The 230686-nt window shown below is 40.7% G+C and carries 210 protein-coding genes, 2 pseudogenes, 3 riboswitches and 2 other annotated features (1 of these 217 cut by a window edge); of the genes and pseudogenes, 160 read left to right on the forward strand and 52 right to left on the reverse strand.

Annotation, left to right across the window (positions count from 1 at the left end):
- Positions 1-151: 151 nt before the first annotated feature.
- Entirely contained in the window at positions 152-1093 is a 942-nt protein-coding gene (cyoE, locus tag A8F95_RS18190) for a heme o synthase (RefSeq protein WP_065411841.1), read from the reverse strand.
- A 428-nt stretch (positions 1094-1521) separates the two neighbouring features.
- On the opposite strand from cyoE, the gene A8F95_RS18195 reads away from it, so the two are divergent.
- The gene (locus tag A8F95_RS18195) at positions 1522-2964 is read left to right on the forward strand and encodes an ATP-binding protein (RefSeq protein WP_065411842.1); all 1443 of its coding nucleotides are present in this window, start codon (positions 1522-1524) and stop codon (positions 2962-2964) included.
- A gap of 77 nt (positions 2965-3041) precedes the next feature.
- On the opposite strand, the gene A8F95_RS22675 is transcribed toward A8F95_RS18195, so the two are convergent.
- Positions 3042-3188, reverse strand: coding sequence for a hypothetical protein (locus A8F95_RS22675; protein ID WP_176713750.1), 147 nt, complete (start codon positions 3186-3188; stop codon positions 3042-3044).
- 93 nt (positions 3189-3281) lie between these two features.
- Positions 3282-4343, reverse strand: a complete 1062-nt coding sequence (locus tag A8F95_RS18200) for a glycosyltransferase family 4 protein (protein ID WP_049661947.1) — start codon at positions 4341-4343, stop codon at positions 3282-3284.
- 295 nt (positions 4344-4638) lie between these two features.
- Here A8F95_RS18200 and A8F95_RS18205 point away from each other — a divergent pair, with 295 nt between their 5' ends.
- The 17 genes from A8F95_RS18205 (at position 4639) to A8F95_RS18285 (ending at position 25224) form a co-directional block, all read left to right on the forward strand.
- Positions 4639-5964 carry an FAD-dependent oxidoreductase gene (locus tag A8F95_RS18205; RefSeq protein ID WP_065411843.1) on the forward strand — a complete coding sequence of 442 codons (1326 nt, stop codon included), beginning with the start codon at positions 4639-4641 and terminating at the stop codon, positions 5962-5964.
- Positions 5965-6127: 163 nt separating this feature from the next.
- Positions 6128-6739, forward strand: coding sequence for a phosphatase PAP2 family protein (locus A8F95_RS18210; protein ID WP_065411844.1), 612 nt, complete (start codon positions 6128-6130; stop codon positions 6737-6739).
- Between the two features lie 72 nt (positions 6740-6811).
- The gene (locus A8F95_RS18215; RefSeq protein ID WP_065411845.1) at positions 6812-7459 is read left to right on the forward strand and encodes a hypothetical protein; all 648 of its coding nucleotides are present in this window, start codon (positions 6812-6814) and stop codon (positions 7457-7459) included.
- 292 nt (positions 7460-7751) lie between these two features.
- Positions 7752-8195 (forward strand): chemotaxis protein CheW, encoded by a 444-nt coding sequence (locus A8F95_RS18220; RefSeq protein ID WP_065411846.1) that lies wholly within the window; start codon positions 7752-7754, stop codon positions 8193-8195.
- 8 nt (positions 8196-8203) lie between these two features.
- A complete protein-coding gene (locus A8F95_RS18225) occupies positions 8204-10807 on the forward strand; it encodes a chemotaxis protein CheW (protein WP_245671438.1) in 2604 nt (867 codons plus the stop codon).
- A gap of 24 nt (positions 10808-10831) precedes the next feature.
- Positions 10832-14554: a methyl-accepting chemotaxis protein gene (locus A8F95_RS22850; protein WP_065411848.1), complete on the forward strand. Its 3723-nt coding sequence runs from the start codon at positions 10832-10834 to the stop codon at positions 14552-14554.
- Between the two features lie 101 nt (positions 14555-14655).
- On the forward strand, positions 14656-15498 hold the full coding sequence (locus A8F95_RS18235) for a CheR family methyltransferase (RefSeq protein WP_065411849.1): 843 nt from the start codon (positions 14656-14658) through the stop codon (positions 15496-15498).
- Complete coding sequence (locus A8F95_RS18240; RefSeq protein WP_065411850.1) at positions 15467-16516, forward strand: protein-glutamate methylesterase/protein-glutamine glutaminase; 1050 nt, start codon at positions 15467-15469, stop codon at positions 16514-16516. Before A8F95_RS18235 ends, A8F95_RS18240 begins: the two co-directional genes overlap by 32 nt.
- A 24-nt stretch (positions 16517-16540) precedes the next feature.
- A complete protein-coding gene (locus A8F95_RS18245; RefSeq protein WP_176713751.1) occupies positions 16541-16933 on the forward strand; it encodes an ATP-binding protein in 393 nt (130 codons plus the stop codon).
- 2 nt (positions 16934-16935) lie between these two features.
- Positions 16936-17271 (forward strand): STAS domain-containing protein, encoded by a 336-nt coding sequence (locus A8F95_RS18250; RefSeq protein ID WP_065411852.1) that lies wholly within the window; start codon positions 16936-16938, stop codon positions 17269-17271.
- Between the two features lie 84 nt (positions 17272-17355).
- Complete coding sequence (locus tag A8F95_RS18255; RefSeq protein ID WP_065411853.1) at positions 17356-18498, forward strand: SpoIIE family protein phosphatase; 1143 nt, start codon at positions 17356-17358, stop codon at positions 18496-18498.
- A gap of 37 nt (positions 18499-18535) precedes the next feature.
- Complete coding sequence (locus A8F95_RS18260; protein ID WP_065411854.1) at positions 18536-19219, forward strand: hypothetical protein; 684 nt, start codon at positions 18536-18538, stop codon at positions 19217-19219.
- Positions 19220-19382: 163 nt separating this feature from the next.
- The gene (locus tag A8F95_RS18265) at positions 19383-20777 is read left to right on the forward strand and encodes a putative bifunctional diguanylate cyclase/phosphodiesterase (protein ID WP_065411855.1); all 1395 of its coding nucleotides are present in this window, start codon (positions 19383-19385) and stop codon (positions 20775-20777) included.
- A gap of 108 nt (positions 20778-20885) precedes the next feature.
- On the forward strand, positions 20886-22952 hold the full coding sequence (locus A8F95_RS22855; protein ID WP_065411856.1) for a response regulator transcription factor: 2067 nt from the start codon (positions 20886-20888) through the stop codon (positions 22950-22952).
- 661 nt (positions 22953-23613) lie between these two features.
- Positions 23614-23988 (forward strand): hypothetical protein, encoded by a 375-nt coding sequence (locus A8F95_RS18275; protein WP_065411857.1) that lies wholly within the window; start codon positions 23614-23616, stop codon positions 23986-23988.
- A gap of 40 nt (positions 23989-24028) precedes the next feature.
- Positions 24029-24214 (forward strand): hypothetical protein, encoded by a 186-nt coding sequence (locus A8F95_RS18280; protein ID WP_065411858.1) that lies wholly within the window; start codon positions 24029-24031, stop codon positions 24212-24214.
- A 221-nt stretch (positions 24215-24435) separates the two neighbouring features.
- The gene (locus A8F95_RS18285) at positions 24436-25224 is read left to right on the forward strand and encodes a DUF4240 domain-containing protein (RefSeq protein ID WP_065411859.1); all 789 of its coding nucleotides are present in this window, start codon (positions 24436-24438) and stop codon (positions 25222-25224) included.
- A 121-nt stretch (positions 25225-25345) separates the two neighbouring features.
- Here A8F95_RS18285 and A8F95_RS18290 read toward each other — a convergent pair whose 3' ends face one another.
- Positions 25346-26527 carry a DUF5050 domain-containing protein gene (locus tag A8F95_RS18290; RefSeq protein ID WP_065411860.1) on the reverse strand — a complete coding sequence of 394 codons (1182 nt, stop codon included), beginning with the start codon at positions 26525-26527 and terminating at the stop codon, positions 25346-25348.
- A gap of 337 nt (positions 26528-26864) precedes the next feature.
- Here A8F95_RS18290 and A8F95_RS18295 point away from each other — a divergent pair, with 337 nt between their 5' ends.
- The 5 genes from A8F95_RS18295 (at position 26865) to panF (ending at position 32368) form a co-directional block, all read left to right on the forward strand.
- Entirely contained in the window at positions 26865-28169 is a 1305-nt protein-coding gene (locus A8F95_RS18295) for a homoserine dehydrogenase (RefSeq protein WP_065411861.1), read from the forward strand.
- The gene (thrC, locus tag A8F95_RS18300; protein WP_049661967.1) at positions 28166-29227 is read left to right on the forward strand and encodes a threonine synthase; all 1062 of its coding nucleotides are present in this window, start codon (positions 28166-28168) and stop codon (positions 29225-29227) included. The genes A8F95_RS18295 and thrC overlap by 4 nt, the downstream gene beginning before the upstream one ends.
- On the forward strand, positions 29224-30114 hold the full coding sequence (gene thrB, locus A8F95_RS18305) for a homoserine kinase (RefSeq protein ID WP_065411862.1): 891 nt from the start codon (positions 29224-29226) through the stop codon (positions 30112-30114). The genes thrC and thrB overlap by 4 nt, the downstream gene beginning before the upstream one ends.
- Positions 30115-30656: 542 nt before the next feature.
- On the forward strand, positions 30657-30935 hold the full coding sequence (locus tag A8F95_RS18310; RefSeq protein WP_049661969.1) for a YhdT family protein: 279 nt from the start codon (positions 30657-30659) through the stop codon (positions 30933-30935).
- Complete coding sequence (panF, locus tag A8F95_RS18315) at positions 30932-32368, forward strand: sodium/pantothenate symporter (RefSeq protein WP_065411863.1); 1437 nt, start codon at positions 30932-30934, stop codon at positions 32366-32368. Before A8F95_RS18310 ends, panF begins: the two co-directional genes overlap by 4 nt.
- A 2-nt stretch (positions 32369-32370) precedes the next feature.
- Here panF and A8F95_RS18320 read toward each other — a convergent pair whose 3' ends face one another.
- Positions 32371-33600 (reverse strand): EAL and HDOD domain-containing protein, encoded by a 1230-nt coding sequence (locus tag A8F95_RS18320; RefSeq protein ID WP_065411864.1) that lies wholly within the window; start codon positions 33598-33600, stop codon positions 32371-32373.
- Between the two features lie 322 nt (positions 33601-33922).
- On the opposite strand from A8F95_RS18320, the gene A8F95_RS18325 reads away from it, so the two are divergent.
- From A8F95_RS18325 to trpA, 8 genes are all read left to right on the forward strand, one after another.
- Positions 33923-34780 carry a carbon-nitrogen hydrolase family protein gene (locus tag A8F95_RS18325; protein ID WP_065411865.1) on the forward strand — a complete coding sequence of 286 codons (858 nt, stop codon included), beginning with the start codon at positions 33923-33925 and terminating at the stop codon, positions 34778-34780.
- Between the two features lie 9 nt (positions 34781-34789).
- Positions 34790-35470 carry a GNAT family N-acetyltransferase gene (locus A8F95_RS18330; RefSeq protein WP_065411866.1) on the forward strand — a complete coding sequence of 227 codons (681 nt, stop codon included), beginning with the start codon at positions 34790-34792 and terminating at the stop codon, positions 35468-35470.
- A gap of 54 nt (positions 35471-35524) precedes the next feature.
- Positions 35525-35774, forward strand: a binding site (T-box leader).
- A 34-nt stretch (positions 35775-35808) separates the two neighbouring features.
- Positions 35809-36037, forward strand: a binding site (T-box leader).
- A 70-nt stretch (positions 36038-36107) separates the two neighbouring features.
- Positions 36108-37502 carry an anthranilate synthase component I gene (gene trpE / locus A8F95_RS18335; protein WP_065412050.1) on the forward strand — a complete coding sequence of 465 codons (1395 nt, stop codon included), beginning with the start codon at positions 36108-36110 and terminating at the stop codon, positions 37500-37502.
- Positions 37502-39115, forward strand: a complete 1614-nt coding sequence (locus A8F95_RS21795) for a bifunctional anthranilate synthase component II/anthranilate phosphoribosyltransferase (protein WP_077247435.1) — start codon at positions 37502-37504, stop codon at positions 39113-39115. The genes trpE and A8F95_RS21795 overlap by 1 nt, the downstream gene beginning before the upstream one ends.
- The gene (trpC, locus tag A8F95_RS18345) at positions 39112-39891 is read left to right on the forward strand and encodes an indole-3-glycerol phosphate synthase TrpC (protein ID WP_065411867.1); all 780 of its coding nucleotides are present in this window, start codon (positions 39112-39114) and stop codon (positions 39889-39891) included. Before A8F95_RS21795 ends, trpC begins: the two co-directional genes overlap by 4 nt.
- A 10-nt stretch (positions 39892-39901) precedes the next feature.
- On the forward strand, positions 39902-40537 hold the full coding sequence (locus tag A8F95_RS18350; protein ID WP_065411868.1) for a phosphoribosylanthranilate isomerase: 636 nt from the start codon (positions 39902-39904) through the stop codon (positions 40535-40537).
- Positions 40512-41717, forward strand: coding sequence for a tryptophan synthase subunit beta (gene trpB, locus A8F95_RS18355; RefSeq protein ID WP_065411869.1), 1206 nt, complete (start codon positions 40512-40514; stop codon positions 41715-41717). The genes A8F95_RS18350 and trpB overlap by 26 nt, the downstream gene beginning before the upstream one ends.
- Positions 41710-42495 carry a tryptophan synthase subunit alpha gene (gene trpA / locus A8F95_RS18360; protein ID WP_065411870.1) on the forward strand — a complete coding sequence of 262 codons (786 nt, stop codon included), beginning with the start codon at positions 41710-41712 and terminating at the stop codon, positions 42493-42495. The genes trpB and trpA overlap by 8 nt, the downstream gene beginning before the upstream one ends.
- 223 nt (positions 42496-42718) lie before the next feature.
- Here trpA and A8F95_RS18365 read toward each other — a convergent pair whose 3' ends face one another.
- Positions 42719-42937 carry a hypothetical protein gene (locus A8F95_RS18365; RefSeq protein WP_065411871.1) on the reverse strand — a complete coding sequence of 73 codons (219 nt, stop codon included), beginning with the start codon at positions 42935-42937 and terminating at the stop codon, positions 42719-42721.
- Positions 42938-43406: 469 nt separating this feature from the next.
- Positions 43407-43492, forward strand: a riboswitch (cyclic di-GMP riboswitch).
- A 19-nt stretch (positions 43493-43511) separates the two neighbouring features.
- Between A8F95_RS18365 and A8F95_RS22680 the strand changes: the two genes are divergently transcribed.
- Positions 43512-43661 carry a hypothetical protein gene (locus A8F95_RS22680; protein WP_176713752.1) on the forward strand — a complete coding sequence of 50 codons (150 nt, stop codon included), beginning with the start codon at positions 43512-43514 and terminating at the stop codon, positions 43659-43661.
- A 52-nt stretch (positions 43662-43713) separates the two neighbouring features.
- Here the strand turns inward: A8F95_RS22680 and A8F95_RS23255 are convergent, their stop codons facing one another.
- Positions 43714-43839 carry a hypothetical protein gene (locus A8F95_RS23255; RefSeq protein WP_281181794.1) on the reverse strand — a complete coding sequence of 42 codons (126 nt, stop codon included), beginning with the start codon at positions 43837-43839 and terminating at the stop codon, positions 43714-43716.
- On the opposite strand from A8F95_RS23255, the gene A8F95_RS22170 reads away from it, so the two are divergent.
- The gene (locus A8F95_RS22170) at positions 43829-44071 is read left to right on the forward strand and encodes a hypothetical protein (RefSeq protein WP_141676297.1); all 243 of its coding nucleotides are present in this window, start codon (positions 43829-43831) and stop codon (positions 44069-44071) included. The two genes, A8F95_RS23255 and A8F95_RS22170, sit on opposite strands and share 11 nt — an antisense overlap.
- 281 nt (positions 44072-44352) lie before the next feature.
- On the opposite strand, the gene A8F95_RS18375 is transcribed toward A8F95_RS22170, so the two are convergent.
- Positions 44353-45141 (reverse strand): PAS domain S-box protein, encoded by a 789-nt coding sequence (locus tag A8F95_RS18375; RefSeq protein WP_065411873.1) that lies wholly within the window; start codon positions 45139-45141, stop codon positions 44353-44355.
- A 380-nt stretch (positions 45142-45521) separates the two neighbouring features.
- On the opposite strand from A8F95_RS18375, the gene A8F95_RS18380 reads away from it, so the two are divergent.
- Positions 45522-46601 (forward strand): DsrE/DsrF/DrsH-like family protein, encoded by a 1080-nt coding sequence (locus A8F95_RS18380; RefSeq protein WP_065411874.1) that lies wholly within the window; start codon positions 45522-45524, stop codon positions 46599-46601.
- 39 nt (positions 46602-46640) lie between these two features.
- Here the strand turns inward: A8F95_RS18380 and A8F95_RS18385 are convergent, their stop codons facing one another.
- Positions 46641-47237 (reverse strand): class I SAM-dependent methyltransferase, encoded by a 597-nt coding sequence (locus A8F95_RS18385; protein ID WP_065411875.1) that lies wholly within the window; start codon positions 47235-47237, stop codon positions 46641-46643.
- A gap of 679 nt (positions 47238-47916) precedes the next feature.
- Between A8F95_RS18385 and A8F95_RS18390 the strand changes: the two genes are divergently transcribed.
- Positions 47917-50742, forward strand: coding sequence for a 2-oxoglutarate dehydrogenase E1 component (locus A8F95_RS18390; protein ID WP_065411876.1), 2826 nt, complete (start codon positions 47917-47919; stop codon positions 50740-50742).
- 107 nt (positions 50743-50849) lie between these two features.
- The gene (odhB, locus tag A8F95_RS18395) at positions 50850-52106 is read left to right on the forward strand and encodes a 2-oxoglutarate dehydrogenase complex dihydrolipoyllysine-residue succinyltransferase (protein WP_065411877.1); all 1257 of its coding nucleotides are present in this window, start codon (positions 50850-50852) and stop codon (positions 52104-52106) included.
- A gap of 177 nt (positions 52107-52283) precedes the next feature.
- Here odhB and sda read toward each other — a convergent pair whose 3' ends face one another.
- Positions 52284-52415: a sporulation histidine kinase inhibitor Sda gene (gene sda / locus A8F95_RS18400; RefSeq protein ID WP_049661984.1), complete on the reverse strand. Its 132-nt coding sequence runs from the start codon at positions 52413-52415 to the stop codon at positions 52284-52286.
- A 330-nt stretch (positions 52416-52745) separates the two neighbouring features.
- Between sda and A8F95_RS18405 the strand changes: the two genes are divergently transcribed.
- The 4 genes from A8F95_RS18405 (at position 52746) to A8F95_RS18420 (ending at position 56459) form a co-directional block, all read left to right on the forward strand.
- Positions 52746-52946, forward strand: a complete 201-nt coding sequence (locus A8F95_RS18405) for a DUF6501 family protein (protein WP_049661985.1) — start codon at positions 52746-52748, stop codon at positions 52944-52946.
- Between the two features lie 175 nt (positions 52947-53121).
- Entirely contained in the window at positions 53122-53553 is a 432-nt protein-coding gene (locus A8F95_RS18410) for a Rok-like winged helix domain-containing protein (protein WP_053104098.1), read from the forward strand.
- A 143-nt stretch (positions 53554-53696) separates the two neighbouring features.
- Positions 53697-54536, forward strand: a complete 840-nt coding sequence (locus A8F95_RS18415; protein WP_425415031.1) for an ATP-binding protein — start codon at positions 53697-53699, stop codon at positions 54534-54536.
- A 9-nt stretch (positions 54537-54545) separates the two neighbouring features.
- Positions 54546-56459: a vWA domain-containing protein gene (locus tag A8F95_RS18420; protein ID WP_065411879.1), complete on the forward strand. Its 1914-nt coding sequence runs from the start codon at positions 54546-54548 to the stop codon at positions 56457-56459.
- Positions 56460-56743: 284 nt separating this feature from the next.
- On the opposite strand, the gene A8F95_RS18425 is transcribed toward A8F95_RS18420, so the two are convergent.
- The 3 genes from A8F95_RS18425 to yidC form a co-directional block, all read right to left on the reverse strand.
- Entirely contained in the window at positions 56744-57925 is a 1182-nt protein-coding gene (locus tag A8F95_RS18425) for a toxic anion resistance protein (RefSeq protein WP_065411880.1), read from the reverse strand.
- Positions 57909-58580, reverse strand: a complete 672-nt coding sequence (locus tag A8F95_RS18430; protein ID WP_065411881.1) for a 5-bromo-4-chloroindolyl phosphate hydrolysis family protein — start codon at positions 58578-58580, stop codon at positions 57909-57911. The genes A8F95_RS18425 and A8F95_RS18430 overlap by 17 nt, the downstream gene beginning before the upstream one ends.
- Positions 58581-58762: 182 nt before the next feature.
- Positions 58763-59521: a membrane protein insertase YidC gene (gene yidC / locus A8F95_RS18435; RefSeq protein ID WP_049661990.1), complete on the reverse strand. Its 759-nt coding sequence runs from the start codon at positions 59519-59521 to the stop codon at positions 58763-58765.
- A 234-nt stretch (positions 59522-59755) separates the two neighbouring features.
- On the opposite strand from yidC, the gene bioB reads away from it, so the two are divergent.
- The gene (gene bioB, locus A8F95_RS18440) at positions 59756-60757 is read left to right on the forward strand and encodes a biotin synthase BioB (RefSeq protein ID WP_065411882.1); all 1002 of its coding nucleotides are present in this window, start codon (positions 59756-59758) and stop codon (positions 60755-60757) included.
- A 153-nt stretch (positions 60758-60910) separates the two neighbouring features.
- Here bioB and A8F95_RS23105 read toward each other — a convergent pair whose 3' ends face one another.
- Complete coding sequence (locus A8F95_RS23105) at positions 60911-61228, reverse strand: SF0329 family protein (RefSeq protein WP_245671439.1); 318 nt, start codon at positions 61226-61228, stop codon at positions 60911-60913.
- Entirely contained in the window at positions 61221-61463 is a 243-nt protein-coding gene (locus A8F95_RS23110; protein WP_245671440.1) for a hypothetical protein, read from the reverse strand. Before A8F95_RS23110 ends, A8F95_RS23105 begins: the two co-directional genes overlap by 8 nt.
- Before the next feature lie 187 nt (positions 61464-61650).
- Here A8F95_RS23110 and A8F95_RS18450 point away from each other — a divergent pair, with 187 nt between their 5' ends.
- Complete coding sequence (locus A8F95_RS18450; RefSeq protein WP_065411883.1) at positions 61651-62055, forward strand: CidA/LrgA family protein; 405 nt, start codon at positions 61651-61653, stop codon at positions 62053-62055.
- Positions 62033-62716, forward strand: coding sequence for an LrgB family protein (locus A8F95_RS18455; RefSeq protein ID WP_425415023.1), 684 nt, complete (start codon positions 62033-62035; stop codon positions 62714-62716). Before A8F95_RS18450 ends, A8F95_RS18455 begins: the two co-directional genes overlap by 23 nt.
- 40 nt (positions 62717-62756) lie before the next feature.
- Here the strand turns inward: A8F95_RS18455 and A8F95_RS18460 are convergent, their stop codons facing one another.
- Positions 62757-64112 (reverse strand): TrkH family potassium uptake protein, encoded by a 1356-nt coding sequence (locus A8F95_RS18460; RefSeq protein ID WP_065411885.1) that lies wholly within the window; start codon positions 64110-64112, stop codon positions 62757-62759.
- A 232-nt stretch (positions 64113-64344) separates the two neighbouring features.
- Between A8F95_RS18460 and A8F95_RS18465 the strand changes: the two genes are divergently transcribed.
- Entirely contained in the window at positions 64345-64620 is a 276-nt protein-coding gene (locus A8F95_RS18465; RefSeq protein WP_065411886.1) for a YkvA family protein, read from the forward strand.
- Between the two features lie 41 nt (positions 64621-64661).
- Here A8F95_RS18465 and A8F95_RS18470 read toward each other — a convergent pair whose 3' ends face one another.
- Positions 64662-65834, reverse strand: coding sequence for an LL-diaminopimelate aminotransferase (locus tag A8F95_RS18470; protein ID WP_065411887.1), 1173 nt, complete (start codon positions 65832-65834; stop codon positions 64662-64664).
- A gap of 184 nt (positions 65835-66018) precedes the next feature.
- Between A8F95_RS18470 and A8F95_RS18475 the strand changes: the two genes are divergently transcribed.
- From A8F95_RS18475 to A8F95_RS18505, 7 genes are all read left to right on the forward strand, one after another.
- Positions 66019-67449, forward strand: a complete 1431-nt coding sequence (locus A8F95_RS18475; protein ID WP_065411888.1) for a phospholipase D family protein — start codon at positions 66019-66021, stop codon at positions 67447-67449.
- A gap of 106 nt (positions 67450-67555) precedes the next feature.
- The gene (locus A8F95_RS18480) at positions 67556-67762 is read left to right on the forward strand and encodes a DUF1657 domain-containing protein (RefSeq protein WP_049661999.1); all 207 of its coding nucleotides are present in this window, start codon (positions 67556-67558) and stop codon (positions 67760-67762) included.
- A gap of 56 nt (positions 67763-67818) precedes the next feature.
- A complete protein-coding gene (gene spoVAD / locus A8F95_RS18485; RefSeq protein WP_049662000.1) occupies positions 67819-68823 on the forward strand; it encodes a stage V sporulation protein AD in 1005 nt (334 codons plus the stop codon).
- 12 nt (positions 68824-68835) lie between these two features.
- Positions 68836-69042 carry a DUF1657 domain-containing protein gene (locus A8F95_RS18490; RefSeq protein ID WP_049662001.1) on the forward strand — a complete coding sequence of 69 codons (207 nt, stop codon included), beginning with the start codon at positions 68836-68838 and terminating at the stop codon, positions 69040-69042.
- 14 nt (positions 69043-69056) lie between these two features.
- Positions 69057-69917 carry a DUF421 domain-containing protein gene (locus tag A8F95_RS18495; protein WP_065411889.1) on the forward strand — a complete coding sequence of 287 codons (861 nt, stop codon included), beginning with the start codon at positions 69057-69059 and terminating at the stop codon, positions 69915-69917.
- 154 nt (positions 69918-70071) lie between these two features.
- The gene (locus tag A8F95_RS18500) at positions 70072-70431 is read left to right on the forward strand and encodes a replication termination protein (RefSeq protein WP_049662002.1); all 360 of its coding nucleotides are present in this window, start codon (positions 70072-70074) and stop codon (positions 70429-70431) included.
- 34 nt (positions 70432-70465) lie between these two features.
- Complete coding sequence (locus tag A8F95_RS18505) at positions 70466-70840, forward strand: PH domain-containing protein (RefSeq protein WP_065411891.1); 375 nt, start codon at positions 70466-70468, stop codon at positions 70838-70840.
- Positions 70841-71041: 201 nt separating this feature from the next.
- On the opposite strand, the gene A8F95_RS21800 is transcribed toward A8F95_RS18505, so the two are convergent.
- From A8F95_RS21800 to A8F95_RS23425, 4 genes are all read right to left on the reverse strand, one after another.
- On the reverse strand, positions 71042-71167 hold the full coding sequence (locus A8F95_RS21800) for a YjcZ family sporulation protein (protein WP_077247438.1): 126 nt from the start codon (positions 71165-71167) through the stop codon (positions 71042-71044).
- A gap of 215 nt (positions 71168-71382) precedes the next feature.
- On the reverse strand, positions 71383-71688 hold the full coding sequence (locus A8F95_RS18510; protein ID WP_077247439.1) for a CotD family spore coat protein: 306 nt from the start codon (positions 71686-71688) through the stop codon (positions 71383-71385).
- A 192-nt stretch (positions 71689-71880) separates the two neighbouring features.
- Positions 71881-72261: a hypothetical protein gene (locus tag A8F95_RS18515; protein WP_065411892.1), complete on the reverse strand. Its 381-nt coding sequence runs from the start codon at positions 72259-72261 to the stop codon at positions 71881-71883.
- A 91-nt stretch (positions 72262-72352) separates the two neighbouring features.
- Positions 72353-72637 carry a hypothetical protein gene (locus A8F95_RS23425; protein ID WP_065411893.1) on the reverse strand — a complete coding sequence of 95 codons (285 nt, stop codon included), beginning with the start codon at positions 72635-72637 and terminating at the stop codon, positions 72353-72355.
- Positions 72638-73007: 370 nt separating this feature from the next.
- Between A8F95_RS23425 and A8F95_RS21805 the strand changes: the two genes are divergently transcribed.
- The 4 genes from A8F95_RS21805 to A8F95_RS22685 all read left to right on the forward strand — a co-directional run bounded on the left by A8F95_RS21805 (position 73008) and on the right by A8F95_RS22685 (position 77199).
- Positions 73008-73151: a YrzI family small protein gene (locus tag A8F95_RS21805; RefSeq protein WP_077247440.1), complete on the forward strand. Its 144-nt coding sequence runs from the start codon at positions 73008-73010 to the stop codon at positions 73149-73151.
- Between the two features lie 205 nt (positions 73152-73356).
- Positions 73357-74574 (forward strand): MFS transporter, encoded by a 1218-nt coding sequence (locus A8F95_RS18525; RefSeq protein WP_065411894.1) that lies wholly within the window; start codon positions 73357-73359, stop codon positions 74572-74574.
- A 330-nt stretch (positions 74575-74904) separates the two neighbouring features.
- Positions 74905-75006: riboswitch (glycine riboswitch) on the forward strand.
- Between the two features lie 2 nt (positions 75007-75008).
- A riboswitch (glycine riboswitch) is annotated at positions 75009-75068 on the forward strand.
- Between the two features lie 442 nt (positions 75069-75510).
- Positions 75511-76899 (forward strand): amino acid permease, encoded by a 1389-nt coding sequence (locus tag A8F95_RS18530; RefSeq protein ID WP_065411895.1) that lies wholly within the window; start codon positions 75511-75513, stop codon positions 76897-76899.
- Positions 76900-77061: 162 nt separating this feature from the next.
- Positions 77062-77199, forward strand: a complete 138-nt coding sequence (locus A8F95_RS22685) for a hypothetical protein (protein ID WP_176713753.1) — start codon at positions 77062-77064, stop codon at positions 77197-77199.
- A 58-nt stretch (positions 77200-77257) separates the two neighbouring features.
- On the opposite strand, the gene A8F95_RS18535 is transcribed toward A8F95_RS22685, so the two are convergent.
- Both A8F95_RS18535 and A8F95_RS18540 read right to left on the reverse strand, forming a co-directional pair.
- Positions 77258-77584 (reverse strand): AzlD domain-containing protein, encoded by a 327-nt coding sequence (locus tag A8F95_RS18535; RefSeq protein ID WP_065411896.1) that lies wholly within the window; start codon positions 77582-77584, stop codon positions 77258-77260.
- On the reverse strand, positions 77581-78288 hold the full coding sequence (locus tag A8F95_RS18540) for an AzlC family ABC transporter permease (RefSeq protein ID WP_065411897.1): 708 nt from the start codon (positions 78286-78288) through the stop codon (positions 77581-77583). The genes A8F95_RS18535 and A8F95_RS18540 overlap by 4 nt, the downstream gene beginning before the upstream one ends.
- Before the next feature lie 83 nt (positions 78289-78371).
- Between A8F95_RS18540 and A8F95_RS18545 the strand changes: the two genes are divergently transcribed.
- Complete coding sequence (locus A8F95_RS18545; protein ID WP_065411898.1) at positions 78372-78926, forward strand: helix-turn-helix domain-containing protein; 555 nt, start codon at positions 78372-78374, stop codon at positions 78924-78926.
- Between the two features lie 519 nt (positions 78927-79445).
- Here A8F95_RS18545 and trhA read toward each other — a convergent pair.
- Positions 79446-80090 carry a PAQR family membrane homeostasis protein TrhA gene (gene trhA / locus A8F95_RS18555; RefSeq protein ID WP_065411900.1) on the reverse strand — a complete coding sequence of 215 codons (645 nt, stop codon included), beginning with the start codon at positions 80088-80090 and terminating at the stop codon, positions 79446-79448.
- Positions 80091-80526: 436 nt separating this feature from the next.
- Here trhA and A8F95_RS18560 point away from each other — a divergent pair, with 436 nt between their 5' ends.
- From A8F95_RS18560 to A8F95_RS18570, 3 genes are all read left to right on the forward strand, one after another.
- Positions 80527-82257: a methyl-accepting chemotaxis protein gene (locus tag A8F95_RS18560; RefSeq protein WP_065411901.1), complete on the forward strand. Its 1731-nt coding sequence runs from the start codon at positions 80527-80529 to the stop codon at positions 82255-82257.
- A 33-nt stretch (positions 82258-82290) separates the two neighbouring features.
- A complete protein-coding gene (locus A8F95_RS18565) occupies positions 82291-82563 on the forward strand; it encodes a GNAT family N-acetyltransferase (protein WP_065411902.1) in 273 nt (90 codons plus the stop codon).
- A 276-nt stretch (positions 82564-82839) separates the two neighbouring features.
- Positions 82840-83229, forward strand: coding sequence for a VOC family protein (locus tag A8F95_RS18570; RefSeq protein ID WP_065411903.1), 390 nt, complete (start codon positions 82840-82842; stop codon positions 83227-83229).
- 129 nt (positions 83230-83358) lie between these two features.
- Here the strand turns inward: A8F95_RS18570 and A8F95_RS18575 are convergent, their stop codons facing one another.
- The gene (locus A8F95_RS18575; RefSeq protein WP_065411904.1) at positions 83359-83547 is read right to left on the reverse strand and encodes a YozQ family protein; all 189 of its coding nucleotides are present in this window, start codon (positions 83545-83547) and stop codon (positions 83359-83361) included.
- A gap of 101 nt (positions 83548-83648) precedes the next feature.
- Positions 83649-84476, reverse strand: a complete 828-nt coding sequence (locus A8F95_RS18580; protein WP_065411905.1) for an MBL fold metallo-hydrolase — start codon at positions 84474-84476, stop codon at positions 83649-83651.
- A gap of 129 nt (positions 84477-84605) precedes the next feature.
- Between A8F95_RS18580 and A8F95_RS18585 the strand changes: the two genes are divergently transcribed.
- The gene (locus A8F95_RS18585; RefSeq protein WP_049662017.1) at positions 84606-85028 is read left to right on the forward strand and encodes a DUF2935 domain-containing protein; all 423 of its coding nucleotides are present in this window, start codon (positions 84606-84608) and stop codon (positions 85026-85028) included.
- Between the two features lie 53 nt (positions 85029-85081).
- Here A8F95_RS18585 and A8F95_RS18590 read toward each other — a convergent pair whose 3' ends face one another.
- The gene (locus A8F95_RS18590; protein ID WP_065411906.1) at positions 85082-85561 is read right to left on the reverse strand and encodes a zinc metalloprotease; all 480 of its coding nucleotides are present in this window, start codon (positions 85559-85561) and stop codon (positions 85082-85084) included.
- 211 nt (positions 85562-85772) lie between these two features.
- Here A8F95_RS18590 and A8F95_RS18595 point away from each other — a divergent pair, with 211 nt between their 5' ends.
- From A8F95_RS18595 to tatC, 4 genes are read left to right on the forward strand one after another with little or no spacing between them, the layout of a single operon-like run.
- Positions 85773-86540 carry a gluconate 2-dehydrogenase subunit 3 family protein gene (locus tag A8F95_RS18595; protein WP_049662019.1) on the forward strand — a complete coding sequence of 256 codons (768 nt, stop codon included), beginning with the start codon at positions 85773-85775 and terminating at the stop codon, positions 86538-86540.
- A 14-nt stretch (positions 86541-86554) separates the two neighbouring features.
- Positions 86555-88267 (forward strand): GMC family oxidoreductase, encoded by a 1713-nt coding sequence (locus A8F95_RS18600; RefSeq protein ID WP_065411907.1) that lies wholly within the window; start codon positions 86555-86557, stop codon positions 88265-88267.
- A 14-nt stretch (positions 88268-88281) separates the two neighbouring features.
- Entirely contained in the window at positions 88282-88479 is a 198-nt protein-coding gene (tatA, locus tag A8F95_RS18605) for a twin-arginine translocase TatA/TatE family subunit (RefSeq protein ID WP_065411908.1), read from the forward strand.
- A gap of 15 nt (positions 88480-88494) precedes the next feature.
- Positions 88495-89259, forward strand: coding sequence for a twin-arginine translocase subunit TatC (gene tatC, locus A8F95_RS18610; RefSeq protein ID WP_065411909.1), 765 nt, complete (start codon positions 88495-88497; stop codon positions 89257-89259).
- A gap of 47 nt (positions 89260-89306) precedes the next feature.
- Here tatC and A8F95_RS18615 read toward each other — a convergent pair whose 3' ends face one another.
- The 4 genes from A8F95_RS18615 to A8F95_RS18620 form a co-directional block, all read right to left on the reverse strand.
- Positions 89307-90932 carry an ABC-F family ATP-binding cassette domain-containing protein gene (locus A8F95_RS18615; protein ID WP_065411910.1) on the reverse strand — a complete coding sequence of 542 codons (1626 nt, stop codon included), beginning with the start codon at positions 90930-90932 and terminating at the stop codon, positions 89307-89309.
- 133 nt (positions 90933-91065) lie between these two features.
- Positions 91066-91227 carry a hypothetical protein gene (locus A8F95_RS22690; RefSeq protein ID WP_176713754.1) on the reverse strand — a complete coding sequence of 54 codons (162 nt, stop codon included), beginning with the start codon at positions 91225-91227 and terminating at the stop codon, positions 91066-91068.
- Between the two features lie 15 nt (positions 91228-91242).
- Positions 91243-91419: a hypothetical protein gene (locus A8F95_RS22695; RefSeq protein WP_176713755.1), complete on the reverse strand. Its 177-nt coding sequence runs from the start codon at positions 91417-91419 to the stop codon at positions 91243-91245.
- Between the two features lie 160 nt (positions 91420-91579).
- Positions 91580-91996 carry a pyridoxamine 5'-phosphate oxidase family protein gene (locus tag A8F95_RS18620; RefSeq protein ID WP_065411911.1) on the reverse strand — a complete coding sequence of 139 codons (417 nt, stop codon included), beginning with the start codon at positions 91994-91996 and terminating at the stop codon, positions 91580-91582.
- A 185-nt stretch (positions 91997-92181) separates the two neighbouring features.
- Here A8F95_RS18620 and A8F95_RS18625 point away from each other — a divergent pair, with 185 nt between their 5' ends.
- From A8F95_RS18625 to ltaS, 8 genes are all read left to right on the forward strand, one after another.
- Positions 92182-92889, forward strand: a complete 708-nt coding sequence (locus A8F95_RS18625) for a phosphoadenylyl-sulfate reductase (RefSeq protein ID WP_065411912.1) — start codon at positions 92182-92184, stop codon at positions 92887-92889.
- Positions 92890-92948: 59 nt separating this feature from the next.
- Positions 92949-94097: a sulfate adenylyltransferase gene (sat, locus tag A8F95_RS18630; protein WP_065411913.1), complete on the forward strand. Its 1149-nt coding sequence runs from the start codon at positions 92949-92951 to the stop codon at positions 94095-94097.
- 12 nt (positions 94098-94109) lie between these two features.
- Positions 94110-94703, forward strand: a complete 594-nt coding sequence (gene cysC, locus A8F95_RS18635; protein WP_065411914.1) for an adenylyl-sulfate kinase — start codon at positions 94110-94112, stop codon at positions 94701-94703.
- Between the two features lie 74 nt (positions 94704-94777).
- Positions 94778-95557, forward strand: a complete 780-nt coding sequence (gene cobA, locus A8F95_RS18640) for a uroporphyrinogen-III C-methyltransferase (protein ID WP_065411915.1) — start codon at positions 94778-94780, stop codon at positions 95555-95557.
- Positions 95554-96315 carry a sirohydrochlorin chelatase gene (locus tag A8F95_RS18645; RefSeq protein ID WP_065411916.1) on the forward strand — a complete coding sequence of 254 codons (762 nt, stop codon included), beginning with the start codon at positions 95554-95556 and terminating at the stop codon, positions 96313-96315. The genes cobA and A8F95_RS18645 overlap by 4 nt, the downstream gene beginning before the upstream one ends.
- Positions 96296-96922: an NAD(P)-dependent oxidoreductase gene (locus A8F95_RS18650; protein WP_065411917.1), complete on the forward strand. Its 627-nt coding sequence runs from the start codon at positions 96296-96298 to the stop codon at positions 96920-96922. Before A8F95_RS18645 ends, A8F95_RS18650 begins: the two co-directional genes overlap by 20 nt.
- A gap of 19 nt (positions 96923-96941) precedes the next feature.
- Positions 96942-97847: a sulfite exporter TauE/SafE family protein gene (locus tag A8F95_RS18655; RefSeq protein ID WP_065411918.1), complete on the forward strand. Its 906-nt coding sequence runs from the start codon at positions 96942-96944 to the stop codon at positions 97845-97847.
- 707 nt (positions 97848-98554) lie between these two features.
- Positions 98555-100516: a lipoteichoic acid synthase gene (ltaS, locus tag A8F95_RS18660; RefSeq protein ID WP_095407491.1), complete on the forward strand. Its 1962-nt coding sequence runs from the start codon at positions 98555-98557 to the stop codon at positions 100514-100516.
- 588 nt (positions 100517-101104) lie between these two features.
- On the opposite strand, the gene hxlB is transcribed toward ltaS, so the two are convergent.
- The 3 genes from hxlB to A8F95_RS18675 all read right to left on the reverse strand — a co-directional run bounded on the left by hxlB (position 101105) and on the right by A8F95_RS18675 (position 102916).
- Positions 101105-101662, reverse strand: coding sequence for a 6-phospho-3-hexuloisomerase (gene hxlB, locus A8F95_RS18665; protein ID WP_049662032.1), 558 nt, complete (start codon positions 101660-101662; stop codon positions 101105-101107).
- A 17-nt stretch (positions 101663-101679) separates the two neighbouring features.
- The gene (gene hxlA / locus A8F95_RS18670; RefSeq protein WP_065411919.1) at positions 101680-102321 is read right to left on the reverse strand and encodes a 3-hexulose-6-phosphate synthase; all 642 of its coding nucleotides are present in this window, start codon (positions 102319-102321) and stop codon (positions 101680-101682) included.
- Positions 102322-102547: 226 nt separating this feature from the next.
- On the reverse strand, positions 102548-102916 hold the full coding sequence (locus A8F95_RS18675; RefSeq protein WP_065411920.1) for a winged helix-turn-helix transcriptional regulator: 369 nt from the start codon (positions 102914-102916) through the stop codon (positions 102548-102550).
- 445 nt (positions 102917-103361) lie between these two features.
- Between A8F95_RS18675 and gnd the strand changes: the two genes are divergently transcribed.
- From gnd to A8F95_RS18730, 13 genes and pseudogenes are all read left to right on the forward strand, one after another.
- Complete coding sequence (gene gnd / locus A8F95_RS18680; RefSeq protein WP_065411921.1) at positions 103362-104273, forward strand: phosphogluconate dehydrogenase (NAD(+)-dependent, decarboxylating); 912 nt, start codon at positions 103362-103364, stop codon at positions 104271-104273.
- A gap of 191 nt (positions 104274-104464) precedes the next feature.
- Positions 104465-105016 (forward strand): peroxiredoxin, encoded by a 552-nt coding sequence (locus A8F95_RS18685; RefSeq protein WP_065411922.1) that lies wholly within the window; start codon positions 104465-104467, stop codon positions 105014-105016.
- An 83-nt stretch (positions 105017-105099) separates the two neighbouring features.
- Complete coding sequence (trxA, locus tag A8F95_RS18690) at positions 105100-105417, forward strand: thioredoxin (protein ID WP_049662037.1); 318 nt, start codon at positions 105100-105102, stop codon at positions 105415-105417.
- 47 nt (positions 105418-105464) lie between these two features.
- On the forward strand, positions 105465-106412 hold the full coding sequence (gene trxB / locus A8F95_RS18695) for a thioredoxin-disulfide reductase (RefSeq protein ID WP_065411923.1): 948 nt from the start codon (positions 105465-105467) through the stop codon (positions 106410-106412).
- Between the two features lie 265 nt (positions 106413-106677).
- On the forward strand, positions 106678-107844 hold the full coding sequence (gene solA / locus A8F95_RS18700; RefSeq protein ID WP_049662039.1) for an N-methyl-L-tryptophan oxidase: 1167 nt from the start codon (positions 106678-106680) through the stop codon (positions 107842-107844).
- An 84-nt stretch (positions 107845-107928) separates the two neighbouring features.
- A complete protein-coding gene (locus A8F95_RS18705) occupies positions 107929-109164 on the forward strand; it encodes a M24 family metallopeptidase (RefSeq protein WP_065412052.1) in 1236 nt (411 codons plus the stop codon).
- Positions 109165-109268: 104 nt separating this feature from the next.
- Positions 109269-109682 (forward strand): cupin domain-containing protein, encoded by a 414-nt coding sequence (locus A8F95_RS18710; protein ID WP_065411924.1) that lies wholly within the window; start codon positions 109269-109271, stop codon positions 109680-109682.
- Positions 109683-110144: 462 nt separating this feature from the next.
- A complete protein-coding gene (locus tag A8F95_RS18715; protein ID WP_065411925.1) occupies positions 110145-110663 on the forward strand; it encodes a serine dehydratase beta chain in 519 nt (172 codons plus the stop codon).
- A 63-nt stretch (positions 110664-110726) separates the two neighbouring features.
- Positions 110727-110888 carry a hypothetical protein gene (locus A8F95_RS22700; RefSeq protein WP_218060680.1) on the forward strand — a complete coding sequence of 54 codons (162 nt, stop codon included), beginning with the start codon at positions 110727-110729 and terminating at the stop codon, positions 110886-110888.
- Positions 110889-111117: 229 nt separating this feature from the next.
- Positions 111118-111276, forward strand: coding sequence for an L-serine ammonia-lyase, iron-sulfur-dependent, subunit alpha (locus tag A8F95_RS23430; RefSeq protein WP_141676299.1), 159 nt, complete (start codon positions 111118-111120; stop codon positions 111274-111276).
- Positions 111206-112561, forward strand: a complete 1356-nt coding sequence (gene gcvT, locus A8F95_RS18720; protein ID WP_077247441.1) for a glycine cleavage system aminomethyltransferase GcvT — start codon at positions 111206-111208, stop codon at positions 112559-112561. Before A8F95_RS23430 ends, gcvT begins: the two co-directional genes overlap by 71 nt.
- 50 nt (positions 112562-112611) lie before the next feature.
- Positions 112612-113007 carry a glycine cleavage system protein GcvH gene (gcvH, locus tag A8F95_RS18725; RefSeq protein WP_065411926.1) on the forward strand — a complete coding sequence of 132 codons (396 nt, stop codon included), beginning with the start codon at positions 112612-112614 and terminating at the stop codon, positions 113005-113007.
- Positions 113008-113163: 156 nt separating this feature from the next.
- A pseudogene (locus A8F95_RS18730) lies at positions 113164-113524 on the forward strand (aminomethyl-transferring glycine dehydrogenase subunit GcvPB); the annotation flags it as partial.
- A 185-nt stretch (positions 113525-113709) separates the two neighbouring features.
- On the opposite strand, the gene A8F95_RS18735 reads toward A8F95_RS18730, so the two are convergent.
- Entirely contained in the window at positions 113710-114603 is an 894-nt protein-coding gene (locus A8F95_RS18735; RefSeq protein ID WP_065411928.1) for a LysR family transcriptional regulator, read from the reverse strand.
- 330 nt (positions 114604-114933) lie between these two features.
- Here A8F95_RS18735 and A8F95_RS18740 point away from each other — a divergent pair, with 330 nt between their 5' ends.
- From A8F95_RS18740 to A8F95_RS18760, 5 genes are all read left to right on the forward strand, one after another.
- On the forward strand, positions 114934-116274 hold the full coding sequence (locus A8F95_RS18740; RefSeq protein ID WP_065411929.1) for an ArgE/DapE family deacylase: 1341 nt from the start codon (positions 114934-114936) through the stop codon (positions 116272-116274).
- A gap of 431 nt (positions 116275-116705) precedes the next feature.
- The gene (locus A8F95_RS18745; RefSeq protein WP_065411930.1) at positions 116706-118211 is read left to right on the forward strand and encodes an NCS1 family nucleobase:cation symporter-1; all 1506 of its coding nucleotides are present in this window, start codon (positions 116706-116708) and stop codon (positions 118209-118211) included.
- Positions 118212-118403: 192 nt separating this feature from the next.
- On the forward strand, positions 118404-119801 hold the full coding sequence (locus A8F95_RS18750) for an MFS transporter (RefSeq protein WP_077247442.1): 1398 nt from the start codon (positions 118404-118406) through the stop codon (positions 119799-119801).
- A gap of 313 nt (positions 119802-120114) precedes the next feature.
- Positions 120115-122256, forward strand: a complete 2142-nt coding sequence (locus A8F95_RS18755; protein WP_065411932.1) for a hydantoinase/oxoprolinase family protein — start codon at positions 120115-120117, stop codon at positions 122254-122256.
- A 6-nt stretch (positions 122257-122262) separates the two neighbouring features.
- Positions 122263-124065, forward strand: a complete 1803-nt coding sequence (locus A8F95_RS18760) for a hydantoinase B/oxoprolinase family protein (protein WP_065411933.1) — start codon at positions 122263-122265, stop codon at positions 124063-124065.
- An 86-nt stretch (positions 124066-124151) separates the two neighbouring features.
- Here A8F95_RS18760 and A8F95_RS18765 read toward each other — a convergent pair whose 3' ends face one another.
- Positions 124152-124997 carry a helix-turn-helix transcriptional regulator gene (locus A8F95_RS18765; RefSeq protein WP_065411934.1) on the reverse strand — a complete coding sequence of 282 codons (846 nt, stop codon included), beginning with the start codon at positions 124995-124997 and terminating at the stop codon, positions 124152-124154.
- Positions 124998-125154: 157 nt separating this feature from the next.
- On the opposite strand from A8F95_RS18765, the gene fabF reads away from it, so the two are divergent.
- The gene (fabF, locus tag A8F95_RS18770; RefSeq protein ID WP_065411935.1) at positions 125155-126390 is read left to right on the forward strand and encodes a beta-ketoacyl-ACP synthase II; all 1236 of its coding nucleotides are present in this window, start codon (positions 125155-125157) and stop codon (positions 126388-126390) included.
- Positions 126391-126496: 106 nt separating this feature from the next.
- On the opposite strand, the gene A8F95_RS18775 is transcribed toward fabF, so the two are convergent.
- Complete coding sequence (locus tag A8F95_RS18775) at positions 126497-128206, reverse strand: PucR family transcriptional regulator (protein ID WP_065411936.1); 1710 nt, start codon at positions 128204-128206, stop codon at positions 126497-126499.
- Positions 128207-128694: 488 nt separating this feature from the next.
- Here A8F95_RS18775 and A8F95_RS18780 point away from each other — a divergent pair, with 488 nt between their 5' ends.
- The 4 genes from A8F95_RS18780 to A8F95_RS18795 all read left to right on the forward strand — a co-directional run bounded on the left by A8F95_RS18780 (position 128695) and on the right by A8F95_RS18795 (position 134038).
- Positions 128695-130002 carry an MFS transporter gene (locus tag A8F95_RS18780; protein ID WP_065411937.1) on the forward strand — a complete coding sequence of 436 codons (1308 nt, stop codon included), beginning with the start codon at positions 128695-128697 and terminating at the stop codon, positions 130000-130002.
- Positions 130003-130206: 204 nt separating this feature from the next.
- Complete coding sequence (locus tag A8F95_RS18785; protein ID WP_065411938.1) at positions 130207-131442, forward strand: M24 family metallopeptidase; 1236 nt, start codon at positions 130207-130209, stop codon at positions 131440-131442.
- A gap of 365 nt (positions 131443-131807) precedes the next feature.
- Positions 131808-133220 (forward strand): amino acid permease, encoded by a 1413-nt coding sequence (locus A8F95_RS18790; RefSeq protein WP_065411939.1) that lies wholly within the window; start codon positions 131808-131810, stop codon positions 133218-133220.
- 26 nt (positions 133221-133246) lie between these two features.
- Positions 133247-134038 (forward strand): creatininase, encoded by a 792-nt coding sequence (locus tag A8F95_RS18795; protein ID WP_065411940.1) that lies wholly within the window; start codon positions 133247-133249, stop codon positions 134036-134038.
- Between the two features lie 131 nt (positions 134039-134169).
- Here A8F95_RS18795 and A8F95_RS18800 read toward each other — a convergent pair whose 3' ends face one another.
- Entirely contained in the window at positions 134170-134538 is a 369-nt protein-coding gene (locus A8F95_RS18800; protein ID WP_065411941.1) for a winged helix-turn-helix transcriptional regulator, read from the reverse strand.
- Positions 134539-134740: 202 nt separating this feature from the next.
- Between A8F95_RS18800 and zwf the strand changes: the two genes are divergently transcribed.
- The 26 genes from zwf to A8F95_RS18920 all read left to right on the forward strand — a co-directional run bounded on the left by zwf (position 134741) and on the right by A8F95_RS18920 (position 165770).
- Positions 134741-136198, forward strand: a complete 1458-nt coding sequence (gene zwf, locus A8F95_RS18805; protein WP_065412054.1) for a glucose-6-phosphate dehydrogenase — start codon at positions 134741-134743, stop codon at positions 136196-136198.
- A 75-nt stretch (positions 136199-136273) separates the two neighbouring features.
- A complete protein-coding gene (locus tag A8F95_RS18810; protein ID WP_065411942.1) occupies positions 136274-137614 on the forward strand; it encodes a glucose-6-phosphate isomerase in 1341 nt (446 codons plus the stop codon).
- Positions 137615-137639: 25 nt separating this feature from the next.
- Positions 137640-139073: an NADP-dependent phosphogluconate dehydrogenase gene (gndA, locus tag A8F95_RS18815; RefSeq protein WP_065411943.1), complete on the forward strand. Its 1434-nt coding sequence runs from the start codon at positions 137640-137642 to the stop codon at positions 139071-139073.
- A gap of 86 nt (positions 139074-139159) precedes the next feature.
- The gene (locus A8F95_RS18820; RefSeq protein ID WP_065411944.1) at positions 139160-139780 is read left to right on the forward strand and encodes a cyclase family protein; all 621 of its coding nucleotides are present in this window, start codon (positions 139160-139162) and stop codon (positions 139778-139780) included.
- A gap of 37 nt (positions 139781-139817) precedes the next feature.
- A complete protein-coding gene (locus tag A8F95_RS18825) occupies positions 139818-140633 on the forward strand; it encodes a Cof-type HAD-IIB family hydrolase (RefSeq protein WP_065411945.1) in 816 nt (271 codons plus the stop codon).
- A 741-nt stretch (positions 140634-141374) separates the two neighbouring features.
- The gene (locus A8F95_RS18830; RefSeq protein ID WP_065411946.1) at positions 141375-142397 is read left to right on the forward strand and encodes an NAD(P)/FAD-dependent oxidoreductase; all 1023 of its coding nucleotides are present in this window, start codon (positions 141375-141377) and stop codon (positions 142395-142397) included.
- 90 nt (positions 142398-142487) lie between these two features.
- The gene (locus tag A8F95_RS18835) at positions 142488-142736 is read left to right on the forward strand and encodes a ferredoxin (RefSeq protein ID WP_065411947.1); all 249 of its coding nucleotides are present in this window, start codon (positions 142488-142490) and stop codon (positions 142734-142736) included.
- Positions 142737-142827: 91 nt separating this feature from the next.
- Complete coding sequence (hutU, locus tag A8F95_RS18840; RefSeq protein WP_065411948.1) at positions 142828-144504, forward strand: urocanate hydratase; 1677 nt, start codon at positions 142828-142830, stop codon at positions 144502-144504.
- Positions 144501-145811, forward strand: coding sequence for an imidazolonepropionase (gene hutI / locus A8F95_RS18845; protein WP_065411949.1), 1311 nt, complete (start codon positions 144501-144503; stop codon positions 145809-145811). Before hutU ends, hutI begins: the two co-directional genes overlap by 4 nt.
- 141 nt (positions 145812-145952) lie before the next feature.
- A complete protein-coding gene (locus tag A8F95_RS22705) occupies positions 145953-146105 on the forward strand; it encodes a hypothetical protein (RefSeq protein WP_176713758.1) in 153 nt (50 codons plus the stop codon).
- 338 nt (positions 146106-146443) lie between these two features.
- Positions 146444-146608 (forward strand): hypothetical protein, encoded by a 165-nt coding sequence (locus A8F95_RS22710; RefSeq protein ID WP_176713759.1) that lies wholly within the window; start codon positions 146444-146446, stop codon positions 146606-146608.
- A 272-nt stretch (positions 146609-146880) separates the two neighbouring features.
- Entirely contained in the window at positions 146881-147993 is a 1113-nt protein-coding gene (gene hisC / locus A8F95_RS18850) for a histidinol-phosphate transaminase (protein WP_065411950.1), read from the forward strand.
- A gap of 16 nt (positions 147994-148009) precedes the next feature.
- Complete coding sequence (locus tag A8F95_RS18855; protein ID WP_065411951.1) at positions 148010-149005, forward strand: C-terminal binding protein; 996 nt, start codon at positions 148010-148012, stop codon at positions 149003-149005.
- 95 nt (positions 149006-149100) lie between these two features.
- Positions 149101-150636 carry a histidine ammonia-lyase gene (gene hutH / locus A8F95_RS18860; protein WP_065411952.1) on the forward strand — a complete coding sequence of 512 codons (1536 nt, stop codon included), beginning with the start codon at positions 149101-149103 and terminating at the stop codon, positions 150634-150636.
- Between the two features lie 439 nt (positions 150637-151075).
- Complete coding sequence (locus A8F95_RS18865) at positions 151076-151405, forward strand: hypothetical protein (RefSeq protein ID WP_065411953.1); 330 nt, start codon at positions 151076-151078, stop codon at positions 151403-151405.
- A 173-nt stretch (positions 151406-151578) separates the two neighbouring features.
- The gene (locus A8F95_RS18870) at positions 151579-152580 is read left to right on the forward strand and encodes an ABC transporter substrate-binding protein (protein WP_065411954.1); all 1002 of its coding nucleotides are present in this window, start codon (positions 151579-151581) and stop codon (positions 152578-152580) included.
- A 19-nt stretch (positions 152581-152599) separates the two neighbouring features.
- Entirely contained in the window at positions 152600-153469 is an 870-nt protein-coding gene (locus A8F95_RS18875; RefSeq protein ID WP_077247444.1) for an ABC transporter permease, read from the forward strand.
- Positions 153451-154272, forward strand: coding sequence for an ABC transporter ATP-binding protein (locus tag A8F95_RS18880; RefSeq protein WP_245671444.1), 822 nt, complete (start codon positions 153451-153453; stop codon positions 154270-154272). The genes A8F95_RS18875 and A8F95_RS18880 overlap by 19 nt, the downstream gene beginning before the upstream one ends.
- Positions 154273-154506: 234 nt before the next feature.
- Positions 154507-156156 carry a helix-turn-helix domain-containing protein gene (locus A8F95_RS18885; RefSeq protein WP_065411956.1) on the forward strand — a complete coding sequence of 550 codons (1650 nt, stop codon included), beginning with the start codon at positions 154507-154509 and terminating at the stop codon, positions 156154-156156.
- Positions 156157-156263: 107 nt separating this feature from the next.
- Entirely contained in the window at positions 156264-157232 is a 969-nt protein-coding gene (locus tag A8F95_RS18890; protein WP_065411957.1) for a C-terminal binding protein, read from the forward strand.
- Positions 157233-157583: 351 nt separating this feature from the next.
- Positions 157584-158900, forward strand: a complete 1317-nt coding sequence (locus A8F95_RS18895; RefSeq protein WP_065411958.1) for a Na+/H+ antiporter family protein — start codon at positions 157584-157586, stop codon at positions 158898-158900.
- 106 nt (positions 158901-159006) lie between these two features.
- Positions 159007-159375, forward strand: a complete 369-nt coding sequence (locus A8F95_RS18900) for a winged helix-turn-helix transcriptional regulator (RefSeq protein ID WP_065411959.1) — start codon at positions 159007-159009, stop codon at positions 159373-159375.
- A gap of 442 nt (positions 159376-159817) precedes the next feature.
- Positions 159818-161212, forward strand: coding sequence for a sigma-54 interaction domain-containing protein (locus A8F95_RS18905; protein WP_065411960.1), 1395 nt, complete (start codon positions 159818-159820; stop codon positions 161210-161212).
- 167 nt (positions 161213-161379) lie between these two features.
- Complete coding sequence (gene speB, locus A8F95_RS18910) at positions 161380-162366, forward strand: agmatinase (protein ID WP_065411961.1); 987 nt, start codon at positions 161380-161382, stop codon at positions 162364-162366.
- A 599-nt stretch (positions 162367-162965) separates the two neighbouring features.
- Positions 162966-164387: a sodium:solute symporter family protein gene (locus tag A8F95_RS18915; protein ID WP_065411962.1), complete on the forward strand. Its 1422-nt coding sequence runs from the start codon at positions 162966-162968 to the stop codon at positions 164385-164387.
- A 201-nt stretch (positions 164388-164588) separates the two neighbouring features.
- Positions 164589-165770, forward strand: a complete 1182-nt coding sequence (locus A8F95_RS18920) for an aminotransferase-like domain-containing protein (protein WP_065411963.1) — start codon at positions 164589-164591, stop codon at positions 165768-165770.
- Between the two features lie 312 nt (positions 165771-166082).
- On the opposite strand, the gene A8F95_RS18925 is transcribed toward A8F95_RS18920, so the two are convergent.
- Positions 166083-166973: a LysR family transcriptional regulator gene (locus A8F95_RS18925; RefSeq protein WP_065411964.1), complete on the reverse strand. Its 891-nt coding sequence runs from the start codon at positions 166971-166973 to the stop codon at positions 166083-166085.
- 258 nt (positions 166974-167231) lie between these two features.
- On the opposite strand from A8F95_RS18925, the gene A8F95_RS18930 reads away from it, so the two are divergent.
- The 6 genes from A8F95_RS18930 (at position 167232) to A8F95_RS18960 (ending at position 173855) form a co-directional block, all read left to right on the forward strand.
- Positions 167232-168176, forward strand: a complete 945-nt coding sequence (locus A8F95_RS18930) for a D-2-hydroxyacid dehydrogenase (protein ID WP_065411965.1) — start codon at positions 167232-167234, stop codon at positions 168174-168176.
- Between the two features lie 40 nt (positions 168177-168216).
- Positions 168217-169203, forward strand: coding sequence for an agmatinase (gene speB, locus A8F95_RS18935; protein ID WP_065411966.1), 987 nt, complete (start codon positions 168217-168219; stop codon positions 169201-169203).
- Positions 169172-170458, forward strand: a complete 1287-nt coding sequence (locus A8F95_RS18940; protein ID WP_065411967.1) for an aspartate aminotransferase family protein — start codon at positions 169172-169174, stop codon at positions 170456-170458. The genes speB (A8F95_RS18935) and A8F95_RS18940 overlap by 32 nt, the downstream gene beginning before the upstream one ends.
- A 351-nt stretch (positions 170459-170809) precedes the next feature.
- A complete protein-coding gene (locus tag A8F95_RS18950) occupies positions 170810-172216 on the forward strand; it encodes an FAD-binding oxidoreductase (RefSeq protein WP_065411969.1) in 1407 nt (468 codons plus the stop codon).
- Complete coding sequence (locus A8F95_RS18955; protein ID WP_065411970.1) at positions 172213-173556, forward strand: (Fe-S)-binding protein; 1344 nt, start codon at positions 172213-172215, stop codon at positions 173554-173556. Before A8F95_RS18950 ends, A8F95_RS18955 begins: the two co-directional genes overlap by 4 nt.
- A 50-nt stretch (positions 173557-173606) precedes the next feature.
- The gene (locus A8F95_RS18960) at positions 173607-173855 is read left to right on the forward strand and encodes a biotin/lipoyl attachment domain-containing protein (protein WP_065411971.1); all 249 of its coding nucleotides are present in this window, start codon (positions 173607-173609) and stop codon (positions 173853-173855) included.
- A 401-nt stretch (positions 173856-174256) separates the two neighbouring features.
- Here A8F95_RS18960 and A8F95_RS18965 read toward each other — a convergent pair whose 3' ends face one another.
- The 3 genes from A8F95_RS18965 to A8F95_RS18975 all read right to left on the reverse strand — a co-directional run bounded on the left by A8F95_RS18965 (position 174257) and on the right by A8F95_RS18975 (position 178477).
- Positions 174257-175186 carry a DMT family transporter gene (locus tag A8F95_RS18965; protein WP_065411972.1) on the reverse strand — a complete coding sequence of 310 codons (930 nt, stop codon included), beginning with the start codon at positions 175184-175186 and terminating at the stop codon, positions 174257-174259.
- Between the two features lie 542 nt (positions 175187-175728).
- Positions 175729-177111, reverse strand: coding sequence for a M20 family metallopeptidase (locus tag A8F95_RS18970; RefSeq protein ID WP_065411973.1), 1383 nt, complete (start codon positions 177109-177111; stop codon positions 175729-175731).
- A 127-nt stretch (positions 177112-177238) separates the two neighbouring features.
- Entirely contained in the window at positions 177239-178477 is a 1239-nt protein-coding gene (locus A8F95_RS18975; RefSeq protein ID WP_065411974.1) for an MFS transporter, read from the reverse strand.
- 200 nt (positions 178478-178677) lie between these two features.
- Between A8F95_RS18975 and A8F95_RS18980 the strand changes: the two genes are divergently transcribed.
- Complete coding sequence (locus tag A8F95_RS18980; RefSeq protein ID WP_065411975.1) at positions 178678-180783, forward strand: helix-turn-helix domain-containing protein; 2106 nt, start codon at positions 178678-178680, stop codon at positions 180781-180783.
- 136 nt (positions 180784-180919) lie between these two features.
- Here the strand turns inward: A8F95_RS18980 and speB (A8F95_RS18985) are convergent, their stop codons facing one another.
- Both speB (A8F95_RS18985) and A8F95_RS18990 read right to left on the reverse strand, forming a co-directional pair.
- Positions 180920-181909: an agmatinase gene (gene speB / locus A8F95_RS18985; protein WP_077247446.1), complete on the reverse strand. Its 990-nt coding sequence runs from the start codon at positions 181907-181909 to the stop codon at positions 180920-180922.
- A gap of 102 nt (positions 181910-182011) precedes the next feature.
- Positions 182012-183439 (reverse strand): MFS transporter, encoded by a 1428-nt coding sequence (locus A8F95_RS18990; RefSeq protein WP_065411977.1) that lies wholly within the window; start codon positions 183437-183439, stop codon positions 182012-182014.
- 728 nt (positions 183440-184167) lie between these two features.
- Between A8F95_RS18990 and A8F95_RS22715 the strand changes: the two genes are divergently transcribed.
- The 14 genes from A8F95_RS22715 to A8F95_RS19050 all read left to right on the forward strand — a co-directional run bounded on the left by A8F95_RS22715 (position 184168) and on the right by A8F95_RS19050 (position 200353).
- Positions 184168-184311: a hypothetical protein gene (locus A8F95_RS22715; protein WP_176713761.1), complete on the forward strand. Its 144-nt coding sequence runs from the start codon at positions 184168-184170 to the stop codon at positions 184309-184311.
- 137 nt (positions 184312-184448) lie between these two features.
- On the forward strand, positions 184449-184721 hold the full coding sequence (locus A8F95_RS18995; RefSeq protein ID WP_065411978.1) for a hypothetical protein: 273 nt from the start codon (positions 184449-184451) through the stop codon (positions 184719-184721).
- A gap of 135 nt (positions 184722-184856) precedes the next feature.
- Complete coding sequence (locus A8F95_RS22180) at positions 184857-185903, forward strand: polysaccharide biosynthesis protein (protein ID WP_141676302.1); 1047 nt, start codon at positions 184857-184859, stop codon at positions 185901-185903.
- A gap of 132 nt (positions 185904-186035) precedes the next feature.
- A complete protein-coding gene (locus A8F95_RS19005) occupies positions 186036-186242 on the forward strand; it encodes a hypothetical protein (protein WP_065411980.1) in 207 nt (68 codons plus the stop codon).
- Between the two features lie 357 nt (positions 186243-186599).
- On the forward strand, positions 186600-186752 hold the full coding sequence (locus A8F95_RS22720) for a hypothetical protein (RefSeq protein ID WP_176713762.1): 153 nt from the start codon (positions 186600-186602) through the stop codon (positions 186750-186752).
- Between the two features lie 486 nt (positions 186753-187238).
- A complete protein-coding gene (locus A8F95_RS19010; RefSeq protein WP_065411981.1) occupies positions 187239-188606 on the forward strand; it encodes a sigma-54 interaction domain-containing protein in 1368 nt (455 codons plus the stop codon).
- A 176-nt stretch (positions 188607-188782) separates the two neighbouring features.
- Positions 188783-189883 (forward strand): MBL fold metallo-hydrolase, encoded by a 1101-nt coding sequence (locus A8F95_RS19015; RefSeq protein WP_065411982.1) that lies wholly within the window; start codon positions 188783-188785, stop codon positions 189881-189883.
- Positions 189884-190539: 656 nt separating this feature from the next.
- On the forward strand, positions 190540-191841 hold the full coding sequence (locus A8F95_RS19020; RefSeq protein WP_065411983.1) for a hypothetical protein: 1302 nt from the start codon (positions 190540-190542) through the stop codon (positions 191839-191841).
- Between the two features lie 451 nt (positions 191842-192292).
- A complete protein-coding gene (locus A8F95_RS19025; RefSeq protein WP_065411984.1) occupies positions 192293-193537 on the forward strand; it encodes an MFS transporter in 1245 nt (414 codons plus the stop codon).
- Positions 193538-193585: 48 nt separating this feature from the next.
- Positions 193586-195013, forward strand: coding sequence for a M20 family metallopeptidase (locus A8F95_RS19030; RefSeq protein ID WP_065411985.1), 1428 nt, complete (start codon positions 193586-193588; stop codon positions 195011-195013).
- Positions 195014-195097: 84 nt separating this feature from the next.
- Positions 195098-196108, forward strand: coding sequence for a glutaminase (locus A8F95_RS19035; protein WP_077247447.1), 1011 nt, complete (start codon positions 195098-195100; stop codon positions 196106-196108).
- 271 nt (positions 196109-196379) lie between these two features.
- The gene (gene rocF, locus A8F95_RS19040) at positions 196380-197282 is read left to right on the forward strand and encodes an arginase (protein WP_065411986.1); all 903 of its coding nucleotides are present in this window, start codon (positions 196380-196382) and stop codon (positions 197280-197282) included.
- A gap of 282 nt (positions 197283-197564) precedes the next feature.
- Positions 197565-199004, forward strand: a complete 1440-nt coding sequence (locus tag A8F95_RS19045) for an amino acid permease (RefSeq protein WP_065411987.1) — start codon at positions 197565-197567, stop codon at positions 199002-199004.
- Positions 199005-199741: 737 nt separating this feature from the next.
- The gene (locus A8F95_RS19050) at positions 199742-200353 is read left to right on the forward strand and encodes a DedA family protein (protein WP_065411988.1); all 612 of its coding nucleotides are present in this window, start codon (positions 199742-199744) and stop codon (positions 200351-200353) included.
- Between the two features lie 287 nt (positions 200354-200640).
- Here A8F95_RS19050 and phoU read toward each other — a convergent pair whose 3' ends face one another.
- The 5 genes from phoU to A8F95_RS19075 all read right to left on the reverse strand — a co-directional run bounded on the left by phoU (position 200641) and on the right by A8F95_RS19075 (position 204795).
- Complete coding sequence (gene phoU, locus A8F95_RS19055) at positions 200641-201300, reverse strand: phosphate signaling complex protein PhoU (protein WP_065411989.1); 660 nt, start codon at positions 201298-201300, stop codon at positions 200641-200643.
- Positions 201301-201316: 16 nt separating this feature from the next.
- Positions 201317-202087: a phosphate ABC transporter ATP-binding protein PstB gene (gene pstB, locus A8F95_RS19060; RefSeq protein ID WP_049666421.1), complete on the reverse strand. Its 771-nt coding sequence runs from the start codon at positions 202085-202087 to the stop codon at positions 201317-201319.
- 75 nt (positions 202088-202162) lie between these two features.
- The gene (pstA, locus tag A8F95_RS19065) at positions 202163-202987 is read right to left on the reverse strand and encodes a phosphate ABC transporter permease PstA (protein ID WP_049662094.1); all 825 of its coding nucleotides are present in this window, start codon (positions 202985-202987) and stop codon (positions 202163-202165) included.
- Positions 202987-203901, reverse strand: coding sequence for a phosphate ABC transporter permease subunit PstC (pstC, locus tag A8F95_RS19070; protein ID WP_065411990.1), 915 nt, complete (start codon positions 203899-203901; stop codon positions 202987-202989). The genes pstA and pstC overlap by 1 nt, the downstream gene beginning before the upstream one ends.
- Before the next feature lie 51 nt (positions 203902-203952).
- Entirely contained in the window at positions 203953-204795 is an 843-nt protein-coding gene (locus tag A8F95_RS19075; protein WP_065411991.1) for a phosphate ABC transporter substrate-binding protein, read from the reverse strand.
- An 824-nt stretch (positions 204796-205619) separates the two neighbouring features.
- Here A8F95_RS19075 and A8F95_RS19080 point away from each other — a divergent pair.
- The 13 genes and pseudogenes from A8F95_RS19080 (at position 205620) to A8F95_RS19130 (ending at position 217392) form a co-directional block, all read left to right on the forward strand.
- On the forward strand, positions 205620-207374 hold the full coding sequence (locus A8F95_RS19080) for a sigma-54-dependent Fis family transcriptional regulator (protein ID WP_065411992.1): 1755 nt from the start codon (positions 205620-205622) through the stop codon (positions 207372-207374).
- A 153-nt stretch (positions 207375-207527) separates the two neighbouring features.
- On the forward strand, positions 207528-207680 hold the full coding sequence (locus A8F95_RS22725) for a hypothetical protein (RefSeq protein ID WP_176713763.1): 153 nt from the start codon (positions 207528-207530) through the stop codon (positions 207678-207680).
- A 37-nt stretch (positions 207681-207717) separates the two neighbouring features.
- The gene (locus tag A8F95_RS22185) at positions 207718-207894 is read left to right on the forward strand and encodes a Rid family hydrolase (protein ID WP_176713764.1); all 177 of its coding nucleotides are present in this window, start codon (positions 207718-207720) and stop codon (positions 207892-207894) included.
- Between the two features lie 18 nt (positions 207895-207912).
- Positions 207913-209178 (forward strand): Zn-dependent hydrolase, encoded by a 1266-nt coding sequence (locus A8F95_RS19090; RefSeq protein ID WP_065412057.1) that lies wholly within the window; start codon positions 207913-207915, stop codon positions 209176-209178.
- A 155-nt stretch (positions 209179-209333) separates the two neighbouring features.
- A complete protein-coding gene (dpaL, locus tag A8F95_RS19095) occupies positions 209334-210560 on the forward strand; it encodes a diaminopropionate ammonia-lyase (RefSeq protein ID WP_065411993.1) in 1227 nt (408 codons plus the stop codon).
- Between the two features lie 353 nt (positions 210561-210913).
- Positions 210914-211054 (forward strand): M20/M25/M40 family metallo-hydrolase, encoded by a 141-nt coding sequence (locus tag A8F95_RS23435; RefSeq protein ID WP_425415033.1) that lies wholly within the window; start codon positions 210914-210916, stop codon positions 211052-211054.
- Between the two features lie 130 nt (positions 211055-211184).
- A pseudogene (locus tag A8F95_RS19105) lies at positions 211185-211529 on the forward strand (amino acid permease); the annotation flags it as partial.
- Positions 211530-212200: 671 nt separating this feature from the next.
- The gene (locus tag A8F95_RS19110; protein ID WP_065411996.1) at positions 212201-212629 is read left to right on the forward strand and encodes a hypothetical protein; all 429 of its coding nucleotides are present in this window, start codon (positions 212201-212203) and stop codon (positions 212627-212629) included.
- Between the two features lie 30 nt (positions 212630-212659).
- The gene (locus tag A8F95_RS22195; RefSeq protein ID WP_141676304.1) at positions 212660-212944 is read left to right on the forward strand and encodes a heterodisulfide reductase-related iron-sulfur binding cluster; all 285 of its coding nucleotides are present in this window, start codon (positions 212660-212662) and stop codon (positions 212942-212944) included.
- A 227-nt stretch (positions 212945-213171) separates the two neighbouring features.
- Positions 213172-214326 (forward strand): acyl-CoA dehydrogenase family protein, encoded by a 1155-nt coding sequence (locus A8F95_RS19115; RefSeq protein WP_065411997.1) that lies wholly within the window; start codon positions 213172-213174, stop codon positions 214324-214326.
- Positions 214323-215384: an acyl-CoA dehydrogenase family protein gene (locus A8F95_RS19120; protein ID WP_065411998.1), complete on the forward strand. Its 1062-nt coding sequence runs from the start codon at positions 214323-214325 to the stop codon at positions 215382-215384. The genes A8F95_RS19115 and A8F95_RS19120 overlap by 4 nt, the downstream gene beginning before the upstream one ends.
- Positions 215365-216192: an enoyl-CoA hydratase/isomerase family protein gene (locus A8F95_RS19125; protein ID WP_065411999.1), complete on the forward strand. Its 828-nt coding sequence runs from the start codon at positions 215365-215367 to the stop codon at positions 216190-216192. The genes A8F95_RS19120 and A8F95_RS19125 overlap by 20 nt, the downstream gene beginning before the upstream one ends.
- 15 nt (positions 216193-216207) lie before the next feature.
- Entirely contained in the window at positions 216208-217392 is a 1185-nt protein-coding gene (locus A8F95_RS19130; RefSeq protein WP_065412000.1) for a CaiB/BaiF CoA transferase family protein, read from the forward strand.
- A gap of 636 nt (positions 217393-218028) precedes the next feature.
- Here the strand turns inward: A8F95_RS19130 and A8F95_RS19135 are convergent.
- Positions 218029-218742, reverse strand: coding sequence for a tyrosine-type recombinase/integrase (locus A8F95_RS19135; protein WP_065412001.1), 714 nt, complete (start codon positions 218740-218742; stop codon positions 218029-218031).
- A gap of 790 nt (positions 218743-219532) precedes the next feature.
- Between A8F95_RS19135 and A8F95_RS19140 the strand changes: the two genes are divergently transcribed.
- Positions 219533-225082, forward strand: a complete 5550-nt coding sequence (locus A8F95_RS19140) for an S-layer homology domain-containing protein (protein ID WP_065412002.1) — start codon at positions 219533-219535, stop codon at positions 225080-225082.
- 423 nt (positions 225083-225505) lie between these two features.
- On the opposite strand, the gene A8F95_RS19145 is transcribed toward A8F95_RS19140, so the two are convergent.
- Positions 225506-226378: a LysR family transcriptional regulator gene (locus A8F95_RS19145; RefSeq protein ID WP_065412003.1), complete on the reverse strand. Its 873-nt coding sequence runs from the start codon at positions 226376-226378 to the stop codon at positions 225506-225508.
- A 129-nt stretch (positions 226379-226507) separates the two neighbouring features.
- Here A8F95_RS19145 and A8F95_RS19150 point away from each other — a divergent pair, with 129 nt between their 5' ends.
- The 4 genes from A8F95_RS19150 to A8F95_RS19165 all read left to right on the forward strand — a co-directional run bounded on the left by A8F95_RS19150 (position 226508) and on the right by A8F95_RS19165 (position 230439).
- Complete coding sequence (locus tag A8F95_RS19150) at positions 226508-227209, forward strand: CoA transferase subunit A (RefSeq protein ID WP_065412004.1); 702 nt, start codon at positions 226508-226510, stop codon at positions 227207-227209.
- 25 nt (positions 227210-227234) lie between these two features.
- Positions 227235-227888 (forward strand): 3-oxoacid CoA-transferase subunit B, encoded by a 654-nt coding sequence (locus A8F95_RS19155; protein ID WP_065412005.1) that lies wholly within the window; start codon positions 227235-227237, stop codon positions 227886-227888.
- Positions 227889-227903: 15 nt separating this feature from the next.
- Complete coding sequence (locus A8F95_RS19160) at positions 227904-229094, forward strand: acetyl-CoA C-acetyltransferase (protein WP_065412006.1); 1191 nt, start codon at positions 227904-227906, stop codon at positions 229092-229094.
- Positions 229095-229680: 586 nt separating this feature from the next.
- Positions 229681-230439, forward strand: coding sequence for an IclR family transcriptional regulator (locus A8F95_RS19165; RefSeq protein WP_065412007.1), 759 nt, complete (start codon positions 229681-229683; stop codon positions 230437-230439).
- Between the two features lie 54 nt (positions 230440-230493).
- Here A8F95_RS19165 and accC read toward each other — a convergent pair whose 3' ends face one another.
- Positions 230494-230686, reverse strand: the end of a protein-coding gene (accC, locus tag A8F95_RS19170) for an acetyl-CoA carboxylase biotin carboxylase subunit (RefSeq protein ID WP_065412008.1). Its footprint extends 1166 nt past the window's final position; the window shows 193 of its 1359 coding nt (coding positions 1167-1359); its start codon lies off the right edge, out of view; the stop codon is at positions 230494-230496.

Raw genomic sequence — 230686 nt, forward strand, 5'->3', positions numbered from 1 at the left:
CCCTTGTGAGAGTAGGACGTTGCCAGGCAAATAAAAAAAGAACAGCGCAAATGCGCTGTTCTTTTTTTATTTGTTTAATGGATATATTTTTATAGCCTAGAGAGAGTTACAAGATATAACTCTCTCTAGGCCCAAAGACCAACTTTATAATTTAAGCGAACAGTGTGCCAATGAAGCAATATACAATGATCACCACAAATAAAATGGTTAAGTGGTTGAGCGAGAAAATAAACATAGTGGTTGCCCACTTCTCAGGAGACATTTTTTTATAACCAATGACACTGAGAATAAACCATGCAGAACTCAAGAGAAATGCTAATAAAGCTATACCTATATGCAAACCTGCAAAAAGAAAGCTGCCGGCCATTAAAGCTGCTAAATAGATATTCGTTTGTGCATAGGTCCGCTTAAATCCTTTCACAACAGGAAGCATAGGAACATTCGCTGCCTTATAGTCATTATGCTTGCGGATGGCAATGGCATAAAAGTGTGGCATTTGCCAAAGGACCATAATGATAAAAAGCCCGAGCAGTTCAAGATGCATGAGATCAGAAGTAATAGCAGCCCAGCCTATAAGCGGGGGCATGGCGCCAGAGAGACTTCCAATTTCCGTGTTGTAAACGGTACGGCGTTTTGACCACATCGTATAAGGGACAACGTATAGAAATAATCCCAAAAAGCCAAAGAAAGCTGCGAGTGGTGAGGCTATAGCAAGGAACAATAGTCCAAACAAAGACATGGCACTCCCGAGGAGAAGTGCAAGTTTTGGTTGGATGGCTCCTGTTACAGTTGGCCGCTTTTTGGTCCGATCCATAACCGAATCGATATCTCGATCATATAAGTTGTTAAATGTTCCTGCTGCACCAATAACAAGTGCTGAGCCGGCGATAGTTAATAAAATCTCCGCAAGTTTATCAAATGGGCTCATATTATTTATATATAAGGCTAAGGCCAATCCTGCAAATACGGCAATCAAGTTCGATTTAATGATGCCTGTCTTAATCGTTTCTGCCAAAATCTTGGTTAGATTCTGTTTTGGCATTGCTAGAGAGGCTTTTTGCACACTACTATCCATTTTTACATCACTCCGCATTTTTCCCCCTCTTTTCTATCTAAAAATATCTATCCTTTGTCAGTTTACCATAATTCATACGTCAAAAGTACAGTGAGCTTTGACAACTTTAGAACAAACTGTCCAGAAAGCTTTTTATCGAAAGATAGCCAATAAACTCAAAAAATAGATAGGACTTTCGCTTTTAAAGAGCTAATGTAAGGGTTCAATAGAAGGGAATATAATGTAGAAAAAAACCGGATTCTATCTTATAAAACAACCTAAGAAGGATGACCCATGAAAATATGAATCTGTTGTCTCGAAAACTGCATATCTTATTGAGATAAATGTCATTCTTTAGTAATATCTAGTATAAAAGGGCATATATATTTCTATAGAAAATAGTCAAAAGTTGTATCATCATCACGCTGGTTAAGCGATTTTGCATATAAAAAGGCGGAGGAATAATAGTGATTCAAAATAAGGAAGAAGCAGAATGTATAAATGAATCAATAAAGTGGCTTAATGATCGGATAAAAGAAATGTTGCTAATAGTAGATAAAGAAGGGAAAATCAAGTATCTAAATTTGTCGTTTGAGCAGGCTTTACAATCTTCATTAGCTGAGCTCCTTGACCAATCATTTTTAGAGCTAGTACATCACGAAGATAGACAAAAGGTAGAGAATCAGTTATTTTTTCAGCAAAACAATGTAAATATTCATCCGTTCATCCATCGTTGTAACTGCAAAAATGACACTTTTTTTGCCATTCAATGGGAGACGATAGAAAGAGATGAACAAGGCTGGATTAGAATGATCGGTCATCCTATAAAGGATAAAGAATGGAAGGAGGAAACGGACAGAGGGGAAGGAGAACAGCTTCTTTTAGATGGCATTCAAAATATTAATGAAGTAATTTGTATCTATGATATAGAGAAGAAGCAGTATCTATATGCTTCACCTTCTTTTGAGGAGTTTTGGGGGTTTGATATAGAACAATCTTACAAGGATCCATCGGTTGTAAGTAAAAGAATACGCAATGCTACACCCGAAGAAATCAGTGCTTGTTTCTCTACTCCAACCGATACCCCAAGAGAAATGGAATTTGAATTAAGAGGAGAAGGGGAAGAGCATTCCCGTTGGATTAAAACAAAAATTATTCCGATTGCCAATGGGGAAAAAACAGCCAGCCGGTACATTTGTGTCTCTTGTGATATCACGAAATGGAAGGAGCAAGACAGGCTTGCGCAAAAGTGGGATAAGCTAGGAATGATTGGCCAGTTAGCAGCGGGAATTGCTCATGAGATTAGAAATCCACTAACGGCTGTTAAAGGGTTTGTGCAACTCTTAGGAAAGGAAACAAATAGTCAATATAACGAGATCATCGTATCAGAGCTTGAACGGATTGAGTTTATTATGAATGAATTTTTATTCCTTGCTAAGCCGCAGCAAGACATGAAATTAGAAACAAGGAACATGAATAAATTAATAAAAGAGGTCGTGAATTTTATGAAGCCAGAAGCTTTATTAAATGACGTTACCATTCATGTTCGGTGTGACAGCTCCCTCCCGCTTGTCTGTTGCGAACCTCAGCAAATAAAGCAAGTGATGATCAACCTAATTAAAAACGCCGTAGAGGCGATGCCGAGCGGAGGAAACATATTAATCCAAACAGCGGCAAAATCAGGCGATTATGCTTCTATCAAAGTATGCGATGAAGGAATAGGCATCCCTGAGGATAAATTGCAGAAGTTATTTGAACCTTTTTATACGAGCAAGGAAACGGGGACGGGATTAGGGTTAATGGTTAGCAAAAAAATTATCGAGGATCATAAAGGCAGCCTTACATTTTCGAGTGAGGTAGGAAAAGGAACAGCCGCGTTGATTTTGTTGCCTGGAGTGGATGATGAATGAATAAAAAGGACAGTCGCTATGATGACTGTCCTTTTAGATGGTTAAAATTTATCAGCTTCTATAAGATGTATGACGAATTATGGTGTAATTTGTGAAGCGGGCAGCGTAATGATTTTTCCGCCAATTTGTATGTGAATAGTATCGTTAAAAATTGCTTTGACGATTCCTTTTAAAGAAACAGTTGAATCAACAGCGATCTTCTTTGTCTCAGAATTTGCAGCCATCTATCCCAGCCTCCAATCAGATAATTGAAATCAAGCAGATGTAGAACATAAATTGTAAGTTAATTATCGCACGTACATAGGAAGGGTGTCAATTTAAGATCTTCCCGATAATTTCCTATAAATTTTCGAAAATGTTTTATACCTTTCGCCAACCGCTCCGACTAGTTCAGCAATCATATGAAGAACGGCTAGAAGAAGGACCATAATAGCGAGCGAAGCCCATAGAGTGGCAGATGACAAGAGAATAGCGGCTACGCTAAATAGAATGCCAAAGCCGTAAATAACGAGTACCGTATTTCTATGAGATAGCCCTAAAGCTAAAATCCTGTGGTGAAGATGGGATTTATCCGGCGCTGAAATAGGTTTCTTATTGATAATTCGGCGTATGATCGCGAAAAGAGTATCAAATACAGGAACCCCCAAAATAATAACCGGGATGATGATGCTGAATAGGGTAACACTTTTATACAGGCCGAGAAGAGATAATACGGCAATGACGTAGCCAAGAAATAAGGCTCCGGTATCTCCCATAAAAATCTTAGCTGGGTGGAAGTTGTAGCGTAAAAAGCCAAGCGTACTTCCTAGAACAATTAACGCTAACGTTAAAATTAATACTTTTCCAGAGAGAGCCGCTAAAATAGCGATAGAAGCAATCCCAATGGATGAAATACCTGCCGCTAAGCCATCTAATCCGTCAATTAAGTTGACTGCATTGGTGATCCCTACAATCCAAAAGACGGTAAATGGATAAGCTAACAATCCAAGCTGAATCTTTTCATTAATAAATGGAATGGTAATAAAATCAATCGTTAGGCCAGAACTCACAATAAGCACGGCAATAAGAATTTGGCCAATAAATTTAGTTTTAGCGGAAAGCTCATATAAATCATCGAAAATCCCTAACACTACAATCAATAGCGCTCCGATACTAATCGTAGCAACGCGCTCTTCGTACAAGCCTGCAGCAAAGAAACCAGCCGCCACTCCAATAAAAATGGCGAGCCCTCCTAACCTAGGCATGAGGGTTTGATGCACTTTTCTTTCATTCGGTTTATCAACTGCTCCTATTTTTATCGCTAATTTAATGACAAAAGGCGTAATAACCAAAGCCGTAATGAACGATACTGCAAAAGCTAAAAAAAGTTGTAGGTTCAATTTAATAAAGCTCCTTTATGACTAAGTCCTATTAACATAAGACGGTCTTAAAATTCTATTCTCTCAATTTGATAATAAAAGAAAGTAGCAAATAGCACAATAACTATTACTCGTATTCGCGATAATTCAATCTTTTTGTCGAGAAAAGAAGGGAAAATAGCCTTCATTTGCTTTGAAACTAGAAAATTAACACCCTTCCCCATCAATCGACTGTTTAGCTGAAACTTCTCTATTTGTATGATAACAGAAATGGGCGGGAATATTAACATATTATGTAACGAGAGTGGTGTCATAAATGAAAAAATTTGATGTAATTATTGTCGGTGCTGGATTGGCAGGGCTGTCTTGCGGCCTACAGCTATCGAGTAAGGGGAAAAAACTTCTGTTACTTGAACGAGAGGGCGTAGTTGGTGGAAGAACTTCTTCTTATAATTTAGACGGCATGGATGTAGAATCTGGCTTTCATCGATACATTGGATATTATACTCACTTGCCCAGAGTGCTCCGAAAAGCGGGTGTAGAACTGTCCGAAATCTTCATGTGGGAAGAGAAAATACACGTTAGAGTAAATGATGAGAAGCCGCTAGTGCTCGGCATGGCTCCTTTATTCGGAATGATCAAAACAATCAAGGGCTTGGTTGGGAATAGACGGTATTTGTCGCTAAAAGACAAGCTGTCACTGCTTCCTTTTTTTATGAATGGGTTAAAGGATTATGTTATGTCTCCTCATAAACTCGATCAACATAGTATTAAAGAGTATGCTGCAAAATACAATGTAACAAATAGAGCTTTTCATCATCTCATTGTTCCTCTAAGTTCAGGGGTGTTCTTTTTGCCTCCTGAACGCTACTCTGCTTATGTATTTTTTGGCTTATTGGCCCCGACTATCCCTAAGTTTTATAAAATGAGAGTAGGTGCTTATTTAGGTGGCATGACAGAGGTGATGTGTCAGCCAATTGCTGATCAAATTATAAAGAACGGCGGCAGCGTCCGAACACATTCTAACGTTGAGTCACTCGTGATCGAAGAGGGGAAAGTGAAAGGAATCCGATTAGAGGACGGACAAGTATACAGAGCTCAACATACTGTGCTGGCTGTTACTCTATATACCGCTAAGAAGCTGCTGAAACCGGTGTTTGAAAATCATCCGTGGTTCCAGCCGATGTTTCAGCTTCCGTTAATGCCAGCAGTCAGTTTCCAAATTGAGATGACTAAACCAGCTGTTCCAATTGACGTAACTACATTTGCCCCTTTTACATGCTTATCAAGCTTTGCGGAGCAGTCTCGAACGACATTCCAAGCTTCTAAGGGAAGACTATCCATTATACTCAGCCCTCCTGAAAAGTTCCTTGATTTAGACCCGCAAGAGACCCTACAGTTTATAATAAAGGATGCACGGAAGATCGGCTTAGACTTGGAAAGTAATATATTGGATTATCGCCAGGTCAACCATGAATATGATTTCCATAGTCTCGAACCGGGCTTTCAAGCTCTTCGTCCAACCCAACGAACACCTGTAGAAGGGTTGATTCTAGCCGGTGATTACACAAGACAGCCTTACTTTGCCACAATGGAAGGAGCGACATTGTCAGGATTGAAAGCGGCAAGTTTAATAAAATAGTTCGTGAGTTTATATAGGGAGAGGTCTAACTTTTAGGACGATCCCCAGTTTTTAATAAGAAAAGCATTTTGCCCGAACAACAGAAACATAAAGAGTATCCTAATAAGCAGCATATACAATGAAGAAAGATAAAAAATGTTTATAGGCAGTCGGAGGGGAAAAGATGACGGGGAAAATTTCCATTTGGATTAGTTTACTGCTGTTTGTAATATTATCTTTAACGTATAAACAGCCTTTAGTTGAAAAATATGATACGGAGGTCATTTTATTTTTCGAGAGGATCCGGACAGGATTTTTTAATGATTTATTTTATTTGTTTACCCAAATTGGCTCCATTAAGGTTCTTCTTCCTGTAGCCGTTGTTGTGTCTCTATTAATGGTCGTACAGAAGCAATATCGCCAAGCTTTCTTTGTTATGCTGGCATTTTGGGGAGCGAGATGGACGAATCAATTTCTAAAAGAGATGTTTGAAAGAGAGCGCCCTTCTTTTCATCCTCTCATTGAGGCAGGAAGCTATAGCTTTCCAAGCGGACATACGATGAATTCCACTATTTTTCTGGGCTTTTTATTTTATTTATTCATTTATATTTTGCAAATAGGCAACAGATATTCGTTCATATGGCTGATGGCTACCATTGCAACGGTTACACTGATTGCCATCAGCCGAGTTTATTTAGGTGTGCATTATCTGTCAGATATTATAGCAGGCGCCTGTGCCGGTTTAGTGGTCTTATCTTTCATCATCTATCTATATAATCGTTCAGCAAGATTGTGACCTGGAAAAGTTGAATAAAGACTGAGTTTAAAGACATACTAAAACCGATTACCTGAAAGGAAGGGATGCAGTATGTCATTAGAATGGTTTGACCGGGTTAGTGAAGAGCTTCAAGATCACCTTGAATCGATTTGTGAAAAGTATGATGAAGTGGGCCATATGACGATTGACAGAGCAGCGAAGCATCCCCGGATCGAGTTTTTTGTAGAAACGAGTGAGGATGAGAGCGAATACTTCTGCTCGTTATATTTCGATCCTTACAACGAGGAGTTCTATGTAAAGACACTAGAGTTAGACTTGGAACAAATGTCTAAAACCGTTCTCCCGGATATTGAAGATATCATTGACGAGGTTCATGAAAGCTTCCATGAGTTTATGGAAGGTGGAAGCGGCTGGGATGACGATGACGAATTTGAATTTGAATTCGAAGCAAATGAAGAAGTAGACGAAGTGTTTGATCAAATAGATGTGGAATGGTCTACACCAGAAGTGACGGCTTATGCTCATGAAGATGAAGTGGAAGTGACATATCAATTCGGCGTCATTGAGGAAACAGGCGATGGAGTTCTTCGACGAGTGAATCGAATAAAAACGGTGGATGACGAATTAATAGAAGACGAAACAAATTTCATTTTCAGTAAAGAAGAAGCGAATACGATCATCGCTATGATTGCTAGCCATGCGGACTCTCTTAGCGAATTTAACTTTGACAGGTATTAACACTGCTGTCCAACCATTACTTATTTTAAAAGAACTGTTCTTAAAGTTAGTTTTTTCTAACTTAGTGAACAGTTCTTTTTTTGTTGCTCTCCTTTTTTGAAAAGGAATATAAGAATACAGGCCTATTTAATGGGAATTTAGTCTAGTTTTGTTTCATAGAGACTCCTATTTCCTAGCTCCTGTTTCCTGGTCTGTTGGTTTTGGGAAAATAGGAATAGATGGTAATACAAAAAGGGAGACAAAAGCTTGAAAATAAAGACAGGAAATAAGTTTAAATAAGGGGGCATTTTACTTGACGAATGACCAGCCTATTAACACAGTTCAGTTTGTTGTTTTTTCAGTAAATGGGCAATTGTGCTCGTTATCTATAGAGGAGGTAGTAGAGATCCTTCTAGTGCCGGTGATCACAAGTATTCCAGGAATCCATGAAACGATAGAAGGAGTGATCAATCTTAGAGGAAATATCATTCCTGTTATTAACCTGCATAAGCGTTTTCAGCTTCCTCCAGCGATTAAACATAAAAAAAATCGAATTGTAATTGTACAGGGAGACAATGAAAATATTGGCCTCATTGTAGAGGAAGTAAAAATGGTTACAAAATTTGAAGAGGATAATGTAGAACCTCCTCCAGGAGTACAGCTGGAAAAAGATATTTTTAAAGGCTTTGCAAAATTTGATGGTCAAGTGATTGGGGTTTTAGATTTGAAAAAAGTTCTGTATAGCTTGGGAGCATAAAAAATTTTATGGAAAAGGAGGGGGGCGGAATGGCCGATTTTGATTTGTCCGCTTATCTCGGGGTCTTCCTTGATGAAGTAGATGAACAACTGCAAATATTGGATTCGGAAATTTTAATTTTGGAAGAAAAACCGTCTGATACGCAAACGATCCAAAACATCTTTCGGGCCGCTCACACGTTGAAGGGATCATCTGCTTCGATGGGGTTTGAGAAAATGAAAGAGTTCACTCATCATTTAGAAAATGTGTTTGATCTGATCCGCAATCAGCTTCTGACTGTTACACCTGCTTTAGTAGATGTTATTTTTGAAAGCATCGACTTTATAAAGAGGTTAAAAGAAGCAATTGTTAACGGTAGTCTCGATAAGATGGACATTGTTCCGCATGTAGATAAGCTGCATCAACTAAAGAGAGATGGTGAGCAGCCGCCGAAAAGAGAAGAAGTAACCCTTAAGTCAACAGGCAAGGTGCCAGTTAAATTAGATGACTATCAAAAGAATGTGATTCAAAACGCTTATACATTTGGTCATAATGCCGTAGCTGTATCGGTTAGTCTCATGAAAGATACATTGATGAAAAATGTAAGAGCTTTGCTCGTTCATAACAATTTAAGGGAAGCAGGAGAGATTATTGCTGCTTTTCCTCCTGTTGAAGAAATGGAAAAAGAAACAGATTTCACAGGAGAGATGACCTACATTCTTCTAACCATGCAAACAAAGCAGGAAATCATCGATATTGTAAGTCAAGTATCAGATATTGAATCGGTGGATGTTGTAGAACTGGCAGAAGCAGATAATGACGCCCCTGCAAACGAAGCAGCAGATGCGAATGTAAAGGAAACGAAGGAGCCAGAAATTATTGAAAAGGAAAAACGCAGTTCTATCAAACAGAAAGTCCATCCGACTGTTCGGGTTGATGTAGATAGATTAGAACATCTGATGAACTTAGTGGGAGAACTAGTGATTGATCAAACGAGGTTAGTCGATGTTAGAAGCCGGCTGACAGAAAATGAAACGAGTCGTGAGGATGATATCGATACTTTAGATGAAGTGACTAACCATTTGAGCAGAGTCATTACTGAGCTTCAAGAAGGAATGATGAAGACGAGAATGCTGCCGATTGAACAGTTGTTTAATCGTTTTCCACGAATGGTCCGGGATACTGCACAAAAATCAGAAAAAGAAATTGAGTTTATTATGGAAGGAAAAGAAACCGAATTAGATCGAAGTCTAATAGAAGAAATCAGTGACCCGATTATTCATTTGTTGCGGAATTCTATTGACCACGGGATCGAGGCACCAGAGGAAAGAGAAAAAATAGGCAAACCCCGTAAAGGAAAAATTGTTTTACGAGCAGCCCACGAAGAAAATCATATTGTCATTTCCATAAAGGATGACGGTAAAGGAATTGATCCGCAAAAGGTTAAAGAATCAGCTATAAAGCGAGGGAGCATTTCGGAAGAAGAAGCTAGCAAGCTGACAGATAAGGAGTTAATTTTTCTTATTTTTAAATCTGGTGTATCCACCGCTGAGAAAATTACTGACATATCAGGCCGGGGCGTCGGAATGGATATTGTTCGTGCCCATATAGAAAATTTGAATGGCCTTATTGATATTGAATCTACTGTGGGAGAAGGCACAATTTTCACAGTTAAGCTGCCGCTCACTTTAGCGATTATTAGTTCCCTTCTCGTAAAATTTGGAGCTAAGACATTTGCTATCCCATTAGTTAATGTATTGGAGATTATTAGATTAAATACAGACGATATCCAAATCGTTAACAATAAAGAGGTAGGGCTTGTTAGGGGAAGAGTTCTTCCACTCGTAAGGATGAAGGAGAGACTTCAAATTGAGGATGATGAATCTATCCCTAAGCACAAGCATAGAGAGTTTGTCATAGTTGTAGGAATAGCAGACAAAAGAATTGGCTTAATTGCTGATAAAACATTGGGAAATCAAGAAATTGTCATTAAATCACTTGGCAAGTACGTTGGTTCTCCTCCATATATAGCCGGAGCTACAATCATGGGAGATGGGAGTGTAGCGTTAATATTGGACGTATCTTCTGTTGTTCGAGAAGAAGGAGCACAGCTTTTAGAAAATGTTGAGATCAATAGAAAGAAAGAATTAAAAGAAGAACAGCAATTTGTTACATTTAAGCTGGATACGGAGGAATACGGGCTTGAAATCCAGAGAGCTAAGGATATTGTGTCCGTACCTAATATTACAAAGGTAGTGAATACATCTGACGATTTACTCGGAATTATTAATTTGCGTGGAACGATGCTTCCAGTTGTAGATTTACGAAAAAGGTTTCATTTAGAAGTAAAAGAAATCACGCAAAAATCGAGAATCATTGTAGTCGAAAATGAAGGAGAAGATGTTGGATTCCTTGTAGATGAAGTGACTCAGGTATTAAAGACAAACCATCATCAAATTGAACACCCTCCAGCAGGCAGTCAATATAATCATTCTGATTTAATTAAGGGAATTAGCAAGGATGGAAATCGAGTAGTCATTCTGCTGGACTTTGATAAGATTATTCATTCAACGGATATACAGCCTATCCAACAGCCATTTAACAATGAAGAACCTATTTTAAAAGCCAATTAACAAATATACTAGGAGGGTTTCATAATGAGTTTTTTTAGAAAAACAAACTACCAAATGGAACAAATTTTAATGAATTCTTCAAATTTTGATCACGACTTATTGAATCTTGCTACTGCACTTAGCCAGCTAACGGCCGGCAACCAGCAGCAGTCGGCATCTTTAGAAAAGGCCGAGACTGTGATAGCTAGCCTGTTAAAATCCATCAATGGGGTGATCATTAATGCTGAAAGGCTGCGAGAATCGACGAGCAAGTCATTTGTTACCTTAGAAGGTATTTTAACGGCTATTACAGGGCTTGATCAAAATATACAAAGTAGTTCACTATCTGTAGAAGAAGTGACGGCAGCGATGGAAGAGATGGCTAGCCAAATAAGAGGAGTAGCTCAAAACTCCGATCAATTAACTGTATCTGCAAAAGGAGCAACTGATGCAATTCAGGAAATGGCGGCATCCATCCAACAAGTTTCCGGCAACGCTCACAGTACGACTAAATCAGTAGAGAGCATTTCGACAGCGATGGAACAAATGAGCAAGTCAATTGCTGGAGTAGCAGAAAATGCTAGTAGCTTAACGATTTCTGCAAAAGAAACAAGTGATTCTATTCAAGAGTTAGCAGCATCGATTCAACAGGTTGCTGGCAACACGGAAAGGACAGCAGCATCTGTCGAACAAATTTCTGCTTCGATCGAGCAAATGGCCGTATCCATTAAGGGAGTATCAGTGAACGCTGAAAGTTTAACAGCCTCTGCTCAAGAAACGAACAGTGCGATTCAAGAAATGGCTGCTTCGATCGAGCAAGTGGCTGGCAATGCGCAAAGTGCCTCAAGGTCAGTAGAGGAAGTATCCGCTGCCATTGAAGAAATGGCTGCTTCGATTGAGCAAGTGGCTGGCAACGCCGAAAGTCTAACATTATCAGCAAAAGAGACAAACGATGGGGTCCAAGAAATGGCCGCTTCCATTGAACAAGTTGCCAAGAATGCTCAAAGCACTTCGGGGTCAGTGGAGGAAGTATCTGCTGCTATCGAAGAGATGGGAAGCCAAATTAAAGGTGTTGCCCAAAATGGAGAAGTATTGGCTGTATCGGTAGAATCAACAGGATCAGCTATTCAAGAAATGGCTGCATCGATTCAGCAAGTAGCCGGCAATGCCGAGAGCACGGCTGGATCGGTTGAACAAGTGTCCTCTGCGGTTGAAGAGATCGGTAACTCAATTAAAAATGTAGCGCAAAACGCTGAAAACCTCACGCATTCCGCTGTTGAAGTGAACGGTGCAGTCCAGGAGATGTCCGTTTCTATTGAACAAGTAGCCGGCAATGCCCGCAGCACTTCGATGTCTGTAGAAGAAGTATCCGCGGCCATTGAAGAAATGGGCAGTCAAGTTAAGGGTGTGGCTGACAATGCGGAAAGCTTGAACCATTCGACTAGTGAAGTAGCGGCCGCGATTCAGGAAATGGCGGCATCCATTCAGCAGGTAGCAGGAAATGCCCAAAGCACAGCCAGCTCGGTAGAACAAGTATCCGCATCGATTGAGCAAATAGGTAAATCTGTTAAAGGTGTTTCCACAAATGCCACGAGCTTAACCGCTTCTGCGGAAGAGACAAGTAAAGCCATTCAGGAAATGGCGGCATCGATTGAACAAGTGGCAGGCAATGCAGCAAATGTAAATCAATTGACGATGACAGTTGCTAAAGATGCGGAGGATGGAAAAGAGGCTGTGCTTCAATCTGTCGATGGGATGAAAGAAATTGGAGAAGTCGTGCAGCAGGCTTCCACTGTAATGCAAAGCCTTGGCAAAAGTTCAAATGAGATTGGCAGCATTATTGAGGTTATTGATGATATCGCAGAACAAACGAATTTGCTGGCCTTAAATGCAGCGATCGAGGCAGCACGGGCTGGTGAACATGGAAAAGGATTTAGTGTCGTGGCTGATGAAGTCCGGAAGCTGGCAGAAAGAACTGCTTCAGCTACAAAAGAAATTGCTGGTCTCATTAAAGGTATTCAAGCAGAAACCACTGATGCAATTAAAGCGATTGAAGTTGGTGAGCAAAAAGTAGATCAAGGATACAAGCTTTCTGATAAGGCAAATGAGGCTATCAATAAGATAGTAACAGGCGTAGAAAGCATCACCTCTGAAATTTCTCAAGTAACGACTGCCACAACGCAACAGACTGTACAAGCTAAAGATGTAGTAAAAGCAGTCGAGAATGTTACTCTCCAGGCCGAGCAGGTTGCACAGGCAACAGTTGAGCAGACGGCTGGTATTGAGGAAATTATTAAAGGAGTTATCAGCGCGAGAGAACAGGTACGACAAATCACAGAAGCTACAGCTGAACAATCAGAGCAGTCTCAACTCATCGTAAGCTCCGTAGAAAATATGACAACACAGACTGAGCTAGTAGCACAGGCTGTGAAGGAACAGGCTGCAGGAGTAGAGGAAATTGTAAAAGGTGTGACTAATGCCCGTGAACAAGCGAGACAAATCACAACAGCTACAGGAGAACAAGCAAGACAAGCTGCCGATATTGTCCAATCTGCACTGAATGTCACTAATCAAGCAGAAATGGTAACAAATGCAACGAAAGAGCAAACAGTAGCGGTAGAAGAAGTGATCTTAGGCATTCGAAGTGCTCGAGAGCAAGTGAAGCAAATTACAACGGCTACAGGAGAGCAAGCGAAGCAAGCACAAGGCATAATTAATGAAGTAGTCGGCATGGTGGAACAAACAAGACAAGTGACTGAATCCATGAAAGAGCAAGCGGCTGGTGTGGAAGATATTATAAAGAGTGTAATGAATGCCCGTGAACAGGTAGTCCAAATTACAACTGGCACTCAGGAACAAACAAAGCAAATGAGCTATATCGTTAAAGCAATGGAAAATGTGACGAATCAAGCTGAACAAGTAGATGAGGCTACGGAAGAGCAAAAGGCAAGTGCCCGCGAAATTATTAAAGGTGTTGTCAATGCCCGCGAACAAGTCCGCCAGATTACAGTAGCGGCAGAAGAACAAGCAAAACAAGCACAAGAAGTTGTCCGGGCGGTCGCCGACGTAGCGAATCAATCAAGCCAAGTAACAGAAGCTGTACGTGAGCAAGCTGTTGGTGCAGAGGAAATTATTAAAGGAGTAGCCGATGCCCGCGAACAAGTGCAACAGGTTGCAACCGCCGTCGCAGAACAAGCGAAGCAGGCAAAAGTAATCGTCGAAGCTGTTCAAAATGTGACAAACCAAGCGGAGTTAGTGACAAATGCGACGATCAAGCAAACAGATGGAGCGAAAAATATAGCAGATGAAGCAAGAAACGCAGGAGAACAGTTAACACAAGTAACACAAGCAATAGAAGAACAAGCAAATCAATCCAGCAGCATCATTCAGGCGGCTAGTGAGGTAACGGAGCAGGCTGCTATGGTCACTCAAGCAACGAAAGAGCAATTAGCGGCCGTGGAAGAAGTGGTTATGAGCATGACAAATATAAGAAATCAGATGGCCAATGTAACGAGCGCAACAAAAGGCTTAACTTCTGAAACTGGGGAAGTCGTGAATCTTATCAAATCAGTAAAAACACAGACGGAGGAAGTAAAAACAGCTACATCCATCCAAGCAGATGAGTTGGAAAACATTCAAAATTCGATTAAAGAAACGGCTGGGGTTTTTGGAAGGAACGGTCTGGACCTTGAACGCATTAAAAGTGTTACAGAAAGTCTGAGAGGTCAAAAAGATCAGTTCCAGCGTCTTCTTCAACCAAGCAGATAATAGCATGGAAAGCCGTTGAACAAAGAGGTCAACGGCTTCTTTTTCACAGTGAACGTATACACAACAGTGAGAAAAATATAAGCAACAAGGGGACTGAGAATATGGAAAGTTTTGCACTTAAGCAACTGACGCAAATGGTTTATGAGTATTGCGGTCTTAATTATCAAACGAATAGTGCCTCATTAGAAACAAAAATTGCAGGAAGACTTCAACAGTTACACGTCTCTGTCTGGGAATATATCCGTCTGCTTGAACAATCGACAGCAGAGTGGGACGTTTTAGTAGAGCTGCTCACTATAAATGAAACGTATTTTTATCGGGAGGACAAGCAGCTGGCTGTCTATCAAAACGAAGTGCTTCCAGAATTGATTGCCCAAAACCCCGATCGTACTTTACAGGTTTGGAGTGCGGCCTGTTCATCAGGAGAGGAACCTTATTCCTTGGCGATCACTACTATAGATTCGGGGCTTTGCCCGCCACAAAAGGTTGCTATTAAGGGGACGGATATTAATAAAAAGGTGTTACAGGCAGCTGCAAGCGGTATTTATAATAAACAATCATTGTCTTTTAGAAGAATACCTGATCGCTGGCTGAAACATTATTTTATCGAACAACCAGATGCCTTCCGCGTAATAGAGCCAGTGAAAAGCATGGTAGCTTTTGAGCAGTTAAATTTACTTGACTCATTTAAAATGGGCAATCTTCGGCAGCAATACGATGTTATTTTTTGCCGTAATGTACTAATCTATTTTGATTCAGAAACGATTAAGAAAGTCGCCAGCTATTTTTACCAGGCATTGAAGGGGGGAGGGTACCTGTTTTTAGGACATGCGGAGAATATCTCAACTATGGGGATAGGGTTCCAGACGATGAGCAAAAATGGAACTTTTTATTACAGAAAGGAGTCAGCCGATGGACAAGCGAATTGGTGTAATGATCGTTGATGATTCAGCGTTTATGAGAAAAACAATCAGTGACATGGTTGAAGCCAGCTCAGAATTATATGTAGCTGGCAAAGCAAGAAATGGCTTGGACGCGCTTGAAAAAATAAAACGGTTGAAACCAGATGTTGTCACGCTTGATATCGAGATGCCGAAATTAGACGGACTAGATACGTTGAGAAGAATGATGGAAGAGTGCCCGACGCCTGTTATGATGATAAGCAATGGAGCAGAATCGACACTGGAAGCCTTTGACATAGGGGCCGTAGACTTCGTTGTGAAGGAAGACTTAGTGAAAGAGGTAGAAGGGGGGAAGTTAATCAATTTTCATCAAAGAATCACAGCAGCTGCCAATGCAAAGCTCCCTGTTTCTTCTGTTACGAGTGAAAGTAAAAAAGAGGAGAGGCAAGTGGAGTTGGCAAAGGAGAAGGAAGCATTCAGGCAAAAGCAAAAAATGAGCATGATTGTCATTGGAAGCTCAACAGGAGGTCCTGCTGCTCTTCAAAAAATACTTACCCGTTTCCCTGAAGATTTTCCTCTGCCTATACTCATTATTCAGCACATGCCACCAGGGTTTACAAAACCGTTAGCCGAGCGGTTCAATAGTTTATGCCATATTTGTGTGAAGGAAGCGGAGCATAATGAAAAGATGGAACCCGGCACTGCTTATGTGGCGCCAGCTGGTTTGCAGACGGCCGTACAGGAAATCGAAGGACACTACCAAATTAAATTGAAAATATCCGCTCCAGTTGAAACGTTGTATAAACCGTCAGTAGATGTAGCATTGCTCTCTATTGCACCTATTGTAAAAGACAAATTGCTCGCTGTGATCTTAACCGGCATGGGGGACGATGGGTTAAGAGGGTGCAAGAGAGTCAAGCAAGCAGGAGGCACTGTGTTATCTGAGTCAGAAGAAACGTGCATCGTGTATGGAATGCCAAAGGTAGTGTATGAAGCTGGTCTAGCAGACAAGCAAATTCCTCTGTATGACGTATACGACCAAATGATAGATTATTTATAATCTCCTCAGAAAAGGTGGATGATAGTGAAATTCATTAGTAAACGGATTAAAACGAAAGAAGATATTTTTAGCGCAATGACTGTAACAGAAGAACTAGCGAACGAGCAAGAGTTTTCTATCCATGATGTGATCAAGATGAGGCTGGCAACAGAGGAAGCCTGCACTAATTCGTATGAATATTGTCGAGCGAAAGGCATGTCTTATTTTCTGATTAAATGGAGTGCCACGCCTTCTTTGATCGAAATTACCGTGAGACAAAAAGGCAAAGCATCATTTCCTCTGATTGAACAAGCAGATGTAAATACCGGTTTACGGGGCCGCGGAATTGCCTTAATGGTCCATCTCATGGATAAAGTTGAAATTAGAAGAAGAAAAAATTGTGTTGAATTATATATGAATAAATGGAAAGGTGAATAGTTATGCAGATCTATCAGAGGAGCCGAGTTACTATTTTAGACATAAAGTCTGAAATAACCATTAAAAACAGTGACCTATTTAGAACAACTATGCAGCGTTTGCTTAATCACCCAAGCCTCCATTTAATTTTAAATTTAGAACATGTGACATACTTAAATAGCTCTGCGCTCGGTATTATTGCCGATATAGCAATAAAAGCAAAGGAAGCAGAGAAAGAATTAGTTATTACGGGTATTCAGTCTCCGATGAATGAAATTTTTGAAGTAGTGAAATTTGATACCTTCATGAAAATTTTTTCTACAGCGGAAGAGGCCATAGACTACTTTGAACAACACTAAACGGCCATATTTTAATGATGCTCGCTAATCAAAAAATGACGAAATGGGGAGATGGACGTTACTTTTAAGAAGTTAACGGTAAATATGAAGAGGGATTTGGAGTTTGCGGCAGGCGTTGGCAGAGCTACTTTTAATTCTGAGGAGATGAGCATATCGGCACAGCGCTATAAACTACTTTTTGATTGTTCTCCACATATAGCTTGTATGCTTGATAAGCATGGATTTATTGTTGATTTGAATATAAAAATGGAAGAGTTGGCAAGTTCTAAAATAAAAGGACAGCATTTTAATACTATTTTATATGATGAACAATCTAGTTTGACGGCGGATCTTTTTCGCGAAGCATTAGCAGGAAATACGCTGGAAGGGTATGAAACAATAAAGGACAAACAAGGTGCTCCTGTTTATATAGAATATAGAAGTATTCCTGTTGTAGTAGACAAAGAGCTGGTTGGATTATGTGTGGCAGCCAAAGACATAACAGAGAAGAAAGAGCTTGAATGGCAGAGAGAAAAGGAGCTCCATGTAGCTGCACTTGTTCAGCAAAGTGTTCTTTGTCAAACGTTAATGACAGAATCTTTGGCAATCTCTGGTCACTATGTACCTGCTCATAATATAGGGGGAGACATGTATGTCTGGTATCAGTTAGATGAGAGTCGTTTTGGTATATTGATTCTGGATGTGATGGGCCACGGTGTGTCTGCAGCTTTAATATCCATGTCCATTCGTTCAGTTGTAGAACAATTGATTAAGAGACTTCAAGCCCCAGATTTAATTATGAAAGAACTTAACGAACATGTATATACGTTATTTAATGAACGCAGTGCCTCCCTCCATTTTTTCTCTGCGCTTTACACGGTGGTGGATGTGGAGAATAAAGAAATATACTATATCAATGCTGGACATCCTCCTGGTATTTTAATACAGAAACACCAATGTATACGGCTTGTCTCTTCCAGCCCCCCCTTAGGGTTTTTGCGTAATACAGAGTTTAAGACGTCCATGCTTAGCTATGAGCATCCTGCAAGGATCATCTTGTTTACGGATGGGCTGTCTGCCTGCTCAAATAATAACTCCTCAATGAATCAATCTATAACAGAAATAGAGGAGAGTTTTTTAGCGAATAAACAGCTTGGATGCGAAGAATATGTCCAACAGGTTCTTTTACAAAGAAAGAATCCGGTAGAGCCTGATGATATTTCCCTCGTAAAGGTAGAAATTTTTTAATCTGGACATAGAGAAACTCGGCAGGGAGGCAAAAGCAATGAAAAGAAAAGGTGAGTGTGGAATACCCAAAATAAAAGCCAATCAATACAAGGGACTGGCCCAGGACAATGCTATAAAAGCGAATGATAGGAGAAGAGAAGAGGTGCTTATGTCTCCATCTTTAACATTGTCACTTGATCGATACGGGTTTGTAAAAGAGGTAAAGGCTCATGATGAAAGAATGACACTCAACGCAGCCTCTAACTTACGGAATAAGCATGCAAATGAGCTGATAGCAGACAAAAGCGGATCTTTTTTTAGTCGGTTGAAGAACGATATGAAGGAGCCAGCTTTCTTTTTGCCTGAGTTCAGATTGTATTTAAAAGAAGAAACCTATCGCTGGTTTAGAGGAATAGTCATAAAAAATGGTCAAAACGGCTATGAGCTCATTTGTCATGATATTTCAAAGGAAAAGAATGATATAGAATTTCTGGAGGATCAACAGAAAGTTTGGAGTGCAGTGGCTGATCAGGCTCCTTTATCAGTTATTCTTTCTCAACTAGCAAAAGCCATTGAAAGGCAAATCGATGGAGGGGTTTGTTCCGTTTTTTTGTACGATGAAGTGAAACAACAGTTTCAGCTTGGAGCCAGTCCCCATTTGTCGTATAACTTTAACCGGGTTACTGGTTTCTTGTTGTCTACACACCATTCTGAAGCAATGAAGGCTGTTCAAAAAAAATGAACCGCTAATCATTCCGCGAATTTTAGACTATATACCTGACGACTACCGGGCGTTTCTTCAAGAATTTCAGATCAACGGTTGTCTTCTTTTTCCGCTTGTATCTGTAAGGTTCAGGGAGATACAGGGGATTATCCTAGTTTTTTGTGAAAACGTAAAAGGATTAATGGCAGGCGAGCAACAAAACAGCATGAAGCTCGTTAGGATCGCTTCCTTAGTTATTGATTATTACAACAAAGAAAAAGAGCTAAAACATACGGTCATGTACGATACTTTAACTGGTCTTCCCAACCGCTCTTCCTTAATTACAGCTATTGAAGGGGAGATTGAGCGAGATACAAACCAGCCCCTTGTTTTATTTTGTATTGACTGTGATCGCTTTCAACTGATAAATGATTCTTTCGGATATAATACGGGAGATAGAATTTTACAGCAGCTTGCGGATAAATTAAATGAAAATCCACATAAAGAGAATATGGTTGCCCGTCTAAATGGAGATAAATTCGTTGTATTAAGTAAAAATTGTGAAGATCCAACACTATTTATTCAAAACATTCAAGCTATCTTTGATCAGCCATGGATTATTAATGGAAAAGAAATCTATCTTACTGTAGGGATTGGCATTGCGAAGTATCCAGCGGACGGACGCGATGCTGAAACATTATTAAAGAGAGTAGAAAAAGCGCTCTACACGGCTAAGACAGAGGGGAGAAGCCATGTCTGCTTTTTTCGTAAAGAATCGGAATCTTCCTTTTCAAGTAGACTAAGCTTGGAGCAGGATCTTTATCATGCGCTCGAAAAAGAACAGTTTAGCCTTTATTATCAGCCGCAAGTAAATATGGTGACAGGAGAAATAGTTGGAGCGGAAGCACTCATGAGGTGGAAGCATCCAGTGCATGGGTACATCCCGCCTGTGAAGTTTATTCCATTATTAGAAGACATAGGTCTGATCAAGCCAGTAGGGGAATGGGTGTTAAACACAGCTTGTCATCAGCAAAAATCATGGGCTTCTAAATATTCAGCACCGTTTCATATGTCTGTAAATCTGTCTCCAAAACAATTTGAAGAAGATACGCTCGTAAGTTCGGTAAAAAAAGCTTTAAATCTATCTGGTATGAATGCAGCTCATTTAAAGCTAGAGATTACAGAAAGTATGCTTTTAAACGAGGAAGGTCGTGCTTTAGAAATGTTAAACCGGCTAAATGAAATTGGTGTAGGGGTATCCATTGATGACTTCGGTACAGGATATTCATCTCTTTCCTATCTAAAGCGGTTTCCTATTCAAACAATCAAGATTGATCGTGCTTTTGTAAAAGACATTGAACAGGATAAGAGAGATCAACTGATCATCAAAGCGATTATTGATCTTAGCCGTGCTTTAAACGTTGGCATTATCGCCGAGGGTGCCGAAACTATTAATCAAATTAATTGTTTGAGAGAAGCTGAGTGTCACACCGTCCAAGGATACTTCTTTAGCCAGCCTGTTCCACCCGAAATATTTGAACAGAAACTACCAGAATGGACGAAACTTGCCGAAATAATTAGTAGATCACGCAAATAAAAGCTAGTAGTGAACGCGTTATTAATATTTTTAGGATTATTTTACTAAAAAAATTAACAGAACATAGCCGATACTACTAGTAGAAAAAGATTTGTGGGTGGAGGCTCTATGAACTACTTTAAGATATTGTTTGAAAATATTGTCAACCTGAATTCCTATATGATTAACGCACCGATTGCTGTGTATGAGTTAGAAGGAAAAAAGTTATTTAGTACCGAACTGGATGAGGAGAGACTTCCAGAAGCAGAGGCCATCGCTTTTTTTGAAGACCTTAAACGAGTTGCCGAAAAAATTGAGAAAACAACCATTTTTACTCCTAACAGCGATCAATACTCTTCCTTTTGTTATTTTCTATCTCCGGTTTTTGAAATCGGAGATTATTCTTTATTTCTTCTTGCCGGCCCTTTCCAAAACCCAGAAGTTGTGGAGGAAGCAGAAAGAGATGCCTGGCATTTGCCATTTATTCATGCGAAAGCTCAGGAAAAGAGCTTGTTATACATGGATCGTCTGGTAGAAATGATTGCAGTTTTAGAAAGACAAACACATCTAAAAACCATTAGCCAAAAAATTAATGAAATATTTTATACTGTATATGATGCAGGTGAAAAACATGTGGATCAATACATGGCAAGGATTTCTAGATTATTAATGCAAACAAATGAACTGGACTTCTTCGGCTACGCTAGGAAAAATGAAAATGATGTATATGAAATTGACTTAATCGAAGGAAAGAACACGGAAAGCCTTAAAGGCAAGTTTTTTCATATTGGAGAAGGGGCTTTAGGACATGCGGTCGCTTCTGAACGGGATGTCCATTGGAATCACATAAGACACACGAACAGGGCAAAGATTCTTAACGCCCACGGAATTTTCCCGAACCATCTATACTGTTACCCGATTAAGAAAAATGACACGATAGGGGCGCTCCTATTTATTGGCACAGCGAAGGAGAAAATGGTCGATCAAGAATTGCTGCAGCTTATTTCGTTTCTTGTAAACTATCTGCAAGAAAGAAAACAGACGAAGGAAGGGCTTGTTCAAGCATCAAGAACCTGTTCTCTCTACAGTTCCTTAGTTGATTTTCTAGAAATATGCTTTTATACGAAAGATTTTAAAAATGTTATTTATAAAATTCTAGACTTTTTTCAATCTATTTCTGAAGATCATCCAATTTGTTTTACATTAGAGAGCAAGGAGTACTTTTCAAGGGGATTGCCGAGTGAAAAAGTATATGAACAGCATAAAGAAATAGCCGATGCTGCCCTTAATACAAGCATAAAGGAAGAATTGATAGAATCAGAAGAGCATATCAGCAAGCCTTTTACAGTGCATGGAAAGGTATACGGGCTATTGACGATTGACACTGATGGTATGAGCATCCCTGATTTCATGAAAGATATGCTCAATATTACAGCGGAAGCCGCCAGTCTAATTTACAAAAAGTTTTTAGATGAACAAAGTATCGCAACTCCAGCCTATATTAGCCGTCTTGAGCTTTTGCATGGAAGCATGAAGGAGCTTAATACTCAAAAATACGAGTTAACAATGGCTGCAGTTGACATGACAAAGAAATTAGCACACAGCTTGAAAATAAAGGAAGAAAATATTGGGGTTTTACTAAGAGCGTGCAAAATGATTCCTTACAGCCATGCTTTTCTCATAGATAACTTTCAAGGAACCGACGAACTAGTGATTGTGGAGGAATATCTTAATTATACAACTGCAGAACAAAAGCCAGCTTTGAGACGAGCTGAGTCACAAATTCTTCTGCTTGTCTTCGCGGCGTTACGAAACGAGGATGTAGAAAAAGAATCTGATCACATGAATCCAACGATTGCAAGCCTTTTTTTTCAACTGTATCCAGAATATAAGGGGAAAAAGGGTGAAGGTACGAACAACATCACAAGTCCGAAGAAAGAGTTCGAATCAAAAGCAATCGAAAAAATAAAGGATATCAAGGGAGTTATTATGAGCCTAAATTTAACAGCTCGTGAAAAGGAAATTCTTCATTTAGTGTTAGAGGGTCTTAACAACCACGAAGTGTCCGATTATTTAACTATTAGCGTACACACAGTTAAAAACCATATTACTAATATCTATAGGAAACTAAATGTAACGGACCGGGTGCAGGCAATGGCGAAAATATATAGAATCAAATATGAGGAAGAGGAATGATCGATTTACAGGCTGCCGATCATTTGCTTAGGGGATTAGCTAAGAGAAGAGATAGGCGGTGCATTTCAGATTTGACTATTATAATTATAGGGAGTGAGCTGAAGCTCTTTGCTTCCTATCATTTTGTTTGCATAACAATATGAATAGAAATCAGAAAGAGTTCCAGCTCTTATTGATGTGTAATTAGACTCTTATTTCTTCGTTTGCGAATAGGTCTTTTATAGAAAAGAAAGTTAATTATCTTTATTAATAGACTTGGGCTACAAACAGCCTCCGCTTAGCTCCCTCTTTTTAAAATTCTCTGCTCCCTCATTTAACCGTAAAAACCAATAAAACAATCAAGCATCTCTAAAGAGAAGCGCATGCTGCTCCTCTTCTTTGTTAATGTTCTCTATATGAACGAATTGAAGCCTTGCCTTGTAAAAAGCAAGGTTTTTTATTTAAATAGAAAAGATTATAATGAACGTATGATATATATGTAAAAATATGGATCTTAGATGAGTGATGATATTTCATCTGTCTTAACCGATCAGCTCAATCATAGAAAAAAGGAATATATCCTATTCAATCACATAGGATTGAAACCTTCTAGGAATCTGAGTGCAAATGTTGAAATCGACAACGGGACGACTAAGCAGAAATAAAAAAAGAAGGAGACCCTATGCAAAAACTTCTCTCGGCTTTCATACTGTTTATGTTAACGCTGACTGCAGGCTGTAGTAGTGACATGATTGGTTTTTCTGGGGAAAGCGACAGTTGGAAAGGAGAGTATTCAGCTGTTAAGAGCGACACAAATGAACACGGAGAATATCGATTTACTTACAAACACGCCGCAAGAGACACCTCTTTTAAGAACTTAACGATTATGATTCATAACGGTGAAACGGTAAGACAAGAAGATTTCTTTAAAGGAGCCACCATCGTTATTTCTATTGCCGGTTCAGGCAGCGGCCTGACTCGGGAAAGTGATCCTATTCCGGTGACAATTAAATGGGACGAGGATCAGGAAGAATCTTTTACGATGAAACCGAGATAACCGTTGAAAGGGCTTTACGAGCGGGGGAGGGGGTAGGAGCGTGAATGAGATTTGGCTAGTAATCACTAATTGTTTAATGCTTTCTTTTTTTATCGGATTGGCCTTTTGGCTGCTGAATTTCCTATTTCCTAAAAAACATTATGATATGGTGCTTGGGGTAATCCTCATTTTATCAAGTATTGGAACTATATTTTATAGCCTGAATTACATAAAAGGATGGGGGTAGGGCTAATGGCCGCTCTCGTTTTAGGAGGAACGATTATTGCACTAGGGGTTAGCGTCATTATAAAAGTGCTGTTGCAGAATAAAGGGAAGAAACATTAGCTAGAACTTATACAGACGATTAGTTGTGTGCTTATGAACATTTTATATGCCATTATAGAGGTAGCAGGATAATGTTCTGATTCTATAAAACTCAATCATTTAGCTAGAGGGAGTGGGGGACTATTGAAAACATTACTTACATATAACCAGGGCTCATCCAACAAATTTTGGAAAATTTATGTGGCGGGACATTCATTTACAGTGACTTATGGGAAAGTGGGTACGATCGGCTCAGTGAAAGTAAAAGAGTTTGACTCAGAAGAGGTATGCCAGAAAGAAGCACAAAAGCTTATTCAATCAAAATTAAAGAAAGGTTATGTATGGGCCCAGTCATCCTATCATGTCATAAAAGAAAGCTCGATGACAGAAGAACAGTTTTGGGCGTTATTGGAGAAGTGCAAGGAAAAGGGAGAAGAGGCAGACGAGCAAATGGAGTGGCTGGTCGCACAGTTATCGAAAAAGTCGATAAAAGATATTGTCATGTTTGATTCTATTTTCAATCAGCATTACCACAAGTCCTATACGTCCGATTTGTGGGCGGCTGCTTATATTGTGATGGGAGGATGCTCAGACGATTGCTTTGATTATTTCAGAGCCTGGCTGCTTTATCTTGGAAAGGAGCTGTATGAAGCGGCCATTGAAAATCCTGAAACCCTTCTTCCTTATTTTAAAATCCTAGAAGAGCAAGAAGAAATCCCCCAATTAGAAGAACTGCTGTATGTAGCAAGCCAGGCGTATGAGGAAAAAACAGGGCTCGATGATGAGGCCTATTTCAAGGTATACGATCAATTAGCAAAAGACGATGGCACCGAGCCAGAAATGGAGTTTGACTGGGAGGAAGATGACGTAGAAGGGCTGCGCAGGAAGTTCCCGCTATTATGGAGGGAGTATGGGGAGAATCCGTTAGAGTAACACTAGTATTTGCTTTTTGCAGGGTGTTACATTCTTGAGAAGAATAAAATCCAAGATAGTAAGAAAAACCGCGCTTTAAGATTCTATTTGAGCTTAAAGCGCGGTTTCTGCTGTTACAGAGTTATTGAATGGATAACCGATATAACTGCTGTTGATCACGTATGTCAACACCGTTCCAATAGGTCATGTACAATGCTCCATTTTGATATTCAAAATTACCATTCATTCTTCCTGGCAGCGTAGTCATTTTTTTATGATTTTTCCCGTCAAAGGTCATTTGATAAATACTTTGTTTAGAAGCAAAATTATTCTCGTTATAATAAATATAGAGGGAGCCAATATAGAAATTGGACAAGTTCACGGAAGAGACTTTCTTGATTTCCTTCCCGTTTAAGTTCATTTGATATAAGTTTCTTCCATTAATTTTATCATCCCAATGAATAACACAGTAAATCGTATTATACTTTACCGTAATAGTATCGATATTATTGATTCCTGTTAGTAATAGTTTTTCTGATTTCCCTCCACTTGTTTCTATTTTAGAAAAGAATTCATTTACTTCAAAATCTGCATCCTCTTCATCGCTATTTCCTTCATACACATCATACACAAAATAAATCCAGCCATTGTGGACAGTAAACTCTTGTACCCATCCTGCTGGTTTGTATAAAAACTTTGTTCCCTTTCCGTTTACATTAACACTGAAAAAACCTTTTTCAGTGTAGTAGTAAATGTTGCTGCCATTGATCGTATACTGTGATGTGCTCACCGCTGAATAAGTATATAGCAAGCTTCCTTTTAACGAATATTTTTGAAGCTTAGAAAGGTTTTCGTTAAACACATAGATGGCATCATTTTGTATACGGATATTTGAATAGTTTCCTGCTCGAATGATAGAGGCCTTTTTTAATTTGCTGTCCGTTTTATAAATACCGGGTGTTTTTGTTGAAGAAGAGTCGATTACTACAAAGACAGCTCCTTGTTTTTCAGCAAAATGGCGCTGCGACGAATTATCGGAATCTGGCTCGTTATTGACTTTCAAGAGGGCAGCAGGGACGTAAGCAGACTTTTTATTAAAGGAGATCTCTGCCCAGCCGCCTGGTTTTATACTGAGAATAGAAACAGCTTGCCCTTTTTTTAGTGTGCCGATTGCTTTTGCTTTTGGACTTGGCTTCTCGCGAACGCTCAATGAAGCTGTGTTAACTACAGCCTTTTGGGAAGAACTTGCCGCAGTTGAAGCGGCAGGATGATAAAAACTAAGCATCATTACTGCCAGTGCTAAAATAACTATTAACTTTTTCATATGTATCCTCCATATTATGTATATAATTCCATTATAACATTATTTTAGCGATAAATAATTTATGAGAGTAGAAAGATTTTTTTAATCAATTATTAAAATAGTTGATCCAGTGGTGAGAGAGGAAGATAAAACAAATTAAAAAACAAATAGAGCCGCCCTCATATTGAACGGATTGTTTTTGTTATTGAAAGATGAAGAGATTTTTTATAAAATTTAGAAAAGCGAAAAGAATTTTATTTTGCTAGCATAATAGGTTGTAATAAGAAAGGGAAGCATATATAATGTCTACTATATAAGAACAAATGTACACTAGAAAAGAACACGGGAGTGAGGAATTGTGAGAGACAACATTAAAGTAGGTTTATTAGGGTTAGGCACAGTCGGAACAGGAGTTGTGAAGATGATTCAAAATCATCAGGAACAGCTCGTTCACCAAGTAGGGTGCCCGGTATCAATTAAAAAAGTACTAGTGAAGAATCCGGACAAAGTCCGTGATGTCGAACTCGATAGCAGCATCCTCACTACAGATCCGTATGATGTTATCAATGATTCAGAAATCGATGTAATTGTTGAAGTAATAGGCGGGATCGAGGAAACACGCCAGTACATAATCGATGCCTTGAATCTGAAAAAACAAGTAGTAACGGCTAACAAAGATTTAATCGCTCTTCATGGTTCGGAATTGCAAAAAATCGCTGTAGAAAACGGCTGCGATTTATTCTATGAAGCAAGTGTAGCTGGCGGTATCCCAATCATTAAAGGATTGGCGGATGGCCTGGCTTCTGATAAAATTCAAAAGATGATGGGGATTGTGAACGGCACAACAAATTATATTTTAACGAAGATGACGAAAGAAGGCCTTTCTTATGAAACAGCTTTGAAAGATGCCCAAGATTTAGGCTTTGCAGAAGCCGATCCGACGTCTGACGTAGAAGGTTTGGATGCGGCACGTAAAATGGCCATTCTTGCTCGTCTTGCGTTCTCGATGGATATTGAGCTTGATGATGTGTCAGTGAGCGGTATTTCAAGCGTAACAAAAGACGATTTAAAATATGGCAATATGCTCGGTTACACAATGAAGCTAATTGGCTATGCTGACCAAGAAAATGATCGTGCGGAAGTAAGTGTTCAACCGACATTCTTAGAAAATAATCATCCGCTCGCTTCTGTTAACGATGAATATAACGCTGTTTATGTTTATGGGGAAGCTGTTGGGGAAACGATGTTCTATGGTCCGGGAGCAGGCAGCTTGCCGACAGCTACTTCTATTGTGAGTGATGTGCTCGCTGTTGTGAAAAACATGCGCCTCGGCGTAAATGGCCGCAGTGTATTGGCGCCGCAATTTGATCGTCAATTGAAAGAAGCAAATGAGCGCTTTGCTAAATACTTTATCCGTTTGCACGTTCGTGATGAAGTCGGTGCTTTTTCTGAACTGACAAAATTATTTTCTAACCATTCGATCAGCTTTGAAAAAATTCTTCAGCTGCCGCTTGAAGAAGAGGGGCTAGCAGAGATTGTGATCGTTACTCATAAAGCATCAATGGAAAACTATCAAAATGTATTATCACAAGTAAAAGACCTGGATGTCGTAAAAGGAGTAGAAAGCTTCTACCGGGTTGAAGGAGAGGGAGCAACAAGATGAAATGGGAAGGCTTAATCAAACAATATAGAGAGTTTTTACCGGTAACAGAGAACACTCCGGAGTTATCTTTAATGGAAGGAAACACTCCGCTGATTCCACTCCATAATTTATCTAAAAAGCTTGATATTGATCTTCATGTCAAAACAGAAGGCACAAACCCGACTGGTTCCTTTAAAGACCGTGGTATGGTCATGGCGGTAGCGAAAGCGAAAGAAGAAGGCAGCAACACGGTAATCTGTGCTTCTACCGGCAACACATCAGCTGCAGCGGCTGCTTATGCAGCTCGTGCGGGAATGCGTGCCATCATCGTTATTCCTGAAGGCAAAATCGCAATGGGAAAACTAGCTCAGGCGATGATGTATGGTGCTGAAATCGTTTCAATCGAAGGAAACTTCGATGATGCGCTCAAAATGGTCCGCAATATTAGCGAGCATTCACCGATTACACTCGTTAACTCAGTCAACCCATACCGGATTGAAGGCCAAAAGACAGCTGCTTTTGAAATTTGTGATCAGCTTGGCAAAGCACCGGACGTTTTAGCGATTCCTGTAGGAAATGCCGGTAACATTACGGCTTACTGGAAAGGGTTTAAAGAATATAACGAAAAATTCGGCACAGGCCTTCCAAAAATGCACGGTTTTGAAGCGGAAGGAGCCGCAGCGATCGTGAAAAACATGGTGATCGAGCAGCCGGAAACAGTAGCTACGGCGATCCGTATCGGTAATCCGGCAAGCTGGGATAAAGCAGTTGCCGCAAGAGAAGAGTCTGGCGGTAAAATCGACCTCGTAACAGACGAGGAAATCCTTGCAGCCTTTGAATTGATTACAAAAGAAGAGGGTATTTTTGCAGAGCCGGCTTCCTGTGCATCGATTGCTGGTATTATTAAACATCGCAAATCTGGTGAAATTCCAGCCGGTGTTACTGTTGCGGCTGTCTTAACAGGAAATGGCTTGAAAGATCCGCAAACAGCCATTGACCAAATTGCGAAAAAGCCAGTTGTTCTGCCAAATGAAGAAAAGGCTGTGTTTGATTTTATCCAAGGAGTGGTTCGTGCATGAGTAAGCCGGTAACAATGAAAGTACCGGCCAGCACGGCCAACCTCGGGCCGGGGTTTGATTCCCTCGGCCTTGCTTTAAATTTATATTTAACATTGAAAATCACACCAGCTTCCGAATGGCACTTTGAACACCAGTCCCCCATGCTTGCTGGTTTGCCAAATGATAAAACGCATCTCGTGTATCAGGCGGCTGAGAAAACGGCGAATGCTTACGGTGGCACTTTACCGCCTTTACACATCGTAATGGATAGTGAAATTCCGCTTGCCCGCGGACTTGGCAGCAGTGCAGCAGCCATTGCGGCTGGCATTGAACTGGCAGATCGGTATGCGAATTTGCAGCTGTCTGATCAGGAAAAGCTAAAGATCGGCAATCAAATGGAAGGGCACCCTGATAATATTGGAGCGTCTCTGTTTGGCGGCATGGTCGCAGGTGTTTCGTTCGGTGAAGAAGCTGATATTGTGCAGCTTCCTGTTCCTGATGTAGATGTGGTCGTTCTCATCCCGTCCTATGAGGTCAAGACGAGTGATGCACGAAGCGTTCTGCCAGAAAGCTTCACAAGACAAAAAGCAGTAGAAGCGAGCGCGGTTGCCAATGTCCTGCTTGCAGCGCTATCTGCTGGCCATTATGAGCTTGCTGGAAAGCTCATGGAAAAAGATCAATTCCACGAGCCCTACCGCCTGCAATTGATTAAAGAATTGCCGGAAGCGAGAAAGCTCGCTCATGAAGCAGGCGCGTATGCCACGGTTATTAGCGGGGCAGGCCCAACAATTTTAACGTTTGCACCGAAAGGAACAGCATCTGATATCATATCGGTGTTCCGTGATCAGTTTACGGATTGCGATGTTAAGCAGCTTGATGTTCATACAGGCCGAATCCAGTATACATAAAGCAAGCTCAAGTAATATACTGCAGTCTAATTAAACAATGAATCAACATGCAATAAGCCGAGCGGAAACGCTCGGCTTATTCATTTATTTGGAAAGCTAAAGGGAAGGTTCTGCATCTATCTAACAGGTAGAAGTGCTTTACTCAGGGCTGATTAATGCTTAGAAAAATTTAATGTTAGTTTCATGAGAATAATGGTTACCCTAGTGGCTGAAAACACCTCCTGCATCCTAAAAACGTTTTATTACTTGGGGAAGTAATCGAATAGGAAGAAAGCTACGGCTTAATAGCCGCTTTGCCACTCTATTCAAATAATTAATAAAAAGTGGTTGACAATAAATGTGAATCGGTTATAATTGAAATTGACATTCATTCTCATTACCCCCTCTTTTATGAGATTGAAGCATTGCAGACTTAGAATAGAAGGATGGCGCATACAGGGCGCCATCCTTTTCTTTTTTATAAAACGGGATTGCATCTCATGCTCTCCTATCGTAATGTTAAAAGAGGCTGTAAAGCTCCTGTAAAAGAAAGGAAGGGACATATGAATAAAAAGGTACAGGAGGACCCTCGCTTCAAAATAGCAAAGAAAGAGGCATGGATAGGGATCCTATTGGTTGTGTTTAATTTTATCTGGTGGTATGGCTTTGCCTACGGGCTTGGCAGTGGTCCGCCTGAAAACTATACGTTTATTTTTGGGCTTCCAGCCTGGTTTTTTTATAGTTGTGTAGTGGGCCTGATTGTGATGATTCTTCTCGTATTCCTAACGGTCAAATTCTTTTTTAAAGAAGTGCCGTTCGATGAGGAAGGGGAAGAAAGATGAATATGTCTGTGATTTGGCCGCTTATTGTATTTCTTGTTCTTATTTTTTTTGTGGGGATTTATGCTTCAAAACACGTACAAAGTTCGTCCTCATTCATCCAAGAATATTTTTTAGGAAGCCGGGAACTGGGCGGATTTATTTTGGCGATGACGATGGCCGCTACATATGGAAGTGCCTCCAGCTTTTTAAGCGGTCCCGGTGCTGCTTATCATTATGGGCTTGCCTGGGTATTGCTGGCCATGAGCCAGGTAGCCACCGGATATTTTGTTCTCATGATTCTCGGTAAGAAGTTTGCCATTATGGCAAGGCAGTATAAGGCCGTCACCCTTGTCGACTTTTTATTTGCCCGCTATAAAAATCAGCTCGTCGTCATCCTGGCCGCTCTTAGCATTATCATTTTTTTATTTTCGGCCATGGTAGCCCAGTGGATCGGCGGTGCAAGATTAGTTGAATCCCTCACTGGCCTTTCGTACACAACGGCGTTGATTATCTTTGCGTCCTCTGTCCTAATTTATGTCGTAATCGGCGGCTTCCGTGCTGTTGCTATTACCGATATGGTACAAGGTCTCATTATGGTAGCGGGTACAGTGATTTTGTTCGTTGCGGCTTTAAAGGCTGGCGGGGGCATGGAGAATATTATGATGAAGCTTGGGGAGGAAAACCCTAACCTGTTAAGCCCGTATGGAAATGATCGCAGCCTGACATCGCTTTACGTTTCTTCTTTCTGGATTTTAGTCGGCGTCGGTGTCGTTGGTTTGCCGCAAGTAGCAGTACGGGCGATGAGCTATAAGAATGCTAAGGCGATGCACCGTGCGTTAGTGATCGGCACGATCGTTGTTGGCGTGATTATGCTGGGGATGCACTTGATTGGGGTCATGGCACGGGCCATTATTCCGGGTATTACGATCGGTGACAAGGTAATGCCTGAATTGGCGATGACCATTATGCCAGACTGGCTGGCCGGTATCGTGCTGGCCGCTCCGATGGCGGCGATTATGTCTACGGTAGATTCTTTGCTGCTTCTCGTTTCTAGTGCTGTAGTAAAGGACTTATATTTACACTTTATCAATAAGAAAGCAGAAGAACAGAAAGTAAAAAAACTGAGCTTTATCGTGACAACCATTGTCGGTATCGTTGTTTTTATCGTAGCTCTTCAGCCGCCTGATTTAATTATTTGGCTGAACTTGTTTTCATTTGGGGGGCTGGAGGCTGTATTTATTTGGCCTGTTGTATTAGGCCTTTACTGGCAGCAGGCAAATGGTCCTGGGGCGGCCTCTTCTATGGTGATTGGCATGGTCTCCTATATTCTATTAAACACCTTTTATCCGAATGCTTTTGGTATGCATACTGTTGTTCTGCCCATTTTATTATCGCTCATTACATTCGTTGCCGTTTCTTTGTTAAGCGGACGGCAAAATTGGAAACAGGCCTAGGTTTACTCTAGGCCTGTTTCTGTTTTTATCATCTTATCTGCCCATTCTAGTGCCTCCTGGTAACAGTCCCAGAGGACATGATGTTCGAGCTGCTTTCCGCCGCTCACTCGATCAGCTGCTTTCCAATTTCCTTTTTCTATTTCCTGTATTAAAGAAAGCAGTTCAAAAAGGATGCCTTCCTTGAACAGGAGAGCTTGCTTTATTCTTTCGTCTACCGGCAGCTCCTGGAGAAGAAGATCCATTGGTTTGTTAATCAAAACGTCGATCATCGAAAGCATCCCTAATAAGAAAAATAATGACGGCGGCTCTTCTTTGAAATAAGATAAAGCTAGCAGCTCTAGCGCTCTGGCTCGTGTTAATGAAATGCGGACTACTTCTTCAGGGCATGTCGAACTAGGGAAGCCTATCATGATAAAGAACAGCCATTTTTTCAATTCTTCAAGTCCGATTAGTATAATGGCCTGCTGAATGGTTTTTACTTTTTTTCTTTGAATGAATGCTGTCCGGTTTAATAGCTTCAGCAATTTGTAAGAAAGAGACAAATCTGCTTCAATGTATTTGGCTATTTTAAGGATGTCAGGTTCTGGATTCAATGCCTCACGCAAAATAATAAAGTGCTGATTAGAAAATTGAGGGATTGATTCGCCGCTAACGAGTGTAGGTTTAGCGAAAAAGAATCCTTGAAATAAATCAAACCCTTCATTCAATGCTTCTTCAAAATGCCCTCTCGTTTCTACCTTTTCTGCAAGCCAGACGAGAGGAAATTTCTTCAACTCTCGTTTCATGTTAATTCTTTCAGCTTTTGATGTGCAGAGAAAGTCGACTTTGATAATATCAGCATACTTGATCAGGTCTTTATTGCTGTCTTTTAAAAGAAAGTCATCGAGGGCAATTGTGTAGCCTTTTGCTTTCAGCTTTTGACAGGCAGACTCTATCTCAGTACTCGCTGCGATATCCTCTAGCAGCTCGACAATTATGTTTTCAGCAGGCAGAAACTCTGGGAAGTTTTGAAGGAGGAGATTTTCTGTGAAGTTAATGAATACTTGCTTTCCTCGGGAAAGTTTGTCGAGACCAATATGCAGCAAACTGTTTGCCAGCAATTCGATCGTTGCTTTATCGCCATTCATGTATGTGCCAGGATGTTCGCCTGCTTCATTGCGGTATAGCAGCTCATAGGCAACGGTTTGCTCTTTGCGATTTAATATTGGCTGTCTCGCCACGTGTACAAGCATGATTTCACCCCCTTTAATCCTTTTTTTGATTCGCTTATAGGTAAAAAGATATAATTTTTATTTGGGTTTGTCTACAAATAAATATAAAAAATGGTAAAAATGGTCGCTCTATATCAAATACAATGAAAGATATTTGGAGTTGATTGATAGAGGCCTGAAGAGAGCCAAGGCTTGATCTAGATCCGTTTTTTCTTGTGCAGTTAGACCAGCTCGTGTTAAATGAGCTGTAGAATACTGCCAAAATTTCGGTTTAATAAAAAAAATGCTTGTTATTTTCATAGGATTGCACTACTTTAAAAACAGAATAAAGGAGGAATGTTTGGTGAAAATGCGAGTGTCCGCTGTTCAATACCATTTGCATAGCATTGCATCGTTTGAAGAATTTGCTGCTCAATGCGAACATTATATAAGGGCAGCGATGGAGTTTGATGCCGAATTTGTTTTATTCCCGGAATTTTTTACGACACAGTTAATGTCAATCGGTGATGAAGAGGGGAAGGTCCTCAAAATCACAGATCTGCCGCAGTTTACGGATCGATACAGGGAATTATTTAAAAAGCTCGCTCAAGAGTACAATATTCATATAATTGCCGGTACGCACGTGATCAGCAAAGGCGAACAAATTCAAAATGTGGCTCATTTGTTTTATCCAGATGGCCGCGTTGGCCAACAGGCGAAGATGCATGTAACCCCTGTGGAAGTGGAAGGCTGGAACATGGCACAAGGGGATGAATTCCAAATTTTCGACACAGAAAAAGGAAAGATTGCTATTTTAACATGCTATGATATCGAATTTCCTGAGATTGTGAGAATGGCAAAAGCTAGAGGCGCAGATGTGATCTTCTGTCCGTCTTGTACGGATGACCGCCATGGCTTCTACCGGGTTCGCTACACGAGTCATGCCCGTGCTATCGAAAATCAAGTCTATGTAGTGTTAACGGGTACAGTCGGTTCACTGCCAACGGTGGATTTGATGCGGGCAAACTTTGGGCAGGCGGCCATTATTACACCGAATGACGTGCCGTTTCCTCCTGCGGGGATTTTAGCAGAAGGCGTCATAAATGATGATATGATTATTACAGCTGATCTTGATTTAGAGTTGCTTGAAAAGGTCCGTCAGAAGGGTTCTGTGACCACATGGCGTGATCGCCGTATAGATCTTTATCCTGATTGGAAATGAGGGAGACTTATGTACTATAGCGAGTTTCAACTTTATGATGATCGAGGCCCGGTTCAAACGGTTGTTAGAAATTATACCGAAGCTGATTTTGATGGCTTGATTGAAATTCAAAAAGCGTGTTTTCCACCTCCTTTTCCTGAAGAGCTATGGTGGTCAAAAGAACAATTGAAAAGCCATATTAATCATTTTCCTGAAGGGGCAATTTGTGTAGAGTTGGATGGGGAAATCGTTGGGTCTATGACTTGTCTGATCGTTCATTTTCAAATAGATGATCCTCCTCATACGTGGGAAGAAATCACCGATAACGGGTTTATAAGAAATCATAAGTCTGATGGAAACACGCTTTACGTCGTAGACATTAGTGTGAAGCCGGAGTGTCGTAAGCTGGGGCTCGGTAAATTGATGATGCAGGCGATGTATCAGACTGTTATTCAATTGAAGCTTGATCGCCTGCTTGGCGCTGGCCGCCTGCCTGGTTTTTGCCGTTATGCTGACCAGATGAGCGTGGAGGAGTATGTCGATAAGGTTGCTGTTGGAGAGTTGAGGGATCCGGTCGCCACATTTTTACTCAATTGCGGCCGGGTGCCCGTTCGTTTAGAAAAAGACTATTTGGAGGACGAGGAATCTCTTAACTGGGCAGTGTTAATGGAATGGAAAAATCCTTTTAAAAATATTCAAACAAAGGGTTGACTTTTTACGTAATAGTGGATTATGATTGATTACAACAAAATAAAGAACGACTTATAACAAGCGTTGACGAAGAAGAGTAGCTTTAATGAATGCTTCAGAGAGCTGATGGTTGGTGAGAATCAGTGCAGACATTTTAGTGAATGGCCTTCCGAGCTTCCGTACCGAACTCCTTTGGACAGTAGGCTGCGGCGAACGTCTTATCGTTACAAAAGACAGGCATTCAAGCAGTAAGCTTCGATGCTATTAGAGTGGATTGCACGAACTGCAATCAATAAAGGTGGTACCACGGCTCCCCGTCCTTTGCGATAGGGGGCTTTTTGTGTTTTTCAAATATATATGTAAACTCTATGACGAAGAAGAGTAAGCTTGTGATGCGCGCAACAGAGAGCCGGGAGGGTGAGAGCCGGTGCCGCAAATCAGACTGAATGGACTTCAGAGAGGCAGCAGGAAATGGCTGCCCGGCTTCCACCGTTACCAGGACCCAGACAGGATAAAATTTCCATCTGGACGAAGAGGAAGCTTTAGAGCTTCAATGCGAGGTGGCACCGCGGTCAATCCGTCCTCCGCAGCAGTGATCTATTCACTTGCTGCGGAGGACTTTTTTATTTTTATTAAACGCTCAAGAGGTGAAAGAGAGATGAAAACAACAGAAAAAATGAATTATAAATTGAAGGAAATGGAAGGCGATATGCTGACGCCAATCATGCTTTATCACCAAATGCAGGGAGAAAAGAAATTCCTGCTTGAAAGCTCTTATAAGCATGAACAAAGCGGGCGGTATTCTTTTCTCGGAATGAATCCAGCAGCCGAATATAAAGCGATTGGCCAGGAGACAGAACGACTCAATCACCGCACTGAAGCGAGTGAGTCGTCTTTCGGCCATAGTCTCCACCAATTAAAAGAAGTGCTATATAACAGAGGGACAACTGAACAGCCGTTTCCTTTCTTTGGGGGCGGGATTGGATATATCGGGTACGACGTTATGTTTTTAGATGAGCAGATCGGCGAATCATTAGAAGATGAACTGGAAATGCCAGATGTTCATTTCATGTTTTACGATACGTTTATCATTTATGACCACTTGCTGCAAAAAGTGACGCTTGCCGCTGTTGACCTGTTTGGCGACCGCTCAGAAGCAGAATTGGAAGCAGCGCTTGTAAATTTGGAAAATTGCGTAAACGGGATCCATCAACCGCCGCAAGCTGATTCGCTGGAAACTCTTTTATTTACTGGCAATGTCGATAAGGCACAATTTAGCGAGATGGTGGAAACGGCAAAGCAGCATATTATTCGGGGGGATATTTTCCAAGTTGTTCTTTCTCAGCGATTAAAAGCAGCATTCAATGGCAATCCATTTTCACTGTATCGGCGCTTGCGAACATCCAACCCTTCCCCTTATATGTTCTACATCGATTTTAAAGAATACACCGTTTTAGGCGCCTCGCCTGAAAGTTTAATTAAAATCAATGGCCGGGAAGTCACGACGAACCCGATTGCCGGCACAAGGCCACGGGGGGCGAATGAAAAGGAAGACGCAGCATTAGAGCGGGAACTGTTGAATGATGAGAAGGAAATAGCCGAACATCGAATGCTTGTCGATTTGAGCCGCAATGATCTTGGCCGTGTATGTAACATTGGGACCGTTCATTTATCTAAATATCAGAAGATTGAAAAATATAAGCATGTCATGCATATCGTCTCAGAAGTAACAGGAGAGCTCAAGGAAGAAGTTCATCCGCTTGAAGCGCTGTCTGCTTGTTTGCCGGCCGGGACGGTATCCGGCGCCCCAAAAATTCGGGCGATGCAAATTATTAATGACTTAGAGTCAACAAAGCGCGGCTTATACGCCGGAGCAGTCGGCTATATCTCATCAAATGGCGATCTCGATTTTGCCCTTGCCATCCGGACGATGATCGTGAAAGGCAATCAAGCCTATGTTCAGGCAGGAGCCGGTATCGTGTATGATTCCATTCCAGAAAAAGAATACGAAGAAACAATGCATAAAGCAAAAGCATTGCTGGAGGTAAAATAATGATCTTACTCATTGATAACTATGATTCCTTTACGTATAACTTGTATCAGCAAATTGGGTCTTTAGGAAAAAACGTGCGGGTCATCCGCAACGATGAAATGACACTGGCGGAGATTGAAGCTCTTGAACCAGAAGCTATCGTATTATCACCCGGACCTGGAACACCAGAGGAGGCTGGCATTTGTATCGACGTGGTTCGCAGCTTTTTCCATCGGATTCCAATCCTCGGTATTTGTCTGGGACACCAAGCGATTGCGGCTGCGTTTGGGGCAAAAATCAAGCCTGCAAAAACAATTAAGCACGGAAAAATCTCGCTCATTAAGCATGATGGCAAAGGGATGTTTCAAGCGCTGGCTGGTCCAGTTCCCGTCATGCGATATCATTCGCTTTCTGTTGATCAAGAGTCGCTTCCAGAAAAGCTAGAAGTGCTCGCCACATCTGCGGATGATGAAGAAATTATGGCGATACGCCACCGGGAGTATCCCGTGTACGGTCTGCAATTTCATCCTGAATCCATCGGAACAAAAGCAGGAACGGATATTATTCAGCAATTTTTCCGTCAGTACCGAAAGGAGAGAAACATGAAACAATACTTACTGAAACTTTCCGACCACCAGTCGCTGCAGGAAAGAGAAATGGAAGCGGCCATTGAAGAAATATTGCAGGAAGATGCAACAGACAGTGAAATTGCGGCTTTTCTCGTTGCTTTAAAAGCAAAGGGAGAAACAGTCGAAGAAATTGCTGCACTTGTGAATGTACTGCGACAAAACGCACTCGGCACAGGGAAGCAGCTGTCAGGCGTCATGGACAATTGCGGAACTGGCGGAGATGGCTCGCAAAGCTTTAATATTAGCACGACATCAGCTTTTGTATTGGCGGGTGCGGGAGTGAAAGTAGCAAAGCACGGCAACCGCAGCGTATCAAGCAAAACAGGCAGCGCCGATGTATTAGAGCATCTCGGCATTTCTCTTGATTACTTGGAAGGGGAAACAGATGAGCTTTTAGAAGAGAACGGCATCGCCTTTTTATTCGCGCCACACGTTCATCCGAGACTAAAAAAGATTATGAAGGTCCGTCGTGATTTGAAAATTCCGACTGTGTTTAACTTAATTGGCCCATTAACCAATCCAGTTCATCTTGATACTCAGCTGCTTGGTATTTATCGCCGGGATATGCTGGAGATGATGGCCAATGTGCTGAATCGCCTTGGAAGAAAACGGGCGGTCGTATTGAATGGTGCTGGCTTTATGGATGAAGCTTCTTTAGCGGGAGAGAATCATTTGATTTTGCTTGAATCTGGTGAGACGAAAAAAATGATCGTGACGCCAGAAGAAGTCGGACTTCCTGTGTATGACCTAGAGGCGATTCGCGGCGGCGAAGCAAAAGAAAATGCTGAAATTTTAAAAAGCATTCTAGAAGGCGAAAAAGGAGCTAGACGCGATACCGTTCTCTTAAATGCCGGTATCGGCCTCTTCGCTAACGGCAAAGCCACCACTATTCAAGAAGGCATCGAGCTAGCGAAAGAAAGCATTGATTCAGGCGCTGCCTTATCAAAATTACAGTATTTAATTGACTATTCAAAACAGCGGCAGAAAGTGAGGATCCCAGTATGAGTGCAACCATTTTAGATAAAATTCTCGCCAAGAAGCAGGAAGAAGTCGAACATTTGAAGCAGACTTTCCAAGCGGGTACACCGAGAGAGAAGCAGGCAAAAAGATCTTTATATACCCGTTTTTACGAATCGGAAAAGATGAACATTATTTCTGAAATTAAGCGGGCATCCCCTTCTAAAGGGGATATTCATCCCGGCGTTGACCCTGTTCAGCAGGCAAAAGAATATGAACAAAGCGGCGCTGATGCTATTTCTGTTTTAACAGACGAACCCTTTTTTAAAGGCACGATGAGCGATTTGGAAGCAGTGCGCCAGAACGTGACAGTCCCAGTCTTGTGTAAAGATTTTATGATTGATGCGATCCAGATTGACCGGGCAAAAGCAGCAGGTGCGGATATTATTTTACTGATCGCAGCCGCTCTCCAGCAAGACCAGCTAACTGGCCTCTACTCTTATGCTAAGGAGCAGGAGCTCGATGTATTGCTTGAAGTTCATAATGAAGAAGAGATGGAGCGAGCTCTCCGGATCGATGCGGATGTTATCGGTATTAACAACCGTGATTTGAAAAGCTTCGTGGTCGATTTAGGTGTGACGGAACGGTTACTGCAAGCTTATTGGCACCCTGAGAAGGTGTTTATTGCCGAGAGCGGTATTCGCACAGCTGCTGATGTGGAAAGGGTCAAAGCGGCGGGAGCTAAAGGCATTTTAGTCGGCGAAACCTTCATGAAGAGCGGAAATATCGGCGAAACTTTCCGTGAATTAAAAATCAGCCTGTGAGGTGACGAGCATGAAAGTGAAAATATGCGGCATTCGGGATTTAGAGACCGCTCTGTATGCCAAACAAATCGGAACCGATGCCATTGGCTTTGTGTTTGCCAAAAGCAAGCGGCAGCTGTCAGCTGAACAGGCAGAAGAAATGGCTGCCGGCTTAGGGAAAGATCTGTTAAAAGTTGGGGTCTTTGTGAATGAGGAATTAGAGAAAATAGAATCCATTGCCAGTCAGGCTTCACTCGATGTGATTCAGCTCCATGGGGATGAACCGCCTGAATTCGCAGAGAAGCTGCGATTGCCAGTGATTAAAGCGTTCAGTTTTGAAAAAGGAGCGAAGCTTTCAGACATATTGAGCTATCCGGCAGATTTTATTTTGCTTGATAGTCCGGCTGGTCCTTACCGGGGCGGCAACGGGACGTCTTTTGACTGGAAACTTTTAGAGAAAGAATCATTCGATCGTTCTCGTCTTATTTTAGCAGGAGGATTAAACAAAGAAAATGTAAAAGAAGCGATTCGAACAGTCCGGCCGTTTGCCGTAGATGTCTCAAGCGGAGTGGAAACGGACGGAAAAAAGGATCAGGAAAAAATGAACCAGTTTATTCAAACAGTGAAGGGAGTAACAAAAAATGACTACATATGTACAACCAGATGAGCGGGGACACTTCGGACCGTTTGGCGGCCGTTATGTACCGGAAACATTAATGCAGGCGGTTCTTGAATTAGAGGAAGCCTATAAGGAAGCGATGAATGAACCTGCGTTTTTACAAGAGCTAAATGACTATTTAACAGATTATATCGGCCGAGAAAACCCGCTTTATTTTGCTCGGAATTTAACTGAAAAGCTGGGTGGCGCGAAAATCTATTTAAAACGTGAGGATTTAAATCACACGGGCGCCCACAAAATTAACAATACGATCGGGCAGGCACTGTTAGCGGTACGCATGGGGAAAAAGAAAGTGGTCGCAGAAACGGGAGCCGGTCAGCATGGCGTGGCGACAGCTACAGTAAGTGCGCTCTTGAATCTAGACTGTGTCATCTTTATGGGAGAAGAAGATATTCGCCGCCAAAAGCTGAATGTATTCCGGATGGAGCTGTTAGGGGCGAAAGTGGTCAGTGTGAGCCAGGGAAGCGGCACGTTGAAAGATGCGGTTAATGAAGCATTGCGCTACTGGGTAGCCAATGTGGAGGATACCCACTATGTTATGGGATCGGTACTTGGCCCGCATCCATTTCCGCAGATCGTCCGTGATTTTCAAAGTGTCATCGGCAAGGAAACGAAAGAGCAAATGCTGAAAAAAGAAGGAAAGCTCCCGGATGCAGTCGTGGCTTGTGTTGGCGGCGGCAGCAATGCAATGGGCATGTTCTATCCATTTATTAATGATGAAAGCGTGAAGATGTATGGTGTAGAGGCTGCGGGAAGCGGTGTTGATACAGAAGAGAATGCTGCTTCGCTGACAAAAGGGAAAATCGGTGTCCTGCATGGCAGTAAAATGTATCTGCTCCAGGATGAAGCCGGACAAATCCAGGAAGCTCACTCTATTTCAGCGGGACTGGATTATCCGGGGGTCGGACCGGAACACAGCTTGCTGAAGGAAATCGGCCGGGTCGAATACACTTCGATAACTGATGAGGAAGCATTGGAAGGGTTTAAGCTGTTGACACAAACAGAAGGCATTATTCCGGCACTGGAAAGCTCACATGCGATCGCTTACGCTGCTAAGCTCGCAAAAGAGATGGCGAAAGACGAATGTATCGCGGTTTGTCTATCGGGCAGAGGCGACAAAGATGTGGAAGCCATTCAAGCAAGACTAGGAGGCAAAGAACATGAGTAAATTCAAGCTAGAAAAAGCTTTTCAAACGGCACAAGAGAAAGAGCATAAAGCATTTGTTTCTTATATTATGGCAGGGGACGGCGGACTTGATGCGTTGAAGGACCAGCTGCTTTATTTACAGCAAGCGGGCGTCACTGCAGCGGAAATTGGCATTCCTTTTTCTGATCCGGTCGCCGATGGCCCTGTGATTCAAGAAGCAGGGAAGCGGGCGTTAGCACACGGAGTCACGCTGAAGAATGTTTTAGACTATTTAACTGTTCATCAAGACGCTTTTACAATCCCTATCGTCTTGATGACATATTTGAATCCAGTCTTTCAGTATGGGATTGAAGCATTTGCTGAAGACAGCCGCAAAGCAGGGGTATCCGGTGTGATCATTCCTGATATGCCAATTGAAGAAGAAGGAGAGGTAAGTGAAGCATTGAAGCAGCAGGACCTTGCTTTAATTCGTTTAGTTACCTTGACGAGTCCAGAAGACAGAATCGCTAAAATCGCAGATGGAGCCGAGGGATTTATTTATGCTGTAACAGTAAAAGGAACGACGGGTGTCCGCACAAGCTACCAGGATGATGTCGCGGCCTACTTGCAGCGTATTAAATCAAAAAGTGCTGTTCCGGTACTAGCAGGATTTGGCGTATCGTCAAAAGAACAAGCGGAAGAGCTTGGCCAGCATTGCGATGGCGTCATTGTCGGCAGTAAAATCGTTGAATTGTTTCATGAGGGGAAAAAAGAAGAAGTCAACCAATTGATTCCTCATGCAGCAGTGAGAGCAAATTAATGAAGAAGTAAGCATAGTAAATCGAGTATAAAATGTTAATCATATTATACTCGATTTTTTATATACGCCCGGCTTTGTCCAGTCATTGTAGAAAATAATAGAGTTGTGCCAAATAAGTGGAACAAGACGATTAAAGTATAGGTAACAACGGTAGGGGGTTATGATCAATAATTGTTGTTCTTTTTAGCCGTTCGTGGACACGCAGCAGATTAATATAAAGAAATTAAAGAAAAGCTAGTAAGAGTAAACTAACCCCTAATCCACATTGCCAATAGACTTCTTGTTTATTGGCTGAACCATTGATTGTGCTTAATCCTTTCACTATAAATAATAAGCCTGCAGCTAACATTAACAATGGACTAATTGATAAGTCTCTTGTAAAAGTCCAATAACAAGCTATACCTATAAAACTAATAAAAATAATTGTCTTAAGTAACTTCATATAAGTATTCCCCCTAATGATCTTCTATCATGAACGAAACAGCCAGGCAATAAGCGATAATTGCCATGAAAGACCTGAAATCTTCTGCTAGCAGGGTCCCATAAATGGATCTTTTTTAGACACGCATATTTACACCTGTTCATCATTTTTCCAACAATTGTTTACATTTTATCATAGGTAGCTGGAGAGTTATTTAAAAATTGACTCTATTAAAGATAAATGTTGTTTTTTAATAGTTGATTGGAGGAAAGCATCTGCCCGTAGCAAAAATGAACAACCGAGTATGGTAGAACAGCCAGATGATAAAGCCCTATGCAAGAGACGGGACAGAGGAAATACAGTTATTAAATCCATGCATGAAGCAGGTCATTTGACCATAAAGAATACAATCGATTCGCAACGATACGGTGTGGAAAAATTTACAGTTATGCATGTTTTTTCTTTCATATTCATAGTAAAATGGAGTTGTAAATATTAAAGGCAAACTAATCGAAAGGTTAGGACGCAAAGCCAAGGGTCTAAGGCTTCCGATGCTAAGATAGCCAGGCTGCAGAATTGAGAAGGTACATACAGTATGAGTGACAATAAAGAGCGATCTATCTTTATGAGAGAGCTTACTCGTTTGTATGGCGAGTGGGAACGCTGCAAAGACGTACGGGTTAAAGAAGAAATCACTAAAGACATTGTTCTGTTAAAAAAAGCGATTCAGTTACTATCTCAATAATAGGGCAGCATAAGAGTATGATGTAAATTAAAAGAAAAATAGCGACCTTTATCTAACTTAAAAAGAACCGTGGAGAGTCTAGGTACACATGCGACTCGTTTCCATCTTTAGGATCATTCACTTCATTGCGGCCGATCTTTGTTACTCTAATCGTGGCAGCCTTGTTCATGTTTTTCATTGTTCTGATCCCATCATTAAGAAGAAGGGCTACTCGTTTAGTTGTGCTGAGAGGATCGATCATTTTAGTCATCCTATCCGCTCAATTGCAGTATTATGATGGGGTGATCGTGGATGAGCCCGGTTTAAGGGGAGACGAAATGTCTGCATATATGTTTTTAGTGGTTTTAGTCTTCAGTGTGATGGGTTCAATTATCTTTTATGCTGGGCGTAAACATTCCGAGCGATCATAAATGAATCCCCTGCAATGATTACTTTAATAAAATAAGGATCAAAAAGCTTAGGGGCAGCTCTGAGCTTTTTTACATGGGATGCAATCAGGCATATGGTTGTATACAAAAACAGGCTAAATAAATATAAAGAGGGGGAGAAAAATCCGATATTTGAAAACGGGGATTACGATAAATGAAGGTAAAGTGTTTCTATTATTGAGCTAAAGGAACAGGTTAGTTGGAGAGATAAATTCAAAATAAAAAAGCAATGCTTCGTCACATTGCCTCCTAAATTCTTTGCTTTACTTGTTTTCCGTTTGAATTGATGAATCCTTATTGTACTCTATACCTAATAAATCAAGTGCAGCTTTTACAGTTGAAACAGTGGGTGTGGAATTGAAATTTATACCTAGTTGTACGGCAACTAGAGCTAATTCGGGTCTTAAACCGGTGATGATAGAACGTACACCAAGTAACGATAATACGGTACTAATTTTAAAAATATATTCCGCTACAAGAGAGTCTAAATTATAAATAGCAGAGAAATCTATAATTAGGCACTTTATACGTTGTTTCTGTACGTTTGCTGGGACTCTTTCTAAAAGTTGTCTTGCTCGTTCTTCATCAAAAACACCCAACAAAGGAAGTACCGCAAACTCATCCAATAGTGGAACTAGCGTTGATGATAACTCGTTTATTTGACTTATCATTTCTTTTTGCTTTTTCTCAGCTGCTTTTCTTTCTGTTATATCTCTTACATATGTCTGGATAGCTTTTGTATTCCCCATTAACACAGGATGACAATATAGTTCTACCTCAACCGTTGTACCATCCATGCGATATATGGTTTCTTCAATTACATTTGCTGGCCGTTCATAAGCATTTTGTATTCTTTTGTCTATTGCTGATTTGGATGACTCTTTAAAAATATCTAAAGGGCTTGCTCCGATAATTTCTTCTTTCGAAGCCTTAAAGAATATTTCGGCTGCACGATTAACATAGATAATTTTTAGCTGTGAATGAATAATTAAAGGTTCTAAAGCATACTCAATTACTTGTTTGTAATCAATATCCGAAATGTTTTCACTCATAAAAGTCACTCCTGTTGTATGACGTCGAAAGGTATAAAATCTATTATACATTAACTTTGTGACAGCCTGTAAAGAATTGTACTCATACTAACATGTTCTTTAGTTTGGATGCATGTGTAAAAAAAGACCATTTTTAGTGTTTTTTAATTAAACATCAACAGAGCTTTTTATTAAATGCAGTTATTTACGCTATGCCATAAACCCATATTTGATTGTACCGCTTACTTACAGCCGGACGTCTACAAAGGAATTCTCTTTCTGATATACCTAAAGGGGTATTTGACAATAGAATCATTTTATACTAAAATGCAATTACATGATAAAGAGATCTTTTTTTATCTAAAAATATACCCCCGCATGTATACAAAGGAGGAATAAAAGTGAGTAAAACAGTAGACGTAAAAGAAATTGATCAGCTAGTAAAGGAAGGAGCTTTGCTTATTGATGTGCGTGAGGAAGCGGAAACATTAATGGGCTATATAGAAGGAAGTAAAAATATCCCGCTTGGGGAGTTAGCAAAATACTTGGATGAACTGCCTAAAGATGAGCCTATCTATATCTCTTGCCAATCCGGTAAGCGCGGAGAAACAGCGGTTCAATTATTAATGGATAATGGATTTGATGCTTATAATGTAACCGGCGGCTATCGCGCTTATGCTGAATATCGTCAATCTGCAGATGACACGAAAGAAGAACAGGCAAACATGGCGCAAATCAAACCCGATAGAGAATTAAATTGTTCAGGATTGCAATGCCCGGGGCCGATTAGTCAAGTATTCCAAACTATGAATCAAATGAAAGAAGGGGAAATACTAGAAGTAAAGGTAACCGATCCAGGGTTTATCGCTGATGCTAAAGCGTGGTGTGCAAATACAGGAAACACCTTTATCGGCAGTGAAAGATCAGGGAAAACAACGGTCGCCTATATGCGAAAAGGGACAGCAGGGAAATCGGAAGCTTCTGTGCAGACAGGAGGAGAAAATGCTAATAAAGGAGCGACCCTCGTTGTATTTAACCAGGATTTAGATAAAGCGATTGCTTCTTTTATTATCGCAACAGGCGCAGCTGCTATGGGGAAAAAGGTCACGATGTTTTTCACATTCTGGGGATTGAATATTCTGCGACGTGACGAAGAAATTTCTCAAGATGGAAAAGACTTCATGGAAAAAATGTTTACGAAAATGATGCCAGCTGGTCCTAAGCATTTGCCTATTTCTAATATGAATATGGGCGGCATGGGAGCAAAAATGATTCGTCAAGTAATGGAAAAGAAGAACGTAGACAGTCTAGAAACGCTCATGGAAAATGCGATGAATATGGGAGTTCGGATTGTAGCGTGTGCAATGAGCATGGATGTAATGGGAATTCGCAAAGAGGAATTGATTGATGGGGTGGAAATTGGCGGGGTAGCCACTTATCTCGGTCAGGCAGAAGAGTCGAACGTGAACTTGTTTATCTAATAGATGAATAGACGGCGTCCTAATGGGACGCCGTCTTTGTTATTTGATGGCCGTTACACATACGGTTAAAACTGGTCTGACATCCTTATAATGAATAGCTGTACCGGAAAAACCGGCCTCCTCAAGCTCACCGCTAATGCTCTGAGCTAAATTCTTTGTTTTTTCTTCGTCCGCATCTTCTTCGCGCGGTTGGACGGTAATCGCAATTTTTCCGTCTCGCTTCATCAAGTCATATAAAACAGCAAGTCCTTTTTGGCGATTGGGCCAGAGCGGGTAATTATTAACTGAAAAAACGCGATCATATTGCTTATCAGATGTAAATTCAGCGATATCTTTAACGAATAGGCGCAGTCTTCCATCATTTATTAATGCTTTGTTTCGATTTTCACACGTATGCTTCATCGTTTCTGACGGATCGACGCCGTCTATATAAATAGAAGGAAAGCGTTTTCTTGCTTCTTCGATAGCAAAGCCAGGACCAAATCCGACTTCGAGTACTTGATCTTCTGGTTGAATCGTTAAGAGGGCGAGCGTCCATTTGTTAATGCTTTGGTTTTCTATCGACATGATTTTACCTGCTACTTGTCCAAGCAGGCCTTCTGGTTTTTCAAATTGCTTAGAAAAGAATGAAAACATAATAGTCTCCTCCGTTTTTTCTATAATATATACCTCTTAATCTCTGTTGAAACCATTTATAGCCCCTTTAAGGTAAAAAAGCTTTTTTTATATAGCTCTGTTATACCTAGTTGTTGTTCACTGCAATCGGACGCCTTCCACACTAATCAACTACTCAAAAAACAGCATTCACCTTTAACAGAGCCTTTCATATAAAAATATTATTCTCTTCATAAAAATAGCCATCACGCAAATGGATTAAAGCAGCTATTTTCGTTCATAAAACAGCGAAGTTACTGTCATTTAACAAATTGTATAATAAATGTGACTTTTTAATGAAAAAATGTTGGTTTTTCGGCGCAAGAGTAGTAAGATTGTACATGGAAAAAATGATGCTGCACCTTGGAGAGGTAAAATAGAGGATTTAATCAAACGGGGAAATGCTGCAAAAGTTTTTGTGTACCAGAATAATTTCTATTTGTCAAATTATACTAACGGAAAATACGTTACAGATTTGATGAATTAAGCTTTAATGCTTTCCCTTAGTACCTGGCAGTGGTAAGATGTCCTTGTAGGCAGTATAAATTTTCACACTGAGTGTATCATGGTGGGTAAAGTCATAAGATAATATACCATGTGAGCTCATCAAAATAGGATTTAGCAAAAAATTAATGGGCGAAATAGTTGGAGGTTTTTCAGAATGAAAATGCAGACAGCCCAGGGGAATCCGTGGAGTCAGTTCTCCGGACCAAACCTTGGATATGTAATGGAGTTGTACGAACACTATTTAAACGATCCTGAATCAGTTGATCCAGAGATGAAGCAAATGTTTGAGGAATGGGGAGCACCTGTAGCAAATGCTCCGCAAGAAGAAAGCGGTAAGACAGCTGTACCTGCATCAGGCAATGATTTAAATGTTCTGTTTAACGCAGTAAAACTGGCTGACAGTATCCGTACGTATGGACATCTTGCAGCAGATATTAATCCACTGAGCGACAAAAATAAGGACACATACCGTATTGAGTTGAGCACTTTCAACTTAACAGAAGAAGAACTACGGAAAGTTCCTGTTCAATATTTATGTCCTGATGCGCCAGCGCACGTTAAAGACGGATATGATGCGATCCAACATTTGAAGAAAGTCTATACAGACAAATTAGCTTTTGAATTAGCCCAAGTCCATAATTTAGAAGAAAGACAATGGTTTAGACAGCAAATCGAGTCAACCAATTATTATCCAACATTTTCAAACGAGCAAAAAGTTCAGTTGTTGAGAAGACTGACACAAGTAGAAGGCTTTGAAAAGTTTATTCATAAAACATTCGTTGGTCAAAAACGCTTTTCGATCGAAGGATTGGATGCCATGGTTCCTCTTCTTGATGAACTCGTGAAGCATTCAGCTGAAAAAGGCGCGAACACAGTCAATATCGGTATGGCGCATAGAGGCCGCTTAAATGTCTTAGCCCACATTTTAGGCAAGCCATATGAAATGATTTTTGCAGAGTTCCAACATGCACCAAGCAAAAACCTGTTGCCTGAAGGCTCTATGAAGATGACGACATACGGCTGGACAGGTGATGTTAAGTACCATCTTGGAGCCGATCATAGCTTTAAGGAAGTGGCAGATGGAACTCGTGTTACACTTGCTAATAACCCGAGCCATCTTGAAATCGTAAGCCCGGTTGTAGCAGGCTATACAAGAGCGGCACAAGAAAATCGTGCTAAATCAGGGCTTCCTGAACAAAATACAAATGCTGCGCTAGCTATTTTGATTCATGGAGATGCCGCGTTCCCTGGTCAAGGTGTTGTGAGTGAAACATTTAACATGAGCCGGATTCCTGGCTATCAAACAGGTGGCTCCGTCCATATTATTGCGAATAATATGATCGGATTCACAACAGAAAGCTATGATTCTCGTTCTACTCGTTACGCTTCGGATCTAGCGAAAGGCTTTGAAGTACCGATCGTTCATGTCAATGCGGACGATCCAGAAGCATGTATTGCTGCGGCTGTGATGGCGGTTGATTATCGCAACCGTTTTGGCAAGGACTTTGTTATTGATTTAGTTGGTTACCGCCGTTTCGGTCATAATGAAATGGATGAGCCAATGACGACAAATCCAATGATGTATCAAATGGTTCATCAGCATCCAACAGTCCGTGAACTTTACGCTGAAAAACTAACAAATCGCGGAGTAATCTCTAAAGAAGAAGCGGAAAAACTTTACAGTGAAAACGAACAAAAACTAAAAGATCTGTATGAAACAGTCCCGAAAAAAGACGAAAACCCGGATATCATCATGAATCCGCCGAAATTCGTTGAAAAAGATCTTCCTTCTAGTGATACAGGAGTAGAAGCAGACGTATTAAGCCGCATTAATAGTGAATTGTTAAACTGGCCAAAAGACTTACACGTATTTAAAAAGCTTGAACGTATTTTAAAACGCCGTGAAAATGTATTTGAAAAAGATGGACAGATCGATTGGGGTCACGCAGAAGCATTGGCGTTTGCTTCTATCTTAAAAGGCGGCACACCAATCCGTTTAACAGGTCAAGATGCACAGCGGGGTACTTTTGCCCACCGCAACCTTGTTCTTCATGACGTAGAGACTGGCCAAGAGTACATTCCTCTGAATCATTTAGAGGAAACAAATGCTTCTTTCGTTGTTATTAATAGCCCATTAACAGAATTAGCAGTTGTCGGCTATGAATACGGTTATAATGTATTCTCTCCAGAGACACTCGTTCTTTGGGAAGCTCAATTCGGGGACTTCGCTAACATGGCGCAGCCAATGTTTGACCAATTCGTCTCTTCCGGACGTGCAAAATGGGGTCAAAAATCTGGTCTTGTTATGCTACTGCCACATGGATATGAAGGGCAAGGACCTGAACATTCAAGTGGCCGTCTAGAACGCTTCTTGCAAAACGCAGCAGAGAATAACTGGACAGTAGCCAACCTATCTTCAACGGCTCAATATTTCCATATCTTGCGCCGTCAAGCTTCTATCCTGCAAAAAGAAGAAGTGCGTCCATTAGTGATCATGACACCGAAGAGCCTGCTTCGCCATCCGCTTGCGGCTTCTCAAGCATCAGAATTTGCTTCCGGTTCCTTCAAACCGGTTGTTGAAGAGCCAAGACTTGGAAGCCAGCCTGAACAGGTGGAAAGAGTCGTTCTTTGCAGTGGTAAAGTGTCTGTCGATCTGGCTGAACAAATTAGTAAAGCAGAAGAAGAACTTAACTGGTTGCATGTGTTAAGAGTAGAAGAGTTATATCCATTCCCTAAAGAAGAAATTAGAGAGTTTTTAGCTCGCTTCCCGCAGTTGAAAGAAGTTATTTGGCTGCAAGAAGAACCACAAAACTTCGGTGCTTGGACTTACGTGGATGCACGTCTTCGCGATGTGGCGCCAGAAGAAGCAACGGTTCGCTATGTTGGACGCCGCCGCCGCTCCAGCCCTTCAGAGGGGGATGCAATTGTGCATAAAAAAGAGCAAGCGCGTATCCTAAAAGCAGCAATCACAAGAGATTAATTAGTTAGATAAAGAAGCGAACAGGCTGCTAATTTGGCCTGTTCCGCTTTGAATAAATTATTTATACTTGTTGATAAGATGAATGTACATTAGAGGAGGACACGAAAGTGGCTGAAATTAAAGTTCCAGAGTTAGCAGAATCTATTACAGAAGGTACAATTGCACAATGGTTGAAAAAACCAGGCGATTCAGTTGAAAAAGGCGAATACATCGTTGAGCTTGAAACAGATAAAGTAAACGTAGAAGTTATTTCTGAAGAAGCCGGTGTAATCCAAGAGCTAAAAGCTGAAGAAGGCGATACAGTAGAAGTAGGTCAAGTCATTGCTATTGTAGGAGCAGGAAACGGCGCAGCTGCCTCTGCACCTGCTGAAGCAGCACCTGCACCAGCAGCTCCACAGCAAGAAGAAGCAAAACCAGCTCAAGAGGTAGTAAAAGAAGCTCCTGCAGCTCAAGACGCGAAACAACGTCCAATTGCTTCTCCTGCAGCCCGTAAAATGGCTCGTGAAAAAGGCATTGATTTAAATGAAGTACCAACAGTAGACCCAATGGGCCGCGTACGCAAGCAAGATGTAGAATCTTACTCTGCAAATGGTTCACAACCAGCAGCTCCACAGCAAGCGGCTAAGCCAGCACCAGCAGCTGCACCAAAACAAGATGACAGCAAGCCAGTTGTTCGTGAAAGAATGAGCCGCCGTCGCCAAACAATTGCTAACCGTCTTTTAGAAGTGAAGCAATCAACAGCTATGCTGACTACATTCAATGAAATTGATATGACAGCGGTAATGGAATTGCGTAAACGTAAAAAAGACAAATTCTTCGAAGCTCATGATGTTCGCTTAGGATTTATGTCTTTCTTCACAAAAGCAGTAGTAGCTGCATTGAAAAAGTTCCCATACGTAAACGCTGAAATCGATGGAAATGAAATCGTTTTGAAAAAATTCTATGATATCGGTGTAGCGGTTTCTACTGAAGAAGGCCTTGTTGTGCCAGTCGTTCGTGACTGTGACCGCAAAAACTTTGCTGAAATCGAAGGCGATATTTTAAACCTTGCGTTAAAAGCACGTGATAACAAATTGGCTCTTAGCGATCTTCAAGGCGGTACATTTACGATTACAAACGGTGGTGTGTTCGGCTCCTTGCTTTCTACACCAATCCTTAATGGTACACAAGTAGGTATCCTAGGAATGCATACAATTCAAACACGTCCAGTTGCTATTGATAAAGACCGCATGGAAAATCGTCCAATGATGTATGTAGCTCTTTCTTATGATCACCGAGTGATTGATGGAAAAGAAGCAGTAGGATTCTTAAAAATGGTGAAGGATTTACTTGAAAATCCTGAAGATCTTCTTCTTGAAGGTTAATAACCACAAGCCAGCCGGTTGATCGGCTGGCTTGTTCTTTTTTTTGTATATGCAAAGTGAAAGATGAATGTAGTTTTTTCAATAGTTGAGTGCAGCGAACATCAGCAACTAAGTATAGCAGGGCCTCCATATAAAAAAGGTATGCCGATAGTTGGCATACCTTGCTAATTTTCAGCGTTAATTTTTCGTCACGTTAAGACCACGTTTTTGCGCTTCACTTCGAAGCATTTTAATCCAGTCTGCGTCTTGACCTTTGTTTTTTGCGTCCCGATAGGCTGCTACAAGCATTTCATTACTCATGATTTTCATGAAATTACCTCCTTGAAATAGGTCAGTATAATCCGTGGCTTCCGAAACAACAAATAAAGAATTCTCTTTATTTTCTGTTATTATACAGAATCTATTTCTTTTTTTAAAGGATAATTGTAAAAATCATTCGAAAGTCAGTAATGAAAAGATGAAATAGCTCTTTAGGACGGGTTGCTTGCTTAGAAAAACTATAATATTATTATGTAAACAAATTCTCATTTACGAGTAGTGTTTTATGAAACAGCTTTTCAGTTCAATTTTAAATATGGTATGATAATGTAGAGTATGAAAGAGATCCGTAGATACAAAACGCGATCGAAAGGAGAAAACATGAATCATCTTCAGTGGACAAAAAAAGATACAATTAAAACAGTAAAATGCCTTCATACAGATGCAAAGAAATATATGGTTAAAAATAGACTAACTCCAGGAAAACTGTATGATGTAAAAAATGAAACAGAAGAATTTTATTTCCTTGTTGATGACAAAGGGAAGGTATCTGGTTTTTATAAAGACTATTTTGAAGAATAAAAAATAAAAATAGTGGAAAAAATATTCTGCTCTTTTATAACAAAACATAAGAACAGCTAGTATTTATAGGGATTTTTTGTTAAGATAATGGGCAGGGAAGAAACCGGTAATTTTGGAAAAACGGCCTTCTCCATACATAAATATAAGCGTTTGGTCCATTATAGGGGGAGTACAGGTGTTTAATGAGAGAGTTGCATTGAAAATCAGGCTGGAACAGTTGGCTAATTCAGAAGTAAGAATTATCCAGGAGTTTCAAAAAGAAAGAGAAGCTATTTTTCGAAGATTAAAAGAGCTGGATACAATCGAAGCGGGAAAAACGGAGAGCTCTAAGGAAATCGTGGCCCTAACGAAGATTGGCGGTTTGCCTAAAGAAAGAAAGCGAAGAGGACGACGCAGTGAAAATCTTGAGGAGTTACGTGAGTTAGCCGTCACGATATTAAAAAAGCAAAATACGCCGATTCGCGGAGTTGAGCTTCAGCGCCAGATTGAAGGCGAAACCGGCAAAAAAATCGCTAACATGACAACATTCATGGTTGGCCTTGAGCGCGAGAATCATCGGGTTCGTAAATTGGGAAGAGGATTGTATATATACGAGTATGAAGACTGATTGCCGAGGCAGTCAGTTTTTTTATGTGTTACTTATTTTACGTCTAATTGATGAAAATGTATGATAAGAGAATAATGTAATGGATAGTAGAGAGGAAGATGGACTTGTTTATTCATAAATGGCCGCCTGCTGTAAAGCAGAAGATAGAGGAAAGAAAAGAAAGATTTGAACACAGAGAAGAAACTTGGTTGATTGGGAACGCAGGATATGAGCCAGAGGATGAAGCGGTCTTGTTTGATGCTGTATTAGCTCTTTCTTTAGGTAAAAATGTGCTGCTGAAAGGGCCGACTGGTTCAGGGAAAACAAAATTAGCAGAGACATTATCGTCTATCTTTTCCCAGCCGATGCATAGCATTAACTGTTCGGTAGACTTGGATGCAGAAGCGATGATTGGCTATAAGACGATTGCTGAACGAGAAGGGAAGAATACGATTGAGTTTGTGCCGGGTCCGGTTGTAAAAGCGATGAAGCAAGGGCATCTGCTTTATATCGATGAAATCAATATGGCTAAGCCGGAAACTCTGCCGCTTCTCAATGGAGTGCTGGATTACCGGCGCATGATTACAAATCCTTTCACTGGAGAAGTGATTATCGCTGAACCGTCTTTTGGAGTGATTGCGGCGATCAATGAAGGTTATGTCGGAACGGTTCCTCTAAATGAAGCATTGAAAAATCGTTTTATCGTCATTGATGTCCCCTATATTGGCGGCGAAACGTTAATTCGCGTATTGGAAGCAGAAAGCCAGCTAAAGGATGAAAAGCTGATCCGCCGTTTTGCCGACTTATCACAAGATTTAATTACTCAAGTGAAAAATGGGCAAATTTCCGAAGAAGCAGCTTCAATCCGGGCGTTAATTGATACGTGTGATTTGGCTTTATATATGCCGCCGCTTAGGGCGATTCAACGGGGAATTATTGATAAGCTTGAGGATGAACGTGAACAAGCAGCAGTAAAAAACATTGCTGAAACATTTTTTGAATGAGGAGATTCTATGAAACGTTTTATTCAATTTAATGATGAAACAATCGATTCCTTTTTGTTCATGCAATTAACCGACTTAGCTAAAACGTTAACGAGAGAACCGGAAGCAGAGATTGAATATAGTCCCTATTGCTATGTGAACAAACAGGAGAAAAAAATTTATATCAGCCATTTTTGGAATCATCGGCCTGAGAAGGATAAGTGGCATGGATATAAGTCGGATCTCTTTTTGCGTGCTCTTGGCAGCTGGCAGCATACAGACGAACAGGCTATAAAAGAATTTGTTCAGCGCGTTCAGCATTCCCCGGTCGCTTCATTTGCCAAACAGCTTGTTGTGCTGGCAGAAGATATGCGTCTGGAGGAAATATGTAAGAATGAACGACCAGGTACGAAACAAGCTTTCACGGCTAGAAGAAGAATGTACCGACAGTATTTTAATGCGCAATTAAACGTCAATCTTGTAAAAAGTCTTTTTACCGACGCTTTATTTAATTTGCATTATTTACTGCTGCATGCAGAATCACCGATACAGCCGCCGCGGATGAATGAGAGTATTGACGCGGCCATGCCTTTTATTCAAAGATCGATTATGGACTTTTATGATGCTCGTTCAACGGCTGAAGTGATAAAAGTCAGTCAAGGCATCGTGGAGGTGCTAGAGGAAGTAGTCGAACGGGATATGTTGAACCACTATTTCCATCTGCCGGAGTTTTCTGCAGAACAAGGGTTTACAGGTGACACTTATCATGATTTAAAGAGGAAAGATCCGCTTGCGAATGACGATCAGCTAGAGGAAGAAAAAACGGGCGAGGAAGAAATTATAGATGAAGAGTTTCGGACATGGCATCGTGAAACGAGTGAACTCGGAAGCAGCTTTTTGCAATTTGACTTAGACCAGGGATCGAAAACCAATCTTTTAGGGGAGGGGGGAAGAGAAGGAGAGGCAGGGGATCAGGCCCTTGCGATGGTGCAGGGATCTGCCCAGCAAGCGAGCCGTAAAGACTTTTCTAACCTGCCAGCAGAACAAGCGCAGAAAGAAGCAAAGAGCGGGGGAGAGGCTGTTTTTGGGAAAGAAAACCGCTTTGCCGTACCAGTTTTTAAGAAAGCAGAAGTGCCGACGCGAAAAGATATCGATCACTATAAACTGCAAAAGACACAAATTGCTCCGCTGCAAAAAAAGCTGAAAAATATGATTGAAAAAACATTAGAACATAAAAAAATTCAGCCGCGCAGTGATCTTCATAGAGGAAGGCTAAATAAAAAGCTGCTTCGTTTTTTCACAGAAGATCAGCCCCGGTTGTTTTATAAAAAACAAGAGCCATCAACTGAAATTGATGCGACGTTCACGCTGCTTGTTGACTGCTCTGCTTCCATGGAAGATAAAATGGAACAAACAAAACGAGGAATCATCCTCTTCCATGAATCCTTAAAATCTGTGAAGGTTCCCCACGAGGTCATTGGTTTTTGGGAAGATACAACTGAAGCAACAGATCAGCTGCAGCCTAACTATTTTCATACTGTCATTGATTATCATTCATCTTTGCAGCCTGTAAGCGGTCCTGAAGTCTTGCAGCTGAAACCAGAGGAGGATAACCGTGATGGGTTCGCTATTCGTGTGGTAAAAGAAAGAATCATCAAGCGAAGTGAAAAGCAAAAATTCCTTTTGATTTTTTCCGATGGAGAACCTGCAGCCTATAGTTATGATCGTAACGGTATTATTGATACACATGAAGCGGTCCTTGAAGCTCGAAAGCTAGGGATTGAAGTGATTAACCTTTTTCTTGCCGATGGAGAAATAGGGGAGGCGGAAAAGCAAACTGTACAAAATATATATGGAAAGTACAGCATCTTTGTCACAGATGTGCATGATTTGCCACACGTAGTCTTCCCATTGTTGAAAAAACTATTATACAAAAGTGTTTAAAAGGAGGTAGCTCAAAGTTACCTCCTTTTTTGTTTTTATAGAATAATTTATGCGTAATATTCAAAGGAGTAATTACGATATATTATTTTAAAAAAATAACAAAAAATAAAAGGTTGAATGATATGTATAATGTTTGTATAGGGTGTTAGGAAATGGATCAGGCAAAGCTGCTATATAGGAAAGTTGGAAGTTTTCTTTTTTGCATAACAAAAACCCGCATGACACCATGCGGGTTAATTTTTTGACGAGGAGGTTGCTTTTTAAGTTTAGAGCAGCTTAAAAAACTATTTTAAGTTTAACAATTTTTGCTTCAGTTCATTCTCCATCGAGGACAGTTCTTGCTCTGCTTGCCTGCGTTTAGCGCGGCCTTCCTGCTGGATGCGCAATGTTTCTTCTAGTGTAGAAATTAAATTGGCCTGTGTCTTCTTTAAAGTATCAATATCCACGAGTCCGCGTTCGTTTTCTTTTGCCGTTTCGATCGTATTTGTTTTCAGCATTTCCGCATTTTTTAGCAATAGGTCATTCGTTGTTTGAGAGACCTGCTTTTGTGATTCCATGGCTTTTCTTTGCCGAACAAGCGTAAGAGCAATGGCTACTTGATTCTTCCATAAAGGAATCGCTGTTAAGATGGAAGATTGGATTTTTTCAGCTAACGCCTGGTTCATGTTTTGGATTAGACGAATTTGTGGAGCACTTTGAATCGTAATCTGCCGGCTTAGCTTTAAATCATGCAGTCTTTTTTCCAGACGATCGGCAAATTGCACCATATCGTTTACATCTTGAAAGTCCATTTGATCGCCGGACTGTTCGGCTTTCCGGCGCAGAGCAGGGATTGTTTCCTGCTCCAGCTCCTCAAGCTTTAATTCGCCGGCGGCGATGAAAATATTTAAGGCTTGGAAATATTCTTTGTTCTTCTCATATAATTGCTCGAGCATTTGAATATCTTCCAAAAGAATTTTTTTAGAGTGATCCAATTTCACGCTAATACGGTCAATTTGAGTGCCGACTTTTTGATATTTCGACATGATCTCTTGAATGGAACCGGATACTTTATTAAACAAGCGGCTGAACATATTCTTTTTCTCAGGGCTTAATTCATCCGGGTTGACTTCCTGCAGCTTTTTCATTAAGTCGCTTAAAATATCACCGATCGTTCCGATGTCTTTTTGCTGTACGTGGTCAAGCATAGAGTGAGAAAAGCCTGAAAGCTTCGCCTGAGCAGCCGTACCATAGCTGATAACCGCCTGGTGATTAGCTGGGTCAATTTGTTTGGCTAGTTCCTGAGCTTTCAGCCGATGTTCTTCAGGAAGGACATCAATTAATTTTTTTGGTGCCGCCTGTTCATGAAAAGAAGGAGCAGGGCTTTGCTCCATTAAGCTTTCGCCAAACGGGGAGGAAAGCAGATCATCAAGTCCAGCTGTATCCTCTTTTAATAAAGAAGGGCGTTTATCATTTTCTGTTGTCATAATGGTTTTTATCTCCTTTCTCGAAGACCTCTGGCAGTCCGCGCTTATCCAATGACTGCTTGGCCACATCAAGTTCAAATGTTAGATGTTCAATGTCTTTCGCCAACACTTTGTGCAAATCTTTTTCTAATGTTTTCGTTAAATCATTCAAGGTCTCTTTCGTTTCCAACAACGACTGTTTGACAGAGGCATCTTTTAATTTTTGCGAATTTAACCAAGCGTACTTCTCCGCAAGCTCTACGACAGAGTCGAGGTGAGAGTAAAAAAAGGATTCCGCTTCATAAAACCGTTTCGGCTCTTTTTTGACGATGGAAAAAATTCTACGCACGAGGCGGTTTAGTTCAATCATTTGCTTTAAAGAACTAATGCTGCGTATACGGACAAATACACTTTTTAGCCGGCTTAGCTTTTGCTTCGCCTCTTTCATATTTGTAAGAATAAAATTGTATTCTTTTCTTGTTAGTCCGTATTTTTTATATAAACGCGCGTCTGCATACTTTCCTAACCCGAAATAAATACCAGCTCCAACCGCAACAGCTAGAACAACTGCTGGCAAGGGGGAAAGCCCGAGCTGATTTATAAGGAGCAGCGAGCAAATGATCACTGTGGGAATGGTGACCAATGCGCGAAGGATAAAAAGCAATGGATTTTTCATCGTATTCACTCCAGTTATGATTTTCCCTGTAATACGCATGATCCGTCAAAAAGTTTCAGGATTCTATAAATTTTATCAAAAATATCATGGTTTTAGCTGTACCCTTACTATTAAAAAAAGAGCTGAAAAGTCAATTAAAAAGTAAAAAAACGAAACAGACCGAGGAAAGGTCTGTTTCGTTTTTATTTTCCTTCACTAGGTGTTTTGGAAGGATAGAGCTTTTTACTTAACCACGTTTGTCCGATTAGGAACAGGCCGCTCACTCCCCAGTACAGTGGAAGGGCTGCCGGTGCGGAAAAGGAAAATACAAGAATCATCACTGGTGAAAGCATGCCGACAATTTTCATTTGTTGTTGCTGCTGTTCCGGCATGTTCATGAGTGATACCCGGAATTGGATAAAGTACATAATGCCGGCGATGATTGCCATTCCGATATCTGGGTGGCCGAGTTTGAACCAGAGAAAGCCGGCATGACGAATATCGTCTGATGTTCGGATCGCATAATATAAGCCCATCCAGATTGGCATTTGCAAGAAGATCGGCAGACAGCCCATAGCGAACGGATTAATATTATGCTGTTGATAAAGAGCCATCATTTCCTGTTGGATTTTCCGCTGCTCTTCTGGATTTTTGGCTGCTTTTAACCGTTTTTGGATTTTATCCATTTCCGGTTTGACAACCTCCATCTTCTCTTTCATAGCTTGCTGTTTCTTCATTGTGTTCAGCATTAATGGCATTAAGATCAAGCGGACAGCAAGCGTAATAACAATAATAGCAAAACCATAGCTTCCGAGAAGCTCACCCAGCGAGTGAATCAATTCAACAAAAGGCCGGACGAGATAATCATGAAAGAAGTGTCCTTCCTCTTGGGCGGCCTGGCATCCGCTTAGAAAAAGGCTGGCGCCAAGCAACGAAGATAACAATATGGATGTTTTTTTCAATGGATAGTTCCCCCTATAAGCCATTCAGTGGCAATGAAACTGTTTCTATATAAAAACTAAAATGAGTATACCTTAAATTGCCTATCAGTTCAAATGATGTATATAGGGAGAAGGCTATTATTTTTAATCGCAGGGAATTGATTTTATGTAAACTTTTTATCATAAATAGTTGACTTAAAAAGCGCTTATCTTTTATCCTTAAAGAGGATGAAGATAAAAGAGGGGGAGAGAGCAATGACAAAGTGGCATCAATTAGCAGAGCAAGTGTTGGAGGGGAAAGAGTTAACGGATGAACAGGCGCTGGCCGTCTTGAATAGCCCGGATGAGGAGCTTCTCGATCTATTACAGGCTGCTTATAAAGTGAGAAGCCATTATTATGGCAATAAAGTAAAATTAAATATGATCATTAATACGAAATCGGGATTGTGTCCGGAAAACTGCGGTTATTGTTCCCAATCTATTCGTTCAACGGCGCCGATTGAAAAGTACAAAATGATGGACAAAGAATCTATCTTAGAAGGGGCCAAACGTGCGTATGAATTACAAGCCGGCACCTATTGCATCGTCGCAAGCGGACGCGGTCCAAGTAATAAAGAGGTAGAGCGTGTAACCGAAGCGGTAAAGGAAATTAAAGAGAAATATCAGTTAAAAGTATGTGCTTGCTTAGGACTATTAAAACCAGAACAAGCCGCTAAGCTGAAAGAAGCAGGGGTGGATCGCTATAATCACAACCTTAATACATCAGCTGGCCACCATGAACAAATTACAACAACTCATACATACGATGACAGGGTACAAACGGTGAACACAGTAAAGGAATCTGGTATTTCTCCTTGTTCAGGCGTCATTATTGGCATGAAAGAGCAAAAAGAGGATGTTGTATCCATGGCACGCAGCCTTCGTGTGCTTGATGCGGACTCGATTCCGGTGAACTTTTTGCATGCGATTGATGGTACGCCGCTTGAAGGAACAGATGAGTTAAATCCTCGTTACTGTTTAAAAGTGTTGTGTCTGTTTCGTTTTATTAATCCGGCAAAGGAAATCCGGATATCAGGCGGCCGGGAAGTAAATTTAGGATCACTCCAGCCACTGGGGCTTTATCCTGCGAACTCTATTTTTGTCGGAGATTACTTAACGACTGCTGGACAAGAAACAACAGCTGATCATAAAATGATTGAAGAAATGGGCTTTGAAGTAGAGTTTGCGTCTGCCCAAGAGGAACAGCCAGTTATATAAGATGAAACACCTCTGCTCGTATAGCTAAGCTATTCAGGACCAGGCAGTAACGTATAATGATCGTAATCCAACCGGCTATAAGAATCTAGTATACTGTGAAAAACGTTTGGAAAGTCCATCCAAGCGTTTTTCGCCGTGCATCTAGCTTTTTATTTAATTTAATAAAGAATGAGAAAGGGATAGGCCTTCTGCTTCATATCTGATTCGATAGAACGTTGTCACCAATGGATGAGTGTCCGGATCAAATTTCAAGTGTGTTAACCTTCTTTTACCTAGCCTTTTGTCAATCATCGCTAAAGCTTGGATCACGACATTATCAGAACGGATCGCTTCTTCAATTGAAAAATGAGGATACTGAACGAATGCATCGTACACATGTTCAACGTTAAAAATATTTCGTTGCTCTAAAATAAATATGGAATAATCCATGTCATGCACGTTTCCGGCAAATGCCGGAAAACATTCATACAAGCAGTCGGGAAACGGTTTGTTTGTTTTTTTGTCTTATTTCTTTCCAAAGCTTATCGTGCTCCATTAAAAACTGGGCCGACGAAGTTTGGAATACTTCTTTTTGATTGAAAGTGACCCAAATCCGCCTTTGTTCTCCAAGAACAGCATGATAACTCGTTGTATAGATGTTTAAGCGCTTTTTAAGCTTTTCGCATAATAGATGTTCGAGTAACGCTTTTGTTTTTGTCCAACGCATGTGATTTTTTACTCCTGTTATCTATTCATTTTGATTAGGCATTTCTGAGAGTGCTTCTACATAACCGAATTTCCTGCCAGAAGAAAGTTGTTTTACTTTTCCATCCAGCGTAGAACCGTCGTTTCATTTAATGTTACTATTATATATAAATAAACGATAACGATATAGCGGGGGAAAGGATGAATCTATGAGAAACGGTTGTCTGTTTATTGCGCAATTAGGTTTTTTGTGGCTGATTTACCAACTGGGCCAGCTCCTCTCAGAATCTTTTCATCTGCCGGTACCTGGCAATGTATTAGGGATGATCATTTTATTTTTATTATTATCTTTTAACATTGTAAAAATAAATTGGGTGGAAAAAGGGGCTTTATTTTTGAATAAGCATCTCTCTTTTTTCTTCGTGCCGATTGCTGTCGGGCTCATGACGTATACCTCTCTTTTAAAAGAAAGCGGCTTAGCTCTTGCTGTTATCTTATTTGGCAGCTCTATCATCGGGATGGCGCTCACAGGAGGAGTGTCTCAATTTTTATCAGCTAGACAAATTCAGAGAGAAAAAGGAGAGGATGCCGGTGAGCGTCGTCACTCTATTTAGTATTGTCTTAACTCTCGGAATTTACATGCTTGCCCGCGTCCTTGCCGTCCGTTTTCCATCACCGCTTACAACGCCTGTATTTTTAAGCACCGCCGCCATTATTTTTGTCTTAGTCGGCAGTGGGATCTCTTATGAAGAATATACACCCGCAAAAGAGATGATGACATATTTGCTTGGACCTGCCACAGTAGCACTTGCTGTTCCGCTTTATCGTAACCGGTATGTATTATGGCAAAAGGCTGTGCCCGCTTTCTTGGGGATGATAGCAGGAACTCTGGCCACTATCGCTTCCGCTGTCTGGCTGACGAAGGCGTTTCATTTAACGACAACGACAGCTGCTTCTGCCGCCGTGAAGTCCGTTACAACACCTGTAGCGATTGAAGTAGCTCGTATAATCGGCGGAGATCCAGCGCTCTCGGCTATCTTTGTAATGGTAGCGGGGATGTTTGGAGCGATGTTTGGGCCTTGGCTGTTAACGGCAATGAAAGTGACAGATCCTTTTTCACGCGGATTGTCGATGGGTACGACAGCTCATGGGATCGGAACAGCTCAAATCGTAAATGAAGGGAGTCTGCAAGGGGCTGTATCTGGCGCGGCTATGGGGTTTGCGGCTATTCTTACATCGGTTATCCTTCCATGGTTTTTTCCACTATTAAAGTAAAGAGACGCCGTTTTTAACCCGGCGTCTCTTCGGTGAAGAATTATCCAATTAGAATACGTTCCTTCGGAAAGTTATAACTGTCCTTAATTTCTTTTCCGCGAACAATAAAGAGCAAGGAGAAGACTCCAATTCTTCCGATGAACATTAACGTCATGAGCAATATCTTGGCGGAGGTGCTTAAATCACTTGTAATGCCAAGCGATGAACCGGTCGTTCCGAAAGCGGACGAGACTTCAAAGATGATTTTCACCGTGGGTAATGCCGGTTCTAAAAATGAAAGGAAAATAATTGAACCACCCCAAATGAAGAAACCTGTTGTGATGACCACGAAGGCGCGCTGCACGTCAACGGGGTGAACCTCTCTGTTGAAAATTTTAATCGTATTCTTTCCACGCGCATAAAAATAAACACTTAAAATGGCAATCGCAAAAGTCGTTGTCCTTAACCCGCCTCCCACACTGCTCGGCGAAGCCCCGATAAACATCAGGGTGGAGATAAGCAGCAAGGTAGCAGTTGAAAACTCATTTAAATCGACAGACGTTAACCCGGCACTGCGGGCGGCGATAGACTGAAAGGCAGAGTAGAAGAAAGACTCGTGCCATGTCTTATTTACGAAAAAGTGGTGGCGATCAAGTAAATAGATAAGCACTGTCCCGACTACGGCCAAGATGGCATACACAGTCGTTGTCAATTTTGTAAATAAGGAAAACTGAAATCTAACCGGTCCTCTGTAAGTTAAATAATCTTTAATTTCCACTAACACAGGAAAACCGATTGCCCCAAGCACAATCAAGATCATGTTAATAAATTGGACAAAGTAATCATTAGCAAAAACGATTAATGAGTTTCCGGTAATATCAAATCCACCGTTTGTTGTGGCGCTTATGGAAGCAAACACGCCATGTAAAAAAGCTTCTTGGACGGTTGGATAATATTGAAGAAAGTACGTGCTCAAAATAAGGGCACCGACCGCCTCGATTCCAAGAATTAATAAAAATATTTCAATCATCAGCCTAACAAGCCCCGCTAAATCTGTTCGGTTCTGATCGGCCATGATCAGTTGGCGTTCACGCATCCCAATCCGCTTTCCAAATAAAATCCAGATGATCGAACTCAATGTCATGATGCCTACGCCGCCCACCTGTAAAATACACAAAATAAAAAAATAGCCGACTGTATTGAATGTATCGACAATAGAAACAGGGGATAATCCTGTCACACTTAGCGCGCTGACCGCAACGAATGCAGCGTCTATAACAGAAATATCGATTCCGGGCTTATGAGCGATAGGCAGCAGCAATAAGCCGGTGGAAAACAATGCACCGGTTAAATACAGCATGACGATTAATTGAAAAGTGGATAACTTTAGTGCTTTTATTTTCCCAGGATCTTTCATAACATCTACCTCTCAATTTTCCCGATATAATCTCTATCCGGTTCTAGCTTCATGAAAACATATTCCCTATTATAGTAGAAAAGGACGCTAAATTAAAATCCTTTCGTGAAAAGAAAAAACTTCTTCTAAAATATAAATAATTATCGGGGAAATGATTTATTTTTCGACAAAAAATGAAACTAATGAAAAGAAAAAACGTATAAATAGACAGTCATAGAAAAGGAGGAAAGAGATGAAGAAAATTTGGAAACGGATAAAGTTCGTTTTTACGTTTAGACGGTCGATCCCATTCTTAAAAGATTTCTTTTTAAGCCGGGAAGTAGCGACCTTTAGCAAGGTTCTTTCCATCGGGCTAATCATCGGTTATTTTTTATTGCCGCTTGACTTGATCCCCGATTTCATTGCTGTCTTCGGCTTGATAGATGATCTGGCCATTTTTACGTTTGTTTTGCAGCAGATCGTTAACATGGCACCTGATTCACTAAAAGAGAAACATAAAATGATTTGAAAATAGCCCTATAGCTAAGATGGCAGCTATAGGGCTATTGATTAGGAAATGGTTGAAAACACAGTTTGTAATCTTCTTGCCGCTTTCAGCAATTCTTCTTCGGACTGAACGAGTGCGATGCGTACGTATCCTTCTCCGGAAGCGCCGAACGCTGCTCCAGGCACCATCACAACCCCAGCTTTTTCAATGCAATAAAAAGCAAACTCTTTAGAAGTCCAGCCCACCGGAATTTCAGCCCAAATAAACATGCCGCCTGATGGGCGATCCACATTCCAGCCGATCTGGCTCAATTCATTGACTAGCACGTCTCGGCGCTGCTGGAACACGTTTCGAACATGCTGGCCGATCTCTTCCGCATGATCAAATGCTGCAATAGCCGCCGCTTGAATCGGCGCGAACACCCCATAATCAAGGTTAGACTTTAATTGGGTAATAGCGGCGATGATCTCCTTGTTTCCAGCGATATAAGCAATACGAGCACCGGCAAGACTAAAGCTTTTAGAAAGTGAATTAATTTCGATGCCAACCTCTTTTGCCCCAGGAACGGCCAAAAAGCTGAGTGGCTTCTTATCATCAAAATAAAATTCCGAGTAAGCCGCATCGTGAAGTATAACAATCTCATGCTGCTTCGCAAAAGCAATGGCCTCTTTAAAAAACGCTTCATCTGCTTCACCAGCAACTGGATTACCGGGATAATTTAAAACCATGAGCTTCGCTTTGCTGGCAATTTCGTCTGGAATCGCTGTTAAGTCAGGAAGAAACCGATTTTCTTTCAGTAACGGCATATAAAAAGGTTCTGCTCCTGCTACCGCTAGGCCGGTTTCATAAGCGGTATATCCAGGGTCTGTGACAAGGACAATATCGCCGGGATCAGCGAACACGAGCGGTAAATGAACAAGACCTTCCTGAGAGCCCATAGCATGAACAAGTTCTAACTGTGGATCTAACGAGACACCATATACACGATCATAATAGCGGGCTGCCGCTTCATAAAAAGCTTTTGTGCCTGACAAAGTGTACCCGTATTGGGAAGGCTCTGCCGCATAAGCAGAGAGCTGTTGGCGGATGACCTCAGCCGGAGGAAGATCCGGACTGCCTAAACTTAAGTCGATGAGCTCTTTTCCTTCTGCTTCTTGCTTTGATTTGAACGCTTTTAACTCACTAAAAATGGATGGTCCGAATTTTTCCATCCGTTTTGCAAAATGAAACCCCAAGATGAACTCCCCCCTGTAGTATGAATCTATCTTTAGTTATTATTGTAGCATACGGACTGACAGATTAATTTAAATTTTCCCGCAACAGCAGATGACGGCTTAGCTGATAGAGCTGGGCTTGCTTGCCAGTTTCCTTTCTCCAGAAAGCGGGAATAGACCTCTAGGCAAGAGAGGGAGGAAAGTCATGGACAAAAAAATAACGAAGAAGCGGCTTCTTATCATCATTCTTTTAAGTGTTTATCTTATTACTATGCTGTTTCATGTGTACAAGCCGCTTCCAGAACATATATCATATGAAAGTCCAGTTTATCAAGTCGGAGCAGATCAGGTAGACTTTTACTATAACGTGTCTGGGAAAGTAGGCGAGGAGAAAGTTTTTACTGAACAAATATTTAAAAGAACACAAGAGATTATTGATGAAGCAGATCAATTTATCGTGTTGGATTTTTTCCTCTTTAATTCCTATCATGAAAAAAATAAAGAGTTCCCTAACATAACGGAAAAGATCACAGAAGCTCTTATAAAGAAGAAACAGGCTAATCCGCATATGGACATCATTCTTATTTCTGATGAGGTCAATACGTCCTATAATTCTCACAAGACCCCGGAATTCGAAGAAATGAAGAAGAATGGCATCAAAGTAATTGTAACGGACACTAAGACGCTGCGTGATTCCACGCCGATTTATAGTGCGGTCTGGCGCATGTTCTTTCAGTGGTTTGGAGATAAAGGAACAGGGTGGCTGCCAAATGGGCTTGCAGAAACGGCTCCAGATATGACAGTGCGTTCTTATTTAAAGCTGTTCAATATAAAAGCGAATCACCGAAAAACGATTGCCACAGAGAAAACAACACTCGTTACGTCAAGTAATCCTCATGATGAGAGCGCTTATTTTGCCAATACGGCTTACGAAGTGAAGGGCGCATTAATGAACGATTTGCTCGTCTCGGAAAAAGCGGCTGCTGATACGCGTCGGAACATTCCTTTCCCACAGCCAGTTCATCAGAAGACAGGAAAAGGCGAAATAAAGGTTCAATTATTAACAGAAGGCAAAATTGCTAAAGCAGTAAAGCAGGAAATAACAAAGGCTAAAAAAGGGGAAGAAATCTGGCTGGCGATGTTTTACTTAGCTGATCGTGATATAGTGGATGCCTTGACGGACGCGGCGAACAGAGGAGTGAAGGTGAACATGATTTTAGATACAAACAAAAACTCATTCGGCAAGAAGAAAACAGGATTGCCGAATATTCCGATGAGCGAAGAGTTAAGGGAGGATTCGCACGGAAAGATCCATATCCGCTGGTTTGCTCCAGAACCTGAACAATTCCATACGAAAATGATCTATATAAAGAAAAAGAACAGCGGTACAATTATTAGCGGTTCGGCTAACTACACATCAAGAAATTTAAATAATTTCAATTTAGAAACAGATGTAAAAATAACGGGGCCTCGTTCAGCTAAGGCCATAAAAGAAACAGAGCGTTATTTTGAACGATTATGGCAGAACGAAGGAGCAGAATATACGACGAACTATGAAGAGCATTATGAAAAAACAGCAGGAATCAAAAGAGTGATTTACACCATCCAAAAACTCTTGCATTTAACGACTTATTAAAAAGCATGCCGATCAGCATGCTTTTTTTCTTGAAAAAATTGTTAAAATATTTTTTTTGAAAACAACCATGATAATAAGAGACTTTATTAACAGGGAGGAATATAACATGACAGTTATCAGCGATTTGAAAAAAACAATGGCAGGGTTAAAAAGCGCACAGGCAAGCTTAGAAGGATTTGCTTTAGCGACTCAGAACCAACAGGCTAAACAGTTGTTTCAAACAGCAGCTCAACAAACACAGGCGGTCGTTGATGCGCTTCAGCCGCGTGTAACGGAAGTAGAAAACGAAGAACCGCAATACAAAAATATTTAATAAATAACAAATTGTGCAAAGTTCACAAATAGAATAGAGATACTGGAGGTGAAAGTGTGGAAAAACAACGAACATGGGTTTTTGAAAACAAACCGGTTATTATCTCTACTGGAGTAGTCGGAGGCCCATTTGAAAGCAACGGACAGCTAGCTGATGATTTCGATGTTTTGCATGATGATCTGTGGATAGGACAAGAAACCTATGAAAAAGCCCATAGAAAGCTGATGGAAGAAGCCACTATGCGAGCTGTTGAAAAGGCAAGGTTAAAAAAACAGGACATTGAATATTTCTTCGCTGGGGATTTAATTAATCAAATTACTCCGACAAGCTTTACCGCCCGAACGCTTGCAGTACCGTATCTCGGGTTGTTTGGTGCTTGTTCCACTTCAATGGAAGGGCTAGCGCTTAGTTCGCTTTTAATTGACAGTAAGAAGGCGAATTTCGTTTTAACCGGCGCCTCCAGCCACAATGCTGCTGTTGAAAAGCAATTCCGATATCCGACTGAATATGGAGGACAAAAACCGCCAACGGCTCAATGGACGGTCACAGGTGCCGGGGCAGCGATTGTAGCTCAGCAAGGCGAAGGCCCCTATATTTTATCTGCGACGATTGGAAGAGTGATTGATATGGGGCTGACGGATCCGTTTAATATGGGGGGAGCGATGGCGCCAGCTGCGGTTGATACGATTATTGACCATTTAATTTCCTTAAATCTTGATCCTTCCTATTATGATTTAATTGTCACAGGTGATCTCGGGTCGATTGGCCGAAATATTGCACTCGAGCTTTTAAAGAAAAGGGGTATCGGAATAAGCGATAGTCAGTTTCAAGACTGCGGTTTGATGATTTATAAAGACAGCCAGCCAGTTTTTGCAGGGGCGAGCGGCGCCGGCTGTTCAGCTGTTGTAGGATACGGCCATTTATTAAACCGTCTTAAAAAAGGAGAATTGAAAAGAATCTTGCTAGTGGCGACCGGAGCCTTATTGTCCCCGCTTTCCTTTCAGCAGCAGGAATCTATTCCTTGTATCGCTCATGCTGTGGCGATTGAATCCAATCAGTAAAGGGAGAGAGCTATGACCGTTGCATCGGATGTCAAAACATGTACAGCTGGATTAAAGCAGGCAGAGGCTGTTTTCTCTAGGCTTGCTTTACTATCAAGCGACCCGGAAGCGAAGCGGCTATTTCACGAAAGTATGCTGACGATGCAGGAAATTATCGAACGAATGAACAATAGGATTTTCGAGCTGGAAAATGAAGAACCACAATATAGAGGGTCTTAGTCAGAGGTGATCAAGTGACTCAGTGGCTAGAAGTAACGATTCGGTCTGTGTCCTTTTTGACTATTTTATTTATCATTACGAAAGTCATCGGCAAACGGCAAATTGCTCAATTATCTTTTTTTGAATATATCGCCGGCATTACGATCGGCAGTATTGTCGCTGAAGCTTCTTTAGCGAGGGAGCGTTCCATCGCGGATGCTCTGATAGCCATTGCAGTCTGGGGATTTATCCCTTGGTTAGCTGACTACATTGCGATGAAGAGCAAGTCGGCTCGGAGGACAATAGAAGGACAAAGCACGGTATTTATTAAAGATGGGAAAATTCTTGAGGACAATTTAAAGAAAGAGAAGTATACGACGGATGAACTGCTTGCGCTATTGCGAAAAAAAGGTATTTTTTCCCTTGCTGATGTGGAGTATGCCGTTTTAGAACAAGACGGCAGCTTAAATGCTCTTTTGAAAAAAGATAAACGCCCATTAACTAGAAGCGACTTGCAAATGCTGCCGATAAACGAGAAAGAGCCTTACACGATTATCATGGACGGTCGTTTGTTGGTAGACTCTCTTTCTAAGAGTGGGAAAACAAAAGAATGGTTAAATGGAGAATTAGAAGCAGCAGGAGTCACGATAGAAAATGTGTTTTTAGGGCAGGTCAACTCCTATGGGGAACTGTACCTTGATCTATTTAATGATCAGCTCCAGCCGCCTTTTCCACAGGAACGTCCTTTACTATTGGCAAATTTAAAAAAGTTTGCGGCGGATATGGAGGCTTTTGCTTTAGCGACAGACTGCAAAAAAACGAAAAAAATGTATGAACAAAACGCAGCAGATATTCAAAAATTGATTCAACAGACGAAGCCTTATTTATCGAATTAAAGGTTATTTTTTAGAGCCTGTAATTCGATTTTTTGTTATTTCATTGTGTGCAAAATTCAAAAAATGAATAATTATTGGTTCTTAAAGCATAAGTCTGCTAAAATAAAGGCAATTCAGTAATAAAAGTAAATGAGAAGGCAAAGGAGTGAAGAGATTGCCAAGAGGTGAAGGGAAGTTCCTAATTAAGCAAAGAGCCTTTTTAAAGCTTTTTATGATTCGATTTGTAGAAGAAAATAAGCTATATGGAATGCAGGCAATGGACGAATTGAAAATGACGTTTAAGCAGTTCGGCTATGAACCAAACCATTCAGAGATTTACAGATCTCTTCATGAACTGATTGATGACGGTATTTTAAAAAGACAAAAGAAATTGCAGGAAGGTGCAAAATATAAAGAAGTCGTGATTTATCAATTTGCTGACTATGAAAAAGCGAAGCTCTATAAAAAACAAGTAAAAACCGATCTTGACCGCAGCATGGGGTTGTTAAGGAAAGCATTGGAGGACGTTTATTAACAATCAAGAGCAGCAGAGAGAAAAGAGGGATACCATGGGATTATTTGATGGGTTAATCGGGAATGCGACAGAAGCGGATATTGAGAAAGTTGAAAAAACACTTGAGAAAATTCTTTTTGATGGTGAACAAATTGAAAAGGCTTTTCAAATTTTAAGAGACTTGATTGTGTTTAGCAATAGACGCTTAATTATCATTGACAAACAGGGTGTGACAGGAAAGAGAATCGAATATCATTCTATCCCTTATCGCAGCATTACTCATTTCAGCGTACAGACGGCTGGCACCTTTGATTTGGAAGCAGAGCTGCTCATTTGGATAGCCGGTACAGAAAATCCAATCGCTAAGCAGTTTAGAAAAGATGACAGCATATTTGATGTACAAAAAACGCTTGCTGCTTATGTATTGTAAATCACGGATATATAAGTAAAGAAAAGGGGGAACTTCTTTGGAAAGCTCCCCAGCATATTTTTCATTTCCTATTTATGTTATGTGTATAGCTGCGTAGCAAATACTTGTTTTTATGAATAGGAAAAGAATTGTAGATTTTCATTGTCAAGATATATTGAGGTGCCTAGTTAATGAGAGAGACGGACAAGAAGTGGACGGCCACTAGCAGCCATAACCGCCATAGCCGCCAACAAAGCAAGCACCGATGATAATTAAGAGAATGAACAATACGACAATCAAAGCAAACGTACTACCATATCCGTATCCTCCATAGCATCCATAGCCCATATTATTTTCACCTCCTAATCAAAGGAACAATATATCATATGAAAAGTTTCCAAGAAGGGTTAGATAAATGTACCAGGGGAAAAGCCCAATAAATCGGGATTTTCTTTGAAACATCATCGTTTCCTTATTTTCATGTGAAGAAAGGACTGCCAGGCGCGCATTCCTGGCAAGAGCCATTATATTTCAGAGAGAAATTCTCAAATTATCCAAATGTTTTAAAATCCAAAAGGTCCTGGGGGACAACAAGGGTTAACTGGCATTCCACACATCATATGCTGCTCACAGCACTCATTTACAACAGATTCAGTATGCGGAAAATAATGTTCATGGTTAATCATGTGCTTGTTAACGGTTGTAGTATGAGAAGGATGAATGTGTGGCACGACCGTATTGATTACATTAGTTTTGACAAATTGTTGTGTTGGTGATACCAACGGCGGATCATACTGAGCAGGAAATGCTTGCGGCGGACAAAGATGCGGAGGGCATGCTCCGTAGCCACCCCAACGTCTATTAAACATTTCAGCGACCTCCTTTTGTTATAGTGTATGACACTAATAGTGTATGGCAATCGAACAGTTATGTACGGGTTGTATACCCATTTATTTCAAAAAAAGCTAGATATAAGCCTCTGCGGTTAAATCAAAGCGAAAGAGAGGGCAGATTGTTGCCCTCTCTTCGTTCTGGTGTCTAAATGAAACGTATATCCATAATTAATTTTTATGATGTTTCTTATGGTGCTTTTTATGATGATGTGGCTTATGGTGCATAGGATAAGGCATCATCGGCGGCTGTGTAATAAGGACAGCCTGCTGTTGAGTAACATGCGGATATTCCATGTAATGATGGTAATGATGATGATGGTGGTGATGGTGATGAGGGTAACTTTCCATTCCACCCATTGGCATCATTTGAGTGTATTCAGGATACATCATAGGCATTGTCATAGGCATAGGCATAGGCTCATTGCAATGAGGCATGCAATCTCTCATATCAGGAACCGCATATGGATCTTGCCACATGTTATACTCTTGTTCTATGTGTTCATCTTGTCTTGCACTTTGGTCTTGCCACATATCTTGATCTTGATTCATATCTGCCACCCACTCTTTCGTTTTTTAAACCCCAGCTTTTATATACTGCTAGCGTCTTTTATGCATTTTTCACTTTTTATGCAGAAAAAAACTAATATCCACCATATGGACCGTATCCGCCATATCCGCCATATCCACCATATGGACCGTATCCGCCGTATCCACCAAATCCGCCATATCCTCCATAGCCATACGGATTAAACAGTGCGCTGCCTAATAATCCACCTGCTAAGCCTCCCAAAAATGGACCTCCAAATCCCCCAAACCCGCCATAAAATGGTCGCCTGTATCCACCATAAAACGGCCTGCCAAATCCTCCGTAAAATGGTCTTCTAAACCCACCATAGAAAGGTCTGAATCGCTGATCTGTGTTCATTTTCCCACCTTCTTTCTTAAAAACTACTATCAATTGCATGCTATGTTTATGACCTGGAAAAGGAGCTTGTTTTTTAGCGGAATGGGTGATGGCCCATCATCTATCTAAAAACCAAGGTGTACAAGAAAGCTTCTTAGAGAGGGGTGATTTCAGGTTTCTTTCACTCTTTATGAGAGGAAAGAGGTGCCAAAAAATCAAGGTTCTTTCATAAATTTCAAAAAAATCTTGTTTTTTAACTTTTATTATGGATATAATTAACAACGTAGATTTAATGTGTTTATCAGCCGCGCGTTCATGAACTGGTCAGCTTTCACATTAACTTCCAAGAGGCAGGAGCATAACGATGCTTTTTGAAGGGAGGTGAGACCAGATGACGATCAATTTAATATTTGTCATTATCACCATTAAAAGACGCAAAAAAAGTGTGGAAGATTATTTTCATGACGAGCGTGTTGAACAAATGTATGAACAAATGAAAATGAAACAACAAGAAAATGCGAGAAACCTGTTTTAAAAAAATGACGAATCGGAAGGAGAATGCATGATGATTTTCTTATTGCCAGCTCAAGTTAAATTATTGAATTCACTATTTGTTTTGAAGGACTCTGCCTAGCAAAGCTGACCAGAAATAAAGCAGCGCACTAATCGCTGATTCGCCCCCGCTATGTAATTTTTGCGGGGGTTTTTTACATACTACTTTTTGAATAGGAATGATACAAATGCCGAATACAGCACAGCAAACAAGTATGCCCAAGGCAACCGCTTATAGTATCTTGTTTGCTATTAGCGCAGGACACTTTATTAATGATTCTATCCAATCCGTTGTGCCTGCCATGTTTCCCATTATTAAGAGTTCTCTTGATTTGTCTTATGCACAGCTAGGGTGGATTGCCTTCGTGCTAAATATGACATCTTCTGTTATGCAGCCGGTTTTCGGGGCAGCAGCAGACCGGAAACCACAGCCGTATTTGCTGCCGATCGGAATGCTGTTATCTATGTTAGGGGTAATTGTTTTTGGGCTGTCACCTAACTTCTACTTTTTGTTATTCGCTGTTTTGTTTATTGGTTTAGGGTCTGCTGTCTTTCACCCGGAAGGTTCACGGGTTGCGTTTATGGCAGCCGGAAGCAAACGGGGGCTCGCCCAGTCTATTTATCAAATGGGAGGGAACGGCGGGCAATCCCTGGCCCCGATCTTTACTGCTTTTATCTTCGTGCCGCTTGGCCAAAAAGGCGCATTGCTGTTTGCAGTCATTACAGCAGGTGGAGCGATCTTATTGACAAAGGTGTCTGCCTGGTATAAACGAATGCTAGCCTTTCAATCGGCAAGAAAGAATAGACAGGGTGCGATCAGTCAAAGCAAATTATCTTCTTCTGTAAAATGGGCAATGGTTCTGCTGATCTTTTTTGTTTTTGCCCGTTCTTGGTATGCAGCGGCTATTACAAACTTTTATCAGTTTTATTTAATTCAAGATTACGGTCTATCTGTTAAGCAAGCCCAGTTATACGTATTCGTCTATTTAGCTGCTGGTGTGGCGGGAACGTTTTTCGGTGGTCCGCTTGCTGATCGGTTTGGCCGTAAGAATCTGCTCGTTTTCTCCATGTTAGGGGCGGCACCGCTTGCAGTTATTCTTCCTTACGTGCCGCTCGCTGCCGTTTTGCCGCTCTTTTTATTAATTGGTTTTATCTTGCTGTCAAGCTTTAGTGTAGCCGTTGTATATGCACAGGAGCTGCTTCCAAACAAAATCGGGATGGCTTCCGGCTTAATCGTTGGGTTGGCTTTTGGCATGGGAGCCATTGGTGCGGTTGTTTTTGGGGTTTTGGCAGATAGCTTTAGTATAAAATTTGTGATGATTCTTTCAAGTTTGCTTCCTATTCTCGGCATCAGTGCTCTTTGGCTCCCAGGAGACAAGAAGCTGCAGAAAATGCAGGGAAAATAGGAATGAGCGTGTAGACAGCCTGTATTTTAATATCATTAGCCTAATTTTAAGGACCGTTTTATAGATTGCTTATTACATAGCAGCTATAAGGCGGCTTTTTAATTATAATTATATAGAGACAAATCAAACCGAAAAAATTTTTATCTTCATAGACTCATAGTGTTGCTTGTAGAAGGAAGGTGATAGAGCAGAATTTTTTACATATTATAAATAAGTCATAGAATGTAAAAAACTGTTGAATGGTGGAGTATTTTTATAAATAAATTCTGAATATTCAATTGACATTAACTTTACTATAGATTAGTATGTAAATTAGATTCATAATAGCGGATGAATATTGTGGGAGAGACTAAATGAAATAATTTAGCACCGAAGGAGCAAAACCCAAAAGTTGGGTACTAATCTCTCAGGTAAAAGGACTACAATAGGACGCATCTCTGGAGAGAGCCATAGGCCACCAAAGGAGTTAAACTCTCAGGTACAAAGGACAGAGAAAAATGGGGTTATTTCCTATTTTTCTCTGTCCTTTTTTATTGGGGTAAGATGGAAATAGGAAAGGAGAAAAGAGGAGGGATAAGCACGTAACGATCCTTATGAGAAAGGGATGGGGATGACTCTATTTCCAGATTGATTGAACAACCAAGAATAAATAATACTGCCCTGAAAGAGAGTTAGCAGCCTTGAATGCAATGATGATAGAAATTGGCGCCATTACCGGAACAGGAACATGTTTACTGACAAAAGTTACCACTGAAGAGCGCACATGTCCTGTTATATAATTTATTTTTAAAATGTAAGCGCTTTTTTCTTTCGAATTAACGAATTATATATTAAACTTTTATTGGGATATCAATTTATAAATATCGAATTTAGTGTCGAAATATTTTAAATCAATAAAAAATAGCATATCCCATAAAATGGAAAGAGGGAAAACGTATGCAGGAACAAACTTTGTCTAGAGGCCTGAAAAACCGGCACGTACAACTCATCGCTATTGGTGGGGCAATCGGAACAGGATTATTTCTTGGTGCAGGGAAATCTATTCATCTAGCAGGACCATCGATCTTATTTGCTTATATGATTACGGGCGCCATTTGCTTTTTAATCATGCGCGCACTTGGGGAATTACTTTTAAGTAATTTGAATTACCATTCTTTTGTTGACTTCGTAAGAGACTATTTGGGGAATATGGCAGCATTTATGACTGGCTGGACCTATTGGTTCTGTTGGATTTCTATTGCAATGGCTGACCTCACAGCCGTTGGTCTTTACACTCAATATTGGTTCCCTTCTGTGCCCCAGTGGATGCCGGGATTAATTGCGCTTGTCATTTTACTATTTATGAACCTTGCAACTGTAAAGCTATTTGGTGAAATGGAATTTTGGTTTGCTTTAATTAAAGTTATTGCTATTTTGACTTTAATTGTCGTTGGAATTGTGATGATTATTAAAGGCTTTTCTACACCTTCAGGAGCAGCTAGCTTTACGAATTTATGGAGCCATGGCGGCCTGTTCCCGAACGGAATAAATGGTTTTATCCTTTCATTCCAAATGGTAGTCTTTGCATTCGTTGGTATCGAGCTTGTAGGCCTTACAGCGGGTGAAACAGAAGATCCGGAGAGAGTTATTCCAAAAGCGATTAACAATATTCCTATTCGGATTATCATTTTCTATATTGGCGCTCTTATCGTCATTATGAGCGTTTATCCTTGGAACGACATCGTCCCAACGGAAAGCCCATTCGTGCAAGTATTCGTAGCAGTTGGTATCGCTGCAGCTGCTGGTATTGTCAATTTTGTCGTTCTTACGTCCGCGGCTTCAGCATGTAACAGCGCCATCTTTAGTACAAGCCGGATGGTATATTCATTGGCAAAAGATAAAAATGCACCTGTATCATTAGCCAAACTTGATGCTCGTAAAGTACCTTCTAATGCCTTGTTCTTTTCGACTGTGATCATCTTGGTTTCTGTTGTATTGAACTATGTTATGCCGGAAGGAGTATTTACACTCATTACAAGTGTTTCTACCGTATGTTTCATCTTTATTTGGGGAATTACCATTATTAGTCATTTGAAGTACCGCAAAACAAGACCAGACTTAGTGAAAGCGAACAAGTTTAAAATGCCGCTTTATCCATTTGCTAATTACTTGATCCTTGCTTTCTTAGCGTTTGTCCTTGTTGTACTTGCACTTGCGGAAGACACTCGTGTTGCTTTATTTATCACTCCTGTGTGGTTTATCTTACTAATTGCCATTTATAAAATGAGAAAAATGGATGCAAACCATGCAGATCCAGTAAACCAAGAAAATATCGTAGAAAATTAAAAAGCAACTGATGAAACTTACCAAAAAGGAAGGTTCTGCAAATATGGAAGGAGCCTCTTAGGTAAAAGAGCAGACCAGGATAGAGAATGCTACGCTGCCCTGGTCTGTTCTTTTTTATTTTAAGGATCTATTATGAATGGCCACTCTGCTTTACAGGATTAAATGGCGACGGTTGCAGAAGAAGTGAATGTAATCGTCCAGAAGGTGCAAAGTAACTTGGACCAATTTACAGATCGAACTATTGAAGCGAATGAAGTGATTAAAGGGGCTCATCAAAAAGTAAAAACATTTACATTATAAATAAACTAAAAAAGCAGGCTCATGAAGATCTATTCTTCAATGAATCTGCTTTTTCTAGCTATGTAAAATTTCTTAAGACTGCCATAACGACAATGCCGAAAATGACCGTAATTAATAGGCTTTTCTTCCAAAGAGCGATCAATAGAGTAGGGATTAAGGCAAGCAAAACCTGCCAGTTAATGGTTGGCAGTGTTCCATTCCCGTTATCGATCACACTCCCCGCAACCAAAGCCGTTAAAATACAGACGGGGATGAAAGAGAGCCATTTCATCACAGCCTCCGGCAGCTGTACATTCCGGACAATGAGAAAAGGAGCAACACGGGGAATCCACGTAACGATCGAACAGCCAGCTAAGATAAGAAGAGTGGTTACATTTACACTCATTTTGATGTCACCACCCCGATAGTTGCTACGATGACGGTAGAAAAGATAACCGCTAGATCAACTGAAACGAAAGCAGAAAAGATATACATAGCCGCAACCATTAAGAAAATAAGCAGCAAATAGTGCTTCAGCTTCGAGGCTTTAATGCTTTCAAGCTGCAGAACCAATAGAGCGATAAACATGGCAGTTAAAGCAAAATCCAGCCCGAATTTTTCTGGATCGGCGACCCATTTGCCAAGCAGAGCACCGACAACACATGAAGCAATCCATGTCGTATAAGCGGTTAAATTCAATCCATTCATCCAGCGGTCATTTATCGGTTGACGATTAAAAATTCTTCCGGCCGCAACGCCAAATGATTCATCGGTAACGAGTGTGGCAATCCCTGCATTTTTTAGCATGGAATATTTAGAAAAATGCGGAGCTAATGTAGCGCTTAACAAAAAGTGCCGCAAGTTGACGATGAACGTAGTAAATATAATAGCTGATGCTGGGCTGCCAGCCGCTAGCATGCCGCAAATAATAAATTGGGCGGCACCAGCATAAACAAAAATTGACATAAATGCAATTTCCACAACGGATAACCCAGATGCAACGCCGATCATACCGGCAGCAAATCCGATGCTGATGTACCCTAACAGTGTAGGGACGCAGTCCTTTACTCCATCTTTAAATGATAATCTTTCTTCTTCTATTGCTTCCATCCTGTATCTCCCCTATTATGTTGTTTATGATATTATACATTTGTATGTTATAATGATCAATCACCTATAACAGGAGGGCTAGAATGGATTCTCTCCAGCAATTAATTGGAAAAAACTTATTTGACATTCGCAAAAGTAGAGGGTTAAGCCTGGATAAAACAGCTGAACTGACTGGTGTCAGCAAAGCAATGCTTGGACAAATAGAAAGAGGCAAAACAAATCCAACGGTGACGACCCTTTGGAAAATAGCGAACGGGCTAAACGTCTCTTTTTCTGCTTTTATGAAAGAAGAAGCAACACAAATTACGAAAGTAAAAAAAGAACAATTGAAAGCGCTGGTTGATGATCAAGGAAACTATTTAGTCTATCCGCTGTTTCCTTATCATCCAGAAAAAAAGTTTGAAATCTATTGTGTGGAAATGGAACCAGCTGGAATCCACTTTTCAGATGTTCATCCTAAAAATAGCGAAGAATTTATTTTAATAAGCCAAGGCGAACTGACAATTGACATACAAGGACAACAATTTACGTTAACTGAAGGAGAGGCGTTGAGTTTTCAGGCCCATCAAGAGCACGTATATAAAAATCCAACGGATCAAAAAAATTCCTTTTTTGTTGTTATTTATTATGAGGAGTAGATAAGGAAAAGGGATGGACCGCTAATATCTCTTATGAAATGAATGGCAACGAAAAGGGAGAGGTGGACTGCCGTCCGTATGGTGACTGCTGACTATTTATTTGCGATTCTTTCTAAAGAAGCAAGAGAAGAAATGGACGTTTTCCGAGAAGCCTAACTACCAATCCTTAAAAGCGGAAGCGCCTATTGCCATTTATTTGTGCGTGAAAGGCTCTGTAGGTGCTATAGAACAATATGATAATGACATGTACTCGTTTGTTCAACGAGTCAAAGGAATACCGATAGATAAAAGCGAAGATAGCGGAATTACTTTATTTTTGCAGAAAAATCTAAAAATCCTTATGAAAGTTCACTCGTCCAGGAAATTTATGTTGCCTTTAATCAATTAAATGCTATGCAATCTCGGGAAGATTTAAGAAAGTACACAGAGCTGGGTTTTCTTGAATACTATGACACGATGAAAGAGCGGCTGGAAGAGAAAATAAAAGAAACTTAAAAAATCGCCATAATAGGCGATTTTTTAAGTGGAGGGAAGCAAATAGAATACAGAGAAGAAGTGAGTGATACTACCAGCAAGAACGAACAAATGCCAGATCATATGATGGTATTTAAAGCCTCGCCATACATAAAAAATAGCACCTAGTGTATATAAAATTCCTCCAGTCACTAAGAGGGCCAAGCTGCCAGCTGAAAGGTTCTGAACGAGTGTATCCCATGCAAACACGATCAGCCACCCCATTAATACGTAAAGCAGTGTAGAAGTATTTAAGAATTTTTTTACAAAGAAACATTTAAAAACCGTCCCCACTACAGCAAGTCCCCAGATCACCCCGAACAATGTCCAGCCAAGCGTTCCCTTTACAGCTAGAAATAAAAAGGGTGTATACGTTCCTGCAATAAAAAAATAGATAGAAGAGTGGTCGAAAATTTCGAATAAATTTTTGGCTCTGCCCACTGGAAAGCTGTGCACGAGCGTAGAGGATACATACAGTACAAACATCGTTGCACCAAAAATTGTAAAGCTCACTACATGCCAGACCGTTCCATACAAAGAAGAATAAACAATGAGCAGAACGAGCGCGGCGACACTGAGCAAAGCGCCAATTCCATGGGTGATCGAATTAGCAATTTCCTCTCCTTTTGAGAACGTGTGTGTATTAGCCATAGAAGAACACTCCTTTAAAACAAGATAATGTAAGTGTACCATATAAGTTTACTCTGAATCATTTTTCACCTTATAGTGGCTTTCTGTACATTGAACTAAAGGAGGGGGCGGTAAGTCCTTTTGGTGAAAAGATGCGGGTGATTCATTGATTCATTAGTCCCTGACGTTGGCATATAAATTGCAACTTTTATTACACAGCAGAAGCTGAAAATTCCCGTTATACATAGTTGAATGCCAATAAGACCCAAAAAAGGGTTATGCCGCCGCTTCTATTCAAACTCTGTCATATTGTAAGCTTTAAAAAAGAAATGGTAAATTTATGCAAAAGTGAATAATTAATGCTGAATGGCATAGAAGGGGTTGAGGTTCAGCATGCAGTCTCTTATAGAGACGAAGAGATAACAGAACATGAGGGAAAAAGAAAGGGAGGTCTGGAATGATGACAATAGCAAAGCGATTAACTTTAACGATGCTGGTAATGTTGCTCTTTATATTTGTTGCGACTATGGCGATCGCCTACATAAACACCAGTTCTTCCGTTGAGAAGACGATTGGTACGCAAGGAATTCAATCAGCTGAAAACGCTGCCAAGTTTATAGATTTGGAGCAATACGAGCAATTTTTGCTGAATCCTTCAGAAAGCGGCGACTATTGGGAGATCCGCCGCAAATTAGATCAAGTAAGGAAGCATATAGGTGCCATGTATCTTTATACTTTTACCGTGAAGAATGGCAAGCTAGAAATGTTAATTGATGGGATGCCTAAAGGAGATCAGTATTCTACTGAAATAGGGGAAGAGTTATCAATGCCCATGAAGGATGTAAATCCAGTGCTTCAAGGGAAAAATAGTTACACAGATATTATTCATGATGAACAGTACGGCAAGTATATGTCCATTATGATCCCGATTAAAAATGAAAATGGCGAAATCATCAGTATGTTAGGACTCGATATTTCTGCTAAGCAAATTGATCATATTGAAGGAGAGATTTTAAAGAAAAGCTTTCCGTTGATCATCGGCCTGTTTTCAGTTGTGATCTTGCTTGCCTGTCTGACGGTTTACATGTTTATTAATCGTACGTTGAAACCATTGGCAGGCATGAATAACGGGTTGGATGAACTGGCAGCCGGACGTATCGGACGATCTCTCCAAAGAGTAGAAGCAATCAATACGAACCGAAAAGATGAAATTAAACAATTCACTTTAAACTTCCGATCAGCTGTTTCACAGTTAACGACGATGATTACATCTATCCGCTCATCATCTGATTCACTAACAGCGGCTGCTGAACAGCTAACAAAAGATAATCACTCGGCACAGGAGTCGAGCGAGGGAATCATTAGAAATATCCAAGAGATTGCTCATGGCAGTGAGCGGCAAATGCAAAATAACGGGGAAGCTGTTAAAGCAATAGAAGAAATGGCTGTAGGCATTCAAAAAATTGCGGAGTCCGCTTCATCGATTGCGGAGGCCAGCAGCGGTGTGACAGAATTAACAGAAGAGAGCTATACCCAAACGAATCAAGCTGTTTCTGAAATTGAAGAAGCTGCTAAATCGATTCTTGCGACCAATAAAGAAGTCGTCGAATTAGGCATTATGTTTAAAGAAGTAGAGAAGATTGTAGAAGTGATCACAACGATCACGGATCAGACGAACTTGCTCGCTCTCAACGCTGCCATTGAAGCAGCAAGAGCGGGAGAAGCAGGAAAAGGATTTGCTGTTGTGGCAGACGAAGTAAGGAAGTTAGCGGAAGAGTCGAAAGCCTCTGCTGGCCGGATTTCTGACATGCTGAATAACTTTGAGCAGGTAACTGCCAGGGTCGTAGAAAATACAGATATCAGTGCAAGAAAGGCAGAGGCAAGTACAGAAGCAGTTTTAAAAATCGAACAATCACTTGAGAAAATTAAAGAGGCGGTTAAAGAAGTAAATAAGGATATTCATGAAGTGTCAGCAGTGACGGAAGAAATGTCAGCTGGAACAGAAGAGGTGCTAGCTTCAATGGAGCATGTTGCTCAAGTCTCAAAAAACAATGTGGAGCAAACCCAACAAGCCGTGTTTGCATCAGAAAAACAAGGGGAATTAATGAGGAAGATGAATCGCTCAGCCCAGCAGCTAATAGAATTGTCTCAGCAGCTCGAATCAGCTGTTCATCGATTCGATTTATAAGTGCCGATAACTTAGTGAGGAGATGATAGAGCAATGGACGTAAAACATGAAAACGGACGGTTTTTTGTTGAGAAAGACGGAGAGGTGGTAGCCGAACTCACTTACGTGCCAGCAGGCGACGAACAAATTGAAGTCAATCATACGTATGTATCAGATTCACTTCGCGGACAGGGAGTGGGAGGGAAGCTCATTGAGGAAGCTGTTCACCTTGCTCGGGAACAAAGCAAGAAGATTATCCCTACTTGCTCTTATGCGAAAGCGAAGCTGGAAGAAAGCCAGTATAAAGATGTAGTAGCAAAACAATAAAAAGGGAAGCTGTTAAATGAGGTCATCATTAGAGGATCATTCGTCTGTTATGAGGATGAATGATCCTCTTTGTTTGTATGACCGATTAAGTAATCAGGATTGAGAAAAGGATATACGCTATTGGGAGAAAAAGAAAATGAAAAACCGACTAATAATTTTATAGACTATTACCTTCACCAATAGGACAGGGTGGTTGAAGAAGGACTTTGCTATCAAACAACGAATAGTATGTAGGGGAATAGTTGCTGTTAGCTACTTATAGGGAGGGGAAAGATCATGATTAGTAAAGTCGGTCAGATTATGTTGTATGTTAATAATCAAGATGAAGCAGTGAGTTTTTGGACAGAGAAATTAAACTTTGCTGTCATTTCCGAAGAAAATAACGGACAAGGAATGAGATGGATTGAAATTGCTCCAAAAAAGGGCGCAGAAACAAGCATTATTTTGCACAATAAAGCAATCGTTGCCAAGATGTCTCCCGAATTAAATCTTGCTGCTCCTTCTTTAATGTTTTTTACCGAAAATCTCGAAAATTTACATAAAGAGTTGTCAAGTAAGCGTATCAAAGTCGGAGACATTGTAAACATGCCTTCAGGAAAGGTCTTTAACTTTGCAGACAATGAAGGAAATTACTTTGCTGTAATGGAAAAAATAAATAACTTTTAATTAAATGAACAGATGCAATAAGTTAAGCAGGAAATAATAGGGCCCGCCCATTTAAATATATTTAAATGGGCGGGCCCTTTAACATCGACTGTCTCACTTATTTAAATTTAACTATAACGTTTAACTTTTTTATTGTTTCGGAAAGTCCTTCATGGCTTCGTCCAACCGATCAATATTGCCATCGATTGTGCCCTCTGTGTACGTATCGGTCGCTTGTTCATGAGTGATAGCAAAACCTTTCTCCGTCTCATCGGAGCTTTGGTAATGGTTGAATTCGAATGTTTTACCGGCTGGTCCTTGTTCTGTTTTCTTTTTCATAATTTTTCTCCTTTCGCTTATTTCTCTGCTTAGTGTGTGGGAGCCGGTGATTAATTATTCAATAGCTATAAAATAAAGAGAGGCGCTATGCCTCTCTTATTTTATTCTTTATTGCCATCCACGTAGCGTCCATGATCAGGAACGGCAATTTCATCAAAATGATCCACTAAATAGGCAAGCCCTTCACTTAGTTCGTCCCCGCTGCTTTCTTCCCCATGACCTGTTGCCGCAATAGCTGGCTGCAGTTCTGCTAAGCGAATAACAGAAGCTTTGGCGGCCGTCCAGTCAGTCGTTAAATAGCGTGGAGGGCCTTGGAATTCTTTTTTCTGAGTAAGTACATTGTATAATGCATCTTGCTTCACTGTAACAAAGGCGTCACCAGCGATGAGCAAGCGATCTGCTGGACGGAATAGTGAAATATGTCCCGGTGAATGTCCTGGTGTGTGAATCCACTGCCAGCCTGGCATAGGCGGAACAGTGCCATCTACAGGCAAAGCTTGTACTCTTCCGCTAATATCAACGGCCTCTGTTGGAAACATTGGCGACATTTTAGCTACGAGGCCGCCTTCCACAGAAGCGTCAGGCTCTGGATAATTTCGTTTCCCGGTTAAATAAGGAAGTTCCATTTCATGAGCATACACTGGAACATCCCAACGTTGAACAAGCTCTTCTAGCGCACCGACATGGTCAAAGTGTCCATGAGTTAACACGATGGCTTTCGGTTTTGCTCCTTCACCAAATAGCTTTTCAGTTTGCTGCAATATATCATCCGCAGAGCGGGGCATACCTGTATCAACGAGCACCCAGTCATTTTTATGACCAACAAAGAAAAGATTGACAATTTGTACGGTGTACATGTGAATATCTGGTTGAATGGCCACAACTCTGCCGCTGTTGACAGAAGTCGCAGGGATAAATTTATTTTCCAAATCTTATTCCTCCTTGGTATGTGGTCACTCTTACTATATCCACAATAGGGGAGTGGAAAACTTTTATTAAAACATAACGCTTGTCTTTCCTTCATATGATTTCTTAGATGAATATAGGGAGGGAGCAAGATGCAGTTTTATTACGGTCCTCAAATGCCGCTCCGCATTTTAGATGAGGCGGAATTTTGGAAGCATCAGGAAGAAGAACATACAGTTGTGATCAGAGAACTTTTGCCTAATTTAGAATCAAAATATGTCCAAGCATTAAAAGAGTGGGAAAATGCACTGGCAGCCACTCATCAAAAAATTGTTCAATTTATTGAAGCGGTTTCTCGTTCAGGGAGCTATATTCCTGTTGCACTTCAGCAGCAAGTATTAAAATTAACAGACTTCTGCCTGGAGCAAAGCATGGATTTTATCGAATTGTGCCGGCAGATCAAAGAACGAAGCAAAACTGTTCAAGATAACCCAGTGGCTGTAGCGGTATTAAATCATATTATTCGGGAATCTGAGTATTTTATCGGCATTGCCCGTGCTTTATTGTCTGCCTAAATGATAGAAATAACAAATTACCTGCGGGGATCAAGCCTCGCAGGCACTTTGTTTTAATAAAATTCCTTATATACTTTGCCGTATTTTAAAACATCATAAATAGCCTTGCCATCACTCGGGTTTTCTTTTCCGTAATCAATCGGAATAAGAGAGAAGAAGATGAGGTATAGAGAAAAATAAACAAACTGATAAAAAAACAAATGGGTCGGTAAATACCCCATATGAATAAGACCATTTACTAGGATGATCGATAATACGTTAAACAATGGTCCGCCTGCATAAATCAGCGCATGCTTCCAACGCTTGTCTTTCCTCAATTGATCGTAAAAGCAAGCCGCCTCTACGAAATAAAATTTTCGAACTTCAATTTTTTTAAAAGAAAAAATAATCTTCCCTCTCCCGATTGTTAGCTTCGTTGTCCCGCCAAACAGCCAGGCAAAGAATGCGTGTCCACCTATATGAATGATTAACGTGAGCGGGAGGGTAATAAAAAAAGCCCAGGCGAAGGTAACCATGTCATTGAACGCAAACATCTTAAAACCCCTTTATGCAAATCTCTTGTTGTCTCTACTCGTTTACCTCAAAGAACAAACCATAAACTTCACATTTGTTATGCTTCTCTCACTTTTTCCTTTTTCTGTTTATTTTTTGTTTATTCTTTGTTTATTCTTTTAACATTATGGAAATGATGGAACATTAAGGAAATCGACTTTTCTTATTTGCTTAATTGAAAGGAAGATCACAATGACTGATAAAGATCAAAAAGTGACGATGACGAGAAGAAGGTTCATTCGCAATTCCAGTTTGGTTGCAGGCGGTGCTGCTATTGGCGGTGGATTAATAGGTGCATTAATCGGTACAAATCTGGATAACGATGGAAAAGTAAAAACTAGTCATGAAACGGGACATAATCAACAAGAAAACAGCGAAGCAAGTACACGGGCGCTGATCTACTTTACCGATCGAGAAGATTTCCAAGTATTAAGCGCTGCGACGGAGAGAATCTTCCCAGAAGACGAAAATGGGCCAGGAGCAATCGGGCTCGGCGTTCCTTATTATATTGATCATCAGTTAGCTGGAAATTACGGGAATAGCACTCGTGAATACATGCAGGGGCCTTTTTTTCCAGGCACGGAAACGCAAGGGTATCAGTCTCCATTAAAGCGAAATCAGGTGTTTAATGAAGGGATTCGCATGCTGAAAGAAACAAGCCAGAAAAACTATAATAAAAAGTTTGATGAATTAGATGGGGAACAGCAGGACGAGATTCTTTCACAGTTTGAGCAAGGAAAAGTGCCGTTAAGAGGTACGGATTCTAACGTATTCTTTAGTCTTCTTCGCTCGGCCGTTCTAGAAGGGGCCTATTCTGATCCGGTATACGGAGGAAATGCCAATATGGAAGGATGGAAAATGAAAAACTTTCCTGGCCATCAGGCGAGCTATCTTTCACAGATTGAAGCGAAAGAGTTTAAGAAAATTAAGCCGCAAAGCTTACACGTATTTCATAAGTAAAAGGAGGAACGTTCATGGCAAAGAAATTGCCTAAAGTAGATGTGGTCACGATTGGGGTTGGCTGGACAGGAGGCATTATTGCTGCTGAACTTGCCAAGCAAGGGTTAAAAGTAGTAGGACTTGAACGCGGCGCCTCGCGCTCAACAAAAGATTTTTTAATGGTTCATGATGAATACCGATATGCGATTCGTTATGAATTAATGCAGGATACATCAAAGGAAACGATTACCTTTCGCAATGCACCGAATGAACGCGCGCTTCCAATGAGACAGCTCGGTTCCTTTTTGATTGGAGAAGGACTTGGCGGTGCTGGCGTACATTGGAATGGACAAAATTTTCGCTTTTTGCCTTATGACTTCCAAATTAGAACGATGACAGAGAAAAAGTACGGTAAAAACAAAATAGGGGCTGATTATTTAATACAAGATTGGGGCATTACATATGACCAGCTGGAGCCTTATTTTGATCGATTTGAAAAAACAATCGGGGTTAGCGGAGAGCCAAGTCCATTAGGTGGTCAGCGTTCGAATGCCTATCCGACGCCGCCAATGAAAGAAACGGTTATTACGAAACGTTTTAAAGAGGCCTCCAAAAAGTTAGGGCTCCATCCGTATCACATGCCATCGGCTAATTTAAGCAAAGCGTATAAAAACCCTGATGGTGAACAAATCAACGCTTGCCAATATTGTGGATTCTGTGAGCGCTTCGGTTGTGAATACGGCGCAAAAACAAGCCCAAATGTGACGGTAATCCCCACAGCCGAAAAGACGGGAAATTACGAATTGCGCACCCACTCAAACGTTACGCGGATTTTATATGACGGTAAAAAAGCAACCGGTGTCCGGTATGTAGATGTATTAACAGGCGAAGAATTTGAGCAGCCAGCCGATATGATTGCTTTAACGAGTTATGTTATGAATAATGCAAAGCTATTGTTAACATCTAAGATTGGCAAACCTTATGACCCGAACAGTGGAACAGGTGTGATCGGCAAAAACTACTGTTATCAAATTCTTCCGGGATCTGTTGGGTTTTTTGAAAAAGAGCAATTTAACACCTTTATGGGGGCAGGAGCCCTAGGGGCCACTGTAGATGATTTTAATGGCGATAATTTTGATCACTCGGATGTTGATTTTATTCATGGAGGAAGTGTGTCGATTACGCAAACAGGTCTCCGGCCTATTCAAAATAACCCGGTTCCTCCTGATACACCGACATGGGGGAAAGAATTTAAAGCTAAATCGATTCATTACTATAACCGCTTTTTAAATATAGGAGCTCAGGGGGCGTCCATGCCGTTTCGCCGGAACTATATGGACTTAGACCCGACGTATAAAGATGCTTACGGGGAACCGCTTTTAAGGCTGACGTACGATTTTACCGAGCAAGATAAAAACTTATTTAAGTTTGTCGGTGAAAAAAGCAGTGAGATTATGAAAGAGATGGGAGCAGACACGGTTGTAACCATTAAGTCGGCTGAGAAATATAATATTGTCCCATATCAAACGACCCACAATACGGGCGGTGTCATTATGGGCGCCGATCCTAATACATCGGCTGTGAACAATTACCTGCAAATGTGGGATGCAGAAAATGTATTTGTTGTTGGTGCTTCTGCTTTCCCTCACAATAGCGGCTACAATCCTACAGGGACTGTTGGGGCTTTGGCTTACCGGGCAGCAGAAGGCATGATGAAATATAGTAAACAAGGCGGCAGCCTTGTATAAAAGGAGAGAGCATAATGGGTATTGCGAATATCGGGATTCCAGGATTGATTATTATTCTAGTCATTACCTTGATTATTTTCGGCCCGAAGAAGCTGCCGGAGATTGGTTCTGCTTTTGGGCAAACGCTGGCAGAGTTTAAACGCGGGGCGAATAAGCTGATGGAAGAAGACGACGCTAAAAACAAAAAAGAGGACCAGTCTCCAAAAGCATAACAGGAGGGGAAGAGGATGGGAGAACGAGAAACTTCGGAAGATATATCCCTAGAAGTGTTGGAAGAAGAACAAACGCTAGTCGAGCATTTAACAGATTTAAGAAAAGTAGTCCTGCATTCTGTTATTTGCGTACTTATGATATTCGGCTGTCTGCTTTTGTTTATGCATAAGATCATTCCATTCTTGTCTCGTGAGCATGAATTGGTGATGCTTGGACCGCTGGAAGTGATCAGGCTGTATGCCGGAATCGGATTAGTACTGGCGTTAGGATTATCCGCACCATTCATCGCGGGACAGCTTTGGGTTTTTTCTCGGCCGGCGATGACGGCACAGGAAAGAAAAATGGCGTTGGTGTTTCTTCCCGCCGTTTTAGGAAGCTTTGTGACAGGGATTGCTTTTGGCTTTTATGTCATCTTCCCAACGATTTATCGTTTTTTAATGGGACTTGGAGCAAAAAACTTTGAGATGATGATCACGGCTAAAGAGTATTTTCATTTTCTTATTATGACAACTGTCCCGATGGGGGTCTTATTTGAAGTCCCGCTATTATTAATGTTTTTAACAGCGATACGGCTCGTCACACCAGTAAAACTAAAAAAAGTAAGGAAGTATGCTTTACTGATCTTTGCTGTCTTGTCTGCTTTAATCACACCACCTGATTTTCTGTCGCAATTAATTGTGCTAATCCCGCTTATTCTTTTATATGAGGCAGGGATTATCCTATCTAGTTTTACGATGAAGTGGCTGGAGAAAAAGCAAAGGCAAGCAGATATCGTTTAAAACAGAAACAGTCGGGAGCAAAAAACTCCCGACTGTTTTATTAATTTTTAAGAGACTTGATACATCTCTTTTATTTGTTTTTGTAAGTCTGTGTTTTCCAAATACTCATCATACGTCATTTGCTTGTCGATTAAGCCATTCGGTGTAAGATCCATCACCCGATTCGCGATCGTTTGAATAAATTGATGGTCATGAGAAGCAAAGATGAGCGAGCCTTTAAAATTGATCAATCCATTATTTAAAGCTGTAATAGATTCAAGGTCCAAGTGGTTTGTCGGCTCATCCATTAATAAGACATTTGCCCCGGATAACATCATTTTAGAAAGCATGCAGCGGACTTTTTCTCCACCTGACAGGACACTTGCTTTTTTCAAAGCTTCTTCTCCTGAGAAAAGCATACGGCCTAAAAATCCGCGTAAGAAACTTTCACTCTCATCTTCAGGAGAGAACTGACGAAGCCATTCAACAAGTGTCAACTCAGAGCCTTCAAAATATTGGCTGTTGTCTTTTGGAAAATACGATTGGCTCGTCGTGACGCCCCACTTATATGTTCCGCTATCCGGCTCCATTTCGCCAGCCAAAATTTTGAATAAAGTCGTCTTCGCTAATTCATTTGTACCGACAAGAGCGATTTTATCGTCTTTATTCATAATAAAGCTAACGTTATCAAGCACTTTTACACCATCGATCGTCTTTGTTAAACCTTCCACACGCAATAAGTCATTGCCGATTTCACGCTCTGGTTTAAAATGAACGTATGGATATTTACGGGAGGAAGGCTGGATGTCATCGAGTGTAATTTTTTCAAGCGACTTTTTCCGAGAAGTCGCCTGTTTAGATTTTGATGCATTGGCGCTAAAACGGGCGATGAACGCTTGAAGCTCCTTGATTTTTTCCTCTTTCTTTTTATTAGCATCCTGAGCCATTTTCGCTGCTAGCTGGCTGGACTCGTACCAGAAGTCGTAGTTTCCGACATAAATTTGAATTTTACCGAAATCCAAATCAGCAATGTGCGTACATACTTTATTTAAAAAGTGCCGGTCATGCGAAACGACGATGACCGTGTTTTCGAAATTAATAAGGAATTCTTCGAGCCATTGAATCGCTTGGATATCTAAGTGGTTGGTCGGCTCATCTAGAAGAAGAACGTCCGGCTTGCCAAAGAGAGCTTGTGCAAGCAATACTTTTACTTTTTCAGAACCCGTCAGTTCTGCCATTTTTTTCGCATGAAGTTCTTCAGAGACACCGAGCCCTTTTAACAGGATCGCCGCTTCTGATTCTGCTTCCCAGCCATTTAATTCAGCGAATTCTCCTTCAAGCTCTGCTGCTTTCATTCCGTCTTCATCGGTAAAATCAGCTTTCATATAGATGGCGTCTTTTTCTTGCATAACCTCATACAAGCGCGCATGGCCCATAATGACGGTTTTGAGTACTTCTTCTTCCTCGTACTCAAAGTGGTTCTGTTTTAATACAGCCATACGCGCGCCAGGTGTCATGGACACGTGACCGGTTTGAGATTCAAGATCTCCTGATAGAATCTTTAGAAAAGTAGATTTGCCGGCTCCATTTGCGCCGATTAACCCGTAGCAGTTCCCAGGGGTGAATTTAATATTAATATCTTCAAATAATTTCTTATCGCCGAAGCGCAGGCTGACATCCTGTACAGTAATCAATAGTATTCTTCCTCCATTTATTCATAATCGTATCGATTATACCATCTTATAGAGTGAAAAGGGAGAGCAGTTCCACTAGCAAACAAAAGGAATGCACAAAAAAAGAACCTCCAGTTGTTAACCGGTCTGGTTCTTAAGATTGAGAAATGATGGGGCAGTGTTTTAAATGTTTAATGTGAGTCAGTTCTACTTGATGTGGAGGGGAGAGACGCATAATATCACAATAACCGGCCCGGTCAATCCGTACAATCCGATACTTTTCCTTCCCGTATAAAATGATATCCTGTTCTTTCACGCGGATAACCTCTCTTTATTTATAAGTAAACTCCTGGCCAAACTCGCTGCCTAGAGAAGGGGGGTGGAAGCGATAAGCTACATGATTCCCAGCACCGTGGCAATGCTTACATACTTTGCTGATGAGGAACCCTCTGATTAGAGGAACTCTGCCTAATCCATTGCATTCTGCGCATACACGTCGATGAGTCATCAAATTCCTCCTTTCAAAGATGGTGAATAAACATACTTTTCTGTAGTATACCCATTTATGCTGCTATATAATCCAAGCAGTATATAAATTCCATAGAGATAGAAGGGAAGAGGAGGAAACAGACGAAAGCACCTTCTTATATAAGAAGGTGCTCAGGCCTTTATAATTCCAAGACTTGAGGAGTATCTTCTCCTTTGTTCATGTAACGAATCGTATTTGGCGTAATGGTAAGGACGATATAGTTAGGGTCATTCGGACCGTCGAACCATTTGGCGATCTCTTCGTTCCAAAGACGCTCTTTCGTTTGTTGCGAATCATCTATTTTAGCGGTTCCTTCAATTTCAAGAAACGTATCGCCTATTCCCTCGCCAGTATAACCGATCAAGATATGAACGTGTGGATTTTGGTCAATTTCTTCTACCTTGTACGTATCTTTCCCTGTTGGTGTATAAAGTGTTAATTCCTCATTGTAAAAAGTCATGTAGCGGGTATGGGGCTTATTGTTTTTCACTGTTGCCAGTGTACCAACTTTATTTTCTTTCAGGATATTGAGGATTTCTGTTTTTAACTGCTCCATTTTTTCATCTCCTTGTTTGCAATGCTTTCTTCTTTTACTATTCCTTTTGATGATAAAATTAAACGCGGACTTCTTTTATTGAAAAGAAAAAGGAAATTTTTTAAAAATAGGCTTTGACTTTAGAAAATTTTCTGATAAGATTATTTATATTCATCAAATCCTATCTGTAAAGTAGGTGTTTAAAAATGGTTACATATGAACAGTGGAATGAAAAAGAAGTCCCGCTTTTTCCAGCGGAAAGTGAAACAAAAGGAGCGCTTGAAACCCTTCAATGGGCTTATGAGGAGTACGGTGAGAAACTTGTATATGCCTGCAGCTTCGGAATAGAGGGGATTGTGCTTATCGATTTAATTTCGAAAGTAAAACCGGATGCGGAAATTGTTTTTCTAGATACCGGCTATCACTTTAAAGAAACTTATGAAGTCATTGATGAAGTGAAAAAGAATTATCCGTCTCTCCGCATTCATTTGCAGCAGCCCGATTTAACGATCGATGAGCAGACTGCTCAGCATGGAAAAGATCTTTGGAAAACCGAGCCGAACCAATGTTGTAATATAAGAAAAATTGTGCCGCTCTCAAAGGCGTTGGCACCATCTATTGCTTGGATTTCAGGATTGCGAAGAGAACAATCAGAAACAAGAAAGCATACAAACTTCTTAAATCAGGACCATAAGTTTAAAAAAGTAAAGGTGTGTCCTTTAATTCATTGGACATGGAAGGATGTTTGGCGCTACGTGACAAAACACGAGCTTGCTTACAACCGGCTTCATGACCAAGGTTACCCAAGTATCGGGTGTGAAACTTGTACAAAACCGGCTTATTCTCTTGAGGATATGCGGGCCGGACGCTGGTCAGGCACTGGAAAAACAGAATGTGGGCTGCATACAAGTTAATTTTTTTACCTTTAAATCATACTATTTATATAAGATTAATTAACTTAGGAGGAGTTAAAATGACTCAAAGTATACCGCATGGCGGCAAGTTAGTTCAATTATTTCATCCTGATTTAGATATCTCTGGCATTCAGAAAGAGATTGAATTAGATCAGACAGCTTTAAGTGACCTGGAATTGATCGGTACAGGAGCTTATAGCCCGCTAATCGGTTTCTTAACGAAAGAGGATTATGATTCTGTCGTCTCTAATCTTCGTCTCGCTAATGGAACGGTTTGGAGCTTGCCGATTACGCTGCCTGTAACAGAAGAAAAGGCGGCTTCGCTTCAAGAAGAGGAGACAGTGTTACTCGTTCACAACGGTCTTCCTTACGGTGTATTGACGATTGAAGAGATTTACCGGCCGGATCAGCAGATAGAAGCCCAAGAAGTATATAAGACAACCGATACAGCTCATCCAGGGGTGAAAAAATTATTAGACCGCGGATCTGTTTATATCGGAGGGCCTATTACGTTAATTCGTCGAATTGAACGAAGCCAATTCAGCGAATTTTACTTTGATCCCATCGAGACGAGAGCTATTTTTAAAGAAAAGGGCTGGGAGCGAATTGTTGGTTTTCAGACAAGAAACCCGGTTCACCGTGCTCATGAATATATTCAAAAAACAGCACTTGAAATTGTAGATGGTCTTTTGTTAAATCCGCTTGTAGGAGAAACAAAATCGGATGATATCCCAGCAGATGTGCGAATGGAGAGCTATCAAGTGCTATTAAAGGATTATTATCCGAAAGATCGGGTAAAGCTTGCTGTTTTTCCGGCTGCTATGCGTTACGCTGGTCCAAGAGAAGCGGTCTTCCATGCGATCGTCCGTAAAAACTATGGCTGCACGCACTTTATCGTGGGCCGTGACCATGCGGGAGTCGGTGACTACTACGGAACGTATGATGCTCAAAAGATTTTTGATCAGTTCTCTGCAGAAGAGATCGGCATTACATTGCTCTTCTTTGAACACAGCTTTTATTGCAAAAAATGCGAAAGCATGGCCTCAGCTAAAACATGCCCGCATGACAAAGAAGACCACGTGATTCTTTCAGGTACAAAGGTACGGGAAATGCTGCGAGCTGGAGAAGTGCCTCCATCCACTTTCAGCCGTAAAGAAGTAATTGACGTATTAATCCGCGGGTTACGAGAGAAAGAAACGGTTCAATAGGAGGAAAGACGAATGAGCACAAATATCGTTTGGCACGAGCAGGCATTAACAAAGCAAGATCAACGGGCGAAAAACAAGCATCATAGTGCAGTTTTCTGGTTTACAGGTCTTTCGGGATCTGGAAAATCAACGGTGGCTAATGCAGCAGCCAAAAGATTACATGATCTTGGTGTGAACACTTATGTTCTGGATGGGGATAACATTCGCCATGGATTAAATAAAGATTTAGGCTTTTCTGATGAAGATCGAAAAGAAAATATCCGGCGAATCGGAGAAGTAGCTAAATTATTCGTTGATAGCGGTCAAATTGTATTTACGGCGTTTATTTCTCCATTTCAAGAGGACCGGGAAACGGTTCGCCAGCTGCTTGAGAAGGATGAATTTATTGAAGTGTTTGTCAGCTGCCCATTAGAGGAGTGTGAAGCACGTGATCCAAAAGGGCTTTATCAAAAAGCTCGCGCTGGACAGATTCCAGAATTCACAGGTATCTCTTCTCCTTATGAAGCACCAGCTGCGCCAGAATTAGTGTTAGAAACAAATCTTTATTCAGTTGATGAATGCGTCGATCAGCTTATTGATTTTATGAAAAGGAAACAGTGGGTTTGATGATGAAATAAATGTGGGAAAACAGCGGACATCTAGTCCGCTGTGCTTCAAAGAAATAAGCGGAGGTGGCCATTATGGCAAAAGTGTGGTTAGTAGGAGCAGGTCCCGGTGATCCAGACTTAATTACAGTGAAAGGCTTAAAGGCTATTAAAGGGGCAGATGTTATCCTTTACGATCGGTTAATTAGCCCTGAGCTTTTAGAGTATGCAAAGCCAGAGGCAGAATTGATTTTTTGTGGAAAACTACCGGACCATCACCATCTACAGCAGGAAACGATTAATTATTTACTCGTTAAGCATGCCAAAAAAGGCAAAAACGTCGTACGGTTAAAAGGTGGCGATCCTTTTGTTTTTGGCCGAGGCGGTGAAGAAGCAGCTTTCCTTGTTGAACACGGAGTTTCCTTCGAAGTGATTCCTGGCATTACTTCTGGAATTGCCGCTCCTGCCTACGCCGGTATTCCTGTTACCCATAGAGAGCACAGTGCCTCTTTTGCCATTGTGACCGGCCACCGACGTGAAGGGGAAAAAGAAGAATTGAAATGGTCAGCTTTGGCCAATGGGATTGATACATTAGCGATTTATATGGGAGTGAAAAATCTCCCCTATATACAGGAGAAATTAATCTCGCACGGTAAGTCTCCAGAAACGCCAGTTGCTCTCATCCATTGGGGTACAACGAAAGAACAAAGAACCGTGACGGGCACACTTGAAACGATTGTCGATATCGTAAAAGCAGAAGGCATTACGAACCCAAGCATGATCGTTGTTGGGGAAGTTGTCCGGCTTCGTGAACAATTACAATGGTTTGGCGATTGGGAAACCGATGCTGTCTTAGCAGCAGGTGCTGGCCAATGAAAGCCGTTCTGTATATTTGCCACGGCAGCCGAGTGAAAAAAGGTCGAGATGAGGCGCTTGCTTTTATTGAACGGACAAAGCCGTTTATCGATATTCCGATTCAAGAGGCATGCTTCTTGGAGTTAGCCGAACCGACGATCGAACAGGGAGTGTCCCGCTGCGTAGCACAAGGGGCAACAGAAATTATTGTTTTTCCATTTCTGCTGCTTGCTGCAGGGCATGCCAAGAAGGATATCCCGATGGAGCTAGAGAAAGTACAGTTTGCCTTTCCCTCTGTCGTCTTTTATTATGCGAAGCCGCTTGGTGTCCATGAAGCCATGGTGGATATTTTAGTGGAGCGTATGAGGGAAACGGGACAGCCGATTATGCCGGATGCTTCTGTATTACTTGTCGGGCGCGGAAGCAGTGATCCCCAAACGAAAGAGGACTTTGCTGCGATCCGCGATCTATTCCGTTATAAAACCAAGTTATTAGATGTGAATATTGGATATTTAGCCGCTGCTACTCCATCATTTAAAGAGGAGCTAGTGAGGATTCACCAGCAAAAGCCGGCTCAGCTATGGGTCCTGCCTTATCTGTTATTTACAGGTATTCTCTCTAAAACAATGGAAAAAGAAATTCGTTCTCTTGAATCACAAGAATCCATTATTTTAACAAAGTGTCTTGGCTATCATTCATCTATTAGGAACATTATGAAAGAGCGTATAAGAGAAGCAGATCCGACAGGAGGATATCATTATGTTTCCCATCATGGTTGATTTAACAGATGAGAAAATCGTGGTTGTTGGCGGCGGAGAAGTGGCCCTTCATAAGATCAATAATTTGCTGAGGTTCGGATTACACGTACATGTGGTAAGCCCAGCGATTCACCCGGAAATAGAAAGACTAGCTAGCGAAGGCTTCGTGACGGTTTTGCAAAAACTAGTTGAGGAAGAAGATTACCACGATGCTTTCCTAGTTATGACAGTAACAGATTCAAAAGCAGTAAATGATGAAATAGCGAGAAGAGCAAAAGCAGCTGGTAAGCTTGTTGTTCATGCTGAACAGCCAGACCTTGGCAACAGTACGATCCCAGCTTCTTTGCAAAGAGGCCGTCTCGTCGTTAGCGTTTCAACTGGAGGGGCAAGTCCTACTCTTGCCAAACAAATTAGAAATCAACTAGAAGAACAATATGATGAGTCTTATGAAGATTATCTTGATTTTTTATACGAAGTCAGACAAGTGATCAAGAAAGTAGAGCCGGATCGGGCAGTACGCCGTCATTTGCTGAAAATAGCAGCTGATCCGATTTTTTATAAAGATATTGAAAGAAGAGAAGCGTTTTTACATGAAATTCGGCCATTTGCCCATGTAACAACGCCGTGATGAGGAGGAGGGGAGAAGGTTGGAGAGATTTGTCATATTAGCACTTGTTGGACTTGCTGCGCAGCTCGTAGACGGGTCGCTCGGAATGGGGTATGGTCTTACATCTACTACACTTTTGCTTTCTGCCGGTATCGCACCAGCCATTGCCTCTGCTTCTGTTCATATGGCAGAAGTTGTGACGACTGCAGCTTCAGGAGTCTCACATATGCGTTTTGGAAACGTTGATAAACAAATGGCAAAACGCCTTATTATCCCCGGTTCGATCGGCGCATTTTCAGGAGCAACGTTTTTAAGTCATTTAACGGGTGATTATGTCCGGCTGTATGTGTCTATCTTTTTATTTGCATTAGGGTTATACATTCTAGCGCGCTTTCTATTTTTAAAAGACGCGCGCAAGCAAGAACATAAAAAATTAACGAATCGTTTTTATTTGCCACTGGGCTTCGTTGCTGGCTTTTTTGATGCAAGCGGCGGCGGCGGATGGGGACCGATTGCTACACCGGCTCTGCTGTCACAAAAAGGAGTAGAGGCAAGGAAAGTAATTGGGACGGTTAGCGTCAGTGAATTTGCTGTCGCTTCTTCCGCCACAATCGGATTCATGATTTCACTTGGCGTTGGAAACATTAACTGGCTTTGGGCAGGAGCGATCATGCTTGGCGGAGTCATCGCCGCACCTATTGCTGCCTGGATTGTGAAGAGCCTGCCGACAAGAATACTAGCTGTCATCGTAAGCGGGATGCTGATTTTTACAAACGTGCGGTCTATTTTGAGCTACACAACCATTGACCACACCATTCACAACGTGATTTATACAGCTATCGTCATCATCTGGATATACATTGTGTTCCATGTTGCCCAAAAAGAACGCAAATTAAAGGTGGAAACACTGGAACTAAGCATAGAGAAATCGAGAGAAACATCTTGAGGAAATGTTTATATTGGTCTAGTATCCCTTCTCTAAATCATAGAGAAGGGGTTTTTTTGTGGATCAATACGTAGCAAGGAATTGAGCATATCACTAAAACTGTGGCAGTTTTGTTATTCTCGTATAGATGATTGAATTCTGTAACAATATCTATGAGCGTGTTTAATCTTTTAAATTTTGACTTAGGTTCATATGTAACGTTTTAGAGGTTAGCTATTTGGATGGCAAGGAGATTTTTTACTTCTTTTCGATAAAACCATACAACTTGGCTAACGATCAGGAGCTTTACTTGGCAGGTTCTTTAGAAGTGCTCTTCCCAAAACAGTCACTGTTAAAGAAAAAACTAGATATTAAACGATGTATTGTCGTTTTTTAAGTTCGATGAAGTGTTTGTATCAAAATTTAAAATTAAATAACTTTGTCCTCATTCTGTATTATCATTTTTACTCTTAAAATCCTTCCTTCATTTTTTAGTCATTTCCTAATCGCGGATAGTGTGCTCCAGGTCATTAGCCCTATTTTGTCGAAGTTGTTCGTTTGGACACATATCCGACATATAAACAATGTATCGTATAGCAGTGGCAGCCCTGACTAAGGCTCTTCCTCACTTTGCTCAAAGTCAGAAGTCACACGATAGGTAATGTCAAAAGAATCTCACTACGTATTAATTTTAAAAAGCTAGTTTGCTAGAAGGCAGGTTTATAAGAATGAGTAATGTGTTTCAAAAAGTTCAAGGATTTTCAAACAAATTTATCGGTTTTTTTATGACAGCAGCCGTTCTGCTATGGATCAAAACCTATGTTGTCCAATTAACACAATTTGAATTAGGAATAGACAATATCGTGCAGAAGTTTCTGCTGTTCCTAAACCCTTTAGGTTCGTCCTTGCTGTTTTTAGGCCTGGCGTTCTTTTTTAAAGGAAGAAAAAAATATATAGCCCTGTTAACTCTGGACGCGCTATTGTCCGTTCTATTGTTTGCTAATGCTTTATATTATAGGTCCTTCAATGACTTCATTACACTGCCAACGTTAACCCAAACTGAAAATTTTGGAGATGTAAGCACTAGTGTAGCGTACCTTTTAAAACCATATGACTTTCTATTTTTCATTGACTTTGTCCTTTTAATAGGGGTACTGGTCTTGAAATGGGTAAAGGTCGAAATGAAAGATATGAATCGCTTGAAAGCAAGTGCGGTCCTATTGTTAGGGATAGGGATTTCAGGCGTTAACCTGGCATTAGCAGAGGTGGACCGTCCTGAGTTATTGACAAGGGGATTTGACCGTAAATATATCGTAAAATATTTAGGAATGTACAATTACACGATTTACGATACCGTTCAAAGTACGAGGGCTTCTGCCCAGAGGGTACTAGCGGATAGTGATGATATCACAGAAGTAGACAATTACGTAAAAACAAATTACGCAGAACCAAATCCGAAATATTTTGGTGCAGCTAAAGGAATGAATGTCATCTATTTGCATCTCGAATCCATTCAAAACTTTTTAATGGATTATAAGTTGCAAGGGGAAGAAGTGACACCATTTTTAAATTCGTTAACAAGGGATAAAAACACCCTTTATTTTGATAACTTTTTCCATCAAACAGCTCAAGGAAAAACGGCGGATGCAGAGTTTATGATTGAAAACTCTTTGTATGGACTGCCGCAAGGAGCAGCCTTCACAACAAAAGGATTAAACACATACCAGGCAGCTCCGGCTATTTTAGATCAATATGATTATACGTCGGCTGTATTTCATGGGAATTCAGGAAGCTTTTGGAACCGAAATGAGATTTACAAATCGTTTGGCTACGATAAGTTTTTCGATTCCAGCTACTATGAAATGAATCCTAAGGATTTGGCGGATTACGGTTTAATGGATAAGCCATTTTTTGAGCAGTCGATGCCTCTATTAAAATCATTGCCCCAGCCGTTTTACACGAAATTTATTACAGTAAGCCATCATTACCCGTTTACAATAGCGGACGAAGAGACAACGATTGCGCCTCATACAACTGGGGATAAATCTGTTGATCGTTATTTCCAAACGGCTCGATATGCGGACGAAGCATTAGAGCAATTCTTCACAGATTTAAAAGAAGCCGGCTTATATGAGAATACGGTGATTGTTATGTACGGTGATCATTATGGCATTTCTGAAAATCATAATAAAGCGATGAAACAAGTGCTAGGAAAAGAAATAACCTCTTTTGAAAGTGCAGGATTACAAAGAGTGCCTCTGTTTATCCATGTACCCGGCATAGAAGGGGGAGTCAACCATGAATACAGCGGACAAATTGACTTGCTTCCAACCCTTCTCCATTTGCTCGGAATTGATTCAAAGCAATATATTCAATTCGGTACCGATATATTGTCCGGCAAGCATGATTCGCTGGTACCATTCCGTAATGGTGACTTTGTCAGTCCGTCTATTACGTCTATTAATGGTAAATTTTACGATTCGTCCACCGGGGAAAAGTTAGAAGAATTCCAGCTGTCAGAAGCTAAGGAACTTCAGCAGGATGCGGAATACAAGCTGGAGCTTTCAGATCGAGTCGTGAATGGTGATTTGCTCAGATTTTACTCACCGCCAAACTTTACACCTGTAGACAGATCGGAATACGACTATACCAACACTAAAGAAAAAGAAATTGATAAGGAAGAGAAGTAGAAAGAGGCTACCTGTAAATTAATAAACCGCCCCGAGTAGTGGAATTTTAAGAGGTTCTTTATTCAGGGTTTTTGTGTCTGTAAGCTGAAAAGCTATAGTTATATTGATTTATACAAAGTTGCTATAAGCATTTTTACTTTTCTCCTATACCTACTGAAAATGATGTCTGTAAGTTGAATGAGTTCGCCTGATCTTGCTTTCAGCCTCCACATTCCAAGAACAGGCTATGAGGCTTTTTACTCTTTCTGCATCTTCAGAGATATCAACGGTAATGCCAGGTAGACGTTTAAAGCATTGATCGTGAGATTTTTAATTCTTTTTGAAGCTTTGCCTATTTTTGATTTTATTGCCATAAATTTATAAACTTTTTATAAAAAGTAATAGTAAGAGGGTTTAAGAGAGAAGGATAGCTTATATCGCCGCATGGAAACTAAAATCACCTGAGTCTTCTATAGGGACTCAGGTGATTAGAAATATTTATATAACGATTAAGGGGGGCCGAGCCAAAAACCAATGTCCAATTTATTTATACGAGGTGAGTGAGAATGATTTCGATACTTGACCGGTTAAAAATTAAACAATTTTTTCTTATTCCAAGTTAGCATGTTTTCCGTACATAGTATGGGAATTTAAACCTTTTTTCTCCATAAATCTCAAAATCACAGCATCATAGAAAAGTAGAAGAGTCTGTTCAAATAAAGAACCCATAGGCTGTATGGTTTGGTATGCGCTTTGTGTCTGATCTTTAGGAGCACCTGGCAATTTAATGGTCACATCTGCTAATTTTCCGATCGTTGATTGAGGAGCAGTTGTAATCGCCGCTATCGTTCCGCCGATACCTTTAGCTTTTTCGACCATGGAAACTAAGCTTTTTGTTTCGCCGGAGCCGGAGCCAACAATTAAAATATCGCCTTCTTCAAAGTTGGCAGTCACGGTTTCTCCCACTACATAAGCATCCAATCCCATGTGCATCATCCGCATAGCAAAAGATTTTGCCATAAATCCGGAACGACCTGCACCCGCTACGAAAACTTTTTTAGCTTGATAAATATGATTAACCAGCTTTTCAGCGTCTTCGTTAGCTATTTGGGAAGTCGTATGGCTCAACTCTTTAATGACTTCATTTAAGTATTCGGTCGTTTGCATAGTAATGGTTCCCTTTCTTATGCAAGTGATTCTTGTTTAATTAAGGATTCCATTTTAGCAGCTACAGCTTTTTTATCTTGTTGACCAGTAATTCCGCCGCCAACAATGACAAGGTCAGGCTGTGTTTCGACCACTTCTGGCAGTGTATCTAATTTAATACCGCCTGCAATAGCTGTTTTTGCATTTTTTACTACGCGCTTAATAGTTTGTAATTGTTGGAAAGAGTTTTCGCCGGCAGCTTGAAGATCGTAGCCCGTGTGTACACAAATATAGTCAACGCCCAGCGCATCGATTTCTTTCGCACGCTGCTCAAGGTCTTTTACATTGATCATATCAACAAGAATTTGTGTTCCTTGTTTTTTAGCTTCTTCTACTGCACCTTTAATTGTGGCATCATCTGTTGCACCTAGTACGGTAATAATATCCGCACCTGCTTCAGACGCTTTCATTACTTCGTATGCTCCTGCATCCATAATTTTTAAGTCAGCTAATACTTTTAAATTAGGGAAGGCTTGTTTAATTTCTTTTACCGCTCTAAGGCCCTCGTTAATTACCACTGGTGTGCCAATTTCAACGATGTCGATGTGCCCTTCAACTTCTTTTACTACTTCCTTTGCTTGTGGGATGTTTACAAGATCCAATGCTAATTGTAATTCCATTTCTACTTCACTCCTTAAATGTTTTTGGTTAGTGGTGAATCTATAACTTATTCTAGTGGGTATCTTTTTAAAAAAGAAGTACGCACTTTAATATCATATAGTCACTAAAAATATACTAAAGGGGGGAGGAAGCAATTAATAGCCGAAAAAGATGAGGGTCCTGTCAGTCTACTATCAAAAAAACATGTACGGAACCTTGTACATGTTTTTTTGATAGTAGACTTATTTACTTTACAGCTTCATTGATTTCTATTCCCAACTCGTCTGCAATGGTTTTTTTATAATTTTTTCCCCATTCATACATAATTTCTAGAATAGGAATCAAGCTCCGCCCTTGTTCCGTCAATGAATATTCTACCTTTGGAGGAACGACAGGATAAACTTCACGATGGACAATCAGGTCTTCTTCCAGTTCGCGAAGTTGGTTTACAAGCATTTTTTGTGTAATACCAGGCATGAGAGTTCTCAATTCGTTAAACCGTTTTGTGCCTTCTTTTCCAAGGTGCCACAGTATAAGCATTTTCCATTTTCCGCCAATTACAGAAAGGGTTAGCTCTTTTTCACAGTTAAATATTTTGTTGCAAAGATGTCCCATTTTCTTCATCTCCTTAGGGTGATAGTATACTTTTTATAACTATATGTATAAAAAGTGCATACTTACAATTAGATATCTTACAGACTATACTTGCATTATTACTACTAACTGTTTGAGGAACGTAGGGGGGTGATACAAGTGAGAAAGCGATTCCAGATTAGAATATTTGCAAAGAAAATGATTGCCGTTTCTTCGGCGTAGCCAAAAACTTAGCTTCAAGAAATGCTTCCCCGCTTCATACGTTCCGTTTAAGAAAAACGAACAAACTACTTCCAGTATTGCATTGAACAGTGTGATTAGCCGGTTCTGTTATTTATGCTCCGTAGAAAGTCTTCAAACAAACTTTTCAAGTTGAAATTTAAGCTGATCTTATCTATAAATTTAACAAATTATCGCAATATTTCCAATGTTCTCACTCAATCTTTTTTTTAAGGAGGAATTCTAGATGGAAATTGGATTAATTGGATTAGGAAAAATGGGGTTGAATTTAGGCCAAAATTTAATTGATCATAATTATGAAGTAGTGGCTTTTGATGTCAATCCTAATGCTGTGGAAGAAATGAGAAAATACGGTGCGGAAGCTACGTCAAATTTACAACATCTCGTTCAATCGTTAACACAGCCAAGAGTTATTTGGATCATGGTGCCTCACGCAGTTGTTGATTCAGTGATTAATGAAATCACGCCATTTTTATCAGCCGGTGATATTGTTATCGAGGCAGGGAATTCTCATTACAAAGAGTCAATCCGTCGTTACAACCAATTAAAGAAATTTGGCGTAAGATTTATGGATGCAGGAACCTCTGGAGGAATGGCGGGAGCGAGGAATGGAGCATGCTATATGGTAGGCGGAGATCCTGAAGCATGGGCTGTGGTAGAGCCTGTTTTTCGTGATACTGCTGTAGAGAAAGGTTATCTATATGCAGGAAAAGCGGGCAGCGGTCACTTTTTGAAAATGGTCCATAATGGAATTGAATATGGAATGATGGCGGCTATTGGAGAAGGATTTGAAGTATTGGAAAAAAGTGAGTTTGATTATGATTACGAAAAAGTAGCCAGAGTGTGGAATCACGGATCTGTTATTCGTTCATGGCTAATGGAATTAACAGAACATGCTTTCTCAAAGGATGAGAAATTAGAAGAAATTAAAGGAATTATGCATTCTTCTGGCGAAGGGAGATGGACAATTGAAACAGCCCTTGAACTTCAGGCAGCTACTCCAGTCATCGCCATGTCCTTGCTAATGCGCTATCGTTCCCTTGAAGATGATACTTTCACGGGTAAAGTAGTAGCGGCTTTGCGTAATGAATTTGGGGGACATGCTGTAGAAAAAAGCGAGAAGGTCACTAGTAATTAAATTATTTATCTAAGAAACAAACTTTCTATAAATCTTCAAACTAACCATTTCTTTGTTGCCTTTTATCATAAGATTAGGTTAAATATGATTACTTAATTAAAATTATTATAAAAAAGTATTGATTATTAATTTATAATTATGATAACATTCTTGCAAGGTCAACTAAAATAACATAGTAAAGGGTGAGTAAAGTGGAAAAACTTAAAGTAGGAAAGCAGGCTCCTCATTTTGAAATGGATGCAGTCATGCCTAACAAAGAATTTCGAAAAGTTAGTTTAGAAGGAAATATAAAGAACGGCAAGTGGACCGTGCTATATTTCTACCCAATGGATTTTACTTTTGTGTGTCCAACTGAGATTACAGCTATTTCAGACCGTTATGATGAATTTGAGGATTTGGATGCTGAGGTTATTGGGGTATCCACGGACACAGTCCACACCCACCTTGCATGGATTAATACAGATCGTAATAATAACGGACTAGGCGGTTTAAATTATCCTTTAGCAGCCGATACGAATCATGTTGTTTCTGAAGAGTATGGTGTGCTTATTGAAGAAGAAGGCGTTGCGCTGCGTGGATTGTTTATTATTAATCCAGAGGGAGAACTCATGTACCAGGTTGTATTCCATAACAACATTGGCCGTGATGTTAATGAAACGCTGCGTGTTCTGCAAGCGTTACAAACAGGCGGTTTGTGCCCGGCGAACTGGAAGCCTGGAGAGAGAACGCTAGTTGTCGGTTAATTACTTTTACAAGCAAGAAAGCTGCCGGTGGAGCTCATATCCGGCAGCCTTTCTATGAATATATAAATTAAGGGGGAAAATCTATGTCCAACGTTGTTGCTGTTAATGAATCTAATTTTGATGAAATTACATCTTCCAATGAAGTAGCGGTTATTAAATTTGGCGCCCCATGGTGCGGACCTTGCAAAATGATTGCACCAGTTTTAGATAATCTCTCAACAAGCATGGAGAATGTTATGTTTGGAGATGTGAATATTGACGAAAGTGGCGTGCTTGCCCAGAAGTTCAATGTTATGAGCGTTCCGACCATTTTGATTTTTAAAAATGGTTCAGTAGCCAAGCAAAGTTTAGGGTTCTCTCCGGAAGATAAGTTAAAAAACTTAATTTCCAAATATCTCTGATATGAATCAAAATTATTTATTTTCTCGAGATAGGAGATGGATGGAATATGAGTGAAAATATTTATGATGTTATCATTATCGGAGCAGGTCCGGGTGGGATGACTGCTGCTGTTTATACTTCAAGAGCAAACTTGAAAACACTGCTGATTGAGCGGGGGGTACCCGGCGGGCAGCTTCAAAATACAGAAGAAATAGAAAACTTCCCGAGCTATGATCATATAGCCGGTCCAGACTTGGCGCAAAATATGTTTGTGCATGCTTTAAAGTTTGGTGCAGAATATGAACAAGCTAACGTAAAAGAAATTGTAGATGAAGGCGATGTCAAAATCGTTCACAGCGATAGTCAAACATATAAAGCAAGAGCTGTTATTATAGCTACAGGCACAAAATATAAAAAATTGGGCATCCCTGGTGAGGAAGAATTTTCGGGCCGCGGTGTTTCATGGTGTGCGGTTTGTGATGGTGCCTTTTTTAGAGACAAGGAGCTTGTCGTTGTAGGTGGGGGGGATTCAGCAGTAGAAGAGTCCGTTTTCCTAACGAAGTTTGCTAAAAAAGTGACTGTCCTACATCGGCGAGACCGCTTTAGAGCCCAGCCTATTTTAGTCGACCGCATGCTCAAAAATGAGAAAATTGATGTTGTTTACAACACAGTAGTAAATGAAATTGTTGGTGAAGGAAAAGTAAACGCTGTTCTTGTAGAAAATATTAAAACGAGCGAAGTGACTACTTTCCCGACAGATGGAGTATTTGAATATATCGGCATGAATCCTGTTTCTGATTTTGTGAGAGATTTAAAAATCACAGATCAGGAAGGCTGGATTATTACCGATGATCGAATGAAAACAGCCGTTGCTGGAATTTATGCAATTGGCGATATTAGAAAAGATGCCATTCGCCAAGTTGTAACTGCTACTGGTGACGGATGTGTAGCAGCAATTGAAGTTCAGCACTTTGTAGAGAATTTAAAAGAACAGCTAGCTGGATCACTTTCATAACTGTTTTTCATAGCTGGGCGTGGGGAAATCCATGTCCAGCTAGTTTTTTATATACATAACGATAATGAATGCACATATTTTGTGCTTTAAAGGCTTTTTAGTTTCTATTGTACTTCATGCACAATAATTGCTTTGGCTCTTAAAAAATATTAAGCATGCTCATCCAATTGTTGCTGTTAATTAACCGTTGTAAGATACAGATAACAATTAAATATTCAAAATATTTTTAATTGAAAATCATTTTGAGGTTTATAGGAGGATGATTATGAGCACACATTTTGATGTAATTGTTGTTGGTGCTGGTTCAATGGGAATGGCAGCAGGCTATTATTTAGCAAAGCAAGGAGTTAAAACATTACTAGTTGATTCATTTGATCCGCCGCATACAAATGGAAGCCATCATGGCGATACGCGTATTATTCGCCATGCTTATGGTGAAGGAAGAGAGTATGTACCATTCGCGTTAAGAGCACAGGAACTGTGGTATGAGCTAGAAAACACAACCCATCATAAAATCTTTACAAAAACCGGCGTTCTAGTATTTGGGCCGAAAGGTGAATCCGCTTTCGTAGCAGAAACGATCGAAGCAGCCAAGGAGCATTCATTGACTGTTGATTTACTTGAAGGGGAAGAAATCAATAAACGCTGGCCAGGTGTTGTTGTTCCAGAAAATTATAATGCTATTTTCGAACCAAACTCAGGCGTATTGTTTAGTGAAAATTGTATTCGTGCTTATCGTGAATTAGCAGAAGCGCACGGTGCGAAGGTTTTAACCTATACACCAGTTGAGGATTTTGAAGTTTCACAGGATTTGGTTAAAATCCAAACTGCCAAAGGGTCCTATACAGCAAATAAATTAATCGTCAGTATGGGAGCCTGGAACAGCAAACTTCTCTCGAAGCTAAACATTAATGTTCCATTACAGCCATATCGCCAAGTTGTCGGCTTCTTTGAATCCGATGAATCAAAATACAGCAATGATATTGACTTCCCAGCATTTATGGTTGAAGTGCCAAAAGGCATCTACTATGGATTTCCAAGCTTCGGCGGCTGCGGATTAAAAATAGGCTATCATACTTACGGACAGCAAATTGACCCGGATACGATCAACCGTGAATTTGGTGTTTATCCAGAAGACGAAAACAACCTTCGTGAGTTTCTCAAAGAATATATGCCAGGAGCAAATGGAGAATTAAAAAGAGGCGCTGTTTGCATGTATACAAAAACACCAGATGAACATTTTGTTATAGATTTACATCCTGAATATTCTAATGTAGCAATTGCTGCTGGCTTCTCTGGGCATGGATTTAAATTCTCAAGTGTAGTTGGCGAAACGTTAAGCCAATTAGTTACAACTGGTAAAACGGATCATGATATATCAATTTTCTCACTTAACCGTCCTGCTTTGAAAGGATCCGTAACAACTAATTAATCAGCCAGCTCCTTTTATTGGGAGCAGGAGAGTAATAGATAAAGAACATTTAAAGTGAAATAGGAGAAAGGAAAGGTGAAAAACATGGTACAAATCACAGATCTAGAAAGAACAAAAATCTTGCAAAATGGCGGACAAAAAGTAAAGCCGACTTTTTCAAAAGAGGAAATGACCCGGCGCAATACGCTGCTGCGTGAGTATATGGCTAAGCATGATATCGGTGCCGTTGTCTTTACTTCCTACCATAACATTAACTACTACAGCGATTTCTTATACACTTCCTTTAATCGGTCCTATGCTCTCGTTGTGACTCAGGACAAGCATGTCACGGTCAGTGCCAACATTGATGCTGGTATGCCGTGGCGACGCAGCTTTGATGAAAACATTGTGTATACAGACTGGAAAAGAGATAACTTCCTGTATGCAGTGAAAAAGGTGCTGACAGAAGCCGGCTTCCTTCGCGGCCGACTTGGAATCGAAGAGGACCACATGACACTCAGTCTGCGGCGCCAATTAGAAGATGCCCTGCCGACAGCTGTTCTAACAGATGTATCCCAGGCGGTCATGGCTCAGCGGATGATGAAGTCAGAAGAAGAAATTGATTTGATTAAAAACGGGGCCCGCATTGCTGATATCGGCGGCGCGGCTGTAGTAGAAGCGATCCGCGAAGGAGTGCCAGAATATGAAGTAGCGTTACACGGCACAGAGGCGATGGTGCGTGAAATTGCCCGCACGTATCCTCATGCCGAGCTAAGAGACACATGGGTGTGGTTCCAATCGGGCATTAACACCGACGGTGCCCATAACTGGGCAACTTCCCGCAAGGTGCAGCGCGGGGATATTTTGAGCCTGAACTGCTTCCCGATGATTGCCGGCTACTATACGGCGCTTGAACGCACTTTATTCCTGGAAGAGGTATCGGACCGCCATTTAGAACTGTGGGAAATCAACTGTAAGGTGCATCGCCGCGGCCTGGAATTAATCAAGCCGGGAGCGAGATGTATGGACATTGCGGCTGAATTAAATGACATTTACCGCGAGCATAATCTGCTGGCGAACCGGACATTCGGCTATGGCCATTCGTTCGGCGTGCTCAGCCATTATTACGGCCGTGAGGCAGGCTTGGAGCTGCGTGAAGATATTGAAACAGTGCTGAAACCAGGCATGGTTATTTCCATGGAGCCGATGATTATGATTCCGGAAGGAGAGCCGGGAGCAGGGGGATACCGTGAGCATGATATTCTTGTCATCACTGAAAATGGTGCAGAAAACATCACAAAGTTCCCATTTGGCCCGGAATATAACATCATTAAGCGATAAGTTGAAAAAACCTTCTAGGATCAGCGTCGAGAAGAACAAAAACACTTTTTTTAAATCTTCGATCTGAAAATATAATATAAAAAATTATTTTAGAGGTGGAAAAAATGAGTGAAAAAGTAATAGCAAAAAAAGAAGTAAAACTTTTATGTGAAAAGCCAGGTATCCAATTAATTAAGGCTGGGACTTACAGTTTGAATGAATTGAGTGAACTGAGAGGAACGCCTGAATTAAAAGGACAAATACTCGACTTGCCTTTAACCGATAAAAAAGAAGTATTAACGCTTGGCTACTTTGCTTTACAGCCTTCTGTAGATTATTCGGCGGAGTTTGATTTTACAGAAGTGAAAATAGTGACAAAAGGAAAAATGGTCGTCCGTGATGTAGAGGGGAATAAGTATGTGGGAGAGGTTGGCGATGTGTTGGTTTTCTCTCCAAAAACAACAGTGATTTTTGATGGAGAGAGCGACGGGGAAGCTGTATATTTTAAAAATGTCCCGGCTAATCCTTCTTATTTATAAGGCGGTTATTGAAAATTTTATATCATACCCTATGGCAAAGGTAGCGAAAAAGGCTAATGGGAGGTTAGCCTGAAAATGAATAAAAAGTGAATGATTGTTATAGGAGAGTGTGAATACTTACGACCAGAGGGGCAAGCTTCCGAATGCCCCCTGGAGCTAATCTTACGGGCAGATGAACGGCAACGGACACAATTCTGAAGAGCACGTTAACAAACGACACCAACAGGGAAGACTCTGTTAACAAAGGAGTTAAACTCTCAGGCAAAAGGATAGAGAAGGGTATACAAGGCTACGTTACCCTTTTCTGTCCATTTTCGCATGTGAAAAAACGAGATGATCGCCTTTAAGAAGCAAGAAACAAGAAATTGAATATGCAGCAATTATTGATAAAGCAATAGGAAAAGAAGAAATGGGGTTATTTGTTATGTTAACAGCCAAACAATGTGCAGAAAGGAGGACCTAATGGAATTTCAAAGCTGTTTTGACATTATTGGTCCTATCATGGTAGGACCGTCCAGTTCTCATACGGCAGGTGTTGTGTCAATTGGCCGTTTTGCCTACGAGCTTTTAGGCGGTTCTCCGGAGGAGGCACATATTATTTTTTATGATTCCTTTGCAGAAACTTATCAAGGACACGGAACGGATAAAGCTTTGCTTGGCGGTCTGCTCGGCATGGATACCGATGACCCGCAAATCAGGCACGCCATTAAGATGGCGAATGAGCATGAGCTTACTTATATATTTGAACTGGAGGACCGCTGTCTTTATTTTGATCATCCTAATACAACAGTGTTAACTGTGCGGCGCGGCAGCCAGGTGGTGTGTGTAGGAGGGGCTTCCCTTGGCAGCGGGTTATCAAAGATATTCATGATCAATGGCAATGTAGTAGATATCCGTTTAAGTACAACGGATAATTTCTCTGCAATTGCAGCAGGTTATCACGAACAGCGGGCGTTAGAATTACTTGTGGGAGATGTATGAGGGACATTCAATTAATGAAGCAACTATTAGAATTTTGCAGGCGGGAGAGGGAGAAGCTGAAATATGCTGAGAATGAAAGAAGAAAAGACGGGAAGGGATCGAGCAGCGAGCATCAGCATGGTGGAAGAGCGCCTAATCCAAATGAAAGAAGCAGTCGATAGTGGTTTTATAGATGCTTCTGCTATCCTGAGTGGTATTTCGGCGGGGATGCAGCGAAATAAGTAATGATATGAAAAAAAGAAAATCACTAACGAGGAGTTATATAAGCCGTGCAACAGCTTTTTCAATGGCGACACTTGAAAACAATGCGTGAATGGGGGGATTGTTGCTGCCCCAACTGCCGAAGCGACTGAGATTTTGCCGGTAGGATTGTTTTCGCTTTATAAAAATGATGGAACTGCTTTTAAAGAGTTAGTAATGAGACTATTTACTGTAAGTATGCTCGGCTCCGTCATTGCTAATCGTCCCCGTTTATTCTGGAGCAGCAGGAGGATGCCAGGCAGAAGTCAGCTCCGCCACAGCCATGGCTGCGAGAATGATTGTTGAATGTAAAGGGAGGGACACCTCAGCAAGATATTCATGCAACAGCCATGACATTGGAAACTCTTCTTAATTTGGTTTGTGGTCCTGTTACTAGACTCGGTGAAGTACCGTGCATCAAGCGAAATTCCATTGCGTTCGTTGTTGCCAAGAACAATGAGGGAAACGGCGCTTGGCAGTCTGACTATAACGGAAACGGGCCAAAGGGGAGAAGCCGTTTTGCAGAAAATTGTAATTGGGGTGGTGCAATGAGGACAGAAACGACATTAAAGCGAACACCGCTTTTTAATATATATATAAAATATGGGGCAAAAATTGTTGCCTTCGGAGGATGGGAGCTTCCTGTACAGTTTTCAAGTATTTTAGAAGAACATGAGGCCGTCCGAAAGGAAGCAGGGCTTTTCGATGTTTCTCATATGGGGGAAGTGTTGATAGAAGGAAAGGACGCAGAAAGCTATATTAATTATCTTGTCACGAATGATGTAACGAAAATGAAAAAGAACGGGGTACAGTATACAGCCATGTGTTATCCGGACGGCGGCACAATTGATGACTTGCTAGTGTATAAGCTTAATAATGACAAGTATTTACTTGTCATTAATGCTGCAAACATTGAAAAAGATGTGGAATGGATGAGGCTGCATATCGAAGGAGATGTAAAAATTGAGGATATATCGAATGAGATGGCTCAACTAGCTATTCAAGGTCCGAAAGCTGAACAAATTCTGCAAAAGCGCACTCGTGCTAATTTATCGGAAATCGGCTTTCTTCAATTTTCTCAGCACGTGAGCATAGCTGGTATACCGGATGTGCTCGTTTCCCGAACAGGCTACACAGGAGAAGACGGGTTCGAACTTTACTTAGCAGCTAGTAAAGCGGAAGAGCTGTGGGAAAAGCTGTTGGACACGGGAAAAGAAGCTGGTTTAAAGCCATGCGGACTTGGGGCGCGTGATACTCTAAGATTTGAGGCATGCATCGCTTTGTATGGGCAGGAGCTTGCAAATGAAATCAGCCCGCTTGAGGCCGGAATAGGCTTTGCGGTAAAAATAAACAAAGAAAGCCAATTTATCGGAAAAACAGCTTTATCCGCTCAAAAAGGAACAGGCTTAAAAAGAAAACTGACAGGCATTGAAGTAACCGGACGTGGCATTCCTCGTTATGGCTACAGGGTATTTTCTGGAGAAAAAGATATTGGCTTAATTACTTCGGGAATGCGTTCCCCGTCTCTGCAAAAAAATTTGGGTCTGGCGCTTTTATCTCCAAAGTATACGGATCCAGGGACGGAGCTGCAGGTGGAAATTCGCAACAAAAAGGTGGATGCCGTTGTAATCAACACACCATTCTATAAGCGGGGTTAACAAGAAGCTGTCTTTGGGAGGAACATTCATAAGGAAGGGAAGGAAGAACAGTGACAAAAGTAACTGCAAGCTTATTATATAGCGAGGATCATGAGTGGGTACAAAAGCTGGAGGGGAATCGTGTACGAATTGGCATCTCTGACTATGCCCAAGATCAATTGGGCGATATTGTTTTTGTAGAGCATGCAGAAGTAAATGATCAGGTAACGGCTAACGAAGCAGTGGGTACCATTGAATCGGTTAAAACAGCTTCTGAGCTCTATTCTCCAGTATCAGGTACGATCGTAAACGTCAATGAAGCATTGGAACATGCACCGGAGATCATTAACGAGGAGCCATATGGAGCCGGCTGGTTGATTGAAGTAGAAATGTCTAATCCTGCAGAATTAGATGAGTTGTTAAGTGAGAGTGAGTACCAGAACTTTGTAAGCGAGGGAGAGGAATAAAACGACCATTACTTACCGTTATTTTTCGGATATAAAATAAGACTGAGAGAAAATGATCGGGTATTTAATTGCTTCGCAAAACCTGAATACTAACCGATACCCTGCGTTTCCCGGGGGAGATACTTATGGGCACTATATTTCGAATGTGATGAATCACATGATTTCCTTTTATCGGGTTCAAGGCAGAAAAACTAGGCGTAAGAACTCTTGCTATGGCTAATCGCCTACTTGACTTCAGGTATCATCCGCCGACAATCTACTTCTCATTAAATGTGGAAGAATGTTTGATGATTGAAGCGAAGAAAACAGAGTTCAAAGAAACGCTGAATGCTTTCGCGGATGAGCTGATTGCCCTAGCGAAAGAGGCAGAGGAAAATCCAGAAACCGTACTGGAGGCGCTTCACAAGATGATCGTGGGCCGCCCGGGTGAAGGGGAGCAGCAAGACACCCTATGCTTCGTTATGAAAAAGCAGAAATGAAAGAGAGAAGTGGTTATTCAATTATAGATAAATGTTAAGAGAGCGGTTAAACGATTAAAGCCACAATTTTTTGTGGCTTTTTTATGTAAAACTTCGCCAAAATGCTTGCAGCTGGCAGACCGGGAAGAGGGGATTTGTGTGTTGAGTTGACCTGACCTGTCCGATAACAAGATGACCTTCTTGATAGTAAGAAAGCTTCGTTTTTTATTGTAAAATAGTTCTTTTACAGCAAAGAATAGTGGTCTTTCTTTAAAAATGAAATAAAGGAATGGACAACAGGGGACGTTTCGGCTTTATTCCAGGCAACTCCGATTTTGCATGTAGTAAAGCTCTTTTTCAGCTGTAAATAAACAATTTCATCATTTTTTACGAACTGAATGGACGATGGGAGCAAGGCAACGCCTATACCGGAAGCGACAAACGATAAGGCCGTATGCAGTTCTCTCGCTTCCTGTGTTTTTTTAGGACTGAACCCGGCATGCTGGCAAAGGCTGATTATAGCATCATAATAACTTTGCCCCTCATTTCTCGGAGTCATAATAAAATGCTCGTTGGCGAGGCAAGCGACATCCACAGGTTCTGTTTGGGACGCTAATGGATGAGCTTTCGGCAAGGCGACAATAAATGGTTCTTCACGTAGCATTTCTACGTGCACAGCTGCACTTTCAATCGGCATGTTTAGTAATCCGGCATGAATCGTATTTTCCTGAAGTGCTTCGAGTTGTTCCGTTGTTGTCATTTGCCTCAATACAATATTTATTTTAGGATACTTTTCTTGGTAAGAGCGGAGCAGTACCGGAAGCGGATCAAAGGCCATCGATCCCGTAAAGGCAATAATTAATTGGCCGGCTTCTCCGCGGTCAATACTTTTTGCTTCCTCGCACGCAAGATGTACACGGTTTAAAATTTCATATGTTCTTTTTAAAAAAGCTTCCCCTGCTTTCGTTAATTCGACACGCTGCTTTGTTCGTGAAAGCAAGAGAACATCTAATTCAGCTTCGAGATGTTTAATTTGCTGGCTTAAAGGCGGCTGGGCCATTTGCAGCCGCTGTGCTGCCCTGCCAAAGTGAAGTTCTTCCGCCACGGTAGCAAAGTATTTTAAATGCCGTAATTCCATGTGTATACCTCCTGATATTTTTTAAGTATTAGTTAGTAAAGAAAGAGATATTAGAAATATTTGGTGAGTAGTTGTATGATTATTTTAACAAAAATTCGAAAGGATGTGAATATTCAGAAATATAATCATTGCAGAGCTCTTTCATTCTTACACTAAGCTTGAAGCTTTCCGTTATATCTGAAAGAGCGCTAAAATGATATTTATTTTTTATGAAGAAGCCATCCGCTTTTGCTGTTTTATACAACTACTGAGGCTCCAATTACTAATCAGTCTTTCATCGTACAAGCCGGCCGTAAATATGGCAGGAAAACTAATTTAGGAGTGTGGAAAATGGAAACGTTGTTGTCTACTGGAGTACGCCAAAAAGTAAGAAATTATATGCAGGAGCATCGTGAAGAACTAGTGAAGGGTCTGCAAAAATTAGTTCAGATTCCTAGTGAAACCGGTTATGAAGGGCCAGTCCAAGAACATATTAAGCAAATCATGCTTGGATTAGGAATGGCGGTCGATACATTTGTAGCTGATGCAGAAAAGGTGAGACAGCATCCGGAATATACGGAGTCGGAGGTAGAACGCCTAGTTGGATTTGAAGGCCGCCCTAATGTGGTCGGAAAATGGGCCGGCTCTGACAAGGAGAAATCACTGCTGTTATTTACTCACGTAGATACGGTGCCAGTAGGAGATCTAGTGCACTGGAATTACCCGCCGCACGATGGATTGATTGAAAACGGATTAATGTATGGGCGAGGAACAGCGGATAATAAAGGCGGCTTCGGCTCAATTCTTGCCGCATTAGAAGTAATTAAAGGGCTGGGGCTGAAGCCAAAAGGGAACATTACAGCCATCTCAGTTGTCGATGAGGAAGTGGGCGGGGCCGGCGGGGCAGTGGCCATGACCCAATACCTCGAGGAGCAGAACTTTAAAGCCGACGCTTGCATTTATCCACATCCGCTTACGACTGGAGCGGGACCGCAAATTGCCTGTGCAGGAGGATTAATTTTTAAAATTCGGGTAACTGGCGTGGCGGCTCACAATTTAAATGGACAAGTGGGAATCAATGCAATCGGCAAGGCCATGAAAATCTATGATGCTTTGATTGAACTGGACAATGAGCGGGTGAAGACAGTCAGCTATGCGCCATTTGAGAGATATTTTGCTGCTTCAGGCATGCAGGTCCGCTCAAGCAATTTAACACCGGCGATGATTAATGCCGGCGAATGGGCTTATAAAGTACCAGCTGAATGCGAGCTGACAGGAACGATCGGCTATCCGCCAAATGAAACGCTTGAAGAAGTAAAATCGCAAATTGAGAAAGCGGTGAAGCGGGTAGCTGACCAAGATCCATGGCTCACTGAGAATCCGCCAGAGATTACTTATGAATGGCATACGAGCCCGGCTGAAATAAGCCCTGACCATCCGTTTGTGCAGATGGTAAAGTCAAATATTGATGAAGTCGTCGGACGAACAACCGAAATCTTTGGAATGCCAACATTCAGCGATATTCGTTTCCCGCTTATTTATATGAATACTCCTGCGATCATTTATGGCCCGAAAGGCGGAAATCTTCATGGCGCAGATGAATGGGTCAATGTACAGGATTGGCTGGATTGCGTTGAAACGAATGTTTTAAATATTTTAGAGTGGTCAGGCTTTGAAGAAGGAAAAAATTAACGAATCTAAAATCTATTCTTATCATGTAACTAAAAGAGCTTTTTAACAGGCAATGACTTCACTCCAAACAGCTGAATATAGGCGGTAAAGGAGTGAAGTCATTGCAGTTAAAGCAACAGTCACCTATCCTTTCAAAATTAACCTTGTAAATGTTTATTGTTTCCTCTTTGTCCCAGATGATTGTTTTCAGGTTTCTTTGTACCGTGAAACAACATGGCTCCAAAATCCAACACATGAATACCAACTATCCTGTCATAAACATTCTAACCTGAGTTTTGAAAATAGTGAGCAATTCCTCTTCAGAAGAGCAAAAGACAACAAGTGATTCTAATCATGTTAAGTTTTTAGACTGATTGTAAGCGCTTAATGATAGAGAACCGCTTTTAAGTGAGTGAATGTATCCTTTACTATAAAATTCAAAGGAGTTGTCTATGAATCTATCTAATCTTCAGAAAGAGCAAGTAAGCTCTCTTAGCAATCGGGATTTGCTGCCGGTGCCGCCGACGGAGCGAACATGGAAAACACAAAATTTTGCTTCTATGTGGATGGGGGTCATTAACAATATTCCAACCTATGCAACAATTGGAGGACTCGTTGTTTTAGGCTTTTCACCGTGGCAGGTGATTGGAATTATTTTTACTGCCTCACTTATCCTCTATGTGGCTTTAACATTAAACGGCCATGCAGGATCGAAATATGGGATCCCATTTCCTGTGCTGATCAGAACTTCATATGGAATATTAGGAGCCAACATTCCCGCATTATTGCGCGGGGTCGTAGCCATTATGTGGCTGGGCATACAAGCCTACGCGGGGAGCGCGGCATTTAATATAGCGTTTACGCTGCTATGGCCAGGATGGGCTGAACTTGGCGGAGGGTGGACATTCTTAGGGATCGGTTTGCCGGGATTGCTTTCTTTTTTACTGTTTTGGTCACTGCATTTTCTAGTGCTAAAGAGAGGTATGGAGTCACTCAAGAAATTTCAGGGATTTACAGGTCCTCTAGTATATATAGTGTTAGCCGGCCTGCTTTGGTGGGCAATAGATACGGCGGGGGGAGTTAAACCAATCTTTATGCAGCCTGGAAAGTATGAAACATTTGGAGAAGCATTCTTTCCTTTTATCAGCGCGGTAGCGGGCATCATCGGTATCTGGTCAACACTGATTTTGAATATACCGGACTTTACCCGTTTTTCACGATCGCAGACAGACCAAATAAAAGGGCAGTTATATGGACTCCCTGTAACCTTTACAATTTTTACATTCGTTACGGTCGCGGCAACAGCTGCCACAACGGTTGCTTTCGGAAAGCCGATAGGAGACATTATTTTGCTTTTGCAGCAGTTTGACAGGCCGATTGTTATTGTAATCGCGGCTTTGATTCTCTCGGCAGCAACAATTACGGTCAACGTTATTGCCAATCTTGTTTCGCCTGCATACGATCTGGCAAACTTATTTCCGAAATGGATTACCTTTAAGCGGGGTTTTTACATTACTATGATGGCCGCTCTCTTTACATTCCCGTGGAAGCTAATGGAGAATGCAGACGCTATCTTTACCCTTCTTAATTTGATTGGCGGCGCATTAGGCCCGATTGCCGGTGTAATGATCGCCGATTATTATATCATTCGCAAGCGCGAGCTTAATGTAAATGATATTTATTCTTTGAACGGAGAGTACACCTACTTTAAAGGCTACAATTATCGGGCGTTTGCCGCTACTTTATTTGGGGCCGCCGTTGCTTTAATCGGTGTGTTTGTTCCTTCTTTAAGAGAACTATACGACATTTCGTGGTTCTTAGGAGTGGTTCTTTCCTTTGCCAGTTATATTGGTTTGATGCGTCTTCATCCCCCTGCGTCGGCAACGGGGGAAAAAGGAGAGATAGAATGCGAAGCAGGAAACGATGCGATCAGCTCAAAACATTCATCTGGAGCTTAATAGCAGGCATAAGCAAACTGGCAAGGCTTTATTTGCAAGCTTGTCTTTCAAAGCGAACAATAATAGACAACCTTTTAAATGCGTAGCTAAAGAATTAGATTGTAAAATAAACTAAAAATTCTATCAATATTTACATTATAAGTCATTATATTCGTTAAAACAAGCAGAGTGGCTGTTGAAATGGGAGGAACTATGATGAATATTGGGTCTAGGATTGAAAGAATCCCTGACAACAAGTATAACAGGAAGCTATTGGTTATTAGCGGTTTTGGAAATACATTCGATTCTATGGATATTGCTATGGTTGCTTTTGTCCTGCCATCAGTTATCGGATTATGGAGTTTATCGTCTGAGCAAGCGGGGTTATTAGGCAGTTCAGTTCTTATCGGTTATTTCTTTGGCGCTCTTCTTTCCGGATATTTAGGCGACAAGATTGGACGAAAGAAAGTAATTATGTATACGCTTGTTATTTATTCTCTTGCTACTTTGGCTAGCGCGTTTGCGGGACAGTGGGAACACTTTTTTTGGCTCCGTATTATAGCCGGCTTCGGTACAGGCGGTGAAAGCGCTATTCTTGCTCCTTACCTATCAGAACTAATTGCGAGCAAATATAGAGGCAAGTATATTGGAGCATTGACAGGCTTCCACTCCTTTGGGTACGTAGCAGCAGCTGTACTTGCATACTTCATTATTCCAATGTCTGATAATGGCTGGCGGATTGCCATCTTTGTTACAGCATTGCCTATCTTTCTAGTCATTTATTGGAGAAGAGTGCTGCCTGAATCACCAAGGTGGCTGGCATCAGTGGGAAGGCTTGAAGAGGCGCAACAAGAAATGAAGAAGATGGAGAACAGTATTGAAAAGGCGTTAGGAGAAAAATTACCGGAACCTGCGGGAACTGCAGCAAACACAATTATTCAGCAAAAAGGCAGTTTCTTTGCTCTATGGAAAAGAGCATTTGTTAAGAAGACAATTATGCTATGGATTCTTTGGTTTTCGGTGATCTTTTCTTATTATGGCTTCTTTACCTGGCTGCCAACTTTACTCTATAATGAAGGTTTTGAAATTTCGAAATCTTTCGCCTTCTCAATCGTTATTTATTTGGCACAAATACCAGGATATTTCTCGGCAGCTCTTCTAAATGATATTATCGGCCGGAAAAAAGTGATTGTCACTTATTTGGGGCTCGCCTCAGTTTCAGCGTTCTGTTTAAGCCAGGCAGATGCATCAACAGCGATTCTGATCACAGGTTTTTTTACATCGTTATTTATGGTGGGGGCTATGGCTGGAATGTATACGTATACCCCGGAGCAATACCCGACTATTATCCGCTCCACAGGCACCGGTTCAGCTTCCGCTTTTGGAAGGATTGGGGGACTGCTAGCTCCGATTTATATTGGCTTTATGTATCCCATCTTAGGGTTTATCGGCGTTTTCTTGATGACGACCGGTGTTTTATTTATCGGCATGGTCTCGACATTACTGCTGGGCAATGAAACGAAATCAAGACCGTTAGATGAAGTGGCTGACAGCGCTGATAGGACAGTGGAAGATCCCATCGACAGCTCATCTGAGAGAAAGATAAATTAAAACATAAATAAAAATGATTGTTTTAACAAGGCGGCTGATAGATTAGCAGTTTGTCAGCCGGCTGTTTTCATAAACAAAAGCCATATTCTTGAAAGGGGTGATGGAGCGTACGGGAATATTGGCCGCGGGAAAGATTAAATACATCTACGAGAATACAAGAAAGAGAGAGTCCAAATTCTTGCGTACAGCAGCTAATGTCTTCTTTTGCTGACTACTTTCTTTCTGTTTTCAAAAAGTGAGGAGATATTTTTTTCACGGAAAAGATGAAAACACTGGATTGTTTGAATAAGAAATTAGAAAAGGAGCTGTTCACATGGTTCGAGTAGGTGTTGATGTTGGTGGAACATTTACAGATTTAATACTAGTCGATGAATTAACTAATCAGATTCACGTTCATAAAGTTCCAAGTACATTGGAAGATCAGTCTATCGGGGTAATTAATGGCATCCAGGAGCTTTGTGAAAAAGCAGGGGTTCCAGTAACGGCGGTTGATTATGTTCTTCATGGAACAACAGTAGCTACTAATATTACGATTGAGCGCAACGGTGCTGCGGTAGGAATGCTGACGACAAAAAATTACCGAGATATTTTACACATTGCTCGTCACAAGAAGATGGAGAATTTCTCTATCCAGCAGGATCTCCCTTGGCAAACAGACCCTTTAGTGCTGCGCAGAAATCGTATTCCAATAACAGAGAAATTGGCAGCGCCAGACGGCCGGGTCAAGGTGCCGCTGAATGAAAAGGAGGTTCGTGAGGCTGTACAGCGGTTAAAAGATTCTAACGTGGACGTAGTCGTTATTTCTTTCCTTTTTTCCTTCCTGAATGACGAGCACGAACAGCTCGCAAAGAAAATCGTGAAAGAAATGTGGCCGGAGGTTCAATGCTTCACCTCGAGCGAAATAGTTCCCCAAATGCGGGAATATGAAAGGTTTAGCACCGCTGCGATGAACGCATATGTAGCACCTCGTGTCAGTAAATATTTAGAACATTTGGTCAGCGCTCTTGATCATGCCGGGGTGGAAGGTGAACTCCATATTATGCAGTCTTCCGGAGGAATGGCTACTAGTGAAATGGCAACAGAAAAGCCGGTTACTTTATTAAAATCAGGACCCTCTGGTGCTGTATTAGCCACTGCCTGGTGCGGAGATTTGGAAGGAGTCAAAAATCTCATCAGCGTAGACATAGGAGGAACTTCAGCAGACATTTCAGTCATCCCAAATGGGACGCCAAAAATTATCAATCCCCGTGACGCAGAAGTCAATGGTTATCCGGTACTTGTACCAATGATTGATGTAGAAGTAATTGGGGCAGGAGGCGGGTCGATTGCTTACATTGACGCGGGAGGAGCATTCCGCGTTGGTCCGAAAAGTGCCGGCGCAAATCCGGGGCCTGCCTGCTACGGCCAAGGAGGGGAGTATCCGTGTGTTACCGATGCCAATGTTATTCTTGGACGCCTTGACCCTGAACAGTTTCTTGGAGGCGATCTTCAATTGCACCCCGAACTAAGCTACAAGGCCGTAGAAGAAACACTTTGTCGTCAGTTGGATATGACTGTGGAAGAGGCGGCTCTTGGCATTCTCAAAATCATTAATAATCATATGGCTCTTTGCATTCGTGCTAAATCTGTCAGCAAAGGAATCGATCCGCGCGAGTTCGCTTTATTTGCCGCTGGCGGTGCCGGGCCGCTTCATTCTGTCGATTTAGCGGAAACGATCGGCTGTAACCTCGTTATCGTTCCAAGCTATCCCGGAATTAGCGCAGCGACAGGTTTATTAGTCGGCGATCTTAAATATGATTTTATTAAATCTCATATTAACCGGCTTGACAAGGTCACTCCAGAAACAATGACTTCTATTAGTGCAGCACTTGAGACGTTATCGAGTGAAGCCCAGGACCAGCTCCTTAAAGATGGGGTTAATCCAGAAGATATTGTCGTAGAGCGCATCGCGGAGTGCCGATATGCCGGACAAGGATTTGAATTACGGGCTGCTATTCCGGATGGACCGATTACCGAACAAACGATAGAAATAATTAGCAAAAAGTTCCATGAAGCGCATGAGGAAGAGTACGGTCACCATTTTCCTGAAAACGTAGTGGAATTAATTACACTGCGTATTGTCGCCACTGGAAAAACTCCTTCACTGGCTTTACCGAAACTGGAGATCGGGGATCGGATCAATCCGGGTGAAGCCCTGATGTACGAGCGGGACACAGTGTTTGAAGTGAATGGTGAAATCCAACGTTTCCCTACTCCTCGCTATGACCGCAGTAAATTGCTTGCACAGGATGTCATTACAGGCCCGGCTATTATTGTACAGAGAGACTCGACAACTTCAGTTCCGCCTCATTGGCAGGCTACTGTTTCAGAGAATGGCACATTGTTTGTAGCAGCTAAAGCTGCCCAGGGCGGTGCAGCAGAGTCCGTTGAAAAACTTTTCTCGAAGGTGAGGTAACGAAAGATGACGATAAATCAAGCGAACCCTACTATAGTGGAAAATAAAATTGATCCTGTGACTTTACAAGTTATCGGCGGTGCATTAAAAACTATAGCTAAAGAAATGGCGCACGTTATGTATCGAATGGCGTATTCCTCACTTATTCGGGAATCAGAAGATCTTGGGGCCGGTATTTTTGATATTTTTGGCAATACGTTGGCTGAAGCTGATTCTACGCCTATGCAATTAGGCTGTTTACCGGGATATATCCGCGGATTCCAGGAAAAGCTGGGAGACAACCAGCACCCTGATGATATTATTTGGAACAACGATCCTTATGCAGGGGCTTCCCATTCCCCGGATGTTGCTTTGTGCCAGCCGATATTTTATAAAGGAGAGCTGGTGGGCTATGCAGGAGCGACTGCCCATCACCTTGATATGGGGGGGGCCCAGCCGGGTTTGATGATTGATGTGCCTGATGTGTATGCAGAGGGCTTAATTTTAAATGGAGTGAAGCTTTACGATAAAGGGGTGAGAAATGAAACCCTGTTTGAAGTTATCCGCCAAAAGGTTCGGACACCCGTACAAGTAATTGGCGACCTTGAAGCACAGGTAGCTGCCTGCCGGCTGGGAGCCAAGCGGTTTATCGAACTGATGGATAAGTACGGAAAAGATACGGTTGTTTCCGCTTGCGAGGAGCTCATGAACTATTCGGAACGAATGATGAGAAAAGAAATCGCTAAAATTCCTGACGGCGTATATGAAGCCGAGTCATGGCTTGATAACGATGGACGCAATCTCGACAAAAGGCTGAAGGTGCATGTGAAATTAACGAAACAGGGGGAAGAACTGGAAGTGGATGTTTCCGGATCAGCTGATCAAGTATCCACGGCATTTAATGTTGCGTATTCAGGAGCTCTTTGTGTAAGTGTGCATAGTGTGCTGCGTTCTATATTTTTGGACACATACACTACAGAAGAGGAGGTTCCAGCTAATGAAGGGGCGTTCCGGCCAATTAAAATTACAGCTCGAAAAGGATGTATTTTCAACCCGGTTAAGCCGGCAGCTTTATTCAGCAGGGGGAACCAGGTGAACACGGTGGCTGACTTAATTATTAAAGCGTTAACTCCTGTTCTTCCTGATCAAACGTGTGCAGGCAGTGCAGCCAATCTGCAGTTTGCTTCTTATGCTGGACTGGATGAAAACAATGAATATTGGGTATACATTGAGGTGAATGAAGGATCTTATGGAGGGCGCCCAGGCAAAGATGGGATGGATGCGGTAGATTTTAGTTCGTGGAACACAATGAATAATCCAATTGAAGATCTCGATATGCATATTCCGCTCGTTTGCGAGCAATATGAACTTCGCGAAGATACGGGAGGAGCCGGCCGATGGAGAGGGGGATTAGGAATCGTACGGTGGAATAGATTCCTGACAGACGGATTTATGACCATGGAAGGGGATAAACATACCGTGCGTCCATGGGGATATAAAGGCGGGTTGCCGGGAACGAGTGCCAATCTCATTAAAAATCCGGATACAACCCCTGAAGAACTGCCTTCTAAAATCAACGGCTACCGTTTTCAAGCAGGAGAATCAGTGCAGATTTTAGTCCCATCATCCGGCGGTTATGGAGATCCGCTTGAGAGGTCTCCTGAGCAAGTGCTTGAAGATGTATTGGATGAAATAATCTCTATTGAAACAGCCCGCCGGGATTATGGGGTCATTATCAAAGAGAGAAAGATAGATTTATCTGCTACCGAGAAACAAAGAGCCAAAATAAGAGCAACGAGGGGGGCTGCTCTGTCGTTATATTCTGAATAAACGTTTTTCGAGAGAATTAGAGATAAATAAACAAGCAGCCAGCTCGCCTGTTCGGCAACTGTTGGCTGCTTGTTTCTATGTGAGATTCATGTATGTTTATTTTCAATCAGACGCTTTAGCTTTTCCTCTGTTCTCGTGCCATCAACTGGGGTATAAATGCTGCACCTTAAATCAATATTTCCCTGGACTTGCAGGGATGTCAGGCTGAAGACCATCTTTCCGGCTTTCGCATGCCGAAATTCAATGAGCACTTCCGGTGCTGAGCTTACTTCCCCCTGATTCCACATTTCTTGAAAGTCAGGGTGGTTGCGCTCCATTTCTTCAATGAATTGTGAATACCATTGGTCGGCAAAATATTGTCCATAATACATACGGAAAATCGCTAGAAAGCCTTTGACAAAATGATCCCAGTTCACAGCTAAGCTTCTAAACTCTTTTCTCGTAAATAATAGACGGATTAAATTTCGATCTTCCGGCGGAACTTGCTCAAAATTGAGAAAGACATGCGCTGCTGCCTGGTTCCATCCGACAATGTGACAGCGTCTATCAGAAATGATCATCGGGCAGTAACGAAGCTCTTTCAATATTTTTTGTAAGGAAGGACTGATTAATGTTTCTTGTTCAGCCGGAAATTCATTGGTTGACCCTTCATCTAGAGCAAGCGCAAATAAATATTTTCTTTCATCCGGCTTTAAAAGCAGTGCGTTAGAAATGGCATCCAACACAGAAGCAGATACTTTAATATCCCTTCCTTGCTCAAGCCACGTATACCAGGTTGTGCTTACGGCAGCCAACTGAGCTACCTCTTCTCTGCGAAGGCCGGGAGTTCTTCTCCGCTTTCCCATCGGCAGCCCGACCATATGAGGATTGATTTTAGAACGTCGTGCTTTTAAAAATTCTGATAAGGCCTGGAGTCTTGTGTCTGAATTCATATGGGGTCTCCTTTCTCCTCTTCAAGGGCTGTTCTCTAAAAGTTAGTTCAGCGTGTTTTGATTATTGTAGTGTAAATTATACTAGGATAAACAACAAATTGTAATAGGATAAAAAGAGCGTAAAATGAGGATAAAGACAATGACAGGAGGATTTTAAATGAATAGGGTCGTTATTACTGGAATAGGAATTATTTCACCTCTAGGAAATGATGTAAATACATTCTGGCAGCGTTTAACAGAAGGGGAATCAGGAATCACATTGATTGACACGTTTGATGTATCGGATTCTAAAACAAAAATAGCAGGAATCATTCGTGATTTTGATGCGGAGGGGCTTCTAGGACGTAAGGAAGCAAGACGGATGGACCGCTTTTGCCAGTTTGCTTTAGCCGCTGCCGAACAAGCCTTAGCAGATTCTCAATTGACTATGGACAAGATAGACCGTGAACGGTTTGGTGTATATGTTGGCTCAGGAATTGGAGGCATCAATACATTTATTGATAATGTCAATGTATTGAATAAGAGAGGAGCAGGAAGAGTAAGCCCAAGTTTAGTACCAATGATGATATCCAATGCGGCGGCTGCTCAAATAAGTATAAAATACGGTGCGTTTGGTCCATCGCTATCGCCAGTAACAGCCTGCTCGATTGGCAATACATCTATTGGGGAAGCGTTTAATGCGATTCAAAATGATGAGGCCGATGTGATGATAGCAGGTGGAACGGAAGCGGCCATTACGAATTTGTCGCTGGCAAGCTTCGGGAATGCGACTGCTTTATCTGTGAGGAATGAAGAGCCGTCCCGTGCTAGCCGCCCATTTGATACAGACAGGGATGGTTTTGTTATGAGTGAAGGGGCGGGCATATTAGTATTAGAGTCGCTTGAACATGCGCTCCGCCGCGAAGCTCCTATTTACGGAGAAGTAATTGGGTATGGGGCCGGGTCTGACGCTTATCATATGGTTGCCTCTCATCCAGAGGGAAGAGGGGCTTACTCCGCCATGCGAAAAGCTCTGATGAGAGCAGGCATAAATGCAGAAGAAGTAGACGTTGTTAGTGCCCATGCAACGAGTACAAAGGTAGGGGATATTTCCGAAACACTAGCTATTAAAAGATTGTTTGGAGATCATGCCCGTCGACTTCCTGTTACAGCAAACAAATCGATGCTCGGCCATATGCTTGGAGCTGCCGGGGCAGTGGAGGCGATTGCTCTTATAAAAGGTCTACAAGAAGGGCTCGTGCCTCCAACGATCAACATAGAGAACCCAGACCCGGAATGTGATTTAGACTACGTACCGGAAGGAAAAAGACACGTTTTTTTAAACGTTGGAATATCTAATTCATTTGGATTTGGCGGTCATAATTCGGCTATTGTCTTAAAAAGGTACGAATAAAAAAAGCCTGCTTTTGTTGGGAGAATCCTCAAGAGCAGGCTTTTTTAAATGGGCTAACTTATTTTAACGGCGCTGCTACACAACCATGCAGACGAATTAATGAACATTAGAAACTCGTAGAAAAAATCATTTTCTCTTTATAATCATCTTCTGCCATTTCCATTGCTCTCTCGTTACAACTAGCGAGAGACTCAAGATCTAATGCTACCTGAATCCAGAATTGGCATCTGGAGGAGGATAGGCTGTCTTGTAAATATTGTTCAATCCGTTCAATTCGATACCTTAATGTGTTTCGGTGAATATGAAGTCTTTTAGCAACGATCTCACGATTATAATTATGGACAGCAAGACACTTTAAGGTTTCATAGAGGGCCGCCCCACGTTCAGACAGCAGCTCTTCCGGCAATATCAACTTCCTAAATTCAAGTGCTCTGGATGTATTCATTCCCCCATAAAGGAGCAATTCTCTTCGTGACTCATCTGCAAAATAAATCCCTCCTTCAGAATGCGAGTACTGGACGAGCGGGCTTAAAGATTTGGCTTGCTGATAGCTTTCAACTAAGGAAAGCAAGTCTGCCTTTCTCTCACCAAAAACAAAAACGGGCCTTATCTGCTTATAGATTGCTCTTATGTGATTATATAAATGTTCTAACAAAGTTTTCATTTCCATATGCGTAAGGTTGGAGGAGATGAGCAAAGTCAGCTGTCCATCATATGCCTCACAAAAACCGTCAATTCCCTCTGTTTGATCAATCCATCTAGTGCATTCACTGCTTAAGAAATCCATCTCCAAGGACAGACTGAGTGGCATTTCTTTCTTTCCGGGGAGCACTAATCCGGCTATCCAGTTTTCATTCGGTGCGAGTCTAAGTTTTCTCATTCGGTCTTCCATGACAATCGAGCCAGTTTTTGGACTTTCAAATAGCAATTCCATTAATTCTGCTCTTAACTGCTTATGGGCAATTCCTATTTCCTGCTGATGCAAATGGATATCTAATAAAATGGTAGCAGCATATTCAAGTGCTATGGTGTGAGTTTCTTCAAATTGGTGTTGAAGGCTGATAAGCCAGAGAGTTCCCCAATGATTTTCCCCAGTTCGAAGAGGAACAGCGATGGCGTATGGAGGAGTTTTAGTTGGTATGTAGATCGCCTGCCCTTCAACTGAGATTGCTTCCTGTTCGGAATGACTGTCATTAAAAATATCCCCGTTTAAGGTCTTTGTAAGCTGCTCTATTGTGCGGGGCAGATCGATTCGCTTGGTATTGTTTGGGATCGACTTTTCTAGCATTTCTCCGGAGGAATTAGTGATGACAGACAGGCATTTAAAGTGTTTAGATAAGGTACGACAGATGTCTATGCTCGCATGAGCAGATTTTAATTCATCGGTCAATTGTGAAGAGAGCCGAGTAGTTAATTCTTTTTTTCTAAATTCTCGCCTCATAATTTCTTGATGGATAGAATGGGTAATTTTCACAAACCGCAAATGGAAAGGCACTTCTAGAATTGGAATGGCATATTTTTCACCAAATTCTAAAACAGCTGGAGGGCATTTTTCTAAGTAACGTCCTGTAGCAAATAGGATACCCGAAATTTGATGACGTAAAAGTCCTTTAAGGAGCCTTTCTTCCGCTGACTTGTCTTGAGGCCAAACTTGTCCGCATGTCATAAGCAGCTCGCCGCCCTCAAGAAAATGTTTCATATCATCATGATCGATAACATGTGCCCAGCGGATTTTTCTAAATAATCCTCTTTTACCGGCACGAACCGCTATATTATTGAGTCCTGGCAGAAGTATTGCTTCTCTCACTGTAAGCATGAACGTTCCTCCTTTGTGAAAATAGTACAAAAATTCTTAAAATTAAGTTTAATTTTAAGCGAAATGTCCAATTGTGGCAAGATTTAATGGAATGATATCATTCCTATTATAAGTTAGCGCTTACAATAAAGCTATACAGAAGGTTGTTAATCCCGATGCTCAATAGAAAAACCAAGTTTTCAACCGGAACTAGTCATAATTTAAAAGCCTGCAAGAAAAGGTAAAAAGAGAAAATGGGAGGAGGAACAAAGGTGATTGCTTTCTTTTTTTCGTAATAGCCGAAATATAAAAAAACAGGAACACTTCCAATAATTCTTAATAGGCTTTGAAACACTATACGTCTAAAATAGTGGCAGTCTTATCGTCTGTTTTCTAATCTGTTGATCGTTATCCAGCCATTGGAGGCCAGAAAAAAATTTAATAATTGTTTTCTGGTTAATTTGAATTTTTAGTCTTTCATTTCCGGAAGAGATGGAGGTTATAAGTAAATGTCATTACAACAAATAGAAAATACGATAGAGCACACTAAAACTCAGTCTACTCAAATAAAACATGCTGTATTTGGCGCAGCAATTGGTAATTTAATTGAATGGTTTGATTATGCCTCTTACGGGTATTTAGCGACGATTATTGCGGCTGTCTTCTTTGCTCCGGGCAATGAAAAAGCGGCTTTGCTCGGAACTTTCGGGGTATTTGCCGTTTCCTTTCTGGCACGTCCGATAGGCGGTCTTGTTTGGGGGCATTACGGAGATCGGCTTGGACGAAAACGTGTGCTCGTTCTTACCATCATCATGATGTCATTGGCCACCTTTACGATTGGACTGCTGCCCGGATATGCTTCGATAGGTTTTGCTGCACCATGCTTACTTCTTATATGCCGGATTGTCCAAGGATTTTCAGCATCCGGCGAATATGCTGGAGCTTCTTTGTTTATCGCCGAATATGCACCAGCAGAGCGCAGAGGACTGCTTGTCAGCATGGTGCCGGCAAGTACAGCAGCTGGACTGCTGCTTGGAGCGTTTACTGCTGTTCTTCTAGAATACGGTTTGACACAGGATTCTCTGCACAGCTGGGGGTGGCGCATCCCATTTCTTGTGTCGGGCCCGCTTGGATTAATTGCTCTTTATATACGTATGAAGCTTGAAGACACACCGGTTTTTAATGAAATGGAGCATGAAGAAACTCATCAACCCATTTTAAGCAGCGTCCGTCAAAATCGACAGCAAATTTTAGTTGCCTTCGGTGTAATTTGTCTTAACGCAGTTGGTTTTTATATTATCCTCAGCTACATGCCTACTTATCTTGTGAACGAGCTGGGCTTCAATAGTATAACAGGCATCTCTACAACAATTGTTTCATTAGCTACTTATGTTATCCTCCTACCATTTGCTGGCATGTTGGCAGATCGAATCGGCAGAAAACCAGTACTTATTAGTGCTTGTATTCTATTTATCTTGTTTACGTATCCAATCTTCTTGCTTCTTTCTCAAGGCGGCATATATGCAGTCACAGCGCAGATATTACTTGGAGCCATATTGGCTGGGAATGACGGAGTACTTGCCGCTTTCCTTTCTGAGATGTTCCCTTCCTCTGTGAGATATACATGCTTCGGTCTGTCTTTTAACATGGGAAATGCGATTTTTGGGGGAACAGCGCCGTTTATTGCCACATTCTTGATTATGCAGACAAATAATACATTCGCCCCAGCCTTCTACTTAATGGCAGCAGCCTTAATAGCATTTTTAGCGTTGCTGCGAACAAAGGAGACCGCCAATAAATCTTTGTTAGAGAAGTAGCCAAAAAAAATAAATTTATAAGAAAGGAGGAAAAGCATGACTCGTTCACCGAATATAGCATCAAAATATAAAATTATTTATCATGTCAATTCAGACAGAACCCGTGATCCTCCTTTTACATAGCAGAGCGAATGAGCATCTTTTAGTAAAGGCAATCAGAGGAACTGGTAGAAGAAACTAATAAGAAAAGGAAAGGTGAAAAACATGGTACAAATCACAGATCTAGAAAGAACAAAAATCTTGCAAAATGGCGGACAAAAAGTAAAGCCGACTTTTTCAAAAGAGGAAATGACCCGGCGCAATACGCTGCTGCGTGAGTATATGGCTAAGCATGATATCGGTGCCGTTGTCTTTACTTCCTACCATAACATTAACTACTACAGCGATTTCTTATACACTTCCTTTAATCGGTCCTATGCTCTCGTTGTGACTCAGGACAAGCATGTCACGGTCAGTGCCAACATTGATGCTGGTATGCCGTGGCGACGCAGCTTTGATGAAAACATTGTGTATACAGACTGGAAAAGAGATAACTTCCTGTATGCAGTGAAAAAGGTGCTGACAGAAGCCGGGTTCCTTCGCGGCCGGCTTGGAATCGAAGAAGACCACATGACACTCAGTCTGCGGCGCCAATTAGAAGATGCCCTGCCGACAGCTGTTCTAACAGATGTATCCCAGGCGGTCATGGCTCAGCGGATGATGAAGTCAGAAGAAGAAATTGATTTGATTAAAAACGGGGCCCGCATTGCTGATATCGGCGGCGCGGCTGTAGTAGAAGCGATCCGCGAAGGAGTGCCAGAATATGAAGTAGCGTTACACGGCACAGAGGCGATGGTGCGTGAAATTGCCCGCACGTATCCTCATGCCGAGCTAAGAGACACATGGGTGTGGTTCCAATCGGGCATTAACACCGACGGTGCCCATAACTGGGCAACTTCCCGCAAGGTGCAGCGCGGGGATATTTTGAGCCTGAACTGCTTCCCGATGATTGCCGGCTACTATACGGCGCTTGAACGCACTTTATTCCTGGAAGAGGTATCGGACCGCCATTTAGAACTGTGGGAAATCAACTGTAAGGTGCATCGCCGCGGCCTGGAATTAATCAAGCCGGGAGCGAGATGTATGGACATTGCGGCTGAATTAAATGACATTTACCGCGAGCATAATCTGCTGGCGAACCGGACATTCGGCTATGGCCATTCGTTCGGCGTGCTCAGCCATTATTACGGCCGTGAGGCAGGCTTGGAGCTGCGTGAAGATATTGAAACAGTGCTGAAACCAGGCATGGTTATTTCCATGGAGCCGATGATTATGATTCCGGAAGGAGAGCCGGGAGCAGGGGGATACCGTGAGCATGATATTCTTGTCATTACTGAAAATGGTGCAGAAAACATCACAAAGTTCCCATTTGGCCCTGAGCATAACATCATTAAAAAATAATTTTTATTTTCGGCTCTTTGCCAAGAAAACAATGAGCCGGTCAAGGTTTTCACTTAAATACTAATTTTTTAATGAAAGAGGTGTAATATTGCCCCCATTCCGTATATGGTCGACTGGGGGCCCTTACTAATATAGAAATACAGATATAGTACAGTTTTCTCTTTACCCGAAACTGGCCGTTAAAAACTGCTTTTCATCCGTCCATTTTAGCTTTTTGCAAAGAAGCTAAAGAATAGAAACATCATGAACTTTTACTTTCGAACAGGAAGCCTGCTTAGATATGCTCGCCAGAAAATAGTTATCGTTTGATGCAGTGTTTGGCAGCCATAGGATAAATAATCTGTAAACTAAAGGAGCTATCTAATATGAACGAAGAAGAAAAGTTGCAGAAGGGCTTAAAGATGCGTCACTTAATGATGATTGCATTTGGCGGTTCGATTGGGGCAGGCTTATTTGTCGGCAGCGGAGCTATTATCCAAATGACTGGTCCTGCAGCCGTATTTACAGCCTTAATGGCTGGAATACTGGTTATTCTTGTGATGAGAATGCTTGGGGAGATGGTTGTTGCCAAGCCTTCACTTGGTTCTTTTTCTGATTATGCACGGGAAGCCTTGGGGAATTGGGCCGGATTTACTGTTGGATGGCTATACTGGTATTTCTGGGTTATCGTTATAGCTGTAGAAGCAATCGCGGGTGCGGCTATATTAAGAGAGTGGTTATTTCCGCACGTTTCTCTCTGGGCGCTAAATCTCATATTGCTGGTCGTATTGACGATCACGAACCTCTTTTCGGTTAAGGCTTATGGTGAATTTGAATATTGGTTTTCGCTGATTAAAATTGTGGCGATTATTTTATTTCTTGCCCTCGGTGGAGCATACGTGCTAGGGCTGCTTCCCAATACAACAATGGACTTCTCTAATCTGACAGCGCACGGTGGATTTGCGCCTCTTGGTTCAGGTGCGGTGTTCGTTGCCGTAGCCACCATTATCTTCTCCTTCGTCGGTTCAGAAATCGTTACGATCGCCGCTTCCGAATCAGCTGAATCTGAAAAAGCAGTCGTAAAAGCTGTCAACTCTGTTATTGTTCGTATCATGACATTCTATGTCGGATCTGTTTTTCTCATTGTCGCGATTGTTCCTTGGAATGATGCAAAAGCGCTTACAAACCCGTATGTCAGTGCGTTAAAAGTGATCGGCATTCCGGGCGCAGATATGATTATGAACCTGGTTGTTGTTACAGCCGTACTTTCCTGTTTAAATTCAGGAATATACACGGCCTCCAGAATGCTGTTTGCTCTGGGAGATAAAGGCGATGCTCCTCGATGGATGATGGACGTAACAAAGAGCGGGGTCCCATTAAAAGCGATTCTCACCTGTACTATATTTGGTTTCTTGTCTGTTATTATGGCGTTTATCTCCCCAGATACCGTGTTTCAATTTTTGCTTAATTCCTCGGGAGCAATTGCTATCTTCGTCTATTTACTAATCGCTATTTCTCAGCTGCGTTTGCGTAAAAAGATCGAACGTGAAATGCCAGAACGCTTGAAATTGCGCATGTGGGCTTATCCGTATTTAACTATAGGCTCCATTTTGGCCATGGTAGCGATCATTGGATCAATGGCTTTCAACGCTTCAACACGTTCTCAATTAATACTAAGTTTACTAAGTGCAATTATCGTGGCTCTCTTTTATGTAATCAAGGCGAATATTGAGAAGAAAAAATTAGCGAAGGCTAATGAAGCTGAAAATGAATTATCAAAAGTAAATGTTAAATATTAATAACTTGAATAGGAAGGAGCATCTTTATGAATAGTCACTTACTAGCACATATGACATGGCAGGAGTATCAGTCAAAAGTAAATAGCAGTGTATTAATTTTGCCGGTTGGCTCAACAGAGCAGCATGGCCCCCATTTGCCACTCGGTGTGGATGCAATATTAGCTGAAAAGATGAGCTTGGCGATAGCGGAAAGAATTGATGCAGTAGTGGCGCCGACCGTATCTTATGGATACAAATCACTTCCGGCCAGCGGCGGAGGCCCATTATTTCCTGGGACGGTTGATTTGAAAGGAGCGACTCTCACGTCGCTAGTGTACGATTTACTGGAAGAGTTCCTGCATGATGGATGGAAAAGAATATTGATGATTAGCTGTCATTATGAGAATGAAGCGTTTCTATCTGAAGCTGCCGATCTCTTAATGAGAAATCGGACAGCAGAATTCCCAAAAATTTTACTCTCTAACTGGTGGGATAATTTGTCGGCAGAAGTGATGCCGCAAGTATTCAATGAAGTTCCTTTCCCAGGATGGGCTTTGGAACATGCGGCCATTGCGGAAACATCGATGATGATGCACGTTGCTCCTGAGCTTGTTCGAGAGGAGCTGATTGTAGACGAAGGTATTGACAATCCGCCTTCCTACCAAAGCTTTCCACCTTCATCATCATTAATCCCGTCTTCAGGATGCCTCCATACTGCACGATCGAGCTCGGCTGCAAAAGGACGGTTAATTGTTGAAAATGCAGCAGACAATATTGTTGCATTTTTAGAAAAGGAGTTCTTGGTAAAAAAAAGATTGCCAAATAACGTAACGATTTAAGGAGGCAGACCCGATTTTCCAGCAGTTAGGGGAAATCGGCTTTGCTTTTTATAATAAGCAGAAATTGTATGCATACAAAAAAACCATGTACGAACGCTTTGTACATGGTTTCTATGTTCTTTAAGGATTCATTAGTTAACAGGATCTTTAATTTGCACACCGATTTTTACGGCCGTTGTTTTATTATAGTTTTTTCCCCATTCATACATGATTTCAAGAATAGGAATCAGGCTTTTTCCTTGTTCTGTTAATGAATACTCCACTTTTGGAGGAACGACGGGATAAACTTCACGATGAACGATCAAATCCTCTTCTAATTCTCGTAATTGATTAACGAGCATTCGTTGGGTGATGCCCGGCATAAGTGCTTTTAGTTCATTAAAACGTTTCGTGCCTTCTTTGCCGAGATGCCATAAAATAAGCATTTTCCATTTGCCTCCGATAACGGAAAGGGTCAATTCCTTTTCACAGTTAAACACTTTGTCACACAGATGTCCCACTGCATTCACCTCCTTGAAATAGTAGTATACTTTTCGTGACTATATGATTAAAAAGTGCATACTTACAATTCGATATTATACACGATATACTGACATTAGTATAGATGATAAAGACATAGGAGAGGATGGCATGAAAGAGTTAACTGTTCCTCGTAAGGTTCTAAACAAAGAGAGTGCTTGCGATACTTTAAACACGTTAAAGCTGGATTCGGTTAGTTTTATCTTGTTTGGTGCAACAGGAGACTTAGCTAAAAGAAAAATTTTCCCTGCTTTATACAATTTATTTCTCGATGAAAAGCTTACTGCTCCATTCTCGATTATCGGACTAAGTCGGCGTGAGTGGACAGATGAAGCATTCCAACTGCATGTAAAGGAGTCTTTAAGTCATTTCTCCAGGCGGTTTAGAAAAGAGGAAAACAGACTGGCTGAATTTTTGCAGGCGTTCCGTTATTGTGCGTTAGACGTAACAAGCAGTGCAGATTACGAGCCTGTGCTTAATTTGATCGAAAGTCGTGAAGAAGAGCTTGGGATACAAGGAAACAGGCTGTTTTATTTATCGGTAGCTCCTGAATTTTTTGATATCATTGCCTCAAATATTAAAGAGAGAGGAATTGGAACATCAAAAGGATGGAAACGTCTAGTTATTGAAAAACCGTTTGGACATGATCTAGCGTCTGCTCAGCAGTTAAATGAAAAGCTCAGCACAGCTTTTAGAGAAGATGAGATTTATCGGATCGATCACTATCTTGGAAAGCAGATGGTACAAAACTTAGAGTCTTTAAAACTAGCTAATCCTATCTTTCAATCTTTGTGGAATAATCAAAACATTTCAAGTGTTCAAATAACAGCCAGTGAAACAGTCGGTGTGGAAGAAAGAGCGAATTACTATGATCGGGCAGGAGCCATTCGTGACATGTTTCAAAATCATATGCTGCAATTATTAATGATGACAGCCATGCAGTTTCCGGAACAAATCGGTCCTGAATATATAAGGCATGAAAAAAGAAAAATCATGAAGAGTCTGCGGTCGCTAACAAAAGAAAATGTCGCTTTTCAAGTGATTCGTGGTCAATATGACTCCGGAGAGATCAACGGCAAACAAGTGGCAGCCTACAAGGAGGAACCGGGAGTTGAATCATCTTCAACAAATGACACATTCATAGCAGCTCGCTTATGGATAGATGATCCTTCCTGGCGAGGCGTGCCATTCTACATTCGGACAGGAAAGCGGATGGAGAAAAAGTCAACAAAAATTGTTATTGAATTTAAAAATACGTTACACGATCTGCAGGAAGGCCATAACGAAAAAGCAACACCTAACCTGCTAATCATTGAGATCAGTCCAAACGAATCAGTTTCATTACAGTTAAATCTTAAAAATCCATTAAATTATGGTCAAGCTGAACCAGTTACCCTGCATTTCTCTGCTCCTGGGAAAGATGTTCCAGAAGCATATGAATCATTAATTTACGATGCACTTCGGGGAGATCCAACATTTTTTGCTCATTGGAAAGAAGTAGAGTTGTCATGGAACTGGGTACAGCCAGTTTTGGAAGCCTTTGCGGAAAACATTCTCCCATTACATTCGTATCCGGCAGGTTCCATGGGGCCGAAAGCAGCTCATCAATTATTGGAGGAAGACGGATTTAAGTGGTGGTAGGTTATTAAAACGTGAACAATCACCCTTTAATCGGAAAAAATAATAAAAATCCACAATAGAAAGGGGAAGTATCAAATGGCTGTTTCGTTTAACTATTCTAATTCTTTGTCGTTTATGAACAAAAGTGAACTAGATCATGTTAGTGAATTTGTAAATGTTGCTCATAACAGATTGCATGAAAAAAGAGGTCCGGGATCTGATTTCCTAGGATGGTTAGATTGGCCAATTCGTTATAATAGAGATGAATGTATGCGAGTTAAGAAAGCGGCGGAAAAAATCCGGAACCAGTCAGATGCCCTTATCGTAATTGGTACAGGCGGCTCGTATTTAGGAGCAAGAGCAGCAATTGAAGCATTGTCTCACAGCTTTTATAACCAAATGGAAAATACAACTAAAGTGTATTTTGCTGGACAAAATATCAGTTCCACTTATATTACTCACTTATTAGAACTGTTAGACGGAAAGGATATTTCCATAAATGTGATTTCTAAATCGGGAACAACGATGGAACCAGCTATTGCTTTTCGCATTTTCCGTGATTATCTTGAGAAAAATTACGGAAAAGAAGAGGCAAGGAAGCGAATCTATGCAACGACTGATCAGGAAAAAGGCGCATTGAAAAAGCTTGCTGATGAAGAAGGATACGAATCGTTTGTCATCCCAGATGATATTGGCGGAAGATATTCAGTATTAACGGCAGTCGGACTTTTGCCGATGGCAACAGCTGGTCTTGATATTGATCAGATGATGACTGGGGCCGAGCAGGCTTACTATAAATATAATAATCCGGACTTGTCAACGAATGAGTGTTACCAGTATGCTGCTGTTCGTAATATTCTTCACCAAAAAGGAAGAGATATCGAATTACTCGTTAATTATGAACCGTCATTACAGTATGTAGCTGAATGGTGGAAGCAGCTATTCGGAGAAAGTGAAGGAAAAGACCAGAAAGGCTTGTTTCCGGCATCCGTTAATTTTCCGACTGATTTGCACTCTATGGGTCAATATGTACAGGAAGGGCGTCGGCATTTAATCGAAACTGTACTGCAAGTAACGAAACCTGCCATTGATTTCACAATAAAAGCTGATCCAGACAATATAGATGGATTAAACTTCCTTGCTGGCCAAACGATGGATGAAGTGAACAAAAAAGCTTTTCAAGGAGCCATGATGGCTCACGTAGATGGCGGCATTCCCAACTTGCTCATTGAGCTGGAGGAATTGAATGAATATCATTTCGGAGAATTGGTCTACTTTTTTGAAAAAGCTTGTGCTATAAGCGGGTGCTTGCTCGGTGTTAATCCGTTTGATCAACCAGGGGTAGAGGCATATAAAAAAAATATGTTTGCTTTGTTAGGAAAGCCTGGTTTTGAAAAGGAGAAATTAAATTTGGGCGGTTTTTCTATCGTCGGCTAATTCAATCAATAAGGAGCGGTCGTTTATGACAAAACAACAAGTAGGTGTAATCGGTTTAGCAGTAATGGGAAAGAATCTTGCTTTAAATATTGAAAGCCGGGGTTATTCTGTCGCTGTATATAATCGGTCACCGGAGAAAACAGAGGAATTTTTAAAAACAGAAGCAGCTGGAAAAAAATTCATCGGCGCATATACGGTTGAGGAGTTTGTCAATTCACTGGAAAAGCCGCGCAAGATTTTATTAATGGTGAAGGCCGGAACACCGACAGATGCAACGATTGATTCATTGAAGCCTTATCTTGAAAAAGGTGATATTTTGATCGATGGGGGAAATACTTTTTTTCAGGATACGATTAGACGCAATAAAGAATTAGAATCAACAGGCATTCACTTTATCGGTACGGGAGTTTCAGGCGGGGAAGAAGGAGCATTAAGGGGACCTTCTATTATGCCGGGCGGCCAAAGAGAAGCATTCGAGCTAATGCAGCCGATTCTAGAAGCAATTTCAGCAAAGGTAGAAGGCGATCCTTGCTGTACGTACATTGGGCCAGACGGAGCCGGACATTATGTAAAGATGGTTCATAACGGCATCGAATATGGAGATATGCAATTAATTTCTGAAGCCTATTTTATTATGAAGAATGTGCTCGGCTTGCAGGCACAGGAGTTGCACGAGGTGTTTGCTGAATGGAACAAAGGAGAACTGGACAGTTATTTAATTGAAATTACGGCAGATATTTTTACAAAGGTAGATAATGAAACCGGTGAGCCGCTTGTAGATGTTATCCTAGATAAAGCAGGGCAGAAAGGAACAGGTAAATGGACAAGCCAAAGTGCTTTAGACTTAGGGGTCCCTCTTCCGATTATTACTGAATCGGTCTTCGCTCGTTTTATTTCCGCTATGAAAGAAGAACGGGTAAAAGCAAGCAAGCTATTGCATGGACCGGAAAGGAAAAAATTCAGCGGCAACAAAGAAGCTGTAGTTGAAGCTGTGCGCAAAGCATTATATATGAGTAAAATTTGCTCATATGCACAAGGTTTCGCTCAAATGCGTGCCGCTTCAGAAGAGTATAACTGGAACCTTAATTATGGCAATATTGCGATGATCTTTCGTGGTGGCTGTATTATTAGAGCCCAATTCCTCCAAAAGATTAAAGAAGCATATGACCGGGAACCTGGCTTAGCGAATTTATTATTAGACAAGTATTTTAAAGAAATTGTGGAAAGCTATCAATCTTCCTTGCGCGAAGTTCTCGTACTTGCTATAAAACAAGGGATACCTGTCCCGTCATTCGCCAGCGCTTTGGCTTACTATGACAGTTATCGCACTGAATCACTGCCGGCTAATTTATTGCAGGCACAACGTGATTACTTTGGGGCGCACACGTATGAACGAAAGGATAAAGAAGGCACTTTCCATACAGAATGGGTATCCAAATTCAATGAAGCACTGCGATAAACAAAACGAAAGGGTCGCAAACTTGCGGCCTTTATATCTCTTTAAATAGAAAAATGCCAGGAAACTAGAGTAGGGAGATGAATAAAATGAAAGTATATGATGTAACAGCTCCTATCTTTGAAGGGATGACAGTCTATAAAAACAAGCCGGAAAAACAGCCGAAATTAACACCGGCAACAAATGGATATGTTACAGAATCCCGAATTGAATTGGACGTACATACAGGGACTCATATTGATGCACCGCTTCATATGATTACAGATGGAGATACATTTGAAACAATTTCGCTCGATCATCTTGTTGGCCATTGCAAAGTATTTGATCTAACAGAGGCAGAAGACCGGATTACGAAAGCTGACCTGGAGGGTTTGTCTATTCAAAAAGGAGATTTTGTTTTATTTAAAACCAAAAATTCTTTCGAAGAAAAATTTAATTTTGAATTTATTTTTCTTGCACAAGACGGAGCGGAATATCTTGCAAAGTTGGGCATACGTGGAGTGGGTATTGATGCGCTTGGGGTAGAAAGAAGCCAGCCGGGTCATCCTACACATAAAGCGCTATTTGCAAATGGCATTATTGTGATTGAAGGGCTGCGGTTAAAAATGATTGAACAGGGAGAATACTTTATGGTTGCAGCTCCTTTAAAATTACTTGGAACGGATGCTTCCCCGGCGAGAGTTTTGCTGATTGAAGGGATTCAATCATGACGGCTGCAGCTGTTTTTCTTAATAAAGGAGGGACCTTATGTATAAAATGGTAGCAATTGATCTGGATGGTACATTGCTTAATGATGAATTGGTCGTTTCTCAAGGAACAATACAAGCTATTCAACGAGCAGTAGGGCAAGGCGTCGTAGTCACGATTGCAACCGGACGGATGTTTCTGTCGGCAAAGCCGTTTGCCGAGCAGCTCGGTTTAAATGTACCGCTCATTACTTACCAAGGAGCACTTATTAAGGATGTAGAAGAAAAAGCAGTTATGTACGAGCGGCTTGTCCCGCCGCATCTTGCTCATGATCTTATTAATATTGCTAAAAAAAGAAATTTACATTTACAAGTTTACCAGGATGATGTTCTTTATGCTGCATCAGAAAATGATTTCATCCATGAGTATGTAGAGGCGGCGAAAGTTCCTTATAAGGTAGAGCCGGATCTTGCAAAGCTGGCCAGCCGGGGCTTTCAAAAAGCACTTTTTATTGATGAACCTGAATATATTGATGAGCTGCAAGCAGAGCTCCGCGAATTATTCAGCGGACAGGCAAATTTCTTAAAATCAAAGCCAGCTTATCTTGAAGTCACACACCCAGAAGCGGATAAGGGGATCGCCCTGTTGCACCTGGCTCAAGAGCTTGGCATTGACCGTTCAGAAATCATCGGTATAGGTGACAGCTATAATGATTTTGATCTCGTAACGACTGCTGGACTTGGGGTAGCAATGGGCAATGCGGTACAAGAATTAAAAGACAAGGCGGATTATATTTCACGTTCAAACAATGAAGAAGGTGTACGCCATGTGATCGAAAAATTTATTCTTAAACACGTTGCGGTCGTGAATGACTAATGAGTGTTAAGAGAGAAAAAAGAAACATATGAATACGTTCATGCTATCCATGTAAGAAAGTAATTTTATAAATACGGAGAATACAAGGCGGGAAAATGTGTAATAATCGCTGTTCCGATGGGAAATGCAGCGGATATTAAAAAAGGCCATACAGCTTGCGATGAACAGGAAATGGACACCTTATCTAAGCACTTCCGTTGATCACGGGACAGCGTTGATACTGCTTGGCAAAATATCGTATCCGATCTCAGCATGAAAGAGTGCATCAAAATGGCTGCTCGGCACACACCAAATTTTCCCCGTGCGTCACAGGAAGCAAAACAGCATAAGGAGGAAACCAGTAGTTTAGTCACTTAATAACATTCACTTTCTTAAAGGTTATATTTTTCTATCATTATAAAGCCACTTTCTATTCTGTGATATTAGCGATAACAGAGAATAGAAAGTGGTTTTTTGATTTTGATTCTGCGTATGACTGCATATTTCGGTTCTGTCTACAGCTTTACATCACTATATTGCAGCTTATGGAAGGCATAGTGCTATTTTTTATTATATTGTGACTATTTTTTACTCTGATCATGAAAGCCCTTAGTTTTTTATGAAAGATGCTGTATAAATAGGTTAAGGAGTGGGAAACGCCTCATTCGATAAAGAAAGTCAATAAGGAGAAGCGGTTCCTAACACTATCAATTCTGTAGAATGACTGCAGGCTGGATGCAGTTTTTATCAAGGAGTGGTTGAATGGCTGAACATGAAGTTTTTGACGTAACAATTATTGGCGGAGGTCCTGTAGGGTTATTTACTGCTTTTTACGCAGGGATGAGGCAAATGTCTTGTAAAATTATTGAAAGCCTTCCGCAGCTTGGCGGCCAGCTGTCGGCCCTTTATCCCGAAAAATATATTTATGACGTAGCCGGTTTTCCAAAAGTGAGGGCACAAGAGCTTGTTGATAACCTTAAAGCTCAAATGGATCAGTTTGAACCGACTGTCTGCCTTAAAGAATCTGTAGAGGAGCTTGAAAAGCAAGAAGACGGCACTTTCAAGCTAATGACAAATGCTAATACTCACTACACAAAAACGATTATTATTACGGCCGGCAATGGTGCTTTCCAGCCAAGAAAGCTGGAGCTGGAAGGCGCAGAGAAGTATGAAGAGGAAAATCTTCATTACTTTATTAATGATTTAAAGCAGTTTACCGGGAAAAAAGTACAGGTATTTGGCGGCGGCGATTCCGCTGTCGACTGGGCTTTGATGCTTGAGCCAATTGCTGAACAGGTAACGATTGCTCATCGCCGCGACAAATTTCGAGCCCATGAGCATAGCGTGGAAACAATGAAGAATTCTTCTATCAACATTATGACGCCATATGTACCGGTGGAACTAATTGGAGAACGGGGAATTGAACAGGTTGTACTCGAACAGGTAAAAGGCGATCAAAGAGAAACCATTAATGTGGATGATGTTGTAGTGACTTATGGGTTTGTTTCTTCTCTTGGTCCTATTAAAGATTGGGGACTGAACATTGAGAAAAACAGCATTGTTGTAAATTCCAGAATGGAAACGAATATCGAAGGAATTTATGCGGCTGGAGATATTTGTACGTATGAAGGAAAAGTGAAATTGATTGCGAGCGGTTTTGGGGAAGCGCCGACTGCTGTTAGCAACGCAAAAGTATACATTGATCCAAAGGCAAAAGTACAGCCTCTCCACAGTACAAGTGTAATGGGAAAGGATAGCTCAAAAGAAGCAGCAAGTCATTCTTGATTGCAGATAAATTTATCCAATATAAAAAATGAAAGGCTTATCCAGTGAAAAACTGTTTTTAACAAAATGTAAGCTTTGGAGGTGTAAGAGATGGCAAAATACACGATCGTAGATATGGAGACTTGTATAGCCTGTGGAGCATGCGGAATTACGGCGCCAACTGTCTTTGATTCCGATGAAAATGGGCTTTCGTTTGTGACACTTGATAATAATCAAGGAACGGCTGAACTGCCCGAGGAGCTTTTTTATGACGTAGAAGACGCCTGTTTTGGGTGTCCAACAGAATCGATTAAAATAGCCGATGAACCCTTCAACGGCAACCCGGCTAAAGCGGGATAAAAGATTTAAAATCAATAGGCTATGGCTTTGTGTTTATTTATTTGAATATTCAGTTTAGTTAATTTCTAAACGATATAGGAGGCAGAAAAAAATGAGTTCAATGACACAAAATCGAGTAATCCGTTATCGAGGCACCGAATTAAATACGAAAGGCTGGCAACAGGAAGCAGTCTTGCGTATGTTAATGAATAACTTAGATCCGGATGTTGCTGAGCATCCGGAGAAGCTTGTCGTTTACGGCGGAATTGGGAAAGCGGCCCGTAACTGGGAGGCCTTTGATGCTATTGTAGAAACGATAAAAGGGCTTGAAGAAGATGAGACAATGCTTGTTCAATCAGGAAAGCCCGTTGTTGTGTTCAAAACACACAAAGATGCACCGCGCGTATTGATCGCCAATTCGAACATCGTTCCGGCTTATGCGAACTGGGATACCTTCCACGAGCTTGACCAAAAAGGCTTGATGATGTATGGCCAAATGACAGCGGGCAGCTGGATCTATATTGGATCGCAGGGAATTGTACAAGGAACATACGAAACATTTGCAGAATTGGCGAAGCAGCATTTTAGGGGTACACTCAAAGGAACCATCACAGTCACGGCTGGACTTGGCGGGATGGGCGGTGCACAGCCGCTTGCTGTGACGATGAATGGAGGCGTATGTATCGCTATTGATGTCGATGAAACAAGAATTGACCGCCGAATCGAAACTCGCTATACAGATGTCAAAACACACTCATTAGATGAAGCGATTCGCTTAGCGGAAGAAGCGAAAAATGAAGGCAAGGCATTATCTATTGGCCTAGTAGGCAATGCAGCGAATGTCTTGCCAGAAATGATTAGACGTAATTTTATTCCAGACGCGTTAACTGATCAAACATCCGCTCATGATCCGTTAAATGGCTATGTTCCTTCTAACATGTCTTTAGAAGAAGCGGCAATTATTCGCGAGTCTAATCCAGGACAATATGTCAAACTTTCTAAAGTTTCCATGGCTACTCACGTAAAAGCCATGCTCGAGATGATGAGAAAAGGCGCGGTTACGTTTGACTATGGTAACAATATTCGTCAAGTAGCGAAGGATGAAGGAGTAGAAGATGCCTTTGATTTTCCAGGATTTGTTCCTGCTTATATCCGACCGCAGTTTTGTGAGGGGAAAGGTCCTTTCCGTTGGGTAGCGTTATCAGGAGATCCAGAAGACATTTATAAAACAGACGAGGCGATTCTGCGCGAATTTGCAGATAACGAACATTTATGCAACTGGATTCGAATGGCACAGGAGAAAATAGAATTCCAAGGCCTACCTGCCCGCATTTGTTGGCTTGGCTATGGGGAACGGGCCCGTTTCGGCAAAATCTTGAATGATATGGTTGCCAGCGGCGAACTAAAGGCACCAATTGTTATTGGACGTGATCACTTAGATTCTGGTTCCGTTGCTTCTCCTAACCGTGAAACGGAGGCGATGAAAGACGGATCAGATGTTGTATCGGACTGGCCGTTATTGAATGCTATGGTCAATGCTGTTGGCGGTGCAACATGGGTATCGCTTCATCATGGAGGTGGTGTCGGCATGGGGTACTCCCAACATTCAGGTGTTGTCATTGTAGCAGATGGTACAAAAGAGGCGGAAGCCCGCCTTCAGCGCGTTTTGACAACAGATCCCGGCATGGGTGTCGTGCGTCATGCGGATGCCGGCTATGAACTGGCAAAGAAAACAGCTCGTGAAAAAGGAATCCACATGCCAATGCTTGAAAGAGGGCAGAATTCATGACGAAACCGATCTGGATTAAGCATGCAGCTCAGGTGGCTACACTTGCATCAGACGTAAAAGGACCTCGTTCGAAAGCAGCCATGTCAGATCTAGGGTTAATCGAGGATGGCAGCTTGTGGATTGAAGAGGGCGTCATTCAAGCAGTTGGCACAACGAAAGAGATTGAGAAGCGTTACGGAGATAAAACAAAAGAAGCAGAAATCGTAAATGCGTCTGGTCATCTGCTTACCCCTGGCCTTGTAGATCCTCACACACATGTCGTATTTGGCGGAAGCCGTGCGCGTGAGTTCGAAATGCGCCTTGAAGGGGCCACCTATATGGAAATTATGAACGCAGGGGGAGGCATTCATGCAACTACCCGCATGACGCGGACTGCAAGTGAAGAGGAACTAATTGAACAGACAATGCGCCGTCTTGATTCGTTTTTAGCTCATGGGGTAACAACGATTGAAGGCAAGAGCGGTTACGGCATGAATTTAGAAACAGAGCTAAAGCAGCTGCGTATCATGAAAAAACTCAAAGATAAACATGTCTTAGAGATTGTGCCTACATTTATGGGAGCGCATGCTGTTCCGGTGGAATTCAAGGAGCGGGAAGATGAGTTTGTCGATCACCTAATTCGTGATATGCTTCCAGCTGTAGCAGAAGAAAAGCTAGCAGAGTTTAATGACGTCTTCTGCGAAAAAGATGTATTTACACCTGAGCAATCAGAACGGATATTAGAGGCAGGAAAACAATACGGATTGATTCCTAAAATTCATGCAGATGAAATTGCGCCGTATGGCGGAGCAGAATTAGCTGCTAGAACAGGAGCCATTTCAGCAGAGCACTTATTGAAAGCTTCAGACGAAGGGATTCAAGCGATGGCGAAAGCCGGTACGATTGCTTGTCTTCTTCCCGCCACCGCTCTATATTTACGTGAAGAAGCAGCCCAGGGAAGAAAAATGATTGACCAAGGCGTACCAGTAGCTATATCAACTGACTGCAATCCGGGATCATCCCCGACTACGTCGATGCCGCTTGTTATGAATTTGGCCTGTATTTCTATGAGAATGACGCCGGCAGAAGCATTAACGGCCGCGACTTACAATGCTGCTTGTGCAATTAATCGTGAAAAACAGATAGGTTCACTGGAAGTTGGAAAACAAGCAGATCTTGTATTATGGAATGTGAAGAATTATCAGGAACTGCAATATTTATTTGGAGTGAATCACGTAAAATCTGTTTGGAAAAAAGGCGTTCAAGTGCTGACAGCAGGCAGACCAAATGAGGATGCGGCCACTAGGTTGGTCTTAGGGCGCACATAAAGAAGAATAAGTTTATACCTATAATAAGGAATTCAGTCTCTTAATCTTAGCATCCGCAAGGCAGCTAGGAAAAATTTGTGAGTAATATAGAATAATGCAGGGAAAGTTCAAAGAGAATCTATTAATTGGAGGAAACTTCTTGTGTGGGTAATCACTGTTCATTCCAAAAATGATCTGAAAATATTCGAGTTTGAGACTGAAAAAGAAGCGAGAGGCTTATTTCATAAAATCGCCGGTTATAAAATTTTGACGGAAGTGATTTATTTTAATGATCATTGTTTAGTTGATGTGTAGATATTCCACCTAGTTTACATTCGATTCATTCATGTTCCGAAAGAATAGCTAAAAATTTTAAAATAAATGATGCAGTCTTAAAAGTCAGTGAAAACCTGGTTTTTAAGACTGCTTTTTTACATGAATCAACTTTAGCTTTTTAAGCTCTATCTTGGTGGTCTAAATTTTTACTATATCGTGAAGATTTTTATTTTCATCATGGAAATACCTTTTTTTTGCTTTAAGATCATGTATAAATGGTGTAAGGCTCCAATATAATACGTTCAAAAAATCAGTAGAAAAACTTCTTCTCGACTCTTTCACAAAGACTTTATTTTCGGAAAAGGAGGAAAGATCAGATGCTCTTATCAGAAATCATGATGATTAAGAATAGTATAAGCAAGCATCGGGAGGAAATCTGTCGTTTGGCAAAAAGCAAAGGTTCGAGTCATCCGGAAGTATTAAAAGCAAGAAAGCAATTGAACAGCATGATGATGGCATTGCAGCAAAAGTGTATAAGATAGTTCTTATTTTGCAAGCGCTTACTTTCGACCCTTCTCCTAAAACACTAATAAGAGGTATAAAAAACTGTAAAACAATTAAATAGGTGTTAATTTTTTGTTATATTGTGAATATTTTTTACTTTGGTTGGAAAACGTCTTAGTTTTTTTAAAAAGATCGTGTATAAATAATCTAAAGGTTCACCGCTAAAGTGTAAATGGCAAAAAAATACTTTAACACCCTTACCAACGGTATAAGCCGTTGATGTACTTAAGAAAAAGAAGGAGGATGCATTATGTCAGAAAATTTATGGCGCAGTCATGTCAGAGATTTAGATCCTTACATCCCTGGCCAAGCGGCTGAGGAAGCTAAAAAGCAAGAAAAGGTAACGGACATCATTCGTCTGGCTACTAATGAAAATCAGTTAGGCCCGTCTCCCAAAGCGATAGAGGCAATGGTGAAAGCCATTCAGGAAGCACATTTTTATCCTGATCTGACTTGCTTGGAGCTTCGTATTAAACTGGGTGAATTGCACGGGGTTGATCCTGAAAACTATGTCGTGGCGAATGGCGCGGACAACATTATTAATCTCGCCATTGCCTCATATGTTAATCCTGGAGATGAAGTAGTCTATTGCACGCCGACGTTTTCTGAATATCATAAGAACACCTTGCTCATGGGAGGAGTGCCTGTCGAAATCCCGACAACAAAAGATCACAAGTTTGACCTAAAAGCAATGCTTGAAGCTATTACAGAAAAAACAAAGGTTGTCATCGTATGCAACCCGAATAATCCAACCGGCACCATCGTAGACGAAGAAGATCTCCGGGCGTTTTTCAGTCGTTTGCCGAAACATGTTGTGGCTGTATTAGATGAAGCTTACGGAGAATTTATTACACAAGAAAATTACCCAACGGGGGTAGAGTATATTAAAGAAGGACTGCCTGTCATCACGATACGGACATTTTCAAAACTTTATGGATTAGCTGGGATGCGTGTAGGATATGCCATGGCGAGCCAAGAGCTTATACAGCCGCTGCAAAGAGTGCGTGAGCCGTTTGCTTGTAATCGAGTGGCTCATGCAGGTGCAGTAGGAGCATTAGAAGATACAGAACACAAACATAAAACTCTCGCTGAAAACAAACGCGAAATGGAAAAGTTAGTTAAAGAATTTCGTTCCCTCGGTTACGAAGTGGAAGCATCTCATACAAACTTTTTGTTCGTTGATATGAAAAAAGAGACTGGCAGTATAGCAGAAGAGTTAGCATCAAGGGGGTTAATTATTCGGCCGTGTGCAGCATGGGGCTATCCTACATATGCTCGTATCAGCATTGGAACAGCCTCACAAAATGACAAGCTCGTAAAAGCACTTCAAGAAATAAACGCTAAAGCTCCACATCACATTTAAAAGGAGGCCTATAACATTGAAAAATGAAAAACGATTAGTTTGGATTCTTGACGATGAATGGACAGATCATAGTGTAGAAAAAGCTTTATATGAACAAAACGGTTTTGAGGTGAAAGTTACACGTTCAGAGGCACTTGAAGCAGATTTTCCTCATTATGCCCCTTATGCTGATGCAGTTGTCGCTCAAGTAGGATTTCAATGCACGGCCGAGATCATAGATCAATTAGACTCATGCCGAATTATTTCAGCATCAGCAGTAGGATTTAACCACATTGACGTGGAAGCGGCGACGCGCAAAGGCATACTCGTATCCCATGTTCCGGAATACTGCTCTGAAGAGGTCTCTGATCATGCTATCACTCATATCCTTACGTTGGCCCGCCGTTTTCCGGCATACAACGAGCAAGTTAAACGAGGCGAGTGGGATCCAATGGACACGCTTCCGATTACCCGCTTTTGTAAAAACACAGTAGGACTGCTTGGGTTTGGCCGAATCGCCCAGAAGGTGGCTCAGAAGCTTAAAGGCTTCGGCGTTCGCTTGATCGCCCATGATCCTGGTGTAGCCAAAGAGGTTTTTGATGAGTATGGAGTGGAAGCGGTATCATTCCATGACTTGTTGAAACAATCGTCCTTTTTGACTCTGCACGTGCCGCTCAAATCGGATACGAAAAATATTATCGGCTATGACGAGTTGAAGATGCTGCCGCGGGGCGCCTTTATTGTTAACACGAGCAGAGGCGGGGTGATCAATGAAGAAGATTTGTACCGGGCGATTCAAGAGGGACACATTGCGGGGGCCGGTCTTGATGTGCTGCTCCATGAACCACCGCGCCTAGACGATCCGCTATTGAATACAGATAAGGTGTATATTACGCCTCACTCGGCTTATATTTCGGAAGAAGCGATTGTAGAACTGAAAACGAAAACGAGCCAAAATGCGATTGATGGTGTAGAAGGCAAGCCAATTGAACATCTCTTAAACCCGCAGCTGTTAAAGGAAATGAAAATATAAAATAAGGCTGTTCATTTAAAAGGGGCATTCTCCCTTTAAATAAATTTTTTCTTCCTCTAAGCCTGAATACACAATGATAAAAGGAGTGAGAGTTCATGTTACTGAAAAAAGAAAAAGTTCTCATTGGCAGTTTGCCTCTAACACTAGAAGATGTGGTGCTTGTCGCCCGTAATAAGCATACAGTGGATATTGCCGAAGAACAAAAAGAAAAAGTAAAACGCAGCAGAGAATATGTAGTCAAGCTGCTAGATGAGAAGAAGGTCGTCTATGGATTGACGACCGGGTTTGGAAAGTTCAGCGACACTTACATTCCGAATGATCAAGCGAAAGATCTTCAAATTAATCTCATTCGTAGTCATGCATGCGGAATAGGGGAACCGTTTTCTGAGGATGTGGTGAGAGCGATTATTCTGTTAAGGGTGAATGCTCTTCTTTATGGCCATTCCGGTATTCGGTTAGAAGTTGTAGAGACAATGGTGGAAATGCTGAACAAAGGCGTGACACCTGTCATTCCCGAGCAAGGTTCACTGGGAGCAAGCGGAGATCTAGCTCCACTTTCTCATCTGGCTTTAGTCATTATGGGAGAAGGAGAAGCCTATTTTGAGGGGAAACAAATGGATGGTGGACAAGCTATGAGGCTGGCTGGTATTTCTCCTGTTTCCTTAGAAGCAAAAGAAGGTTTAGCTTTGATTAACGGGACACAAGTGATGACAGCGGTAGGCGCTCTTGCTTGTTGGGATGCCTTAAATCTTGCGAATTGGGCAGATTTTACGTCCGCTTTAACGACCGAGGTTCTGCGCGGAGTAAGACAAGCATTTGAACCGGAGACTCATAGAATTCGTCCGCATGCCGGCCAACAGTTAGTGGCTGCAAATATTGCGAAGATTACGAGAGGCAGTCAGTTGATGACTAATCAAGGTGAGGTTAGAGTACAGGATGCATATTCATTGCGTTGCGTACCTCAAGTTCACGGAGCTTCACGGGATGCACTTCAGCATATTCACGATAAATTGATTGTTGAAATGAATTCAGTAACGGATAATCCGCTTATCTTTGTGGATGAGGATAAAGTCATTTCCGGAGGGAATTTTCATGGGCAGCCGATGGCTATTGCGATGGATTATCTCTCTATTGCAGTGGCGGAACTGGCCAACATTTCCGAGAGAAGAATTGAAAGGCTTGTCAATCCGCAGTTGAATGATCAGCTTCCTGACTTTTTAACGAAAGAGGGAGGGATGAATTCTGGCTTGATGATTGCCCAATATGCGGCTGCGGCCCTTGTATCGGAAAATAAATCCTTGGCACATCCGGCAAGTGTGGATTCCATTCCGAGTTCAGCTAATCAAGAAGATCATGTGAGCATGGGAACCATTGCCGCACGCAAGGCAGCAAAAATTATTCAAAATGCTTATCATGTAATGGCAATCGAATTGTTTAGTGCAGCTCGTGCTGCCGAATACAAGGGGCCAGCCAATTTAGGTGTAGGTACAAACTGGGTGTACTCTTTCTGCCGTCAGCAAGTACCACATCAAGAAGAAGACCATGTGATGTATAAGTATTTCAAGCTGCTTGCAGATGAAATGAAAGAGTTAGCAGCAGTAAAAGAATTAAAGGAACAGCTCGCTGTTTAAAAAACAAATAATAAGAAAAGCACGGTTAGTGATCATCCCGTAGTCCGGGTATAAAAAATTGCTTTTATTGATCTTCAAGAGAAGTTCAAGACAAAAAAGTATACTATATGTCAAAAATGAGTACTTATCACTCGGAAATAAGGATTGTATAATTTAATTGTGAATATTCAAAATATTATATATATGCAGAGAAGAAAGCTTATGATTTTTGAACAAGAGAGGATCTTACGCAAGCCGAAGTGTTCAACACAATTGAGCAAAGGGTGCGGCTGGAAATCACTTATGTTTTCTTCCTTGGCAGACAAATCAATGATTACTGGAAGGAATTTAACAGACCAACTGTTATATCATTGTGTAAACATATGCGGGAGGAAGCCCACCACTGCGAAATCATTTGTAGAGTTCTTGAGAAGTATAGTTACACGGCACCGACGCTCATATGGGCTGGGAAAACTTGCATTGGGAAGCGCTTCAAAAAGACCGTGCTTGTGCAGTGACGGTGTGGAATTGTTCTGAAACATCTACGACTATAACACATGACATTGTTATCGCGAACGGGCGCCGAATCGGTTTGGATGACTTGGCCAGATGCTGTGAGCAAGTAAAAAAAGCCGAAGAATTCCATGCTAGACTTGGAGACATGATTGTTAAAAAATATGTTATCACAGATGAGCATTGTGCTAATGCGATTTGGGGAGCCCGTCGTCTACGTGAAGAAATGCTTCACTATTACGATACTATTTATTCTATTCCTGAACAAACTGTTTAATTCTCTTTTGATAGAAAAGCAGATGGAACATTAAGGCTAAACAAAGTTAAAAAAGCTACCATTCTACCGATGAGACTGGTAGCTTTTCGTTCTTAAAGACATACAAAAATGAATCTATGTATTAATAGGAAGAAATACGATTAATTAAAAAATGGAATACAGGGGACAAGGTATTGAAAAGAATTGTAGCTATTTTTGTAATCTTTCTTTTGCTGGTCATGGCAGGATGTAGTGGAGAAACAAATACGGAAGCTCAGGATAAAGGAAAGAACAGCAAGGGTACTTCTTTCTCATTGGGAGTAGCCACTTGGGTAGGCTATGCCCCGTTATACATCGCCGAAGAAAAAGGGATTTTTAAAAAGAATGGAATTAAAGTGGACTTAATGAAAATGGAAAGTAATACGGACCGGCGAACAGCATTAGCAGCGAAGCGTATACAGGGATTTGCCTCTACGGTAGATACTCACGTTGTTTCCGCAGCTGGAGATGTTCCAGCAGTACAAGTCGTGGCCCTGGATGAATCGCACGGCGGAGATGGAATCGTTGCCAAAAAAGAGATTAAAAGCTTGAAAGATCTTAAAGGAAAGCGTGTAGCTGTACAAACTGATGGAGGGGCAAGCTTCTTTTGGTTCCTGTATTTATTGAAGGAAGAGGGGATTGATTTTAAAGAAATTAATGCACAAAATATGACAGCGGGTGATGCAGGAGCAGCATTCATCGCTAACAAAGTAGATGCTGCTGTAACATGGGAACCATGGTTAACAAAAGCGAAGAAAACAGAGTTTGGCAGTGTTCTGGCGACGAGTGATATCTCTCCAGGTGTTATCACTAGCACCATTGCCATGCACCGAGATTTTATCAAAGAAAATCCAGAAGTGGTAAGAGCTTTAGTGAAGTCTTGGTTTGAAGCGGTCGATTATTATAAAACAAATGAGGAAGATGCTTTGAAGATTATGGGCAAAGCGATGGGGCAATCGACAGAAGAGATTAAAGAGGCCTTAAAAGGTGTCCGTTTTTATGATGAGGAAAAAAATAAAGAGTATTTCGGTACAAAGGAGCAACCGGGACAAATATATGAGCTTTCAAAGTTGAGTGCTCAATTCTGGAAAGACCAACAATTAATAAACAAAGAGCCTAATATAGAAGACTTAATAGACTATTCATTTATTCAATAAAAGGAAGGGAGGATCCTGGATGGAAAAGTTAGTTAAAAACGAAGAGGCTGTTGAACAGGCTCCTATACTCCCCGTTCATAATAAAAACAAAAAGAATAGGAATAAAAAATGGCTGCAGCCGCAAGAAAATATACCGCACAAATTATACTTGACAGTCAGCGTATCAAGCGTGGTTCTGCTTTTTGCCGTATGGTCATTACTAACTTACAGTGGTTTGGTAGATCCACTCTTCTTGCCTACACCGACTGAAATTATTTACTCGGGTATGGTTCTATTTACTGAATTTGGCTTTATTCATGATATTACGATTACAGTTTATCGTGTACTGGCAGGCTTTTCTATTGCTGTAATCATTGGCTTGCCGCTCGGTATTCTAATGGGAACCTTTAAAGTGGTGGAAGCTTTTTTCGAACCAACTATTTCTGCTATTCGATATATGCCTGCTTCAGCATTTATTCCACTTTTTATTTTGTGGATAGGCGTTGGGGAACTAGAGAAGATTACGATTATATTTGTTGGAACCTTCTTTTCCCTCGTTCTCATGACAGCAGTTGAAGTTGCAAACGTTCGGCGGGAGCTTTTAGAAGCTGCTTATACATTAGGGAGATCCAATTTTAGTGTACTTCTTTCTGTTATTCTCCCAGCCTCTATACCTGGTATTATGGAAATTATCCGGTTGATCCTCGGATGGGCTTGGTCGTATATTATTGTGGCTGAATTGGTTGCCTCGTCCTCCGGCATTGGCAGCCTAATTCTAGAATCGCAGCGTATGTTAAAAACAGGAAACATCATCTTTGGGATATTAACAATTGGTGTGTTAGGTTTGCTCTCGGATCTTATTTTAAAAGTGTCGATCCGAAAAATGTTCCCATGGCATTATGGAAGGTGATGAAGACGATGACAAATCCAAAAGTACAAATTGACAATGTCACTAAAGTTTTCTCCGGCCACAAGAAAAATTCTCCTGTTCTAGCTCTTGATACAACGAGCTTGACCGTAATGCCTAATGAGTTTATTACTATACTTGGACCATCTGGATGTGGAAAATCAACGTTGCTTCGGATTGTAGCTGGCCTTGAAGAGCAGACGGAAGGTCATATTTATTTGGATGGAAACGAAATTTCAGGCCCATCCTCAAATAGAGGCATGGTTTTTCAAGCATATTCTTTGTTTCCGTGGTTAACGGTGGAAGAAAATATTCAGTTTGGGTTAAAAAATAGTCAAATGTCCCCCGCCCAGCGTAAAGAGGTTGTTCAAAATTATATCGAATTAGTTAGGTTAAATGGGTTTGAAAAACATTACCCCCGGCAGTTGTCAGGAGGAATGCAGCAACGTGTGGCGATCGCAAGAGCTTTAGCAAATGATCCAGATATTTTGCTTCTTGACGAACCGTTTGGAGCCCTTGATAATCAAACACGAACTCTTATGCAGGAGCTTCTATTAGAAATTTGGGAGAAATCGAACAAAACGATTCTGTTTATTACCCATGACGTAGAGGAGTCCATTTTTCTGGCAAACAGAGTCATTGTGATGACCTCTAGACCAGGAAGGATTAAAGCGGATATCCCAATTGATTTACATTATCCCCGCCCCTATAATATAAAAGTTGACCATCGTTTTCTGGCCTATAAGGAACAGCTTACTGAGCTAATTCGTGAGGAAAGCTTGAAGGCCATGATGGAAGTGAAATAAATGAAAATCTTGATCACTTTAGACAAAAAAACATACGTATCGGACAGATGTTTGAATTTTGTAGTGAGAATATTGTGAATTTTAGGTAAAATAAAAAGTGACATACATTATGGGAAGGTTAGTCAACTAATTATAGAGCTAGTACAGACATCAGGGAATAAAGCAGCGGGACAGAAGATGGATCTTCAGGCATAACCGAGATGAAAGCTATTTTTGTTGAAGGGTGTGAGGACTGTGCGAAATCTCTTGATCTTAGCAACACATGATTTAAATATTATTAATCTTGTTCATCAACTAAATAATGATTTCAAATTTGGATTTACGGTGGAAGTAAGAGACAATCGGACATTTTTGAAAGAAGGTCTGGCTTTGAAAAATATTGCAGCCGTCTTTCTAGATGTCGATGAGATCACAACGAAGACGGAGGAATTTGTTTGCCGTCAATTCAAAAAGAACAACCCCGCTCTGCCTTTAGTTATCATGAAGAGCCATTATCATAACAATGAGGTTAGAAATCTTTTCAAAAATGGTGTGTTCGACTGTTTAAGCAAGCCATTGGAAAAAGAAATCGTTTATCAGTTGTTACAAGAGCTGAAAAAGTCCGTGCAACAGTCAATACAGATCCACCGGCAAAAGCAGGACGATCCTTTACAGATCATGTCATCTTTGCGGTTAAGCGTTATTTATAATTTATTATATGGAAATATTCAAAATCCAAAAGACATCTGGGACCAGTGTCAATTGGTTGGGCTTTCCGCTGTTCCTAATATAGCCATGACGGTTCAAATTGATGAGTTTTTCGCTTTGAATAAAGACAAGAGTAAGCAGCTGCAAGATTCCATTCGGAATGAGATTATTACTATTACTCGTTTATTTCTTAAAGGTGAGCTTGATGAGGTCTTGGCCATGGGAACAGGAGCAGATAAGTTTGCCATCTTATTCTCTCTCCCTTTGTTAAGCAGTAAGGCAGAGTATAAACAGCGTGCTAAAAGTTTAGCAGAAAAGACGAAAGAATATATTAAAGAAAGTACAGGCTACAGTGTGACGATAGGAATTGGAAATCATTGCGAAGATGTAAGATCTTTGTATGTTTCCTACCAGGAAGCATTGTATGCGCAAAAGTATAAGTTTTTTGGGAAAAAGGATACTGTTATTCATATCGATGATGTTGAACCATTCACTAATGAAGTGTACTTGCTGCAGAACCAGGATGTCGCCACCTTAGCAAGCAAATTAATGGTTGCTGACATTGCAGCGCTAAAGGAAAACATGAAAAATTTATTTAATGAGTTGTTTTCAAAGCAAAAGGTTGATCCAGAAGTATTAAAACTGCAAATTTCAGAAATATCCACTGTACTTGCCCGGGCGGCGATCAACGGCGGTGCCAGTATGAAAGAAATTCACTCTATTCTCCTGGATTATACAAAGGATTTAAATACCATTGAAAACTTAGCAGAAATGGAGCAATGGCTTGAAAACATGATTTATCGTTTCACGGATCTTGTATTTAGTAAGAAAAATGAATATAGTCTTAAATCGGTTCAAAGAGCTATGGCTTACATTGAAAAAGAATATTTAAACCCCATTACGCTAGAGGATGTCGCCAACTATGTCCATTTGAGTCCGACTTATTTCAGCCGGCTTTTTAAAAGTGCTACAGGAAAAAACTTTGTAGAGTATATTACTTATTTACGAATAGAAAAAGCAAAAGCTTTGCTGATGGATTTGAATTATACGGTTTATCAAATTGCGTCCGAAGTAGGATACAGCAATTCGCATTATTTTAGCCGTGTATTTAAGACTATAGTAGGCAAAACACCTAGTGATTATCGTAATTCTATTTTAGAGCCCATAGGCCTCCCGGCTGAAAAAGTATCAAACTAACCGCAAAAATAGTTATTAAACCAGGCCTCGCCGGCCAGTGCGAGGAGATATGGCTTTCATCTAAATTGAAAACGCCTACATCACTTATACGATCAGGAGGAGATGAAGTGGAGGAAAAAAAGCCTTTAGTCTGGATTTTAGACGATGAATGGAACGATCATGAGCTGGAAAAAAGGATTTATCAACAAAACGGCTTTGAATTGAAGGTAACACGATCAGATACACTGGAAAGAGATAGTCTCTCGTATGCTCCGTATGCCGTTGGGGTAGTGGCACAGGTAGGTTTTCCGTGCGGTCAAGATCTTATTGAGAAGCTGCATTCATGCAAGGTTATTGCTGTTCCGGGAGTAGGCTATAATCATATAGATGTAGAAGCAGCTGCCCGAAGAGGGATTTCTGTTTCGAATGTACCGGATTATTGTGTGGAAGAGGTATCGGATCATACAATCGCTCTCATACTCGCAATGACCCGCCGCTTATTTGCCTACCGTCAACAAGTGAGGAAGGGAAAATGGGATCCTCTTGATACACAGCCGATCCATCGTTTTAGTGAAAGAACCGTGGGATTATTAGGGTTTGGAAGAATCGCCCGCATGGTGGCCACGAAGCTACAACCATTCGGAGTCCGTATTTTAGCTTTTGATGAATATGTTTTTGATGAAATCTTTGATTTATATGGAGTGACACCGGTATCGCTCATTGAGCTGCTCCAGCTATCTAATATTCTTAGTCTGCATGTACCGCTTACGCCGGAGACAAAAAATCTTCTTAGTTATGAACAGCTGAAACTGATGCCGAAAGGGGCATTCATCATTAACACATGCCGGGGTGGTATCATAAACGAAACCGATTTGCAAAAGTTGATAAAAGAAGGGCACATCGCTGGAGCAGGGCTCGATGTGTTAGAAAAGGAGCCTCCCCAACAAGGTCATCCACTGCTTGCTATGAGTGAAGTAATTGTGACACCGCATGCTTCATATGTATCGGAAGAATCCCTTGTAGAGTTGAGAGAAAGAACGACTCAGGCTATTATAAACGGCATTCAGGGACACGCTTTAACCCATGTTATAAAATAAGAAAAAACGTATCTATATGACTTTTTAATATAAATGAACAGGCTATTTGGCTCAAACCGAACAATGGATCAGAGACTTTTTTAAGTCCCTGATCCATTGTTTATAGAGTGAGTGACTTCATCATCCTTCGAAAATAACAAAGTAAATAGGTAAAAAAAGTGTGGTATTTCACAAGAATAAGTACTTATCGAAGGAGGACCAATAGAGTAATATTAAGAATATTCTAATCATTGAAAATAAGAAGGAGGGAAGAGGATGACCATTAAAAAGGAGTAAAGGCAGACAAGGAATGATGGAAACGGGAGGAAGAAAAACTTAATTAACGCAATTATAAAAAGGAGAAAATAATCCATGACTGCTGTTATTGTTTCCGTATTGCTCATGATTATATTAAGCATGCTGCGAGTGAATGTCGTATTAAGTATTTTACTAGCCGCTTTAAGTGCAGGGTTAATTTCCGGGCTCTCCATTTTAGATTCAACGAACATGCTTATTTCCGGAATGAGCGGACAAGCTGAAACGGCATTAAGTATTGTTTTATTGGGGATTTTTGCCGTTATGATTAAGTATTCCGGAATTACTGGAATATTAGTTACTAAGCTCTTAAAATTTATGAAAGGCAAGCGGGGGGGGATTTTGTTAACGATTGCAGGGATTTCTTGTTTTTCACAAAACTTGGTTCCTGTACACATTGCCTTTATCCCTATTCTGATTCCGCCTTTGCTGCACTTGTTTGACAGCATGAAAATAGATCGCCGAGGAGTGGCTACCGCTTTGACATTCGGCTTGAAAGCGCCGTATATTATGATTCCTGCAGGGTACGGGCTTATGTTCCACCAGATTATAGCGACAGAGATGAAAACAAACGGGATGAAAATTGCAGTCAGCCAGCTTCCTTTAGCTTTGTTTATTCCAGGGCTAGGGATGATCGCCGGATTGCTCATCGCTGTTTTTATCACTTACAGAAAAGAAAAAGTAACTAGTACAACCGAAGAAGTAGAATCTCCGATTGTGACCTCGGAAATTTCTGTTACAGCGGAAAATATTTCTTTTAACAAACAGCATGTAGTCACATTAATGGCGATTATTTTAGCCCTCATCATTCAAGTTGTCACTCACTCTCTTGCTTTAGGAGCGCTTGCCGGTATTATCCTTATGTTTGCGGGACGGGTTGTTCCGATCCTTAAGGGAGATGAAATTGTTGATGACGGCATGAAAATGATGGGAGCGATTGCTTTCGTTATGTTAATTGCCGCGGGGTATGCGACTATTTTAAAGGAAACAGGCGCTATCACGGAATTAGTGACACTTACAAATGGATTCATTGGCGATAGCAAACCTCTTGCGGCTTTCACTATTCTTATGGTTGGTTTGTTAGTAACGATGGGCATTGGTTCTTCTTTTGGTACGATCCCTATTTTAGCGTCTGTATATGTTCCGTTATGTTTGGCAGTCGGTTTTTCTCCATTAGCAACAGCTTCCTTAATAGGGACAGCGAGTGCTTTAGGAGACGCTGGATCACCAGCCTCGGATAGCACGATCGGACCGACGATGGGATTGAATGCCGATGGTAAACACAATCACATTTGGGATACATGTGTGCCTACTTTTATGCACTATAATATTCCTTTGTTTATATTTGGTATGATTGCTGCTCTTGTTCTTTAACAGCGAGAGGATGAAAGGGTTTGTCAGCGTATATTCAGCAGCCGAAGGCGACTCGCATCTTTTCTATTTTTTGACCATATATGATTAGGCTAAGGAGGTAGATGAAGTGGGACATCTCTGCAATAAAGTGTTTAACTGCGAAAAAGAACTTACTCTCTCCATTATTGGCGGAAAATGGAAAATGTCGATATTGTGGTATCTTGGAAAGGAAGGCACAAAGCGTTTTAGTGAATTGAAAGCGCTTATGCCGGGCATTACACAAAAAATGCTGGTAAGTCAATTGCGGGAACTGCAACAAGATTTTATTGTACACCGTGAAGTGTATCCTGTTGTTCCTCCAAAAGTAGAATATTCTTTAACCGAGCAGGGCAAGAGCCTAATTCCTGTGCTTAATGTCATGCATGAGTGGGGGGAAAATTATAAGGAGACCATTGCCAATAAGACAAGTACAAAAATTAATGAAGCTATAAAGTAAATCCGATTGTTCATGCTGGCAGACATATAAGTGATGAATACCAGAATGATAAAAGATTGGATATCTTATCTATCATTAACCCAGTATTTTGAAGGAAGTAAATGATTTCTAGTAGGTTTTTTCTGTATTGTCTACTGATAGATAGTCATTGAATTGAAAGCCGATTATTTTCCGGATTGTATGCGGAGGATTATCGGCTTTTTTGTATATAATAAAGCCAAGGGCATCATCAAATAAAGACTTCCGGAAAGACAATGATTGTTGGCTGCCACAGCGACAAGGAAGGAATATTGGATATCTTCATGTTACCAAGCTTTTTTCTCTAACCGTTTCATACAAGCGCTTTTGTGGCTTTTTAAAATCCAATAGTTGAATGCAAGCAATCTATTTAATTCATGCTTTATTTATAGCAAGTATGTTTAAGTGAGGAGAGGAATAGAGAATGGAGGATATAAGAGAATTAGAGTTGAGAGCGATTTTGGCCGCCTCAAATGACAATATTGTCATTACAGATGGTGACGGTGTCGTCCTAAGAGCGAGCCCCAGCTGCTTGTCCATTTATGGAGAGGCAGCTAATAAGCTAATTGGCGTAAATGTTGAGGAATTAGAGCAAAAAAACATTTTTTCTCCCTCTGTCACGAAGAAAGTTTTACAGGAGAAAAAGGAAGTGCAGTTAATGCAATACACATCGACTGGCAGGATTGTAATGGCTACCGCTTTACCTGTATTTAATGATGAGGGAGAAATCGTTCGTGTCATTAGTTTTTCTCATGACTTAACGGAAATTCAGCATTTAAAAGAAGATTACGAAGAACTAAGAATGAAGATGGCTTATTACCAGTCAGAAATTAAGGAGTTAAGGGAAAAAGAGGAGTACTTTGGCGAAACCGTAATGAAAAGTAAAGAGATTCGTCAAATATGGCAGCTTATTCAGCGAGTGGCAAAGTCGGATGCAACCGTTGTGTTTTTAGGAGAATCCGGTGTCGGAAAAAATGTATTTGCCCGGGCTGTCCATGAAGGAAGCCGAAGACAGGATGAAGTATTTATTGAAGTGAATTGCAGTGCGATTCCAGAATCGCTTTTCGAATCAGAAATGTTTGGTTATGAGAGAGGGGCCTTTACGGGAGCTAATAGAGAAGGAAAGGCGGGATTGATTGAAACGGCAAACGGCGGTACGCTTTTTCTTGATGAAGTAGGGGAACTGCCACTAGCCCTTCAAGTTAAGCTTCTAAAAGTCATTCAAGAGAAAAGGGTAACGAGAATCGGTGGAACGGAACCAAAAACGATTGACTTTCGTATTATCGCTTCAACGAATAGGGACTTGGAGCAAATGGTGAAGGAAGGAAAGTTTAGAAGAGATCTTTTTTACCGTCTCAATGTTATCCCCATTAACATTCCTTCTTTAAGAGAGAGAAAAGAGGATGTTTTATCCTTGTGCAATTTTTATCTAAAAAAGTTTAATGAAAAATATGAATCTAATAAAATCTTTCATGTCACGACAATCAATGAGCTCCTTGCTTACGAGTGGCCGGGAAACGTGCGCGAATTAGAGAATCTAATCGAGCGTCTCGTTGTAACGACAGAAAATCGGATGATCTATCCGCAAGCTCTTCCTTTCTATTTAGGGGTTAATCCTCACCCGCTGGAACATGAGGGAACACTAGAGGAGATGGAAGAAACGGGGGCCTCCTTGCGCAAGGCTATAGAGGAAGTGGAAATTCGCTGGTTAAGGCGGGCGGCCAGACAGTATAAAACTACTTATGAGATGGCGGATTATTTGGGCATTAGCCAATCTAGCGTTGTGAGAAAGCTAAACAAATATCAAATTAATTCATAAATGCATTTTAAGTCAATTATGAATTAATTTTACCTCTGTTAATGCAAAAGTGACTTAATGTTTCTTAGTGAAATAGCTTCCTCATTGAAAAATAAAGCTGGCACAATTATTGCAATAAGATTATGAGAGTGAACATTATTCATTTTATTGCATAGGAGGCTATTTACATGTACCGACCAAAAGATTCTTCTAAATCTCCCCGCTTTTGCGGTGTCCGTACGTTTATGAGACTAGAACAAATCCAGACGACAGACAACATTGACTTTGCCGTGCTCGGTGTTCCTTTTGACACAGCCGCATCCAATCGTACAGGGCAGCGTCTTGGCCCTCAGCATATTCGTGATTTTTCTGTATTGCTTCGGCCGTATAATCCTGATATGGACATTGACATTTTTGAATACTGCTCAGGTGTGGACTACGGGGATATTGATGTGATTCCAGGGAATATTCACCGTACATATGATAATATTGTGGCTGGGCTTGAACCGCTTTTAGAAAAGGATGTTACACCGGTCATTATGGGAGGAGATCATTCGATTTCTCTTGGGAATTTGCGGGCCTTTTATAAAAAGTATGGTCCGATTGCCCTAGTACATTTCGATTCGCACGGTGATACGTGGGATAACTACTACGGGGAAAAGTACATGCACGGCACACCATTTCGCCGTGCGGTAGAAGAAGGGTTAATTGATGTGGATCATTCTATTCAAGTAGGAATGCGTGGCCCGCTCTACAGTCCGGATGACATTGAAGATGCACGTAAGCTAGGATTTGAAGTTATACCGATGAAAGAAGTGCGCAAAATAGGATTCTCAAAGGTGATGGAACGTATACATGAGCGAACAAAAGATAAGCCAGTTTTTGTTTCCTACGATATTGATTTTGTTGATCCGGCGTATGCGCCTGGAACAGGGACTCCTGAAGTAGGGGGGCCGACGAGCTATGAAGCACTTGAGTATGTAAGGGGACTAGATGGATTAAATGTCGTTGGATTTGACTTAGTGGAAGTACTGCCGTCATACGATGCTAACGAAATTACCGCGGTTCTAGCTTCTTCTATTATTTATGAAATGATTACGTTGACCGCATTGAAGAAACGACGACATCTTGAAAAATCAACCGATCTGCCAGATGAGACACTAATAAGAGGTTAATTTTTAGATAGTTTGATGTTATCATCTTATCCACCCTCTTTTAGGTGACAAATATCGGTAATGATACTGAATCAAACGGGAAAATTTTAAAGAATAAGGAAGCAGCGAAAAGAAACTGATATAGTTTAGATAAATCTGACTAGTAAGTATATTTATAATCGGTACAATAAAGCTTGCAAGAATCCGTGTGGCCCGGAGTTTAAGTTTACAGCTTAGAAATACTGTACGGCACACGGATTTTTGTTCATACATCCTTAGTGGACTGGCATTGCCGCTTATTTTATCAGGATGACAGTATTCTCGTGCTTTCGGACCTTCTTGGTTGAAAGAGACAGTGTCTCGGAGGAGCACTATTCATAAAGTATAGAGATCATCTGAGAAAGAATAAAAATTTGCTATCATAACCATAGAATTTGCCGATTTCAAAATTTTCTGTAAAGATGCTATATTTATAAATCATAAGGACTATAAAGGAAACAAATTTAAGGATAATAAGAAAGGAGGAGCTAAAGTTTTTTTATAGCTTTGTTACTTATGTAAGCGATAACAATTTAAATGAAAAGTTTAATTAAAAGGATGGTAAAAGAAAGGGGAAGCATATGGGCTCACTTGATATTTCAATTATTCTTCTTTATTTTGCACTTATTGCTGGTGTAGGGGTATTAGGAGCAAAACGCGCTACCAATTCAGAGGAATATGCGGTGGCGGGGCGTAATCTAAATTTTCCAATGTACCTTGGTTGTATGGCGGCACTGATGATCGGAGGAGCTTCTACTCTAGGAACAGCCAAGCTAGGCTATCAATTTGGCCTATCAGGAATTTGGATGGTCACTTCAATTGGCATAGGCGTCATTTGTTTGGGAATTTTTCTATCTAAAAAAATATTAAGCTTAAAAGTACTGACAATCAGCGAAATGCTGGAAGAGCGCTTTAGCAAAGAAACGCGACTGGTTAGTGCACTCGTTTCTACTCTTTATACGTTAATGCTTACCGTTGCTCAAATGATTGGGCTGGGATCACTGCTCAGTGTATGGCTTGGCTGGAATCTGCCTCTTTGTATTATTGTAAGCGCAGGAGTTGTATTTCTTTATACGATGTTAGGAGGCATGTGGTCTGTCACCATGACAGATATTGTCCAATTTGTTATTATGACCATTGGTATTTTCTTCATTATGCTGCCGACCAGTCTTTCTAAAGCTGGCGGCTGGGCGGCTGTACAAGCAAGTGTTCCTCCTGCTTACTTGGATTTGGCGAACATAGGTGGAGATAAGGTATTTCAATATCTCATTCTATTCACGCTTGGTCTAATGGTTGGTCAGGATATTTGGCAAAGACTCTTCACGGCTAGAAACTTAAAGATATCGAGACAGGGAGCAATATGGGCAGGAATCTATGCTATTCTTTACGCGGTTGCCTTAAGTATTATCGGAATGTGTGCGTTTGTGCTGCTCCCGAACATCGATGATCCGCAAAATACATTTGCTGAAATGGCTGTGAATTTTCTTCCGCCGGGAATATTAGGAATTATACTAGCGAGTATTGCTTCCGCTATTATGTCTACAGCTTCTGGAACCATCATTGCTTGTTCTACGTTAATCTCCAATGACATTATTAAGCGCTTTTTCATACCTAACATGAGTGAGAAGAAGTATTTAAGAGTTTCACGGTTAACTACATTGGCTATTGGAGTATTTTCAATTGTTTGTGCTATTTGGATTCAAGATATTCTTGGGGCATTAGATGTTGCTTATGCTGTCCTATCAGGTGCACTGTTCTTCCCAATCGTGTTTGGACTATTCTGGAAGAGGATTACAGCTCGAGCTGCATTCTACTCGATTATTGCCAGTACAGCGGTTATTTTAGGCAGCCTATGGGTATTGGGCATTACGGCTACTGAGCCTATTTTATATGGACTGGCAACTAGCTTAATCACCATTGTGCTGCTCTCATATATGGATTCATCATCTAAAAAGCCTCAACGAAACGATACAGATGAATCTAAGAAAATTCAAGTGTTATAACATCATCTTATCTGAAAACAGATGGAAAAACATGAGAAAACGAGGCGTTTAGTGCCTCGTTTTTTTGTGGCTGATGATGGAACGCTATAGCAAAAATTATATTCAAGTCTGTTAAAATAGTTGTACTGCTTGCACAATTGCAGGCTGTATTTGCAGTTTTTTACTACTAGCGATGAGAAAAGCGAAGGGGGTAAAATGAACATGAATGATCAGTCTTTGTTTCCTAAAGCGACAAAAGCGGCACTTAAAAACAATCCGCCCGGGGCTTGGATGCCCGCTCTTCCAAAGGGGTGTATTCGTTTGAGTTCGGGCTATCCGGCGCCTGAACTTATACCGTCAGAACAAATAAAGGCTGCTGTAGATAAGCTTATTCAAGAGGAACATGATTTACCGCTTCATTACCTTGGAAGCCCACGGATAAAAAGCTTACAGCGGCAATTACAGAGAAGATTAGAAGAGCGTGGCATTAGCGTTCAGGAAGGGGAGCTTCTTATCACTTCTGGAGGGTGTCAGGCAATTGATTTAATTGCACGAACCTTGCTAGATGAAGAGACGGCTATTGCTGTTGAATCTCCCAGCTATATGGAGGCTCTTGAGATTTTTCAAAATTACACCAATCAGATTATTACTATTCCTGTAGATGAAAGAGGGCTACAAACGAATACATTAGAGACTATACTGACGGAACGAAAACGTGATGGCCTCACTCTGCCGCGTTTTTTATATACGATCCCATCATTTCATAATCCAACGGGAACGACGATGACACCAGAACGACGAAGCCATTTATTAGAGCTTTCCATAAAATTTGATTTCCTTATCGTAGAGGATGATGCATATGGGGAATTAGCGTTTTTGGATAGTCCCACACCTATTAAAGCTAATGATTCAGCAGGGAGAGTTTTACATATTGGCTCATTATCTAAGGTAGTGGCACCCGGAATGCGGATTGGATGGGTAGTAGGAGATCGAGAGCTTGTATCTGCTTTTGCTTGGTTTAAAAAAGATTTAGATCACCCATTTGCTCAGGCAACGATGGCTGCATACTTGGAAAACGTTGAGTTTGAGCAACGGCTTACATTGTTAAGAGAAGAGTATCGAACTAAGCGTGACACCATGATTCAGGCACTTGAACAATTTCTTCCGTCATCCGTTACTTGGCATGTGCCGGAAGGCGGTTACTTTGTATGGGTGAAAATTCCGGGTATAGAGACATCTTGCTTGTTAGAAAAGGCTCTAGTTGAAGGTGTTTCCTACATTCCCGGGAAGTATTTTTTCTTGAATCAAAAGGACGGAAGCGAGTTTCTTCGTCTTTCGTTTAGCTACAGTCAAAAAGAAGAAATCATTCAGGGGATTCAAAAGCTTGGAAAACTTTTAAGTTAACCATGCTTTGGTGCCATGTCTCATTGAAAAGCTGTCTTTATCAAAAAGTGTAAATAGAATCGGTTAAAGTTAGTTTACTATTAAAATCAATATAACTTTTATCCTGTTCCCCATCTGCTTTTTGGAAGCTGCTAGCTGGAGCTTCACCTATCTTAGTTCTTATTTTTGACAAAAGGAATCCCTTCTGTAAGACGAGATAGACAGTCTGCACAGAGGAGATTCCTTTTTAATGGGCCATACTGCAGCTCGTAGAAAAATTCTTCCTTTAAAATATTGAGTTGATCTGCTCTTCTCTAAAAACCTCTTTTACTCCTACTCCAATTTGTGACTTTTTGACCATAGCGACTGCAGAACATCACAAAAAGATTTGAAGGTAACCAAATTTGCTTTTTCTTCTAACACAATAAGAGAAGTTTTAAAAGTGAAATTTTCCTCTGTTAAACGAATGGGAACGAGTTCGTTGTTCATAATTTCTTTTTTTACAAGATTACTCGCTAATAGCGCAATGCCAGTTTGATTTAGTACCGCCCTTTTGATCGCTTCTTCGCTTCCAAATTCAATGATTTTTTTAGGGTAAAACTTAGAATTGTGTAAATACTTTTTGGCTAATGCATCAAAGTTTCCATCAATTCGATACTTGATGAACGGAAATTCTGTGAGGAGCTGCTCGGTGGAGTAAGTTTCATATAATCTTTTGGAAACAACTAGGATAAGATCTTCTTCTTCTAGAAAAATATTTTTAATTCCGCTTTTTGATACTTCCCCAGCGATAATGCCAATATCATATAGATCTGTTTCAATTCCTTTCATTACTTCATTACTGTTACACGAAATCAGCTTAACCTGAACATCAGGATACGTTTTTAAATATTCGGAGATAAGGGAAGGGAAGTAGTTCGTACAGTAAATTTCTGGAGCCGCAATTTTTAGGCTGCCATGCGGTGTTCCCAGTTCCGCAAATGATGATTCGATTTCTTCTATAATCACAAAGAGCTGATCTGTATATTTTCTCAGCATTTTGCCAGCAGGAGTTAAGTATGTTTTTTTGCCAACTCGCATAAACAATTGCTGATTTAGTTCTTGTTCGAGGGATTGAATTTGCGCTGTAACAGTGGGCTGGGTAAAGTTTAGGTGTTCTGCAGCTTTAGTGAAATTCAAAAACTCGGCTGCTGTTTGAAAGGTTTTTAAGTTCCGTAATTCCATGTGATCATCTCCTAGATAGTACACTTGAACCATTTTCTAAATAATAAATATTTTAACACAAATTAAAGCTGTTAGCTGTCTTCTTGCCATAATTGTTTCTAACGCATTGGGAGAAAAGAAGTTTTAGTGCATCATATTGGCAGAGATCAAGTGGTATTGAAAGTCACTATACTAACCATAGAGTTTGTCGATTTCACAATTGTGATCGTCAATGATAATTTATAAGTAAGCCAAGTGAAATAACAAGGGGGTGAATAAATGATTCTATGCACTTCTAGTGACTTATTGAAAGAACAACTTCAGAGGATAAGAGAGGAAACTCAAAAAAACGTGGTTCAGAATAAAATTACCCTTCTTTCAGAAGCAGAAAAACAGCAGGTTGAATGCATCCTAACATATGGTAATTTTGATGATGCGATTACGGCTGAAGAACTAGAGCAGCTTCCTAATGTAAAATGGATTCAAACGATGAGCAGCGGTACGGAACAGCTTCCACACAATATGATTAAGAAAAAGAATATACACGTGACTTCAGCTAAGGGTGTTCATGCCATTTCGATCAGTGAATATGTGCTAGGAGCGATGTTGCACTTTGCCAAAAAAATAGAGAAGTTTCAAGTTTTAAAGAAAAATAAGATATGGGCCGATTCAGAAGAGATGTTTGAACTCCACGGCAAAACAATATGTATACTTGGTACCGGACACATTGCCCAGGAGATAGCAAGAAAAACGAAAGTTTTTGGTATGAACATTTTAGGTGTGAATCGAAGTGGGAACCACGTGGAGGGATTTGATGAAATCTATTCATTGCATCAAATAGCAGAGATATTTCCACAATGTGATTATATCTGTTCTGCACTTCCTTCTACGATAGAAACGAGAGATTTAATCAAGAAAGAAACGATCGACTTCATGAAAGATGGTGTTGTTTTCATTAATGTAGGTCGAGGAGATTTGATTGTGGAAGAGGACTTCATACAGGCATTACAAGCAGGGAAAATAGGAGGAGCAGCGTTGGATGTGTTTAAGAGTGAGCCTTTAGAGTATGGGCATCCATTGTGGTCGACCGATAATTTGATCATTACTCCACACACTTCCTACAAAACCAATAGGTATATCCATCGGGTTCTTGCCATTTTTCTTGCAAATTATAGCTATTTCAAGTATGGAAATTTTGAAGACATGATAAACAAAATAAATTAACTGAACATTATGAATAAAATATAAACTTGGAGGGAACAGCATGGTTAAATACAAACAGGATTCTACATTTTCTCAGCCGCGTTTTAGCGGGATTAGCACATTTATGAGGCTGCCTCACGTAAAAACATTAGAGGATGTTGATGTGTCGGTAGTCGGGGTTCCATTTGACACCGGTCAAACGTTTCGAACAGGTGCCAGACTAGGGCCTCAGGCCATCCGGAATTTTTCTTCGCTCGTTCGCTGTTCATCTTATTACCATCAAATTAATATTTTTGATTATATTTCCGCGGTAGACTATGGCGATGTTCCAGTGGTACCAGGCTATATTCAAGATACATACCGTAACATGGTAGACACGCTTGCCCCAATGTATGAAAAAGGCATTGTCCCAATCGTAATGGGAGGCGATCATTCTATCTCCTTAGGTGAATTGCGGGCAGCAGCAAAGCACCATGGACCGGTTGCCCTGCTGCATTTTGATGCCCATACAGATACAGTAGACAGTTACTTTGGGCAGAAATACACACATGGCACTCCATTTCGCCGGGCAGTAGAAGAAGGATTATTGGATCCAAGCCATTCCATTCAAATTGGAATGCGAGGTTCAATGAACAGTCTGCAAGAGTTTGATGATTCACGGGAATTAGGTTTCGAAGTGATCACAACAGAAGAACTCATAAACATGGGAATTCCTATGCTTTTATCCAAAATTAAAGACAGAGTAAAAGATAAAAAAGTTTTTCTTTCTTTTGACGTTGATTTTATAGATCCCGCATTTGCTCCCGGAACAGGAACACCGGAAGTAGGAGGGATTTATCCGCGGGAGGCTTTTCAAATATTGCGACAGCTAACGGATATTTCATTCATTGGATTCGACGTTGTAGAAGTGCTTCCTGCCTATGATTCTGGTGATATTACAGCAGCCTTAGCCGCAAACGTAATGTTTGAAATGATGTGCCTGGCAGCCTTGAATAAAAAGAAATGGAGAGAGAAAAATGGCGAATGTGACAAGCAAATTACTATCTGATAGAGCGGCACAACTGTTTCCCCCGGTAGCTGGGCGGGTGACACAATTAGGAATCGTAAAAGCGGAAGGATCCTATTTGTGGGCAGAAGATGGGAAGAGATGCTTGGACTTTGCCAGCGGCGTTGGCGTAACCAATGTGGGGCATAATCATCCGTATGTGATCGAAAAAGCGAAAGAACAGATGGAAGCGATGGTACATCCCGGGCACAATGTGGTGTACTATCCTTCCTATATCGACTTAGCTGAGAAGCTAGTGCAATTAAATGGGGGAAATCACAAAGTATTCTTTGCAAACAGTGGAGCAGAGGCAAATGAAGCCGCCATTAAATTAGCTAAAAAGGCAACGAAACGCCCAGGTATTATTGCATTTAAGCGCAGCTTTCATGGCCGTACATTAGCGACAACAACCTTAACAGCTTCTAGTGCGGCGTATAGAAAAGATTATGAAGGTTTGCTGCCTAGCGTATATCATGCCGAGTATCCATATGCCTTCCGTTCTGGTTTATCTGAGGAAGAAGAAACAAAACGTTGTTTAGAAAATTTAGAGGAAATGTTTTCTTTCCTTATTACGCCTGATCAAGTGGCCGCGATCATTCTTGAGCCGGTCCAAGGAGAAGGAGGTTATATTGTACCGCCTGCTTCTTTCATTAAGGCATTACGTGAGATTTGTGATCAGCATGGCATCTTGCTGGTGTTTGATGAAGTGCAAAGTGCGTTTGGCCGTACAGGAAAAATGTTTGCTTGGGAGCATTTCGGCGTACAGCCGGATATGATCACGCTTGCCAAAGGGATTGCGAATGGGTTTCCATTAAGTGCTCTAGTGGCAAAGGAAGAAATTATGAATCAATGGCCGGCTGGAACACACGGAGGTACATATGGCGGAAATCCAGTTTCTTGTGCTGCTTCGTTAGCGGTTATTGAATTGTTAGAAAAGGGTCTATTGGACAATGCGGTGAAGATGGGCCAGTATTTTATGGATAGACTTCATGAATTGAAGCAAACGTACTCTGACATAAAAGAAGTGCGTGGTTTAGGATTAATGATCGGGGTTGAATTTTTACAAGAGGATGGAAAGCCGAATGTCAATGCTGTTGCTAGATTAAGAGAGAAGGCATTAGAGAAAGGACTTATTCTATTATCTTGCGGCGTAGATCGAAATGTGATTCGTTTTATGCCTCCGACAACCGTTACGAAAGAGGAGATCGATCAAGCACTTGATATTATCAAAAGTTCATTAACTGAAATTTACGCTTAATGATGAGCGGGTAAGATAGGCAACAAGAAGACATAACTAAAACAGAGAAAGCCGTGGCGGCAGCCCCATCCGTTTTGGAGTGAGGAGGCTAGAAAGAGGCAATATGAAGAAGTGTTAGGAATGATAATGGCTTTCTTTATTAAAATCCCTTTGATCTTCTTCTCTTTGCTTTCTCCTCCTCCCTTATTATCTTGAAAGATTAACTTTATATTATACAAATACAAGGATCTCTTTTTAATCAAAAAACATGCCGTTCGGATGGCTTGCTACATATAGTAAGCTTTTTTATTTATTAAGAAAAACTTACTATGTGTAGCTGATAGGTTTAGAGATATAGGGAGTGGTAGAAAAGTGGAAAAGCACGTTTTAGAGGAAATTAAGCAAATTGTCTCTGAAGAACGGATCTTTCTTAATTTAGCAGAGCGATACTCATATAGCTATGATGCTTCCTTTGGAGAATATTTACCGGAGATTGCCGTTCAGCCAATAAGTGCAGAAGAAATTAGTCAATTAGTAAAGTTGGCAAATAAATATAGGATTCCCGTCTATCCGAGAGGAGCCGCTACCTCGCTTAGTGGGGGGCCGCTTCCGGTCAAAGGCGGCATGGTTTTGGACATGACGCGATTAAATAAGAAGCTGGTGATCGACCGTGAGAATTTGTTGGCAATTGTCTCACCAGGAGTGATTACGGCTGATATTCACAAGAAAGCAGAGGAAGCAGGCTTATTTTATCCCCCAGACCCAAGCAGTTCTAATGTTTCAACGATTGGCGGAAATTTACTAGAGAACTCGAGTGGGCCCAAAGGATTGAAATACGGTACCACAAAAGAGTATGTAATTGGCCTAGAAGTCGTCACCCCAACCGGAGAGATTATTCATACCGGTGGAAAAACAGTGAAAAATGTGACTGGCTATGATTTGACCCGCCTCATTGTAGGATCGGAAGGAACACTAGGGATTGTCACAGAAGCGATTTTACGTCTAATTCCTAAACCGCAGGCACGGAAAACATTATTAGCATCTTTTGATCGTTTAGTAGACTCTGGTCATGCTATTACCCATATTTTATCAGCTGGTGTTTTGCCTAGTGCGATGGAATTGATGGACAATGCTTGTATTCGGGCAGTGGAGAATTTTAGCCCATCTGGTTTGCCTTTGGATGCAGAAGCTCTCATTATTGTAGAAGTAGATGGACATCCAACGGCGCTAAAGGAAGAAATAAAGAGATGCGAATCCATTTGCCTGCAAGCCGGGGCGACTAACGTGCGAGTTGCCCAAAATGAAGAAGAGCGAATGAGTATTTGGAAAGCACGAAAAATGGTATCCCCGGCTATCACACAGATAGGACCAACCAAAATTTCGGAAGATGCCACTGTCCCGCGCAGTCAAATTCCAGCTATGATGGAGAGACTGAAAGAAATTCGTGAAACCTATCAGTTGAACCTTGTTGTATTTGGTCATGCTGGAGACGGAAATCTGCATCCAAACATTATCACCGATAAACGTAATATTGAGGAAATGAAGCGAGTGGAGGATGCAGTAAGTGAAATTTTTGAAGCAGCTGTTTCTTTGGGCGGAACACTATCAGGAGAGCACGGAATCGGTACTCTGAAAGCTCCGTATATGGAAATGGAATTGGGGAAAGACGGGTTGATGATGATGAAAAAAATTAAAGAGGCATGGGATCCGCATAACATTCTCAATCCTGGGAAAATTTTTCCTGAACATGGACAAACAAAGGTGGTATTAACATCATGAGTTCATTGCCTTCAAGCAAGCAAATAAGCAATTTAGATGGCAAAGCGCAAAAGCTGTTTGATTTGTCTTATGATGCGACAAACCAATGTGTGCAATGTGGGTATTGCTTACCCGCTTGTCCAACATATGAATCGATGGGAAAGGAATCCGCTTCGCCGAGAGGGAGGATTAATCTCGTCAAAATGGCCGCTGAAGGAAAAATTGATATTCAGCAAGACTTGGCTGAGCCAATCGATTTATGTTTAGGCTGCCGTGCCTGTGAAGTGGCTTGTCCTGTAGGTGTTCCTTATGGACATATTCTTGAATCTGCAAAAGAAGTGATTGCCGAGAAACAAGCAGAGGAGAAACAATTCCCTTTTGGAGATAAAGTAAAAAGTATCCTATTGTCAAGTGTATTTCCATACCCGAAGCGGTTACGCTTTGTAGGAAATCTCACCAGGTTTTATCAAAGCAGCCGGCTCAATAAAGTAATCCGCAAAGGAAAAATCATTGATAAAATTTCTGAACCGATGGCGCAGATGGAAAAGATCCTTCCTTTATTGGAGGCACCGGCTAAAAGAAACAAGTGGGGGACGACAATACCGGCTAAAGGGGAAACGAAAGCAAGCGTAGCCTTTTTCGCAGGGTGTATTATGGATGCTATGATGTACCGGACAAACCGCTTAACAATTGAGTTGCTTACCTCAATTGGCTGTGAAGTGATCATTCCTAAGACACAAAACTGCTGCGGCGCGTTGCATGCCCACCAGGGAATGATGAAGCAAGCGAAGGAGATGGCAAAAAGAAACATTGAAGCATTTGAACGCTCTGGAGCCGATTATTATATTAATAATGCGGGAGGATGCGGTGCCATGTTAAGAGAATATGATCATTTGTTAGTTGACGACGCATCTTGGTATGAGCGGGCAAAAGAATTTGTAAACAAATCCAGAGATATTAGTGAAATGTTAGTTCAATATGGCCCGCTCCCTTTTAAAAAAGAATGGCAAGGAATGATTACCTATCAGGATTCTTGCCACTTGCGTAATGTCCAGGGGGTGCATCAAGAACCGCGTCTCCTTTTGAAATCGATTCCCGGTGCCACATTTATTGAAATGGAAGGCAGCGACCGTTGCTGTGCTTCTGGCGGGATTTATAATCTTCTTCATTTTGAAGAATCAATGAAAATTTTGGATGCAAAAATGGAAAACGTAAAGAAAACGAAAGCAGCCACTATTGTCACAGCGAATCCAGGTTGCTTACTGCAGATGAGGCTAGGCACGGAAAGGCAGGGAACATCTGATCAGGTGCAAACCTTGCATTTAGTTGAAGTTCTTGCCGAAGCATGTGAATTGCAATAAATGAGAAAAAAAGTATATGCCTACTAGCAAAAAAGAGGAGTTGAGTACCATTGTTTGAAGAATGGATTATAAGTCCTTATCAAGGAGTTATTCAACAAATTCTTGTAAAGGAGAAAACGAGAATTTATGAATGGGAGCCACTATTTATTATCAAAGGGCAAGCGGGAGTCCTCTATTCAGTCATGATGGGGGTCAGCGGTGAAATCCAGTCCATTGAGGTTCAAGAAGGGGACTATGTACTTCCAGATATGGTACTCGCTTATGTAAAAGAAGAGGTAGTTGTAAGTCCGTGTGATTAAAAAACTAACTAATGTAGGCATTGGTTCGAACTTTTTGATTACCAACCGAGTATAAAGTGCCTGACCGGATTTTTGTAATCATGTTATCCATCATGTTTATTTTTCGCTGCAAAGATTCTTTTTTAACTACTGTAAAAAGTTTTCTATTTATAAGTTTTTGAACGTTTTCCCTGTGATTCTAATTCTTATTAAACAAACGAGCGCTTTAATGGAATAAGAGGCATAAAAATGATCCCACTTTTTTTATAAAAGAAGGATTCAATTGAACATATTAAGAGCGTGCTTTGATTGAATCTTTTTAAAAAAATACTCTCTTTCTTTAATTCAAATAATCCCTCGCTTTAAAGTGAGGGATTATTTGGATTACTTTGTATTATAATTAAAGCTAAAGATTACCATTTTTAGCTCTTCAAGCTCTTTGTATTTTTTCTGCCTAAATTAATTTTTCTTCCTCCAATGGATAGCCACGTAACAAACAAAATCATTAGCAAAACACCGATCAATTGGAAGCTTTGCAATACCGTTCCTAACCAAATGGCTGAAATAAGCATCACGGATAGAGGCTCTAGACTGGATAGTATGCTCGCCTCTACGGCGCTGATATACTTCATACTCGTTAGGAAGAGAACATAAGCTATCGTGCCTAATGTTATTAAAACACTAATCATAAGCGCCGCGTGATCCTGAGTGAGAAGCAACCATTCATCAGGCTTCCACGCTCCAGATATAACGCCAAGAACAACGCCCCCAATTAGCATCGCCCATCCAACAATCATTAAAATGCTCCACTCCGCCATTAACCTTGCCGGGTATAAGATATAAAAAGCATACGTAAGACCTAAGCCGACTCCCCAAAATATCGCTATTGGACTTACTAACAAGTTTCCTAGAGACCCATTCGTCATTAATAAATAGAGGCCAACTAATGTACCGGCTATTCCAACCATTTGGTATTGCGGCGGAAACTTTTTATTCTTTAGTGAAACATATAGTGTAACGAAAATCGGAGCAGAAAATTGTAACAATGTAGCAAAAACAGCATTGCTTTCTTCGATTGCTGCCACGAACGTATATTGAATGCCCAACATTCCGACAATGCTAAATATAATAAGCTGGTATCGCCAGGATGGAGTTTTCCATACAGACATAATATCTTTTTTGCTAATAAGTAAGAATGCCAATAAAAATATTCCGGCGAATGCTAATCGGATTGTCAGCAAAAATGAGGTGGATAGATGCGTGTTCACCAATAACCATTCAACGATTACTCCTGTTACTCCCCAAAGTATGGATCCGATTACAATCATCATTACTCCCTTTAAACGCAGCATATTTTATTCTCTCCTATTTCCAAGCCAAGTACTATTCTTCCTTTCGCACCGACCTAAGTACAGCCTTTTAAATCATTCCTTGAGTATTCATTCTCGAAATATTGGTTTTCTTAAAACGATTTTGAAAATTGGAATAGTCCTTCTATAATATAACAGCTAATTTTGCACCGAACTACCCTACTATACTCGAGAAAAATGCTTTCAGTGCAAAATCGAGCTTCTCTCAGAGCTTAAAAAGTTTATCAGCTCTTAAAATAACGTTACTTACAAAAAGGAAAGAGGAGTAAACGATGAGTGTGGAGCAAGATAAACAAGAAGCCCCTAAGAAGATAAATTGTAAAGTGATGACAGTGACTTGACTTCAACTACGGAGACAAAGCTCGCCTACAACATGGAACTTGATGATTTCTTGAACATCGTCATAGTGAACGTTTTTAAATTGGAAAGGGGACCATATTGGTTTAAATAAAATAGAAAAAACCGACAGTTTTGCAGCTGCCGGTTTTTTGATTATTAGTGGATATCATAGGCACATTCCGTCTTTATACAGGAAGAGCAGGCCTATACCTGTTATCCTTCGTGCGGGTTTCAAATTCCATTTTTGCTTGTTCGATCTTTCTGGCATCGCTGTATAGGTCATATAAACCCCCGGCGATTGTTTTTGCTGCAAAAATCATCCCCTTTAAGCCGATTCCTGAACCGGAGGCAGCTGTTGATTGCCATGTGTGTGGAGCAGTCCCTACTGGCCAGCAGCTTATTAAACATTGTGCAAGCGGAGTAATCCAGCTAACATCCCCAACATCGGTGGAGCCTGGAGCAATTTTTCCCTGATCAAACGTGGCTTCAACTGAGTCGTGAAGGACCATTCGATTGATATAGTCTGGTGCATGATAGGTCTGCATAACACTGCGTTTTTGGCTTTGAGTATATGATGTACAAATTTCCTCGGCAAATTGGTAGTCCTCTTCTGTGAAGTGTGGAGAGTGGATCTCTGTCATATTGTGATATAAAACATCTTCTAACACACGGTTCGATAGCGTATCATAACAGCCGGCGAGAAGCTGTGATTCAACCTCTGTCTCGGTCATCATCGCAGCACCAGAAGCAATCTTTTTCAGTCTCTCTGTTATTTCTTCTACCTCTTCTCTATGAGGAGCACGGATATAATACCATACCTCTGCCTCCGGATGGACGATATTTGGCTCATGTCCGCCATTTGTGATAGAGTAATGAATCCGAGCCGCATCCACAATATGCTCTCTAAGATAATTCGCACCAATGTTCATTAATTCCACACCGTCTAAGGCGCTTCTGCCCATATGCGGTGCTGCAGCGGCGTGGGAAGCAATACCGGTAAACTTAAATTTGATAGAGTTCATCGCTAATGTGGAGGAACCCCACACTGCTGTAATGGGGGCTGGATGCCAAGTGAAGCAAGCGTCCAAATCATCAAATACGCCTTCTTTTGCCATAAGGACCTTTCCGGTTAATGTTTCTTCCGCTGGGCAGCCGTAATAACGAATGGTACCAGAAATTTCTCCTTTCTCGAGAGCTTCTTTAATAGATAAAGAGGCTCCAAGACCAGCAGTTCCTAATAAATTATGGCCGCATCCGTGACCGGGGGCCCCTTGTTCAATAGGACGGCGAGCGGCTATAAGCTCTTGGGATAAACCGGGTAAGGCGTCAAATTCACCTAATACCCCCAAAATCGGCTTCCCGTCTCCATATTCAGCAATAAAAGCCGTTTGCATGCCTGCAATATTTCGTTTTACATGAAACCCTGCCTCTTCTAATACAGAAGCTTGCAGATTAGAGGCGTATTCTTCCTTCATGGCTACTTCTGGTTTATGCCAAATATTGAGGGCAATATCGTTCAATTTTTGTTCATATTGATTGATCCATTCCCATAAATTGTGCTTCGTCATGTATGAAACTTCCTCCTTCTAGTTGTGAGTAGTAAGGTTTTGAAATTAAAAGTAGTAGAATAAGGTGAGAAGAAATTTTCTATCTTAATGAAAATTTCACAACCTTAAAAACATAGGCTAAAACGTTTTATTGTCCCGCCGCTTTTGAACTTTCCGTGTTAAATTTCTTTTCATTATTGGCAATGGTGAAAGCGGCAATGACGGATACGACTGCCCCTGCAATTAAAAACCAAAAAGCTGCATTATATGTGCCGAATCCACTGATTAAAAAGCCCATCACGAGCGGTGCTAAAAACCCTGCTGCTTGCCCTCCCATATTGATAAAGCCCATGGCTGAGCCAATAATCTCTTTAGACAGTAATTTATGCGGCAATGAGTAGGTGGTAATAATGGCAGTCGATACAAACGTCATACTTAATATATAGAATGTAATGACGCCGACTACAGAGGATGACGCAAATATAAAGTATAAACAAATTGAAGTTAAGATCATGCCGACTCCTGTAAAGTACTTCTCCCGGCCGCTAAAAAACTTTTCAAGGAGTACACCACCGAACATCACAGTAAGTCCTGAGGCAATGGCAGGCAAAGAGGCAAGAACACCAGTTGAAAGAATTCCCATGCCCCGTTCCTTAATTAAATAAGAAGGCATCCAGCCGGCCAATCCCCAAACAACAATATCAGCGCCAAACCACATAATCATAATTTTCCAGAGGGAAGGTGATTTCAAAAGAGTTTTCAGCGGAACTTTAGTTTTACTCACACGTTCACTGTCATCCCATTCTGATTTTTTTGGAGGATGAAGGTGCTTCCAAAAAAGAACTCCCATAATAAGCCCTGCCGCGCCAATGGCAACGAACATCCAACGCCATCCTAGCCAAACCAACATCGGGGCCGCGATTAATGGAGCGAGAGCGATTCCAAAGCTGTTAGAGGACATCATGAAGGAAGAGGCCTTGGCTCGTTCCTTTTTAGAGTAAAACTCAGCAATTGCTTTTTGGCTCGCGGAAGGATAGCCGCCTTCACCGAGACCAAACAAGAAACGAATGATAAGCAGTGAAGTGAGTGACCAAGCTAATCCGCTTAAAACGGTGAATATAGACCAGGCGATGATAGAGAATATGACGATTCTTCTAGAACCGTATTTATCACTTAACCATCCTCCCGGAATTTGCATCAGGGCATAGCCGGCAAAAAAGCTGCTTAGAACAACACCGATAGAGGCAGGATCCAACTGAAAGTCTTGACTGATGGCAACCACTGCAACCCCCATTACCATTCGGTCAAGATAGCTAAGAAGCCAGCCAGCAAACAGCAGACCAAGAATAAAGTGTTTTTTGTTTTTCTGTTGTGAAAATGTTCCCATCCATATCCCTCCTAATAAATTGTTCTTAAAAAACCTTTTGTTGCGTAGTACTTCTTGGTCCCAAGCATTTAGGATATTAAAGCGCTTTCAATATCTTTTCTAAAATTATAAAATTTTCTAAATATTAATTGCAATGTTCACTTGCAACCAATATAGTTAATTTGAGTGTGGAATTACACACTGTAGAAAGGGGTGTGAATGTGAAATCTTATCCTTCTATTTCATCATTGATTCAGGAGCAGCTTGACTCCTTAATGGTTAAGGTATGGATGCGGAATAACCGAAATCATCAATTTCGGCTTATATATGAAAACGGGAGGGAGGAATACTCCCTCCCTCTTCCAGAAGCTGCAACGAAGAAAATAGAGAAGTATACAGTCTACCAAAACAATGGGAATCGATTTGTCTCGTTTTTTTATCCGGATGACTGTGAAGTGCTCGTTTGGGCTTCACAGGATGCCTATTCAGATATTACAGAGCGGCTTGAACAACTGTATACGTTTTTCTATCTGATTTACCAGCAAGAGGTCATTCGGACAAAAGATATAGAACTAGAGCATTTAATTGAAGGGATTAGCGCAATTTCTTCTCTTGATGAAAAGAATTGCTTAGAAGCGATCATCAGCAGTGCCATTAATGTTATTCCTGGTGCCGATGCCGGTTTTTTACAGTTGTTTGATTACGACTCAGAGTGTTTAGCTGTGAAGGCTTCTATTGGTTTTAACCATTCAATAAAGCAATTTAAAATACAAGTGAAGGAGGCGATTACCGGGATTGTGTTTCACGACGGGAAGCCAAGGCTATTTCAGACGAAGGAAGAGATCTTTGATGAAATGGACAATTATCATATTAGTAAAGCAAATTTTGATATCCTTATGGCCGCTTCAGACGGGCATGCCATTAAAGCGATGTTATGTACGCCTGTGACCATTGGACAAAAGCGAATCGGTGTACTAGCGGTCCATCAATTTTATCGGAAGGGAAAACTAACTAGCCGCGATCTCGAACTTCTTAAAGTGTTTGCAGATCAAGCGGCCATCGCCATTCAAAATGCAAAGCTCTACGATGAATTAAAAATTCGATTAAACGAAGTTACTATGTTAAGTCAACAATTAAAAGAAAAAAATAAATTTCTTTCAGAACGTGATAACGTGCATAGATCACTCACGAGTCTTTCTTTGCAAAATAAAGGGCCTGCTTCGATTATTGCAGCTTTAAGACGGATGCTCGACACGCCTGTTTTTTATATTAACTTTATAAAAGATGAGTATATATCGAACATAAAAAGCAGCTCGCGTCCATTTAGTGTAGAAGAAATCTCTCTGATTTTTTCTGAAAGAAGGAGCCCTGTTTTGATCGATGTTTCTGATATTTATCAAGAGCGCTACTATTTATATCCGATTACAGACGGTACGGTTTTTCTTGGCTGTTTAATTGTAAAGGTGGAAGGGGAGCTTTCAAAGATCGCCCAAACAACGGTTGAGCAAGGAGGAACGATTCTTTCACTAGAGGCAGTTAAGGAGCAAACACTGACTGATGTCTATTATAAAAAAATACACGAATATTTTAATAAGCTGCTGCAACATGAAGATCCTGAATGGCTTCTGTCAAAAGGAAAAGAATTTGGACTGAACGTATCCTCTTATTTTTGTGTAGCATTGGCGGAAATCCCGGCTTGTTCAGATTTAAGAATGCTAGAGGCCATCGTCCATCAGTTTATTTCAACCATAAAAAAGAATATAAAGAATAAAGATTTATTAATATTTGGATTGAATAACAAGGTAACTATTTTGGCTTCGTTTAAAAGTCCGGCAGAACTAAAAGCTTTTACAGAAGAAATAAGCTCTATTATCAAGGAGCGGAGACATCAAGATGTTATAGGAGTTAGTATAGGAATTGGAAATCCTTATACAGGCATTGAATTCATTAAAAAAAGCTATCATGAAGCAGTAAAAGCACTTTCCTATTTAACAATACGTAATGAGGAGGGCGTCATTCAATATAAGCAAATTGGAATCAATCGCTTGTTTCTCCACCAATCACCTGAAGAGGTCAAAGACTTTTCGGATGAAATATTGGGTGCATTAATGGACGAGGAAGAGACGAATAGTGAGTTAGAAAAGACACTGCTTAGCTATATCATCATGAACCGCTCGGCATCTAAAACAGCTAAAAAGCTTCATATACATCCCAACACTCTTTACAAGCGCCTAAAAAAAATCGAAGATATTCTGGGTCTTGAATTAGACAATTATGAAGATTTTTTAAAAATTCAACTAGCTTTTCATTTGCGGGGGAGTTTTTAAGGGACTCTTGTTGTTAATTATTATGCTGTAAAAAGGTATCATGCCAACGGTTACTTATAATCGAAAATTACATTGTGCCATATGTAAAGGGGCATCCAAAAGTCAAAAACAGACTTATTGGACGCCCCATGCGGTTTTATACTTGGGAAGAAAGAACTTCTTCTTTATTTCTCTTTTTCTCTTTTTCTTTTAAAACATAGCTAAGTAAATCCAGTGAAATACGCGCCGCGACTTGTTCAGTCATTCCTGTAGGATCATAGGGGGGAGCAACCTCCACTAAATCAAAACCAATGACTTCGCCCCGTTTTGCAATTCCTTCCAACAACTCATTTACTTCATCGTAAAGAAGGCCGCCCGGGGAAGGGGTTCCTGTTCCAGGTGCGATAGATGGATCAATGCCATCAATATCAATGGTTACATAATATTTTTCACCTGCTGGAATTTGCTCCAGCACTTGTTCAAGGCCCATTTTTCTCATTTGACGGGGTGATAAAATCACGCTTCCATAGTCTCTTGCTGCATCAACGTCTTCTTTTTTGCTGCTGCTGATACCACGGATGCCGAATTGAAAAATGTTCTGAACATGATCTAACTCAGATAAACGGCGAATACAGTTTCCATGTCCATAGCGCATACCGGAACGATGGTCGGCCCAATCCAAGTGGGCATCTATTTGAATGACATGGAATGGGCCGAGTTCTTCCAGGCCTTTCCCTACTGCTGCTGTAATGGAATGATCGCCGCCCAATACGACCGGCATGGCACCTTTTGACACTATTTTTCGAATGGCTTCTTCTGTGTTCTCATGGCATTGCATAATATCCCCGTGCACCATGTCCACATCGCCACAATCTACTACTTTCCAATCCGGGCCGAGATACATGATATCATTTTCAATATCATAAGCACCTTCCAGTCCAAAGCTGTATAATGTAGAGCCTTCACGGATGCCTCTTGGCCCCATTCTTGCGCCAGACTTCCATTGTGTCCCCATATCATTTGGCACTCCGATAACCGCTACATCAGCATCTAATTGATCAAGATCAGGACAAAGCGGGTATTTCCCAAAAGTACATATTCCTGTAAAGGGCAAATTTAAAAATTGTTTTTCATCACGATTTACCATCATTTTTCCTCCTTTTTATTCTTCGATTCAGTAAAAGTTTATGCAGGTTTTATGCCAATTCATTGGAATTTCAAAGTGCTTTGATAAAAAAGTTTAAATGGCTTATTCTTCATTGACCGCCCATTTTTTATCTGCTTGAAAATTTGGTACAGGCTTTTCTAGTCCTTCTTCTGGTGGAATAGTTTTGGAAACAACTATCATGGCGGCAATGGCAAATACAACATTCACCAAAATACCGACTGAAGCAGCAACGTGGATGCTGCTTATTGCCATGAGCATTCCATATACCGCTGTTGAAATAGCAATTCCAAATGAATATCCTAATGAGCTTCCCATTTTATAAATTCCGGATGCTACACCAACTTTATCGTCTGCAATATTTACGAGAGCCGTATCTGTCGATGGGGTTGCATACATGCCAATGCCAATCCCGGAAATTAAAAAACCGACAAATGCAACAACGATATAAGCCAGATCAGACAAAAAGGTCATCGCCGTCATACTCATGCCAAGTGAAGCGATAAAAGTGGCGGTAAGCATGGGTTTTCTCGCACCCATTTTTTGCAGCATTTTTTCGCCAACCCGGATCATCAACACTAATGCCACGACGTTTCCAACCGTGAGTAATCCGGTTTGAAAAGAAGTAAATCCGCGTGCCAGTTGAACATACGTATTGGCAACAACAATATTGGCCGCGATTCCATTTTGAAGGCAGTTTGAGACAACAGCTCCGGTGTACGCTTTAGTTTTAAAAAGCGAAAATTCAATAAATTGATTCTTCTTTTTTCGTTCAATCGCAAAGAAGATCACCAGTGTGACTAACACGCCACCAATCAGGCTCAATGTTAAAGAGCTCGTCCATCCGAAATCTTGTCCGCGTGTTACGATGATATTGACCATTAACATCATAAGGATAAAAAGAAAAAAACCCGGGAAATCAAATTTTGTTTTACCTTGTTCCTCTGCTTTACTTTCCGGAATGCCTCTTAGCAACAACATCGATAATAGAGCGATGCCAATAGATACGACAAATATCCATTTCCATCCTATGTACGTCGCAATGGCACCACCGACTAAAGCGGTTAGCCCACCGCCGCCCCATGATCCGAAAGACCAATAACTGAGTGCTCGTTGGCGTTCTTTTCCGTCAAAAGCCGCTTTAATAAGGGCAAGGGATGCAGGCATAATGCAAGCGGCCGAAATCCCCTGGACAACACGGCCAAAAATTAATAAGGTGGCATTTTGAGAAACAATGATCAGCAAACATCCAGCAATGCTCAGCATCAACCCAATATACGTTAATTTCTTCCGGCCCATACGATCAGAAATCCCGCCGGCCGCAACGATGAAAAGGCCTGAAAATAACGAGGTTAAACTTGTGGCGATGTTTAGCGTTCCAAACGAAACGCCTAAATCCTTTTGCATGGCTGGAATAATATTAATCATAGATTGGGCAAACAGCCAAAATGTGAGGAGCGCAAGAACGATGCCGACAATAAATATATTTGCGTTGTAGCTTTTTACTTCCATCCTTCTCCCCCTTTGTTCGGTTCCTTTATAGATGGTTAAGATCTATCTTTTTAATCACTCATAGAAAGCTAACTAGTTAAACCGCTTTCATTTTTGTTTTTTAACCTTCACCAATCTTTTGCCTGACTGTTTTTTTATAAGAAAAATACATTAAACCAAGGGATTGCCGTCATCCAACTACTATGCTGCTATCTTTTATTCTAAATATCTATCCATCATATCGAGCCCACCTTTTTGTTTTTTTTACTTCACTTACTTATTTGCAAAATTTATGCCAGCCATAAAACAAAGATAAATAAGCTACGATAGTCAAATATGATTACGATCGATTCATCCATTTTATCATTAAATATAGACTGACTATTTGTAATTTTACAATAAAAATAGCTCTCTTTTGTTCACATAGAATGGATGCATCCTTTTTGGCATTTGTTTTTATTTATTAGTCATAATTGAGTAGAGTATATTCATTTTTGACTATCCTTTAGATTTATACCTTGCTATAGGCGAATGCCAAAGACGATAAAGGGTAAGGTGAACATTGAGAAAGGAGGGATACACTTCATTTTGACGATCATTCCAACAGTGAAGTAGATGGGTATTAATTTATAAAGGAAAGGGTTTAAATATCTAAACAAGATTTAATCTTTTTAAATCATAGATTGGCGAGATTAGTAGATGTGTGATTTATGTGATGCTGCACATTCAGTTAGAGGTCAGGAGGAACGTTGCTTTACATCCAACCTTGCCCAGTATGCGGCCCTATTTCAGGGGCTGCCTTTGTTGAAAAGAATAAGATAATGGCTAAGTTCGATAAAGACCTAGAGGCAGCCTTACGACGGCTGGCGATTGCCGAGAAGGACGTGAGTTGATGGCAGTTAATCAAAAACCCAAGTACGAAAATAAGAAAGTGAAGCGAGACGGTCATGTTTTTGATCGTCTCAGAAACTGCAAGGGTATTTTGAGAGATAAGACCACAGTTCGTTGAAAATGTAAAAGAGGACTTTAAATGAGCATTTTAATAGAATCACAGATTAAGAGTCTCCAGACTGAAAGATCACATCTCCTTGTGAAAGATGGGGAAGGAAGGATGGGCTCTCATGTTGCTGGATGTGACCCAGTTGAAGAAGATATGCAGCACCGGCGTTACATACTGGATTTGGCTCAGGAAGAATTAAAAGAAGAAAATAAAAAAGCCAGGAAAAGTTCCTGGCCTTTCACTACATTAATTTGCTTCGATACGAATAGCATCAATTCTTTGGCAGTCTACAATAAGAGTTGAGCCTTGTTCTTTTTTAGTGTCCATAAAGAAAGCACAGCAATTTTTTCGATCGAAGTTAATAAATATTACGTCTTCTAATACTTTGCCGCTAGATAAAAAAACGTCTACTTCTGTTTGTGTTTGTAACTTTTTTAGTTGATCACAAATACATCCCTTGCATTTATGTTCATGCTCATGGTGTTCATGCTTGTGGCCATCGCAATGGTGTTTGTGCTCATGGTGTTCATGTTTGTGGCAATTGCAATGGTGTTTGTGCTCATGGTGTTCATGTTTGTGGCAATTGCAATGGTGTTTGTGCTCATGGTGTTCATGTTTGTGGCAATTGCAATGGTGTTTGTGCTCATGGTGTTCATGTTTGTGGCAATTGCAATGGTGTTTGTGCTCATGGTGTTCATGTTTGTGGCAATTGCAATGGTGTTTGTGCTCATGGTGTTCATGTTTGTGGCAATTGCAATGGTGTTTGTGCTCATGGTGTTCATGTTTGTGGCAATTGCAATGGTGTTTGTGCTCATGGTGTTCATGTTTGTGGCAATTGCAATGGTGTTTGTGCTCATGGTGTTCATGTTTGTGGCAATTGCAATGGTGTTTGTGCTCATGGTGTTCATGTTTGTGGCAATTGCAATGGTGTTTGTGCTCATGGTGTTCATGTTTGTGGCAATTGCAATGGTGTTTGTGCTCATGGTGTTCATGTTTGTGGCAATTGCAATGGTGTTTGTGCTCATGGTGTTCATGTTTGTGGCAATTGCAATGGTGTTTGTGCTCATGGTGTTCATGTTTGTGGCAATTGCAATGGTGTTTGTGCTCATGGTGTTCATGTTTGTGGCCATCGCAATGGTGTTTGTGCTCATGGTGTTCATGTTTGTGGCAATTGCAATGGTGTTTGTGCTCATGGTGTTCATGTTTGTGGCCATTGCAATGGTGTTTGTGCTCATGGTGTTCATGTTTGTGGCCATCGTGATGATGTTCATGCTCATGGTGTTTATGCTTGTGGCCATCGCAATGGTGTTTGTGCTCATGGTGTTCATGTTTGTGGCAATCGCAATGGTGTTTGTGTTCATGGTGTTCATGTTTGTGGCCCTCGTGATGATGTTCATGCTCATGGTGTTCATGGTCGTTCTGTTTAGGCTTGTGGCAACGATTTTTCTTATGACTCATAAAGTAATTCCCCCCTTTATTGTTTAGTAAGAACTTACACTATACTTTATGAATTCAAAGTCAATATTGATTGGACAAACATCTTAATCATATTACCTAATTTTTGGAAGGTGATTGTGTGATTGGGTGCTTTGAGCACTTGGATGAAGCAAAAATAAAGTGAAGGAGTTAGTAGAAGCAGGACATAGAAGTATTTGTATTGCTCAAGAAATACCGATGAAATTGAAGGTGGAAAAAAAGCCAGGAAAGCTCCCGGCTCTTAAAAATATTGTTGGTAACTTTATTTTAACAAATGTTTCTCGGCTAATTGGTACAATACTTGGTTCGGGATTAGGTGTAGTAAGCGCAAATTACGCCGTTTTATGAACATTTTACAAAAAAAGCAAAATTAAATTAAAGAGGAGCTGCCTAATAAATTATTAAGAATTTAAAAACTTCAATACAGGAATAATGATTTCTTTTGTAAATTTTTAATGATGGGTTTAAAGTATTCAAAAGAATTCAATTAATTTTATAATTTATTTTTAGAAGAATCTGTAGAAATCGAAGTCGAAATTTTATAGTAGTTTATAAAAAATTTAAAGAAGAAGAATATGTCTGTTATTGATAGATTGCTTTATCAAAGATGAGATTCAAGAACTTAGAGTAGGAGTGTCAATACTAGATAATCTTGAAATGTGTAAAGGCAGGTATGCTTAAGACAGTATAAAAGAATCTAATGCAATGTATGAAGCTGAAAAAATTGAAAATAAAGGTTCATTTAATGCTTATGAAATTGGCTTTATATTGAATCGCTCAATAAATGAAAAGCTTAGAGAGGCTACAGCCTTATTGGCATTACGAGAAAAAGAAATAAAGAATCAATTAAATAATTAGTTTTACCAGGAAACTGAAGGACACCACAACTTTGGAGCAGTATGCCGCTGCTTTATTGTTTGGTGTCCTCTTTTATTTTGGAAGGGGATAAGGGATATGAATGCAAAACAATTAAAATTCTTTAGAGAGATAGACGAGAAGGAAATATAAAACTTGATTATCGGAGAACGGAGAGAATATCGGGCTCTAAAGTTCAAATAGAGAATAAAAAGAACAAGAAGCAGCTGGTGTTATTAATCTGTTTCCCTCTGTATGTCAGCAGGATCGGCTCAATGAGTTAAGGGTAAAGCAAATAGGTTGATATACTAACATTCGTAGCAACTTTTCACAAAACTTTACTATCCAGTTTTTTATTAAATGAGAAATTTGATCTGACTTTTTTAAATTAAACTTAAAGACTTTTTGCCTTTTTTACTGGTGAAAATAATTTGTATGTTTAGTCTATTTTGAATATTATATAATCAGTAATGACTAGGAGGGGGAAACATGGATTTGAGAGAACATGCTTTTCTGCTTTTAAAGCATATTTTAGATCATTCTTTTGATGAAATTTTTATTGCTGATAACGTAGGTAACATATTACATGTAAGTGGGAATACAGAAAAAATATTCGGGATACCGCCTGAGAAATTCATTAATCAAAATATCTTTGCTTTAGAAGAAGAAGGGATTTTTTCTCCTTCTATTATTGCAACAGTGTTGAGAAACGAAAGAAAAGAAACATTTATTCAAGAAACGATACATAATAGAAAGCTAATCATCTCGGGCTATCCAGTTTATGACGATAAAGGGGCTTTACTAGGAGCGCTTAGTTTTTCTAGAGATATAACAGAGTTTGAATACTTGAAAAAAGAGAATGAACAGGTTGCGAAAGCTATGCAATTATATCAAGAAGAAATAAAAAAATTAAAGCAACAAGCGATGCATTCCTCTGTTTTTAAAAAAGGAAAAATGGAAAAAGTATTTGATACTGTACTAAAGGTATCTGATTTGGGAGTTACTGTATTGTTAGAAGGTGAATCAGGAGTTGGAAAAACGAGAATCGCTCAAATCATTCACGAAATGTCAAAAAGAAAAAATCAACCTTTCATTGAAGTTAACTGTGGTGCGATACCTGAATCCCTAATTGAGTCTGAGCTATTTGGATATGAAGAAGGAGCGTTTACTGGAGCGAAAAAGGGCGGAAAAAAGGGATATTTTGAAACGGCCGGAGAAGGAACGCTGCTATTGGACGAAATTGGCGAACTGCCCATGAATCTTCAAGTGAAATTACTGACTGTTTTACAAAACCAATCACTTGTGAGAGTGGGCGGAAGTAAAAAAGTGGGACTGAAATGCAGAATTATTTGTGCTACCAATCAAAACTTAGAAGAAATGATTAAAAATAAACAATTTAGAGAAGACCTTTATTATCGAATCAATGTGATTAAAATGACAATTCCGCCGCTTAGAGAGCGAAGAGACGAAATTGTCCCCCTAGTTTTTGAAATCACCGAGGAAATGAATTTGAAGTATGGTATGAATAAACACTTTACTACAGCCATGGTTGCTTGGATCAGTCAACAAGAATGGCCAGGAAATGTTCGGGAGCTGCGGAATTTCATTGAAAAAAAGATGATCACGACGAGTGGAAATGAAATTGACCTTGAAATGAATAACGAGGAAGCGGATAACCATTCGTCAAAAGAGGTCATGAAAGAAATGACACTGCAGGATTATATGGAGACGGTAGAAAAAGAGTTTATTTTGCGCATGTACCAACAATATCCAAGCAGTGTTAAAATCGCTAAAAAACTAGGCATTAGTCAATCAACAGCTAACCGGAAAATACGGAAGTATATCGGAGAATGTTAGTCGTTTTTGACTGCAAAGATCCGATATAATAAATCAAGGGTGTCCCAGAAGAAATGCTTCTAGAAAAGCACGGATTCTTGGCGATCGGTTTGATACAAGGGGCTTTTTATGACTTCTTGAGAATGAAAAAACTAACGGACATACCCAATCGAAACAGGAAGGGATTATAAAAAGCAATGATTTATTTATTCCTATTAGTAGTTATCTTATTTACTCTCGTCTTCTTGTTTATAAAGATACATCCAGTGTTCGGCGGGAATCTAAGCAAAGAGCAGAAAGAGGAATATAGCCGGCTGGAAAATTATGTTAATGGTAAATTCATTAATCAAATCCCAACAAAGATGAACATGAGGGTATCTGATTATTTATCTATGATGAGGGATAATATGGCTGGTCGTACTGAACGAAATCCTGCTGGTCCAATTCCTGTCTCAGAGATGGATTGGAAGAAAGTGAATAGTGAAGAAGATAGTCTAACATGGTTTGGGCATTCTGCTTTTTTACTTAGTATCAACCATAAGAAAATACTCGTAGACCCGATGTTAGGACCGGTTGCTTCACCCGTTTCTTTTGCAGGAAGCAAGCGTTATAGCCAAAATATATTAGACATTATTGATGAATTACCCTCTATTGATGCAGTGTTGATTACACACGATCATTATGATCACTTAGATTATCCATCTATAGTAAAGCTAAAGAGCAAGGTTAAGCATTTCTTCGTCTCTCTCGGTGTTCATACTCACTTAATTCGATGGGGAGTAGAGGAAAAAAAGATTACAAAATTAAATTGGTGGGATGAAATCCAATTTCAAGGGTTAACCATTGCATTCACTCCCTCTAAACATTTTTCAGGAAGAGGAATTTTTAATCGAGATGCGACCCTATGGGGTGGCTGGGTCATTCTTGGAAAACAGACACGTTTCTTTACGAGCGGAGATGGCGGCTATGATGCCCATTTTAAAGAAATAGGCGAAAAATACGGACCTTTTGATATCGCATTAATGGAAGGTGGCCAGTATGATAGACGCTGGTCCTGGGTTCATATGACACCGGAACAATCTGTACAAGCCAGCATAGATGTAAAAGGAAAGCAGATGATGTTAATTCATTGGGGAGCCTTTACTCTTGCTTATCATAGCTGGACGGAACCTATAGAGCGAGCTTTAGCAGAAACAAAAAAGGCAGGAGTTCGTATCCTTACTCCTAAAATTGGTGAAACGATTCCTTTAGACAGAGATCTGTCTGTTTCTCATTCACCTTGGTGGAAAAATATATAGTAATAAGTTTTATAACTATTTTAGGGAAAAGATGTTTGTTTATATGCTTAGGGTCTGCATTCTTTGGGTGCAGGCTCTTTTGATTAGATAAGAAGATGAGTGTTTATAATCATGAATCTTTAATGAAGAACTTCAATCAAAGTGAAGGTTCAGAAGTGAATAAGATGATCGAGAAAATAATTCCCCTTTTATGGAGTATTCCATATCAGATAGATTGCTGTCAAAAGCAAATGTGGTACTACCTATGAAAATATCTTCTTATGAAGTATAGGATCTATGTTTTTTATGAGTATTGCCAAATGGAGGGCAGGAGGAAGGTTAGTGGAATAAAAACATAAGTATGATAAGATAAATATTAAGCATAAACAGGATTGGAAATTCAAAAAATCATCAAATGTTTATCGAATTTTTGCAAAAGATAATAAAATTTTACATGCAACAGATTCTGCTTTCTCATAGACATAAATAGAGACATGTATCGTTTTCATCTAACTGTTGCTTTTTATAAGAGAACGATGGGAGAGTTTCGTATAAAAAGGGAAAGATAGGATAAAACCGTGATGAAGGTTGAAGAATTAATAGTATAACATAAAGTGAAAAATGACTTGTATTAAATGTTTTTGTATTTATAAGTGGTTAGAAAGTAGGAATAGAGAATGTATAGAATTGGTGTGGTTGGCCCAAGTTCATCGATCAAAAGAATTCTTGAACTGGCTAATGAAATCGAGCAAGAAATGGAGTTTATCTCTTATCCTTATACAGAGGTAGAAGAAGTAAAAGGGATTGTATCAGAATATTATCATCAAGTGGATTTCTGGATTTTTTCAGGATATATCCCATATCAGGTGGCTGAAAAAATATTGCCTTCGAATGAAAATGTGGTTTACATCTTCTCTACAGAATCTAGCATTTATAAAAGTTTTATGGAATTGGCTTACTCTCAACGGAAATTGTTAGACCGTATCAGTATCGATATGTTTCCTGCTACAAATGTAACGGAAGGAGAAAGTTTGCAGCAACTTAAAAAAATGGTAAAGGAATTTTATGTGAAAGATTTTGATGCAGACATTTCTTCCAAGGATTTGTTTACCTTCCATTATGATTTATGGAAACAGAAAAAGATTGAAGGGGCTTTGACATGTTATCCAACTGTTCATGAGGCTTTAAACAAAGCTGGTGTTCCTGCGTTTTTAATGTCCCCGACCCGCGTTGAGATTTTTCAAACCCTCAGAATTTTTTTCGAGAAGATTAGGGCCTCTTATTACAAAGATACTCAAATCGGGGTTGAAAAAATTGAGGTAAAAGATTTTGACGCAATTAAAGAGAAAGTGGAAAAAACTTATGAGGTTCAATATCTAGAGCTTAAGATCAAGGAAACGCTTCTTCAGCTTTGTGAGAATTTAGATGGGTCTCTTGTCGAGGAAGGGAACGGTCGATATACTATTTTCAGTTCTCGAGGGGCAATTGAAAGAGAGATTCAAAAATTAAGGGAAAAAGTTCAATACTTGTCGCTGGAGGCGGATGCAGTTGTTTCTGTAGGAATCGGTTTTGGAAAAACCGTGCTATCAGCAGAAATAAATGCGCATCGCGCTCTTCAAGAATCGAAGAGAAAAGAAGAACAAGAAATTATGATCGTCCAGGATGATGGAACAATCATTGAGTCAGCAGGACAGGAAGAAGAACTGACTTATGCTTATCGTACAGAAGATAAAGAGTTCTTAGAGACATTAAAAAAGGCAAAGATCAACGTAAAAACATTTAAAAAAATAGATGCTTTGATCAAAAAAATGGGATGGAGTAATTTTACGACAAAAGATTTGGCTATGAATCTTCAGATGACGGAAAGAAATGCTCAGCGGATTGTGGCTGAATTATGTGACGCGGGGTTAGCAGAGTGTATTGGTGAAGAGTCACATCAGAATCGAGGAAGACCGATTAAAGTATATTGTTTGAAATAAGCATTCAATTCGAATGCTTATTTTTTTATTTTACATAAAAAAACTATTGAATAAAAACAAAGCATCCCCTATTATATAAATAACGAAAATTTCGTTATATATTCGTTAAAGGAGAAATATTTTTAAAATTAAGGGGGAGTCACTGGGGTCAACTAGTCTCATCAATCGTTCGTTTTATTAAAATAGACAAGTTGGATTGGAAAAATACGTTTCATTAGTAAAAGTAAATAGTTGTCCACAAAGAAGGTCACTATTCAAAAAAGCGTTACTTTAGTAATTAGAAGAGTTTTTGATATGTAAGAGCAGTTGACCGTGCGGAATTTCAAACTCTAGATAATGAAAATGAAAGCGCTTCGAGTAGTGCTTAAAAACGTCTCAAACAATCGAATTTGAAGATACATTCATTTTTGATATCTACATCAATTATTTTTTAAAGGGAGAATAGGAGAATATGGATTCGAAACGTATGAGAAATTGGATTTTAATCTTGTTGTTTCTAGGGTGGTCTCTGGGAAATCTAGATCGTTACATTATGAATTATGCAGTTTTATCTATTACAGAAGATTTAAATTTGAGTTCATCCTCTACTGGACTTTTACTTAGCAGTTTTTTTGCCGGATATGCGCTTATGCAAATGCCGGGAGGATGGCTGGCAGACCGATTTGGACCTAGAAAAGTCCTTATTGCTGCAGTTGTTTTGTGGTCGATTTTTACAGGGTTAACAGGTGCTGCCTGGTCCTTGGCTTCTATGATTATTATTCGTTTTCTATTTGGTATCGGAGAAGGTGGCTTTCAGCCTTCTAGCTCAAAAATCATATCACTTACGTTTCCTAAAGCGGAACGTGGTCGAGCAATGGCAGTAATGCTGTCATCAGGGGGGATCATTGCCCTTATTATTCCTATCGCATCAGCTGCACTGCTGACGACGATCGGCTGGCGCAGTACGTTTGTCATAATGGGAGCTGCAGGTGTTATTATTGCAGCGCTTTACTGGTATTTCATTAAACTTCCAGAAACCAACCCAGCAGGTAACATGACTCAAACCGCAGTTTCAAATCAAAAGGGAATTTTCAGTTCATTATTTAAAACACCCATGGTCTGGAATTTAATTATTGCTTATTTCTGTATTTATGCAGTGAACTGGGGTCTTGCAACATGGATACCAACCTATTTAGTTAAAAACCGTGGTCTAGATTTAATTTCAATTGGCTGGGTTCAGACGATTCCAGGAGTAACAATGCTAGCGGGTATCTATTTAAGCGGTTATATCATTGATAAGCTGCCAAAAGGCCGAGAAAGATTGGCAGGAGGGCTTTCATGTACCATGATTGGAATCTTGCTGTATCTAATGTTTACAGCTTCAAGTGTCGCATCATTCATTACGTATCAAACGATTGTTAATCTATTTATTGCCTTTGTTGTGACTCTATTACCGGCCATTATACTTAAACAATTGCCATCTTCTGTTACGGGTACGGCCATGGGAATTGCCAATACTGGCGGTCAATTGGCTGGATTCCTGACGCCAATGGCGATTGGATTTATCGTTGATGCGTTTAATGGTTCATTTGATGCCGCGTTTTGGATGTTAATTGGACTTTCTGTTGTCTGCATTGGAGCGTTTTTAACCTTAAATGATAAAAAAGGAGACCTGCTCAAACAAAACGAGGAAGAAGCTTATGCGTTAGATGCATAATCAATACAAATCGTTTATTGCTAGAAAACTTTGAGGGAGGTCTTGTAAATGAAGTTACAAACACTTATTTCTGATCTAATTGAGCAAAAGAGAGACAAATTTATTAAGCTAAGTGATAAAATTTGGCATTGTCCGGAAATCAACTTCCAAGAACATCAATCATCGGCATATTTATGTCAAGCGTTAGAAGCTGAAGGGTTTCACATTGAGAGAGAGGTTGCCGGACTGCAAACTGGGTTTATTGGGAGCTATGGAAGTGGTAAACCGGTTGTGGCCATTTTAGGAGAATTCGATGCTTTAACAGGCCTAAGTCAGAAAAAAGGTCTTGCTAAACATGAGCCGGTTACTCCAGGCGGCCATGGTCATGGGTGCGGTCATAACTTGTTGGGAGCCGGTGCTTTTGCTGCCGCAGTGGCCGTTAAAAACTATATGAAGCAAACAGGTTTGCAGGGGACAGTTCGTTATTATGGTTGCCCGGCAGAGGAAAATGGTTCTGGAAAAGCCTTTATGGCTCGTGCAGGGTTGTTTGATGATGTAGATCTGGCTCTCTCTTGGCATCCCTCGACCATTCCCATTATTTGGAACGTCCATACACTTGCCAACTACGCTGTGACGTTTAAATTTAATGGGAAGAGTGCCCATGCTGCCGCGGCTCCTCACTTAGGCAGAAGTGCATTGGATGCAGTAGAATTGATGAACATCGGCGTTAACTATTTGAGGGAACATATGATTTCCGAGGCAAGAGTGCATTATGCCATTACGGATACCGGAGGAACTTCGCCAAATGTCGTACAGCCTCATGCTGAAGTTGCTTATTTAATTCGTGCCCCAAAAAAGCAACAAGTAAAAGATTTATACGAACGTGTATACAACATCGCTAAAGGGGCGGCCTTGATGACGGGAACATCAATGGAAGTGGAATTTGAGGGAAGTGCTTCGAACTTAATACCTAATGTCACATTAGCGAATGTAATGTACAAGCATTTAACTGCGGTGGGTACCCCTTATTATGATCAATTTGATCAGCAGTTCGCTAAAGAAATTCGAGCCACTCTTACTCAAGAAGATGTTCATAATGACTTAGCAGGGTTAGATAAAGAAACAGCACTGTATTTGAAAGATAAAGCTATTGCAGATATTATTCCACCGCTTGGTGATATAAGCTCTTTATCAGGCTCTACTGATGTCGGCGATGTCAGCTGGGTAGTCCCAACGATACAATGTATGACAGCATGCTGGGCGCTTGGCACTCCTTTTCATACATGGCAGGCAGTATCACAAGGGGCCATGCCTATTGCTCATAAAGGCATGCTTCAAGCAGGAAAAGTTATCGCTTGCACAGCGATCGAGGCTATGTTAAATCCAAATATTATCGAGAAAGCAAAATTAGAATGGAAGGATCGTATGGAAGGGGAAACATATGAGTCCCTGATTCCTGAAAACATAACGCCGCCTCGAAAAGAAATGTACGTTTAATAGTAAGTTCGAAGAATAATTGATGATGAGAATGAGCTAAATTCTCATCATTTATTTTGCTTCTGCAGAAAGGAAAGATGGAACATGTCTGTAGCTACAAAAGGGATCTTCCCACCTGGCCAAGAAAAAAATCATGAAAAACATCGACATAGTGTCTATTTAAATCAATGGGTTGAGCAATATCGCCCCTATGCTGTACAAGGCCAATGTGCTGCCTATATTCCAGCTTTAGAAAAGGTGGATCCGTTGCAATTGGGGATTGTTATGGCAGCTCCGGATGGAACGGTCTTAGAGTCTGGGGATTGTAAGAGTTCCTTCACTTTACAAAGCATATCGAAAGTCATTAGCTTTATAGCTGCCTGTATAGATTTTGGTACCTCATATGTTCTGGATAAGGTAGATGTAGAACCGACTGGCGATGCATTTAATTCAATTATTCGTTTAGAAGTGCATAAGCCAGGAAGGCCATTTAACCCGATGATCAATGCCGGTGCGCTCACTGTAGCCTCTTTACTTGGAGGAAGATCAACTTTCGAAAAGACCGAATCATTTTTAACATTGTTTGAAAAGATGGTGAGGAAACGCCCGGTTATGAATGAAGCAGTCTTTCAGTCGGAATGGCAAACGGCCCATCGGAATAGAGCGTTAGCTTATTACTTGAAAGAGACTGGATTTTTAGAATCTACAGTTGAAGAAGCTTTAGAGGTGTATCTAAAGCAGTGTTCAATTGAAGTGACCGCTCAGGATATAGCCATAATCGGATTAGTGCTAGCTTATGACGGGTTTCATCCAATTTACAAGGAGCAAATTTTTCCAAAAGAAGTGGCCAGGCTGACGAAAGCATTGATGGTTACGTGCGGAATGTATAATGCTTCTGGCAAGTTTGCAGCTCTTATTGGTTTGCCGGCCAAAAGTGGAGTTTCTGGTGGCATCATGGCAACTGTTCCCGGCCGAGTGAATTCTCCAAATTCTCCATTTCCACATGGATGTGGGATTGGGATTTACGGGCCAGCTATAGATGAATATGGCAACAGCGTGGCAGGAGCGATGCTGCTAAAACATTTAGCTAGAGAGTGGGATTTAAATATCTTCTAATAAAGTAATGTTTACAAACGTTTTAGTTATATAAACTATTTTATATTTTTAGAAAAATAATGGATATTATTCTCCGTTAAAAGGACAGAGAAGGGAAGGCTGTGCCACCTTTTTCTGTCCTTTTTGTATTGTATATAGATAATCTAGAAAACTGAAAAGTAGAAAAAGAACGAAAGGAATTAATCGCATAAATATTAAAAAAAATGTCGAGTTGAGTCATTTGTTTTTTTCAGTTACACTAATTCAGAAAATTAGTGAAGGAGACGAAAGCATGACAAAAGAGATTTCAATTATCGGTGTTCCCATGGATCTAGGCCAAACGAGAAGAGGAGTAGACATGGGGCCAAGCGCCATACGATACGCTAGGTTAAGCGAAAGGCTAGAAAAGCTTGGTTATACTGTCTACGACGAAGGGGATATACGTGTCGGGCTTCGGGAAAGAGCAACCGCCGATACGGAGACTAATTTGAAAAATTTAAGTGCTGTAGCAGAAGGCAATGATAAACTAAGCCAAAAAATAAACGAGATTACGAGTTTGGGAAGGTTCCCATTGGTGCTAGGAGGAGATCATAGCATTGCCATTGGAACATTGGCTGGCGTTGCAAAGCGTTCTGAGAATCTAGGAGTCATTTGGTATGATGCCCATGGAGATTTAAATACAGCCGAAACCTCACCATCAGGAAACATACATGGAATGCCTTTGGCGGTTAGTTTAGGAATGGGACACCCTGTCCTCACTAATATTGGGGGCTATACTCCTAAGATAAAACCTGAAAACATTGTCATCATTGGAGCCCGTTCCTTGGATGAGGGAGAGAGAGAATTAATCAAGGAAAAAGGCATTAAAGTATATACCATGCATGAAATCGACCGAATGGGCATGACAGCAGTAATGGAAGAAACAATCACTTATTTGAAAGAACGCACGGATGGCGTGCATCTGTCTCTTGATTTAGACGGCCTGGACCCCGAAGATGCACCTGGAGTAGGTACACCAGTAGTGGGAGGAATCAGCTATCGGGAAAGCCATCTAGCAATGGAAATGTTGTCAGAGGCCAATATCGTGACCTCTGCGGAATTTGTCGAAATCAATCCTATTTTGGATGAACACAATAAGACAGCTAGAGTGGCTGTTGCGCTAATTAGTTCGTTGTTAGGCGATACATTACTTTAAACGCTATGAAGTAGTTCTTGTTAGGAGCGACTGAGTTTAACTGCTTCGAACTGATTTTGAACTTTCGATAAGTTATGTAGATTGTTAAATAAAATGAAAGCGTTCTATACAAGAAAAAGACTGTCTCCCAAAAGAATTAAGAGAAGTCTATAGCAAGGTTTAAAATAAATTTCTGTCTAGATATTTAAAAATTCAAAAAATATCGCTTCGTTTATTCGCCTAGAAGTGGTTTTCAAAATAAAGAAACCGCTTTTAAAGTAAAGAAGTTAAAGGAGAGTTTTAATGTCATCAGGAAACAATGAAACACATGAATTAAAGAGAAGTATGAAGGCAAGACACTTGTTTATGATTTCGTTAGGGGGATGTATTGGAACAGGATTTTTCCTTGGTTCGGGCTACACAATCCATGAAGCAGGTCCAACGGGTGCGATTCTTTCGTACTTAGTCGGCGGTTTCATTATGTATTTAACTATGCTTTGTCTTGGAGAGCTGTCCGTGGCCATGCCTGTTTCAGGTTCTTTTCAGACATATACGACAAAATTTATCGGTCCTGCAACTGGTTTCTCTGTCGGCTGGCTTTATTGGCTGGGCTGGGCTGTAACAGTTGCCTTAGAATTTTTAGCAGCTGGACAGCTTATGCTAAGATGGTTTCCAGATTCACCAGTTTGGATGTGGTGTGCTATCTTTGCTGTCCTTCTCTTTGTGTTAAATGCTTTATCAACAAGAGCATTTGCTGAAGCAGAATTTTTATTTTCGAGCATTAAAGTAGTAGCTATTATTATGTTTCTCATCGTGGGCGGAGCTGCCATGTTTGGTTTGATTGATATGAAAGGCGGACAAGAAGCGCCATTCTTTTCCCAGTTTTATGCACAAGGACTTTTCCCTAATGGCGTATCAGCCCTTCTTATTACGATGATTACAGTTAACTTTTCGTTTCAGGGGACAGAGTTAATTGGTATTGCGGCAGGAGAGAGTGAAAATCCTGAAAAAACGATTCCGAAATCAATCCGACAAACGGTATGGAGAACGCTTTTCTTCTTTGTGCTATCGGTCTTTGTTCTAGCCGCCATGATCCCTATGGAGAAGGCAGGGGTAGTGGAGAGTCCGTTCGTCGTCGTATTAGATAGCATTGGAATTCCTTATGCTGCCGATATCATGAACTTTGTTATTCTTACGGCTCTTTTATCTGTTGCCAATTCCGGACTTTATGCCGCAACGCGTATGCTGTACTCTCTTTCAGTAGAAAAGATGGCCAGTCCAATGGTAGGAAGAGTCAACAAAAGAGGCGTACCGATGAATGCATTGCTGATTACCCTTGCGATAGCTGGCTTATCTCTGCTTTCGAGTGTAGTAGCAGCAAAAACCGTCTTTGTTTGGCTGCTTTCTCTTGCGGGGCTCGGTGCACAAATTGGCTGGATTGCTATTACGGCTTCCCAGCTTGCGTTTAGAAAAAAATATATTCAGCAAGGTGGAAAAGTGGAGGATTTAAAATTTAAAATTCCTCTTTATCCGATATTGCCGATTATAGCCTTGATAGCAAACTGTATCGTTATGATTAGTTTAGCATTTGATCCTGCTCAGCGTATGGCCCTTTATTGCGGAGGAATCTTCTTTATTGGCTGTTACATTGTTTATCATTTAAAAATGAAAAAACATCAAATTTTAAATGCAACACAACAAGAAGTCCAGTTGAATCTGGATAAAAAAATAATCCTTAAATAACGAAAAAAGCAGAATCTCCTGTATCAGGGATTCTGCTTTTTTGTTTTAAAAAAGACGCAATAAATAATATTTGATACATAATGTGAAAAATTCAAATACATAATTAAAGTAATTTCACTTAAAGAGAAATGCTTGATAGCAAACAGAGCAGACTTTGTTGGTATTCTTCCGAGAGGTCTTCTGCTCCTTTAATGACGAGTTTCTTCCTTATTATATGAGCATAAAATAAGGAACTTTGATCTTTTAAGACTTACTCAAGTAAAACTTTTGTACTTTCAAGGTTACTAAATAATACTTTTTAATTTTAGAGACGTGATTTTTGACACTTAAATTAAAATAATCTTATGATAGTCTTATACATTATCATTGTAGTTACAAAATGATTGTTTGCAGAAACGATGTTGATATGGAAGCTGCCATTCCTGCTTAAAGTAAAATGTTTGTATAGAGAGGTTCAAATCGAATACGATATGATGAGTGTGTAGGTGATGTTGGAAGGATAAAAGGGAAAAGCAGCCATACATTTGTTTTGGCTATATACAATATATTTCACAGATAAGGAACAAACTAAGACAAGAAATAGAGTGTAAAAAATCTTTTGAAGTTATTACTACTTTTAAAATGAGAAATACTGTACACACATCTATCTATAAAATAGAATGGAAGGTTTGATGGTTTCTAAAGATTTAACGGGCTGTTTTTTCGACTTTGATTATTAGCAGAAGAGGAGCAATAAGATGGAAAGCTGGATTACTAATATAATGGAACAATTCGGATACGTAGGGATTTTCTTGTTAATTACGTTAGAGAATCTATTCCCGCCTATCCCGTCAGAAGTAATCTTAACGTTTGGTGGATTTATGACTACACACACATCCCTCAGTGTCTTTGGAGTGGTTATGACTTCCACCTTCGGATCGGTGGCAGGAGCGATTATTCTTTACAGTATCGGATTGCTGATTGATGTACATAAGATAGAAAGAGTAGTTGAGAAGTGGGGGCATCTTCTTAGACTATCAAAAAAAGATGTTGATAAAGCGAATGATTGGTTTTCTAAGTATGGAGTATGGACGGTGTTTTTCTGTCGGTTTGTCCCTTTGATTAGAAGTTTGATTTCCTTGCCAGCTGGCATGATGCGTATGAATTTTTGGGTGTTTTTAGTATTTACCACTTTAGGGACGTTAATTTGGAATGCAGTCCTCGTTAATGTAGGGGCGGCTGTTGGGGGATCGTGGGACAAGATTGTGGGGTATATGGATATATACTCAAATGTCATGTATGGAGTGCTCGGTTTATTATTTATAGTGCTTGTTGTTTTGTTTATCAGAAAAAGAATGATTGCGAAGTAAATAAGTCTCTCTTAGATAACTTTGTTATCCCCTCGTCCTAAATCTAGGAGGAGGGGATCTAGGTTGCGAGCATAAGGAAGGACAAAACAGAAAAAAATAAATGTATAAAGCGTAAAGTCGGAAGGAGCGACTTTACGCTTTATTGTATAAGATATGTTCCAGGCGGTTCCAACGGAAGAAGCCGCATAGAAAGAATAGGGGAGGAAACGAAAATAATGGATCTTCAGGGAGTGATGTATCCCAAACTTCCTGTTACGAGGATTGTTTCTTAGCAAACTGCATGATTACTAAGAATTCAAATCATATATTTGACCTTTGATCAGGTAAGCAGCACTTTCAGCGATATTTGTAATATGATCGGCTGTACGTTCAAGGTAGCGATTTATGAATAAGAGCTGTACTAACTGAGTTGTGTCTTCTAGGTTTTGTTTCAACTCTTCGGTGATCCGCTTATAGTTCTCAGCGTAATGGTTGTCGACTTGATCATCTAGATCAGCAACCTCTCTAACAAGAGAGATGTTCCCATCTATAAACGAAGTCACTGCCATCTGAAGCATATTCATAGATATTTCTTTCATTTGCTCAAGATTCGTTAGGCTTATCAAAGAGTGAGCTGTTCCGATTTTGATAGTTGCTTTCGCAATATTCGCTGCAAAATCGGCGATTCGCTCGATGTCCGATGTGATTTTTAAAGAAGCGATGATTCTTCTTAAATCTGTTGCAAACGGCTGCTCTTTCGCTATGAGCCACACTGCGAATTGATTTATTTCGATATCAAGGTTATCGATAACTGTATCGTCCTCGATTACCTTTAAAGCCAACTCCATATTTTGAGTCTGAAACGCAGTAAAAGCTTTCTCAAATGCAGAAATGGCAAGTTCATTCATTTCTATCATTTTATTCTGCAACTCTTGTAAACTGTTATCAAAATTCTTACGTGCATTCATGGAAATCATCCCTTCATTAACCGAAACGTCCGGTTACGTAATCTTCTGTTCTTTGGTCTTTTGGATTAGAAAAGATTTTCTTCGTGACATCATATTCAATGATTTCCCCATTCAAAAAGAAGGCGGTTTTGTCAGATACACGTGCTGCCTGCTGCATATTGTGGGTAACAATGACAATCGTGTAATCTTTTTTTAATTGAGCGATTAATTCCTCCACTTTGAGTGTGGAGATAGGATCTAATGCAGAAGTGGGCTCATCCATTAAGATGACCTCCGGCTTCATTGCGATGGCACGCGCGATACAAACACGCTGCTGCTGACCGCCTGATAGCCCGAGTGCCGATGTTTTTAAACGGCCTTTCACTTCATCCCAAATTGCCGCTCCACGCAAACTTTCCTCGACAATTCGATTTAATTCTCTTTTACTTTTTATACCCTGCATTCGAGGGCCATATGCTACATTGTCATAAATACTCATCGGAAAAAGATTTGGCTTTTGGAAGACCATCCCAACCTTTGTCCGAAGCTGAATGACATCGTGAGATTGGTAAATGTTTTCGTGATCAATAGTAATATCACCAGAAATCTTTACCCCATCAATTAGATCATTCATCCGGTTTAACGTTCGTAAAAAAGTCGACTTACCGCAGCCAGAAGGACCGATTAAAGCTGTCACTTGCTTTTCCTGAATATCGATTGAGATATTATAGAGTGCTTGTTTATCACCATAAAATAAGTTCAGATCATTTACGCTAATCTTAGTTGCTTTCTCTATTTGCTGATTCATAGGCGATAATTCTTCCTCCTTGCTTTCTTTGTTCCGCTCCAGTAATGCTGTACTCATGTATCGCACCTCATTCAATTAATAGTCAGCCTTATTTAATTTCTTTGATATAAACGTTGCTAAGAGGTTCAAAACTAAAATAATGACAATTAACACGATTCCAATGGCAGCTGCAAGCTCAATGTCTCCAGCCTCCTGAGTCACCAAGTAGGAGTGAACGGTTAATGTTCTTGCAGATGAGAAGATACTTTCAGGCATCGCTGCTACCGTTCCAGCTGTTAAAAAGATCGCGGCAGATTCACCAACAATTCTCCCAATTGAGAGGATGATTCCCGATAGAATGCCGGGCATGGCGCTTGGCAAAATCACTTTATATAAAGTTTGCAGCTTTGTTGCACCAAGGGCGAGGGATCCCTCTCTGTACTGGTGTGGTACTGTTTTTAAGGCTTCTTCTGTTGTTCGGATGATCACTGGCAATACGATAATAGTTAGAGTCAGAGAAGCTGCAATGATAGACATCCCTAATTTCAGCGTAGCGACAAAAAATACTGCACCAAATAATCCATAAATGATAGAAGGGATTCCTGTTAAACTTTCTGTTGCAAATCGGATCATTTTTACTAATCGGCCTTGTTTAGCGTACTCTTGAAGGTACACCGCCGCCAAAATTCCGATTGGTGTCGCAATCAATAACGAAATGACGATTGTATAGATCGTTGTAATAATCATCGGCCAAATACCGCCGCCACCAGTTGGTGAGTAATCGCCAAAGATGAAATCCAAGCTGATTAATCGGAACCCTTTGAAAAAGATGTACCCTACAATGACGACAAGAATGGCAACAGTCAGAAGGGCGGAGAACCAGAGAAGTCCGCGCAGCAAATTATCTTTAAACCTTCGCATTAATTACCACCCCTTGAACTGATTTTTGCTAATACGAAATTTAACAATAAAATAAAGGAGAATAAAACAATTCCAGTAGCAAACAGCATTTCTTGATGAGTACCGAACGCATAGCCCATTTCTAAGGCGATATTGGTCGTCAGCGGACGCATACTGTCTGTCAGGCTTGTAGGAATGATAAGGCTGTTTCCTGCAACTAGAATGACCGCCATTGTTTCTCCAATTGCTCTTCCTAAACCTAGTACAATAGCTGCCATAATGCCTGATTTGGCTGCTGGCACGACGACTTTAAAGATGGTTCCAATTTCGGAAGCACCAAGTGCCAAGGATCCTTCTCGATACGTTTTTGGAACGGCACGAATAGCTGTTTCAGCGACAGTCACAATCGTTGGAAGCATCATGATCGCTAATACTAAGATGACCGCCAACAAGCTTTGTCCTTTCGCTAAACCTAAGTTGTTCTGCAAGAAAGGAACGATAATAGCAAGTCCAAATACACCATATAACACGGACGGGATACCCGCCAGCAGCTGTACCGCTGGTGAGATGATTTTGGCCATGCTTTTTGGGGCAAGCTCCGATAGAAAAATGGCGGTAAACAGTCCGACAGGTACTCCAATGATCAGAGCGCCAATAGTCGCGTAAACTGATGCGACAATCATCGGGAAGATCCCAAATTGATCCTCACTTGGCACCCAATCCGTTCCGAAAATAAAATCTATAAAGCTATAGCCTTCTGCGATGAATGGATGTGAGCCTTTGTAAAAGACGAATCCAATGATGAGCAGTAAACTAAATACCGATAAAAGGGCACAAAACAAGAAAACTTTTGATGAGACATTCTCCAGAAAATACTTCTTTTTATTAGATTTTCTGTTATTCGTAGTTTGATTTTCAATAGGCAGGCTTGCCATGCTGCATTCCCCCAAGATTTCTTTTGCTTTCTAACAATCTATGAATCGTAATTAATGTAAGGATATAGCGCCTGTTTCAGAAACGATCGCTTGTCCCTCTGGGCTTAAAATGTAATCAATAAACTGTTGCCCGGCATCCGTTAAATGATCTTTCTTGTAGACGAATAAAAAGGGACGTGACAGACTATATTTTTGCCGTAGAACGTTTTCCGCCGTAGCTTCCACGCCATTGATTTTTACAGTAGAAATGGATTCATCAATGTATTCGAAAGAAATAAAGCCAATGGCATGCTCATTTGTCGCAACCGTTGTTTTAATATTGCCGTTGCCGCTTGCGATAATAGAGCTTTTCACTAATTCGCCTGACGTGTAACCGACAATTTCTTGAAAGGCATCACGTGAACCAGAGCCGTCCTCGCGAGAAACGACTACTATTTCCTTGTCGTCTCCACCGAGTTGCTTCCAGTTCGTAATCTTGCCAGTAAAAATTTGCTTCACTTGTTCTGTCGTAAGATTATCAACTTTGTTGCTTGGATGAACAACTACTACAATTCCATCATAAGCGATGACTGTCTCATCCAATCCGCTTTCTTTTTCTTCTGGCTTTAAATCACGTGAAGACATGCCAATCTCTGATACGCCGCTTATGGCATTTGTTATACCGGCGGAAGAGCCGATTTGATTAATCTCTATATTAACATCCTGATTTTCTTCATAATTGAACGCTAATTTTTCAGCTAAGGGTCCTACGGATGTAGAACCAGAAATAGAGATGGTATCTTTTCCTTCATTTAACGAACCCGCTTCATTCTCGTTATTTCCTCCACATGCTGTTAAAACGGCAACTAAGGATAATAACCATAATCCGTTCGCTGCTTTTTTTATAAGCCTCATGTCTCTACCTCCAGATGGTCTATTGGCAACTGAAATTGTTGAATTTTATCACAATGTTAAGAATAAAGGCTTTTTGTAAATTGGCTATGTCTATTTTGTAAAGGTTTTGTAAATATGCGAAAATTGTATTATCTTCCAAAAGAGGTAACTGCATTTACCGCAAATTCTTTATAAATCCTATATTTTTTAAGTTCTAACGAAACGGAAAAGCATTTTAAACCACCGCTGTCCAAAGCCGGTTGGAAATTATTAAGTAGGATTTAATCGTAAAAGCTATTTTATTAACAAATTATGGAATCGGCTTAACATGACACTTCTAGCATATAAAAATAGCTAATATGGCGAATAAACTAAGAAGAGAGGCCTTACGCAACGTTTAGCTTTCGCAAGAGAGATTTAGTCGATCCATCAACGAAGCAGTTCCTGAGCGACTAAATTTGTGACATCCACAATCCGATAGAGGTATCCTTATTCATTGTCATACCAGGACTTCTACTTTGTTCAAGCCTATCATCATGGTTGATAAAAGTATTGATGATTACATAAGGTTATTGTTATTAAATAGAAAATTTTTCTGTGATACTGATCATTGAACTTTAGGCGCTTATTTAATGAATTCTATGATAAAGTAAAAAAATCAATGATACTGTGGCATTCCAGTAGTTAGCAGAGTTGCTCAAGGTTCTTTTGAACAAGACTGACAAAAAATTAAAAGATTCAACAATCAATTTCGACAGTGGATTGCAAGAGTTCTTAACGATACCAAGAATTATTTGACAATTTCACTCTGAAAAGTGGAGGTTATTAAGAATAGGGGTGGAAAGATGGATTTACTGGATATTCAGCCTGCGGTTCAACAGATTGCTGACGCAATTGCAGCTGTTTTGAAGATTGAAGTGGAGATTGCAAACCATAATTTTATAAGAGTGGCAGGTACGGGAGAACACAAAGAAAGTGTTTTGCATAAAATGGAAGGAGATTTCGTTTACCAATCGGCTGTTAGGACTGGACAACCTATAGTAATTGAAAAGCCGGGTTATGAACAAGTTTGTGAAAGATGCAGATTTTATGGAAATTGTTCAGAGACTGGAGAGGTATGTGCTCCCATTACCTATGAAGGCCAGTCTATAGGGGTGATCGGTTTATTGGCCTTTAATGAAGAGCAACGGAAGATACTCTTTGATAATACAGAAGGAATCCTAACGTTTTTAAGTAAAATGGCCGATCTTTTAGCTAGCAAATTACACGAACATGATATGATTCAACAGCTAACCATAAACACAGAGAAGATGGCTAAAATCATGAATCTCGTTAATCAAGGAATTATTGTGTTAGATGAGAAAGGCACCATTGAAGAAATGAATGTAAAAGCGGAAATGTTGTTAGGTATCGAAAATAATCGTTCGCTTCCAGGTGATGTAAAGAATTTTTTAAGCGAAATGATTCATCATACGGATGAAAAGAGTCAAACGATCAGCACCTTAATCAACAAAGAAGGAAAATCATTTTTTATAAACAGGCAAAAGCTATCCGCTTCAGAGCGTTATTCTGAGTATTTACTCACTCTTCAAGATGCAAATGAAATCCGGCATCTGGCAGAAAAAACTACAGAGGAGCAAAAGAAACCGTTTGATCAAATCATAGGGGTTAGCCCTCAAATAAAAGAGGTTAAAGATTATGCGTATAAAGTGTCTCAATCTCATTCCACTATTTTAATTCAAGGTGAGAGCGGGACTGGCAAAGAAGAGTTTGCTAGAGCCATACATAATGCTAGTATGCGTAAAGAAGGCCCTTTTATTACGGTTAATTGTGGCGCGATTCCAGAACATTTATTAGAAAGTGAATTGTTTGGGTATGAAAAAGGCGCGTTCACCGGTGCAAATCGTAACGGAAAACCTGGTAAGTTTGAATTGGCTCACAACGGCTCTATTTTTCTAGATGAAGTCGGAGAAATGCCTTCTTTCCTGCAAGTTAAATTATTACGTGTTTTGCAGGAGAGAGAAATCGAGCATCTTGGTGGAACGGCACTTATACCGGTTGATGTGCGCGTAATAGCAGCGACAAATAAAGATCTGCAGGAAATGGTGAGAATGGGTACTTTTAGAGAAGATCTGTATTTTCGGCTAAATGTTGTTCCCATTATCATCCCGCCCCTAAGAAGCCGCAAGGAAGATATTCTGGCTTTAAGTGAGTATTTCACATCTATGTTTAATGATCTTTTTGGGGCAAATGTGTTGGGACTTGGAAATGATGTTAAACAATTGATGTTACATTATCCATGGAAGGGAAACGTCAGGGAATTAAAGAACTTCATTGAATACTTGTTTAATTTTATCAAGAGCGGATGGATCACAATGGATGAAGCTGAAGAGCTAATTCATCGTAAATTAAAAGTTAAAAAGGAAAACCTCTCAACCAAACCTACCTTTTCGCTCCTTGAAATGGAAAAAGAGATGATAAAAAAAGCTATTGATTATGTCCGTCATCAACAGTTAAATATCGAAGAGGCAAGTGAATTGCTCGGAATTGGAAGAGCGACTTTATTTAGAAAAATAAAAAAGTATCAAATTGATACGTAATATCAAATTGATACCTTTTTCTCCTTATCATTATATATCATCGTTCTTAGATAGCTAGGCAGCCGTTTAGTATCATTTTGATACTGAATGGCTGTTTTTTTATCTTAAATTCTTCTAAAACAAGGGTTTATTGAGTTGGCATAATAATTGCAAATGGTTATAGAGAAAAGATTAAAAGGAGGAAGTACATATGGTTCAGCCCATTCAATTAAAAAAGCACCCGCAGCCGTTGGTTCATATTCACAAGCCGTTACAGCGGAGAAATTGTCGGCCAAACCGCTGCTGAATAATCAGAACAAATCATGAAGAATATAACGGGTCTTTTATTAGAGTAGGTCTTGGTTTGGAGGACGTTGTAAAAACAACGACCTTTCCAGATTCAATTGATTTCTTTCAAAGTGTAAATGAAGTATGTGGATCTTACTTTTCCACACATCAGCCGGCAAGAAGCTGTGTAGAAGTTTCAGCGATCCCAAAAGGAGCATTAGTTGAAATGGAAGTCATTGCGAAATTAAAATAAGGGGGATACGAAATGAAAATGGAGAAAAGTGAAATCCAATTTAAGAGTTTTAACCTGTCAATTAATGCGGAACGATTGTTCAGCAGACTTACTAAGCTTGGTCAGATTGGACGTGATGGAGACGGAAAGCTGACTAGATTAGCAGCCACTGACACCGACAAAGCGGGGCGGGATGCGGTGGTGGTCTGGATGAAGGAAGCTGGCCTGGAGATCGCAATCGACCGCATCGGCAATATCTTTGGAATTTGGCGTAGTCCTGATGCTGAAGATCAAGCGCCAATCCTAATGGGGTCACACATAGACACAGTGATCAATGCAGGTATTTATGACGGATGCTATGGCGTACTTGCTGGCATTGAAGTCATCAAAACTTTGCGGGAGGCTGGAGTTGTTCCTTCTCGCCCGATTGCGGTGGCAGCGTTCACCAATGAGGAAGGTGTACGCTATGCGCCTGACATGATGGGCTCTCTTGTATTTGCAGGAGGTCTTCCTGTTGAAGAGGCACTTGCGACGGTTGGCATTGATGGGACATTGCTAGGTGCAGAGCTTGAGAGAATTGGTTATGCGGGGACAGAAGATCCAGGATTCTTACAACCGCATGCCTATGTAGAACTTCACATAGAGCAAGGTCCGGTACTTGAGCGTATGGGAATCTCGATCGGCGCAGTGGAAAATCTTCAGGGAATTTCATGGCAACGCATTACGATAGAAGGAGTTGCGAATCATGCTGGAACTACACCCATGGCTATGCGGCGTGACGCAGGACATGCGGCCGCAAGAGTTGTAACATTCTTGCATGATCGTGCCATCAGCTCAACTACACCGACTGTGGCGACAGTTGGCTGCCTTCATTTCGAGCCAAGTGCTATCAACGTTATCCCTTCGCGTGCCACGTTCACTGTTGATTTACGCGATCCTAATGAGCAGCGATTAAAAGACGAAGAAGCTGCATTGGCAGACTACCTCGAAAAATTGGCCGCTGCCGAGGAGGTTTGCATTACTGCAGAGCGACTGGCGCGCTTTGAACCAGTTATCTTCGATGACAATATCGCGGAGCTAGTGGAATGTGCTGCCGATCGCCGTGGCCTATCGTCCAAGCGAATGACGTCGGGTGCAGGCCACGATGCACAGATGATCGCCCGTATTTGCCCAACGGCTATGGTTTTCGTTCCGAGCGTCGGTGGGATAAGTCATAATCCTCGTGAGTACACGTCGGAATCGGACTTGGTTGCCGGAGCGAATGTATTACTCGATGTAGTCAGCCGTCTTGCAGGAGTACTGTAAATTACGAGTGTAAGGCGATATAAAGTTAAATTTTTTTGACCTAAAAAGTAGTCTTACGACAATCATAAATAGCAAAAAGCTTTGTTTTTGCTATATCAAAGGGAGCTTTAGTTGAATTAGAAGTCACGGCAAGATCAAAATAGGAGGGGCTTTTCATGCAGAAAATCATACAAACCGATATAAAATGGGCTGAAAATAATTTCTGTTCACCTGAATATAACGAAGAGGAGTTATTAATTTTTGAGGAAAGGCAGATTAAAAGCGTTCACGAGTTTCAAAAAACGCATCGTTTGTACACCGAAACGCCCTTGCATCATTTAAAACATTTAGCTGAGCATTTACATGTTGCAGATATTAGAGTCAAAGATGAGTCGCACCGGTTTGGTCTGAATGCTTTCAAAGTAATGGGAGGCATATACGCTATTGCCAAGTACTTGGCGGATCGTTTGGGAGAAAACATTGAAAATCTCTCTTTTGCAGAGTTACAGTCTCCATCAGTGAAAGAAAAGCTTGGTGAATTGACTTTCATTACAGCAACAGACGGCAATCATGGACGGGGGGTTGCTTGGGCAGCAAGGGAGCTTGGCCATAAATCGGTAGTCTACATGCCGAAAGGGTCAACACGGCAACGACTGCAAGCCATTCGCGATGAAGGCGCCGAGGCAGAAATTACCGATATTAATTACGATGATACGGTCAGAATATGTGCCCGCCTTGCAAATGAAAAGGGTTGGGTAATGGTTCAGGATACAGCGTGGGAAGGTTATGATGACATCCCGCTGTGGATTATGCAGGGATACGCCTCCATCGCAAAAGAAATCGTGGAACAGTTAAATATAGACGGCGGGCAACAACCAACACATATTTTTCTTCAAGCCGGTGTAGGATCGTTTGCAGCAGCCATTGCAGGATTCATGATCCAGCATTACCGCGATAATCCTCCAATTATTGTCGTAGTTGAACCTGAACAAGCAGATTGTTATTATCGCTCTTTTTTAAGTAAAGAAGGCACAAGGGAAATCGTCGCTGGAGAGATGAACACAATCATGGCAGGATTGGCTTGTGGAGAACCGAACACTAGAGCATTTCGTTTACTGCGTCAATATGCCAAGGGAACATTCTCCTGTAACGATAATATCGCTGCACTCGGTATGCGTGTGTATGGCAATCCGCTGAAAGGTGATCCGCGTGTCATTTCAGGTGAATCAGGTGCCGTTACACTGGGGTTGTTATACCATTTGCGAAGTCTTGCCGATGACTCTGTAATGAGCAATAAGATCTCACTTGATTCCAATTCTCGAATTTTGCTCATCAGTACTGAAGGAGACACCGATCCAGCCACTTATCAAAAGGTTGTATGGGAGGGACTTTGTCCAAATTAACGAAGTCTTATTTAAGGTGAACAGTTCTTATGTTGACATTGATCCGGCTCGTTATTGAAAAGTATTATGGGATGGGGCATATCAATCTATACAATAAATTTTTTTGAAAAAATAGTTCATAAGGGAGAGAATTTAATATGAACAATGAGAACTTTGAAAAATAACTTATTGAGTGGAGACACTATCTTCATGCACATCCTGAAACTGCTTTTGAAGAAAGAATTACTTCTGAATATGTTGCTAAAGTATTAACAGATATGGGAGTAGAGGTTCACAGAAATATTGGTGGTACTGGAATCGTCGCTAATCTTACAGTGGGCGGTGGTCCAGACATTATCAGTCTTAGAGCAGATATGAATGCAATTAATCTAACAGAGGAGGGGGAACACCCATACACCTCCCAAAATCCGGGTAAAATGCATGGGTGTGGTCATGATGGGCATGGGGCTACATTATTGGGTGCAGCTAAGGTTGGTATAGGGCACATTTCTTGAATTCAATCGATTTGTTCTTTCATCATTTGAATTGATGATGTTTTGCAAATTTGGTCTTCATAAAGATTTCCTGGATGATTAAAATAGGGATCTTTTACGTTAAGTGCGACTAAATCGTCAACCATAGAAAATTGTACCAGAAAATTTATTTGTCTATGTATATAGTGCAAGTGTACTTCCTGGTATGATTCCATGGTTTGTTATTCTGATTAGTCATATTCGATTCAGAAAAGTAAAAGGAGCTGAAATAGATAATCATCCATTTAAAATGCCTTTTGCACCTGTTACAAACTATTTGACGATTGCCTTCTTAATTATGGTATTAACCGGTATGTGGTTAAATGATGACACACGTATCTCGCTTATTGTAGGGGTCATTGTTCTGGGTATCGTTGTCTTTAGTTTTTATGCTTTTGGATTAGGCAAACGCACTCGAGTAGATACTCAAATAGAAGATGAAGTAATAAATCAATAATTTAATTCGTTTAATTTAACGATAGGATAAGCAACATTAGTAAAAAACGATATAAGAAGAAAACTTGTGTCTCATCATCGTCAATATTTCTGTCCTTAATGACAGCCAAATCTGTTGATAAACCGCAAAAATACATTTAAATAATGTTGTTTGTTTTTATTAGACTACCCCGAGAACGACAGTCAATAGATTAAATGGTGCAAAACCTACAGTTAGGGAAAGAATTTCTGTCATTTCATATTTATTTCTTGAAATAGATATGAAATGGCTTCATTAAGTAATCACTGCAGCAACGGGGATAGATGCATTAACACATGCGATTGAATTGTATACATCAGAATGCTAGTCCTGTTAGCCAAGGATTCGCTATACAGGCAGTAAAAATGATAGTTGAAAATTTAACTAAAACTTATTTTGTTGAAACGGATATAGAAAGCAGAGGGAAAATGCTACTCGATGATAGCTCGAGTAGCATTTTTCCATTCTCTATTGGGGAATGAATCAATCGATGAAGATCGCTTGTTCATTGTAAAAAAACATTGTGACATATAAACATAACTCTTAACATGTTTTTTTACGTTTTTTGCAGACGCTGCCCAATATAGATTGAATCATAAGCACCCTTATGGTGAATTGATCCCTGTCAAGTAGTCAATAAAACAAGCATAATTATGCAGCCTGGGCTCTATATTGATATAGACTCAGGTTGTTTAATTTTAGTATTGAGGATTGCCTTGCTTATTGATTTTGCCGATGATGTTTGCGGATACATCAACAAATTTTTTGATTGCCCACACGATCATTTGTATCTCGTATGTTATTCCTTAGTACTAACGGGGTTAAGCGGAGGTAATGGAATTCACCGTCCTCGAGATCAAGATGCCAAAAAAGAAAGAGAGTACAAAGTATTACCTTCAATTGGGAAGAAGACTTATACGGTTGGATTTTTTGTTGGCTGTATTATGGATAGGCTGTTCTTAAAAATCAATGATGACAGTGTGAAACTGCTGCAACTAGCAGTCTGTGAAGCTCTTTTGCATCATAGTTGGAAAAAAAAGAAAGACTATTTCACTAGCTCAAAAGAATATTGGATTATTTGAAAAATATGATTTTTATTTTACGAGAGTTCATTGCCACTTACTAAAGAGATTCGAAAAGTTGTCGCATGCCAATCTTCGTGTCATTTACGGCATGTTCAAAAAGTCATTAATAAGCCTGAGCAATTAATAAAGAAGATACGAGGAATTGATTATCGCTTTTTTGAAAAACAGGACATGTACTGCGGATCGGGAAGAATCTACAATGTTGTCCACTACAATGAAGCGATGGGAGTGTTGGATCAAAAGATGAATCATATTGAAAAGTGGAGCCAGATATCATCGTCACAAGTAATCCGGGCTGCCGTTTACAGATGAAATTAGGTGCCAGGCGCGCAGGGAAGGCAGAAAAAATCAATGTTGTTCATATTGTTGAACTGCTAGCCGAAGCCTGTGAGATACACTAATTCTTAATCAACGAATAAATTCAGGTATAATTTTCTGTTAATTCTAAATTAACGAATAAAATGAAGGCAGATTAATTTAAATTTATATACACCGTTTGCGTAATGGTTACGCTATAACGGTAAAAGGAGTGAGGAGTGGTGAGACAATTACAACTTCCGGTATTTAAATTCACGGAAGAACAAAAAGAGTTTCGGAAAAAAGTACGTTCTTTCTTGCAAGCTGAGAAACAAAAAGGAACATTTGACACACATGCTGATTCTTGGCTAAGCGCATATAGTGAGGAATTTTCGAAAAAGATTGGGGCACAAGGTTGGATTGGGATTACATTTCCTGGAAAATACGGAGGGCAAGCACGCTCCTCAATTGACCGTTACATCGTTACAGAAGAGCTTTTGGCTTTTGGAGCTCCCGTTGCATCACACTGGTTTGCAGATCGTCAATCTGGGCCGTTACTCTTAAAGTTTGGAACAGAAGAACAGAAGGAATTTTTTATTCCAAAAATCGTGAAAGGTGAATGTTATTTTTCCATTGGACTTTCTGAACCGAACTCAGGATCTGATTTAGCATCACTAAAAACGACTGCTGAAAGAGTGGATGGCGGCTGGATCGTTAATGGAATGAAGACATGGACCTCTGGTGCTCATCATTCGCACTACATGATCACCCTTTGCCGAACTTCTCCTCAGGATCCAAAAAATCGTCATGGGGGTATGAGTCAGCTAATTATTGATCTTAAATCTGATGGTGTAACCATTCGGCCAATTCAGTTCTTAACGGGTGAACATCATTTTAACGAAATCTTTCTTGAAAACGTTTTTGTTCCAGATAACAGAGTAGTTGGAGAAGTTGGAAATGGATGGGCACAAGGGTTAACTGAACTGGCATTCGAACGAAGTGGTCCGGAACGAATTTTAAGCACATTTCCACTGCTTGAAGAGGCGATTCGTTTATTGAAAGAAAAAAAGGATCATAGAGGGTTGATGGATGCTTCGAAACTAGTAAGCCGAATGTGGTCACTGCGTAATATGTCGATAGGGATTGCAGCTCTGCTTGAAGAGAAAAAAGATGTGAACTTAGCAGCTGCTCTAGTGAAAGATCTTGGCAACAGCTTTGAGCAACATGTAGCTGAAGTCATTCGGCTTCTTTTACCAGCCGTGCCAAGCAAGAATGCAGAAGATGAGTATGCCAGGCTGTTAGCGGAATCCATTTTACACGGCCCAGGGTTTACTATTCGTGGGGGGACAACTGAAATCCTCAGAGGAATAGTAGGGAAAGGAGTGATATCTGCATGAGTGAGATGAAATCATTTATTGAAGATGCTGCTGGAAAAATTTTAAAAGACTTATCGACTAAAGAACAACGTGAACGTTTTGAAGAAGGTGAGTGGGCGAGTTCACTTTGGAAAACGATCCAAGAATCCGGGCTAACATTACTTGGAATTGAAGAAGAGAAAGGTGGAGTCGGCGGGGATTATGAGGACGTTTTTGCTATCTTGCGCGTCGTTGGAAAGTACGCTGCTCCAATTCCTTTAGCTGAAGTTATATACGCCAATCAATTTCTTGCCACACATGACGGTGAAGTGGAGGATAAATTAAGAGTCGTTCATTTCACAGAAGAAAGTTCGATGATCCAATCTCCGTATAAGTTGATACATGTTCCATATGGAAGATATGTTGACGAAGTGGTTGTGATCCGGCAGGAAGATCAACAAGCTTCTTATTCAATTGTGGATGTATTAACTGGTGAAATTGAGAAGAATGCCAATTTAGCTGCAGAGCCTCGTGATAACTTAACCTTTTTAAATCTAGGAGAAACAAAGAAATTAGATCTAAGTTTTAAAGAGGCTTTAGAAAATTACACAAAATTCTTAGCGCTTAGCCGTGTGGCAATGATGACAGGTGCGATGGAGAGTGTGCTCGCTTTATCTACCTTTTATGCAAAAGAGCGCCATCAGTTTGGTCGTCCCCTGCACAGGTTCCAGGCCATCCAGCATCACCTGACTGCAATGGCGGGCGAGGTGGCTGCTGCCTATTCAACACTTTCTGTGGCAAGTTCATTTTATCCATCAGACTTAGGGAAAGAGCAAATTGCAATGGCTAAAATCGAGTTATCCGCTAACGCAAATGTAGTCGCAAAAGCTGCACACCAGCTTCATGCTGGAATTGGGATGACATATGAACATGAACTTCATCATTTTACTCGTCGTTTGTGGTCGTGGCGTGAAGAAGCAGGAAATGAGACATATTGGGCTGATCAGTTAGCTAGCTTGTATCAGGCTCGAGAAGAAACGATTTGGGAATCGATTACTCATGTAAAAGGAGAGGAAACACATGCCGGATCTACTGTTTGAAGTAAATAATAAAATTGCAACAATCACATTAAATCGTCCTGAAACACTGAATGCGTTTAGTGGCGAAATGCTTGATTTATGGATTGATTCGCTTGAGAAAGTGAGGGATTCAGATGAGATTTCTGTTTTAATTGTCCAAGGAGCAGGAAATGGTTTCTGCTCCGGTGGAGATATTAAGGAGATGATCGCTGGTAATGGATTCTACAAGTCGGATCAAGATAATGTTTCAAAAGGAATCAATCGTAAGAACTCGCTATGGAAAAAAGTACAGCGAATTCCTCTTTTGTTAGAAGAAATCGATAAACCAGTGATTGCGAAAGTGCATGGAGCGGCCTTTGGAGCAGGACTTGACATGGCTCTAATGTGTGATATTCGTTTTGCTTCGGAATCAGCCCGATTGTCTGAAAGCTATATCAAAGTAGGAATCGTACCTGGAGATGGTGGAGCGTACTTCTTGCCGCGGCTTGTCGGCCGGGATATGGCATTGCATATGTTGTGGACAGGGGAAGTGTTGACAGCAGAAGCAGCAAAAGAACGCGGACTTGTTACATTTGTTGTACCAGATGAGAAACTTGACCAAGCAGTTGCAGACTACGCAAAAGGTTTAGCCAATGGCCCTCAACTGGCAACGCAGCTCATCAAGCGTGCAGTCTATCAAAATAGCGAAATGTCATTACGCTCTTCACTTGATTATATTTCATCGAAAATGGCGCTTGTCATGGAAGAGGAGGATCACAAAGAAGGTGTGCGGGCTGTCATGGAAAAAAGAAAACCAAATTTCGGGAAAAATGAAACGTCAATAAAGTAAAAGAGGTGAGTTAAATTGTTACAACCCCTGCATGATATACGTGTGCTTGATTTATCTAGAGTTTATGCGGGCCCAGTTGGAGCGATGACACTTGGAGACATGGGGGCAGACGTCATACGCGTGGAGCCGCCAGGCGGATCAGATAGTTTGAGGGAGTGGGGACCTTTTAAAAATGGAGAGAGTACTTACTATTTAAGTGCCAATCGTAATAAAAGGTCTATTACTCTTAATTTAAAAACTGAAGAAGGAAAAAAACTATTCCTGGATTTAGTAGAAAAGTCAGACGTTGTCATTGAAAATTTTAAGTCTGGAACGATGGAAAAGCTCGGGCTGAATTATGAAATTTTAAAGGAAAAAAATAAGGGTATCATTGTTTGTTCGGTTACAGGATTTGGACAGAATGGCCCTCTAGGTTTATTGCCCGGATTTGATCCAGTCATACAAGCGATGAGTGGGTTGATGGATGTCACCGGTGCCCCAAATGGTGAAGCGACAAAAGTAGGGATTCCGATTGCAGATATTATTACCTCGGTTTATGTGGCATTAGGGATAGTAGCTGCAATAAGGCAAAGAGATCTAACGGGAGAAGGCCAATATATCGACATGTCTTTGCTGGATGTTCAAGTATCGAGTATGGCTAATGTGGCGACTGCTTATTTAAATACTGGAATGATTTCTGTGCGGAAAGGCAATCAGCATAATAATGTAGCACCCTATCAATTATTCCAAACAGCTGACTTTCCCATCATGATATGTGCAGGGAACGATCACTTATTTCGAAAGTTATCTCACGCCTTGGATCATCCGGAGTGGGGCAGTGATGAACGCTTTTTAACAAATAATGATCGAAAACAACATGAAGAAGAATTAGTTGATCTTATTGAGGAAGTATTAGCGACTAGGATGTCAAGTGAATGGGTTGAAATTATTTCAAAAGCTAAAGTTCCTGTGGGACGTGTTAATAATATTCAACAGGCATTGGAGCAGGATCAAGTAATCGCTAGGGGAGGAATCGAAACAGTTCCTCATGCTACGGGAGAGGTAAAACTGCTGGCCAGTCCGCTTCGGCATAGCGGGTTAAATATCCAAACTAAATTTGGGCCGCCGACGCTAGGTCAGCACAATCAAGAGGTATTTGAAGAGCTTCTTCGAATAGGGGAAGAAGAACTTTCAGCTTTGTCAAAAAACAATGTAATATGAAGAGAGTTAGTCTGAAAAGAGGTGCTCTCAATGGAGAATGAAAGTTTTAAAAGTAATGATTCGGTGTCTTTGATTCACTATTGATTTTTGAGTGCAAACGCATTTAAACCGATATAAAATAAACAACCTTAAAGAGCCTTTCTATAATAAAATGTAGCAAGGCTCTCATATTTTTATATTAAATTAAATAACTTTATTAGCTCTTTATACAATGGTTAGCTAGAAGAATAAAATGTAAAAAATTCAAATTGTGCAAAATTCAAATAATATTTAAATAAAAATAGTAAACTAGATCAATAATTCTCATTAAATAAAAATCAAAAAGATCACTCATTTATATAATGGTCAATTTTTGCATCGAATAGCATTTTTCTATGAGAAATTAAATTTCGAGGCAAAATTAGCCTTCTCTCAGTATCCTAAAAGCAAAAAATAACTTTACTTTGTCTGGGGTTGACAAGGCCATCTTTAACGCCTATCAGTGACATAGCTTCTCTAACATCAATATCACAAAGGTATGACGGACTCAATGGCGCTGTTTTTTGAATCCTTTCCGGCGAAATCCACTGCTTCTTTTATAATCTTATAAAGGACAGCATACCTTAATTGTTTCTTTTTATGACAAGTTTCTTCATATTATATATACTCTCCTAAAATTTCATCTTTCCAGCAGTGAACAGCATTCTGCTCCCACTCGAATATTTTCTCCAGATAAATCATGGTCATTTCGATTTTTTCATGCCCCAGGCTTCGCATAGTTTTATAAATATCTGCACCGGCTTTTCTTGATATAATGGCGAAACTGTGCCGGAATGCATGGGCGGTGATTCGGCAGCTCCGATTCTGCCGGAAGGGCAGGCCTATCCGCTCAATCGCCTTTCTCAAATACTGAGCGAGATAAGAGGAAGAGAAAGCCTTGCCGGTACTAGTGGGGAAGAGAGGGGAATCGTCATTCTCTGAAAAGCGGGTATCTGGAAGTCTTGCTTCCCTATAATGGCGAATGCTTTCCACCACTTTTGGCGTCAGAGGAATAGAGCGGTGCTTGTTGTCTTTTCTCCACACGGACAGGTAGTATCCTCCAACCAAGCTGTCATACTTTAGGTCAGAAACTTTTAGTTTACATAACTCAATATTTCGCAAACCCGTTGCGTCTAGTATTTGCATAAGGCCGAAAAGAACAGGGTGGTTCTCACGTTCAAAATTATCCAGCAGCTGGACGACCTCGTTTGGCCCTAAGTCTCGATTAGGACGGTCTTCTTTTCGGACCGTGGCACTGAGCAATTCCTCATGGACGGCTTCCTTAATATAGTCCGACCGGTGAAGGAAAGGGAAGAAGCTTTTCCAAATCATTGTTTTCCTGGCGATCGTTGCAGGGGAGTAAGGCTTTTTTTTAAAACACGAGGACTCCTTTCCACTACTTACGCTTGATATCTTCTTAAATGTTGCTTGCTTAAACTCTTAAACCAGGACCCTTCAATGAGGGAAAAAGAGAAAAAGAGGGAATCAACATGCAGGAGGTTGTTTTGCGAATTTTTGTAGAAAGAAATTGGGAATAGTAAATTTTGATGGAGAGGAAAGCCTTGAGTAATTTGAGAGCTTGTCCTTGTCATTTTGCTTCCAACCAAATCATAAAGGGAGTGCCAACAAAGCATTCCCTTTTAAGACAACAAAAATAAATATTATGTAAAGTAAATTTAAAAGAGAAATCTTTGTTCATTTTTTTATTAAAAAGAACTCTTCAAAAGTAAAAGAATCCCTATCAGTAACTTTCACTGAATGGATGAATGTAAACTCTTTTGCCTATTTATAAATCGGAACTTTTGATACACCATATTTGCGGCTTAATTGTTTGCTGAGCTGCATGAATGAGACAAAACAACAATCGTCTTCTTTAAGTCATCAGTATATTTTTCTCCTGCGGATTTATGTTCTAATTCGGTCACATCCTCTCAAAATAATTACAACGTCTTAATTAAACTATGTCCACAAAACCACACTAACTCTTCGTTTTTGTACACTTTGAATAATTGATCTATAAACCTATTTTTTGAAAATTAACTTCATTTTAACAATCTGCTTACAGTAAAAGTACAAACTTTATTTAAAATGTAAAAGAAGCGTTTTTAATAAGGAGGAAGTTATGAGAAAAAGGTCCGTCTACATGTTAGCACTTGCCACTTGTTTATCTGTTTCAACATTCGCATCAGAAATATCTGCCGAAGGGATAACGGAGTCTGCACAAAGACCCATATTAGATGTTCAAAAAAACCCCTCATTATTTATTACTGAGTTGGTTCCGAATACAACTAATGCACCTGGCAGTTCGACCGATGCCTACGAGTTTATTGAGATATATAACAATAGCGATCAGCCTGTGTCATTGAAAAATTATCAATTAATTTATCGCTATCCAGATGGAAGTAAAGGAGATACAACATGGACATTTAAAGAAGATAAAACGATTCCTGCACAAGGCACGATCGTTGTTTGGGTGAAAAATGAAGCCAACGAAGGTTTGACATTAGCTGACTTTAACAAGCAGTTCAATAGTCAATTAACAGAAGATCAATTGGTGACGGTGGAATCAGCGGGAATGTCGAATACGGCTGCACGCACATTAGCGATTGCTGATACATATAATAACGAATTATCGGAAGCGAGCTATTCAAAAGATCAAGTACAAGAAAATAACGGTATTCAATATCAATTATCGGCTGATCAAAAGAAGATGGAAGTAATCCATTTTAATGAGCCGGCCACTCCAGGAGCAGTCTTGTCAGAGCAAGTGCCGGAAGAACCTGTGCATATTGTTAAGGATACAACAGCACCCGTGATTGAACATACTCCTGTGGCTTCTATTCAAGCAGGTGAAGATGTCCAATTAAATGCTCAAGTGACAGATGATGTAACGGTGAAAAATGTCAAAGTCACGTATCGCTTGAATCAAGATAGCCCTTGGATAGAAATAAATATGTCAGCAGATGAACAGAAGCCTAATACATATGCAGTAACGATTCCTAAAGAAGAGATTGTGGAACAGGAAATCTTTTATCAAATCCATGCATTTGATGGAGTGAACATATCAAAAACAGAGGAATATGAAGTAACTGTAGAAGGACATACATACGATTCGCAAAAAGTGCCTGAGCTGTTAATGACGGAAATCGTACCTGATTCCACTAATGTTGGCGGGCTTGATGGGTATGAATTTATCGAGGTGTATAACAATACGACAGAAACGGTGAACTTGAAAGACTATAAGATTCGTTATCGTTATCCAGCAGAAGGCCCAGGCGCAGATTTGATTTGGGGACCAGCGAAAGAAGACATCCTTTTGCCATCAGGTGAAACGATGGTATTTTGGATTATTAATGGGCCGAATCAAGACAAAACAGTGGCTGACTTTAACAGTCACTATAATGTTGATTTAATAGAGGACAAAAATATAGTGAGAATATTTTCTGGAGGGATGGCAAATAGTGGAGCCCGAGGTATTTCGATTGCAACAAATACAGGGAAAGACGTTTCAGTAGGCTATTATAATGATGAAGGAACAAAAGATGACACGATAGCCGACAAAGGCATTTTCTATACATTCCCGACAACACCAGGTGACACGGTAATGAAGAAGTATAGCAGTGGCACTGATGCAGCAACACCGGGAACACTAGCCGATCGCCAAAAGCCGGCTCAAAAGGTGAAATTACCGATTGATAATGAAAAGCCAGTCGTATCGGATATTACGGATCAAACACCTGTCTCTGAAATGAATGATATTCAATTAACTTTTGATTTAAAAGACAATCGTGCTGTGAAAACAGCCCGTTTATTTTACAAAACAAATAAAGATTCCCAGTATCAAGCTGTTGATTTAACAGAAAACTATGATGATAAACTGTATCACCATACCATTTACTCTCCTAGTTTAATAGGCAAACAATTGGTTGAATATTATTTGGTTGTGTCGGATGGAGTGAATGAAATAAAGACAGAGCCGAAGAAAATGCCTATTTTGCAAGACCAGCAGCAAACCGGGATCGATTTGAATGTGGAAGATGATTCTTTATTAAATAAAACAGCTTTAATTAAAGCTTCCCATCCAATAGAATATGCGAATACGAAGCTTTCCGTTGACGGCACGGACGTAACATCGGAAACAACACCAGCTTTAGCAGAACCAGCCTATTTTGCTTTCGATGTAAAGAAGGTAAACCTTTATTTTAAAAATGGTGTCACAATTGGCGATGAAGCGTTGCATATTTTCGATGATACGATCGATACATATGTAACAAAAACTGTTCCAGTCGATCCAAAATATTTTGAGCAAGGAAAGAATGCTATTATCTCCATCCGTTCTGGAACAAAGGTATCTCCTTTTGATCAAGAATCCGAGGAAAATCGAGATGATTTTTATATAAAAAACATTCGGCTCGTATTAAAAGATGGAACGATCATTTATGATCCTGCTTACAGCAATCCAGATAAAGAAATTTCAGTAGGAGATGGAGCGTCAGCCAAACCTGTCATTGATTTCTCTTTTAAAGTGCCAGATGAGAAATTTATTGCGAAAGCTTATAAGTGGGATACTACGAAAGTAAAGGAAGGTACTCACGTTGTTGAGGCTGCCAATGGAGAGGAAAAAGCCGAAGCGAGCGTCATTGTTGATAATAGCGGTCCAGTCTTGACATCAACTCTAGAAGAGGGGAAGGAATATAAAGGTCCGATCTCTATTAATGTTGAGGCAAAGGATGATTTGTCAGGGGTTGATAAGGTAACAGCAGAGCTTGATGGCAAAGAAATCAGCCTTCCACTTGAAACATCTTCCGCCAAACTAAAACCGGGTGCACACACGCTAAAAATAACAGCTGTCGATCAGGTAGGAAATGAAGCAACCAAAACTGTTACATTTCATGTTGCTGAAGAACAGCCGTATAAACCAGAAGCAGTGAATCCAAAAGATGGTGCGAAGAATGTTTCTACTTCTACAAAATTAAAAGTGAAAGTGTCTGACCCCACAAAAGATGAGCTTGATGTGTCGTTTATGAAAGGTTATCGGTACAAGGCGAATGAAGTGGACCATGTGTCTGTATACGAAAACACTGTGGATCGTGAACCGCCAAAGCAAATGATCCCTGTTGGAGAACAGCCTGTGACAGATGTTGACAAGTTAGCAGTGGCTGATCAACAGTATGTGACGACGAAGTCAACAAATCAGTTTCCGTACCAACGCTTTGAAGTAAAAGTAGACGAAGAAGTTAGTGAAAATGACGAAATTGAGCTGAACTGGGAAGGGAAATCACTAATTGGCCGTAAAGTGTCCATGTATGTATGGAATTACAAAGCGAACAAATGGGAACTAACAGAGTGGAAAGTGGCTGAAAATGATAAGAACTTTAAGTTACGCGGTAGTGTGAAAGGCTCCGATTATGTGAAGGATAAGAAAGTACAGGTAATGGTTCAAGATGAGATTGCCTCGACAACTCAATTTGATTATTCCTTTATTTGGATGTCGGATACACAATATTACTCTGAAAGCTATCCGCACATTTTTAAGAAAATGACAGAGTGGACCGTTGCTCAAAAAGAAGAGATGAATATTAAATATGCCTTCCATACGGGAGATCTTGTAGATGAGTCTGACCAGGAGTATCAATGGAAACATGCTGACGAGTATATGGGATATTTAGATAAAGGAAATGTTCCGTATGGTGTGTTGGCTGGTAATCATGATGTTGGTCATAAAACAGGTGATTATAATGAGTATGGAAAATACTTTGGAGAAGCTCGTTTTAAAGACAAAGATTACTACGGAGAATCTTATAAAAATAACCGTGGGCATTATGATTTGATTAGTTCAAATGGCAATGATTTTATCATGCTGTACATGGGATGGGGAGTCAATAATGAGGATATTGCTTGGATGAATAAAGTGTTGGCAAAATACCCTGATAGAAAAGCGATTCTAAATTTCCATGAATACTTACTTGTGTCAGGAAATCGCAGTCCAATCGGTGATAAAGTGTATAACGAGGTTGTTCTTCCGAATCAAAATATTATTGCTGTTTTATCTGGTCATTATCATGATAGTGAGACGTTAGTGGATGAGATTGACGACGACAAAGATGGCAAGCCTGATAGAAAAGTATATCAAATGCTAGCTGATTACCAAGGTGGCCCAGAAGGTGGACAGGGATTCCTTCGTATTATGCAAGTGAATCCCGTTGAAAATAAAATTTACATGAAAACGTACTCCCCCTACCTTGATAAATTTAATTATTACAATACGAATGAGTATCCAGGAAAAGATGAATTTGTTATTGAAACGGATTTGACACCAAAGGAAAAAGTAGTAGCTACCGACTCCTTTGAAGCAAATATATTCACAGATAAGAAAATCGGTGAACAAAAAGGAGTGAAAGACCAACAAACCCCAGAGGTTTCTTGGAATAACCTTCAAGCAAATACAGAGCATGGTTGGTATGTCACCGTCAAAGATCAATTTGAAGGAGAAATGCGTTCAGACGTATGGACGTTTACAACAAAAGCAAAGGAAACAGGCGGAGGCGGTGGTGGAACAACAGAGCCACCTAGCAAACCAGAAGGTCAAGAGAAAGTGATCGAAATCAACGAAGAACAAATCCAAGCAGGTTCACAAGAATGGCTGCTTGATATGAATAAAGAGAAAGTTGAACGGATGAGTCTGGCTCTATCAAAAGAGTTAGTGAAGAAATTAGCCACTAGTCAGCAGCCGGTGAAAGTTGTTTTTGATGGAGGGCATGATATTATACTTTCACGAGAAAATCTCGCTTATTTACAAGAGCAAGACGGCGAAATGATTCATATCAAAGTGTCCAAACAAGCGCAAGTGGCCAAAGCTTCAGTTGCTCCTCAATTCAAATCCGAGATTGTAAAGATATCTCTTTTAGCTGGAGGGAAAACAGTTATTTCTAATTTGCCGACGCCTCTTTTATTAAGTATGAAGTTAAACGGTCCCGTTGAAAAAGATAAAATAACAGGTGCTTCTTATAATAAGAAAACACAGAAGTGGGAGTATGCCGGGGGCTATTTGCAAGGGGAATACTGGGTCATTCCGATGAGACAAGATTCTATGCTCACCGTACTTTCCAGTGATAAAGTCTTTAAAGATACAAATCAGCACTGGGCAAAGAAGGAAATTCATTCTCTTGCTTCAAAACTCATTACAAGTGGAAAAACGGAGGATCTATTCGCTCCGGAGCAAAAGTTAACAAGAGCTGAATTTGCTGTTTTACTAGTTCGTGCGATGCAAGTGCCAATGAAAGAATATGAGGGGATTTTTAAGGATGTCCCAGAAAGCAAGACCTGGGCAGCTGCTCAAATTGAAGCAGCCAATCGAGCAGGTATCGTGTCAGGAAAAAAAGGAGGAGTATTTGATCCGGACGCCAATATTACCCGTGAACAAATGGCTGCAATGATTATACGTGCGATCGAGTATCAGCAACCGCAATTACTAGATTCGTTGAAGTTAAATCAGTTATTTAAAGATGACAAGCGCATAAATGATTATGCCAAGGTTCCTGTCAAACAAGCTGTAGAGCTTGGCATTATTAATGGCTACAAAAATGGGAAGTTTGAACCGAAGAAGGATACAACGAGAGCAGAAACAGCTGTTATGCTTTATCGAATGCTGAACAAATTGAATGTAAATTAATGAAGAAAAGCCAGCAAAAAAGATTTCTGCTGCTGGCTTTTTGTTTGATTTTTTCCTCAAGCATCTAACTTCTGCTATACCAGCAATAACGCGTGATAAATCATAAAAGAAGAGAAGGACCAAATTACACAAGAAAATATTGTAAATAAGGAAAAGGAAGTTCAGTTTGTCAAAGAAATTGATTCGGAAGCACTAAATGTCATCAAACGATTGTATGACAAGATATTCATGGGCTTGGTAAACCGATGAACTATTTAACTTATGACGTTGCTGCTAAAATTAACTGTGATATGGTCAAGATCCATAGCCTTATGAAATGGTAGAAGTCAAAGATTCTGCTCCACTATTAGGTAGCGTTATCCATCATCTTTGGTATTTTCCATATGAAAAAACATAAACCCTAACCTGCTTCCTAGTAGACTTTTATTTCTTAAGCATTTTTAACAGCTCTTTTAAGGCGAAAGAGTGGTATGCATTTTTCTTTGTAATAATGCCAAGTTTCCAGAGAAGAGGGGAGTGTTTGATCGGAATAATTTTGATTTCTGGGTTATTTTGTTTGTAATAAATTGACTTTGGCAAAAGAGTGATGCCAAGTTGAGACGAAACAAGTTCAATGATGAGATCCCATTGTGAACTTTGATAGGCTATGGACGGAGTGAACCCCGCATCTTCGCACGCCCGCTTGATATAGTCATGAAGTGTAAAGCTCTCGGAAAACAAAATAAATTTTTCGCTTTTTAATTCATCAAGGGAAACGCTGTCTTTCCCTGCAAGCCTATGATTTTCATGAATATATAAAACAAATTCATCCTGGATAAATGGGTAATGATTAAATTTCTCTTCATCAGCTGGTAAAACGATGATGCCAAGGTCAATCTGTCCCTCTTCAACAAGCTGAGCGATGAGCTTGGCGCCAAGTTCAACCAGCTCAAGTGAAACTTTTGGGTATTTCTTATGGAAGCGCCGGGCAATATCCGGAAAAAATAAAGTACCAATCAAGGGTGGGATGCCTATTTTAATTTCGCCGGCGGCTATGTCCATCAATTCATCTAACAGTACGCCTAGTTCGGTCAGTGCATTAAATGCTTTTTGACTTTGCTGATACACAATCTTCCCCGCATCTGTAAGCTGCAGATGGCGTGTGGAGCGGTCAAACAGTTCCACATGTAATTCTTCTTCTAGCTTTCTAACCGCTTTACTCAAGGAAGGTTGAGATAGATAAGATTGAGTGGCGGCTTTTGTAAAGCTTCGATGCTCTGCTACTTCCATAAATGACTTCAAATCTCTTAATTCCATGGCTGCCTCCTATTTATTCCTTAAAAGCATAGAATGTATTCAATTTATGTATTTTACTTATAAAAATTGAAAATGTAAACTTATAGATAACAAAAATTCTAAATTTTTAAACAAAAGGGAGGCGTTTCGATGAAAGAGAGAAAAGTGATTCACTCATTTAAAGAAGCTGTCAGAGACATACAGGATGGTTCGACAATTATTGTTGGTGGCTTTGGGCTTTGTGGCATTCCAGAATTATCGATTCAGGCGATTAAAGAACAGGAAACGAAAGACTTAACCGTCGTTAGCAATAACTGTGGAGTCGATGACTGGGGGCTTGGACTTTTACTTGCGAACCGCCAGATCAAAAAAATGGTGTCTTCTTATGTAGGAGAAAATAAAATATTTGAACAGCAGTATCTAAGCGGTGAGCTAGAAGTCGAATTAACACCGCAAGGCACGTTAGCAGAACGTATTCGAGCAGGGGGAGCAGGTATTCCAGGGTTTTATACTCCGACCGGTGTTGGAACGCCGATCGCAGAAGGAAAAGAAACGAAGGAATTTGATGGCAAAACATTCTTGTTGGAAAGAGGGATTGTCGGGGACTTTGCACTTGTGAAAGCATGGAAAGCAGATACACTCGGGAATCTGGTTTACCGGAAAACATCTCGTAACTTTAATCCCCTTGCTGCTATGGCGGGGAAAATTACCATTGCGGAAGTGGAAGAGATTGTGGAACCAGGAGAACTAGATCCAGATGAAATCCATACACCAGGCATTTATGTTCAGCGTTTATTGCTCGGAGCGAATTATCAAAAGCGGATTGAGCGGTTGACCGTTGCACAAGTTTAATAAAAAAGGAACGGAGTGATGTTGAATGAAAGATGCACGCCTTGCAATTGTAAAAAGGGCCGTTCAGGAAATTGAGAATGGCATGAATGTGAACCTGGGCATCGGCATGCCGACACTTGTGGCAAACGAAATTCCAGCTGATTTTAATGTACTGCTTCAATCAGAAAATGGCCTCCTTGGCATAGGTCCATATCCAACTGCTGGAGAAGAAGACCCCGATTTAATTAACGCCGGCAAAGAAACCATTACCGCTGTACCAGGCGCTTCTTTCTTTGACAGTGCAGAGTCTTTTGCCATGATACGCGGTGGACATATTGATCTTGCAATCTTAGGTGGAATGGAAGTGTCTGAACAAGGAGACTTAGCTAACTGGATGATCCCTGGAAAAATGGTAAAGGGAATGGGTGGGGCAATGGATCTTGTTAACGGTGCAAAGCGGGTTGTGGTGATCATGGAACATGTAAACAAACATGGGGAATCAAAGATTAAGAAAGAGTGTATACTGCCGCTTACTGGACGGCGAGTGGTAAATCGATTAATCACAGATATGGCCGTTTTTGATTTTACGGCAGAGGGCATGGTTCTTATTGAAACACAAGGAAATATAACGATAGAAGAAGTAAGAGAAAAAACAGAAGCGTATTTCACGATAGCACCTGAGCTTGTGGCAGCAAACTAAGAAAGGAGGTTTATTATGACAAGAACAGTCATTTTGGACGGTGCACGGACGCCGTTTGGCAAATTTGGCGGGGCACTTTCAGCATTGAAGGCATCGGAACTTGGCGGCATTGCGATGAAGGAGGCGCTCCATCGGGCAAATGTGAAGCCAGAAGAGCTTGATGAAATCATTTTTGGGAATGTGTTGCAAGCAGGACAAGGGCAAATTCCTTCCCGCCAGGCAGCACGCGAAGCCGATATTCCATGGAATATAAAAACAGAAACCATTAATAAAGTATGTGCCTCTGGTCTTCGAAGTGTAACACTTGCAGACCAGATCATCCGCTCGGGAGATGAAGAAGTGATCCTTGCGGGAGGGATGGAGTCTATGTCGAATACGCCACATGCTGTATTTAAAGCACGGTGGGGTGTTCGCATGGGGGATATGAAGGTGGTTGATTTGATGATCCATGATGGCCTGTCGTGCAGCTTCACAGGAGTACATATGGGCACATATGGAAACACAACAGCCGAGCAGTTAGGATTGTCCCGCCGTGAGCAGGACGATTGGGCAGTGCGAAGTCACGAACGGGCGCTCGCAGCCATCAAAAAGGGCACATTGTCAGAGGAAATTGTAGCGGTTGAAATTCCGCAGCGAAAAGGGGAACCGGTGATCGTTGATACAGATGAAGCACCTCGTAAAGACACAAACATAGAGGTGCTGGAAAAATTACGCCCGGCGTTCGGCCAGGGTGGAACCATTACAGCGGGAAATGCACCCGGAGTAAATGATGGGGCAGCGGCACTAGTCCTAATGAGTCAGGAGCGGGCCGAAAAAGAAAGAAGATCGATCCTTGCTACCATTGTTAGCCATGCTGAAGTGGCAGTTGAAGCCGAGAGATTTCCCCAGACTCCGGGGCTTGTTATTAATAAGCTATTAAAGAAGACAGGTAAAAGCGTAAAAGACATTGATTTATTTGAAATTAATGAAGCATTCGCAGCTGTTGCCCTCGCAAGCACTAAAATCGCAGATGTTGATCCGGAAAGAGTAAATGTAAATGGCGGTGCAATTGCTTTAGGACATCCCATTGGGGCAAGTGGAGCCCGCATTATTTTAACATTAGCCTACGAACTAAAGCGCCGTGGCGGCGGTCTTGGAATTGCGGCTATTTGTTCAGGAAGCGGTCAGGGAGATGCCATTATGATTGAAGTGTTAAAGCAAGAATAGGTACTGTTCATATACAATATAGGACGTATTTTTATCTGCCAAAAAAAGATCAGAAGGCTGTAAAGCGATTCTTAAACGAAGCTTTGCGGCCTTCTTTATCATTGGTGTTTTTATGATGACTGATCTTGTGTAAAGGATAATAAGAAAAAATTAAAATTTCTCTTTTATTCATTGGCGACTTCCTCACTTATTAATGGGAGAACTTCTAGATTCGGCAGTAGTGACTAAATAGTTGATGAACGGACTTCACTTGGTACTGCCCGAAACGACGTTCGGATCAAACATTTAGACTAGAAGAAGGCGCAGCAAGAGGACAGTTTTCCATCTTTTTGAACCGCAGACTCTGTGAATCATACTGCTAGGTAAAAGTAAGATATTTTCAGTTTGCAAGAAGGGAGTTGGGGGCTACGGGCCCTATCCCTTTTTCGATTTTTAGGAATAACATCTTTTACAATCTAGAGTAGACCCTCTTTTAAAAGTTTAATATTTATTATAATATTAAGCCATATTTAACATCCCAGGCTGTTGGCAAACGTTTTCAATTATCAAATGCGTAAAGTGGACATCCACATAAAGGAGCAAAGAAATGTATAACAAAAATAAAACGGTTGTCCGTTCCATGGATATTTTAAATTTATTTATCGATCATGCCCAATTAACTTTCCAAGAAATCATTGATTTGTCCGGCATTCCCAAAACTTCTGTCTACCGCATGCTAACGTCTTTAGAAGAGATGGGATTCCTAGAAAAGGGGGCAGATTCCAAGTATCGGTTAGGTCTGTTATTTCTTACTTTTGGTCATCTCGTTTCTTCCCGGCTTGATATTCGACAAATTGCTTATCCTATTATGCAAGAGCTGCACAATGATGTAGGTGAAGCGGTTAATCTAATTGTGAAGCAAGATCATGAAGCCATGTATATTGAAAAAATTGATACGAACCAAAAAGTTCGCTTATATACGGCAATCGGCAGAAGAAGTCCGTTATACGCTGGCGCTTGTTCCCGAGTTATTTTATCTTTTTTACCCAATATAGAAATTGATCAGTATATTGAATCAACTGAATTAAAGCCTTTTGCAATGGGAACGATCACGGATAAGAAACGTCTGTATGAGACCATTAGACAAGCTCAAAAAGAGGGTTATACGATTAGTCACTCGGAGTTAGAAAATCATACATCTGCTATTGCTGCTCCTATCTTTGATCATAAAGGTGACGTCGTTGCAGGAATTAGTATTGCTGGGATTGAAGCGAATTATCAAAATGAAAATATACCTGTTTTTGTAGAAAAAGCAAAGCGGGCAGCCGAACAAATTTCTGAGCGGCTAGGATATATGAAAAGATAAAAAACATCCTCTATTTACTCCTAAAAAAACAAGTGAATAGAGGATGTTTTCTATTTATTTTTCTGTTATCTCTAAACTATGTGTTTCGAGAAAGTTCGTATTAAAGTCTCCGCCTAAAAATACTTCATTTTGTAGAAGGGCTTTATGGAAAGGAATCGTTGTTGAAACGCCTTCTACAACAAACTCGTCTAAGGCACGAATCATTCTTGCAATGGCTTCGTCTCTTGTGCGGCCATGTACAATTAAT

It is taken from the genome of Pseudobacillus wudalianchiensis (assembly GCF_001685015.1).
Lineage (GTDB): Bacteria > Bacillota > Bacilli > Bacillales > Domibacillaceae > Pseudobacillus > Pseudobacillus wudalianchiensis.

Excerpts from the sequence above, each read along its gene's own strand:
- cyoE (WP_065411841.1), bottom strand. The coding sequence starts at position 1,093 with ATGCGGAGTGATGTAAAAATGGATAGTAGTGTGCAAAAAGCCTCTCTA.
- A8F95_RS22675 (WP_176713750.1), bottom strand. The coding sequence starts at position 3,188 with ATGGCTGCAAATTCTGAGACAAAGAAGATCGCTGTTGATTCAACTGTT.
- A8F95_RS18205 (WP_065411843.1), top strand. The coding sequence starts at position 4,639 with ATGAAAAAATTTGATGTAATTATTGTCGGTGCTGGATTGGCAGGGCTG.
- A8F95_RS18210 (WP_065411844.1), top strand. The coding sequence starts at position 6,128 with ATGACGGGGAAAATTTCCATTTGGATTAGTTTACTGCTGTTTGTAATA.
- A8F95_RS18215 (WP_065411845.1), top strand. The coding sequence starts at position 6,812 with ATGTCATTAGAATGGTTTGACCGGGTTAGTGAAGAGCTTCAAGATCAC.
- A8F95_RS18225 (WP_245671438.1), top strand. The coding sequence starts at position 8,204 with ATGGAAAAGGAGGGGGGCGGAATGGCCGATTTTGATTTGTCCGCTTAT.
- A8F95_RS22850 (WP_065411848.1), top strand. The coding sequence starts at position 10,832 with ATGAGTTTTTTTAGAAAAACAAACTACCAAATGGAACAAATTTTAATG.
- A8F95_RS18235 (WP_065411849.1), top strand. The coding sequence starts at position 14,656 with ATGGAAAGTTTTGCACTTAAGCAACTGACGCAAATGGTTTATGAGTAT.
- A8F95_RS18240 (WP_065411850.1), top strand. The coding sequence starts at position 15,467 with ATGGACAAGCGAATTGGTGTAATGATCGTTGATGATTCAGCGTTTATG.
- A8F95_RS18250 (WP_065411852.1), top strand. The coding sequence starts at position 16,936 with ATGCAGATCTATCAGAGGAGCCGAGTTACTATTTTAGACATAAAGTCT.
- A8F95_RS18255 (WP_065411853.1), top strand. The coding sequence starts at position 17,356 with ATGAAGAGGGATTTGGAGTTTGCGGCAGGCGTTGGCAGAGCTACTTTT.
- A8F95_RS18260 (WP_065411854.1), top strand. The coding sequence starts at position 18,536 with ATGAAAAGAAAAGGTGAGTGTGGAATACCCAAAATAAAAGCCAATCAA.
- A8F95_RS18265 (WP_065411855.1), top strand. The coding sequence starts at position 19,383 with ATGGCAGGCGAGCAACAAAACAGCATGAAGCTCGTTAGGATCGCTTCC.
- A8F95_RS22855 (WP_065411856.1), top strand. The coding sequence starts at position 20,886 with ATGAACTACTTTAAGATATTGTTTGAAAATATTGTCAACCTGAATTCC.
- A8F95_RS18275 (WP_065411857.1), top strand. The coding sequence starts at position 23,614 with ATGCAAAAACTTCTCTCGGCTTTCATACTGTTTATGTTAACGCTGACT.
- A8F95_RS18290 (WP_065411860.1), bottom strand. The coding sequence starts at position 26,527 with ATGAAAAAGTTAATAGTTATTTTAGCACTGGCAGTAATGATGCTTAGT.
- thrC (WP_049661967.1), top strand. The coding sequence starts at position 28,166 with ATGAAATGGGAAGGCTTAATCAAACAATATAGAGAGTTTTTACCGGTA.
- thrB (WP_065411862.1), top strand. The coding sequence starts at position 29,224 with ATGAGTAAGCCGGTAACAATGAAAGTACCGGCCAGCACGGCCAACCTC.
- A8F95_RS18310 (WP_049661969.1), top strand. The coding sequence starts at position 30,657 with ATGAATAAAAAGGTACAGGAGGACCCTCGCTTCAAAATAGCAAAGAAA.
- panF (WP_065411863.1), top strand. The coding sequence starts at position 30,932 with ATGAATATGTCTGTGATTTGGCCGCTTATTGTATTTCTTGTTCTTATT.
- A8F95_RS18320 (WP_065411864.1), bottom strand. The coding sequence starts at position 33,600 with ATGCTTGTACACGTGGCGAGACAGCCAATATTAAATCGCAAAGAGCAA.
- A8F95_RS18330 (WP_065411866.1), top strand. The coding sequence starts at position 34,790 with ATGTACTATAGCGAGTTTCAACTTTATGATGATCGAGGCCCGGTTCAA.
- trpE (WP_065412050.1), top strand. The coding sequence starts at position 36,108 with ATGAAAACAACAGAAAAAATGAATTATAAATTGAAGGAAATGGAAGGC.
- A8F95_RS21795 (WP_077247435.1), top strand. The coding sequence starts at position 37,502 with ATGATCTTACTCATTGATAACTATGATTCCTTTACGTATAACTTGTAT.
- trpC (WP_065411867.1), top strand. The coding sequence starts at position 39,112 with ATGAGTGCAACCATTTTAGATAAAATTCTCGCCAAGAAGCAGGAAGAA.
- A8F95_RS18350 (WP_065411868.1), top strand. The coding sequence starts at position 39,902 with ATGAAAGTGAAAATATGCGGCATTCGGGATTTAGAGACCGCTCTGTAT.
- trpB (WP_065411869.1), top strand. The coding sequence starts at position 40,512 with ATGACTACATATGTACAACCAGATGAGCGGGGACACTTCGGACCGTTT.
- trpA (WP_065411870.1), top strand. The coding sequence starts at position 41,710 with ATGAGTAAATTCAAGCTAGAAAAAGCTTTTCAAACGGCACAAGAGAAA.
- A8F95_RS18365 (WP_065411871.1), bottom strand. The coding sequence starts at position 42,937 with ATGAAGTTACTTAAGACAATTATTTTTATTAGTTTTATAGGTATAGCT.
- A8F95_RS22680 (WP_176713752.1), top strand. The coding sequence starts at position 43,512 with ATGAGTGACAATAAAGAGCGATCTATCTTTATGAGAGAGCTTACTCGT.
- A8F95_RS22170 (WP_141676297.1), top strand. The coding sequence starts at position 43,829 with ATGTTTTTCATTGTTCTGATCCCATCATTAAGAAGAAGGGCTACTCGT.
- A8F95_RS23255 (WP_281181794.1), bottom strand. The coding sequence starts at position 43,839 with ATGAAAAACATGAACAAGGCTGCCACGATTAGAGTAACAAAGATCGGC.
- A8F95_RS18375 (WP_065411873.1), bottom strand. The coding sequence starts at position 45,141 with ATGAGTGAAAACATTTCGGATATTGATTACAAACAAGTAATTGAGTAT.
- A8F95_RS18385 (WP_065411875.1), bottom strand. The coding sequence starts at position 47,237 with ATGTTTTCATTCTTTTCTAAGCAATTTGAAAAACCAGAAGGCCTGCTT.
- A8F95_RS18390 (WP_065411876.1), top strand. The coding sequence starts at position 47,917 with ATGAAAATGCAGACAGCCCAGGGGAATCCGTGGAGTCAGTTCTCCGGA.
- sda (WP_049661984.1), bottom strand. The coding sequence starts at position 52,415 with ATGAAAATCATGAGTAATGAAATGCTTGTAGCAGCCTATCGGGACGCA.
- A8F95_RS18405 (WP_049661985.1), top strand. The coding sequence starts at position 52,746 with ATGAATCATCTTCAGTGGACAAAAAAAGATACAATTAAAACAGTAAAA.
- A8F95_RS18420 (WP_065411879.1), top strand. The coding sequence starts at position 54,546 with ATGAAACGTTTTATTCAATTTAATGATGAAACAATCGATTCCTTTTTG.
- A8F95_RS18425 (WP_065411880.1), bottom strand. The coding sequence starts at position 57,925 with ATGACAACAGAAAATGATAAACGCCCTTCTTTATTAAAAGAGGATACA.
- A8F95_RS18430 (WP_065411881.1), bottom strand. The coding sequence starts at position 58,580 with ATGAAAAATCCATTGCTTTTTATCCTTCGCGCATTGGTCACCATTCCC.
- bioB (WP_065411882.1), top strand. The coding sequence starts at position 59,756 with ATGACAAAGTGGCATCAATTAGCAGAGCAAGTGTTGGAGGGGAAAGAG.
- A8F95_RS23110 (WP_245671440.1), bottom strand. The coding sequence starts at position 61,463 with ATGCGTTGGACAAAAACAAAAGCGTTACTCGAACATCTATTATGCGAA.
- A8F95_RS18450 (WP_065411883.1), top strand. The coding sequence starts at position 61,651 with ATGAGAAACGGTTGTCTGTTTATTGCGCAATTAGGTTTTTTGTGGCTG.
- A8F95_RS18460 (WP_065411885.1), bottom strand. The coding sequence starts at position 64,112 with ATGAAAGATCCTGGGAAAATAAAAGCACTAAAGTTATCCACTTTTCAA.
- A8F95_RS18465 (WP_065411886.1), top strand. The coding sequence starts at position 64,345 with ATGAAGAAAATTTGGAAACGGATAAAGTTCGTTTTTACGTTTAGACGG.
- A8F95_RS18475 (WP_065411888.1), top strand. The coding sequence starts at position 66,019 with ATGGACAAAAAAATAACGAAGAAGCGGCTTCTTATCATCATTCTTTTA.
- A8F95_RS18480 (WP_049661999.1), top strand. The coding sequence starts at position 67,556 with ATGACAGTTATCAGCGATTTGAAAAAAACAATGGCAGGGTTAAAAAGC.
- A8F95_RS18490 (WP_049662001.1), top strand. The coding sequence starts at position 68,836 with ATGACCGTTGCATCGGATGTCAAAACATGTACAGCTGGATTAAAGCAG.
- A8F95_RS18505 (WP_065411891.1), top strand. The coding sequence starts at position 70,466 with ATGGGATTATTTGATGGGTTAATCGGGAATGCGACAGAAGCGGATATT.
- A8F95_RS21800 (WP_077247438.1), bottom strand. The coding sequence starts at position 71,167 with ATGGGCTATGGATGCTATGGAGGATACGGATATGGTAGTACGTTTGCT.
- A8F95_RS18510 (WP_077247439.1), bottom strand. The coding sequence starts at position 71,688 with ATGTTTAATAGACGTTGGGGTGGCTACGGAGCATGCCCTCCGCATCTT.
- A8F95_RS18515 (WP_065411892.1), bottom strand. The coding sequence starts at position 72,261 with ATGAATCAAGATCAAGATATGTGGCAAGACCAAAGTGCAAGACAAGAT.
- A8F95_RS23425 (WP_065411893.1), bottom strand. The coding sequence starts at position 72,637 with ATGAACACAGATCAGCGATTCAGACCTTTCTATGGTGGGTTTAGAAGA.
- A8F95_RS21805 (WP_077247440.1), top strand. The coding sequence starts at position 73,008 with ATGACGATCAATTTAATATTTGTCATTATCACCATTAAAAGACGCAAA.
- A8F95_RS18525 (WP_065411894.1), top strand. The coding sequence starts at position 73,357 with ATGCCGAATACAGCACAGCAAACAAGTATGCCCAAGGCAACCGCTTAT.
- A8F95_RS18530 (WP_065411895.1), top strand. The coding sequence starts at position 75,511 with ATGCAGGAACAAACTTTGTCTAGAGGCCTGAAAAACCGGCACGTACAA.
- A8F95_RS22685 (WP_176713753.1), top strand. The coding sequence starts at position 77,062 with ATGGCGACGGTTGCAGAAGAAGTGAATGTAATCGTCCAGAAGGTGCAA.
- A8F95_RS18535 (WP_065411896.1), bottom strand. The coding sequence starts at position 77,584 with ATGAGTGTAAATGTAACCACTCTTCTTATCTTAGCTGGCTGTTCGATC.
- A8F95_RS18540 (WP_065411897.1), bottom strand. The coding sequence starts at position 78,288 with ATGGAAGCAATAGAAGAAGAAAGATTATCATTTAAAGATGGAGTAAAG.
- A8F95_RS18545 (WP_065411898.1), top strand. The coding sequence starts at position 78,372 with ATGGATTCTCTCCAGCAATTAATTGGAAAAAACTTATTTGACATTCGC.
- trhA (WP_065411900.1), bottom strand. The coding sequence starts at position 80,090 with ATGGCTAATACACACACGTTCTCAAAAGGAGAGGAAATTGCTAATTCG.
- A8F95_RS18560 (WP_065411901.1), top strand. The coding sequence starts at position 80,527 with ATGATGACAATAGCAAAGCGATTAACTTTAACGATGCTGGTAATGTTG.
- A8F95_RS18565 (WP_065411902.1), top strand. The coding sequence starts at position 82,291 with ATGGACGTAAAACATGAAAACGGACGGTTTTTTGTTGAGAAAGACGGA.
- A8F95_RS18570 (WP_065411903.1), top strand. The coding sequence starts at position 82,840 with ATGATTAGTAAAGTCGGTCAGATTATGTTGTATGTTAATAATCAAGAT.
- A8F95_RS18575 (WP_065411904.1), bottom strand. The coding sequence starts at position 83,547 with ATGAAAAAGAAAACAGAACAAGGACCAGCCGGTAAAACATTCGAATTC.
- A8F95_RS18585 (WP_049662017.1), top strand. The coding sequence starts at position 84,606 with ATGCAGTTTTATTACGGTCCTCAAATGCCGCTCCGCATTTTAGATGAG.
- A8F95_RS18590 (WP_065411906.1), bottom strand. The coding sequence starts at position 85,561 with ATGTTTGCGTTCAATGACATGGTTACCTTCGCCTGGGCTTTTTTTATT.
- A8F95_RS18595 (WP_049662019.1), top strand. The coding sequence starts at position 85,773 with ATGACTGATAAAGATCAAAAAGTGACGATGACGAGAAGAAGGTTCATT.
- A8F95_RS18600 (WP_065411907.1), top strand. The coding sequence starts at position 86,555 with ATGGCAAAGAAATTGCCTAAAGTAGATGTGGTCACGATTGGGGTTGGC.
- tatA (WP_065411908.1), top strand. The coding sequence starts at position 88,282 with ATGGGTATTGCGAATATCGGGATTCCAGGATTGATTATTATTCTAGTC.
- tatC (WP_065411909.1), top strand. The coding sequence starts at position 88,495 with ATGGGAGAACGAGAAACTTCGGAAGATATATCCCTAGAAGTGTTGGAA.
- A8F95_RS22695 (WP_176713755.1), bottom strand. The coding sequence starts at position 91,419 with ATGACTCATCGACGTGTATGCGCAGAATGCAATGGATTAGGCAGAGTT.
- A8F95_RS18620 (WP_065411911.1), bottom strand. The coding sequence starts at position 91,996 with ATGGAGCAGTTAAAAACAGAAATCCTCAATATCCTGAAAGAAAATAAA.
- A8F95_RS18625 (WP_065411912.1), top strand. The coding sequence starts at position 92,182 with ATGGTTACATATGAACAGTGGAATGAAAAAGAAGTCCCGCTTTTTCCA.
- sat (WP_065411913.1), top strand. The coding sequence starts at position 92,949 with ATGACTCAAAGTATACCGCATGGCGGCAAGTTAGTTCAATTATTTCAT.
- cysC (WP_065411914.1), top strand. The coding sequence starts at position 94,110 with ATGAGCACAAATATCGTTTGGCACGAGCAGGCATTAACAAAGCAAGAT.
- cobA (WP_065411915.1), top strand. The coding sequence starts at position 94,778 with ATGGCAAAAGTGTGGTTAGTAGGAGCAGGTCCCGGTGATCCAGACTTA.
- A8F95_RS18645 (WP_065411916.1), top strand. The coding sequence starts at position 95,554 with ATGAAAGCCGTTCTGTATATTTGCCACGGCAGCCGAGTGAAAAAAGGT.
- A8F95_RS18650 (WP_065411917.1), top strand. The coding sequence starts at position 96,296 with ATGTTTCCCATCATGGTTGATTTAACAGATGAGAAAATCGTGGTTGTT.
- ltaS (WP_095407491.1), top strand. The coding sequence starts at position 98,555 with ATGAGTAATGTGTTTCAAAAAGTTCAAGGATTTTCAAACAAATTTATC.
- hxlB (WP_049662032.1), bottom strand. The coding sequence starts at position 101,662 with ATGCAAACGACCGAATACTTAAATGAAGTCATTAAAGAGTTGAGCCAT.
- hxlA (WP_065411919.1), bottom strand. The coding sequence starts at position 102,321 with ATGGAATTACAATTAGCATTGGATCTTGTAAACATCCCACAAGCAAAG.
- A8F95_RS18675 (WP_065411920.1), bottom strand. The coding sequence starts at position 102,916 with ATGGGACATCTTTGCAACAAAATATTTAACTGTGAAAAAGAGCTAACC.
- gnd (WP_065411921.1), top strand. The coding sequence starts at position 103,362 with ATGGAAATTGGATTAATTGGATTAGGAAAAATGGGGTTGAATTTAGGC.
- trxA (WP_049662037.1), top strand. The coding sequence starts at position 105,100 with ATGTCCAACGTTGTTGCTGTTAATGAATCTAATTTTGATGAAATTACA.
- trxB (WP_065411923.1), top strand. The coding sequence starts at position 105,465 with ATGAGTGAAAATATTTATGATGTTATCATTATCGGAGCAGGTCCGGGT.
- solA (WP_049662039.1), top strand. The coding sequence starts at position 106,678 with ATGAGCACACATTTTGATGTAATTGTTGTTGGTGCTGGTTCAATGGGA.
- A8F95_RS18705 (WP_065412052.1), top strand. The coding sequence starts at position 107,929 with ATGGTACAAATCACAGATCTAGAAAGAACAAAAATCTTGCAAAATGGC.
- A8F95_RS18710 (WP_065411924.1), top strand. The coding sequence starts at position 109,269 with ATGAGTGAAAAAGTAATAGCAAAAAAAGAAGTAAAACTTTTATGTGAA.
- A8F95_RS18715 (WP_065411925.1), top strand. The coding sequence starts at position 110,145 with ATGGAATTTCAAAGCTGTTTTGACATTATTGGTCCTATCATGGTAGGA.
- A8F95_RS22700 (WP_218060680.1), top strand. The coding sequence starts at position 110,727 with ATGCTGAGAATGAAAGAAGAAAAGACGGGAAGGGATCGAGCAGCGAGC.
- A8F95_RS18735 (WP_065411928.1), bottom strand. The coding sequence starts at position 114,603 with ATGGAATTACGGCATTTAAAATACTTTGCTACCGTGGCGGAAGAACTT.
- A8F95_RS18740 (WP_065411929.1), top strand. The coding sequence starts at position 114,934 with ATGGAAACGTTGTTGTCTACTGGAGTACGCCAAAAAGTAAGAAATTAT.
- A8F95_RS18745 (WP_065411930.1), top strand. The coding sequence starts at position 116,706 with ATGAATCTATCTAATCTTCAGAAAGAGCAAGTAAGCTCTCTTAGCAAT.
- A8F95_RS18750 (WP_077247442.1), top strand. The coding sequence starts at position 118,404 with ATGATGAATATTGGGTCTAGGATTGAAAGAATCCCTGACAACAAGTAT.
- A8F95_RS18755 (WP_065411932.1), top strand. The coding sequence starts at position 120,115 with ATGGTTCGAGTAGGTGTTGATGTTGGTGGAACATTTACAGATTTAATA.
- A8F95_RS18760 (WP_065411933.1), top strand. The coding sequence starts at position 122,263 with ATGACGATAAATCAAGCGAACCCTACTATAGTGGAAAATAAAATTGAT.
- A8F95_RS18765 (WP_065411934.1), bottom strand. The coding sequence starts at position 124,997 with ATGAATTCAGACACAAGACTCCAGGCCTTATCAGAATTTTTAAAAGCA.
- fabF (WP_065411935.1), top strand. The coding sequence starts at position 125,155 with ATGAATAGGGTCGTTATTACTGGAATAGGAATTATTTCACCTCTAGGA.
- A8F95_RS18775 (WP_065411936.1), bottom strand. The coding sequence starts at position 128,206 with ATGCTTACAGTGAGAGAAGCAATACTTCTGCCAGGACTCAATAATATA.
- A8F95_RS18780 (WP_065411937.1), top strand. The coding sequence starts at position 128,695 with ATGTCATTACAACAAATAGAAAATACGATAGAGCACACTAAAACTCAG.
- A8F95_RS18785 (WP_065411938.1), top strand. The coding sequence starts at position 130,207 with ATGGTACAAATCACAGATCTAGAAAGAACAAAAATCTTGCAAAATGGC.
- A8F95_RS18790 (WP_065411939.1), top strand. The coding sequence starts at position 131,808 with ATGAACGAAGAAGAAAAGTTGCAGAAGGGCTTAAAGATGCGTCACTTA.
- A8F95_RS18795 (WP_065411940.1), top strand. The coding sequence starts at position 133,247 with ATGAATAGTCACTTACTAGCACATATGACATGGCAGGAGTATCAGTCA.
- A8F95_RS18810 (WP_065411942.1), top strand. The coding sequence starts at position 136,274 with ATGGCTGTTTCGTTTAACTATTCTAATTCTTTGTCGTTTATGAACAAA.
- gndA (WP_065411943.1), top strand. The coding sequence starts at position 137,640 with ATGACAAAACAACAAGTAGGTGTAATCGGTTTAGCAGTAATGGGAAAG.
- A8F95_RS18820 (WP_065411944.1), top strand. The coding sequence starts at position 139,160 with ATGAAAGTATATGATGTAACAGCTCCTATCTTTGAAGGGATGACAGTC.
- A8F95_RS18825 (WP_065411945.1), top strand. The coding sequence starts at position 139,818 with ATGTATAAAATGGTAGCAATTGATCTGGATGGTACATTGCTTAATGAT.
- A8F95_RS18830 (WP_065411946.1), top strand. The coding sequence starts at position 141,375 with ATGGCTGAACATGAAGTTTTTGACGTAACAATTATTGGCGGAGGTCCT.
- A8F95_RS18835 (WP_065411947.1), top strand. The coding sequence starts at position 142,488 with ATGGCAAAATACACGATCGTAGATATGGAGACTTGTATAGCCTGTGGA.
- hutU (WP_065411948.1), top strand. The coding sequence starts at position 142,828 with ATGAGTTCAATGACACAAAATCGAGTAATCCGTTATCGAGGCACCGAA.
- hutI (WP_065411949.1), top strand. The coding sequence starts at position 144,501 with ATGACGAAACCGATCTGGATTAAGCATGCAGCTCAGGTGGCTACACTT.
- A8F95_RS22710 (WP_176713759.1), top strand. The coding sequence starts at position 146,444 with ATGCTCTTATCAGAAATCATGATGATTAAGAATAGTATAAGCAAGCAT.
- hisC (WP_065411950.1), top strand. The coding sequence starts at position 146,881 with ATGTCAGAAAATTTATGGCGCAGTCATGTCAGAGATTTAGATCCTTAC.
- hutH (WP_065411952.1), top strand. The coding sequence starts at position 149,101 with ATGTTACTGAAAAAAGAAAAAGTTCTCATTGGCAGTTTGCCTCTAACA.
- A8F95_RS18865 (WP_065411953.1), top strand. The coding sequence starts at position 151,076 with ATGGGCTGGGAAAACTTGCATTGGGAAGCGCTTCAAAAAGACCGTGCT.
- A8F95_RS18875 (WP_077247444.1), top strand. The coding sequence starts at position 152,600 with ATGGAAAAGTTAGTTAAAAACGAAGAGGCTGTTGAACAGGCTCCTATA.
- A8F95_RS18880 (WP_245671444.1), top strand. The coding sequence starts at position 153,451 with ATGGCATTATGGAAGGTGATGAAGACGATGACAAATCCAAAAGTACAA.
- A8F95_RS18895 (WP_065411958.1), top strand. The coding sequence starts at position 157,584 with ATGACTGCTGTTATTGTTTCCGTATTGCTCATGATTATATTAAGCATG.
- A8F95_RS18905 (WP_065411960.1), top strand. The coding sequence starts at position 159,818 with ATGGAGGATATAAGAGAATTAGAGTTGAGAGCGATTTTGGCCGCCTCA.
- speB (WP_065411961.1), top strand. The coding sequence starts at position 161,380 with ATGTACCGACCAAAAGATTCTTCTAAATCTCCCCGCTTTTGCGGTGTC.
- A8F95_RS18915 (WP_065411962.1), top strand. The coding sequence starts at position 162,966 with ATGGGCTCACTTGATATTTCAATTATTCTTCTTTATTTTGCACTTATT.
- A8F95_RS18920 (WP_065411963.1), top strand. The coding sequence starts at position 164,589 with ATGAATGATCAGTCTTTGTTTCCTAAAGCGACAAAAGCGGCACTTAAA.
- A8F95_RS18925 (WP_065411964.1), bottom strand. The coding sequence starts at position 166,973 with ATGGAATTACGGAACTTAAAAACCTTTCAAACAGCAGCCGAGTTTTTG.
- A8F95_RS18930 (WP_065411965.1), top strand. The coding sequence starts at position 167,232 with ATGATTCTATGCACTTCTAGTGACTTATTGAAAGAACAACTTCAGAGG.
- speB (WP_065411966.1), top strand. The coding sequence starts at position 168,217 with ATGGTTAAATACAAACAGGATTCTACATTTTCTCAGCCGCGTTTTAGC.
- A8F95_RS18940 (WP_065411967.1), top strand. The coding sequence starts at position 169,172 with ATGGCGAATGTGACAAGCAAATTACTATCTGATAGAGCGGCACAACTG.
- A8F95_RS18955 (WP_065411970.1), top strand. The coding sequence starts at position 172,213 with ATGAGTTCATTGCCTTCAAGCAAGCAAATAAGCAATTTAGATGGCAAA.
- A8F95_RS18965 (WP_065411972.1), bottom strand. The coding sequence starts at position 175,186 with ATGCTGCGTTTAAAGGGAGTAATGATGATTGTAATCGGATCCATACTT.
- A8F95_RS18970 (WP_065411973.1), bottom strand. The coding sequence starts at position 177,111 with ATGACGAAGCACAATTTATGGGAATGGATCAATCAATATGAACAAAAA.
- A8F95_RS18975 (WP_065411974.1), bottom strand. The coding sequence starts at position 178,477 with ATGGGAACATTTTCACAACAGAAAAACAAAAAACACTTTATTCTTGGT.
- speB (WP_077247446.1), bottom strand. The coding sequence starts at position 181,909 with ATGGTAAATCGTGATGAAAAACAATTTTTAAATTTGCCCTTTACAGGA.
- A8F95_RS18990 (WP_065411977.1), bottom strand. The coding sequence starts at position 183,439 with ATGGAAGTAAAAAGCTACAACGCAAATATATTTATTGTCGGCATCGTT.
- A8F95_RS18995 (WP_065411978.1), top strand. The coding sequence starts at position 184,449 with ATGAGCATTTTAATAGAATCACAGATTAAGAGTCTCCAGACTGAAAGA.
- A8F95_RS22720 (WP_176713762.1), top strand. The coding sequence starts at position 186,600 with ATGTATGAAGCTGAAAAAATTGAAAATAAAGGTTCATTTAATGCTTAT.
- A8F95_RS19010 (WP_065411981.1), top strand. The coding sequence starts at position 187,239 with ATGGATTTGAGAGAACATGCTTTTCTGCTTTTAAAGCATATTTTAGAT.
- A8F95_RS19015 (WP_065411982.1), top strand. The coding sequence starts at position 188,783 with ATGATTTATTTATTCCTATTAGTAGTTATCTTATTTACTCTCGTCTTC.
- A8F95_RS19020 (WP_065411983.1), top strand. The coding sequence starts at position 190,540 with ATGTATAGAATTGGTGTGGTTGGCCCAAGTTCATCGATCAAAAGAATT.
- A8F95_RS19025 (WP_065411984.1), top strand. The coding sequence starts at position 192,293 with ATGGATTCGAAACGTATGAGAAATTGGATTTTAATCTTGTTGTTTCTA.
- A8F95_RS19030 (WP_065411985.1), top strand. The coding sequence starts at position 193,586 with ATGAAGTTACAAACACTTATTTCTGATCTAATTGAGCAAAAGAGAGAC.
- A8F95_RS19035 (WP_077247447.1), top strand. The coding sequence starts at position 195,098 with ATGTCTGTAGCTACAAAAGGGATCTTCCCACCTGGCCAAGAAAAAAAT.
- rocF (WP_065411986.1), top strand. The coding sequence starts at position 196,380 with ATGACAAAAGAGATTTCAATTATCGGTGTTCCCATGGATCTAGGCCAA.
- A8F95_RS19045 (WP_065411987.1), top strand. The coding sequence starts at position 197,565 with ATGTCATCAGGAAACAATGAAACACATGAATTAAAGAGAAGTATGAAG.
- A8F95_RS19050 (WP_065411988.1), top strand. The coding sequence starts at position 199,742 with ATGGAAAGCTGGATTACTAATATAATGGAACAATTCGGATACGTAGGG.
- phoU (WP_065411989.1), bottom strand. The coding sequence starts at position 201,300 with ATGAATGCACGTAAGAATTTTGATAACAGTTTACAAGAGTTGCAGAAT.
- pstB (WP_049666421.1), bottom strand. The coding sequence starts at position 202,087 with ATGAATCAGCAAATAGAGAAAGCAACTAAGATTAGCGTAAATGATCTG.
- pstA (WP_049662094.1), bottom strand. The coding sequence starts at position 202,987 with ATGCGAAGGTTTAAAGATAATTTGCTGCGCGGACTTCTCTGGTTCTCC.
- pstC (WP_065411990.1), bottom strand. The coding sequence starts at position 203,901 with ATGGCAAGCCTGCCTATTGAAAATCAAACTACGAATAACAGAAAATCT.
- A8F95_RS19075 (WP_065411991.1), bottom strand. The coding sequence starts at position 204,795 with ATGAGGCTTATAAAAAAAGCAGCGAACGGATTATGGTTATTATCCTTA.
- A8F95_RS19080 (WP_065411992.1), top strand. The coding sequence starts at position 205,620 with ATGGATTTACTGGATATTCAGCCTGCGGTTCAACAGATTGCTGACGCA.
- A8F95_RS22725 (WP_176713763.1), top strand. The coding sequence starts at position 207,528 with ATGGTTATAGAGAAAAGATTAAAAGGAGGAAGTACATATGGTTCAGCC.
- A8F95_RS19090 (WP_065412057.1), top strand. The coding sequence starts at position 207,913 with ATGGAGAAAAGTGAAATCCAATTTAAGAGTTTTAACCTGTCAATTAAT.
- dpaL (WP_065411993.1), top strand. The coding sequence starts at position 209,334 with ATGCAGAAAATCATACAAACCGATATAAAATGGGCTGAAAATAATTTC.
- A8F95_RS23435 (WP_425415033.1), top strand. The coding sequence starts at position 210,914 with ATGAATGCAATTAATCTAACAGAGGAGGGGGAACACCCATACACCTCC.
- A8F95_RS19110 (WP_065411996.1), top strand. The coding sequence starts at position 212,201 with ATGCAGCCTGGGCTCTATATTGATATAGACTCAGGTTGTTTAATTTTA.
- A8F95_RS19120 (WP_065411998.1), top strand. The coding sequence starts at position 214,323 with ATGAGTGAGATGAAATCATTTATTGAAGATGCTGCTGGAAAAATTTTA.
- A8F95_RS19125 (WP_065411999.1), top strand. The coding sequence starts at position 215,365 with ATGCCGGATCTACTGTTTGAAGTAAATAATAAAATTGCAACAATCACA.
- A8F95_RS19135 (WP_065412001.1), bottom strand. The coding sequence starts at position 218,742 with ATGATTTGGAAAAGCTTCTTCCCTTTCCTTCACCGGTCGGACTATATT.
- A8F95_RS19140 (WP_065412002.1), top strand. The coding sequence starts at position 219,533 with ATGAGAAAAAGGTCCGTCTACATGTTAGCACTTGCCACTTGTTTATCT.
- A8F95_RS19145 (WP_065412003.1), bottom strand. The coding sequence starts at position 226,378 with ATGGAATTAAGAGATTTGAAGTCATTTATGGAAGTAGCAGAGCATCGA.
- A8F95_RS19150 (WP_065412004.1), top strand. The coding sequence starts at position 226,508 with ATGAAAGAGAGAAAAGTGATTCACTCATTTAAAGAAGCTGTCAGAGAC.
- A8F95_RS19155 (WP_065412005.1), top strand. The coding sequence starts at position 227,235 with ATGAAAGATGCACGCCTTGCAATTGTAAAAAGGGCCGTTCAGGAAATT.
- A8F95_RS19160 (WP_065412006.1), top strand. The coding sequence starts at position 227,904 with ATGACAAGAACAGTCATTTTGGACGGTGCACGGACGCCGTTTGGCAAA.
- A8F95_RS19165 (WP_065412007.1), top strand. The coding sequence starts at position 229,681 with ATGTATAACAAAAATAAAACGGTTGTCCGTTCCATGGATATTTTAAAT.